General features: G+C 63.6%; 174 protein-coding genes and 1 riboswitch (2 of these 175 running past the window's edge). Of the genes, 91 read left to right on the forward strand and 83 right to left on the reverse strand.

The genetic code is table 11. The features are described 5' to 3' along the window. The 6 genes from H351_RS16980 to H351_RS17005 form a co-directional block, all read right to left on the reverse strand. A protein-coding gene (locus tag H351_RS16980; RefSeq protein ID WP_029255403.1) for a TIGR02680 family protein crosses the window boundary here: on the reverse strand, positions 1-3934 show its 5' portion. 242 nt of this gene lie to the left of the window's left edge; only the first 3934 of its 4176 coding nucleotides appear in the window; it begins with the start codon at positions 3932-3934; its stop codon lies beyond the left edge, outside the window. Then, positions 3931-5373: a TIGR02678 family protein gene (locus H351_RS16985; protein WP_029255402.1), complete on the reverse strand. Its 1443-nt coding sequence runs from the start codon at positions 5371-5373 to the stop codon at positions 3931-3933. The genes H351_RS16980 and H351_RS16985 overlap by 4 nt, the downstream gene beginning before the upstream one ends. Continuing rightward, entirely contained in the window at positions 5370-6875 is a 1506-nt protein-coding gene (locus tag H351_RS16990) for a TIGR02677 family protein (RefSeq protein WP_019748531.1), read from the reverse strand. Before H351_RS16990 ends, H351_RS16985 begins: the two co-directional genes overlap by 4 nt. A 33-nt stretch (positions 6876-6908) precedes the next feature. Beyond that, on the reverse strand, positions 6909-7994 hold the full coding sequence (locus tag H351_RS16995; RefSeq protein ID WP_029255401.1) for a helix-turn-helix domain-containing protein: 1086 nt from the start codon (positions 7992-7994) through the stop codon (positions 6909-6911). Positions 7995-8140: 146 nt separating this feature from the next. Further along, positions 8141-9301 carry an MFS transporter gene (locus tag H351_RS17000; protein WP_020969675.1) on the reverse strand — a complete coding sequence of 387 codons (1161 nt, stop codon included), beginning with the start codon at positions 9299-9301 and terminating at the stop codon, positions 8141-8143. Continuing rightward, a complete protein-coding gene (locus H351_RS17005; RefSeq protein WP_223257810.1) occupies positions 9298-10152 on the reverse strand; it encodes a PAC2 family protein in 855 nt (284 codons plus the stop codon). Before H351_RS17005 ends, H351_RS17000 begins: the two co-directional genes overlap by 4 nt. A gap of 168 nt (positions 10153-10320) precedes the next feature. Between H351_RS17005 and metH the strand changes: the two genes are divergently transcribed. From metH to hisG, 6 genes are all read left to right on the forward strand, one after another. Then, on the forward strand, positions 10321-13890 hold the full coding sequence (metH, locus tag H351_RS17010) for a methionine synthase (RefSeq protein ID WP_029255400.1): 3570 nt from the start codon (positions 10321-10323) through the stop codon (positions 13888-13890). Beyond that, the gene (locus H351_RS17015) at positions 13883-14581 is read left to right on the forward strand and encodes an HAD family hydrolase (RefSeq protein ID WP_020907815.1); all 699 of its coding nucleotides are present in this window, start codon (positions 13883-13885) and stop codon (positions 14579-14581) included. The genes metH and H351_RS17015 overlap by 8 nt, the downstream gene beginning before the upstream one ends. Before the next feature lie 12 nt (positions 14582-14593). Continuing rightward, positions 14594-15454: an oxygen-dependent tRNA uridine(34) hydroxylase TrhO gene (gene trhO, locus H351_RS17020; protein WP_003944828.1), complete on the forward strand. Its 861-nt coding sequence runs from the start codon at positions 14594-14596 to the stop codon at positions 15452-15454. A 3-nt stretch (positions 15455-15457) separates the two neighbouring features. Then, positions 15458-16372, forward strand: coding sequence for a pseudouridine synthase (locus tag H351_RS17025; protein WP_029255399.1), 915 nt, complete (start codon positions 15458-15460; stop codon positions 16370-16372). 59 nt (positions 16373-16431) lie between these two features. Then, positions 16432-16695, forward strand: a complete 264-nt coding sequence (locus tag H351_RS17030) for a phosphoribosyl-ATP diphosphatase (protein WP_003944933.1) — start codon at positions 16432-16434, stop codon at positions 16693-16695. A gap of 97 nt (positions 16696-16792) precedes the next feature. Continuing rightward, positions 16793-17644 carry an ATP phosphoribosyltransferase gene (gene hisG, locus H351_RS17035; RefSeq protein WP_003944905.1) on the forward strand — a complete coding sequence of 284 codons (852 nt, stop codon included), beginning with the start codon at positions 16793-16795 and terminating at the stop codon, positions 17642-17644. Positions 17645-17690: 46 nt separating this feature from the next. Here the strand turns inward: hisG and H351_RS17040 are convergent, their stop codons facing one another. Together H351_RS17040 and H351_RS17045 are read right to left on the reverse strand one after the other, a co-directional pair. Next, on the reverse strand, positions 17691-18500 hold the full coding sequence (locus H351_RS17040; RefSeq protein WP_019748522.1) for a thioesterase family protein: 810 nt from the start codon (positions 18498-18500) through the stop codon (positions 17691-17693). 1 nt (position 18501) lies between these two features. After that, entirely contained in the window at positions 18502-19392 is an 891-nt protein-coding gene (locus H351_RS17045) for a RecB family exonuclease (protein WP_370627683.1), read from the reverse strand. Between the two features lie 138 nt (positions 19393-19530). On the opposite strand from H351_RS17045, the gene H351_RS17050 reads away from it, so the two are divergent. Next, complete coding sequence (locus tag H351_RS17050; RefSeq protein WP_007729892.1) at positions 19531-20454, forward strand: tRNA (adenine-N1)-methyltransferase; 924 nt, start codon at positions 19531-19533, stop codon at positions 20452-20454. 64 nt (positions 20455-20518) lie between these two features. On the opposite strand, the gene H351_RS17055 is transcribed toward H351_RS17050, so the two are convergent. Beyond that, on the reverse strand, positions 20519-21043 hold the full coding sequence (locus H351_RS17055) for a WKL family lipoprotein (protein ID WP_020907811.1): 525 nt from the start codon (positions 21041-21043) through the stop codon (positions 20519-20521). Positions 21044-21238: 195 nt separating this feature from the next. Here H351_RS17055 and arc point away from each other — a divergent pair, with 195 nt between their 5' ends. Beyond that, positions 21239-23014: a proteasome ATPase gene (arc, locus tag H351_RS17060; RefSeq protein ID WP_003944870.1), complete on the forward strand. Its 1776-nt coding sequence runs from the start codon at positions 21239-21241 to the stop codon at positions 23012-23014. 118 nt (positions 23015-23132) lie between these two features. Next, positions 23133-23810, forward strand: a complete 678-nt coding sequence (locus H351_RS17065; protein WP_003944961.1) for a TIGR00266 family protein — start codon at positions 23133-23135, stop codon at positions 23808-23810. Positions 23811-23860: 50 nt separating this feature from the next. On the opposite strand, the gene H351_RS17070 is transcribed toward H351_RS17065, so the two are convergent. Beyond that, positions 23861-24418 (reverse strand): NUDIX hydrolase, encoded by a 558-nt coding sequence (locus H351_RS17070; protein WP_020969670.1) that lies wholly within the window; start codon positions 24416-24418, stop codon positions 23861-23863. A gap of 58 nt (positions 24419-24476) precedes the next feature. On the opposite strand from H351_RS17070, the gene dop reads away from it, so the two are divergent. The 4 genes from dop to prcA all read left to right on the forward strand — a co-directional run bounded on the left by dop (position 24477) and on the right by prcA (position 27957). Next, positions 24477-25976, forward strand: coding sequence for a depupylase/deamidase Dop (dop, locus tag H351_RS17075; RefSeq protein WP_029255397.1), 1500 nt, complete (start codon positions 24477-24479; stop codon positions 25974-25976). A gap of 147 nt (positions 25977-26123) precedes the next feature. After that, positions 26124-26318, forward strand: a complete 195-nt coding sequence (locus tag H351_RS17080) for a ubiquitin-like protein Pup (RefSeq protein WP_003944925.1) — start codon at positions 26124-26126, stop codon at positions 26316-26318. Then, entirely contained in the window at positions 26315-27193 is an 879-nt protein-coding gene (gene prcB, locus H351_RS17085) for a proteasome subunit beta (RefSeq protein WP_019748515.1), read from the forward strand. The genes H351_RS17080 and prcB overlap by 4 nt, the downstream gene beginning before the upstream one ends. Further along, a complete protein-coding gene (prcA, locus tag H351_RS17090; protein ID WP_019748514.1) occupies positions 27190-27957 on the forward strand; it encodes a proteasome subunit alpha in 768 nt (255 codons plus the stop codon). The genes prcB and prcA overlap by 4 nt, the downstream gene beginning before the upstream one ends. A 37-nt stretch (positions 27958-27994) precedes the next feature. On the opposite strand, the gene H351_RS17095 is transcribed toward prcA, so the two are convergent. After that, entirely contained in the window at positions 27995-29413 is a 1419-nt protein-coding gene (locus H351_RS17095; protein ID WP_201026948.1) for a phosphatase PAP2 family protein, read from the reverse strand. Positions 29414-29557: 144 nt separating this feature from the next. On the opposite strand from H351_RS17095, the gene pafA reads away from it, so the two are divergent. The 7 genes from pafA (at position 29558) to H351_RS31465 (ending at position 38175) form a co-directional block, all read left to right on the forward strand. Beyond that, a complete protein-coding gene (gene pafA / locus H351_RS17100; RefSeq protein WP_007729869.1) occupies positions 29558-30916 on the forward strand; it encodes a Pup--protein ligase in 1359 nt (452 codons plus the stop codon). 110 nt (positions 30917-31026) lie between these two features. Beyond that, on the forward strand, positions 31027-32040 hold the full coding sequence (locus H351_RS17105) for a helix-turn-helix transcriptional regulator (RefSeq protein ID WP_019748512.1): 1014 nt from the start codon (positions 31027-31029) through the stop codon (positions 32038-32040). After that, the gene (locus tag H351_RS17110) at positions 32040-33017 is read left to right on the forward strand and encodes a helix-turn-helix transcriptional regulator (protein ID WP_020907807.1); all 978 of its coding nucleotides are present in this window, start codon (positions 32040-32042) and stop codon (positions 33015-33017) included. Before H351_RS17105 ends, H351_RS17110 begins: the two co-directional genes overlap by 1 nt. Before the next feature lie 134 nt (positions 33018-33151). Further along, positions 33152-33427 carry a Sec-independent protein translocase subunit TatA gene (tatA, locus tag H351_RS17115; protein ID WP_003944836.1) on the forward strand — a complete coding sequence of 92 codons (276 nt, stop codon included), beginning with the start codon at positions 33152-33154 and terminating at the stop codon, positions 33425-33427. A 73-nt stretch (positions 33428-33500) separates the two neighbouring features. Next, the gene (tatC, locus tag H351_RS17120) at positions 33501-34529 is read left to right on the forward strand and encodes a twin-arginine translocase subunit TatC (RefSeq protein WP_019748510.1); all 1029 of its coding nucleotides are present in this window, start codon (positions 33501-33503) and stop codon (positions 34527-34529) included. 48 nt (positions 34530-34577) lie between these two features. After that, positions 34578-37289: a DEAD/DEAH box helicase gene (locus tag H351_RS17125; protein ID WP_021344319.1), complete on the forward strand. Its 2712-nt coding sequence runs from the start codon at positions 34578-34580 to the stop codon at positions 37287-37289. A 52-nt stretch (positions 37290-37341) separates the two neighbouring features. Further along, entirely contained in the window at positions 37342-38175 is an 834-nt protein-coding gene (locus H351_RS31465; RefSeq protein ID WP_080945669.1) for a DUF4333 domain-containing protein, read from the forward strand. Between the two features lie 4 nt (positions 38176-38179). Here the strand turns inward: H351_RS31465 and H351_RS17135 are convergent, their stop codons facing one another. Continuing rightward, positions 38180-39145, reverse strand: coding sequence for a 5'-3' exonuclease (locus H351_RS17135; protein WP_029255395.1), 966 nt, complete (start codon positions 39143-39145; stop codon positions 38180-38182). A gap of 37 nt (positions 39146-39182) precedes the next feature. Here H351_RS17135 and H351_RS17140 point away from each other — a divergent pair, with 37 nt between their 5' ends. Further along, positions 39183-40319 (forward strand): M24 family metallopeptidase, encoded by a 1137-nt coding sequence (locus tag H351_RS17140; protein ID WP_021344317.1) that lies wholly within the window; start codon positions 39183-39185, stop codon positions 40317-40319. Here the strand turns inward: H351_RS17140 and H351_RS17145 are convergent, their stop codons facing one another. Further along, a complete protein-coding gene (locus H351_RS17145) occupies positions 40320-40745 on the reverse strand; it encodes a PPOX class F420-dependent oxidoreductase (RefSeq protein ID WP_019748505.1) in 426 nt (141 codons plus the stop codon). It abuts the gene before it with no gap. A gap of 30 nt (positions 40746-40775) precedes the next feature. Between H351_RS17145 and H351_RS17150 the strand changes: the two genes are divergently transcribed. From H351_RS17150 to H351_RS17190, 9 genes are all read left to right on the forward strand, one after another. Then, complete coding sequence (locus tag H351_RS17150) at positions 40776-41537, forward strand: decaprenylphospho-beta-D-erythro-pentofuranosid-2-ulose 2-reductase (protein WP_051636475.1); 762 nt, start codon at positions 40776-40778, stop codon at positions 41535-41537. Beyond that, positions 41534-42817: a bifunctional cobalt-precorrin-7 (C(5))-methyltransferase/cobalt-precorrin-6B (C(15))-methyltransferase gene (locus H351_RS17155; RefSeq protein WP_029255393.1), complete on the forward strand. Its 1284-nt coding sequence runs from the start codon at positions 41534-41536 to the stop codon at positions 42815-42817. Before H351_RS17150 ends, H351_RS17155 begins: the two co-directional genes overlap by 4 nt. Continuing rightward, positions 42814-43563, forward strand: coding sequence for a precorrin-4 C(11)-methyltransferase (cobM, locus tag H351_RS17160; RefSeq protein ID WP_029255392.1), 750 nt, complete (start codon positions 42814-42816; stop codon positions 43561-43563). Before H351_RS17155 ends, cobM begins: the two co-directional genes overlap by 4 nt. 23 nt (positions 43564-43586) lie before the next feature. After that, positions 43587-44333: a cobalt-precorrin-6A reductase gene (locus tag H351_RS17165; protein WP_029255391.1), complete on the forward strand. Its 747-nt coding sequence runs from the start codon at positions 43587-43589 to the stop codon at positions 44331-44333. Positions 44334-44499: 166 nt separating this feature from the next. Then, positions 44500-45399, forward strand: coding sequence for a HAMP domain-containing protein (locus H351_RS17170; RefSeq protein WP_225320034.1), 900 nt, complete (start codon positions 44500-44502; stop codon positions 45397-45399). A gap of 159 nt (positions 45400-45558) precedes the next feature. Further along, positions 45559-46200 carry a ScbR family autoregulator-binding transcription factor gene (locus H351_RS17175; protein WP_019748499.1) on the forward strand — a complete coding sequence of 214 codons (642 nt, stop codon included), beginning with the start codon at positions 45559-45561 and terminating at the stop codon, positions 46198-46200. 10 nt (positions 46201-46210) lie between these two features. Further along, entirely contained in the window at positions 46211-46570 is a 360-nt protein-coding gene (locus tag H351_RS17180) for a VOC family protein (RefSeq protein WP_029255390.1), read from the forward strand. Then, entirely contained in the window at positions 46570-47085 is a 516-nt protein-coding gene (locus tag H351_RS17185) for a DUF1990 domain-containing protein (protein ID WP_029255389.1), read from the forward strand. Before H351_RS17180 ends, H351_RS17185 begins: the two co-directional genes overlap by 1 nt. Positions 47086-47286: 201 nt before the next feature. Beyond that, on the forward strand, positions 47287-48069 hold the full coding sequence (locus H351_RS17190; protein WP_037119485.1) for an alpha/beta hydrolase family protein: 783 nt from the start codon (positions 47287-47289) through the stop codon (positions 48067-48069). Between the two features lie 212 nt (positions 48070-48281). On the opposite strand, the gene H351_RS17195 is transcribed toward H351_RS17190, so the two are convergent. The 11 genes from H351_RS17195 to cobG form a co-directional block, all read right to left on the reverse strand. After that, a complete protein-coding gene (locus tag H351_RS17195; protein ID WP_020907795.1) occupies positions 48282-49004 on the reverse strand; it encodes a nucleotidyl transferase AbiEii/AbiGii toxin family protein in 723 nt (240 codons plus the stop codon). 25 nt (positions 49005-49029) lie between these two features. Continuing rightward, the gene (locus H351_RS17200; RefSeq protein ID WP_029255386.1) at positions 49030-50061 is read right to left on the reverse strand and encodes a helix-turn-helix domain-containing protein; all 1032 of its coding nucleotides are present in this window, start codon (positions 50059-50061) and stop codon (positions 49030-49032) included. A gap of 82 nt (positions 50062-50143) precedes the next feature. Then, positions 50144-50713: a dihydrofolate reductase family protein gene (locus H351_RS17205; RefSeq protein WP_021333484.1), complete on the reverse strand. Its 570-nt coding sequence runs from the start codon at positions 50711-50713 to the stop codon at positions 50144-50146. Between the two features lie 77 nt (positions 50714-50790). Beyond that, a complete protein-coding gene (locus tag H351_RS17210) occupies positions 50791-51030 on the reverse strand; it encodes a PLDc N-terminal domain-containing protein (RefSeq protein WP_029255385.1) in 240 nt (79 codons plus the stop codon). Positions 51031-51128: 98 nt separating this feature from the next. Next, a complete protein-coding gene (locus tag H351_RS17215) occupies positions 51129-51461 on the reverse strand; it encodes a type II toxin-antitoxin system HicB family antitoxin (RefSeq protein WP_037119480.1) in 333 nt (110 codons plus the stop codon). Beyond that, a complete protein-coding gene (locus tag H351_RS17220) occupies positions 51458-51709 on the reverse strand; it encodes a hypothetical protein (protein ID WP_051636474.1) in 252 nt (83 codons plus the stop codon). The genes H351_RS17215 and H351_RS17220 overlap by 4 nt, the downstream gene beginning before the upstream one ends. Positions 51710-51814: 105 nt before the next feature. Further along, positions 51815-52219, reverse strand: coding sequence for a nuclear transport factor 2 family protein (locus H351_RS17225; protein ID WP_029255382.1), 405 nt, complete (start codon positions 52217-52219; stop codon positions 51815-51817). Continuing rightward, the gene (locus tag H351_RS17230) at positions 52216-52575 is read right to left on the reverse strand and encodes an HNH endonuclease (RefSeq protein WP_078377497.1); all 360 of its coding nucleotides are present in this window, start codon (positions 52573-52575) and stop codon (positions 52216-52218) included. The genes H351_RS17225 and H351_RS17230 overlap by 4 nt, the downstream gene beginning before the upstream one ends. Positions 52576-52601: 26 nt before the next feature. Beyond that, positions 52602-54089, reverse strand: coding sequence for a precorrin-3B C(17)-methyltransferase (gene cobJ / locus H351_RS17235; protein WP_029255380.1), 1488 nt, complete (start codon positions 54087-54089; stop codon positions 52602-52604). Then, positions 54086-54712: a precorrin-8X methylmutase gene (locus tag H351_RS17240; protein ID WP_007729839.1), complete on the reverse strand. Its 627-nt coding sequence runs from the start codon at positions 54710-54712 to the stop codon at positions 54086-54088. Before H351_RS17240 ends, cobJ begins: the two co-directional genes overlap by 4 nt. Positions 54713-54731: 19 nt before the next feature. Continuing rightward, the gene (cobG, locus tag H351_RS17245; protein WP_029255379.1) at positions 54732-55874 is read right to left on the reverse strand and encodes a precorrin-3B synthase; all 1143 of its coding nucleotides are present in this window, start codon (positions 55872-55874) and stop codon (positions 54732-54734) included. 51 nt (positions 55875-55925) lie between these two features. Beyond that, a riboswitch (cobalamin riboswitch) is annotated at positions 55926-56058 on the forward strand. A gap of 39 nt (positions 56059-56097) precedes the next feature. Between cobG and cobN the strand changes: the two genes are divergently transcribed. Then, positions 56098-59718 (forward strand): cobaltochelatase subunit CobN, encoded by a 3621-nt coding sequence (gene cobN, locus H351_RS17250; protein WP_029255378.1) that lies wholly within the window; start codon positions 56098-56100, stop codon positions 59716-59718. A 39-nt stretch (positions 59719-59757) separates the two neighbouring features. Here cobN and H351_RS17255 read toward each other — a convergent pair whose 3' ends face one another. Further along, the gene (locus tag H351_RS17255) at positions 59758-61398 is read right to left on the reverse strand and encodes a GMC oxidoreductase (RefSeq protein WP_037120362.1); all 1641 of its coding nucleotides are present in this window, start codon (positions 61396-61398) and stop codon (positions 59758-59760) included. A 161-nt stretch (positions 61399-61559) separates the two neighbouring features. Here H351_RS17255 and H351_RS17260 point away from each other — a divergent pair, with 161 nt between their 5' ends. Next, the gene (locus H351_RS17260) at positions 61560-61997 is read left to right on the forward strand and encodes a PPOX class F420-dependent oxidoreductase (RefSeq protein WP_081051195.1); all 438 of its coding nucleotides are present in this window, start codon (positions 61560-61562) and stop codon (positions 61995-61997) included. Between the two features lie 7 nt (positions 61998-62004). Here H351_RS17260 and H351_RS17265 read toward each other — a convergent pair whose 3' ends face one another. The 4 genes from H351_RS17265 to H351_RS17280 are packed head-to-tail and all read right to left on the reverse strand — an operon-like array spanning position 62005 to position 66583. Further along, the gene (locus H351_RS17265; protein ID WP_020969646.1) at positions 62005-62910 is read right to left on the reverse strand and encodes a TIGR01777 family oxidoreductase; all 906 of its coding nucleotides are present in this window, start codon (positions 62908-62910) and stop codon (positions 62005-62007) included. Next, positions 62910-64268 carry a metallopeptidase TldD-related protein gene (locus H351_RS17270; protein ID WP_029255375.1) on the reverse strand — a complete coding sequence of 453 codons (1359 nt, stop codon included), beginning with the start codon at positions 64266-64268 and terminating at the stop codon, positions 62910-62912. The genes H351_RS17265 and H351_RS17270 overlap by 1 nt, the downstream gene beginning before the upstream one ends. Further along, positions 64265-65785 carry a TldD/PmbA family protein gene (locus H351_RS17275; RefSeq protein ID WP_029255374.1) on the reverse strand — a complete coding sequence of 507 codons (1521 nt, stop codon included), beginning with the start codon at positions 65783-65785 and terminating at the stop codon, positions 64265-64267. The genes H351_RS17270 and H351_RS17275 overlap by 4 nt, the downstream gene beginning before the upstream one ends. Before the next feature lie 30 nt (positions 65786-65815). Then, positions 65816-66583 carry a TSUP family transporter gene (locus H351_RS17280; protein ID WP_029255373.1) on the reverse strand — a complete coding sequence of 256 codons (768 nt, stop codon included), beginning with the start codon at positions 66581-66583 and terminating at the stop codon, positions 65816-65818. A gap of 38 nt (positions 66584-66621) precedes the next feature. Between H351_RS17280 and H351_RS17285 the strand changes: the two genes are divergently transcribed. Both H351_RS17285 and H351_RS17290 read left to right on the forward strand, forming a co-directional pair. Continuing rightward, positions 66622-67785, forward strand: a complete 1164-nt coding sequence (locus H351_RS17285) for a sensor histidine kinase (RefSeq protein ID WP_019748480.1) — start codon at positions 66622-66624, stop codon at positions 67783-67785. A 57-nt stretch (positions 67786-67842) separates the two neighbouring features. Further along, positions 67843-68502 carry a response regulator gene (locus H351_RS17290; protein ID WP_003945024.1) on the forward strand — a complete coding sequence of 220 codons (660 nt, stop codon included), beginning with the start codon at positions 67843-67845 and terminating at the stop codon, positions 68500-68502. Between the two features lie 37 nt (positions 68503-68539). Here H351_RS17290 and H351_RS17295 read toward each other — a convergent pair whose 3' ends face one another. Continuing rightward, positions 68540-69199, reverse strand: a complete 660-nt coding sequence (locus H351_RS17295) for a hypothetical protein (protein WP_037120359.1) — start codon at positions 69197-69199, stop codon at positions 68540-68542. 250 nt (positions 69200-69449) lie between these two features. Here H351_RS17295 and H351_RS17300 point away from each other — a divergent pair, with 250 nt between their 5' ends. The 6 genes from H351_RS17300 to H351_RS17325 all read left to right on the forward strand — a co-directional run bounded on the left by H351_RS17300 (position 69450) and on the right by H351_RS17325 (position 76181). Continuing rightward, positions 69450-70010: an FxsA family protein gene (locus H351_RS17300; protein ID WP_003944915.1), complete on the forward strand. Its 561-nt coding sequence runs from the start codon at positions 69450-69452 to the stop codon at positions 70008-70010. A gap of 12 nt (positions 70011-70022) precedes the next feature. Continuing rightward, positions 70023-71657: an amidohydrolase gene (locus H351_RS17305; RefSeq protein ID WP_029255371.1), complete on the forward strand. Its 1635-nt coding sequence runs from the start codon at positions 70023-70025 to the stop codon at positions 71655-71657. Between the two features lie 37 nt (positions 71658-71694). Further along, positions 71695-73263, forward strand: coding sequence for an apolipoprotein N-acyltransferase (lnt, locus tag H351_RS17310; RefSeq protein ID WP_029255370.1), 1569 nt, complete (start codon positions 71695-71697; stop codon positions 73261-73263). Positions 73264-73355: 92 nt separating this feature from the next. Next, on the forward strand, positions 73356-74216 hold the full coding sequence (locus H351_RS17315) for a DUF3159 domain-containing protein (protein WP_029255369.1): 861 nt from the start codon (positions 73356-73358) through the stop codon (positions 74214-74216). Between the two features lie 136 nt (positions 74217-74352). Next, positions 74353-75006, forward strand: coding sequence for a hypothetical protein (locus H351_RS17320; RefSeq protein WP_230091154.1), 654 nt, complete (start codon positions 74353-74355; stop codon positions 75004-75006). Next, entirely contained in the window at positions 75003-76181 is a 1179-nt protein-coding gene (locus H351_RS17325; protein ID WP_029255368.1) for a PrsW family intramembrane metalloprotease, read from the forward strand. Before H351_RS17320 ends, H351_RS17325 begins: the two co-directional genes overlap by 4 nt. A 358-nt stretch (positions 76182-76539) precedes the next feature. Here the strand turns inward: H351_RS17325 and H351_RS17330 are convergent, their stop codons facing one another. Further along, a complete protein-coding gene (locus H351_RS17330) occupies positions 76540-76878 on the reverse strand; it encodes an RNA polymerase-binding protein RbpA (RefSeq protein WP_019748472.1) in 339 nt (112 codons plus the stop codon). Between the two features lie 189 nt (positions 76879-77067). On the opposite strand from H351_RS17330, the gene H351_RS17335 reads away from it, so the two are divergent. The 4 genes from H351_RS17335 (at position 77068) to H351_RS17350 (ending at position 106113) form a co-directional block, all read left to right on the forward strand. Then, a complete protein-coding gene (locus tag H351_RS17335) occupies positions 77068-77424 on the forward strand; it encodes a hypothetical protein (protein WP_020907776.1) in 357 nt (118 codons plus the stop codon). Between the two features lie 279 nt (positions 77425-77703). Then, positions 77704-104280, forward strand: coding sequence for a non-ribosomal peptide synthase/polyketide synthase (locus H351_RS17340; RefSeq protein ID WP_029255366.1), 26577 nt, complete (start codon positions 77704-77706; stop codon positions 104278-104280). A gap of 110 nt (positions 104281-104390) precedes the next feature. Then, a complete protein-coding gene (locus tag H351_RS17345; RefSeq protein WP_021344275.1) occupies positions 104391-105566 on the forward strand; it encodes a lipase family protein in 1176 nt (391 codons plus the stop codon). A gap of 73 nt (positions 105567-105639) precedes the next feature. After that, positions 105640-106113 (forward strand): DUF5709 domain-containing protein, encoded by a 474-nt coding sequence (locus H351_RS17350; protein WP_019748468.1) that lies wholly within the window; start codon positions 105640-105642, stop codon positions 106111-106113. Here the strand turns inward: H351_RS17350 and H351_RS17355 are convergent. Continuing rightward, positions 106102-107235, reverse strand: coding sequence for a GGDEF domain-containing protein (locus H351_RS17355; protein ID WP_020969633.1), 1134 nt, complete (start codon positions 107233-107235; stop codon positions 106102-106104). The two genes, H351_RS17350 and H351_RS17355, sit on opposite strands and share 12 nt — an antisense overlap. 439 nt (positions 107236-107674) lie before the next feature. On the opposite strand from H351_RS17355, the gene H351_RS17360 reads away from it, so the two are divergent. After that, positions 107675-107965, forward strand: coding sequence for a hypothetical protein (locus H351_RS17360; protein WP_029255365.1), 291 nt, complete (start codon positions 107675-107677; stop codon positions 107963-107965). On the opposite strand, the gene galE is transcribed toward H351_RS17360, so the two are convergent. The 5 genes from galE to H351_RS17385 all read right to left on the reverse strand — a co-directional run bounded on the left by galE (position 107937) and on the right by H351_RS17385 (position 113384). Beyond that, positions 107937-108971: a UDP-glucose 4-epimerase GalE gene (gene galE, locus H351_RS17365; RefSeq protein WP_029255364.1), complete on the reverse strand. Its 1035-nt coding sequence runs from the start codon at positions 108969-108971 to the stop codon at positions 107937-107939. The genes H351_RS17360 and galE overlap by 29 nt on opposite strands. Continuing rightward, positions 108968-110098 carry a nucleotidyltransferase family protein gene (locus H351_RS17370; RefSeq protein WP_029255363.1) on the reverse strand — a complete coding sequence of 377 codons (1131 nt, stop codon included), beginning with the start codon at positions 110096-110098 and terminating at the stop codon, positions 108968-108970. Before H351_RS17370 ends, galE begins: the two co-directional genes overlap by 4 nt. Then, positions 110077-110898 (reverse strand): phosphoenolpyruvate carboxykinase (ATP), encoded by an 822-nt coding sequence (locus H351_RS17375; protein ID WP_029255362.1) that lies wholly within the window; start codon positions 110896-110898, stop codon positions 110077-110079. Before H351_RS17375 ends, H351_RS17370 begins: the two co-directional genes overlap by 22 nt. Before the next feature lie 64 nt (positions 110899-110962). Further along, complete coding sequence (locus tag H351_RS17380) at positions 110963-111235, reverse strand: PqqD family protein (protein ID WP_020969628.1); 273 nt, start codon at positions 111233-111235, stop codon at positions 110963-110965. Between the two features lie 61 nt (positions 111236-111296). Continuing rightward, a complete protein-coding gene (locus tag H351_RS17385) occupies positions 111297-113384 on the reverse strand; it encodes a glycosyltransferase (RefSeq protein WP_029255361.1) in 2088 nt (695 codons plus the stop codon). Positions 113385-113442: 58 nt separating this feature from the next. On the opposite strand from H351_RS17385, the gene H351_RS17390 reads away from it, so the two are divergent. After that, positions 113443-113745 (forward strand): hypothetical protein, encoded by a 303-nt coding sequence (locus tag H351_RS17390; protein WP_029255360.1) that lies wholly within the window; start codon positions 113443-113445, stop codon positions 113743-113745. A 421-nt stretch (positions 113746-114166) separates the two neighbouring features. Here the strand turns inward: H351_RS17390 and H351_RS17395 are convergent, their stop codons facing one another. Next, complete coding sequence (locus H351_RS17395) at positions 114167-114964, reverse strand: ArsR/SmtB family transcription factor (protein ID WP_081051165.1); 798 nt, start codon at positions 114962-114964, stop codon at positions 114167-114169. Positions 114965-115374: 410 nt separating this feature from the next. Here H351_RS17395 and H351_RS17400 point away from each other — a divergent pair, with 410 nt between their 5' ends. Further along, positions 115375-116790: an NAD(P)/FAD-dependent oxidoreductase gene (locus H351_RS17400; protein WP_019748456.1), complete on the forward strand. Its 1416-nt coding sequence runs from the start codon at positions 115375-115377 to the stop codon at positions 116788-116790. 87 nt (positions 116791-116877) lie between these two features. Here the strand turns inward: H351_RS17400 and H351_RS17405 are convergent, their stop codons facing one another. Both H351_RS17405 and H351_RS17410 read right to left on the reverse strand, forming a co-directional pair. Further along, positions 116878-117306 (reverse strand): PaaI family thioesterase, encoded by a 429-nt coding sequence (locus H351_RS17405; RefSeq protein ID WP_020969625.1) that lies wholly within the window; start codon positions 117304-117306, stop codon positions 116878-116880. Between the two features lie 236 nt (positions 117307-117542). Next, positions 117543-118325, reverse strand: coding sequence for a hypothetical protein (locus H351_RS17410; protein WP_020907762.1), 783 nt, complete (start codon positions 118323-118325; stop codon positions 117543-117545). A 202-nt stretch (positions 118326-118527) separates the two neighbouring features. Here H351_RS17410 and H351_RS17415 point away from each other — a divergent pair, with 202 nt between their 5' ends. The 3 genes from H351_RS17415 to H351_RS17425 are packed head-to-tail and all read left to right on the forward strand — an operon-like array spanning position 118528 to position 121924. Beyond that, positions 118528-119988 carry a FecCD family ABC transporter permease gene (locus H351_RS17415; protein ID WP_019748453.1) on the forward strand — a complete coding sequence of 487 codons (1461 nt, stop codon included), beginning with the start codon at positions 118528-118530 and terminating at the stop codon, positions 119986-119988. Continuing rightward, entirely contained in the window at positions 119985-121076 is a 1092-nt protein-coding gene (locus H351_RS17420) for a FecCD family ABC transporter permease (RefSeq protein WP_019748452.1), read from the forward strand. The genes H351_RS17415 and H351_RS17420 overlap by 4 nt, the downstream gene beginning before the upstream one ends. Next, positions 121073-121924 (forward strand): ABC transporter ATP-binding protein, encoded by an 852-nt coding sequence (locus H351_RS17425; protein ID WP_020907760.1) that lies wholly within the window; start codon positions 121073-121075, stop codon positions 121922-121924. The genes H351_RS17420 and H351_RS17425 overlap by 4 nt, the downstream gene beginning before the upstream one ends. 10 nt (positions 121925-121934) lie before the next feature. Here the strand turns inward: H351_RS17425 and H351_RS17430 are convergent, their stop codons facing one another. After that, positions 121935-124508 (reverse strand): bifunctional lysylphosphatidylglycerol flippase/synthetase MprF, encoded by a 2574-nt coding sequence (locus H351_RS17430; RefSeq protein WP_029255358.1) that lies wholly within the window; start codon positions 124506-124508, stop codon positions 121935-121937. Between the two features lie 191 nt (positions 124509-124699). Here H351_RS17430 and H351_RS17435 point away from each other — a divergent pair, with 191 nt between their 5' ends. The 14 genes from H351_RS17435 (at position 124700) to H351_RS17500 (ending at position 141589) form a co-directional block, all read left to right on the forward strand. Beyond that, entirely contained in the window at positions 124700-125113 is a 414-nt protein-coding gene (locus tag H351_RS17435) for a BlaI/MecI/CopY family transcriptional regulator (RefSeq protein WP_003944876.1), read from the forward strand. Positions 125114-125138: 25 nt separating this feature from the next. Next, positions 125139-126092, forward strand: coding sequence for a M56 family metallopeptidase (locus H351_RS17440; RefSeq protein WP_003944922.1), 954 nt, complete (start codon positions 125139-125141; stop codon positions 126090-126092). Between the two features lie 261 nt (positions 126093-126353). After that, entirely contained in the window at positions 126354-128321 is a 1968-nt protein-coding gene (locus H351_RS17445; protein ID WP_031333375.1) for a DEAD/DEAH box helicase, read from the forward strand. Positions 128322-128538: 217 nt separating this feature from the next. After that, complete coding sequence (gndA, locus tag H351_RS17450; protein WP_007730904.1) at positions 128539-129996, forward strand: NADP-dependent phosphogluconate dehydrogenase; 1458 nt, start codon at positions 128539-128541, stop codon at positions 129994-129996. Between the two features lie 62 nt (positions 129997-130058). Next, complete coding sequence (locus H351_RS17455; protein ID WP_020969621.1) at positions 130059-131561, forward strand: DEAD/DEAH box helicase; 1503 nt, start codon at positions 130059-130061, stop codon at positions 131559-131561. A 4-nt stretch (positions 131562-131565) separates the two neighbouring features. After that, entirely contained in the window at positions 131566-132447 is an 882-nt protein-coding gene (locus H351_RS17460; protein WP_020907757.1) for a DMT family transporter, read from the forward strand. A gap of 3 nt (positions 132448-132450) precedes the next feature. Then, positions 132451-133887 carry a GuaB1 family IMP dehydrogenase-related protein gene (locus tag H351_RS17465; RefSeq protein ID WP_029255357.1) on the forward strand — a complete coding sequence of 479 codons (1437 nt, stop codon included), beginning with the start codon at positions 132451-132453 and terminating at the stop codon, positions 133885-133887. A gap of 311 nt (positions 133888-134198) precedes the next feature. Then, a complete protein-coding gene (locus tag H351_RS17470) occupies positions 134199-135581 on the forward strand; it encodes a hemolysin family protein (RefSeq protein ID WP_019748444.1) in 1383 nt (460 codons plus the stop codon). Further along, the gene (locus H351_RS17475; RefSeq protein ID WP_003944826.1) at positions 135574-136662 is read left to right on the forward strand and encodes a hemolysin family protein; all 1089 of its coding nucleotides are present in this window, start codon (positions 135574-135576) and stop codon (positions 136660-136662) included. Before H351_RS17470 ends, H351_RS17475 begins: the two co-directional genes overlap by 8 nt. Before the next feature lie 3 nt (positions 136663-136665). Further along, complete coding sequence (locus H351_RS17480) at positions 136666-137544, forward strand: hypothetical protein (RefSeq protein ID WP_029255356.1); 879 nt, start codon at positions 136666-136668, stop codon at positions 137542-137544. Positions 137545-137562: 18 nt separating this feature from the next. Beyond that, the gene (locus H351_RS17485; protein ID WP_029255355.1) at positions 137563-138876 is read left to right on the forward strand and encodes a CoA transferase; all 1314 of its coding nucleotides are present in this window, start codon (positions 137563-137565) and stop codon (positions 138874-138876) included. A gap of 31 nt (positions 138877-138907) precedes the next feature. Continuing rightward, the gene (locus H351_RS17490; protein WP_019748441.1) at positions 138908-139384 is read left to right on the forward strand and encodes an OsmC family protein; all 477 of its coding nucleotides are present in this window, start codon (positions 138908-138910) and stop codon (positions 139382-139384) included. Next, positions 139377-140411, forward strand: coding sequence for a nucleoside hydrolase (locus H351_RS17495; RefSeq protein WP_029255354.1), 1035 nt, complete (start codon positions 139377-139379; stop codon positions 140409-140411). The genes H351_RS17490 and H351_RS17495 overlap by 8 nt, the downstream gene beginning before the upstream one ends. A 230-nt stretch (positions 140412-140641) precedes the next feature. Further along, positions 140642-141589, forward strand: coding sequence for a sulfite exporter TauE/SafE family protein (locus tag H351_RS17500; RefSeq protein WP_019748438.1), 948 nt, complete (start codon positions 140642-140644; stop codon positions 141587-141589). Positions 141590-141650: 61 nt separating this feature from the next. Here the strand turns inward: H351_RS17500 and meaB are convergent, their stop codons facing one another. From meaB to mutA, 3 genes are read right to left on the reverse strand one after another with little or no spacing between them, the layout of a single operon-like run. Further along, positions 141651-142643 (reverse strand): methylmalonyl Co-A mutase-associated GTPase MeaB, encoded by a 993-nt coding sequence (meaB, locus tag H351_RS17505; RefSeq protein ID WP_003945003.1) that lies wholly within the window; start codon positions 142641-142643, stop codon positions 141651-141653. A 17-nt stretch (positions 142644-142660) separates the two neighbouring features. Further along, the gene (gene scpA, locus H351_RS17510; protein WP_019748436.1) at positions 142661-144913 is read right to left on the reverse strand and encodes a methylmalonyl-CoA mutase; all 2253 of its coding nucleotides are present in this window, start codon (positions 144911-144913) and stop codon (positions 142661-142663) included. Continuing rightward, the gene (gene mutA, locus H351_RS17515) at positions 144910-146805 is read right to left on the reverse strand and encodes a methylmalonyl-CoA mutase small subunit (RefSeq protein WP_029255353.1); all 1896 of its coding nucleotides are present in this window, start codon (positions 146803-146805) and stop codon (positions 144910-144912) included. Before mutA ends, scpA begins: the two co-directional genes overlap by 4 nt. A gap of 423 nt (positions 146806-147228) precedes the next feature. Here mutA and H351_RS17520 point away from each other — a divergent pair, with 423 nt between their 5' ends. From H351_RS17520 to H351_RS17530, 3 genes are read left to right on the forward strand one after another with little or no spacing between them, the layout of a single operon-like run. Beyond that, the gene (locus H351_RS17520; RefSeq protein WP_007727829.1) at positions 147229-147936 is read left to right on the forward strand and encodes a TVP38/TMEM64 family protein; all 708 of its coding nucleotides are present in this window, start codon (positions 147229-147231) and stop codon (positions 147934-147936) included. 31 nt (positions 147937-147967) lie between these two features. Continuing rightward, entirely contained in the window at positions 147968-148564 is a 597-nt protein-coding gene (locus H351_RS17525) for a hypothetical protein (protein WP_003944858.1), read from the forward strand. A gap of 55 nt (positions 148565-148619) precedes the next feature. Continuing rightward, entirely contained in the window at positions 148620-149153 is a 534-nt protein-coding gene (locus H351_RS17530) for a hypothetical protein (RefSeq protein WP_003944797.1), read from the forward strand. Between the two features lie 36 nt (positions 149154-149189). Here H351_RS17530 and H351_RS17535 read toward each other — a convergent pair whose 3' ends face one another. Genes H351_RS17535 through H351_RS17545 form a run of 3 tightly spaced genes read right to left on the reverse strand, consistent with a single transcriptional unit; the run spans position 149190 to position 151774 of the window. After that, positions 149190-150473 (reverse strand): SPFH domain-containing protein, encoded by a 1284-nt coding sequence (locus H351_RS17535; RefSeq protein ID WP_003944935.1) that lies wholly within the window; start codon positions 150471-150473, stop codon positions 149190-149192. Further along, entirely contained in the window at positions 150473-150904 is a 432-nt protein-coding gene (locus tag H351_RS17540) for an NfeD family protein (protein WP_019748432.1), read from the reverse strand. The genes H351_RS17535 and H351_RS17540 overlap by 1 nt, the downstream gene beginning before the upstream one ends. Positions 150905-150946: 42 nt before the next feature. Next, positions 150947-151774, reverse strand: a complete 828-nt coding sequence (locus tag H351_RS17545) for a DUF3097 domain-containing protein (protein WP_003944813.1) — start codon at positions 151772-151774, stop codon at positions 150947-150949. 67 nt (positions 151775-151841) lie between these two features. Between H351_RS17545 and H351_RS17550 the strand changes: the two genes are divergently transcribed. Next, positions 151842-152633: a hypothetical protein gene (locus tag H351_RS17550; RefSeq protein WP_020969612.1), complete on the forward strand. Its 792-nt coding sequence runs from the start codon at positions 151842-151844 to the stop codon at positions 152631-152633. On the opposite strand, the gene H351_RS17555 is transcribed toward H351_RS17550, so the two are convergent. After that, positions 152623-154389 carry an enoyl-CoA hydratase-related protein gene (locus H351_RS17555; RefSeq protein ID WP_228118218.1) on the reverse strand — a complete coding sequence of 589 codons (1767 nt, stop codon included), beginning with the start codon at positions 154387-154389 and terminating at the stop codon, positions 152623-152625. The genes H351_RS17550 and H351_RS17555 overlap by 11 nt on opposite strands. Before the next feature lie 182 nt (positions 154390-154571). Next, positions 154572-155063 carry a hypothetical protein gene (locus tag H351_RS17560; RefSeq protein WP_021332996.1) on the reverse strand — a complete coding sequence of 164 codons (492 nt, stop codon included), beginning with the start codon at positions 155061-155063 and terminating at the stop codon, positions 154572-154574. Positions 155064-155140: 77 nt separating this feature from the next. On the opposite strand from H351_RS17560, the gene H351_RS17565 reads away from it, so the two are divergent. Both H351_RS17565 and H351_RS17570 read left to right on the forward strand, forming a co-directional pair. Next, complete coding sequence (locus H351_RS17565) at positions 155141-155482, forward strand: metallopeptidase family protein (RefSeq protein WP_003944783.1); 342 nt, start codon at positions 155141-155143, stop codon at positions 155480-155482. Positions 155483-155588: 106 nt separating this feature from the next. Continuing rightward, on the forward strand, positions 155589-156197 hold the full coding sequence (locus H351_RS17570) for a hypothetical protein (protein WP_020907744.1): 609 nt from the start codon (positions 155589-155591) through the stop codon (positions 156195-156197). A gap of 17 nt (positions 156198-156214) precedes the next feature. Here H351_RS17570 and H351_RS17575 read toward each other — a convergent pair whose 3' ends face one another. From H351_RS17575 to H351_RS17610, 8 genes are all read right to left on the reverse strand, one after another. Beyond that, positions 156215-157267 carry a ferrochelatase gene (locus H351_RS17575; protein WP_051636473.1) on the reverse strand — a complete coding sequence of 351 codons (1053 nt, stop codon included), beginning with the start codon at positions 157265-157267 and terminating at the stop codon, positions 156215-156217. A gap of 84 nt (positions 157268-157351) precedes the next feature. Further along, the gene (inhA, locus tag H351_RS17580) at positions 157352-158149 is read right to left on the reverse strand and encodes an NADH-dependent enoyl-ACP reductase InhA (RefSeq protein WP_003944803.1); all 798 of its coding nucleotides are present in this window, start codon (positions 158147-158149) and stop codon (positions 157352-157354) included. A gap of 54 nt (positions 158150-158203) precedes the next feature. Next, positions 158204-158953, reverse strand: coding sequence for a 3-oxoacyl-ACP reductase FabG1 (gene fabG1 / locus H351_RS17585; protein ID WP_007727875.1), 750 nt, complete (start codon positions 158951-158953; stop codon positions 158204-158206). A 70-nt stretch (positions 158954-159023) separates the two neighbouring features. After that, the gene (locus H351_RS17590; RefSeq protein ID WP_003944878.1) at positions 159024-160004 is read right to left on the reverse strand and encodes a VWA domain-containing protein; all 981 of its coding nucleotides are present in this window, start codon (positions 160002-160004) and stop codon (positions 159024-159026) included. Continuing rightward, the gene (locus H351_RS17595; protein WP_003944991.1) at positions 160001-160993 is read right to left on the reverse strand and encodes a DUF58 domain-containing protein; all 993 of its coding nucleotides are present in this window, start codon (positions 160991-160993) and stop codon (positions 160001-160003) included. Before H351_RS17595 ends, H351_RS17590 begins: the two co-directional genes overlap by 4 nt. Then, positions 160990-162186, reverse strand: coding sequence for an AAA family ATPase (locus tag H351_RS17600; protein ID WP_019748425.1), 1197 nt, complete (start codon positions 162184-162186; stop codon positions 160990-160992). The genes H351_RS17595 and H351_RS17600 overlap by 4 nt, the downstream gene beginning before the upstream one ends. Before the next feature lie 150 nt (positions 162187-162336). Next, entirely contained in the window at positions 162337-163884 is a 1548-nt protein-coding gene (locus tag H351_RS17605; RefSeq protein WP_029255350.1) for an NlpC/P60 family protein, read from the reverse strand. 451 nt (positions 163885-164335) lie between these two features. Continuing rightward, a complete protein-coding gene (locus H351_RS17610) occupies positions 164336-164926 on the reverse strand; it encodes an Rv1476 family membrane protein (RefSeq protein ID WP_029255349.1) in 591 nt (196 codons plus the stop codon). 456 nt (positions 164927-165382) lie between these two features. Between H351_RS17610 and acnA the strand changes: the two genes are divergently transcribed. Continuing rightward, complete coding sequence (gene acnA, locus H351_RS17615; protein WP_019748421.1) at positions 165383-168184, forward strand: aconitate hydratase AcnA; 2802 nt, start codon at positions 165383-165385, stop codon at positions 168182-168184. A 101-nt stretch (positions 168185-168285) separates the two neighbouring features. Next, positions 168286-168852, forward strand: coding sequence for a TetR/AcrR family transcriptional regulator (locus tag H351_RS17620; RefSeq protein ID WP_003944970.1), 567 nt, complete (start codon positions 168286-168288; stop codon positions 168850-168852). Positions 168853-168912: 60 nt separating this feature from the next. Here H351_RS17620 and H351_RS17625 read toward each other — a convergent pair whose 3' ends face one another. Then, a complete protein-coding gene (locus H351_RS17625; protein WP_020907739.1) occupies positions 168913-170544 on the reverse strand; it encodes an ABC-F family ATP-binding cassette domain-containing protein in 1632 nt (543 codons plus the stop codon). 129 nt (positions 170545-170673) lie between these two features. On the opposite strand from H351_RS17625, the gene H351_RS17630 reads away from it, so the two are divergent. Further along, entirely contained in the window at positions 170674-171459 is a 786-nt protein-coding gene (locus tag H351_RS17630) for an SDR family oxidoreductase (RefSeq protein WP_019748418.1), read from the forward strand. A gap of 10 nt (positions 171460-171469) precedes the next feature. Then, entirely contained in the window at positions 171470-172600 is a 1131-nt protein-coding gene (locus H351_RS17635) for a lycopene cyclase family protein (RefSeq protein WP_029255348.1), read from the forward strand. Positions 172601-172615: 15 nt separating this feature from the next. Here the strand turns inward: H351_RS17635 and H351_RS17640 are convergent, their stop codons facing one another. Next, positions 172616-173587 (reverse strand): alpha/beta hydrolase, encoded by a 972-nt coding sequence (locus H351_RS17640; RefSeq protein ID WP_029255347.1) that lies wholly within the window; start codon positions 173585-173587, stop codon positions 172616-172618. Between the two features lie 149 nt (positions 173588-173736). On the opposite strand from H351_RS17640, the gene ku reads away from it, so the two are divergent. Further along, a complete protein-coding gene (gene ku / locus H351_RS17645) occupies positions 173737-174576 on the forward strand; it encodes a non-homologous end joining protein Ku (protein ID WP_172932851.1) in 840 nt (279 codons plus the stop codon). A 2-nt stretch (positions 174577-174578) separates the two neighbouring features. Here the strand turns inward: ku and H351_RS17650 are convergent, their stop codons facing one another. The 8 genes from H351_RS17650 to H351_RS17685 form a co-directional block, all read right to left on the reverse strand. After that, positions 174579-188888: a non-ribosomal peptide synthetase gene (locus H351_RS17650; RefSeq protein ID WP_029255346.1), complete on the reverse strand. Its 14310-nt coding sequence runs from the start codon at positions 188886-188888 to the stop codon at positions 174579-174581. Between the two features lie 340 nt (positions 188889-189228). Further along, positions 189229-189651: a metal-sulfur cluster assembly factor gene (locus tag H351_RS17655; protein WP_003944963.1), complete on the reverse strand. Its 423-nt coding sequence runs from the start codon at positions 189649-189651 to the stop codon at positions 189229-189231. After that, positions 189648-190151, reverse strand: coding sequence for a Fe-S cluster assembly sulfur transfer protein SufU (gene sufU / locus H351_RS17660; protein ID WP_003944894.1), 504 nt, complete (start codon positions 190149-190151; stop codon positions 189648-189650). Before sufU ends, H351_RS17655 begins: the two co-directional genes overlap by 4 nt. A 3-nt stretch (positions 190152-190154) precedes the next feature. Next, entirely contained in the window at positions 190155-191420 is a 1266-nt protein-coding gene (locus H351_RS17665) for a cysteine desulfurase (RefSeq protein ID WP_003944865.1), read from the reverse strand. A gap of 5 nt (positions 191421-191425) precedes the next feature. Then, positions 191426-192232, reverse strand: a complete 807-nt coding sequence (sufC, locus tag H351_RS17670; protein ID WP_003944795.1) for a Fe-S cluster assembly ATPase SufC — start codon at positions 192230-192232, stop codon at positions 191426-191428. A gap of 61 nt (positions 192233-192293) precedes the next feature. Then, positions 192294-193514 carry a Fe-S cluster assembly protein SufD gene (sufD, locus tag H351_RS17675; RefSeq protein ID WP_020907733.1) on the reverse strand — a complete coding sequence of 407 codons (1221 nt, stop codon included), beginning with the start codon at positions 193512-193514 and terminating at the stop codon, positions 192294-192296. Next, complete coding sequence (gene sufB / locus H351_RS17680; RefSeq protein ID WP_003944799.1) at positions 193514-194974, reverse strand: Fe-S cluster assembly protein SufB; 1461 nt, start codon at positions 194972-194974, stop codon at positions 193514-193516. Before sufB ends, sufD begins: the two co-directional genes overlap by 1 nt. 155 nt (positions 194975-195129) lie before the next feature. Beyond that, positions 195130-195876, reverse strand: coding sequence for a helix-turn-helix transcriptional regulator (locus H351_RS17685; RefSeq protein WP_269455348.1), 747 nt, complete (start codon positions 195874-195876; stop codon positions 195130-195132). 130 nt (positions 195877-196006) lie between these two features. Here H351_RS17685 and mptB point away from each other — a divergent pair, with 130 nt between their 5' ends. The 5 genes from mptB to H351_RS17710 all read left to right on the forward strand — a co-directional run bounded on the left by mptB (position 196007) and on the right by H351_RS17710 (position 202066). Next, positions 196007-197761, forward strand: coding sequence for a polyprenol phosphomannose-dependent alpha 1,6 mannosyltransferase MptB (gene mptB, locus H351_RS17690; protein WP_003944776.1), 1755 nt, complete (start codon positions 196007-196009; stop codon positions 197759-197761). Next, positions 197758-198699: an ABC transporter ATP-binding protein gene (locus tag H351_RS17695; RefSeq protein WP_029255345.1), complete on the forward strand. Its 942-nt coding sequence runs from the start codon at positions 197758-197760 to the stop codon at positions 198697-198699. The genes mptB and H351_RS17695 overlap by 4 nt, the downstream gene beginning before the upstream one ends. A gap of 14 nt (positions 198700-198713) precedes the next feature. After that, a complete protein-coding gene (locus H351_RS17700) occupies positions 198714-199550 on the forward strand; it encodes an ABC transporter permease (protein WP_371747369.1) in 837 nt (278 codons plus the stop codon). 47 nt (positions 199551-199597) lie between these two features. Next, positions 199598-200992, forward strand: a complete 1395-nt coding sequence (locus H351_RS17705; protein WP_223257842.1) for a hypothetical protein — start codon at positions 199598-199600, stop codon at positions 200990-200992. A 99-nt stretch (positions 200993-201091) separates the two neighbouring features. Continuing rightward, positions 201092-202066 (forward strand): COX15/CtaA family protein, encoded by a 975-nt coding sequence (locus H351_RS17710; protein ID WP_019748407.1) that lies wholly within the window; start codon positions 201092-201094, stop codon positions 202064-202066. A 63-nt stretch (positions 202067-202129) separates the two neighbouring features. On the opposite strand, the gene H351_RS17715 is transcribed toward H351_RS17710, so the two are convergent. Then, a complete protein-coding gene (locus H351_RS17715) occupies positions 202130-202492 on the reverse strand; it encodes a hypothetical protein (protein ID WP_020969598.1) in 363 nt (120 codons plus the stop codon). Between the two features lie 83 nt (positions 202493-202575). Between H351_RS17715 and H351_RS17720 the strand changes: the two genes are divergently transcribed. Then, entirely contained in the window at positions 202576-203541 is a 966-nt protein-coding gene (locus tag H351_RS17720) for a quinone oxidoreductase family protein (RefSeq protein ID WP_029255342.1), read from the forward strand. Positions 203542-203597: 56 nt separating this feature from the next. On the opposite strand, the gene H351_RS17725 is transcribed toward H351_RS17720, so the two are convergent. Then, on the reverse strand, positions 203598-204581 hold the full coding sequence (locus H351_RS17725) for a heme o synthase (protein WP_003944994.1): 984 nt from the start codon (positions 204579-204581) through the stop codon (positions 203598-203600). Positions 204582-204782: 201 nt separating this feature from the next. On the opposite strand from H351_RS17725, the gene tkt reads away from it, so the two are divergent. The 9 genes from tkt to H351_RS17770 all read left to right on the forward strand — a co-directional run bounded on the left by tkt (position 204783) and on the right by H351_RS17770 (position 214391). Beyond that, positions 204783-206885 carry a transketolase gene (tkt, locus tag H351_RS17730; protein WP_019748403.1) on the forward strand — a complete coding sequence of 701 codons (2103 nt, stop codon included), beginning with the start codon at positions 204783-204785 and terminating at the stop codon, positions 206883-206885. Positions 206886-206890: 5 nt separating this feature from the next. Further along, positions 206891-208015, forward strand: coding sequence for a transaldolase (tal, locus tag H351_RS17735; protein WP_029255341.1), 1125 nt, complete (start codon positions 206891-206893; stop codon positions 208013-208015). 4 nt (positions 208016-208019) lie between these two features. Further along, positions 208020-209564 (forward strand): glucose-6-phosphate dehydrogenase, encoded by a 1545-nt coding sequence (gene zwf / locus H351_RS17740; RefSeq protein WP_020907722.1) that lies wholly within the window; start codon positions 208020-208022, stop codon positions 209562-209564. Continuing rightward, positions 209564-210472, forward strand: a complete 909-nt coding sequence (opcA, locus tag H351_RS17745; protein ID WP_019748400.1) for a glucose-6-phosphate dehydrogenase assembly protein OpcA — start codon at positions 209564-209566, stop codon at positions 210470-210472. Before zwf ends, opcA begins: the two co-directional genes overlap by 1 nt. Then, positions 210465-211202, forward strand: coding sequence for a 6-phosphogluconolactonase (pgl, locus tag H351_RS17750; protein ID WP_029255340.1), 738 nt, complete (start codon positions 210465-210467; stop codon positions 211200-211202). The genes opcA and pgl overlap by 8 nt, the downstream gene beginning before the upstream one ends. A gap of 326 nt (positions 211203-211528) precedes the next feature. Beyond that, the gene (locus H351_RS17755) at positions 211529-212449 is read left to right on the forward strand and encodes an SDR family oxidoreductase (protein ID WP_029255339.1); all 921 of its coding nucleotides are present in this window, start codon (positions 211529-211531) and stop codon (positions 212447-212449) included. A gap of 26 nt (positions 212450-212475) precedes the next feature. Beyond that, positions 212476-212820 (forward strand): iron chaperone, encoded by a 345-nt coding sequence (locus tag H351_RS17760; RefSeq protein WP_029255338.1) that lies wholly within the window; start codon positions 212476-212478, stop codon positions 212818-212820. 32 nt (positions 212821-212852) lie between these two features. Further along, positions 212853-213575 carry an AAA family ATPase gene (locus H351_RS17765; RefSeq protein WP_029255337.1) on the forward strand — a complete coding sequence of 241 codons (723 nt, stop codon included), beginning with the start codon at positions 212853-212855 and terminating at the stop codon, positions 213573-213575. A 303-nt stretch (positions 213576-213878) separates the two neighbouring features. After that, positions 213879-214391 (forward strand): hypothetical protein, encoded by a 513-nt coding sequence (locus H351_RS17770; protein ID WP_244891365.1) that lies wholly within the window; start codon positions 213879-213881, stop codon positions 214389-214391. On the opposite strand, the gene H351_RS17775 is transcribed toward H351_RS17770, so the two are convergent. The 3 genes from H351_RS17775 to secG all read right to left on the reverse strand — a co-directional run bounded on the left by H351_RS17775 (position 214378) and on the right by secG (position 218379). Continuing rightward, positions 214378-215163 carry an oxidoreductase gene (locus tag H351_RS17775; protein WP_029255335.1) on the reverse strand — a complete coding sequence of 262 codons (786 nt, stop codon included), beginning with the start codon at positions 215161-215163 and terminating at the stop codon, positions 214378-214380. The two genes, H351_RS17770 and H351_RS17775, sit on opposite strands and share 14 nt — an antisense overlap. A 104-nt stretch (positions 215164-215267) precedes the next feature. Continuing rightward, positions 215268-218042, reverse strand: a complete 2775-nt coding sequence (gene ppc, locus H351_RS17780; protein ID WP_029255334.1) for a phosphoenolpyruvate carboxylase — start codon at positions 218040-218042, stop codon at positions 215268-215270. A 103-nt stretch (positions 218043-218145) separates the two neighbouring features. Continuing rightward, a complete protein-coding gene (gene secG / locus H351_RS17785; RefSeq protein ID WP_003944946.1) occupies positions 218146-218379 on the reverse strand; it encodes a preprotein translocase subunit SecG in 234 nt (77 codons plus the stop codon). 209 nt (positions 218380-218588) lie between these two features. Here secG and H351_RS17790 point away from each other — a divergent pair, with 209 nt between their 5' ends. Beyond that, entirely contained in the window at positions 218589-219374 is a 786-nt protein-coding gene (locus H351_RS17790) for a tyrosine-protein phosphatase (RefSeq protein ID WP_029255333.1), read from the forward strand. A 110-nt stretch (positions 219375-219484) separates the two neighbouring features. Here the strand turns inward: H351_RS17790 and tpiA are convergent, their stop codons facing one another. From tpiA to H351_RS17845, 11 genes are all read right to left on the reverse strand, one after another. Further along, the gene (gene tpiA, locus H351_RS17795) at positions 219485-220270 is read right to left on the reverse strand and encodes a triose-phosphate isomerase (protein WP_019748390.1); all 786 of its coding nucleotides are present in this window, start codon (positions 220268-220270) and stop codon (positions 219485-219487) included. A gap of 6 nt (positions 220271-220276) precedes the next feature. Beyond that, positions 220277-221488 (reverse strand): phosphoglycerate kinase, encoded by a 1212-nt coding sequence (locus tag H351_RS17800; RefSeq protein ID WP_019748389.1) that lies wholly within the window; start codon positions 221486-221488, stop codon positions 220277-220279. 17 nt (positions 221489-221505) lie between these two features. Beyond that, positions 221506-222525, reverse strand: a complete 1020-nt coding sequence (gap, locus tag H351_RS17805; RefSeq protein ID WP_003944851.1) for a type I glyceraldehyde-3-phosphate dehydrogenase — start codon at positions 222523-222525, stop codon at positions 221506-221508. A gap of 158 nt (positions 222526-222683) precedes the next feature. After that, positions 222684-223661, reverse strand: a complete 978-nt coding sequence (gene whiA, locus H351_RS17810; RefSeq protein WP_021344225.1) for a DNA-binding protein WhiA — start codon at positions 223659-223661, stop codon at positions 222684-222686. After that, positions 223658-224722 (reverse strand): gluconeogenesis factor YvcK family protein, encoded by a 1065-nt coding sequence (locus H351_RS17815; protein ID WP_029255332.1) that lies wholly within the window; start codon positions 224720-224722, stop codon positions 223658-223660. The genes whiA and H351_RS17815 overlap by 4 nt, the downstream gene beginning before the upstream one ends. After that, a complete protein-coding gene (rapZ, locus tag H351_RS17820) occupies positions 224719-225618 on the reverse strand; it encodes an RNase adapter RapZ (protein ID WP_003944872.1) in 900 nt (299 codons plus the stop codon). Before rapZ ends, H351_RS17815 begins: the two co-directional genes overlap by 4 nt. Beyond that, on the reverse strand, positions 225615-227807 hold the full coding sequence (uvrC, locus tag H351_RS17825; RefSeq protein WP_019748387.1) for an excinuclease ABC subunit UvrC: 2193 nt from the start codon (positions 227805-227807) through the stop codon (positions 225615-225617). The genes rapZ and uvrC overlap by 4 nt, the downstream gene beginning before the upstream one ends. A 74-nt stretch (positions 227808-227881) precedes the next feature. Continuing rightward, a complete protein-coding gene (locus tag H351_RS17830) occupies positions 227882-228355 on the reverse strand; it encodes a PH domain-containing protein (RefSeq protein WP_007727982.1) in 474 nt (157 codons plus the stop codon). After that, positions 228352-228849: a 6,7-dimethyl-8-ribityllumazine synthase gene (gene ribH / locus H351_RS17835; RefSeq protein WP_020907710.1), complete on the reverse strand. Its 498-nt coding sequence runs from the start codon at positions 228847-228849 to the stop codon at positions 228352-228354. Before ribH ends, H351_RS17830 begins: the two co-directional genes overlap by 4 nt. Next, positions 228846-230120, reverse strand: a complete 1275-nt coding sequence (locus H351_RS17840) for a bifunctional 3,4-dihydroxy-2-butanone-4-phosphate synthase/GTP cyclohydrolase II (protein WP_003944833.1) — start codon at positions 230118-230120, stop codon at positions 228846-228848. Before H351_RS17840 ends, ribH begins: the two co-directional genes overlap by 4 nt. A gap of 110 nt (positions 230121-230230) precedes the next feature. Then, positions 230231-230686, reverse strand: partial view of a riboflavin synthase gene (locus tag H351_RS17845; protein WP_003944892.1) — the 3' portion only. It continues 153 nt past the right edge of the window; the window shows 456 of its 609 coding nt (coding positions 154-609); its start codon lies off the right edge, out of view; it ends in the stop codon at positions 230231-230233.

A 230686-nucleotide genomic window follows, 5' to 3' on the forward strand; every position in this document is an offset into this window, starting at 1 on the left:
ACTGAACGCTCAAGCCGAGCAGCTCGCTGCGTCCGTTGTCGTCGACACCGGCGAAGGCCTCGTCCAGTGCCAGCAGACGCGGGGCGTGCGGGTCGGCCGAGTCCAGCATGACGTGCGCCGCGGCGAACAAAGGAAGGTGCAGCGAAACCGACTGCTCGCCACCGGACAGCGCGCTGTGCCGCGCGACGGTAAGGCGGTCTTCCTTGCCCTCACCGCTGATGAGGGTGAACGAGAACACGCGCCACTGCCTGTAGTCGAGCGCCGAGGACAGGATTTCCGGGTACGAGCGTTCGGGGTGCGCCGCGCGGGCGGTACGGATCTGGGTCGCGAAATGAGCTCGCAGAGTAGCCAGTTCATCGACGCCGAGGGCCGACGCGTCTCGATCCAGCAGCTTGGAGATCGCCCGCGAGCTGTCGTCGAGGTTGTCGGCGAGCACCCAGTGAACGCCGATGGTGTTGCCCGAGGACATCCGACGCTCACGCATCTCCGTGCCCATCTGTGCGATCAACACGCGTGCGTCGACCGTGCGCTCGTGGATCTGCTGAGCCAATCCGGTCAGCAGGGCATCTTCGAGAATGCGACGCTCGGATTCGGTGAGCAACTGCTCCTGATCGCCACGAGCATCGTGGATCCGCGTTGCGAATTCACCGATCGACGAATAGCCCTGATCGTCCTGCACTCGTACGACGGTCAGTCCGTCCGGTGCATCCCACTGCAGGCGGTAGTCCTGTCCGGCCGCCGCGAGTTGGGCGTCGAAGTCCTGCAACGCCGAGGTCAGTGCCGTGCGGGTTGCCTTGCGGGCTCCGTCGGTGACGCGTACCGCCGAGGTCGCAGCCTCGAGCGCTCGGTACAACTTGTCGACGTCTTCGGGGAGGACGGGCGGGTGGGCCGCGTCCTCGCTGCGGTCTTCGTTCTGGATGCGGTAGACCAACTGATCGGGGCTCATCCACGCCGCTGAACTTGCCGGCCAGCTCAGATGTTCCTTGACGCCCAACAACTCGAGAAGGTCCGGGCGAGCATAGGGTGCGAGTCGCTCTGCATCACTGCGGGTTTCGGTCAGGGTGTGGCGCAACGTCTCGACGGCGGTGTTGTACGCACCCTCTGCCGTGCCGATCTGGAGTACCGCAGCGTCGTACGCCTTTCGCGCAGCACGCTGTTCGACCTTGCATTCTTCGATCTTCGCGCGGGCTTTTGCCAGGTCGAGGTCGATCTGCTCGGCGCTGGCCCCGAGGGTGTCGCGCAGTGTCTCGAGGCGCTGGACCTGCTGAAGCAGACTCTCCTCGGCGATGGCGGCTTCCTCGGCGAATTCCTCCGCATTGGCGCGTGATTCGTCGAGACGGTCGCGAGACTCGCGTTCGAGTTCGACTTCCTTGGCATGTTCGCGTCGGCAGCGCAGCGCCAGTTCGCCCTGCTTCTCGAAATGACGGATCGCCGCCGCGAGGGAGTCGAGTTCACGGCCGATATGCGGGGTCCGGTGCTGCGACGCCGTCGCCCGGAGTTGCTTTTCCTTCGCCGCCAGATCGGCGATCGCCGCATCGAGTTCGCGTTGCGCGGTTTCCGTGGCCTCCGAGCGAGTGCGGAGTGCACCGGCGGATTCGGTGACGGTTTTGAGTGCGCGGAGGATCGATCCTGTCTTCGGCAATTCCTTTGCCGCAGAGTTGATTCGGCTCAGCTGCTCGTTGGTCTGCGTCACCAGTGCCTTGGCTGCATCGACTGCCGCGGCAAGTTCTTCCAGAGCCGCGTCGATCTCGGTGATCCGAGCTTCGCGTCGACGCGCCCGCGCTGTCGTGCCGATGTACTCGGCGTCGGCCTTGACGTGCCGGCCCCGCGCGACGCCCTGCCAGAAGCGCCCGTCGACGCCGATCGCGACGCTGGCATCGGAGTCGCCCGGCGCCTCGACGAGACTGATCGACCCGAGAATGTCCTGTACCCGAGCGTCGGGAATGTCGGCATTGCCTTCGACCTCGAGGACGTCGGCCAGCGTTCGTCCCTTCGGGCGCTGCTTGACCGGCAGAGCGGTCAGGAACTGCTCACTGACGTGATCGGGAATCGTTTCGTCCGGGCAGACCCAGCCGTCCAGCAGATTTGCCGCCTGGAGTGCGGATTCGATTCCCGTGGCCACGTCTGGTTCGACGGAGTCGGCGAAGCGCACCAGCTGCCACAGCGGTGCCCCACCCAGATCGCTGCGGTTGTCGGTGCGTGCGTGGAAGGCCGGCGGAGCGTCGTCGTGTTCCGCCGAGACGGCCTTGCGCTCGGATTTCAGAGCTGCGATGGAGGCGTGTGATGCAGATATTTCAGCTTCGGCCTCACGACGTCGCTCGCGCAGCGTCTCGGTGCCTGCCTCGGTGTGCTCGGTGAGAACTGCGGACAGCGCCGGAGCGTCCTCGTCGCCGACTTCGGCGAGCGCCGCGTCGAGAGCCTCGAACAGCGAGGTGTCGGCGCCGACAGCCGAAAACAGGGAGGAGTGATCGGTCCACCACGCGCGCAGCCCACTGGCGCACTGACTGCGTGCGAGTTCCACGGCAGCTTCGCCTTCGAGCACAGCGGCCTTGGACGCTTCGAGCAGCTCTTGTCCACGGCGCGAGCTGTTTTCGGCCCGGGTTCGTTCGGTAGCGGCCTTCTCGACGGTCGCGAGCGCAGTGCGGACTACGCGTACGTCGCCGTCACGCTCCTCGGCATGGCCACGCACTGCTGTGGTGATCTGGTCGCTGCGTGAGCCGTCGGGCAGGGGAGTCCAGACGATGCCGGCGTCCTCGGCGGCTGCCTGCAGTTCGTCCTCGGCACGTGAGAGTGCCTCGGCTGCACGCTTGACCGACGATGCAGCCTTGTCGGCTTCGTCGCCGCGTTGCGCGAGTGCAGCCTGCGCCTTCCTCGACTTGTCTGCCTGTTGCTCGGTCGAGAGCTTGAGCGTCGAGACGGCCTGGGCGAGATCGTCGAGTTGCTGTTTGCCTTCGTAGGCGCTCGAGCGTTGCAACGCTTCGACATTGGCGCGCGCGTTCTCGAGTGCCTGCTCGGCCTGGTTGAAGCGCTCCTCGGCTGCTGCCCGGGCCTCACGGCTGCGGGTCTGGGCGAGCGACGACTCGTCCATGGCGGCAACGCCTCTGGTGACCGCTGCGAGGCGGGTGCTGACCTGTTCGATCTCTCCGCGAGACTGCTGACGCAGGTACTTGGTGTAGACGCTGATGAAACTCTGCGCTGCCTGATCGGCGGCTGCGAGCCCCTCGAGCGCGCGGCCGACCTCTTCCATATCGCTGAACGAACGCGCAGCTTCGAGGACGAGTTGGTCGTCGAGTGGACGGAGGCCGTCGGTGAGCGCTTGCGAAAGGCCCTTCGGATCTAGGTTCTTCGCGAGCTGGGGACGGCGAAGCGTGAGAATGAGATTGATCAGCTGGTCGTAGCGCTGCACTCCGAGACCGAACATTCGCGCGTCGATCGCGGTGCGGTAGTCGAGGGGACGGTCGGTGATGGAATCGCTGCCGAGTTGTTCGGCCAACTGCTTCTTGGTGAGAGGACGATCGTCGTTGCCGATCAGCGAGAAGTCGACTCCGACGCGGCCGTCGGCGACGAAGTACCAGCGGGTGACCTTGTCGTTGGTGCGGGTTGCCCGCATGCCGATTCCCACGGTCACCGACTCGGGATCTTCGAGGGAGCCGCGGCAGAACTCCATCCACACGTAGGAGTGCGCGCTGTCCTGGCCCCGGTAGAGCAGGTTGGACTTCATCGTGCGCTCTTCACCGGCGAAGGGGTTGAGGCGCCGCGGTTCGATGCGGCCGTCGAAAACGAACGGGAACAAGACCTCGAGGGCCTTGGTCTTGCCGGATCCGTTTGGCCCTCGTAGGACCAGTCGACCGTCGGCGAACGAGAACTCCTGGTCTCGGTAATCCCAGAGGTTGATGATTCCAGCCCGAGTAGGTCGGAAGCGGGCGTTGCTCATACGTTCTCTACCTCTGATAGTTCGCCGTTGGTGGAAGATTCGGGGCCGAATTCGTCGACCGGATCCGGTGCGGAATTGTCTACCGCGAAGTCGATCTGAGGATTGCGTTCGCGTACGGAGACCACGACGTCGCGGTACCGGGCCAGGACGGGCAACACCAGTACGCCGCCGTCGACCGCATGCGTCAGGCGCAGACGTTGCAGCAACCCGAGCGCCTGCTTGCGCAGCCCGTTGTGATCGGCCTGCCATTGCGCTGCAAACGTGCGTCCGAACTGGTCCACCAACTCGGTGACCTTGTCGGCGAGCCAGTCGTCGTCGATCATCGGGTACGTGACGGGTTCCGGGGGCTCGGCCGGTTCGCCGGCAGGCAGCACGAAATCGTCGTCCTCGTCGGCGAGGTCCTCGAAGATCCCGGCCTCGGGGATGGCGGCATCGAGTTGTTCGATCAGGTGATCGTCCGACACGTGCGGGATCGGAAGTTTCGGCAGCTCCGGAGCGTCGACGTCGAGCACGCGGTCGGCAATCTCGCCGGCGAGGAGTAGCGCTACCTGGGCGATCGTTCCGGTGCTCGGGAAGCGGACGTCGGAGAGGCGACCGGTGGGATCGATCATCGCGATTCCCTCGGCGCGACGCTCGGCCACCAACCCCGTCAGGAGTTCGACTTCCGACGCGGTCTTGGGCTGCGCCAACGCGATCAATTCGTGCTGATCGAGTTCACCCGCCAGTACGACCGGCCGCTCGACGAGAGCCCGACGCACTCGGCGTCCGATCTCTTTCGCGTCCACGGGAATTCCGTCGTCCTCGGCAGCGCTCGAGGTGTCGGCGGCCAGGAGTCCGCGGATGGAGTGGAGGTGCTGCAGGGCGCGCGGCGGACGGAACAGGGCCACGACGACGGAACGGTCGATGTCGTAGAGCGCTTCTCCCGCTTCGGGATTGGACGCCCAGCCGTTTGCGTCACCGTCGGCGAGGGCGATGGCGCCTCTGACGCCGAGCCAGCCCACTGCGTCGACGAAGGCGTCGCGGTCCGACGCACGATCGGTGGAGAGTTCGACGCCGTCGACTTGTGCAGCGTCGGCCGCGACGTGATCGGCCAACTCCGACAACGTGATCTGGTTCCCGGCGCGGCCCAACGCGGCCAGGCACAGTGCCAGGTAGGCGTAACGCGTGCGATCGAAGGTTCGCTCGGAGGCAGTTCGGGCCGGTGCCGACGGGTTGAGTCGATCCGACACCGTGAACAGGCGCGCGGTGGTCTCCGTCACCTCGAGGCGGTAGCCGAACAGTTCGAGTAGGTCGTCACGCAGCTCGGTGGCCCAACGGCGCAAGAGCGGCAACGCAATTCGATCCGGGTACGTCGAGGTGATCAGGTGGTTGGACAGGATCACTCGCGCCGCGCGTTGATACGAGTCGAGGGCAAGGGGCGTGATCTCGCGAGCTCTCATCGAACACTGACCTCGATGCCGTCGAGGTGCATACGCCCGCGGGCGGTCTTGATGGTGGTCGAACCGTCCGAGGGACTGAGCGTCAGCTTCACCCCGTTCTCACTACCGGTGGAACTCTTGACGCGTCCCACCACCGGAACACGCGCGGTCAGTGCTGCATTGAGCAGACTCAGCAAAACTTCGGTCTCCTGCTCGTTGAGTTCACGCTGATAGACGCCGTTCGACGCGAGTGATTGCGCCGCGGCGCTGCGCGTACGTTGCGCCGCCAATTGCTCTTCGCGCAGACGGCGGATGCTGCCGTCGTTGCGGGCGACCTTGCTCGGCAATCCGGGTGAGGGCGGGCGACCGGTTTCGGCGAGTGTTCGCGCGATCTCGACCGGCGGTGCCTCCCACCACGAACGTGAGTGAGAAATGATGTCGGCGTCCGGATGCACCATCGAGAGGTGGCGTGGACGGCCGAGGTCGAACACTGCCTGGAACAGAGCATGAGCTGCGTCTTCGGACGGCGTGGCGGCGAACCAGCCGGCGAGGTGCCGGAGCTGGCTCTCGCGGCTGACGCCGCCGCGACGGGTTTCCGTGACGCGGCGAAGGAGCGCCAGAACCGCGGCGATCGCGCTCATCGTGCCCTCACGTAGACGCTCGGACTCGCTGATCCCCGATTCCGCGGAGACGAACCAGGCGGTCAATCCTCGCCAACGCGCAGCCCAGTCGTCTTCGCGTTCGGTGATCGGGACGAACACCCGTTCGTCACTGGCGGCGGCGAGACGGATCATGCGATCGACCCCGGTGGATTCGACGTGCTCGATCGCTTCCTTGAGCTTGGGGGCGTAGCGCGCCAGATCGGAGCTGAACTCCCGCATGTGCGTGAGCAGAGCGTCCTTGTGCGTGAGGAAAGCCTGCGGAGTGATCTCCGTGGTCCGTACGAGGTCCCCGAGGGTCAGATAGAAGTGCGCGGCTCGATCGGCCATGTCGGAGAGTGTCGAGTCGAGGCGCTTGAGCTTGCGGAAGATCAGGTCGCCGTCGGAGCTTCGGTTGGCCTCGGCGAGTTCGGACATGTCTGCGAGCAGGTCCGGCAGAGCGAGGCGCGAGAGCGAGGCCGAGTCCAGGCGTGCGGCGAGTACGTCTTCGACTGATCGATAGACCTGGTATCCGGCCTGACCGAACTGGTAGACGAAGTGGCGATTGCGGTACTCGGCCAGCGTGGCCGCGCGGGTGCCGTCGTAGCTGCGCTCGAGGATCTCCCACACATGGAGCTGATCCAACAGGGGAGTGACCTCTGCTGCCGACAGATCGGCCGCCGGATCCGATCCACCGATCTTCTCGAGGATTTGCGCGACGGCTCCGGCATGCAGCAGGACGGTGTAGTTGGCGCGAGCATGGTCGAAGGCACGAAGTACCCAGAGGTACTCGGCCCGTTTTTCCGCGATCGTGAACGAAAACAGCTTCAGTCGATTGGTGTCGGCGTACGCGGCGTAATCGGGCGCACTCGTTTCTTCCACCATGACAGGGTAGGCGAGAGACGCCCCCTCTTTTTCCTACGGGCGATCCGTAGCAGGGGATGCGGCGCGTCGCCACTGCGATTCGTTCTCGATCATCCATGTGAGCAGGTGCTCGGCCGCCGCCTCGTCGGAGTCCGGGCCGACCAGCAGATCGGCGAACGCTTGGCTGGGGGCGACGATGCGGATGCCGTCGCGGGTGAGCAATCGGTCGAAGGCAGACGGTGAGAGGGGAGCGGTGATCCACACGTCACCGCCGGATTCCACCCGCCGTAGTCCGAGAGCGTCGGCGAACTGATCGACGTTGTCGGCATGGAAGTGGGCACGTCGAGTGGGCGCGTACCGAGCAAAGGGTGCCGCGGCCACCGAGGCGGTACCGGCGTAGATGTGACCGCTGAGCTGACGCAGTTGATCGAAGAGTGCTTCCAACCCGTCCGGCGCGTGAAAGCCGTGAGGCGTCGGCGCTTTGGCGCCGGCTTCAGCCGCCCATTCACGAAGCATCTTCGGCCAGCGGACGTCACCGATCCCACCGCGGGGGAGCCTGGTCACCAGTTCACGATCCGACAGTGTCTGAACCACCCGATAGGTTGCTCCCGTCGACGCACCGGCCAGGCGCACCAAGGCAGTGATCGCCAGTGGCGCCGCGAAATCGGCAAGCGCACGCACGACGCGAGCTGACGGATCGCCCGTCAGTTGTCCGGAAGGACGTCCGGGCCCCCGCCACGGATCGGCGTCGGCTCCGCGTCCACGCACCCAGACGGCGGGTCGATCAGCGGTCAACGACACATTGCCCGTGGCGTCTGCGTACGAGATCGCGTGGGAATCGAGCTGCCGGCGGACCGGCTCGGAGAGATATTTTGCGCACACGAAGCCGGGTTGACCGGTGGGGAAGCGATCGGCGATACCGGGAACGTCACTGCTCAGGACACCGTGAGCGGCGTAGACGCCGAATTTGGCCACCGAACCGTCAGGGGAGCGGAGGTCGAGTCGGAGTGGCGCCTCGGACAGGTCGAGGGAGCGCTGTGTCGACAAGGACCAGGTAGGAGGCAAATTTTCTTCGATGACGGCAACCGATCGCCGAAAAATGTCGATCGGCCGTTCCGGTTCCGACTCAGATTCGCTCATGTTCCAATGGTATCAATATCTGTCGACGACGGAAACACAAGATTTTCCGAACAATGTTCGCCCTGACAGCCTCGCGACAACGGTGGTCGCTTTCGCCGAGAAACTCACTACCTACACAACTTCAAATTCGAAACTGCCGAGACCGATCAGCGTTGCTTCGGCATGATCAGGGGAGCGACGACGGCGAGCAATAGTGCGGGGATCAGGAAGCTCGCGGCAGGCGAAGAGTCGTAAATCGGTGTCAGGGCCAGGGGAGCAAGAGCGGCGCCGCCGAAGCGCATCGCTTGGACGACCGAGACAGCGCCGCCACGGTTGGGCCCCGCGGATCCGAGCACCGCCGCGTTGACGCCGACAAGGACGAACTGGCTCGCGACACCTGCGACAAACCATGCGATCGCGATCACCGGCACCAAGCCGGCAAGGCCGACGACGGAGACCAGAACTGCTCCGCCCAGTGCACCGATCATCACGGAGGAGCGTGCGCCGATGCGATCGATGAGGATTCCGATGCGCCGGGCCGAGAGGATGCCGGCCACGCCGAAGACGGTGAGCAGTAGGCCGCGGACGGTGGGGGACAGCCCGAACTCGTCTTCGAAGCGGAAGGCGAGCAGGAAGCTCAGTCCACCGAGGGCGCCCCAGCCGAGCAATGCAGCGATACCGATGCGGAGCACTTCGGGGCGTAATGCATCGCGGAGACGGGCGGGAGTGGTCGCTGCCGGTGCTTCGGACTTCGGGAGCCCGACGGCTCCCAGGATGCCCGCGACCACTGCGATGACGAGAAAGGCCAGACGCCAGTCGAATTCGGCCGCCAGTCCGCCGATCAACGGAGCCGACGACTGCCCTGCAGCCTGGAATGCGCCGAAGGCACCGAGGGCTCGACCTAATCGAGCCTGCGGAGTTGCGGCCGCCAACGAAGCAAGCAACAGCGGCGTGGTGAATGCGTTCGCGGAGCCCTGCAGTACCCGGGCGGCCAGGAAGATCTCGAGTGTCGGGGCGAGAAAGCATGCCAACGACGCGAAGACGTAGACGCCGTATGCGATCCGCACCGTCCGGACCTTGCCCCACCGTGTCCCGAGCGTCCCCGACACCAACATCAGAGCGGCGAAGGGGAGCAGGTACGCGGTGAGGGAGGAGGCGGCCGCCGACGGTCCGACCCCTAGATCGTCACCGATCTCGGGGAGGATCGAAGCAACCACGCCGCCGCCGAACGGGCCGAGGAACCCGCCGGCGTACAGCGCGATCAGTTGAAGCCGGAGGCGCAGTGGGCGCTGTGTACTTCCACCTTCTTCTGGAGTGTTCTTGCTCACAGTCCGAAGCTGCCGGGTCCTCGCCGTCTGAGGTAGCGCTCGAATTCCGCGGCGATGGCGTCGCCGTCGATCTTGGAGATTGCTTCGCTGATGTCGGTTTCGGCGTCTCCCCGCTCTTCCAGGGTGCGCACGTATTCGCCGATTTCCTCGTCGTCCGCGGTCATTTCGTTGACCGCTTCCTCCCAATCCTCCGACTGAGCTGGGAGTTCACCGAGGGGGACCTCGATGTCGAGAACATCCTCGACTCGTTGAAGGAGGGCCACTGTGGCCTTCGGGTTGGGTGGCTGCGAGACGTAGTGCGGAACCGCTGCCCAGAACGAAATAGCGGGTACACCAGCACGAACGCACTCGTCCTGAAGAACTCCGGTGATGCCTGTCGGGCCTTCGTATCGGGTCTGTTCGAGGTTGAATCGTGCCGCGGATTCGCTGCTGTACGCCGTGCCCGTGACCGGCACCGGGCGGGTGTGCGGAGTATCGGCGAGCAGGGCTCCGAGGATGACCACGGTCTTGACGTTCAGTTGGTCGATCAACTCGAGCAGATCCTCGCAGAAACTGCGCCACCGCATGTTGGGTTCGATCCCGCGGAGAAGGACGATGTCGCTCTCACTGCCTGGAGGTGAACAGACCGACAAACGTGTTGCCGGCCAAACGATTTCGCGAGTGACACCGTCGACCTGACGGACCGTGGGACGGTTGACCTGGTAGTCGTAGTAGTCCTCGGAATCGAGTTCGGCGAGCGGCTGGGCATCCCAGATCAGCTCGAGATGTTCGACCGCACCGCTGGCTGCGTCACCGGCGTCGTTCCAGCCCTCGAAAGCTGCAACGAGGATGGGATCACGTAGGACAGGGATATCGCCCTCGAGGCGGTCGCTGCTGTCGACGGCAAAGCCGTCAGGGCTCTCGAAGGCCGCGGAATCGTCGAAATCGACCGGGCCGTCGGGAGTGACGGGGAACTCACTTGGACTCACCCACCCAGCCTACGGCCAGAGCTTGTCGGTGCGCCCACTACTCTGGACGGCATGTCTGCCCCATTTAACTCTGCCCTGCTTGATGCGCTGAAACAGCGCGTTGTCATCGGCGACGGAGCGATGGGCACCATGTTGCAGGCCGCGGACCTCACCCTGGACGACTTCCTCGGCCTCGAGGGGTGCAATGAGATCCTCAACGACACCCGTCCCGACGTGCTCAAAGACATCCACCGTGCGTACTTCGCCGCTGGTGCCGATGCCGTCGAGACCAACACCTTCGGTTGCAACCTGCCCAACCTCGCCGACTACGACATCTCTCACCGGATCCGCGAACTCGCGGAAAAAGGCACTGCTCTCGCCCGTGAAGTAGCGGACGAGATGGGACCAGGCCGCGACGGCATGGCCCGATTCGTACTCGGCTCGATGGGACCGGGAACCAAGCTCCCCAGCCTCGGACACGCACCGTACGCAGTCCTTCGTGACGCGTACACCGAAGCTGCGCTCGGCATGATCGACGGTGGCGCCGACGCCATCCTCGTCGAAACCTGCCAGGACCTGCTTCAGGTGAAGGCTGCCATTCTCGGCAGTCAGCGCGCGATGGAGCAACTCGGACTGCGGTTGCCGATCATCACGCACGTGACGGTAGAGACAACTGGAACGATGCTCCTGGGCAGTGAGATCGGTGCGGCGCTGACGGCACTCGAGCCACTCGGTATCGACATGATCGGCCTGAACTGTGCCACCGGGCCGGCCGAGATGAGCGAACATCTCCGACATCTCTCCAAGTACTCCACGCTGCCGGTGTCGGTCATGCCCAATGCCGGTCTGCCGCAGCTCGGCCCCAAGGGCGCCGAGTACCCGCTGACCGCCGACGAATTGGCCGAAGCCCTCAGTGGTTTCGTTTCCGAGTTCGGACTCGGCCTCGTAGGCGGCTGCTGCGGTACGACACCCGAGCACATCAGCGCGGTCGCCGACGCGGTCCGTCAGGTCGAGAAGGCCCAGCGCACCCCGATCCACGAGCCGAGTACCTCTTCGCTGTACTCGGCGGTGCCGTTCGAGCAGGACGCCAGCATCCTGATGATCGGTGAACGCACGAACTCCAACGGCTCCAAGGCTTTCCGTGAGGCAATGCTCTCCTCGGACTACCAGAAGTGCCTGGACATCGCCAAGGACCAGACCCGCGACGGCGCACACATGCTCGACCTCAACGTCGACTACGTGGGCCGCGACGGTGCCGCCGACATGTCGGAACTGGCCAGCCGTCTGGCGACGTCCTCGACGCTGCCGATCATGCTCGACTCCACCGAGCCTGCCGTGTTGCAGGCTGGTCTCGAACACCTCGGTGGCCGCTGCGCTGTCAACTCCGTCAACTACGAGGACGGCGCCGGCCCCGAATCGCGTTTTCACAAGATCATGACGTTGGTCAAGGAGCACGGCGCGGCGGTCGTCGCCCTGACCATCGACGAAGAGGGCCAGGCTCGCACCGCCGAGACCAAGGTCGCCATCGCCAAGCGTCTGATCGAGGACATCAAGGGAAACTGGGGACTCGCCGAGTCCGACATCATCGTCGACGCCTTGACCTTCCCCATCTCCACCGGTCAGGAAGAGGTGCGACGCGACGGCATCGAGACCATCGAAGCGATCCGTCAGCTCAAGGCTGCGTACCCGGAACTGCACTTCACCCTGGGTATCTCGAACATTTCGTTCGGTTTGAACCCGGCGGCACGGCAGGTCCTCAACTCGGTGTTCCTGCACGAGTGCACCGAGGCCGGTCTGGACACGGCGATCGTTCACGCGTCCAAGATTCTGCCGATGGCGCGAATTCCGGACGAGCAGCGTGAAACCGCACTCGACCTGGTCTACGACCGTCGTAGCGAGGGCTACGACCCGCTGCAGAAGCTGATGGCTCTGTTCGAGGGTGTCTCGGCTGCGTCGGCGCGCGAGTCCCGTGCGCAGGAACTCGCCGGACTTCCGTTGTTCGACCGGCTCGAGCGTCGCATCGTCGACGGCGAGCGCAACGGCCTCGACGACGATCTCACCGAAGCGATGACGGTCAAGTCCCCGATCGAAATCATCAACGAGACACTGCTTTCGGGCATGAAGACCGTCGGTGAACTGTTCGGTTCCGGACAGATGCAGTTGCCGTTCGTTCTGCAGTCCGCCGAGGTCATGAAGGCAGCAGTTGCGTTCCTCGAGCCGCACATGGAAGCGACGGACGACGACGGCAAGGGTCGCCTCGTCATTGCGACGGTCAAGGGCGACGTCCACGATATCGGCAAGAACCTTGTCGACATCATCTTGAGTAACAACGGTTACGACGTCGTGAACCTCGGCATCAAGCAGCCCATCGCGACCATTCTCGATGCTGCGATCGAGCACAAGGCCGATGTCATCGGCATGTCCGGACTGCTCGTGAAGTCGACAGTGGTCATGAAGGACAACCTCAAGGAACTGAACTCTCGCGGTGTCTCGGAACAGTTCCCGGTTTTGCTGGGTGGTGCCGCGCTGACGCGTTCGTACGTCGAGAACGATCTGCAGGAGGTGTACGAGGGCGACGTCAGCTATGCCCGCGACGCTTTCGAGGGTCTGAACTTGATGGACCAGATCATGACGACCAAGCGCGGCGGCGGCCCGGCGCCGGACAGCCCAGAGGCCATCGCTGCTCGCGAGAAGGCTGCCGAGCGTAAGGCTCGTCACGAGCGTTCCAAGCGCATCGCCGAAAAGCGTAAAGCTGCAGCGGTTCCCGTCGTCCTGCCGGAGCGTTCCGATGTCGCTACCGACATTGCGGTGCCGACACCGCCGTTCTGGGGCTCGCGCATCGTCAAGGGAATCTCTCTGTCCGAGTACTCGGGGCTGCTCGACGAGCGCGCTCTCTTCCTCGGCCAGTGGGGCCTTCGCGGTCAGCGCAAGGGCGACGGTCCGACGTACGAGGAACTGGTCGAGTCGGAAGGCCGTCCGCGGCTCCGGTACTGGCTCGATCGGCTGACGTCCGAGGGCATCCTCGCGCACGCCGCGGTTGTGTACGGCTACTTCCCGGCGATCTCGGAGGGCGACGACGTCATCGTGCTCACCGAACCGAAACCGGATGCACCTGAACGGTTCCGGTTCACCTACCCGCGTCAGCATCGCGACCGTTTCCTGTGCATCGCTGACTTCGTGCGCTCGCGTAAGGAAGCAGAAGCGACCGATCAGGTCGACGTTCTTCCGTTCCAGTTGGTGACGATGGGTCAGCCGATCGCGGACTTCGCCAACGAGTTGTTCGCGTCGAACTCGTACCGTGATTACCTCGAGGTTCACGGAATCGGCGTCCAACTCACGGAATCTCTGGCCGAGTACTGGCATCGACGCGTTCGTGAAGAGCTTGTGCTCCCCGAGGGGCAAACCGTCGCGGAGCAGGACCCGACCGAGGTTGCCGGCTACTTCGATCTCGAGTACCGCGGCGCTCGTTACTCGTTCGGATACGGCGCGTGCCCGGACCTCGAGGATCGTGCCAAGTTGGTGGCGTTGCTCGAACCCGAGCGAATCGGCGTCGAATTGTCCGAGGAACTGCAGCTGCATCCCGAGCAGTCCACGGACGCTTTTGTCCTGCACCACCCGGAAGCAAAGTATTTCAATGTCTGAGTTGTTGACCGAGGTATCCGAATCGACCCTCGGTGGTGTCCTGTGGGACATGGACGGCACCCTGCTCGATTCGGAGAAGCTGTGGGACATCGCGCTTCGTGAGTTGTCCCTACGCCTGGGCGGACCGATGACGGAAGCGACACGCATCGCCGTCATCGGTGCGTCGAGCCCCTTCGCTCTGGCGACGGTGTTCGACGCGCTCGGCCTGGAGAAGCATCCCGATGCCGTCGCCGAGGCGAAGGACTGGATGTACACCCGCGTCGGCGATCTGTTCGAGGACGGCGTGACCTGGCGGCCGGGTGCTCGCGATGCACTGGCGACCGTGCGTGACGGTGGTCTGCGTTCTGCACTGGTCACCAACACCGAGCGAGTACTGGTCGATCGGGCACTCGGCATGCTCGGCCGTGAATTCTTCGACCACTCGGTGTGCGGCGACGAGGTTCCCAACGGAAAACCGGCGGCGGATCCGTACCTGCGCGGAGCGCATCTACTCGGACTCGAGCCGGCGCAGTGCCTCGCCATCGAGGACTCGCCGACCGGTACTGCGTCGGCAAGCGCCGCGGGTTGCGCGGTGCTCGTCGTTCCGTGTGAGGTCGATGTCCCGGAGGGGCCTGGACGCGTGTTTCGAGAGTCTCTGGTGGACTTGTCCATTCACGATCTTCACGACGTTCACTCGAGCGCGGCACGTTAGGCGGGATTTGCTGTGGCTATTCCGAAAATTGTTCTGTTCTACCAGTTCACGCCGTTGGCGGACCCGGAAGCGATCAAGCTGTGGCAGCACAGCCTGGCCGAGTCCAACAACCTGACGGGCCGGATCATCGTCTCGCCTCACGGAATCAATGCGACGGTCGGCGGAGACATCGAGGATGTCAAGCGATACGTCCGCGGAACGCGTGGCTACGAGCCGTTCCGTACCGCTGACATCAAGTGGTCGGACGGACTCGGAAACGACTTCCCTCGCCTCAGCGTCAAGGCTCGCTCGGAGATCGTGACGTTCGGAGCCCCCGACGAGCTGAAAGTCGACGAGAACGGTGTTGTCGGTGGCGGAGTTCATCTGGCGCCCAAGGAACTACACGAACTCGTCGACAGTCGCGGTGACGACGTTGTGTTCTTCGACGGCCGCAATGCATTCGAAGCCGAGATCGGCCGCTTCCGGGATGCGGTAGTTCCGGACGTCGCCACCACCCGCGATTTCGTCGACGAACTCGACAGTGGAAAATACGACCATCTCAAGGGCAAAGCCGTAGTCACCTACTGCACTGGCGGAGTGCGCTGTGAGGTGTTGTCTTCGCTGATGCGCTCACGTGGCTTCGACGAGGTCTACCAGTTGGACGGCGGAATCGTCCGTTACGGCGAGACTTTCGGCGACCGCGGCCTCTGGGATGGTTCCCTGTACGTGTTCGACAAGCGGATGAACATCGAGTTCTCATCCGAAGCCAAGACACTCGGCGTGTGTGTCGATTGTGGTACTCCGACACCGCGGTACCGCAATCGGATCGACGGCGACGGCCGCACCCTCGAATTGCTCTGCGAGAGTTGTTCACCAGACCTCGAGCAGGACTGAGCAGTGCCCAAGGCACCGTTGCCGATCCGAAACGGTCTCGGACCCGACCGGCTGCGGATGCCGGCGGAGTCGTCGGCGCATACCGTCCTCGAGCATCTGATCGGCGAGCACCCGGGGGAGCGGGACCTGTGGGCGGACCTCGTGAATGCCGGAGACGTCGTCGACGAGCACGGGCGGAAGATCACGAGTCGAACGCCCTATCAGCCGACCCGCTTCGTGTACTTCTACCGCGAGCCGGCCCCCGAGATTCCGGTTCCGCACGAGATCAAGATCTTGTACCGCGACGACTCCATTCTCGTGATCGACAAACCGCACTTCCTGGCGACCATTCCGCGGGGAGCGCACATCGTCGAAAGCGCCGTCGTGCGACTGCGTCGTGATCTGGATCTTCCGGACCTTGCGCCCGTTCACCGCCTCGACCGAATGACGGCGGGTGTCATCGTGTTCACGGTGACACCGGACCTACGACGGCCGTACCAGGAACTTTTTGCCGAGCAGCGGATCGTCAAGGAATACGAGGCGATTGCAGGGTTCGATCCGGAACTGACTTTCCCTCGCACGGTGCGTAGCTGCATCAACAAAGTTCACGGCGAGATGACGGCTACCGAGATCGATGGCGAGCCGAACAGTGAGACTTCGATCGAACTGATCGAGACGATCACCGACTCGGCCGGCCGGACTCTCGGTCGATACAGGTTGCTCCCACGGACCGGCCGTACCCATCAGCTTCGGCTGCACCTCAACTCGCTGGGCGTCCCGATCGTCGGTGACAATTACTACCCCGAGTACCTTCCCGCGGTGCCCGGCGACTTCTCGACTCCGTTGCGATTGTTGGCGCGGGCGTTGGAATACCCGGATCCGATCACCGGGCAGACTCGCAGGTTCGTGAGTTCGCGCAGCCTCGACGCAGGCCTGTGAACACCGCTGTTCGTGGGCGTGTGCAAACCGCTTCCGTCCTCGTGAAAGAATGTGTACCCGTGAAGACCTTCGAATCCTTGTTCGCCGAATTGACCGAGCGTGCTGCTACTCGCCCCGAGGGGTCCGGCACTGTCGCCGCCCTCGACGCCGGTGTGCATGCTCAGGGCAAAAAGGTCATCGAGGAAGCCGGTGAAGTGTGGATCGCTGCGGAATACCAGAGCGATGAGCAGCTAGCCGAGGAAATTTCCCAGCTGCTGTACTGGACGCAGGTGTTGATGGTCGGTCGCGGACTGACCCTCGAGGACGTGTACCGACATCTGTGATCGGAGCTGACCAGCGAGATGTTCGCCATCTCGCTCGTCCAGGGCTTCCGATTCATGTCGTCTCACGTCACCCACACCTTCCGAAAGGACATCCACCATGCTGCGCGTAGCAGTTCCCAACAAAGGCTCACTGTCCGAGTCCGCCGCCGAAATTCTCAGCGAGGCCGGCTACCGTCGACGCACCGATTCCCGTGATCTGACGGTCCTCGATCCTGCCAACCAGGTCGAGTTCTTCTTCTTGCGTCCCAAGGACATTGCGATCTACGTCGGCTCCGGTGAGCTGGATCTCGGCATCACTGGTCGTGATCTCGCCGGCGACTCGGGCGCTCCCGTATCCGAGCGTCTGTCACTGGGCTTCGGCCGTTCGTCGTTCCGCTACGCAGCACCAGCAGGCAAGGACTGGGCCGTTGAGGATCTGTCCGGCCTGCGCATTGCGACGTCGTACCCGAACCTTGTCCGCAAGGACCTCACCGATCGCGGACTCGACGCAACCGTCATCCGTCTCGACGGAGCAGTGGAGATTTCGATTCAGCTCGGTGTCGCCGACGCGATCGCCGACGTGGTCGGGTCGGGTCGTACTCTCCGCCAACACAACCTCGTTGCTTTCGGTGAATCGCTCTGCGATTCCGAAGGTGTCCTGATCGAGCGCACCGGCGCTCCGCAGGACGATCCCGCACGCAATCAGCTCATCGAACGCGTACGCGGAATTGTCTTCGCGCAGCAGAATCTGATGATCGACTACGACTGCCCGCGCACCATCCTCGACGACGCGATCAAGATGACTCCGGGTATGGAGTCGCCGACCCTCTCGCCGTTGGCTGACCCCGACTGGGTCGCGGTTCGCGCGATGGTTCCGATCAAGGGACACAACCAGGTGATGGATGCCTTGGCGGAACTCGGCGCCAAGGCCATCCTCGCGTCGAACATCCGCTCGGTACGCGCTTTCTGATCACTGCCTGAATAGATTTACGCGCATTCGCGCCCGTTCCTGGAAATCAGGAACGGGCGCGAATCTGCAAAGTCTGGGCGATACGGCCGACGGCACCCTGCTCGTCGTAGAGCACTCCCGCACACATGCCGACGCCATCCGGACCGGTCGTGGTTTCGGCGGCGACACCGACCCACTCGCCCTCGGGCACACGGAAGATATGCACCGTGAGATCGGTGTTGAGGAACGTCCAGTGCTCAGGGTCGAGCTTGGCGCCGACGCCGTTGGAGATGTCGGCCACCGCGAACAAACGCTCGAGGGCAGACATCTTCTCGCCCTCGACCAGCTCGGGCTTGGGGCGCGCCCAGACCTTCCCGGTTCCCACGCACCCGATCGGAGCAATCCAGGACCAGTCGAGGGTCTTGAGGTAGCCGACGCTCCAGAGACCCTCGAGAACGCCCGGGGTGCCGCTGTCACGGGGTTCGAGCGGGGGATCGACTACGTGGACGACCTCGCCGGTATCGACGGTCTCCATCCGCCATGCCGTACCGCGCGCAACCGCGCGGGCAGATCCGTCGGCGGTGGTTGCCCACAGCTCGGCGACGATCAATTCGATTCGGCGACCGGGGCGTTCGATCCACGACCGGACTTCGAGGTCGGCAATCGGAATAGGCCCGAGAATCTCGACGACGACGCGCGTCAGACGGGTTTCGTCGCGCGCACCACACCGCTCGAGTGCTCGTACCAACAGCGCCGACGGGGGAGCGCCGTGCTGCAGTGTCGGGCCCCAGATGCTGACAGTCGCCTGCGTGCTCGCGAACCGCTCGTGCCCTTCCTCCGTGGTTCCGAGGTAGCGGTAGTACGAACTGTCCGTCATGTTATGAATTCTCCTTTGCAGCAACAGGTTCGGTGCTCAGCAGGTCCGGCCAACCTGGATACGGCGGTGGTGTTCCGCCGAACGAGGGGCACAGTGACTTGTGATCGCACCAGTCGCACAGTTTGCCAGGCTTGGGTCTGAAGTCTCCGGTCGCACCTGCCGCGAGGATCGCCTTCCAAATGGCGGAGAGGGTCCGCTCGAATCGAATGAGCTCGTCGTGATCCGGGGCGTACGTGAGAATCGAGCCGGAGGCCAGATAGATCAGGCGCAGTTGCGCGGGAACGATTCCGCGAGTGCGCAGTAGTACGAGCGCGTAGAACTTCATCTGGAAGAGCGCTTTGGACTCGGTGAACTCGCGGGGTGCCTTTCCGGTCTTGTAGTCGACCACCCGCACCTCACCGGTCGGTGCAACGTCTATCCGGTCGACGAAGCCGCGGAGTCGAACGCCGTTCTCCAACTCGGTCTCGACGTAGACCTCGCACGCCTCGGCATCGAATCGAGTGGGATCTTCGAGCGTGTAGTACGTCGCGACGAGCTTGCCGACTTCGCCGAGAAACGCGTCCAGCTCGTCTTCCGGAATCAGATCAGCTGCCTCGGGAGACTCGGCACTGACACGTTCCCACGCGGGACGGACGAGTTCGGCTGCGCGATCGGGAACCCGGTGACCGGTCGGGAGTGCAAACAGCGCTTCCAAGGCCGCGTGGACGACGGTGCCTCTGACCTGGGCTCTGGTAGGTGTTTCCGGAATTCTGTCGACCGCTCGGAACCGGTAGAGCAGGGGGCATTGCTTGTAGTCACCCGCACGCGACGGAGAGAGCGCCGGCCGACTACGCGGGCGCTCCTGTGATGTTGCACCCGTTGGAGTGGGGGTTGGCAATTCGACAGAGCTCACACCTGGCAGGCTATGCGGTTGGTCCGACAACTCCGTCGGAGCCGGTGGCGAGGACACCGGAAACAAGCGAACAGGGATCATCTGCGCATGGCGAACGAGCTGCAACCAGAAGAAGTCACGACCGAAGTGGATGAGGTTGTGCAGTCCGCTGTCGCCGAGATTCCCGAACAAGAGCTTCCAGAAGCTGATCTCACTGCGCCGGGCAAGCGGCCGTCGGGGCCGTTTCGCGTCGGCGACCGAGTCCAGCTGACCGACGGCAAGGGACGCCACTACACGATCGTTCTCGAGGCGAACCGCGAGTACCACACCCACAAGGGCGGAATCGTTCACAACGATTTGATCGGCGCCGACGAGGGCAGCGTCGTCAAGTCGGTCAACGGCACGCCCTACCTCGCCCTGCGCCCGCTACTGGTCGACTACGTGCTGTCCATGCCGCGCGGTGCACAGGTCATCTACCCGAAGGACGCAGCTCAGATCGTCCACGAAGGCGACGTGTTTCCAGGAGCACGCGTGCTCGAAGCCGGAGCCGGCTCCGGCGCACTGACGTGTTCACTACTGCGTGCCGTCGGACCCGAGGGCAAGGTCATCTCCTACGAGGTCCGCGACGATCATGCCGAACACGCGGTTCGCAACGTCGAGACCTTCTTCGGTGAACGTCCGCCGAACTGGGAACTGACCATCGCCGATCTGGCGGAGTTCGATCCGGAAGCACACGGCGGCAAGGTCGATCGCGTCGTACTCGACATGCTGGCTCCATGGGACGTCCTGCCCGCCGTCTCGAAGGCGCTCGTGCCAGGCGGCGTGTTGATCGTCTACGTCGCGACCGTTACTCAGCTCTCGAAAGTCGTCGAAGCGATGCGTGAGCAGGAATGCTGGACCGAGCCACGGTCGTGGGAATCGATCGTGCGCGGTTGGCACGTCGTCGGTTTGGCGGTGCGTCCCGAGCATCGGATGCAGGGCCACACCGCGTTCCTCGTGAGCGCTCGTCGTCTGGCCGAAGGAACGGTCACCCCGAAGCCGCAGCGGCGCGCGGGCAAGGGCTCGAACACGGCAGCCAAGTAGTCACACGAAAACAACAAGAGCGGCGATCCGGATTCCGGATCGCCGCTCTTGTCGTAGCTGGAAGTTATGCGGTGCAGGAAGCGCGGCCCATTTCCAGGAGCACGCATGCCGAGGTGTCGGACAGCTTCCAGGAGCCGTCTTCGAGCTCCCAGGTCCACGGGGTGGCGGGTGCGGCGCCGTGCGGGCTGACGACGGCGACGTCTGCGGTTGCGGTCTGACCGTCGACCTTGACGTTGTCCACGTTGAACGTGATCGCGTAGGCCGGGTTACCGCCCAGCGCAGCACTCATCGTCTCGATGTTGGCCTGACGCTTGGTTCCGTCGACCACCAGAGCGGTCTTCTCCTCGATCGGCTTGGCCGGATCGATCAGAGCGACGAGCGAAGCGTTGAGCTCCTCGGCCGTCGGAGCCGTTGCGGCAGCGGCAGCTGACGTCGTGGCGGAAGCCGAGGCCTTGGCCGTGGTGCTCGAGGCGGCGACCGAAGTCGAGCTTGCAGCCGTCGAATCCTTGTTGTCGTCCGAGCTGCATGCGCCCATGGTCAGGACGGCAGCGACGGCACAAGCGCTGATGAGAGTCTTGCGGATGATCACAGCGTTACCTTTCGTTGTAAAGAGAGACAGGCGCTGTCTCCATCTTGTAGGCAAGGCTAACATGACCAAAACCTGGCTCGAGACCAGTCGGCACGGTCCGTACTCACGTGTGAATTCGCACTCGCGCACCGTGTCTGGCGACACTTGGGGCCTTATGCCGGTAGCGTTGATGGATCGCACTGGGAGGAGACGCACATGAGCTCGACAGAGAACCCGGATTCGGTTGCGGCAGCAGAAGAACTCCACGCGCTACGAGTGGAAGCACAAGTACTGCGCCGACAACTTGCACAATCGCCGGAGCAGGTGCGTGAGCTGGAGTCGAAGGTGGACTCGCTGTCCATCCGAAACAGCAAGTTGATGGACACCCTCAAGGAGGCCCGTCAGCAGCTCATCGCACTTCGTGAAGAAGTCGACAGACTCGGTCAGCCGCCGAGCGGTTACGGAGTCCTTCTCTCGGTACACGAGGACAAGACCGTCGACGTGTTCACGTCGGGTCGCAAGATGCGATTGACGTGCTCACCGAACATCGACACGGACACCCTTGCCCTCGGACAGACGGTGCGCCTCAACGAGGCACTCACCATCGTCGAGGCCGGCACCTACGAGCAGGTCGGTGAGATCAGCACGCTCCGTGAGGTACTCGACGACGGCTTGCGCGCACTGGTGGTCGGTCATGCCGACGAAGAGCGCATCGTCTGGCTCGCAGCACCGTTGGCAGCCGTCTTCGCCGACCCCGAAGCCGACATCATCGCGTACGACGCCGATTCTCCGACCAGGAAACTGCGTCCGGGCGACTCGTTGCTCGTCGACACCAAGGCCGGGTACGCCTTCGAGCGCATCCCGAAGGCCGAGGTCGAAGATCTGGTTCTCGAGGAAGTTCCGGATGTTCACTACGACGACATCGGTGGTCTCGGGCGTCAGATCGAACAGATCCGTGATGCCGTCGAACTCCCGTTCCTCCACAAGGACCTGTTCCACGAATACTCGCTGAGGCCGCCGAAGGGTGTACTGCTCTACGGTCCGCCTGGTTGCGGTAAGACGCTCATCGCCAAGGCCGTCGCCAACTCGTTGGCCAAGAAGATCGCCGAAGCTCGCGGTCAGGACAGCAAGGACGCCAAGTCCTACTTCCTGAACATCAAGGGCCCGGAACTTCTGAACAAGTTCGTCGGCGAAACCGAGCGTCACATCCGGATGATCTTCCAGCGTGCTCGTGAGAAGGCGTCCGAGGGGACGCCGGTGATCGTCTTCTTCGACGAGATGGACTCGATCTTCCGTACCCGTGGTTCGGGAGTCTCTTCCGACGTGGAGACAACGGTCGTTCCGCAGCTGCTCAGCGAGATCGACGGCGTGGAAGGGCTCGAGAACGTCATCGTCATCGGCGCCTCCAACCGTGAGGACATGATCGACCCGGCCATCCTGCGTCCCGGCCGACTGGACGTGAAGATCAAGATCGAGCGCCCCGACGCGGAATCCGCTCAGGACATCTTCTCGAAGTACCTGGTGGACGGTCTGCCGATCAATGCGGACGACCTCGCCGAGTTCGGTGGCGATCGCACCGCATGCTTGAAGGCGATGATCGTTCGCGTCGTCGATCGCATGTACGCGGAGAGCGAAGAGAATCGTTTCCTCGAGGTCACCTACGCCAACGGCGACAAGGAAGTTCTGTTCTTCAAGGACTTCAACTCGGGTGCGATGATCCAGAACATCGTCGACCGCGCCAAGAAGTACGCGATCAAGTCGGTACTCGACACCGGTGCTCCTGGCTTGCGTGTGCAGCACCTCTTCGATTCCATCGTCGACGAGTTCGCCGAGAACGAGGATCTGCCCAACACCACCAATCCTGATGACTGGGCACGTATTTCGGGCAAGAAGGGTGAACGGATCGTCTACATCCGCACTCTCGTCACCGGTAAGAACGCCAGTGCCAGCCGCGCGATCGACACAGAGTCGAACACGGGCCAGTACCTGTAGCGAAACCAACACCGATCGGGCCGGCCACTCCTCGGGAGTCGTCGGCCCGATCTGTGCGTCGCTGCCGTTCCCTCCGTTGCGATTGGACCGGTCGGTCGTGCTGGTTTAGAGTCCCGCCGTGCAGATACATCTTCGACACAATCCGTCGTCCACTGTCGCTCGCTGCTACCTCGCGCCCGGCGAACCGCTGCGCGTGGAGAGCGGGGCAATGCTCGCGCATTCCGCCGGCGTAGTTCTCGAAGCGAAGGCGCAGGGCGGCGTCCTGCAGGGACTCAAGCGGTCGATGCTCAGTGGGGAGTCGTTTTTCGTCACGACGTATACCGCTCCGCCGCAAGGTGGTTGGGTCGACGTGACCGGCGTGCTTCCCGGCGATCTGATCCCACTGACCATCACGTCCGATCGCCCGTTCTTCCTCAACCGTGGAACCTGGTTGGCCAACTCCTACGGCGTGACCGTCGAGTCCAAATGGGGAGGCATGTCCAACCTCTTCGGCGGTGAGGGTGGATTCGGTCTGCGGGCAAGTGGCGACGGTGAAGTAGTGCTGGCCGTCTACGGCGCGATCGACGTCATCGACTTGCAGCCAGGCGAGACGGTCACGATCGATACCGGTCACGTGGTCGCCTACGACCTCGGGATGAACTTCAACATGCGGCGCGCCGTTCAGGGGCGCACCATTCAGTCGATGAAGTCCGGTGAAGGATTTGTCTTCGACTTCACCGGCCCAGGACGCGTTCTCGCGCAGACCCGCAACCCCAGCGCGTTTGCTGCTTGGCTCTCGGCCATCACCCCGGGCTGATCACGGTCGCGGCAGTGTTCAGTCGCAGCGGTGTTCAACTCCAGCGGTGTTCAGCTCCAGCAATAGTCGGCCAGCAGCGCGCGTGAGTCCGGAACGAACGGCCACGACGGGTCCTGCAGGTGGGCGCCGAGTTCTTTCGGCGTCCACCACCAACCTTCGGCGATCTCGCTGGGTTGATGTGCCATCGGCCCGTCGTATCTGAGTTCGAACGCAAACAGGTGACAGCGCAACGGAGAGTTGTTCCACTCGCCGTCCCAGGAGATTCGAGCGATCTCCGTCAGTTGGAGTGGCTGATCTGCTGTTCCGAAGATTCCGAGTTCTTCACCGACTTCACGGATCGCGGTTTCCTGCGGCGTCTCACCTGGATCAACGACACCTCCGGCAAGACAGTCGTGATAGCCCCCGAACACCGCTTTTGTATCGGTTCGGCGATGGACGTAGATGCGGGAGCCGTCCCCGGTGCGAACCAGGACGCCCGCACTCGCGTGCCAGAGCCCACCCGAGTAGACGACGGAACGTGGTGCTCGGCCGATCGGATTACCCGTCCGGTCGTACACGGCGACTACCTCGTCCGCGGGATTCAGGTCTGCGGTGAGAGGTTGGTGCATTCCTCCAACTGTGCCACGCCTGTGGGTGCCGCGCCGCAATCACATAGGCTCTTGTGTCATGCAGCGGATCATCGGTGTCGAGGTCGAATACGGAATATCTTCACCCAGTGAGCCGTCGGCGAATCCGATTCTCACTTCAACCCAGGCGGTGCTTGCCTACGCCGCCGCAGCGGGCGTGCCACGGGCCAAGCGCACACGCTGGGATTACGAGGTCGAATCTCCGCTGCGAGATGCCCGTGGCTTCGACCTGGGGCGAATGAGCGGGCCCGCACCGGTCATCGACGCGGACGAGATCGGCGCCGCGAACATGATTCTCACCAACGGGGCACGGTTGTACGTCGACCACGCCCATCCGGAGTATTCGGCCCCCGAGGTCGCCGACCCGCTCGATGCCGTGATCTGGGACAAGGCCGGCGAACGAGTGATGGAGGCAGCTGCGCGGCACGCCTCCAGCGTGCCGGGTGCCCCACGGTTGCAGTTGTACAAGAACAACGTCGACGGCAAGGGTGCGTCGTACGGCACGCACGAGAACTACCTCTGCTCGCGTGACACCCCGTTCGCCTCGATCGTGACCGGCTTGACGCCGTTCTTCGCGTCGCGGCAGGTGATCTGCGGTTCCGGTCGTGTGGGTCTCGGTCAGTCCGGCGACGAGGCCGGATTCCAGCTTTCGCAGCGATCCGACTACATCGAGGTCGAAGTAGGCCTCGAGACCACGCTCAAGCGCGGAATCATCAACACCCGCGACGAACCGCACGCGGATGCGGACAAGTATCGCCGGCTGCACGTCATCATCGGTGACGCGAACCTCGCGGAGATGTCGACCTACCTCAAGGTGGGAACAACCGCGCTGATACTCGACCTGATCGAGGCGGGCGTCGACCTCACCGATCTGCAACTGGCACGTCCGGTCACCGCCGTCCACCACATCAGCCACGACCCCACCCTTCGCAAGACCGTTGCGCTGGCCGACGGTCGCGAACTGACGGGGCTTGCGCTGCAACGTATTTACCTCGAACGTGTCTCGAAGTTCCTCGATCGCGAGGCGGATCGTGATCCGCGAGCGGACGATATCGTCGCCAAGTGGGCGATGGTTCTCGATCTCCTCGAGCGCGATCCCATGGAGTGCGCGAACATCCTCGACTGGCCGGCCAAACTGCGCCTGCTCGAAGGTTTCCGCAATCGTGAGGGACTCGCGTGGTCGGCTCCGCGATTGCATCTGGTGGATCTGCAGTACTCCGACGTGCGACTCGACAAGGGCCTCTACAACCGTCTGGTTGCTCGCGGCTCCATGGAGCGGCTTGTCACCGAACAGCAGGTTCTCGACGCGGTCACGAACCCTCCCACCGACACTCGCGCATACTTCCGTGGCGAGTGCTTACGCCGATTCGGTGCCGATATCGCGGCCGCGAGCTGGGATTCGGTCATCTTCGATCTCGGCGGCGAGTCGTTGATCCGCATCCCCACCCTCGAGCCGCTTCGAGGTACCAAAGCGCACGTCGGAGCGTTGCTCGACTCCGTTGACAGCGCCGCGGAACTGGTTGATCAGCTCACTCACTGAAACAGCCGATGCGGCTCGCCGTCGCGTCTCTCCACACCTGACGGTGCCGCTCGGTAGGGTGAAGGTCCGAGCGGGATCAGTTACCGACTCTGCTGGGCCGAACAGGATGCTCGCGAGAGCTCCCTTCACACAAGGAGGTCGACGGCGATGGCTCAAGAACAGACGCAGCGTGCCGGTGGCGGCGAAGACGACGAAACCACTGGTGGCGACGGCAGTGCCGGCCAGGAACGTCGTGAGAAGCTCGCTGCAGAAACCGACGACCTGCTCGACGAGATCGACGACGTGTTGGAAGAGAACGCCGAGGACTTCGTCCGTGCCTATGTCCAGAAGGGCGGCCAGTGACGGTGGATCGCGCGCCCCGGATCACCGACGGGGACACACGGTTGAGCTTCGGCTCGAATCTGTCGTCATTCTCGGAATACCTTCGGGTGCATGCACCGGAGCATCTTCCGCAGAACCGCTTCGCCGACACAGGAGGTGTTGTCATGGGCGGGGGAGACGTAGCTCCGCACGGCACCACCATCGTCGCGATCAGCTATGCGGGTGGAGTTCTGCTCGCGGGTGATCGCCGAGCGACGATGGGCAACCTCATCGCCAGCCGTGACGTGCAGAAGGTGTACGTCACGGACGACTACTCGGCTGCGGGTATCGCCGGTACGGCCGGGATCGCAATCGAACTGGTCCGGCTCTTCGCGGTCGAGCTCGAACATTACGAGAAGATCGAAGGCGTCCCACTCACGTTCGACGGCAAGGCTAATCGACTTTCGTCGATGGTTCGAGGAAATCTCGGAGCAGCGATGCAAGGTTTGGCGGTCGTGCCATTGCTCGTGGGTTACGACCTGGACGCGGTCGATCCGTCGAGGGCAGGTCGCATCGTCTCCTACGACGTCGTCGGTGGGCGATACGAGGAGCGCGCGGGCTATCACGCAGTCGGATCCGGTTCCCTGTTCGCGAAATCGGCGCTCAAGAAGCTGTATTCCCCGGGAATCGACGAGGACACCGCGCTTCGGTTCGCAGTCGAGGCGCTGTACGACGCGGCAGATGACGATTCGGCTACCGGTGGTCCTGATCTGACACGCGGGATCTATCCGACAGCGGTCACCATCACCTCGGCCGGTGCCGTGGAGTTGTCGACGGCCAAGGCTGCCGAGATCGCAAGGGAGATCGTCGCGGCTCGTACTGCGACAGCGAGTCCGGAAGGGGAGTCTGCGCTATGACGATGCCGTACTACGCATCAGCCGAACAGATCATGCGCGATCGTTCGGAATTGGCGCGCAAGGGAATTGCCCGCGGACGCAGCGTCGTCGTTCTCACCTACCGCGACGGAGTGCTCTTTGTCGCCGAGAACCCGTCGAGGGCGCTGCACAAGGTCAGTGAACTGTACGACCGTCTCGGATTTGCGGCAGTGGGCAAGTACAACGAGTTCGAGAATCTGCGCCGCGCGGGCATCGTCCACGCCGACATGCGTGGGTACTCGTACGACCGTCGGGACGTCACGGGGCGTTCCCTCGCCAATGCGTACGCACAGACCTTGGGAACGATCTTCACCGAGCAGCCCAAGCCGTACGAGGTCGAGATCTGCGTTGCCGAGATCGGCCGTTTCGGGAGTAGTACGCCGGCTCAGCTCTACCGGATCACGTACGACGGTTCCATCGCGGACGAGCAGGAATTCGTGGTCATGGGCGGTACAACCGAACCGATCGTGACGGCGATGCGCGAGTCCTACCAGCGAGACCTCGACCTCGAATCCGCGGTGCGGCTCGCGGTCGGGGCGCTTCAAAAGGGCGGTCCGGCGCCGGCCGGAACCACTGAGGCGGAACCGCGAACACTCGATGTGAGTGCACTCGAGGTTGCCGTTCTCGACAGCAACCGTCCACGCCGTGCGTTCAAAAGAATCGCTGGTTCGGCATTGGAAGAGATGCTTCCAACTCCGGCAGCAACTGAGGACGCGCCGCCGGCAAACGGCGACGCACCCTCGTAGTTGCTGCGTCGGTCTGGGAGTTACTGCAGGTCTGGAGTTACTGAGTGATTCTGTAGACGGCCACCGCGCCCGGTTCGGTGTCGAAATCGAACCGGCGCGCGTCTGCCACCACTTCACCGTCGGTGGCGATGGCGACCGGTGAATCGGCCACTCGAACCGACATCGAGGACACGAGTTCGCGAACGTAGACCCGCGAGCTGCCCAATGTTCCTGTGGCAGCAGCAAACAGCAGGCGTGAACGCGACAACTTCTTGTCCGCGCGCAAGTAGCGGACGTCCAGCAGTCCACGGTTCATCTCCGGACGCGACATCGGCACCTGATCAGCGGGGGAGTATCGCCCGTTTCCGACGAACAGCATCCAGATGGTGGTCCGCTTCCCGTCGATGGTGACAGTCATCGGCTCTGCCGCTGCGAGAACCCGGATCATTGCAGCACCAGCGGCCGGCCACTTACCGAAACGCGGTTCCCACTTTTCCCTCAGACGCACAGCGTCCGGGTATCCTCCGAGGCTGGCTGTGTTGAGAAACCGTGCAGTCACTCCGGAATCCGTGCGCACCACCGCGTGGTCGACAAATGCCGCCTGACCGGACTCGACTGCCTGTGCGGTCTCCTCGACATTCACCGCCCCGACGTCGCGGGCGAAATGGTTCAACGTTCCGCCGGGAAAGACGGCAAGTGGTAGCTCGTGCTTTGTCGCCGCGGTCGCGACCGTGACCACTGTTCCGTCGCCGCCGCATACTCCTAACGCTTTCGGCGAGAGTTCGGGGATCTTGGCATCGATCTGCATGTCGAAGTCGATGTCCGCGTCGAACTCGTAGACGATGGCCTCCGGCAGCAGTTCTCGAATCGATTCCACGATCCCGTCGTCCTCGGAGCCTGAACCAGGATTGGTGAAGACCAACAAGCCTTCTCCGCGCGCGAGCGCGGGAACCACACACTCGGGTCCGAGTTCGGCGGGTTCTTCGTCTCGCACCGCCCACCAACGACGTGTGCCGGCAGCGATTGCGCCGCCGACCGCGAGGCCTGCGAAGACGTCGGACGGCCAGTGCACTCCGTTGTGAACGCGTGAGTACGCCACTGCTGCGGCCAGTGGCGCGAGTGCGGCGCCCGCCGCCGGGGACTCCATGGCCACTGCCGCGGTGAATGCCGCGGCAGAAGACGAATGCCCGGAGGGGAACGAGGACGACGTCGGAATGTCGACGCCTCGCTTCGGGCTCAGCCAGACACGCGCCGGTGGGCGCCGGCGGGGGAAGAGGGGCTTGAGTATGCCGTTGGCCAGCGCGCTCGAACCTGCCAGCGCGAGCATCCCACGTGCCGCTGCCCTCCTGGGGCGGCCACCGATCATCGCGAGCAAGGCCGCGACAACCATCCACAAAACGCCGTGATCGGCAGCTCTGGAGAGAAACCGCATGGTCGGGTCGAGCACGGAAGGGCGCAGTGCTCCAGTGCTTTCCATGACTTTGACGTCGCTTCGGACAACTTTTCGGCGAATAAGGCTCACACCGTCACACTATGCCGCCGCCCGACGTTGTCGAGTCGTGACTTACGACGCGATCGAAGTACACGGGTGAACCTCGCATTCTGGTTGTAGTGTCGAAGTGTGCAGAGACGAATCATGGGTATCGAGACGGAATTCGGCGTTACCTGCACCTTTCACGGGCACAGGCGACTGAGCCCCGACGAGGTTGCTCGTTACCTCTTCCGTCGTGTCGTGTCGTGGGGTCGCAGCTCCAATGTCTTCCTCCGTAACGGAGCCCGCTTGTACCTGGATGTGGGTTCGCACCCGGAGTACGCGACCGCAGAGTGCGACAGCCTCATCCAGTTGGTCAATCACGACCGTGCCGGTGAGCGAGTGCTCGAAGAACTGCTGATCGACGCCGAGGCGAGACTCGCCGAGGAGGGGATCGGCGGCGACATCTACCTCTTCAAGAACAACACCGACTCGGCCGGAAACTCGTACGGATGCCACGAGAACTTTCTCGTCGCGCGCGCCGGTGAGTTCTCCCGCATTTCGGATGTCTTGTTGCCGTTCCTCGTCACGCGCCAGTTGATCTGCGGCGCCGGCAAGGTGCTGCAGACGCCGAAGGCCGCGACGTTCTGCCTCTCGCAGCGTGCGGAACACATCTGGGAAGGTGTCTCGTCGGCGACCACGCGCTCGCGTCCGATCATCAACACCCGCGACGAACCGCATGCCGACGCCGAGAAGTACCGCCGACTGCACGTGATCGTCGGCGATTCGAACATGGCCGAAACAACGACGATGCTCAAGGTCGGTTCTGCAGCACTCGTGCTCGAGATGATCGAAGCCGGGGTTTCGTTCCGCGATTTCGCTTTGGACAACCCGATTCGTGCCATCCGCGAGGTGAGTCACGACGTGACGGGTAAAAAGCCTGTCCGTCTAGCTGGTGGTCGTCAGGCCAGTGCCCTCGACATTCAACGCGAATACCACGCCAAGGCAGTCGAACACCTGCGTAACCGCGAACCGGACCCGCAGGTCGAGCAGGTAGTCGACCTGTGGGGTCGCACCCTCGATGCCGTCGAAGCTCAGGATTTCGCGAAGGTCGACACGGAAATCGACTGGGTCATCAAGCGCAAGCTGTTCCAGCGCTACCAGGACCGTCACGGTTTCGACCTGTCCGATCCCAAGATCGCGCAGCTCGACTTGGCGTACCACGACATCAAACGCGGCCGGGGTGTCTTCGACGTGCTGCAGCGAAAGGGCTTGGTCAAGCGGGTCACCGAGGACGAGACGATCGACGATGCCGTCGAGAATCCGCCGCAGACCACGCGCGCCAAATTGCGAGGCGACTTCATCACTGCCGCCCAGGCCGCAGGCAGGGACTTCACGGTCGACTGGGTTCACCTCAAGCTCAACGACCAGGCGCAGAGAACGGTGCTCTGCAAGGATCCGTTCCGTTCCGTCGACGAGCGTGTCGAGCGTTTGATCGCTTCGATGTAGGTCACCCACTTTCACGATTTACAACACGGCAGGTCTGTTTTGCGGCGACGCGCCGGGCACGAAAGTGTCCGGCGCGCGTTCGGTTATCGGATAGCCACTAGGATTTCGGCGTGGCGACATCAAAAATCGAGCGGTTGATGAACCTGGTGATCGCATTGCTGTCCACCAGACAGTTCCTCACGGCGGAGAAAATCCGCGACAGTGTGGCCGGGTACAACGATTCCGCGAACTACGAAGCGTTCAGTCGCATGTTCGAACGCGACAAGAACGAACTTCGTGACCTGGGTGTCCCGTTGGAAACCGGTCTGGCAGGACGGTTCTCGACGGTCGAGGGTTATCGGATCAATCGCAATGCCTATGAGCTTCCGGACGTTGACCTCACCAGCGAGGAATCTGCTGCGGTTGCCGTCGCCGTGCAGTTGTGGGAGTCGCCGGAACTGATTTCGGCAGCCCAGAGTGCACTACTCAAACTCCGAGCGGCCGGCGTCCAGGTCGACTCAGAAGTCAGTGCCGCGCCGGTCACGGCGATTCCCGCGCGCACCCGCGGTTCGGAGCCCGCGCTCGGCAAGCTGCTTGCAGCCGTCGACGCCGGACGAGCAGTTCATTTTCAGCACCGCGGCGCGTTGAACGAACCGTTCACCGAGCGCACCGTCGAGCCGTGGGGCGTAGTCACGCACAACGGCAAGTGGTATCTGGTCGGGCACGACGTCGACCGTGATGCGGTGAGGACCTTCCGGCTCTCCCGGATCGGTGACGATGTCAGGGAGTTCGGCCCGGCCGGTTCGGTTCACAAACCCGAAGGTGTTGATCTTCGCGAGGTCGTCGACCGCGTGACCGGATCGGGAGTCGTCACCGGAACCGCCACGGTCTGGGTCGCAGACGGCCGCGCACATGAGCTTCGGCGGCTTGCGACGTCGTCGTCCGATCGGCGGCTGACCGATCGTGATGGCAGCGTGCTGGCCATTCCCGTCCGATCCTGGGAATGGACCGCTCGGTTGATCGCCGGTCACGGTTTGGATGCACTGGTGTTGGATCCACCGGATTTGCGTGCTGAGGTCGTCGCGAAGCTTCGCGCCGCCGCGGCGAGCCCGGCCACCAGCAATGACGGACAGGGGGACAACTGATGAGCAATCGACTGTCATCGCGGTTGGCACGGCTGCTCAACCTCGTGCCGTACTTCATCGCGAATCCGGGCATCAGTCCCGCCGAGGCGGCCGAGGAACTCGGCGTCAGCACGACTCAACTGATGACCGATCTGAATCAGCTGTGGGTGTGCGGACTGCCCGGGTACGGTCCCGGCGATCTCATCGACCTGTCCTTCTCCGAGGAAAGTATCGAGGTCACGTTCTCGGCCGGGATCGATCGCCCGCTGCGCCTCACCTCTACCGAAGCGACGGCATTGCTGATCGCCCTTCGGTCGTTGGTGGAAATGCCGGGCATGGTCGATCCGTCGTCGGCCCAGCGCGCTATCGCGAAGATCGAGGACGCAGCAGGCTCGGCCGCGGCACGAGCTATCGGTCAGGACCGGGATACATCGCCGGCGCCGGACATCGCCGAAGACCCGATCGCCGCGACGGTCAGAGCCGCGCTCGCAGACAAGACCGCCCTGCGATTGACGTATTACTCGGCCTCGCGTGACGCGGTCTCCGAGCGCATCGTCGATCCCGTTCGTATCGTGTTGGTCGACAACTACAGCTACCTCCAGGCCTGGTGCCGTCAGGCCGAGGGTGTGCGGTTGTTCCGATTCGATCGGATCGATGCCGCCGTCCAACTCGACGAGCCGGCCGACCCGCCGCCGCAGGCCCTCGAGGAGGATTCGAATCTCGAGTTGTTCAGCGGCGACGGTTCCCTTCCGGAAGCACGGTTGTTCATCACCAAAGAGTGGGTGTGGATGCTCGACTACTACCCGATGGACGTCGAGCACGTGAACGGTGACGGGTCGGTCGAGGCGACGATGAGTTTCGGAACACTCGAATGGATGGCAAGGCTGGTGTTGGGATTCGGTGAGGGAGTTCGGGTCCTTCATCCGCCGGAACTGGTCTCTGAAGTCCATGATCGGGCCGTTGCGGCACTCGACGCCTACGACGTAATCGGTTCGTAAAAGTTGGGGAAACTGCGCGTTCAGTGGGTTCGCAGGAAACAAACAGGTAAAAGGTAGCTGAAGTAAGTGCTTTGACACCTCCGAGCGCCGGTTGTGTCCGGTAGCATCGAGGAATCTGATCATGGGAGGTCGTTATGGGTGCAATGCAGCCGATGCATTGGCTGATTGTCGCTGTTGTCGTCGTAATTCTGTTCGGGTCGAAGAAGCTTCCCGATGCAGCACGCGGTCTGGGTCGTTCACTCCGCATCTTCAAGAGCGAAGTCAAGGAAATGCAGAACGACGATGCGGCGCCCGCAAGCGCGCCGGTCGCACAGCCTGCTCCGGCACAGTTGCCGACGGCCAACACCGCGGTGGTCGCAAACGGTGCAGCAGCACCTGTTGCGCAGCCGACCGAAGTCAAGCCGCTCTAGTACACACTGCGTTCTAGCCGGGGTGAAATATTCGTTCACCCCGGTTGTCTGCTGACCAAGACCAGGATGCACAGTGCGTATTCCGTTAGATCCGCGTAACCGCAAGCGGAAGGTCAACCCAGACGGCACCATGTCGTTGGTCGACCACCTGTACGAATTGCGGACTCGTTTGTTGTTCGCATTCCTCGGCGTGATCATCACCACGGCGTTCGGCTTCTTCTGGTACTCACACTCGATACTCGGTCTCGAGAGTCTGGGCGATCTGCTTCGTGGACCGTACTGCGAGCTTCCGTCCGAGAGTCGCGCCAACCTCAGCACCGACGACGCGTGCCGATTGCTGGCGACCGGGCCGTTCGAGCAGTTCATGCTGCGATTCAAAGTGGCGCTCACCGCCGGCATCGTTCTTGCCTGCCCAGTGTGGCTTTACCAATTGTGGGCATTCATCACCCCGGGGCTCTACGCCAAAGAACGTCGATACGCGGTCGGATTCGTCACCGCCGGTGCCGCACTCTTCATTCTCGGCGCGATCCTGGCGTACCTCGTCGTGGCGAAGGCTTTGCACTTCCTCCTGACCATCGGTGACAACGTCCAGATCACCGCGCTCAGTGGTTCGGAGTACTTCGGCTTCATCATCAACCTGCTGCTCATCTTCGGTGTCAGCTTCGAAATTCCACTGCTCGTCGTCGTGCTGAACTTTGCCGGCATTCTGACGTACGAGCGTTTGAAGGCCTGGCGTCGAGGATTGATCTTCGGGCTTTTCGTATTTGCTGCAGTCGCCACGCCGGGTTCGGATCCGTTCTCGATGCTGGCGCTCGCGCTGGCCCTGACGCTTCTCTTCGAGGTCGCTGTTCAGATCGCTCGCCTCAACGACAAACGTAAGGCCAAGCGAGCCGGTGAAGACTGGGGCGCACTGTCCGACGAGGAAGCGTCCTCCATCTCGTCTCCGTCCGATCTGAACGAGGCTTTCGACAATCCGACCAAACCCAAGGCCGAATCGAGTGGTTTGTTCGGACGTAAGTCCAAGTCCAAGGCTCCGGTTGCGGAGAAATCCGACACCGGCGGCGACAACGCGCCCGGTCAGGATTTCACTGACACCCTCTGAGCGCCGTGCCACCACGTCGGCGGCGTGTGAAACCCTGACGAGGTGGTTATGAACAAGAGTGAACTGAGCACGTTTGCGTCCAGCCTGAAGTTCGAACTCGATCCATTCCAGGTGAAGGCATGCGTTGCGCTCGAAGCGGGCCACGGAGTCCTTGTCTGCGCGCCGACCGGCGCAGGCAAGACCGTGGTCGGCGAGTTCGCTGTCCACCTGGCTCTCGCGGCGGGCCGCAAGTGTTTCTACACGACGCCGATCAAGGCGTTGAGTAATCAGAAGTACGCAGAACTCGTCGAGCGGTACGGCCCGAGCGAGGTCGGCCTGCTGACGGGTGATTCGAGTATCAACTCCGACGCACCGGTGGTCGTCATGACCACTGAAGTCCTGCGGAACATGCTCTACGCAAATTCCGAGGCACTGCGCGGGCTTTCGCACGTAGTCATGGACGAAGTGCACTACCTGGCGGACCGGTTCCGTGGTGCGGTGTGGGAGGAAGTGATCCTGCACCTGTCCGAGGATGTTCGGCTGGTGAGTTTGTCGGCGACCGTGAGCAATGCCGAAGAATTCGGCTCCTGGATGGAAACCGTCCGCGGCGACACCACCGTGGTCGTCGACGAGACGCGGCCGATCCCGCTGTGGCAGCACATCATGGTCGGTCGACGGATCTTCGATCTCTTCGACAGCCGCAGTCATCCTGCCGCTGGGCCGAAGACCGTGCTCGTCGATCAGGATCTGGTTCGCCACGTCAAGCAGCGTCAGGCTCTCGAACGCGTCGAGAGCTGGCAGCCGCGTGGCCGCGGGCGTCGTGGCAGCTACCAGAGTTCCAACGATTTCCGACCCTTGCCACGACCTGACGTCATCGCGCAGCTGGACCAGTCCGGACTGCTCCCGGCGATCACCTTCATCTTCAGCCGCGCCGGTTGTGATGCGGCTCTTGCACAGTGCCTGCGGTCCCGACTGGATCTGACTTCGCCGGAGCAGGTTCGCGAGATCGACACCATCATCGAGAAACACACCGGGGAACTACCCGAGGAGGATCTCGAAGTTCTCGGATATCGGGACTGGTGCAAGGCACTGCGACGCGGACTGGCCTCTCACCATGCCGGCATGTTGCCGGCATTTCGCCAGACAGTCGAGGAACTGTTCGTCAAGGGTCTCGTGCGGGCGGTCTTCGCGACCGAGACGCTGGCCCTCGGCATCAACATGCCGGCACGCACGGTGGTCCTCGAACGTCTGGTCAAGTACAACGGTGAATCGCATGCCGAACTGACACCGGGGGAGTACACGCAGCTGACCGGTCGGGCAGGCCGACGCGGCATCGACGTCGAAGGGCACGCTGTGGTTCTGTGGCAGCCCGGGGTCGAGCCCACGGATGTCGCCGGCTTGGCGTCGACCCGGACGTTCCCGCTCCGCAGTTCGTTCCGCCCCTCGTACAACATGTCGATCAACCTCGTCGAACGCATGGGCGCGGCCGATTCACGGAAGCTGCTCGAGCGTTCCTTCGCACAATTCCAAGCGGATCGCTCGGTGGTCGGCCTGGTGCGTGGCATCGAGCGGAACGAAGAAGCGCTGAAGGGTTTGCAGGAGAAACTCGGCGGTGCGGACGGCGAATACTTCGAGTACGCGTCGTTGCGTGAGCGGCTCAGTGCGCGCGAGCGCGCGCTCGAACGTAAGGGCCGCGAAGACCGACGCGGAGATGCGGTGGAGTCCCTCCGTGCACTCGCCCGCGGTGACGTGATCGCAATTCCCATCGGTCGTCATTCCGGGGTGGCAGTGGTCCTCGTCCCGGACAACGATCCGAAGGACCCGCGTCCGCTGGTTTTGACTGCCGATCAGTGGGCCGGCCGACTCTCCTCGGGTGATTTCCCGGAAGCAGCCGACGTTCTGGGAAAGATGCGCCTGCCCAAGCATGTCGATCACCACACCGCAAGGATCCGGCGCGATCTGGCCTCGGCATTGCGTAGTACCGGGATCAGTGCCCCCCGGCGGAAGAAGCGCCACAAGGCGGGCGCGTCCGAAGACGCCGAGGTCGCTACTTTGCGACGCGCTATTCGCTCGCATCCGTGCCACAGCTGGCCCGATCGTGAACATCTGAGCCGGATCGGTGAGCGCTACAACCGACTGGCCCGGGAAACGCAGTCGATGAGGGAAAAGGCAGCGGCCACCACCAACTCGTTGGCGCGGACGTTCGACCGCATCATTGCGCTACTCAAAGAGCGTGAGTACATGACTGCCGAAGCAGCGCCCGAAGTCACCGAATCCGGACGACGACTCAGCCGCATCTACTCGGAAAGCGACCTTCTGGTCGCCGAGTGCCTGCGGACCGGGGCGTGGACAGGTCTCAGCCCGGCCGAGTTGGCGGCCGTCGTCTCCTCGGTGGTCTACGAATCACGTCGGGACGGCGACACCGTTGATCGGGTGCCGACAGCGGCGCTTCGTCACGCCCTCAACGACACTCAACGATTGTGGAGCGAACTGCGGTCGGACGAGATTCGTCACAAGCTGCCGCCGACGCGGGAACCGGATCTCGGATTCGTCACCGCCGTTTATCACTGGGCGAGTGAGAACTCGCTTGTCGACGCACTGATCGCGGCCGGAGTGCAGGGCCGTGCGTTGTCTGCGGGTGACTTTGTACGTTGGTGTCGTCAGGTGATCGATCTGCTCGATCAGGTCCGCCTGACATCGACGGATGCCGACGTCGCGAAGACTGCGGCGCGGGCGGTAGCTGCAATTCGTCGCGGGGTAGTTGCTGTCGACGCAGCATGACCGCAACTATGTGGTTTGATTCGCAGACTGGTATTTCGAGTGGGAGGCGAACATGAGCGGGCCTTACGGACCGAACGATCCGAATCGGCAATGGGGTCCTGGTGATCAGCAGCAGCCGAACGAGCAGCAGTGGGGGCAGAATCCTCAGCAGCCGGGCGGTCAGCAGCAGCCTGGTCAGCAGCCCGGCCAGCAGCAGCCGTGGGGTCAGTCTGGTCAAACACCGCAGCCCGGTCAACAACCCGGCCAGCAACAGCCGTGGGGACAACCTGCCTACGGCCAGCCCGGGCAGCCTGGTGGTCAGCCTGCGTACGGTCAGCCGCAGCAACCTGGACAAGGACAACCCGGCCAGCAACAGCCGTGGGGACAACCCCAGCAGCAGCCTCCCGCTCAGCCGTGGGGTCAGCCCGGGCAACAGCAGGCACCTGACGCAACCCAGGCCTGGGGTCAGCCGCCTGCTGCCGCACCTCAGCAGGCATGGGGCGCCGCCGCTCCCGGCCAAGCGCCGGGACAGCAGAATCAGTGGAACCAGGCTCAGCCGTTCCCGAGTCCCGGTGCGCCCGGAAACCAGTCGGGTAAGTCGAAGAAGCCTTTGATCTTCGGTGCGATCGGTGTTCTCGTCGTTCTTGCTGCTGTCGTGGTGGCCCTGGTGTTCGGTGTCTTCGGCAAGAACACACTCGATCAGAGCGCGGCTCAGGCCGGCGTCGAAAAGATCGTCACCGAGTCCTACGGGGCAAAGAACGTGAGCAACGTTCAGTGCCCCGCGGACCAGGAAGTCAAGTCAGGCAACAAGTTCACCTGCACGCTTTCGATCGCGGGTGTGAAGTCGAACGTGACTGTGACGTTTGTCGACGACAACGGCACGTACGAGGTCAGCCGCCCGAGCTGACGCTCTACTGGTCGGAACGGCCTGCCGCCGCAGCCGCGAGCGCGGCGGCAAGCCGTCCGGCCGAGCGCTCGATGTTCAGCGAGGCCGCCACTTCCTCGAAGCGTGCGGGATCGGCAGGGGTCGCCGGGAGTTGGTCGTCCTTCGAGAACTGAACGTCCGCGTCGCGAACCACTCGTACTACCGGCAACGCAGCATCAAGGTAAGCGATGGCCTCTGGTGAGGTGAGTTTTGCGCGAATTCCCTTGGCCATGTCGGATTCCGGATCAGCTGCGGCCGCGCGAAGTCCGGCCAACGAGCCGTAGCGCAGCATCAGCGTCGACGCAGTCTTCTCACCGACACCCTTGATGCCGGGTAGACCGTCGGAGGCGTCTCCGCGCAGTACCGCGAGTTCGGCGTATGCCTCGCCCGCACGATCACCGGGTACTCCGTACTTCTCGGCAACCTCGACCGGTCCGAAGAGTTCGGCCCTGGACAAGCCACGGCCCACATAGAGGACACGAACGGGCACGTACTCGTCGGTGACGACCTGCAGAAGGTCTCGGTCACCACTGACGACGACGGTGAGATCTTCGCGCTCGGTGGCGGCAAGCGTTCCCAGCACGTCGTCGGCTTCGAGTCCGACGGCACCCGCCGTCGCGATTCCTGCTGCTGCGAGCACGTCCATGATCATGTCGACCTGAGGCGTCAACGTGTCCGGAACTTCTTCGGACGAACCGTCAGAGCCTTCTTCGACGCGATGCGCTTTGTACGTCGGGACTGCATCGACGCGGAACTGCGGTCGCCAATCCAAGTCCAGGCACACCGCGAGACGACTCGGCTGGTGTTTGGTGATCAGGGAAGCCACCATGTCGGTGAAACCGCGCACGGCATTGACAGGTCTTCCGTCGGGGTCGACGAATGACTCGGGCAGCGCGTAGAACGCACGAAACCACAGGCTGGCACCGTCGAGGAGAAGCAATGGCCCACTCATGGTCACCATCCTGCCAGTCGGCACTAACCTGTAAGCCATGACGTCTCCAGCCGAACAGGATTCCCGATTCTCCAGCGCCGTGTACGGCGCACGTATCGCTCGCGCCGCGGAGTTGGCTCGATCAGCAGGGCTCGACGGTCTGGTGGTGACTCCAGGCCCGGATCTGCGGTACCTGACGGGTTCTCGGGCCGACTCCTTCGAGCGCTTGACCGCGTTGGTCATCGCTGCGGATACGGCGAAGGCGTCTGTCGTGCTTCCTCGCTTGGAGTTGGCGTCGTTGAAGGAATCGGCGGTGGGCGATCTCGGGCTGACCGTCCTCGACTGGGTCGACGGTGTCGACCCGTATGCGATTGTGGCGGCGCAACTCCCGACCGGCGCCAAGGTTGCGGTGACGGATGCGATGCCTGCATTGCACCTGATCCCGCTCGCAGACACCTTGGGCGCGTTGCCGATCCTCGCTACCGGCGTCTTGCGTGAATTGCGGATGGTCAAGGACGACGCCGAGATCGAGGCGTTGCGACGGGCCGGTGCGGCGATCGACCGTGTTCACGCCCGCATGGCCGAGTTCTTGATCGTCGGCCGTACGGAAGCCGAAGTGGGCGAGGCGATTTCGGAGGCGATTCTCGAAGAGGGGCACACCGAGGCCGCGTTTGTGATCGTCGGATCAGGCCCGCACGGCGCCGATCCGCACCACGAGGTTTCGGACCGGGTGATCGAGAGCGGCGATGTCGTCGTGATCGACATCGGCGGACCGGTCGAGCCCGGCTACAACTCGGATTCCACCCGCACGTACAGCATGGGACAGCCGTCCGCCGAGGTATCAGCGCAGTTCGCGGTACTCGAAGCGGCACAGCAGGCTGCCGTCGATTCGGTGCGGCCAGGAGTATCCGCAGAATCCGTCGACGTTGCCGCCCGCGAAGTGCTTGCCGCACAAGGTCTTGCGGAGGTCTTCGTTCACCGCACCGGTCACGGTATCGGGCTGTCCGTGCACGAGGAGCCGTACATCGTCGAGGGCAACACCATCGAACTCGTCGAAGGTATGGCCTTCAGCATCGAACCGGGAATCTACTTCCGCGGCAGTTGGGGTGCCCGTATCGAGGACATCGTCGTCGTGACCGCGGACGGTTGCGAGTCGTTCAACAACCGTCCGCACGGCCTGACTGTCCTCGGCTGATCAGCTTTCCTTGAACGCCGCGGACCCGAGGATGCGGGTGACGTCGATTTCGATGACCACGCGCGCTGGGTTGACCCGTGGCTGGCGGTACCGCTCGGCATAGCGCCGAACGGCGTCGGCCACGGAGTCCTCGTCGGCGAGCACGCGTGCCGGCCCTTCGAGCGTGAGCCAGCGACCACCGTCGACCGAACTGACTGCGGCGTATCCGCCACGCGCTGCGTTTATCGCCTTCTGTGAACCACCGCTGGTGATCACGCGCGCCTTTCCGGCTTCCTGGTCCCAGGTGAACCCGACGGCCACGACGTGTGGGGTGCCGTTCGGACGCAACGTCGTGAGTGTCGCGAGGTGGTATTCACCGACGAACTTCAGCCCGTCTTCGGTGAGAGTCTGCTGTGCCGATGGCGTGGTGGAGGGGGTGAGCGTCATGCCACGACGGTAATCCAGGACACTGGAGCGGTGACTGCGGGTGCGAACGTGAATGACATCGAGACGGTACTGCTCCTCGGCGGACGAAGTGAGATCGGCCTCGAGATCGCGGTCAGGCTCGCGCCGGGCCGCAACATCGTTCTGGCTGCCAGACGCAGCGGCGAGCTGTCGGAGCAGGAGCAGATGCTCAGGAACGCCGGAGCGGTCGGCGTCTCCACCGTCGAGTTCGACGCCGACGCCGTCGACACGCACGGAGACCTCCTGGACGCCGTAGTCGCCGAGCACGGTCGGATTTCGGTTGCAGTGCTGGCCTTCGGAATTCTCGGCGATCAGGCGCGTGCCGAAACCGACGCGGCGCATGCGGTCGCGGTGGTGCACACCGACTACGTGGCGCAGATCAGCATCCTCACGCACCTCGCGGAGATCATGCGCCGACAGGGAACCGGAAAGATCGTGGTGTTCTCGTCCGTCGCCGGCGTTCGGGTTCGCCGCGCCAACTACGTCTACGGGAGCGCAAAGGCCGGCTTGGAAGGTTTTGCCAGCGGTCTGGGCGACGCGCTGCACGGTTCGGGCGTGCAGTTGATGTTGGTACGGCCAGGGTTCGTCATCGGGAAGATGACCGAGGGAATGTCGCCTGCCCCGATGTCGAGCACTCCGTCGCAGGTCGCCGACGCCGTCGTACGGGGACTGAACTCCGGGGCGACTCGGGTGTGGGTTCCGCGAATTCTGCAGCCGGTGTTCTTCGTCATGCGGCTTCTGCCTCAGACGATCTGGCGCCGGATGCCGCGATGACCGCACACCCGGTGGTGATCGTCGGCATCGGCGCCGACGGCTGGGAAGGGCTGTCCGAGAGCGCGCAGGGTGCAATCCTCGGTGCGGAGGTCCTGATGGGGTCGCCGCGCCAGCTGGACTTGGTCCCGGCGGCACATCTCGGGGCACGGCGTGCGCCCACCCGGCTCACCTGGCCGTCTCCGATGATTCCGGCGTTGCCGTCGATGTTCGCAGAGAACGCGGACCGCAAAGTATGTGTGCTCGCCAGCGGTGACCCGATGTTCCACGGCCTCGGTGTCACGTTGGTCCGGCTGCTCGGCGCGGACAACGTGCGAGTGATCTCGCACCCGTCGTCGGTGGCGTTGGCGAGCGCGCGAATGGGATGGGCATCGGCCGAGGTCGACGTCGTGAGCCTGGTGAACCGAGACTCGGCGACCGTCTTGGCGGCAGTGGTCGATGGCGCACGCCTGTTGGTTCTGAGCAACGGGCGCTCGACACCGGGGGAGGTGGCTCGTCTGTTGTCCGCCGCGGGCTTCGGACGATCGACTCTGACTGTGCTGGCCCAGCTGGGCGGGGCCGAGGAATCGCGGACCGTCACGGTGGCAGACGAGTGGGACCACGCGGACGAGGACGTGGACGCGTTGAACGTTCTGGCCGTCGAGTGCATCTCGGTCGATCACCCGTTGCGGCTGACTCGAATCCCGGGTCTACCGGATGCTGCGTTTGTCGGCGACGGTCAGATGACCAAGCAGGAGATCCGCGCATTGACGTTGTGTGCACTCGCACCGGCGCCGGGAGAACACCTCTGGGACGTCGGCGGAGGGTCGGGAACCGTCGCCATCGAGTGGATGAGAACCCACCCGCGTTGCACTGCAACAGCATTCGAGAAGGTGGCGAGCCGGGTATCGCAGATCGGTGCCAATGCACTCAATCTCGGCGTGCCTGCGTTGGCAGTGAAAGGGACCGCGCCCGAGGCGTTTGCGGAAGAGGTTCGGCGTCCCGATGCGGTGTTCGTCGGCGGCGGCGTCACGCAACCGGGAATGCTCGAAGCGTGCTGGGAGCAGTTGAGCGTGGGCGGGCGTCTGGTTGCCAACGCCGTGACTGCCGAGTCCGAATCGTTGCTGCTCGGCTGGATGAGTCGCCATGGTGGGACGCTGCGACGCTTTCAGGTGCAGCGCGCCGAGCCTTTGGGCGCGTTCAACGTTTGGCGACCACAACTTCCGGTGGTCCAATGGTCCGTCACAAAAAGTCAGCCGTCTGCAGGCGCAGACACAGATACGCCGGAGGAATCCACACAATGACCGTTCATTTCATCGGTGCGGGTCCCGGTGCGGCAGATCTGATCACTGTCCGCGCGCAACGCATCATCGCTGCGAGCCCTGTGTGCTTGTACGCCGGCAGCCTTGTCCCGGCGGAGTTGCTCGAGTGGTGCCCGGTCGGAGCGCAGGTCGTGGACACCGCTCGCCTGAGCCTGGACGAGATCACTGCAATCCTTGTCGAAGCGGATTCCGCCGGGCTGGACGTCGCGCGTCTGCATTCCGGTGATCCGTCGATCTTCAGCGCGGTAGCCGAGCAGGCTCGTCGCCTGGACGCCGCGGGTGTCGATTTCGACATGATTCCCGGTGTTCCTGCATTTACCGCGGCCGCCGCCGCGCTGAGGCGTGAGTTGACCGTCCCAGGCGTCTCGCAGACCATTGTTCTCACCCGAGTCTCCACCTTGTCGACGGCAATGCCGGAGGGCGAGGATCTGCGGTCCCTGGGCCGCAGCGGCGCCACGATGGTGATTCACCTCGGCGCTCATCGCATCGAACAGATCGCATCCGAGTTGGCCGACAATTACGGCGAGGACTGCCCGGTGGCGGTCGTCGCCTTCGCCTCGCGGCCCGAGGAGATCGTTGTTCGAGGCACTTTGAAGACGATCGTCGAACTTGTTCATACAGCCGGCATCACGAAGACGGCCGTTGTGATCGTGGGCCGAGTGTTGACTGCTGAAGGATTCCCGGACAGCTATCTCTACTCGGCGGCGCGTGAGAGAAGCACACACTGACCCCGACGGGTACTCGTCGTCGCGTGCTCCTGCTCGGCGGCACGGGTGAAGGTCGAGTGATCGCTTCTCGGTTGGCCGGTTCAGCCGACCTCGAAGTTGTCACATCGCTGGCCGGCCGGGTTCGTGATCCTCGATGGCAGGAGGGGGAAGTGCGCATCGGTGGGTTCGGGGGAGCCGAAGGACTCTCGGAGTGGTTGTCGAACAACGATATTCGTGCAGTGCTGGACGCCACACATCCGTTTGCCGCTCGCATCACCAAAAATGCATTCGACGCGTGCCTCGCGAATTCCGTTCCGTACGCCATGTACCGACGCCCCCCGTGGCGCGAGCAACTCGGCGACACTTGGCTTCCCGTACGCAGTCTCGATCACGCCGCAGAATTGGTGCCGACGGTCGGCTCACGCGCTTTTCTGACGATCGGGAGGCAAGGAGTTTCGGCGTTCGACCGTGTGAAGGACGTCTCGTTTCTCGTGCGTTCCATCGATCCGCCTTCAGGGACATTGCCGCCTCACTCGCAATTGCTGCTCGCACGTGGCCCATTCGACGTCGAAGCGGAAGTCGATCTGATGAGAACTCACGGCATCGACGTCGTGATCACCAAGAACAGTGGCGGCGAGCAGACGTACGCAAAGATCGCCGCCGCCAGGCAATTGTCGATCCCGGTGATCGTCGTCGAACGACCACCGATCCCGGCGACCGCTCCGGCATTCGACACCGAAGCCGGGGCGGTGGACTGGCTCACGGCTTTCGGTAGTGGAACGGCGCTGTGAGGCCGACATCGCGTTCGCTTCAGGTTCGTCTAAGGTTCCGTGACCATACTGGAGGGATGTTGGGATCTTTCGACGCCGCACTGCGGGACCGCGCATGAGAGTGTCGGTTCCCGGAATGAGCCGTCGAAAACCATCGGGAATTCACGTGCGGACGCTCCATGCGCGCGTGAAATTGCTGACTGCAGGCCTGGTGGCGATCGCGGTGATCGTGTCGGCATCGGCGGTGTACATCGTGTTCAACGCGTATTTGCAAGGCAACGTCGATCGACAACTCGAGCGCACGAGTGACGCGATCACCGACACCGTCAATTTCGGCGGTGTCACACCGGTTCTGGGATTGACGGCCGGCGCGGATACAGCGGTCATCCAGGCGGTGGGGCTTCTCACTGCCGACGGCGCATTGGTGACGGCGACTCCCGGTCTGCCACCGTTCAGCACCAGCGCAGACGCCATCAGGTCGATCGCAGACGGCAATTCGTCGCAGACGATCGCAACCGTCGATGCGTATCGAATTCTTGTCGAGCCCTCGGTTGCGGGCCAAACTTTGGTTGTCGCGCAATCCTTGGGGCCGACACGTTCGGTCCTCAAGCGACTCGCAGTGGTGTTGGCGGCACTCGGGGCGGCCGGTATCGCACTCGCTTACGCGGCCGGAGATGCTGTGGCACGCACAGGATTACGGCCAATTGCGCGACTCACTGCGGCAACGCGGCGGGTTGCCGAAACGGATGATCTTGCGCCGATTCCGGTGACCGGCGACGACGAGTTGGCGTCGTTGACAGTCAGTTTCAATCGGATGCTCGGGACGTTGTCGGAATCGCGGGCGCGCCAGAGAAGTCTGATCACCGAAGCGGGCCAGGACCTTCTGGCTCCGTTGACTGCACTTCGCACCAATATCGAGTTGTTGATGTCTTTCGATACCAAGTCCGGCGCGATTTCCGAGGCAGATGCAACGCAGTTGCGTGAGGAAATCACGGACCAGATGATGGAGTTGACGCTCCTCGTCGGAGAGTTGGTGGACCGTGCGCGGGTTGACGAAAGCACGTTGGGGAGAGGAGATTCCCTCTAAATCGGACGTCTGACCAGCGCCTTTGTTGCATTCGTAATTGAAGCAATGGAAGGAGCGCTGGTAATGTGGGGCAATTGTGAAGTTTTTGGGTATAGCTGGAGTGTGGCGCGAACCGTGGGGTTTGCTGGGCGGGGGCCTTTGGAGGACGAGAGGGATTCAGTGGTCAAGCAAGCACGCGCCGAGCTGACTCGGCAGCAAATCGTTGCCGGCGCGGCCGCGCAGTTCGAGAAGACTGGTTACGGCAGCACCAGCATGGCCGACATAGTCTCGGGGGCCGGTACTACCAAGGGCGCGTTGTACTTCCATTTCGCGTCGAAGGACGAGCTCGCGCAATTCATCATTGCCGAACAGCATCGGCTCTCGATCGAATCGGTGCAGGCGATTTCCGCGACGGGCAAGGACCCGTTGGAACAGATGATCATGCTCACGCACGAAATGGCACGTCAGATTGTCGACGAGCCGATCGTTCGCGCGGGCATTCGCCTGACGCTGGAACTGAGCACGTACGAGGGGCCGGTGGAACCGTACGCCGAATGGATCTCGGCAATCACGGATCTCACCGCCAGAGCTCAGGCGGAAGGTGAAATCCGAAAATCGGTCAGCGCAGAATCGTTCGGCAGGTTCATGCCCTCGGCATTCACCGGGGTACAGCTGGTTTCGAATGTTCTCACCCGACGCTCGGACCTTCCGGATCGTGTCGACGAGATGTGGCAGATCCTGCTTCCGGGAATCGTCAGCGACGAACTTTCCGGTGACATCGAGCGCCTCGTCAAGTCGCGGTGGACTCCGGCGGCGGCGTAGCCTCCGGGACATGGCCGTCACGCGGATAGTTTCGGATCTGTCGAGTAGTTCGCTCGAGGCCGCGCAGCGCTTCTACACCGAAGTGCTGGGCCTCGAAGTTGTCATGGATCACGGGTGGATCGTGACGTTGGCTTCGCCGACGGATCCGTCCTTGCAGATCAGCATCATGACGCACGACGCTCATGCCCCCGTCGTGCCGGACGTCTCCGTCGAGGTGGACGATCTCGATGCGGCGTACGAGGCCGCAGTGCAACGCGGCGACACGATCGTCTATCCCGTCACCGAGGAGCCGTGGGGTGTGCGCAGGTTCTTCGCCACCGACCCCGACGGTCACGTGATCAACATCCTCAGCCACCGACGCGAGCAGTGATGGCGTCCGGCCCGAGCGGACTGACGTACCTCGAGGTGGGCGCGACGGCAGGCGTTCTCCCCGCTGGCTATCACCACGTTCACGAGATCGCGACGGTCGGATCCGGACGTGAAGATTTCGCGGTTGCAGCTCGTACCGTCCTGGAATGGGGAATGCACCGCGGAGCCGGTCTTACCGTCCGCTCGGCAGCCCCGACCGCGGTGGCAGGTCAGGATGCGACTTTCGGACTCGGTCCGGTGACTATTCCGGTTCGGATCGTCTATGTCGTCGACGACCCCAATCGCAAGGGCTTCGCGTACGGAACCCGCGCAGGCCACCCCGAATGCGGGGAGGAATTGTTCGCCGTCCAGTTCGACGAGACCAGCCAAGCGGTTCGTATCGAGATCGTCGCATTCTCCAAGCCTGGAACGTGGTGGGTGCGTCTCGGCGCTCCGATCGGACGTCGAGTTCAGGCGTTTGTGACGCGCCGCTACATCCGTGCCGTCCGCGAGAGCGTCGACCGATCGCGGGTATGACCGCGGTCGGGCGCGCTGGAAAAATGATTGGACGAGCTTCGGTTCGGATTGATAGCTTGTGCGAGACCGTGACAACACGCCAGGAGGTGAGACCCATGAACGCTGTAACCATGTGGGTGCTCCCACTCGTGTTCACGGATCGGCGATTGACGTAGGTGTCGCCGGGAGCGCCTCGAGTAGGCAATCCCGAAAGGTAACACCATGCAATCCAATTCTCAGACCATCGAATTCACTTCCGAGACGACGTTGAACGGGGTCGTCGAACGCCATTTCATTCTGGATGACATCACCGGTGTGCTCTGGTCACCCGCGTCCGGATCTGTCGAATCACCCCTTCTGCTGTCCGGGCACTCCGGCGGCATGCACAAGAAGGCACCCGGACTGATTGCCAGCGCACTCCACAGTGTGAGCTCCCACGGGTTCACAGTCGCCGCGATCGACGCGCCCGGACACGGCGACCGGCCGCGGAGCACACAGGACGAACAGTGGGGCGAGGCAATCCGCCAGGCTAGGGCGGCCCACGAGCCGATCGCCCCGATCGTCGTCGAGTACAACCGATCGTTGGCGGAGCGTGCAGTGCCGGAATGGCAGGCGACCATCGACGCTCTGCAAACGCTGCCCGACGTCAACGCCGACGCTCCGATCGGCTTCGGCGGCGTGTCGCTAGGGGTCGTGACCGGGCTCATGTTGGCCCCGGTCGAATCCAGGATCGCTGCCGTGAGCTTCGGGGGAGTTTTTGTGGACAGCTCCCTCCTCGAGGCAGCGCGAAAGCTCACGGTCCCGGTCGAGTACCGGATCCCTTGGGACGACAAGGATTACGACCGCACGTCAGGGGTGGCGTTGTTCGATGCCTTCGGCTCGAAGGAGAAGACGCTGCACGCCTACTCGGGCAGGCACTATCCGGTGCCCGACTACGAGCGCGACAGTTCGGCTCGGTTCTTCGCCCGCCACCTCGGCGGGAGCGTTGGCGTTTCCGCGAGCTGACGTGAACACGTATCGGCGTCCGGCGGTGTCGGACGCCGATACGAAGTCGAACAGTATGGCGTGACCGCCCGGACTCCGCGACGCGCTCAGAACGGGGAGGACACAGGCCCAGTCGGTGAGCAGATCGTCGAACACGTCGACACCGTACTTACGGGAGTTTTTCACTAATGTCACCCGGGCCGGTTCCCGCGTCCGACATAGCCCGTTTGTGGTCAGCGTTGATGATCTGTTGCGTCAGTTAGCAATTCGGCGACCAGATCGAAGTCGTCGGCGGCGATATCTCGGTCGCCCGCTGCTCGGATCCGCTGGAGAGATTGCTCTCGTCTCTCCTTGAACCACAGATTGACGTGAAGGGCGATGTCGCGGGCAACGGCAATATCGACGGAGCTGATTTGCGCCATCGCCGCGGGGCGGGTGGCTGCGTCGAGCGCGAGGTGCACGATGTCGAGAAGGTCAGTGCCTTGTTTGTCTCCGGAACGATTCATCACCGCCTGAAGTTTCATCGCGATAAGTGGGCCCGGCTCGGCAACTGGGGTGGTGACCTCGACAAGATTGCCGTGGGCCCGGATCACCGCGATGGTCATGTCGCTGGCGGTGTCGTTGGCCCACGCGTGCGCTGAAGCGTGGAGACGATCGCCAGGATCGTCGCTGGGGTGGTCGATCTCGATCTGACGGACTTCGAGCACGTCGACCTTCACTGATCCGTACGGCGTGGGCAGTAAGACGGCTGCCGGCTCGACAGGCTCAGCGCCGTTGGCAGAACGCAGGACTTCGAGTTGGGGGATATCGCCGAGAAGTCGATCCACAAGATCGAGGTCGACCGTGGCTCGGTGGGGATTCGACAACCGCGACAATACAGCGAGTCCGCCTACGATGACAGGCGGCCCCCCGAGCAGTGACCGGACCTCGATAATACCCTGAACTACGGCGGCCATCGCATCACCGGCAAAGGTAACTCGGCTACCAGACACGGGTCCACCGGACGTCGGGTGTCCATGCGTCCAAGATCTCCCGGCCGCGTCCGGCGTCTTGGGCGAGATCGAGTGCGACGAACAACGGATGTGTCAGTGGCCATTCGAGCGCATTGGAGTCGAAATTGACGCGGTGATTCACGGCTGCGGGTACAGGCGCGACCCGCAACGTGGCCTTCGCCTGCATCGCAGAGGCTGAAGTTCCCAGCAGGGTAGTAGCGCGCCGGAGGGTCGGAGGGTCGGGGACAAAGAAGTCGAGGGTTTGGTCTGAGCGGAATGCCAAGGGCGCACCGTACATAGCGGCCGCCGCAGAGTCGGTCAAAGCCCAACCCGGTTCCTTCTCGATTGTGTCGAGATTGAGCCGCAGTGGTCGCATCAAAGTTGCATCGTCCCGAGACGGGAGCGCAGCTAAGTGAACGCGGGGTTTCGGCCAGCGCTCGGCGACCTGCCAGAACAGGTCGGTGCTCGTCGGCATATTCCTCGCATCGACGAAACCGTCGCGGCGGAGGGCAGCCAGTATCTCCGAGACCGTGCTGGGGGAACGACCCAACTCCCGCGCGAGCTCACGCACCGCGAAAGTTCGCTCGGGATGCATGAGCACTGAAACTGCGACCTCGAGGCCGGCCTTGCCGCCGAGTGCTTCCGACCGTTCAAGGCGTTTCTGGAGCGTCTTTACTTCGGCGTCTATGACCATGCTGCCTGTACGTATGGCAAGTCGTCCGCGGAGATCGAGGTAGCCGCAGCGTCGCTGGACGAGGATCGCGCGCGCGGTTTCGGTGAGGCGGTCCGATACGACAAACAATGTCGTGTCCGTGGACTGGTTTTCGGTGAGTAGTCGTTCGGCAACCTGGTCGGTGACCAGAGAGCGGTACTTCATCTGGATTGGGACGGCAAGACCGTCTGGGTCCAGCACAAGGTCGATGCCGGTGCCGGGTTCGCGGATTGGTGGTTGGGCGTCGATGCCTAATTCTGCGAAGGCGTCGATCACGAAAGCCTCAACGGCGGAAGCCTGGTTGTTCACGCGTGTATCGTTTCAGCATGTTCGGTGTTCGGTCAATACCGAACACCGAACATGGTTGATTGCAGCTCTTCGCGCATTCACGTCATGTCGGTACTTGAGCGGGCCGATATCGCACGGCGACTGCACCCGACTGGAACTCGTGGCGGTCGACGAGCTCGAGTTGGATGCGCTCGCGCAGGCCCGCGAGCAACGTCGGTCCGTGTCCGGCGAGGACCGGTTGAACAAGGAACTCGTACTCGTCGATCAGTCCCAGGTCTGCCAATGCCAGGGGGAGTGTCACTCCGCCAACCCACAGGCCTTCGCCGGGCTGCTCCTTGAGTCGCTGAACTGCTGGCCCCAAGTCGCCCGGCACCAGCTCGGCATTCCAATCGACCCCGCTCAGCGTGCTCGACACGACGTACTTCTTCGCCTCGTCGATGGTCTCGGCGAACGGGATCTCCCACTCGTCCATCCAGTCAGGCCATGTGCCCGTTGCGGGCCGCCGCCACGCCGACTCCATCATCTCGTAGGTCGCCCGGCCGAATACAAGGGCGTCGGCTCGTTCCATCTGGGCGGTCCAGTAGCGCATCGACTCCTCGTCGGGTGGGAGCCCCGCCTCGTGATGGCAGCAGCCGTCGAGGGTGACGTTGATCGAGTATCGAAGTGGTCTCATCTCGTTGTTCTCCCCTGATATGCGCAGAGTGACAGCACCGGACCGTACTCAGACTACTGCCGGGCCGTCGGTGTAGATCAGGTTCGGGACCTGGAGTCACGCGGGGGTCGTCCGAACAGCAACCAGACGAGCGCACCGAGTACAGGCACCGCGATCACCAGTGCCGACCACCAGAATTTGCCGCCCGAGCGGTCGAAGTCGGTGCGCACGATCGCCACGAGCACGCTAATCGTGATGAAGATCCAGGCAAGAACGAAGACGGTGAAGGTGATGTCCGCCCAAAGCGGAATGGTGGGGTTGTGGATCGATTCGTTCACGCTTACAAATCCCTTTCAACCGCTGTGACTTGATTGGAACAACACGCTCCAGCGCTCGGGCTTACTGCGAGATCGACGTTCCCTCGGTGCCCCGTTGATTACGCGGACGCGAGACGTTCGGAGACCAACGCGTTGAGGGAAACCCCTTCCTCGGCGGCTGCTCGTGCCAGCTTGCGGTGCAAAGTCGGGGTGATCCGGACCTGGAACTTGCCCGAATATCCGCGCTCGCTCAGCGGTTCGGGGATCCGCTCACCTGTCTCTGCCATGTCCGCGAGCGTCTCGGCCACCGCTGTACGGATGCCGTCGAGGGCGGCTGCTTGAGTATCCGCGAGCCACGACAGGCCAGGGAACTCCGTGCAGGTTCCCAGGAACTCTCCGTCGGGTTCGTACCACTCGACTCGGTATGTGTAGTGCTCCACTGCGGGGATCACGGCGAGTCTCCTTCCATGCGTTCGATTGCTGCCAGAACTTGCCCTACCTGGTACTGCTTGGCCTTACCGCCCGAACCCTTTTGAATGTTGATGCGTGGTCCCGGCCACGGCGTCTGGAACTTGGCGTGAGACCCGGCGTTCTGCCTGGCCTGACCGAAGACATCGATGCAGAGTGCGAACAGTTCGTCGTAGGTGACGTTCTGCGGCGCGGTCCGCATTTGCGCGAGCAGCTTGTCTCTCTTCCCCATGCAATATTGATACTGCATCTAGTATCACCGTGGGTCAGCGGAGTGCGCAAGGTGTAAGTGCCCACACCGTGCAATTCTCTCTCCCGAGGCGGAGTCGGGAGCTGTTCACGCTTCCAGACCACTTTCTACGACTGTGCCTTGATGAAACAACACGCTCCATCGATTCTCGGCGAACCGCCAGATGGATGATCGCTCGGTGACACGATGCGCCTGCGCCAGCCGGTACGTCACCAGATACGTGTCAGGCGCGATCCTGCTCAGTGCTGGCCGGTCAACCCTCCACCCGAGTTCGGCGGCGTCGTTCACTTCGCCGCGGAGTCGCCGGCTCGCGACTACCGATTGCACGTAATCGCGGGTGTATCGAGCACCCGAGGCTCCGATCTCCCGGAACTCCGGGTCGACGATCGCATCGAACTCGGCTCGCGACATCGCTACTCGAGTTCGGTGAAACAGAGGTTCGAACTCCATCAACTCGTCGAGTATCGGGCGCAACTCGTGCGGGGTCGTCACGACTGCTCCGAGAACTGCGCCCTCATCTCGATACCTATCTCCGCGTGACGCAGGAGGAAGGCCTTCTCGTCATACCCCTTGCGCCGCAACCAGAGAGTGACCTCGCTGTTGCATTTGCTTGCATTGCACGAGCGGCACGCCGGTGCGATGTTGTCGAGCGTGTAGCGCCCACCGCGGGAGATCGCCAGCACACAGTCACGCTGCGGCGACTCGTCCGGCTCGCCGCAGTACGCGCAGCCACCCCAGGCCGCTTTGAGCGCGGACCACTGCTCCACGGACAAGTCGTGCTCCACCAGATCCATTCGGCGTTTGCGTTTGCGCGCGTATCTGGCTTTCCGGGTCCGGTTGACGGGCATGACGCCATGCTATCGCCGAGTGGTGGTTACTCCGGGTACCGCCGCGGGGTGAACACTTGACGGCCCGAACCGGTTTCGACGACCGTCGTCATCGACGAGCCGACGATCAGCAGCGTCCGCATGTCGATCTCGGAAGGCTCGAGCTCGCCGAGGGTTACGACGCGAACTGATTCCTCGGCGCCGGCAACATCGCGCCCGATGACAACAGGAGTCTCAGGGGAGCGGTGCTCGAGCACGAGGTCTTTCATGGCTTGGACCTGCCACGTCCGGGACTTCGACGCCGGGTTGTAGACCGCAAATGCCATGTCTGCGGCTGCAACTGCCGAGATACGGCGCGCGACGACATCCCACGGCTTGAGGCGATCAGACAACGAGAGCACCGCATAGTCGTGCCCGAGGGGAGCGCCGACGCGACTGGCGACAGCGTTTGCCGCCGTCATACCGGGAAGGATGCGGACCGGGACCCCGCGCCACTGGTCTTCGGCGGCAACTTCGAGAACTGCTGCAGCCATGGCGAATACGCCGGGATCTCCCGACGAGACGACAGCTACACGGGCGCCGTTCTTCGCCAGGTCCAACGCCATCGCGGCGCGTTCGGCTTCGACGCGGTTGTCGCTGGAATGGCGCCGCTGGCCCGGACGCGTCGGCACGCGATCGACGTAAGGGCCGTAGCCGACGAGGTCGGTGGCCAACGAAAGCTCATGCGCCACTTCGGGTGTGGTCCAGGCGGTGTCGCCCGGCCCGAGTCCGACCACGACCACCTCGCCGCGGGACTCGGTTGCGGGTCGAGGGTTGTTCGACGGGCTCGGAACGATGGCGATCGAGAAGTACGGAACTCCGTCCGGGTCGACCTCGGCAGCGGATTCGACGCGTTGACGTGTGGTGCTCGCGCGCTCGACGTAGTGCGCTTCATCCAAGCGGCCGGAATCCTCGAGCGATTGCAGGACAGGCGGGAACGTGCGTCCGAGCTTGAGGATGGCAGCGGCGTCGGTTTCCTTGAGCCGCCTGGTCAGCTCAGCCTGCGGCAATGTTCCGGGCAGGATCGTCAGGATTTCTTCACCCTCGACCAGCGGCTTTCCGAGTGCAGCAGATGCCGCGCTGACGGAGGTGACACCGGGAATCACCTCGGCGTCGAAGCGATCGGCCAGCCTCTTGTGCATGTGCATGTAGGAGCTGTAGAAGAGCGGATCGCCGGCGGCGAGCAACGCGACGGTTCGACCGGCCGCGAGGTGAACTGCCAACCGTTCGGCAGCCGCTTCGTAGAATTCGTCCATCGCGCCCTGGTATCCGCCGGGATGATCAACGGTCTCGGTGGTCACGGGGTAGACGAGGTGTTCTTCGATCTGTCCTTCGCGCATGTACGGCGCTGCAACTCCGCGGGAGATGCTCTTGCCGTGCCTCGCGGAGTGGAACGCAACCACATCGGCCTCGCCGATGACGCGAGCGGCTTTGACGGTCACCAATTCGGGATCGCCGGGGCCGATACCTACACCCCAGAGCTTGCCTGCACTCATTCGACCTCGCTCGCAATCGCATTGACGACGGCCGCGGTGATCGCGCTACCGCCGCGTCGGCCGCGGAGAACGAGATGATCGATCCCGCTGGCGTGTTCGATGAGGGCTTCCTTCGACTCGGCAGCGCCGATGAAGCCGACCGGACCTCCGACGATGGCGGCCGGACGGGGTGCGCCGGCTTCGATGAGGTTCAGGAGATGGAACAGTGCGGTGGGTGCGTTTCCGATCGCGACAACAGCGCCCTCGAGCTTGGCTCCCCACAGTTCGAGAGCAGCCGCCGAGCGAGTGTTGTCGATGGTCGACGCCAGCACGGGAACCCGCGGATCGCCGAGGGTGCAGATGACGTCGTTACCGGCGGGCAGACGCTTGCGCGTGATGCCGGCAGCCACCATCTGAGCGTCGCAGAAAATCGGCGCGCCGTCGCGCAGAGCTGCGCGCGCAGCCGAGACGACACCCGGTGTGAAGGCGACGTCGTCGACGAGATCGACCTGGCCACTTGCATGAATCATGCGCACTACAGCTTGCGAGACATCCGCCGGGAAACGGCTCAGGTCGGCTTCGGCCCGAATGGTGGCAAAGGACTGGCGATAGATTTCCGCGCCGTCACGGATGTACTCGATCATGTGCCACACGATAGAGGCATCACCGATCGGCCGGATTCACCCGGTAACCGTCACCCGTCGCAATCACATCCGCTACGTCCCCGCGGGGACGTCCGCAGCTGCGGTCGCACCCGGCCCAGTGCTGGCGCCCGACGACTGGCAGTTCTGCCTGCTCTACCGCGGTGATGGCGTCGGTGCGCACATCGGCGAGCGACTTCTCGCATCCCGGGCTTCCGGTGCAGGCGGTGACGTCGAGCCACGGTGAGTTCTCGTCGAAGATCAGCCCCATCGGCGCCAACACCCGGACTACCTGCTCGGCAGCCCATTCGTCGAGGTCGAAGATATGCACCGATCGCCACGGCGTCACGACGACGGGCTTGTCGACGGCGGCCAGGAACTCGGCCAGCCGAGCGTCGAGCAGCCCGAATCGCAAGCCTCCGCCCAGGGCTACGGTCCCGTCGCGCTGCTCGAGCCAGCCGATGGTGGGTCGTGCATCCGGCGTGAGGTCCGCCGCACCGGTGGACTCGGCGCTCAGACCCAGCTGCTCGAGGGTGCGTTCGATTCCGTCCGGAACCTCGGCCAGGCGCCAGTGCTTGTCGCGGACGTCGAGGAATGATCGAGCCGCCTCGAGGAGCAATTCGACGGCGTCGTCCGCCTGGACGCGGTGAGTGGTGTGGTGACCGGCGAGCACCAGTGAATGCTCGGTGGCGCTGCGCGCATGGAGCCCGAAATCGCCCCGTAGCCCGGTGATGTCTCCGCGCCCGTCGTCGAGGGTGAACAGGGTTCGCCCTGGCAGATCCGCCAATGCTTGATCCGCTTGGATCGCCGAATCGAGACGGTGGACCAGTTCACGAATGTCGGCTACGCCCCCGATACGGCCGGACAGTGGGGACGCGAGGATGTTGCGCACTCGCTCGTGCGTCGCGGACGGCAGCAGGCCGGCCGACGCGATTCGCGACGCGAAGGCTTCGGGATCCGAGACCGAGCGCAGTTGGACGTTGCCCCTCGAAGTGAGTTCCATCTGCCCGTTGCCGAGATCGCGCGCTGCGTCGGCGAGCGTCTGCAATTGGACCGGGGTGAGGAGTCCGCCGGGTAGGCGCACGCGTGCCAGTGCGCCGTCGGCGGCGTGGTGAACTTGCAGTGCACCCGGGCACGCGTCTGGCTGTGAACGGTCCGTGGGCATGGCTCCAGGGTACGACCTGTCATGAGTGCCTTCTGCGGACCGGTAGCATCACCACCACCAGTGACGGCAGTTGAGGAAACCGGTGAAAGTCCGGTGCGGTCGCGCCACTGTGAGTGTTGCTCGAGCGGGACGTGTTTCCGCTCGGAAACACGAGTCAGACCCTCAACCGCCGTCGATGACAGATCTGTGCCACGGGGCGCGAAACCCCAGGAAGGCTTCACCCGTGATTCTTCTGCTCTCCACGTCCGATACCGATCTGCTGAGCGCCCGCGCCAGCCAGGAAGCCGGCGACGGCGTCTCCTATCGCTGGGCCAACCCCTCACGCTTGCTGGTCTCGGAGGACTTGCCGCCCTTGCTCGACGGCGTCGACCTCGTGATCGTTCGTATCCTCGGCAGCCGTCGCAGCTGGGAAGACGGCCTGGACATGGTCCTCGCCTCCGGACTCCCCGTAGTCGTTCTCGGCGGCGAGCACGCGCCGGATGCCGACCTCATGGAGTGCTCGACGGTCTCCGCCGGTGTTGCTGCCGAGGCGCACAACTACCTGGCTGAGGGTGGCACACAGAATCTGGCACAGCTGCACCACTTCCTCTCCGACACCGTCCTGCTCACCGGCCACGGTTTCGAGCCGCCGGCTCACCTGCCTTCCTGGGGCATCGCTGATTTCGCGCCCGATCTCGACTCGGCGAGCGGTCCGGTCATCGCAGTTCTGTACTACCGCGCCCAGCATTTGGCCGGAAACACCCGGTATATCCAGGCGTTGTGCGACGCGGTCGCCGAGGCCGGTGGCACCGCGCTGCCGATCTACTGCGCATCTCTGCGAACCGCAGAAGCCGAACTTCTGAGCACGCTCCGCCGCGCCGACGCCATGGTCGTGACGGTTCTTGCTGCCGGCGGCACCAAGCCCGCCACCGCATCGGCGGGCGGCGACGACGAAGCGTGGGACGTGGCAGCACTCGCCGCTTTGGACGTTCCGATCTTGCAGGGACTGTGCCTGACCAGCAGCCGCGCCACCTGGGATGCCAACGACGACGGATTGTCGCCGCTCGACGTCGCGACGCAGGTTGCGGTCCCCGAATTCGACGGGCGCATCATCACGGTGCCGTTCTCGTTCAAGGAAATCGATTCCGACGGACTGTCCACGTACATGCCTGATCCGGAGCGCGCAGCCCGCGTGGCCGGCATCGCGGTGCGTCACGGCAAGTTGCGTCATATTCCGACGCCAGAGCGTCGTGTTGCGTTGATGCTGTCGGCGTACCCCACCAAGCACGCTCGCATCGGCAACGCCGTTGGCCTCGACACTCCGGCGAGCGCAATCGATCTGCTCACCGAAATGCGTTCTGCCGGTTACGACCTCGGTCCGGTCGACGGCCCTGACGCAGTTCCCGGCCTGGCGGCCAAGGACGGCGATGCGCTGATCCACGCCCTGATCGCGGCCGGCGGACAGGATCCCGACTGGCTCACTGCCGAGCAGCTCGAGGGCAATCCGATCCGCATCTCGGCAGCGAAGTACCGCGACTGGTTCGCCACCCTGCCCGAAGAGTTGCGCAGCGGAGTCGAGGAACACTGGGGCACAGCGCCCGGCGAGCTGTACGTCGATCGCTCGCAGGATCCGGACGGCGAAATCGTTATCGCGGCACTGCGATTCAACAACATCGTCCTCATGGTTCAGCCGCCGCGGGGATTCGGTGAAAAGCCTGTCGCGATCTACCACGACCCGGATCTGCCGCCGAGCCACCACTACCTCGCGGCCTACCGCTGGATCGCTGCCACCCCGGACAACGGCGGATTCGGCGCCGACGCCGTTGTGCACCTCGGCAAGCACGGCAACCTCGAATGGTTGCCGGGCAAGACGCTCGGCATGTCCAGCAACTGCGGCACCGACGCAGCGCTCGGCGACCTGCCGCTGATCTACCCGTTCCTGGTCAACGATCCGGGTGAGGGAACACAGGCCAAGCGTCGTGCTCACGCGACGCTCGTCGATCACCTGATCCCGCCGATGGCCCGTGCCGAAAGCTACGGCGACATCTCCCGCCTCGAGCAACTGCTCGACGAGCACTCCAACATTTCCGCACTCGATCCGTCCAAGCTCCCGGCTATTCGCCAGCAGATCTGGACACTGATGCGTGCCGCCAAGATGGACCACGACCTCGGCCTCGCCGAGCGGCCTGAAGAAGACGTGTTCGACGACATGCTCCTGCACGTCGACGGTTGGCTGTGCGAGATCAAGGACGTCCAGATCCGCGACGGTCTGCACATTCTCGGCCGTGCACCCCAGGGCGACGCCGAAATCGAACTGGTCCTCGCCATGCTGCGAGCCCGTCAGATGTGGGGCGGCGAACAGAGCGTCCCCGGTTTGCGTGAAGCACTCGGGCTCAGCGAAGACGGCGACGAGTCGCGCAGCCGTGTCGACGACGTCGAGGAAAAGGCGCACGCACTGGTTCGCGGCATGTACGACGCCGATTGGAACCCCGCTGCGGCAGAACAACTCAGCGACGACGAGACCGTCGTGAAGATCCTGCAGTTCGCGGCCACCGAAGTGGTTCCGCGTCTGCGGCAGACCGACAACGAGATCAAGCAGGTCCTGCACGCGCTCGACGGCGGATTCATCGCCGCGGGTCCGAGTGGGTCACCGCTCCGCGGCCTGATCAATGTTCTTCCCACTGGTCGTAACTTCTACTCCGTCGACCCCAAGGCAGTTCCTTCACGCCTGGCGTGGGAGACCGGTCAGGCGATGGCCGAGTCGCTCGCCGCTCGGTATCTCGCCGATCACGGCGAATACCCGCGCTCGGTGGGTCTGTCGGTGTGGGGAACCGCCGCCATGCGTACCTCCGGCGACGACATCGCCGAAGTGTTCGCGCTCCTCGGTGTTCGCCCCGTCTGGGACGAAGCAAGCCGACGCGTCGTCAACCTCGAAGTCATCGATCTCGAAGAACTCGGCCGCCCGCGCATCGACGTCACCGTCCGCATCTCCGGATTCTTCCGTGATGCGTTCCCGCACGTGCTCGCACTGCTCGACGACGCCGTTCAGCTGGTCGCGGCACTGGACGAGACGGACGAGCAGAACTACGTGCGCGCCCACTCACAGGCCGACCTTGCCGAGCACGGCGACGCCAGGCGTGCGACCACCCGTATCTTCGGTTCGAAGCCCGGAACCTACGGCGCCGGACTGCTGCAACTCATCGACTCCAAGACCTGGCGCGGTGACGACGACCTCGCCGAGGTGTACACCAACTGGGGCGGCTTCGCGTACGGCCGTGGGCTCGACGGAATCCCGGCAGCCGACGACATGCGCAGTGCTTACCGTCGAATCAACGTGGCGGCCAAGAACACCGACACACGTGAGCACGACATCGCCGATTCGGACGACTACTTCCAGTACCACGGCGGCATGGTTGCCACCGTGCGCGCGCTGACCGGAAAGTCGCCCGAGGCATATATCGGCGACAGCACTAGGCCGGAATCGGTTCGCACACGCACACTTTCGGAAGAGACCGCACGTGTCTTCCGGGCGCGCGTGGTCAATCCCCGCTGGCTCGACGCGATGCGCCGTCATGGGTACAAGGGTGCCTTCGAGATGGCGGCCACGGTCGACTACCTCTTCGGGTACGACGCCACCACCAACGTGGTCGCGGACTGGATGTACGAAAAGCTCGCCGAGACCTACGTTCTGGACGAGCAGAACCAGAAGTTCATGACGCAATCCAATCCGTGGGCACTACACGGAATCGCCGAGCGGCTCCTCGAAGCCGCTGAGCGCAACATGTGGGAGCACCCCGAGCAGAAGACACTCGACGGCTTGCGTCAGGTGTACCTCGAAACCGAAGGCGAACTCGAGGGGGAGTAAACCTCGAGAATCACCGGCAGGTCCGGGCGCCGAAGTGCTTCAGCGTCCGGACTTGATGATCTGAGCGATGTTCCGCTCCGCCAGAGCAGTGATGGTCAGTGATGGATTGACGGTGCCGGTGCTGCCCGGAATGGCAGCGCCGTCCATCACGTACAGGCCGTCGTAGCCCTTGACTCGCCCGTAGCCGTCGGTGGTCTTGCCCAGAACCGCACCGCCGAGGGGATGCGCGGTGAACGAGGAATTGACGTCCTTCGCGAACGGCAAGGCGGACGGCAGCGTGGTGCCGGCGAAGGCCATCTTGTTCTGGACGGCGCGCAGGGCCTCGACGGTGGCGTCGTTGCCGTTCTTCGGCCAGTTCAGCACCACCCGATCGGAGTCGCTGTCGTAGGCGAAGTCGGCGCGCTGCGAATCGAGGGTCATACCCAAGGTTCCGAGCATGCCGATGTTGACGGGTAGCCCGGGGACGTACCAGTTTTCCAGGGAGAGTGGCATTCCCGACTCGTCGACGATGCGTGATGCCGACGGTGCGGCTTGCGCAGTGCCGTCACTGAAGCCGAACGAGCGCACCATCCCGGCGTCGCCGTTCGTTCCCCAGCCCTTACCGACGTGTTCGTTGAGGTTCGGCAGCGCGCCCGTCGCCTGGGCGCGTACCAACAGTTCGGAGGTGCCGATCGAACCGGCGCCGAGGAACAGACGGTCACAGGTAAGAGTCTTCCGGGCCAGAACGCCACCCGTCGGATCCGTCGATTCGACGTCGACGACGTAGCGTCCATCACGTTCGCGACTGATCGCGAGCACCTGATGTCCGTAACAGACGGTGGCTCGTCCGGTGGCTTCGGCGGCAGGAATGTAGTTCTGCGTGAGGTCGAACTTCGCGCCGTTGGAGTTACCCATGTTGCTGTCACCGACAGTGGCCGAGGCTCGGGTTCGGCCGTCGAGTTCTGAGCGCACCACGTCCCAGTTCCAGATCCCGTCGATCCGCTGCGGATCGAATCCGGCACGACGAGCGTCCTGATCCCAACGACGCGAGTGGCCGAAATTCGGGGTTTGGTAAATGTCTTCGGGCAACGGGCTCAGACGCAGCATCTGGCGCACCTTGGGGTACCAGGTGGACGCCATCTCGTCGTAGTCGAGGGAGTTGCCGAAGACTGCGTCGAAGAATCGGCGCTCGGGCGCGATCATCACGCCGGTGAAGATGATGGAACCACCGCCGACTGCAGCGCCGCGCCAGACCGAGATGTGTTCGTAGTCGGTGGCATCGAGGACGCCGCTGAAGTAGTCGCACACCACCGGGAGTCCGGTGAGGTTGGTGAACGATGTGCGCCGGAAAACTCCGCGGCCGTCGGCCAGCATGTCGGAGGTGTGAATCTCCCGCTGCGGATCATGCGGCCATCGGAGTCCGCGTTCGAGGATGGTGACCTGGGTGCCGCTCTGCGCCAACCGGAGAGCGGTCGCGCTGGCGCCGAAACCTGACCCGATGACGATGGCTTCGGAATGTTCCGGGGGAGTGGGCGAGGGTACGAACAACTCGGGGACGAGTGCGCGGTAGTGATCGGCACCCATCGGTAGCGCACGCAGAGGCGCGGGGGCGGCGTGGCTGATCGAGGTCGACATGAGCGGTGTCGCGGCTGCAACTGCTGCCCCCACTCCGGCCGCTTTGAAAAAGTCACGACGCTGCATGTCACGACGCTGCATGTGTTTGTTCGACTCCCCAGTTCGACGATTTGCCTCAGAATAACTCGAGATGGAGTTTGGGGACGAAACGGCATGTTGAATGCGCACAGAAACCGGATAAAACGTGCATAAGTGGCATGCTTCAGCCGATTGCGGAAGGTCGCCGGATGGTCGCCGAGGCTCATCGGTGTCCAGTGAGCGGTTCCCGCCCCTATCCTCGAGGAGTGAACTCCGACTTCAAGCGCGTCTCCGAGGCCAAGTACGTCCTACTCACTACCTTCCGCAAGGACGGAACGCCGGTGGCGACGCCGCTCTGGGCCGCGCCGGACGGCGACAAGCTCCTGATGTGGACCGTCACCGATTCCTACAAGGTCAAGCGCATCAAGCGAAACCCCTCGGTCACAGTCGCCGCGTGTGACGCGCGGGGAAATCCGAAGGGTGAACCGGTTGCCGCCGTCGCCGAGATCCTCGACGCGCCGGGCACCGATCATGCTCGCGACGCGATCGCGCGTCGCTACGGAATCCTTGGCTGGATCACCATGAAAGGCAGTCTCCTGCGGCGTGGCAAGACCGGAACGATCGGACTTGCCATCACTGCAGCTTGACCGCGCGTCAGTTGCCGAGCAGATCGTCCAATGCTGAATCGAACCGCGGATAGGTGAAGGGGAAGCCGTTGTCCGTCAGCACTTTCGACACTGCATGACGACCCGTCAGGCCCAAGGCAGCGTCGCTGCGCAGCAGGAACGCGCCGAATCTGACCATGACAGCGGGCGTCGGCGGCGCAGGTGGCCGGTGAAGGTGCTTGCGCAGCCCGGCCATCAGTTCTGAATTGCGGACGGGATCCGGGGCAGTCGCGATGACCACCCCCGAGGCAGCCGAATCGGGTTCGAGGGCCCAACGAACGATCGACAGCCAGTCGTCGATGTGAATCCAACTTGTCCATTGTCGACCTGACGCAACGCGTCCGCCCAGACCGAGACGTACGAGCAACAGGAGTCGCTCGAGCGCCGGTGTGCCCTTCTCCAACACGACGCTGGTTCGCAGGATCACTACTCGTGACGTGTTTGCTCCCTCGACCGCTGCCTCCCAGTCCTTTGCGACGTCGGTCATCTGAGGTGGTCCGTCAGCGAGTGGGGAAGCCTCGTCGAGTCGGGTCTCTCCGGCGTCGCCGTAGATTGCGAGCGTGCTCGCCTGGATCCACACCGGAACAGGGTGCGCCAGTAGTTTCGACGCTTCGACCAGTGCGCGGGTCGGATCGACTCGGGAACTGGTGAGCAGTGCGATGTTTGCCGGGGTGGGTCGGCGATCGACCAACTCGCCGGCGAGGTTGATCACCGCGGCGCCGTCGAGTTCTCCTGCCCAGTCGCCTACCGTGACACCGTCCCACTGAACCTGCCTGTGCCTGCCGGGTTTCGGTGACCGAGTCAGGACCACGACGTCATACCCGCGGTCGGCGAGATCGTCGCTGATTCGGCGGCCGAGAGCGCCGGTACCGCCGGCGATCACGACCTTCGTCATCACTGCGCCTGGCTGACCGAGGACATGTGGAAGTCGGGAATCCGCATCGGCGGCATGGCCGTGCGGGTAAACCAGTCTTTCCACTCGCGGGGAAGCGTGATCTCGGTGCGTCCAGCCTCGGTGACCCGCCGCAGGAGATCGAGCGGACTCTCGTTGAAACGGAAGTTGTTGACGGCGCCGACGATCTCGCCGTCCTCGATCAAATACACCCCGTCACGGGTGAGTCCGGTCAACAGCAGCGTCGTCGGATCCACCTCACGGATGTACCAGAGGGTTGTGAGCAGTAGACCCTTCTCGGTACCTGCGATCATGTCCTCGATCGAGGTGGCGTCACCACCGGTCAGGATGAGATTGTCGCCGGGAACTGCGACAGGTCGACCGAACTCTCGTGCAGCGTGGCGCGGGTACGCCAGCGCATTGACGACGCCGTCTCGGACCCAGTCGACGGGTTCGATCTCCATACCGTTGTCGAACAGTGAGACGGATTCACTCGACGACGTCGTGATCACGAACGGCGCGGACTGCAAGCCCTCGGCGCCGGGGTCGGAGGTGAGTGTCAGTGGCAATCCGAGCTTCTCGCCGATCCGGGTACCACCGGTGGTGGAAAGTGCGGTGTGGCCCTCTTCGGCGCCGCGCCCCTCCATGGTCCACATCAGATAGATCATCAGGTCCGCGACAGCCGAAGGCGGAAGAATCGTCTCGTAGCGGCCGGCGGGCAGACTGACCGAATTTTCCGCCCAGTCGAGTCGAGTGGTCAACTGCGACAAAAGGTTCGGCACTGAAATGTCAGTGAAATCGACAGTTCCGGATCCGACCCAGGCGCTGGCGTCGCCGCGCTTGCCGTTGATCTCCACGGAGCCGGTGGCCTGAGCCGTTCTACGTCGCACGCCCGTCGAAGTTCCGAGCCAGGTGGTGTGCAACTGGTGGTGAGCGAAGCCGAACAACTGGTCGTCACTGTCGAAGGCCGTGGACAGGTCGGCAGCCAACTGCGCAAAGACACCGATGTCGGTCAGGGCGGCCGGCAGGTCCCAGTCGGTCTCTGCCGCCGACTGCGTGATCAGGTCGGACGCGTCGTCAGCCGGAGTGGCTGTGCGCGCAGCCTGTTCGCTTGCCTGTACGAGTGCGGAAATCTGCTCCGGATCGACACTGCTGGAACTGACAGTGCCCACCTTCGCGATGTCACCCTCGCGCACGATCGAGATCACCGTCCACGTCCGGGACAGCGAAACTCCGTTGGTGGTCATCGAATTGTTGGCCCACCGCAGCGACGCCTCACTCGCATCGGTCACGATCACCAACGATTCGTCTACCGTCCTCGCGGCCAATGCACGCTCGACGACCTGCTGCGGATCGATCACTGCTGAGCCTCCGAACGAGTATTGAGGATGTTGACTCCGCGGAACAGAGCGGACGGGCAGCCGTGGCTGACCGCCGCAACCTGACCGGGTTGCGCCTTGCCGCAGTTGAACGCGCCCTGCAGGCGCCAGGTCGACTCACCGCCAACGGCTTCCATCGAGCCCCAGAAATCCGTCGTCGTCGCCTGATACGCCACGTCACGTACCTGACCGTCGAGCTTTCCGTCACGGATCTTGAAGAACCGCTGACCGGTGAACTGGAAGTTGTAGCGCTGCATGTCGATCGACCAGGACTTGTCACCGACGACGTAGATGCCGTTCTCGACTCGCGAGATCAGGTCTGCGGTCGAGGTGTCCGTAGAAGGGTTGGGGGAGAGCGAGACGTTGGCCATTCGCTGGATGGGAACGTGATGTGCGGAGTCGGCGTACGAGCAACCGTTGGAACGCGTCAGCCCCAGCCTCGGCGCGAACACGCGGTCTAGTTGATACCCGACCAGTGTTCCCTCTGCCACCAGATCCCACCGTTGAGAGGCGACGCCGTCGTCGTCGAATCCGACGCTGGCCAGGCCGTGCTCTTCGTTACGATCGGCGGTCACGTGCATGAGTGGCGTTCCGTATTTCAGCGTTCCCAGCTTGTCCGGCGTCGCGAACGACGTACCGGCGTAGGCCGCTTCGTAGCCGATCGCCCGGTCGTATTCGGTGGCGTGTCCGATGGATTCGTGGATCGTGAGCCACAGATTGGTCGGATCGATCACGAGGTCGGTCGGACCTGCTTCGACAGTGGGCGCCTTGGTCTTCTCGGCCAGCCACTCCGGGATCTGCGCGAGCTCTTCACCCCAGTTCCATGTGCTCTCCGCCCCGAGGTACTCCCATCCGCGACCTACCGGCGGCGCCAAGGTGCGCATCGATTCGAAGCTGCCGGCCGATTTGTCGACGGCGGTAGCCTCGAATTCGGGGTGCAGACGCACCCGTTGCTGGGTGATCGACGAACCGGCCAGATCCGCGTAGAAAGTTTGCTCCTTGACCTGGAGGACACTCGCCGTGACGTGATCCACGCCGTCAGCGGCTTGAAGCCGTCCGGAGTAGTCGACCAGCAGCGCTACCTTGTCGGCCGTCGGTGTCGCGAAGGGATCTTCGAGGTACGGGGACACCCACGTCGCGTCGGCGTAGACGGGCTCGTCGGCGAGGGTGACCGGATCCCGATTGAGCGAGCGTAATGCCTTCGCAACCTCGACCGCTTGGCGTGCCAGCGCAGCCGCGACGTCAGGGGATACCTCGGCGTGCGAGGCGAATCCCCACGTGCCGTCGACGATCACACGGACGGCGACCCCGATCTCGTCTCCGTCGGACACCGCCTGAACTACGCCGTCGCGCAAGCGGATCGACTGTGTGAGCACGCGGTGGACACGAACATCGGCGTGCTGAGCGCCGGCTGTTCTCGCTGCCGACAGCGCCGCATCAGCGACAGCTCGCAGCGGGAGGGCGAGGAAATCTGCATCGACATCTCGGGTGACGGTCACGCACACGACGCTAGCCGACGACCGCCGATCTCAACCGAACTGCTGCCATCCGAGGCGAATCACCATGGCGATCACGACCACCAACAGCGTGATCCGGACGAATCCGGATCCCTTGCTCAGCGCCATCCGCGAACCGATGACCGCGCCGAGAACGTTGCACACCGCCATCGCCAAACCCAAACTCCACCAGACATGCCCGGTGACGGCGAAGTAGGCGAGCGCGCCGAAATTGGAACCGAGATTGATCACCTTCGCCATGGCCGCGCTCCGAACGAATTCGGTTCCGAGGAAGGTGGCGAAGCTGATGATGAGGAATGTGCCGGTGCCGGGTCCGAGCAGACCGTCGTAAAGCCCGATGAGTCCGGCGGAGAGCAGCAGGACGAGGACGGTCTTGCGCTGCGTCGGACGATGAGTGGCGATCGTGGTGCCCAGCGTCGGCCGCATTGTCACGAAGACGGCGACAGCGACGAGTACGACCATCACGATCGGAACGAAGTACTTCTTGTCGATCAGTGAAACGGCCGCCGCCCCGCACGCGGACGTCACCGCAGCCAAGGCGGCTGCCGGCGCCATCTGCCGCCATTCCATCGGGATTCGACGCGAGAACGTGTACACCGCAGCACTCGTCCCGGTGAATGCCGTCAGTTTGTTGGTGGCCAGTGCGGCCTGCGGGGTCAATTGCGGGGCGACCAGAAAGAGCGCGGGCAACAGAATCAATCCGCCGCCGCCGACGACGGCGTCCACCCAACCCGCCGCCGTTGCTGCCGTCATCAGCAGTCCCCAATCAGCAATATCCACGGCGGTGACTCTTTCACAGCTGTGACACTCTTGAGCACATGCGGAGGTTCAGCCTGTGGCTGCGAGGAAAGCCGATGATCGCGGACAGCGCGCTGGCGCTCGTGTTCTTCGCGCTCGAGGTAGTCACGTTCGTCAGTTCGCCGCGTGAGGAGCGGTGGCCTCAGCTCGTCGTCGGATTTCTGATCTGCCTTCCCGTCGTGTGGCGTCGCAAATATCCGCGTGTGTCCGCTGCATCCATATTGTCGATGTCGTACTTCGCGACCCTGATGATGTGGGCGACCGGGGATCCGGCTGCGGAACATCCAGGCCTGCTGGCGCTCGGAGTTTCGCTCTACACACTCGTTGCGTACGTCGATCGGCGTACCGGGGCGATATTCGCGTGCTTCCTTGCCCTGGACATGACTTTCTCGTTGCTCGTCATCCGCCAAGACGTGATCCTGACGATCATCATCGCGACGCTGCTCTATGCATTGGCCTGGATCACCGCCGAGTTCTTGAGCGCGCGACGTGCCTACGACGAGGAAGTGGCCGCCAGACTCGAAGTGGCCGAATACGAACGAGACCGCCGCGCCGAGGATGCGGTGGCGACGGAAAGAACCCGGATCGCCCGCGAACTCCACGACGTCGTCGCACACGCGGTCAGCGTGATGATCGTTCAGGCGGACGGCGCCTCGTACGCCGTCGATTCCAATCCGGCGTTGGCGAAGAAGGCGCTCGGCAACATCTCCAGCACCGGACGTGACGCGCTTGCCGAGCTTCGCCGGACCGTCTCGCTTCTGCGCACCGAGGTCAGTAGCGATTTGATGCCGCAACACGGAACGGCCGGCATCGCCAAGGTCGTCGAGATGATGCGTGCTGCCGGTCTCGGCGTGCGCCTCGAGCTGACCGGCGAGCTCGACGACGTCAGTCCATCGGTCAGCCTGGGCATTCATCGCCTCGTTCAGGAATCATTGACCAATGTCCTCCGCCACGCCGGCGCGAACCCGAAGGCCCGGGTCACCGTGCGCCGCACCGAGACCGCGGTACTGCTCGAGGTCGTCGACAACGGAACGTCGAGCTCGACCTTCGCTCACGGTTCGGGCAACGGATTGGTCGGCATGCGTGAGCGGGTGGCGGTACTGCACGGGACACTCGAGACGGGACGACGCCCCGACGGCAGTTGGCGTGTGTACGCAGAGTTGCCGCTCGAGATCCACGATTGATACCGGCTCGCCGCAATCGCATTGGCACCGACGTCTCAGGCCCGATAGGTTTACGCCGTGCCCATCACCGTGCTGCTAGTCGACGACCAGGAACTCATGCGGATGGGCCTGAACATGGTGCTCGAAGCACATGAGGACATCTCGGTCATCGGTGAGGCCGGTGACGGAGCCGCGGCGGTCGCAGCGGCGGTGGCACTGAAGCCTGACGTCGTGTTGATGGATGTGCGGATGCCGATTGTCGACGGTGTGAAAGCGACGGAGCAGATTCTTGCCTCCGGGATCGAATCCAGGGTCCTGGTCATGACGACGTTCGACCTGGACGAACACGCGCTCGGCGCCCTGCGTGCCGGAGCGAGTGGGTTTCTTCTCAAAGACACCCCGCCCGAGGACCTCGTGTCGGCTATCCGCAGCGTGGCGGCCGGTGATGCGGTTGTTTCCCCGAAGGTGACACGTCGTCTGCTGTCGAGGTTCATCGTGGACGGTCCGGCGCCGCGACGCGATCCGGTGGTTCTCGACGTCCTGACCGAACGCGAACGCGAAGTCCTCGGGCACGTGGCCACGGGACTGTCGAACATCGAGATCGCACAGCAGCTGTACCTGTCCGAATCGACGATCAAGTCGCACGTCGGACGCATTCTGACCAAACTCGATCTGCGTGATCGTGTGCAGGCGGTGGTGCTGGCCTACGAGACCGGACTGGTGACTCCGGGCGCGTAGGCCAGCCGCCTGTCAGGCAGCGAGCGTTTCGCTCTGCTCAGGCATCAAAAGCGCCCACTGTCGGCAGCACGATGCAGGTCTTCCCGTCTGCGTAATCGACATTGCCGAAGAGAGCGGCAAACACCTTGCCGTCGCCGGTGTCGACGACCTTCGAGAGCAACGGCGTATCGAGTACGGGCAACTTCTCGTCCAACGGGACGATGCCACCCTTGAAGGTGCCGACGTTGATCCAGGCAACACTCAACCCTGAGGTCTTTGGTATGCCGACGTAACCCGTGATTGCCTGGAACCGGAGATGGTCGGCCTCGACCCACGGCGGCAACGGGAAGTTCGGACCGGCCTGTGCGGAGCTGAGGGTGACGGTGACAGGTTCACCGGCCACGCCACACCCGACCGTCGGTGCGGGGTACATGAACGACTGCGGCTTGGTGACGCCGATGTCCGGGAGATCGAGGGCGGTCGTGATCTGATCAGCGCCCGCCGTGCCGATCAACTGCTGAACAGCAGCAGAGGCTTCGGGGGAGATGGCTGCGGCCTGTGCGATCAGCGCGGCAATTCCTTCGGGTACTACCGGTTCTGCGGCCGCGGTTCCCGCGCTGATCATCGCGCTGCCGGCCGTGAGTGCCACGACGGCGGCAGTGCCGGCGATGGCAGCGGGAATGCGTCGGGCGAGTGTCTTGCCGGGGAGTCGGCTCATGTCGGGCTCCTTCATTTCATGAGGCCGGGAAATGCGGCCCGAAGTGACTTGACCACGCGCATAGTCTCAACGTCAACTTGAGGTTTAGAATCGTTAGCGGAGCGTTAGTTAACGCCAGGCAAGTCGCACGTGCGCGAGAGAAAGCCCGTGTGACTCACGGCACTCGCCTGTTTTGCACCTCTGCGTCGTTGTCGGGAGAAAATCCGGCCCCTCGAGCGTTGAACGGATAGACCGTCTGAAAGGGGACGTCATGATCGCCGCCGTATTCCTCCTCTACGTGATCGTCGAGATCGCCGCATTGGTCATCGTGGGCAACGCCATCGGTGTCGCCTGGACAGTGCTGCTGTTTCTCGCCGGTTCGCTTGTCGGATTGATCCTCATGCGTTCGCAGTGGCGACGAGTCATGGACGGATTCCGCAAGGCAACGAGGGGTGAGGGATCGCCGTCACTGGCGGTCGCCGACGGCGCCTTGGTCGCGGCGGGCTCCGCGTTGATGTTCGTACCCGGACTCGTGACTTCCGTTCTGGGCCTTCTGCTTCTGATTCCGCCGACCCGGTGGGCGCTCCGCCCGCTTGCGGTGCTCCTGGCAGGCAAGCGCGCAGCAGCATTTGCCGCCGGTGGTGACGCCTTCGCCGGAACCGTCGGCTACGCGGCGCGCATGCGCGGAAACGGCGAGGTGATCGACGGCGAGATCATCGTCGAGACACCCGAAACCACCGAGTACGTAGCAAGCAACGGCAAGGAACTGGTCCTCGAGGGTGAGATTCTGGACACGGATACACCCACCCGTTCGCGGGGGCCGCAGTACTAACAGGCAGACTGGGTGCTCGTGACTACTCGTCTGCTGGTCAACGGCCGGATCTACAGTTCATTTGCACCTGACGCGACCTCGATCGCCATCACCGACGGCACCGTCGTCTGGGTCGGCGACGAGCGCGCCGGACGGGCGTTGCACCCCGCCGCGGAGATCGAAGACCTGGGCGGTGCGTTTCTCACTCCCGGGTTCGTCGACACCCACGTCCACATCACTGCATTGGGACTCAATCTCGTCGGTCTCGATCTCGTGGGCGCGACCTCACTGGACGAATGCCTCTCGCGAGTACGAACATTCGCAGCGGCAAACCCCGAAACTGCCCATCCCGACGCAGTCATCTGGGGACACGGTTGGGACGACACCGAGTGGGCAGATCAGACGCCGCCCTCAACCGCGGATCTCGACGCGGCTGCCCCTGGCCGCAAGGTGTATCTCTCGCGGATCGACGTTCACTCGGCCGCGTGCTCGAGCGCATTGCGCGACGGGATCTCCGGCCTCGCCGACACTGCCGGATACTCGGCCGACGGCCCGCTGACTTTCGACGCACACCACCTGGCGCGCAATGCGGCTCGGAACCTGCTGACCGAATCTCAGCGCGCGTCTGCGCGTACCGCGGCGCTCGATCTGTGCGCCTCCCGCGGGATCGTCGCAGTGCACGAGTGCGGGGGACCGGACATCTCGGGACTGACCGATTTCCAGGAACTACTGGCCCACGACCACGGAGTGGAGGTTCGGGGCTACTGGGGTGAGCGCGTCGACACCGAAGAGGATGCTCGTGCACTCCTCGACAAAACCGGAGCAGACGGACTCGGCGGGGATCTCTTCATCGACGGTTCGCTCGGTTCGCATACCGCGTGGCTGCTCGAACCCTATGCAGACCAACCTGATTCGACGGGCAACGCCTATCTCGACGTCGACGCGATCGCCGCACACATCCGGGCCTGCACCCTCGCGGGTGTCCAGGCTGGCTTCCATGCCATCGGTGACGGTGCCGTCTCGTCGGCAGCGGCCGCGTTCCGCAAGGTCGCCGACGAACTGGGTGGCCCCAAGGTCGCCGCGTTGGGTCACCGCCTCGAGCACGCGGAAATGATGTCGATGGCCGACGCGGAAACCTTCGCGGCCTTGGGCGTCATCGCGAGCGTCCAACCGGTGTTCGACGCACTGTGGGGCGGTACCGACGGTCTGTACGCCACGCGCCTGGGAGTCGACCGCGCAGCAGCGTTGAATCCGTTTGCACCTGCTGCTGGTAAGGGTGTCTCGCTCGCATTCAGCTCCGATGCCCCGGTCACCCCCATCGAGCCGTGGGCGATGCTGCGCGCCGCTGTCCAGCACCGCACCGACGGAAGTGGAATCTCACCGCGTGCGGCCTTCTCCGCCGCAACGCGCGGCGCCTGGCGCGCGGGCGGAGTGCGGGACGGCGCCGCGGGAACGCTCAATCCGGGTGCACCGGCCTCCTACGTGTTGTGGGAGGCAGGCGAACTCGAAGTCAGTGCACCGGCCGATTCGGTTCAGCGATGGTCTACCGATCCGCGCTCGCGAGTACCCGCTCTGCCCAGGCTGGCGGAAGATGCGCCGATTCCGGTCTGCATCAAGTCGGTGCATCGCGGACGCGTCGTCTACCAGCGCGGCTCGACGAGTGAGTGAGGCCGGCGCAGAGGCGCCCAGCAGCGATCGCTCCCGCGTGAGCGCTGTGCTCACCGGTTCGGCATGGCTACGTTCGCTGTACGCAGCCGCAGGCGGATTCTTGATCTTCGCCGGGTTCCCACCTCGTCCGCTGTGGTTTCTGGCGCCAGTCGGGATCGCTCTTCTGACGTGCGTGTTGACGAACTTCGGTCGAGGCGGATTGCGTCTTCGTGCCGGCTTCGGTTACGGGTACCTGGCCGGTCTCGGATTCCTGGTGCCGTTGCTTCCGTGGATCGGTGTGTTCGTGGGCGCGGTCCCGTGGATCGCGTTGGCCGCGGTGGAGTCGTTGTTCATCGGACTGTTCGGGTTGCTGGCGGTACTGGTGGCGAGGTTGCCTTGGGCACCTTTGTGGATTGCCGCGACCTGGACGCTTACCGAGTGGCTTCGTTCCAGCGTCCCTTTCGGCGGATTTCCTTGGGGCAGGCTCGCATTCGGTCAATCCGAAGGGTGGCTCCTCCCACTCGCGAGTATCGGCGGTGCGCCGCTGCTCAGCTTCGCGGTGGCCCTGACCGGTACCGGCTTGGCAGCAGGCGTCGTCGCTGTCGCGGCAAAACGATGGGACCGAGGATTCTTCGGAGCCGTTGCCGCCGCCATCGTGCCCGTGATCGTTGCTCTCGTGGTGTCGCCGTTTCTTGCCACCATGGATTCCGGCGACCGAACGATCACCGTCGCCGCGATCCAGGGCAGCGTTCCGCGGTTGGGCTTGGACTTCAACTCGCAACGCAAGCAGGTCCTCGACAACCACGTCACCGAAACCGTGAAACTGGCAGCCGAGGTGGACGCGGGCCGCGTCGATCAGCCTGACGTCGTGATCTGGCCGGAAAATGCCTCGGACATCGACCCACTGCGAAACGCAGATGCCGCGGCCGACATCACCCGAGCCTCCGAAGCGATCGGAGCCCCGATTCTTGTCGGCACCGTACTCGTGAATGCCGATCGTACGACCACCAATTCAGTGATCGTGTGGGACGGCGCCAATGGTCCTCAGGAACAGCACGACAAGAAGATCATCCAGCCGTTCGGTGAATACCTGCCATACCGAAGCTTCTTCCGGAACTTCTCCTCGTACGCCGATCGTGCGGGCAATTTCGTGCCCGGCGAGGGCAACGGCGTTGTCCACGCAGCGGGTGTACCGATCGGCGTCGCGACTTGTTACGAGGTTGCGTTCGACCGGGCGTTCCAGGAATCGGTGCGCAATGGTGCGCAGCTGCTGGCAGTACCGACCAACAACGCCACCTTCGGGGACACCGAGATGACGTATCAGCAGCTGGCAATGTCCCGTGTGCGGGCAGTCGAGCACGGCCGTGCCGTCGTTGTGGCCGCAACCAGTGGTGTCAGCGCCATCATCGCTCCCGACGGGGCAGTGACGTCGCAGACCGACCTGTTCGTGCCGGCGGCACTTGTGGCCAAGGTGCCGCTCTCGACCAGCTCCACCCTCGCTACCCGAGTAGGTCCGGCGCCGGAGATCGTGCTCAGCATCATCGCGGTCGGTGCGATTGCCATGGCGCTGGTAGCCCGGCGCCGAGATCGGGCCGAGCAATCACCTGAGGAGACTGCGGCAATCTGACCCGAGCAACGGATATCGGGCGGCCGATGTTCCGAGGGGCGCCTACGCGGGTACTCGCTGTGCCACCCGTTCCTGCGTAAAGGCGGCCTCCTGTGACCGAGCCAGACAAGACTGAGCCAGACAAGACTGAGCCAGACAAGGCCCAGCCTGAGAAGACCGAGCCCCAGACTGCAGTTCGCAAGACCAGTGTCGTCGACGCGGTGCTGCAGTCACCGCTCGCGGGGCTGTCACCGTGGATCCTGCTGTCCTTGCTCTCCGGGCCGGGAAGGTTCGAGGAATCCGCGGCCGCCGCGCTCGGGTTGTCGCTGCTGATCTTGGCGGCCAGTCACCGGCGCGGCGGCACGGTGAAGCTGTTGGAGGTCTTCGACGTCGTGTTCTTCGGCGTTCTGGCGGCCATCGGCCTCCTCGCGTCGGCGAACACGATTCGGTGGTTCGAACTCTGGGGAGGCGAACTGACCAACATCGCGCTGGTGGTCTTTGCCTTCGGATCGATCCTGCTCCGCAATCCTTTCACTTTGCAGTACGCGAAAGAGTCGACGCCTGAAGAGTATTGGACGACGCCACTGTTTCTGCGCATCAACTACGTCATCACCGCAGTGTGGGCGCTCGCCTTCACATGGTCGGCCGCAGTGGGCCTGTTCGGGGACGCACTGCTGCACGACGGAGACAACTTCTGGACCGGATGGATTCTGCAGTTGCTCGGAACCTTCTTCGCGATCTCCTTCACCGAGTGGTACCCCGAGTATGCGCCGAACAAGGCCGCTCAGGCTCAGGGCCTCGAAACCGAACCACCGCAGTCGATTTTCAGGCTGTTCGACTTTTTGCCGGTGTTCGTAGCCGTGACCGGCATCGCGGGGTTGGTGACCGACTCCGTATCCGTGACCGCAGGCGTCACGTTGATTCTGGTCGGCGTGTTCGGACATCTGGCGATGCGACGGTTCACCGTCGACTAGGAGCTCTCGGTGATCTCGCGCCGACGGGAACTTGGTGCACGATCGTCTCGATGACCGGCAGGTGCCGGCTGATGCACGGAATTTGTCCGTTTCTGCGATAGTCAGTGCACCTGCCGTGCAATGGAAACGAGGGAAATTGAGCGTTATTTCGAGTACTGCACACAAGCACGAGCCCATACACGGACGACGTCCACCAGCGGATCACCGCTTCCTCGGACTCGACACACGCGTCTTCCCACACGCCCTCGCGATCTTGGGGGTGTGGATGCTCTGGACCGTGATCGTGCCCGCCATCGATTCCGCTGTCTCCTCCGAAGATCCAACCGGCGCCGGAGACCGAATGGCCGTGACCGAAACGGTCTCCTTCGCCGCACCTGCGGGCTGGAATGTCGAGAGTGGTTTCCGAACCGACCAACATGGCGCGTCCGATTCGCTCCCACGTGTGACGTTGACCGGCGGCACCGTCACCGTGAGCGTCGACGCCGACACATTCAGTGGAACTGCCGACGAGCTCCTCTCCCAAACAGATGCCGTGAGTCTTGCGACGAACGGCAGTTCCGTGCTTGCGGTCTCCGGTACACGCCAGCCGATCAGCACCGACGGGGGTCTGAGCGGCGTCCAGGTCAGCTTTGACACTCCGCGGTCCGCCGGATCGGTGACCACATTCGTCACCGACGGCGAGGGAATTCGGGTACAGGTAGTCGGCCCACCCGATCAGATCGCCGCCCGCGGTCGAGAAATCACCGACATGATCGCCTCCATCGGCACACATGAGGGAGACACCAAGTGAGCAGCGATCTCCTCGAAACCCGCTCCCGCGCATTCGATACGACGGCCTGGGGCGAGAAATTTCACTTCTTCCAACCACGCAACGTCGTGTTCTGGATATACCTGTGGATGTGCGGATTCGGCCTCGTCAAAGGCTGGCAGATGTTCGCCCCCTTCGCCGGATACTTCGGGCGCGCACTCCTCGTTGCCGGCATCGTCGGCATCATCAGTGCCGCGGTCTGGACATGGTGGTTCCGGCACATCGACCGCTACGAACGCCAACCCGTAGGACTAGTGGTCACCGGCTTCATCTGGGGCGCCACCGCAGCAACGTTCACTATCGCAGTACCCGCGAACGGAGCAGTCGGCTCGCTCTACACTAAGATTTTCGGGCAGGTATGGGCTCAGGACTGGCATGCGGGCCTCTCTGCACCGTTCGTGGAGGAAACCGCCAAAGGCATCGGCATCGTCGTCCTCCTCGCGCTTGCACCGCGACTGGTGCGCACCGCAACCGACGGCCTGCTCCTCGGCGCTTTCATCGGCTTGGGATTTCAGACCAGCGAAGACTTTCTGTACTCGATTGCCGGCGCGACGCAGGGCTTCGGCGCCCACCAAACCGACGGCCTGATCGGTTCCATCGCCACCCGCACCTACTCCGACATCGTCTCTCATCCCCTCTTTACAGCCCTTTTCTGCGCCGGCGTGATCTATCTGATCGGCACCCCGGCCCAGCCCCGGCGGATCGGACGCGGATTGGCGTTGATCGTGGCACCCATCCTGATCCACGGCGTGTGGGATTCGATGCTCGCGATCGCCGGCGGCAGCAGTTCGCTCGTGTTCGTCATCATGATCGGCGACATCGTCTTCGCTTTCACTGCCTTGTGGATCGCGTTCGTCTGGGCGCACCCACGTGAGTCCCACTTCGTCCGTGACATTCTCGCCCCGGAAATCGAGTCCGGCGTCCTGACCGACGCCGAGGTGACAGCCGCCGGCGGATGGCGACAACAACGCACTTACGCGAAAGCCGCACCCACTCGCACCGAACGTCGCCAACGACGACATATCGTTCGTGCCGCGCTGGATCTGTGCAGCGACCTTGCTGTCAGCAAGGGCGACGACAGCTCCCAGGTCGTCGAATCACGCAACGAAATCACCCGCCTCCGCCAAGGAACCGCAGCACAGAATATCGCTCGGTGACCGCGAAGTAGCGGAAGTACCGTTCAGCACCGTAAGTCATTTACCCACACCCCAGTCGGCGTGAGCGGGGTACCGAAGTTTGGTGTGTCGCGGGGTGGGGGATACAGCTCACACTGGTGCACGAAGCAGTGCCGATGGTTCTTCAGCGCAAGTCCAGGATTTGCGCACTGTCGGCTCGCGAGTGCGCCTGGATGCTGAATGACGTTGTCCTGAAGTGCCTTTGAGGACCGCGAAGCATCCTGAAGTTGCCACGTCGAAGAAGGGCCGAAGTATGACGTCGACTTGTGAACGATCACTCCCCGTAGAACGAGAAAGACCGCCCGGTGTAGAACCGGACGGTCTTGATCGAAGTGCTAGTTCATGCGCCGCGACGCTTGGCCTTCAGCAAATCGAGACGCTCTTTGAGGAGCTCTTCGAGTTCCTCGACCGAGCGACGCTCGAGCAGCATGTCCCAGTGGGTGCGGGGAGGCTTGACCTTCTTGGCTTCGGGGGCAGTTCCCTCCATGAGGGCGCCTTCGAGGCCGTTGCGGCACAACCAGGTGCCGGGGATCTCGGCTTCGTCCGCGAACGGGATGTCGAAGATCTCGCCGTTCTCGCACTTGTACTTGGCCATACGACGGGGCGCGAGGTCATGGTCACGGTCGGTCTCGTAGCTCACAGCTCCGAGACGGCTACCTCGAAGTACGCGATCTGCCATGGTGGTGTCCTCTCTTCGTTCGTCACCGCTGGTGGGCGCCCTGACTTGGGGAGTAGACGCTCACACTCATCTACAACGCCACGAGCACCCGATTGGTTCCCGTGTGGCGAGAAGACGCAACCTCTCCATCTTACCGGGTACCGCGCGCGTTCATCGAAGGCGTCCGAATCTCGAGTACAGTGTCGACTCATGGCTGAGAGCACACGCGTCGGATCACCGCAGACTGCGCGTTCCGGAAACCCGTGTGTGTGGTGCGGCCGCGAGGTCGCGGTGACGGGAGTGGGTCGTCGTCGCCGGTACTGCAGCCAGTCTTGTCGCCAGCGCGCGTACGAGCAGCGCAATGCCGTCAAGGGCACGACGATCCCGGCTGACGCCGTCATCTTGACCGCCGTCGAGGCCGTCGAACTGGTGGATCGGATGTTCGAGGTTCGCTGCGCCGCCGAAGATGTGGCGACTGCTGTTGCCGAGGGAGCCGAAAGTTCGGAACTCGCACAGTTGTGTGAACGGTTGACCGAACTTGCCCGTGAAGCCGAACGTTTCCGGTGAAGCAGGTGTGGGCAACCGGTTTCTAGCCTTGCGTTGAGCACCGCAGCACTGCGGTGCGCCTGACGCCTGACGACGACAAATTCTGATCCTGAGTTCGGACCTTCGGGGAGGTTCGGACTTCGAAGCGACCCTTCGTCGAGGTCGATGACCTTCGGCTGCGCTCTCGCAGGATCGCCACATGGTTTCCACTCGATATCGAGGCGGTGCGATGTTTCTCTTCAATCCCCGAGCCACAGTTCCCGGCGCTGATCGTCACAACGCTGTGTGGGGGTGGTCGTGATGGATACCGACAAGAGGATCGATCCGCTGACCGGATCGCGAAGCCTGCCGGCAGGGGCGTTTCCCCTGTCAGCGGTGCAGCGCAGTATGTGGTTTGCGCAGCAACTTCACCCGACGGTGCCGTATTTCATTGCGCAGTACATCGAGTTCCACGGCGACCTGGACATGCAACTGCTCAGCCGCGCTGCAGTGGAGGCCGCCCACGAGTTCGAGTCGCCATTTCTGCGGTTGATGTACCCCGATGGTGAGCCGTGCCAGATCGTGGACTTCACGATCGATCCGGGTATCGACTACTTCGACTTCCGCGAGCGTGAGAACCCTCGGCAGGCTGCGTCGGAGTGGATGGACAACGATTACGCGACGACGCTCGACTTGACGCGTGATCGTCTCGTCGAGATGACAATTCTCCAAACTGGCGATCGAGACTACTTGTGGTACACCAGGATTCACCACGTTGCTCTCGACGGATACAGCGGAATGACGATAGTGAATCGAATTGCCGCGATCTACACCGCAGCAGTCGAGGGCCGGGAGCCTGCGGTAAACAAGGCGCTCGACGTCACGACGCTGTCCGAACTCGATCAGAAGTACCGCGAATCGAGTCGGTTCGAGGCCGACCGCGAATACTGGGCCCAGCGAGTGTCCGGCGTCGAGCACGGTTCTACGTTGGCGACGCGTGAGGGACCTCCGACTGCGCGTAGCGAACTCGTCAGTGCCGCGATGTCGGCGAACAGCCTTGCTGCCTTGGACGAGTGGAATTCGCGTTCCGGTGCCACTGCGGCGGCGGTGCTGATTTCGGCACTGGCGTGCTATTTGTCTCGCAACACCGGCTACGACGACGTTCTGATAAATCTGCCGGTCTCGGCGAGGACCACGGCACCGCTGCAACGCTCCGGCGGAATGCTGGTCAACGTCGCGCCCCTTCACATCCACGTCGACCCCGACGAAAGCGTGGACGATCTGGTCGGGCGGGTCCAACTCGAACTCCTCGGCGCGCTTCGTCATCAGCGATGCAGTCTCGAAGACATCAGGCGCGATGCGGGCTTGGCGGTCGGCGATGCACGACTGTCCGGTCCGATGATGAATGTGATGCTCTTCCGGCAGGAGATAACACTGGGATCACTGACCGGCGAGTTTCACATCGTCACGTCGGGGCCCGTCGAGGATCTCCTGGTCAACGTGTACCAGAGTGGCGACCCAGCTCAGACGTTGATCGACTTTCGTGGCAACCCCAATCGCTACGGTCACGACGAACTGGTTGAACACCACCGGGCGTTCACCGAGTTGGTCGCAGAACTGACAGCAGCACCGGCCGGTACGCCGATGAACCGGATTCATCCGGCAAGCGCCGAGGCCGGGGCACGCAGTGCGCAGCGGAGGGAAACCGAAAGGTTCTGGGCTGGATATCTGGGGGACTCCGACGAGGGTTCGGCGCTGGGGCTCGAGCGAATCGACGCAGAATCGGAGCCGACCACTACGAATCGGCTCAGCTTCCCGCTCGATCCCGCGGTCGCCGAACTTGCACGTACGGAAGATGTCTCACTCTTTGCCGTTGTCCACGCGGCATTTGCGGCATTGTTGTCGAGATCGACCGAGCGCCGTGACGTGTTGATCGGAACGAGGACCGAGTGGGGGACTTCGCCGCTGCGCTGCGAGGTCGATCCGGCGGCGCCGTTCGACGAGTTCGTGAGTTTTCTTGCTCGAGAACGCGACACGTTGTTGGTTCGATCGGCGGCAGGTATCCCCGAGCTGCCCGAGTTGCACGTCCATCTCAACGACGGCTCGCAGGAGACCACGATTGCCGGCCTCGATGTGGCGATCGACGTCCACGCGGATACCGGCGCCCTCGAGGTGGCGTACTCCACGCAGCACTACGCCGAATCCACGGTCCAAGCCTTCCTCTCGCGACTGGTGCGGATCCTTGCGGGCGCAGCGGCAGCCCCGCGAACGTCGGTCGGAGATCTCGATCTTCTCGACGAGTTCGAGCGTGAGTTCCTTATGCCGGCACGGGGAGCGACCGCGTCCGCGCCGTTGACCCTGCCCGATATCCTCCGCCGGGCCGCGGCTGTGAACCCCGATGCCCCGGCGCTCGTTTTCGGTGATCGTGAGGTGAGCTACCGGGAACTCGACGCCGAGTCGAACACACTCGCCCGCGAACTGATCAACAGGGGAGTCGGCCCAGGCACCTACGTCGCCCTTGCACTGTCGAGGTCGATCGAATCGGTGACCGCGACGTGGGCAGTGGCCAAGACCGGCGGCGCTTTCCTTCCGATCGATCCGCACTACCCCGAGGATCGTATTCGGCACATGCTCACCGATTCGGGAGCTGTTGTCGGAATCAGCGTGGGGGAGCACCATGCCGGGCTCGCCGATTCGGTGGACTGGCTGCTTCTGGACGAATTCAGCACCGACGAACCGAACGCGTACCGCTCGGACGCACCGCTCGACGATGGCGAACGTCGCTCACGCGTTCGCTACGACGACCCGGCTTACCTGATCTACACCTCGGGATCTACCGGCGTCCCCAAAGGCGTCGTGGTCAGTCACCGCGGGCTGAGCAGCTTCGCCGACGAAGAACGAATCAGGTTCGGAGTCGAACCAGGCGACCGCACCCTGCATTTCTCGTCGCCGAGCTTCGACGCTTCGGTACTCGAACTTCTCCTTGCCTTCGGCGGCGCGGCGACGATGGTGATAGCGCCGCCCACCGTGTACGGCGGCGACGAACTGGCCCAGGTGATGCGCGTCGGCCGGGTGACACACGCTTTCGTCACCCCGGCCGCGCTGGCAACTGTTGATCCCGCCGGCCTACCGGATCTACGAGTGGTCGTGACCGGCGGCGACGCCTGCTCGCCCGCGCTGGTAGATCAGTGGTCACACGGACGCTCGATGTTCAACGCGTACGGACCGACCGAAACCACCGTCGTCGCCACCCTGACCGGACCGCTGAGCAGCGATGTTCCCGTCACGATCGGAAAGCCGATGCGCGGCGCCGCGGCCGTCCTCCTGGATTCGCGGCTTCAACCGGTGCCGATCGGTGTCGCCGGCGAACTCTATGTGAGCGGTATCGGTTTGGCGCGTGGATACCACGCGCGAGCCACGATCACGGCCGAACGATTCGTCGCCGACCCCAACGGCGTTGCGGGAGAGCGCATGTACCGCACGGGTGACCTCGCGCGGTGGAACGGCGCGGGTGAGCTGGAGTACCTCGGACGGAGCGACTTCCAGATCAAGATCCGCGGTTTCCGCGTCGAACTCGGCGAGATCGACGACGTACTGCGCCGCCATCCGAGCGTCGCGCAGGCCGTCACCGCCGGAGTTTCGGGCCCGAGTGGGGAAACACTGTTGGCGGCGTACGTCACGGCGGCTGAGGGCACGCACATCGACAACTCCGAATTGATCGCCCACGCCGGATCCTCGTTGGCAGCGCACATGGTTCCGTCGCGGATCGTCGTACTCGATTCCATTCCACTGACTCCCGCCGGAAAGATCGACAGGAAAGCATTACCGGACATCGATTCGGCTGGCGGCACGGCCGAATACCGTGCCCCCGAGACCTCGACCGAGAAGCGAATTTCTGCGGTGTTCTGCGATCTGCTCGGCATCACCAGGGCGGGAGCAGACGACAGTTTCTTCGACCTCGGCGGTGACTCGCTGATCGCGACCCGAGTCGTGTCGAGGGTCAACGGAGCACTCGGGACGACGCTGAGCGTTCTCGACCTCTTCGAGGCGCCGACCGTCTCCGCTCTGGCTGCTCGCGCAGACCTCGCGGACTCGCGGAACACGCGCGCCCCAGCACTGACGCGTATCGATCGCCCTGACCGGATACCGGTATCTCTGGCTCAGCAACGTATGTGGCTGACCAATCAACTCGATCCGAGTTCGCCGGCGTACAACATTCCGATCGCGGTTTCGATGACCGGCGATCTCGACGTCGACGCACTGTTCACCGCACTGCGGGACGTGATCGTTCGGCACGAGGTCTTGCGGACCGTTTTCCCCGAGAGCGCCCGTGGTCCGGTCCAGCACGTTCTCGGTGTGGACGAGATGTTCGATCATCTCGAGGTGGAAACGGTGCCTGCCGCAGCGGCCGCAGCGCGGGCGAGCGAACTGGCACGAACGGGATTCGACGTCAGCGAATCGGTGCCGATCCGCGCCACTCTGCTCGAGGTGAACGAACGCGAGCACACCCTGGTCCTCGTCGTTCACCACATTGCAGCGGACGGCCTGTCGATGGCGCCGCTGGCTCGTGACGTGATGGTCGCTTACGCGTCGAGGGCGAGCGGGCGTGTACCGGCGTGGTTGCCGCTCGAAGTGCAGTACGGCGATTTCAGCGAATGGCAACGAGGAGCGCTCGGCGAAGCATCCGACCCGGATTCAATTCTCGCCGAGCAGTTGCGGTTCTGGTCGCACACGCTCGCCGAACGCGGTGAGCTCGCGGAACTGCCGATGGATCACCCGCGGCCTGCAGGTGTCTCGCTGCGCGGTGGAGATCTCGATTTCCGGATCGACTCCGCGACGTACCGCCGGGTCGGCGAGATCGCGGCGCGATGCGACGTCAGCGTGTTCATGGTGATCCACGCCGCGCTGGCCGTCCTGCTCAGTCGAGAATGTGGAGCGAACGACATCACGATCGGCACCCCGGTGGCCGGGCGTAGCGAGCGCGCCCTCGACGACGTCGTCGGAATGTTCGTCAACACGGTGGTGCTGAGGACGGTTCTCGACGGGGGACTCACCTTCGGTGAAGTTCTCACCCGCGTCCGGGACGTCGACGTGGCGGCCTTGCAGCACACCGAAGTGCCGTACGACGTACTCGTCGAATCCCTCGCAGAGCGCCAGGCACCGCTGTTCCAGGTCATGTTGGTGATGCAAGGCGCTGCTCCCGCCGAGGTCACCTTACCCGAGCTCGACGTCACTGTTGACGAACTGTCCACGGGTGCAGCGAAGTTCGATCTTCAGGTCATTCTCACCGACCGCGGCGACCATCTCGACGGCCAGTTGAACTATGCCAGCCAACTTTTCGACTCGGACACCATGTCGGGCCTCGCTGATCGCTTCACGATGCTCCTCGACGCGGTAGCGGCCGACCCCGAATCAATCGTCGGCGACGTCGATCTCACAGCTGTGGGCGAGGCGGAACTGGTCCTCGAGCGCTGGAATGCCACCGAACACGCCGTACCGATCACCACCCTCTCCGACCTGGTGGCGGAGCAGGCAGCCCGGACGCCCGAGGGGGCCGCGCTCATCTACGGCGAGCGGACACTGACGTATGCGGAGTTCGACGCGAGGGTCAGTGAACTTGCCAGAACCCTCATCGCCCACGGTGTCGGCCCGGACATGCGCGTCGCGGTGTCGATTCGCCGGTCACCCGAACTACTCGTCGCGGTCCACGCCGTGATCCGTGCCGGCGCGGCGTATGTCCCGGTGGACCCCGACCATCCGGCCGAACGTATCGCGTACGTCTTCGACATCGCCGCACCGATCTGTGTGCTGAGCCGGCCCCAGGACCACGGCGCACTTCCCGCGCGAGTCCCGATCGTCGACGTCGATCTCGATCGTCCCGTGTCCACGACGGTGCCGATCACCGACGCTGATCGGATCCGACCCCTCCTCCCGGACAATGCTGCATACGTGATCTTCACGTCCGGATCGACCGGTCGGCCGAAAGGCGTTGCAGTATCACACCGTTCGATCGTCAATCGCCTTCTGTGGATGCAAGACGCGTACCCACTTCACGCGTCGGACGTGGTGCTGCACAAGACTCCGGTGACCTTCGACGTCTCGGTGTGGGAACTGTTCTGGCCCCTGCAGACTGGTGCGCAGTTGGTGATCGCGGAACCGGAGGGGCACCGTGATCCCGGGTACCTGTCGGCGTTGATGGCCGAAAAAGGCGTCACGACGGCGCACTTCGTTCCGTCGATGCTCGCGGAATTCGTCGCGGTCGCGACTGCCGGGCAGTGCGCAAGCCTGCGTCAGGTGTTCTGCAGCGGTGAAGCTCTCGCTCCCACCACCGCGGAGGCGCTCACCCGTCTGAGTTCTGCAGGATTGTTCAACCTGTACGGACCCACCGAGGCCGCCGTCGACGTGAGCGCCGCCGAATTCACCCCAGACATGACCGTCACCGTTCCCATCGGTGCTCCTGTGTGGAACACCCAGCTCTATGTCCTCGACGGGCGGCTGCATCCCGTTCCGGTCGGCGTTCACGGCGAGCTGTACCTGGCGGGAGTGCAACTGGCGCGTGGATACCTCGGGCGCAGCGATCTCACCGCCGACAGATTCGTGGCCGATCCGTACGGCCCGGCTGGCACCCGGATGTACCGAACCGGTGATGTCGTCCGGTGGCGCGCCGACGGGCTGCTCGACTACGTCGGTCGACGCGATTTCCAGGTCAAGATCCGCGGCCAGCGCATCGAGCTCGCCGAGGTCGAAGCAGCGTTGCTCAGGCTGCCCGGTGTCACGCAAGCTGCTGCTCTCGTCCATCACGACGACGTGGTCGGTGACAGCTTGGTCGGCTACGTCATCGCCGAGACCGGCACCTCGATCGACACGGACGGCATGCGCGCCGAGTTGAGAGGTCTCCTTCCCGCCTACATGGTTCCCGCAGTGGTCATCGCCCTCGACGTGTTTCCGCTCGGCTCGACCGGCAAGCTCGATCGGAAAGCTCTGCCCGCTCCCAGCTTCGACAGCTCGCAGACGTATCTGGCGCCGCGAACACCGCTCGAAGCACAGTTGGCGGCGATCTTCGAGGAGCTGCTGGAATCCGGGGCCGTCGGTGTTCACGACAACTTCTTCGAGATCGGCGGAAACAGTCTCGTCGCTGCCCGCGCCGTGGCGCGCGTGAACGATTCACTGTCGTTGAACCTGTCGATCAGAGAGTTGTTCGACGCGCCGACCGTTGCGCAGTTGGCGGTCGAGTGCGCAACGGCGCGAGGGGGAGCAACCGTTCTTCCGCTCGAGGCGTTGCCGCGGCCGCAGTCGATTCCGCTGTCGCTGGCGCAGAAGCGCATGTGGTTCGTCAATCAATTCGACGTCACCTCCGCGGCGTACAACGTGGCCATAGCGATCAGGCTGAGAGGCCGGTTGGACGTTGCGGCCTTGGAAGGCGCGATCACCGATGTGCTCGATCGCCACGAATCGCTGCGCACGCTGTTTCCCATGATCGAGGGAGTGCCGGCGCAGGTGATCGTGGAACCCGGTGAAGCGTTGGGGTCGCTACCGATTGTCGGCGCGAGCACCGAAGCGGTACTCGGGGAGATCGAACGCGTCACCGCGAGGGGCTTCGACGTGACGCAGGCTCCACCGATCAGGGCGGAACTGATCGAGGTCGACGCAGAAGATCACGTCCTGGCTGTGGTCGTCCATCACATCTGCGCCGACGGATTCTCGATGGCACCGTTGGCGTTCGACGTGATGAGCGCGTACTCGGCACGGCATCGAGGTGAGGCACCCGACTGGTCTCCTCTCCCGGTCCAGTACGCGGACTTCGCGATCTGGCAGGAAAGGGCTCTCGGACGGATAGACGAAGCGGAGAGCACCCTCGCCGGCCAGCTCGAGTACTGGACACGTCAGCTGGCAAGTGTGCCCGAGCTTCTCGCGCTCCCCGCAGATCGCCCGCGGCCGCGTGTACAGGATCTCTCGGGCGGCGTCGTTCGATTCGACATCGATGCCGGCATTCATCGTCGTCTGAGCGAAACCGCGATCGAACACCGAAGCAGTATGTTCATGGCGATACACGCCGCGTACGCGGTGCTCGTGGCCAGATTGTCCGGCATGGAAGACATCACGATCGGCTCGCCGATCGCCGGACGCGGAAATGCCCTCCTGGATCCGATGGTCGGTATGTTCGTCGGAACGTTGGTGCTGCGCGCCGATGTCGACCCCGCAGCCTCGTTCACCGATCTGTTGGCCAGAGTTCGCAGCACCGACCTCGACGCCTTCGCTCACGCAGACGTCCCCTTCGAGCGCGTCGTCGATGCACTGGCTCCGGAGCGGTCGACTTCGCATTCACCGTTGTTCCAGGTGATGCTGGAGTTCAAGAACACCAGTCGACCAGCAGTTCGTCTGACGGACCTCGAGGTCGAGGTCCTCGAACTCGAATCCGCCGTTTCGAATTTCGATCTGCAACTCACGCTTGCCGAGACATTCGACGACGACGGCCGGCCGGCGGGAATCGAGGCGGGGTTCACCTACGCGAGCGCCCTGTTCGACGAGTCGACGGTCGAAGGCTTCGCTCGATATCTTGTTCGGATCCTCGGTGCGGTGACCGAATCACCGCACACGCCGGTCGGCGACATCGATCTCGTGGTCGACACCGACACGATGAGCGTCGTGTCTGCACCGGAACTTCCCGGCCAGGTTCACTTCTCGACGTTGCTCGAGCGGAAGTACGTCGACGAACCGCAGAGAACTGCACTGATTTTCGGCGACCGACATCTGACGTACTCCGATCTGGACCGCCGGGCCAATCGGCTTGCACGACTGTTGATCGGCCGCGGGGCAGGTCCGGAATCCGTTGTCGCCCTGGCATTGCCACGCTCACTGGAATCCGTGGTCGCGATCTGGGCGGTTGCCCGGACCGGCGCCGCATTCGTACCCGTCGACCCGGCGTACCCCGTCGACCGCGTACATCACATGATCAACGACTCGGGAGCGGGCGTCGTCCTCACCACCGCCGAGCATGTGGGTGTCGTCCCCGACGAGGCAGACGCAGTTCTGCTCGATCAGGCCGAGACACTGGCAACCCTCGAACAGTTCGGAGATCAGCGGCTGGAGGCCTCGGAACTGGCGGGGACGGTGTCTCTGGACAATCCCGCCTATGTCATCTACACCTCCGGTTCCACCGGCGTCCCCAAAGGTGTCATGGTCACTCACCGTGGGCTTTCGGCACTCGCCGAACAGGAACGTACTCGATTCGGGGTGGAATCGACTTCGCGCACGCTGCATTTCAGCTCACCGAGCTTCGACGCCTCGATTCTCGAACTCCTGATGGCCGTTGGTGCCGGGGCCACGATGGTCATCGCTCCACCGAGCATCATCGGCGGAACCGAACTGACGAGCCTGATCGCCGATCAGCACGTCACGCACGCCTTCATCACCCCGGCCGCTCTGGCCACGGTCGATCCGAGCGAACTGAACGAGCTGGTTTGCATCGGAACCGGTGGCGACGTCTGCCCGCCCGATCTCGTCGCCGCCTGGGTCAGTGATCACCGGATCATGATCAATGCCTACGGACCGACCGAATCGACGGTCGTCGCCAGCATCACCGAGCCGATGTCCCCGGCCGATCGAGTGACGATCGGTCGCCCGTCGACAGGCATCGCTGCGTGGGTCCTCGACAATCGCCTGCACCGCGTCCCGGTCGGAGTGACGGGGGAGCTGTACGTCAGTGGCGACGGACTCGCCCGCGGTTACCGCAACCGCGCCGGCACCACCGCCGAACGTTTCGTGCCCAATCCCGCGGGCAGTGCGGGCACACGGATGTACCGCACCGGCGACCTCGCCAGGTGGAACAAGAACGGCGAACTCGAGTACCAGGGCCGAGGTGATTTCCAGGTCAAGATTCGTGGGTTCCGCATCGAACTCGGCGAGATCGAAGCAGTTCTGGCTCGTTACCCCGGGGTCGCGCATTCCGTGGTGACCACGCTCGAACGTGACGGAGGCGCCGCGCGAATCGTCGGATACGTCGTGCCCGCCAACGATGCTCAGACTGTGGATCCCGAGGCCGTCATCGCGTTCGCGGGCTCGGCTCTGGCCCCGTACATGGTTCCTGCGGCGGTGGTCGTTCTCGACGAACTGCCGATGACTGCCAACGGAAAGCTCGACCGCCGAGCCCTGCCGGTTCCCGACCTGCGAGCAACCCAAGCGCGCTCGCGGGCTGCCGAATCCGATACCGAGCGCACGCTGGCCGCCTTGTTCGTCGATGTCCTCGGTGTCGAATCGGTGGGCGTCGACGACTCGTTCTTCTCGATGGGCGGCGATTCGATCATGTCGATTCAGCTCGTCGCCCGTGCCCGCGACGCCGGGCTCGTGTTCACCCCGCGTGACGTCTTCGAGGTGAAATCGGTCGCCGGTCTTGCGGTTTTGCTGGCATCGACCAAGGACGACGAACCCGAGGTGCTCGAGGAACTTCCCGGAGGCGGCGTCGGCCACGTGCCGTTGTTGCCGGTGGCACAGTGGTGGCTCGACCGGCTCGGCTCCGATCTGCAGGGGCTCGATTCGTTCTCCCAAGCGACCCTTCTCAATGCGCCGCACGGGCTTCGCAGTGTGGAGCAGTTGACCGCAGCGCTTCAAGTTGTTCTCGATCGTCATGACATCCTTCGCGCGCGTCTCGAACTCGACGGCGAGCGCGGGCTCGTTGTCGACGATCCGGGATCTGTTGCAGCCGAGGACATCTGCCGGGTAGTCGAGGTCGAGGCCGAGCCGGGCTCCGCAGTGTTCGACGCGGCGATCGTCGCCGCCCTGGGTGATGCACGTCGAGAACTCGACCCCGTCCGGGGCGAGATGGTGCGGGTCGTCTGGTTGTCCGGCGTACGCAACACCGGCCGGTTGCTCCTGGTGATCCACCACCTCGCGGTGGACGGTGTGTCCTGGCGCGTGCTCGTACCGGAACTTGCGTCCGCTTTCCACCGGATCGACGCCGGCGAGGAGCCGGAGCCGTCGTATTCGGGCACGTCGGTTCGTCGTTGGTCGCATGCGCTCCGTGACATCGCGCCCGATCGAAGAGTCGAATTGCCGCGGTGGCGTTCGATCCTCGAAGGTGACGACCCCCTGATCGGAACCCGGCCGCTGGACCCGCGGCTCGACACGTTCGATTCGGTCGGCCGAGTTGTCGCCGACGTGCCCGTCGAACTGTCCGACACAGTCCTGACCACGCTTCCCGCGCTCTTCGGTGGATCCGTCAACGACGGTCTCGTTGCTGCTCTCGCGCTGGCACTGACGCAGTGGAGGCAGGCACAGGGCATACGAACCGACAACGTGCTCGTCTCGATGGAAGGTCACGGACGCGAGGCTCACGTGGTGCCCGGTGCGGACGTCCTGCACACCGTCGGCTGGTTCACCAGTGTCTTCCCGATGCGAATCGACCTCGCCGACATCGACATCGCGAACGTGATGAGCAGCGGCCCCGAGGCAGCGGTGGTTCTCAAGCGGGTCAAGGAAGAACTGTTGGGAGTTCCGGACAGTGGCATCGGGTACGGAGTTCTGCGTTATCTCGACGAGGTGGGCCGAGCGGAACTGGAAGATCTCCGTCAACCGCAGATCTCGTTCAACTATCTCGGTCGTTTTTCCGGCACCGAGGCAGGAGAGTCGCTGGGGGACTGGGCGCTGGCCCGCGACGTCGATCTGGAAGCGGCAGCTCGGTCCGAGATGCCCGTGGGTTCGGTCCTGGACGTCAATGTCGTCACCACCGAAATCTCGGGTGCACCGCACATCGGTGCCACTATCGCCTATCCCACCGGCGTGCTGGCGGAGCGCGATGCTCGCGCCATCGCCGAACTCTGGGTGCAGTCGTTGCGCGCTCTGGCCACCTACGCCGAACACAGCGAACGCGGGGGACTCACACCGTCGGACATCGACCTGATCGAACTGGACCAGGAGTCCATCGACCACCTCGAGCGCGAGTTCCCGACACTGACCGACGTCTGGTCCCTTTCACCGCTGCAATCCGGACTGCTCTTCCACGCCCGCTACGCCGAACACACAGTCGACGCGTACACCGTCCAACTCGCACTCGAACTCGACGGCGTCGACGCGTCCAGGTTGCACCGCGCCGCACAGGCGTTGCTCGACCGTCATGAGAACCTGCGAGCTGCGTTCACGACCGACACCGGTGGGCGATCGGTGCAGGTGATCAGCGCCGACGTGGACGTGCCGTGGACCGAGATCGACATCTCTCCGTTGGCCCCCACCGAACAGGCAACCGAGATACGCGAGCTCCTCCATGCGGATCGGGTGCGAGGCTTCGACATGGCCACGCCGCCCCTGCTGCGGTTCCTGCTTCTGCGAACCGGAGACGACGCGTATCGGTTGATCCTGACCAACCACCACATCCTCCTCGACGGATGGTCGATGCCGCTGCTGGTCCGTGACCTACTGACGCTCTACGCCACCGACAGTGATCACAGTGCCATCCCACGCGTGCACCCCTACCGGGACTATCTGAGCTGGATTAGCACTCGCGACGACAGCGTGTCGATCGAAGCCTGGGGCGAAGCACTCCGCGGACTCGGCGACCCGACGCTGCTCACCGGAACTCACGCCGTCGACGAGGACGGCGCCACCTCACGCTCGACCACCACAGCCCTCGGAGAACGTGAGACGGAACTTCTGCGTGGATTCGTCCGCTCCCGTGGCCTGACGACAGCCTCCTTGATCCAGGTGGCCTGGGGAATCGTGCTAGCCGAACTCCTCGGCCGCGACGACGTCGTCTTCGGTGGAACCGTCTCCGGCCGACCACCCCAGGTGTCCGGCGTCGAGTCGATGGTGGGTTTGTTCATCAACACTGTCCCCGTCCGAGTTCGCCTCGACCCGCGAGAGTCACTGGCAGCGCTGTGCGTTCGTGTCCAAGCGGAACAGGCGCGGTTGTCCGATCACCATCATGTGGGGCTTTCGCACATCACTTCGGCAGTGGGGGCCGCTGCATCGTTCGACACGCTGACTGTGTTCGAGTCGTATCCCGTTGACCGCGGTGGACTCTCCTCGGGCACCGACATCGCCGGAATGCACGTTCTCGACGTCCACGACGCCGAGGATGCCGCGCACTATCCACTCGCGATCGTTGCCTCTGCGGCAGACGGGCGACTGCGGCTCAAATTCGAGTATTTCCCGGGAGTCCTGGGCGATCACGACATCGACGCGATCGCGGACCGGCTGCTCCGCACCCTCGAACTGATCACCGCACAACCGGATCTTCCGCTGGCGAAACTGCGTTTGATGCCGGATTCGCAAGTGCAGCAATTGGTTCCCGCGCGCGGCCGGCAAGGCCGCTCGGTACGGACACTCGATCGCATCTTTTCGGACACCGCGAGCAGATTCCCCGAACGGGTCGCACTGTCCTGTGGTGACAGAAAGATGACCTATCGAGAGCTGGACGAGGCGTCGAATCAGTGGGCGCGCGTGCTCATCTCGGAAGGCGCGGGCCCGGACTCACGGGTGGCGATCTGTGTGGAACGGTCCTTCGAATCCGTCGCAGCGGTCTGGGCGATCACCAAGACCGGCGCCGCCTTCGTGCCGATCGATCCTCGCTACCCGAGTGACCGGATCTCGTTCATGCTCGAGGACTCGGCATCATCGCTCGGAATGACCACGGCTGCACACGCACCGGCCGGCGGTGGCGCAACGAAGTGGCTCGAACTCGACGACCCGGAGAACGCCACTCGGCTCTCCGGAGTGTCCACGTCACCGCTACGCGAAGACGAGCGCCGGGGAACCCCGCGGCTGGAGAACACTGCCTACCTCATCTACACCTCGGGCTCGACCGGCCGGCCCAAGGGTGTCGTCGTCACGCACACCGGTCTCGAGAACTTCGCCGACGAACAGCGTCATCGCTACGGTCTCACGGAGAATTCACGCGCACTGCATTTCGCCTCGCCGAGTTTCGACGCCTCCGTTCTCGAGTATCTGCTCGCCTTCGCCGTCGGCGGCGAACTGGTCGTAGCTCCCACCACCGTCTACGGAGGGGCCGAACTGGCCGACGTTCTCCGAGAGGGACATGTCACGCACGCGTTCATCACGCCCGCAGCGCTGACGTCGGTGGATCCCGAGGGACTCGACGAACTGACCACCATCACGGTCGGTGGCGAGGCGCCCTCGGCGGACCTGGTGCGCACCTGGGCGCCGGGAAGATCGTTCGTCAACGTCTACGGACCCACCGAAACCACCATCTCCTGCAACCTCAGTGACCCCATCCCAGCCGGTGAGAAGGTCTATCTCGGGCCGCCGAACCGCGGCTTCAGCGAGGTCGTCCTCGATCGCAGACTTCAACCGGTGTCCGTCGGAGTTCCCGGCGAACTGTATGTCGCCGGAGTTGGACTCGCGCGCGGCTATCACGGGCGTTCATCGCTGACGAGCGAACGATTTGTCGCCAACCCGTACGGCGAGCCGGGGGAGCGGATGTACCGCACCGGAGACGTGGTGCGCTGGCGCAGTGACCGCACCATCGAGTACCTCGGACGCAGCGACTTCCAGGTCAAGATCCGCGGGTTCCGTATCGAACTAGGCGAGGTCGACACGGCGTTGGGTCAGCTGCCCGGTGTGGAGTACGCGGTCACATTGGCGGTGCGCGGACCCTCCGACGAGCAGGCCTTGGCGGCATATGTCGTCTGCGACGACGAACGCCCGGTGAGCGCCGAGGACATCCGGGCGGCGGCACGGGAGCTACTGCCGGCACACATGGTGCCCGCGAGCGTCGTCGTGCTCGACGAGCTACCACTGACCGGCGTCGGCAAGGTCGATCGAGCTGCTCTTCCTGCGCCTCGCTTCGACACCGATCCCGAAACACTCGCTGCACCGGCGACCGAGCTCGAACGGCTGGTGGTGGGCGTTTTCGAGGACGTGCTCGGAGTGTCCCCGATCGGTGTCGACACTCACTTCTTCGATATCGGCGGAAACTCACTGACCGCGACCCGCGTCATCGCCCGCGTCAACGCACTTCTCGGCACCGACATCGGCGTTCGAGGATTGTTCGAGTCTCCGACAGTTCGGCAGCTGTCTCGTCTGGCGGAGAGTGTCGGCCGCGGCGAGAACCCCCGACCACCGTTGACTCGGCGATCTCGCCCGGATCCACTGCCCGTGTCATTGGCACAGAAGCGGATGTGGTTCCTCAACCAGTTCGACGTGACCTCGCCGGCCTACAACGTTCCCCTGGCAGTGCGCCTCGACGGCGATCTGGACTTCGCCGCATTGCAGGCCGCGGTAGCGGACGTATTGGGTCGCCACGAGAGCTTGCGGACGAAGTTCCCCTCGATCGACGGACAGCCTGTGCAGCAGGTGATGTCCAGCGACGAGGTCATGCCGATCCTGGAGCCGGAAATCGTCACTGCTGCCAGAGTGTCCGATCGAATCCTCGAGCTGGCCTCGGCAGGCTTCGACGCCTCGGCCGAAGTTCCGATCCGCTGCGCGGTCCTGCGCGTCGACGGGGACGAGCGCAGGCACGTACTCGTGATCGTCGTCCACCACATCGTCGCCGACGGGTTCTCGATGAACCCCCTGGCAGCGGACGTGGCAGCGGCATATGCGGCCCGCAGCGCCGGCAGTGCGCCGAGCTGGTCGGAACTGGCCGTGCAGTACGGCGACTTCGCTGTGTGGCAGCACGAAGTGCTCGGCTCCGAGGAAGATCCGGACTCGGCTCTGACCCGTCAGCTCGATTATTGGAAGGACCGACTCGCGGGACTGGGCGAGCCGATCGCCCTGCCGACGTCGTTCCCACGTCCGGCAAAGCCGTCCATGGTCGGCTCTGTTCACCGGTTCGCGGTATCGCCGCAGACCCATCGGGCGCTGACCGATCTGGCCCGCGAGCACGGCAGCACCATGTTCATGGTCGTGCACGCAGCACTGGCGGTACTTGCGGCACGCCTGGCCGGTACCGAGGACATCGCCATCGGTACACCTGTCGCCGGGCGCGGCGAGGCCGAACTCGATCACCTGGTCGGAATGTTCGTCAACACTCTTGTGCTGCGGACACAGATCACGCCCGACGCGTCGTTCGAGGACGTACTCGCCCAGGTTCGCGAAGGCGACCTCGGCGCGTTCCAACACACCGACTTGCCCTTCGAAAGGTTGGTCGACGCACTCGCCCCGGAACGCTCGACGTCGCACACTCCGTTGTTCCAGATCCTCATCGAGTTCCGTAACAACGCGCTACCGCAACTCGAACTGCCAGGTCTGTCGGTCTCGGGAGTCGAGTTCGACCTACCCGTCGCCAAGTTCGATCTGCAACTCTCGGTCACCGAGCGTTACGACGCGGATGGCGGAACGGATGGAATCGACGCCGAATTCATCTACGCCACAGACCTGTTCGACGATGGATTGATCGAGTCGTTCTCGCGCAGACTGCTCACCCTCCTCGAGGCGGTCTCCCGAGACCCGTCGACTCCTACCGGTGACATCGACGTCGTGGGCGCCGGCGAGCGTCGACAGATGCTGACCGAGTGGAACACTCACGCCGAACCGGCTCCGGCCGACAACATCGCGGACCGATTCTTCGAAGCTGTTGCAGCACATCCGTCGTCGACCGCGGTCAACGACAGCGACGGCGCCATGACGTACGCCGAACTGGACGGGCGCGCGAACCGCCTGGCGCGGCTCCTGATCGGCCGCGGTATCGGTCCGGAATCCGTGGTTGCCATTGCGATGCCCAGAACCACCGATCTCGTGCTCGCCCTCGTCGCCGTCATCAAAACCGGGGCGGCATACCTGCCGGTCGACATCACCTACCCGGCCGAGCGCATGCGATTCCTCTTCGACGACGCGCGGCCGGTATGCCTGGTCACGACCGGAGACTTCCGAAGCGACCTACCTTCGGAGATCATCGAATCCGGCATCGACATCGTCGAACTCGGATCGCCGGAGATCGCGGTACGCCTCGATCACTCCGCGCCACATCGCATCACCGACGCGGACCGGACGACACCACTTCTGCCCGACGCGATCGCGTACATCATCTACACCTCCGGATCCACAGGGCGCCCCAAAGGTGTCCAGGTCAGCCACCGAAACGTTCTGACTCTGATGGACAACACCTCCCCGACATTCGGGTTCGACAACACGGACGTGTGGACGATGTTCCACTCGTACGCATTCGACTTCTCCGTCTGGGAGCTGTGGGGGCCGTTGCTGCACGGTGGCCGGCTGGTCGTCGTCGACTACTACACGACCAGATCGCCGGACATGTTCCACGAACTGCTCCGCCGTGAGCGAGTGACGGTGCTGAACCAAACACCCACCGCCTTCTACCAACTCGCCGAAGCCGACCGTGCGTACTCACCGAACGGCACGGACCCCGACCTTGCACTGCGTTACGTCGTCTTCGGTGGAGAAGCGCTCGATCTCGGGCAATTGCGCAAGTGGTACGACCGTCGTGCGGACACGGCGCCGACGCTGGTCAACATGTACGGGATCACCGAGACGACAGTGCACGTCAGTCGAATCGCACTCGACCGCAACGACAGCGAGCACGCGTCGGCGAGCATCATCGGGCGAGCAGTACCAGGATTGTCCGTCTACGTACTCGATCGGCGACTGAACCTGGTGCCACCAGGTGTTGTCGGCGAAATGTACGTCGCCGGTGACCAGGTGACTCGGGGATACCTCGGGAAACCCGCATTGACTTCGGTGCGGTTCCTTCCCGATCCATTCGGTAGTTCGGGGGATCGAATGTATCGGAGCGGGGACCTGGCGAGGTGGAACGACGCGGGGCAGTTGGAGTACGTGGGCCGCAGTGATTTCCAGGTGAAGGTGCGTGGTTTCCGCATCGAACTCGGAGAGATCGAAGCCGCAATGCTCCGCTGCCCCGGCGTCGCTGCCTCGGTAGCACTTGTTCGCACAGAGGGAGCGTCACCGCGGATCGTCGGGTACGTGGTCGCCGAAACAGGCAGTACCGTCGATTCAGCGACGGTGACCGACTTCGTCGCCGCCGAACTCGCGGAGTACATGGTGCCCACCGCGATCGTCGTCCTCGAATCGCTTCCACTGACGGTCAACGGAAAGCTCGACCGACGCAGCCTCCCGGCTCCGGACTTCACCGTGACGGGAACAACCGAGGCGACGCGGGCACCAGCCACCGCCACCGAAGCGGTCCTCGCGGACCTCTTCGGAGAGGTTCTGGGGCGGGGCGGTATCGGAGTGGACGATTCCTTCTTCGGCCTCGGCGGCGATTCGATCATGTCGATCCAACTCGTCTCACGGGCGAAGTCCGCAGGCCTCATCTTCACTCCGCGGGACGTCTTCGAAGCGAAAACCGTGGCCGGCCTCACCAAGGTCCTCCTCATCGAATCATCGGAAACGGCACCGGTTCTCACCGAGCTACCCGGCGGGGGAGCCGGCCCGCTACCGCTCACACCGATCATGGAGTGGCTCGTCGAACGCAGTCGCGGTGACCTGAGCACGATCCGCAGTTACAGCCAGAGCGCGCTGATCGCACTGCCCGCGGATGTGTCCGGCCCCGCGCTGGAACGCGCACTACAAACGATCCTCGACCGCCACGACGTACTGCGGGCACGTCTGGAGGCCGTGACTCACCAACTCGAGATCAGCGAACCCGGCACCGTCGCAGCCTCCGACATCTTGCACCGAACCCCCATCGTGTCCACCGGCGGCGAAGAATTCCTGCGCGCGGCAGAAGCCGCGATGCAGGACGCATCCAGCCGACTCGATCCCGAGCACGGCAAGATGATCAGCGCAGTCTGGTTGGATCCGGTCAGCGCGAACGGCAACCGGCCTGAGGCGGGACGGTTGCTCCTGGTACTTCATCACCTCGCGGTCGACGGTGTGTCCTGGCGAATGCTGGTCCCCGGCCTGGTCACGGCATATGCGTCGGCGTTCGACGGAGAAACACCGATTCTTCCGCCCGGCGGAACGTCGATACGTCGCTGGGCGACAGCGCTCGCCGAGACCGCCGCAGATCGACGCGACGAGATCGACCTGTGGTCGAGGATGCGGACCGACGAACCAATGCTCGGAACGCGCGGGCTGGACCCCGCGGTCGACGTCGGAGCCACCGTCGACCGCGTCAGCGTCGACGTACCGACCTCGGTGACCGAGAACATCATCTCGGCGGTGCCACGACATTTCGGAGGCTCGGTGAACGACGGGCTGCTTGCTGCTCTCGCGATCGCCGTCACCGCCTGGCGTCGATCGCGCGGACAGCGAAGCGGGGAAGTGCTCGTCAATCTCGAGGGACACGGGCGCGAGGAGAACGCAGCGCCTGGCGCAGACCTCTCGCGCACAGTCGGTTGGTTCACCACCTTGTTCCCCGTCCGGATCGATCTCACCGGACTCAATGTCGTCGATGCACTGTCCGGGGGATCAACCGCGGCCTCCGCTGTGAAAGTCGTCAAGGAAACGCTGCTCGGTCTGCCGGACAACGGCATCGGGTTCGGGATGCTCAAGTACCTCGACCGGAACGAAGAACTACAGGAGTTGCCCACACCTGAGATCTCGTTCAACTACCTCGGACGTTTTGCCGGCTCGGATCCCGAGCACGGCGAGGTGCCGTGGCTGCCGATCTCGGAAGTGACGCTCGACGAAGCGCACAGCGGAGATCTTGCCGCCGCGTCGGTGCTCGACATCAATGCCGTCACCACCGACACCGCGCACGGTCCGATTCTGCGCGCAACGTGGTCCTTCCCCCGCGGCATCCTCAGCGAAGCCGAAGTCACGGAACTGGCGGAACTCTGGTCCCGAGCACTCGGATCGTTGAGTGAATACGTGGACGAACACTCCGAACGCGAGCTCACGCCCACCGATCTCGATCTCGTCACCGCGGATCAGCAGAGCATCGAACAGCTCGAGCGTAGGTTCCCCGACCTGACCGATATCTGGTCACTGTCACCGCTGCAGTCGGGCATGCTCTTCCACGCCCAGTTCGACGAAACGGAAATCGATCCGTACATGGTGCAACTGACCCTCGAGCTCGGGGGTCGGGTGGAGGCGCCGCGCCTGCGTCGCGCCGCGCAGGCCTTGGTTGATCGTCATCCGAGCTTGCGCGCGGGATTTGTCTCCGCGCCGGGAGGGCGGGCGCTGCAGGTAATCCGTTCCGGTGTCGAGATCGGCTGGGCCGAGATCGACCTGTCCGGGACCGAGGACAGTGAAGTCGCGTTCGCTCAGCTGCTCGAGCGTGATCGCGCTCAGCGTTTCGACATGGAAACAGCACCCCTGATCCGGTTCATGCTCGTACGATTCGGACCGGACACAGCACGCTTCGTCGTGACGAACCACCACATCCTGCTCGACGGCTGGTCAACCCCTCTGTTACTTCGAGACCTGCTCACTCTCTACGCAACCGACGGCGACCCCGAGATTCTGCCCAGAGTTCAGTCGTATCGCGACTACCTCACCTGGATCTCGAAGCAGCACCCCGACTCTTCTCTGCGAGCCTGGCAGGAAGCGCTACGAGGAGTGGACTCATCCACCCAACTCTCGCAAGCGAGCACCGCCGCCGAAACCGTTGCCAGTGACGTTCACTCGTACTCGCTGCCGACCGAACGAGCCGAGACCCTTCGGGCGTTCGCGCGAAGCCGCGGATTGACCATGGCGACCCTGGTCCAAGTGGCCTGGGGAATCGTGCTCGCCGAACTCCTCGGCCGCGACGACGTCGTATTCGGTGGAACCGTTTCCGGACGCCCACCACAGGTGTCCGGTGTGGAATCGATTGTCGGCCTGTTCATCAACACAGTGCCCGTCCGAATCCGCCTCGACGCCCGAGAAACCCTCGCGGAACTGGCCATTCGCGTCCAATCCGAGCAAGCGTCACTACTCGACCACCACCACATCGGACTGTCGGACATCGCGGGAGCAGTGGGCGCCGCCGGTTCATTCGACACCCTGACGGTATTCGAGTCGTATCCCGTCGACGAGGCAGCCCTGACCGCCGAAACCGACATCGCGGGAATGCACGTCCTCGGCATCGACGGACGCGACTCGGCGCACTATCCGATTGCCGTTGTCGCGTCGGAAAGTGACACGCTGAACCTGAAGATGGAGTACTTGCCGACGCACTTCTCCGCCCGCGAAGTCGCGAAGATCACCGAGCGCGTGGGCATCGTCCTCGAGCAGCTGGCGTCGGCACCGGATCAGCCGCTGGCCCGCCTGCAGGTTCTCACGGAGTTCGAGAGCCGTGATCTTGCGCCGGTCTTCGGATCCCCGGGTCGCTCCGCTCGTACGCTCCCGGAAATACTCGCCGACGTCTCCGCCACATATCCCGACCGCATCGCGCTCTCGGCCGGCAGCCGTTCCATGACCTACATCGAACTGGACCGACGCTCGAACCAGTTGGCCAGAGCCATGATCCGCCGCGGCGCCGGGCCCGAGACATCGGTCGCCATCGGCATCGAAAGGTCCGTCGAATCAGTACTCGCGGTGTGGGCAGTGGCCAAGACCGGCGCAGCTTTCGTCCCCGTCGACCCCACCTATCCGGCCGACCGAATCGAACACATGCTCAGCGACTCCGAGGTGTTGTTCGGGTTGACCGTCGTCGACGCCATCGACACATTGCCACCCATCGTGTCCTGGTTGGTGCTCGGAGAGGAAGCATTCGACGACGACGTCGCCACAAGCTGCACGCTGCCGATCGCCCAGGACGAACGGCTTGCACCGGTGGTCATGGACAACGCCGCCTACGTCGTCTACACCTCGGGATCCACCGGCCGACCCAAGGGAGTTGTCGTCACCCACACCGGACTCGACAGCTTCGCGCTCGATCAGCAACGTCGATTCCACGCCGATCACCACTCTCGGACCCTGCACTTCGCCACCCCCAGCTTCGACGGAGCCATCTTCGAGTACCTGCAGGCATTCGGTGTCGGAGCAACCATGGTGATCGTCCCGACCGACATCTACGGCGGCGCCGAACTGGCAAGTCTGATCCGCCGCGAACACGTCACTCACGCGTTCGTCACCACGGCGGCACTCGCCACCGTCGATCCGGCCGGCCTGGACGAATTCCGGCACGTCGTCGTCGGGGGAGAGGCTCTGCCACCGCACCTCGTCGGTCTGTGGGCACCCGGGCGGGAATTCGTCAACGCCTACGGCCCCACCGAGACAACCGTCATGGCAGACATCAGCGAACCCATGACAGTGGGTGCACCCATCACGATCGGTGGCCCGATCCGCGGTGTGCACGAGATGATCCTCGATTCGCGCCTGCAACCGGTGCCCGTCGGAGCTCCCGGCGAGCTGTACATCGCCGGCATCGGACTGGCTCGCGGATACCACCGGCGTCCCGGCCTGACCAGCGAGCGATTTGTCGCCGACCCCTTCGGCAAGCCAGGCGACCGGATGTACCGCACCGGTGACATCGCCTCCTGGCGAAGCGATCACACCATCGAGTACGTCGGGCGCAGCGACTTCCAGGTCAAGATTCGCGGATTCCGTATCGAACTCGGTGAGGTGGACGCCCAGATCACTGCAATGGCAAGTGTCACGAACTGCGTGACACTCGGCGTCGACGGACCGGCCGGCGCAACCGTTCTCGCGTCTTACCTCACCGTCGAGGAAGGGTCGACGCTGACCGGCGCAGAGATCACCGCGCACCTCGCCGGACGTGTTCCCTCGCACATGGTTCCGGCCAGCATCATGATCGTCGACGAGCTACCGCGCACCGCGGTCGGCAAGCTCGATCGAAAAGCGTTGCCGACCCCGGAGTTCACCGGAACCGGCGTGGAATTCCGGGCTCCCGGCACAAGCCTCGAGCGTCGGATCGCCGACGCCTTCATCGATGTACTCGGCGTCGAGCAGGTAGGCGTCGACGACAACTTCTTCGAACTCGGCGGCAACTCGCTGATCGCCACTCGCGTGGTCTCGCGGCTCAACTCCGCACTGAACATCGACGTCGGGGTGCGCGTGCTCTTCGAGGCACCGACGACAGCTCAGCTCGCCGAACGGCTTTCCGACGCTGTCACTGCCGTCGGCACTGTGCCGCTCACTCCCATGGAGCGCGACGGTAACGTCCCGCTCTCGTTGGCGCAGAAGCGCATGTGGTTCCTGAACCAGTTCGACACACGCTCAGCCGCGTACAACATCCCACTAGCTGTTCGCCTCACCGGTGACCTCGACGTCACCGCCATGCAACAGGCGATCGCCGACGTCGTCGAGCGGCACGAAACCCTGCGGACGGTATTCCCCGCCGTCGGCGGCGATCCGATTCAGAAAGTGCTCACCGCCGACGAGGCCGTACCGCCGGTCCGTGAAATGACGTTGGGAGAGCACGAACTCGCAGAGCGCATGCAACGACTCGCCACGACCGGCTTCGACGTGTCGGTGGACCTGCCGCTGCGCGTCGCGCTCTTCCGGCTCGACACCGATGAACCCGTTCACATTCTGTTTGTCGTGGTCCATCACATCTGCGCCGACGGTTCGTCGATGGCGCCGCTCGCACGCGACGTGATGACGGCCTACCTGGCGCGCACGGCAGGAACCGAACCCACTTGGGCGCCACTCGAAGTGCAGTACGCGGACTTCACGTTGTGGCAGCACCGCGTCCTCGGATCGGAAGACGATCCGGAATCCGTCATCAGTCGCCAATTGCGCTACTGGAGTGAGCAACTCGCCGGCCTCGACGACGTCATCGCACTGCCCACCGACCACCCGCGGCCCGTACAACAGACCTTCCACGGTGACCGATTCACCTTCGACATCGACGCCAACACCCACCGCGCCCTCGCGGACCTCACCAGGGCAAACGGTGTCACGATGTTCATGGCTCTGCACGGCGCACTGGCCGTGCTGATGTCGAAACTGTCCGGCGCCGAAGAGGTCACCATCGGCACACCGATCGCCGGCCGCGGTCAGGCAGCGCTCGACCATCTCGTCGGAATGTTCGTCAACACGCTGGTCCTGCGCACAGGCGTCGACCCCGACATCACGTTTGCCGAACTGGTGGAACACATCCGGGAAATCGATCTGGCCGCATTCCAGAACTCGGATCTGCCATTCGAACGGCTCGTCGACGTCATCAATCCGACCAGATCCACGTCGTACTCACCGTTGTTCCAGGTCGCCCTCGAACTTCAGAACAACGAACCAGCGCATTTCCACTTGCCCGGCCTCGATATCGAAGGCCTCACCGTGGAAACCGAATACGCGAAGGAAGATCTCGAACTGATCGTCGACGAGAAGTTCGACGAGTCCGGCGCCCCGGCCGGGATGTCCGCTGCCTTCGACTTCGCAACCGATCTCTTCGAACCCGCCACCATTCGGCGCTTTGCCGACCGCCTGCGTCTGATCCTCGACACTGTCGGACGCGAACCCGCAACACGTATCGCCGACATCGGCATCCTCGCCGCCGACGAAACAGCAGCCCTGGTGCCGGCATCCGGTGCAGCAGCGACTCGCGTGCAGGTGTGGCCGGAGATCCTCGCCGAGGCAGTCGCCTCGAACCCGGATGCTCCAGCTCTCTCGAGTCGCGAGGGGTCGATGACCTACCGCGAGCTCGACGAGGAATCGACGAAGCTGGCTCGAGCGTTGTGCCGGCGCGGTGTCGGACCCGAAGATTTTGTGGCGCTGGGGCTGCCGCGGTCCACGGCGGAGATCGTCGCCATCTGGGCGGTTACGAAAACCGGAGCAGCATTCTTGCCGGTCGACCCGAACTATCCAGACGATCGCATCAACCACATGCTCGACGATTCGCGGGCCGTACTCGGCATCACCGACGACGCTCACCGCAGTCAACTTCCCGACACGGTCGAGTGGATGGTCCTCGATGAAGGCGAGACCGTCGACGAGATCGACGGCCAGAGCGCCGCCGCGATCACCGACCTCGACCGCACGATCCCCTTGCATCACGGGCATCCCGCTTACCTGATCTACACCTCGGGTTCAACCGGGAAGCCGAAGGGCGTCATCGTCACCCACCTCGGTTTGTCCAACCTCAACGCCGAGGAACATCAGAGATTCAACGTCCAGCCCTATTCGCGTATCTCTCACTTGGCATCACCGAGCTTCGACGCCTCGGTCTTCGAACTCATGATGGCGTTCGGCAGCGGAGCCTGCCTGGTCGTCATCCCACCCACGGTCTTCGGCGGATCCGAGTTGGCCGAAATCTTTGCCGACGAACACGTCTCACACGCGTTCATCACGCCGACCGCGCTCAGCTCCATCGAAAGCTCCGCGCTGCCAGAACTCCGCGTGCTCGCAGTCGGTGGCGAAGCCTGCCCACCCGAACTCGTGGACATCTGGGGCCGAGACCGCCGCATGTTCAACGGATACGGACCTACCGAATCCACCATCCAGGCCAGCGTCAGTGAACCCATGCGGCCGGGCAAGGACATCAACATCGGCCGACCGGCCATCGGCTTTGCCGGCCTGGTCCTCGACGGGCACCTCAAGCCCGTGCCAGTGGGAGTCATCGGGGAGCTGTACGTGACCGGCCCCGGACTCGCCCGCGGGTACCACAATCGTCCCGACCTCACCGCCGACCGATTTGTCGCCGATCCGTTCGGCGAACCAGGCCAGCGGATGTACCGCACAGGCGACCTGGTGCGCTGGCGCTCCGACAGCACACTCGAATACCTCGGCCGCAGCGACTTCCAGATCAAGGTCCGCGGATTCCGCATCGAGCTGGGCGAAATCGACTCAGTCCTGATGGCACACCCATCCGTCTACTTCGCCGCAACACTTGGGCACGAAGCACCGTCGGGGGAGACGATGATCGCCTCCTACATCCAGCCTGTGGAAGGACAGACCGTCGACGACTGGGAGCTTCGCCGCCACCTGTCTTCTCGCCTGCCTGCGCACATGGTTCCCGGCGCGATTGTCGTCGTCGACCGAATTCCGGTGACACCGGTCGGCAAGCTGGACCGTAAAGCACTGCCGACGCCGAGCTTCGAGCGTCGTACAGTCCCGTACGCGCCGCCGACCAATGACACCGAACGAACGGTCGTCGACATCTTCGAGGCAGTGCTCGGTCACGAGCACATCGGTGTCGACGACGACTTCTTCGAACTGGGAGGAACGTCGATCGTCGCCACTCGAATAACCATCGAACTCGAGAAGCGCCTCGGGATGCGAGTGCCGTTGCAGTCGCTTTTCCTGGATCCGACACCGGCCGGTGTCGCCCGTGCGGCCGACGGAATGGACGCACACTCGCCGGACGATTCTTCGGATCTGCTCGCCCCGATGATCACGCTGCGCGCCGGATCCGATCGAGCACCACTGTTCTTCGTCCATCCGGGTATCGGATTGTCCTGGGGTTATGCAGAATTCGTCAAGCACCTCGAGCTGGATCAACCCGTATACGGTCTTCAGCTACCGTCCCTGAGCGGAGGACCCAGCTTCGACTCGCTGACCGAACTCGCCGACGACTACGCGAATCGCATTGCAGCCGTGGCATCGACCGGCCCGATCCATCTGGCCGGCTGGTCGCTCGGCGGCGTCATCGCACACGCCGTGGCGCACAGTCTCACTCGGAGCGGACGTGACGTGACTTTGTCGATCCTCGACAGCTATCCGTCGTCGGATTCCGATCAGCCCGCGGAACTCTCGGTCTCCGAACTACTGGCCGGGCTCGCGATGCCGGCGGGATCCGAGACCGTCGAAACCTTCGAAGAAGCGGCGGAATTGCTGGAGCAGACCCTGGGCGCCGGAATCGGAATCGAAGCGGAGCATCTAGCGCGGATCAGTCGCGGTTACTCCCACTCCGTCGAATTGACGAATCGGCACCAACCGCCTGTCCATCTTGGGGCCATCGAGTTCTTCGTAGCCGGAAGATCTACGGAGAACGGACACGACGTGGCCGAATGGCGAAGGTTTGTACAAGGCGACATCCGAGTCACCGAAGTCGACTGTGAACACAACCAGATGATCGAACCGGGTCCGGCGGCAACCATAGCTGTACGATTGCGGGAAGTTATCGCTCAGTGGGGTGTCTGAACCAGGTTCGACATGGGTATGAGTGAAACACACAGGGCGATGGACCCCGGGTGGGTCCGGACGAGGGGAAAACGTTGAAACTGCGAACCAGACGCGTGTTTACCGGATCGATGCTGACTGCTGCTGCACTGACTGCCGCACTTCTCTCCGGGTGGACTGCACAAGCAGATCCCGCATATCCGGCGCCTGACCCGGACCCGTTCTATTCGCAAGCAGCGGCCGAGGGGACCGCCGGCACGCCGATCTCTGTGCGCCGGGCCCCTGACCTGATGACCTTTCCCGGCGTCGCGATCTGGCAGGTCAGTTACAGGTCCACGAACTCCGAGAACAAGCCGATCGCCGCGGTCAGCACGATCCTGGTCCCGCCGAATCAAGCGCAAGACGGCCCGTTGCTCTCCTATCAGCACATCGTCAACGCACTCGGAACGGGATGTGCGCCATCTCGCGCGCTTTACGCATCGGATCCCAACATCGTCATCCGTGAAGCGCCCATCCTCAACGTCGCGCTTCAACGTGGATGGACCATTGCCCTTCCTGACCATCTCGGACCCAACAGCGCCTACGGCGCCGCGCGCCTGGGCGGACAGATCACGCTCGACGGTATCCGCGCCGTTCAGAAAATCCCCGAATTGCGTAGTGGCGCCAGCCCAGTCGGTATTGCCGGTTACTCCGGCGGCGGCATGGCCACCGCGTGGGCGGCCGCACTGGCCCCGAGCTACGCACCCGAGGTCAACCTCGTCGGTGTAGCCGAGGGTGGCGTTCCGATGAATCTGTCCAAGATGGCCAACGGCCTCGGACAGGATCCGCACCCGGCATTCGGCCTCGCCTTCGCCGCAGCAATGGGCCTCGAACGCGAGTACCCCGACCTCCTTCCGCTGAGCAACCAACTCAATGACCTCGGTCGGTCGATGCGGACCGAACTCACCAACGCGTGCACCAACGACATCCTGAGAGTTGGCGCAGGACGCAGCGCTTCCCAGGTGTCGACGTCGACTTCTCTGTTGTCCAGCCCCGAAGTGCGAAAGGTTATGGACGACAACAGCGTCGAGCTCTATCCGGGTGTGCCGACTGCCCCGGTATTCGAATGGCACACGCCCGACGACGTCCTTATCCCCATCGATTCGGTGGTCAACACGATTTCTCGGTACTGCGCCGCCGGAGCCACGGTTCAATCTCAGCTGTTCCCCAGCCCGGACCACCTCACCACTGCGGTCCTCGGTCTGCCCACCGCGTTCGAGTACCTGCAGGACCGGTTCGACGGAGTGCCGGCCCCGCGTTCGTGCTGAATGTCTCCGGAGTGATGTATCGAGCAGGCGCGGCACATGGCCAACTCGGTGTGCCCGTGGCATCGTTGATCGTATGAGCGACACGGATGACACCGGCGCGGCCGGCAATGGCGATTACAGTCTCGATCCCGACGACCAGCTTCAACCCGAAGACACCCTGATCGATCGAGGCGTGGACGACATTCTCGACGAGGGAATCTCACCACCGGAACGCCCATTGGGCCTGGACGCCCACGGGTTGACCGGCAGTGAAGAATCGGCGGGGGAGACCCTCGACGAGCGCCTGGCCGAGGAAGAACCGGATCCGTACGCGTCACTGGGAGATCCCCTGAAGGATCCGGCAGATGCCGACGAATTCGAACGGGAAGAAGAATTCCCGAACGGTGACGAAGTCGGAAATCGCCGCGTCGGGCGTCTCGTTGCCGAAGACGAGGGTCGATACGAGGACGAGGAAAGCGAACTCATTGCCGGAGACGTCGGAATCGACGGCGGCGCAGCGTCGGCGGAGGAAGCCGCGATGCATCTGATCGAAGAATCAGACGACTGACCGACCGCCTGACTGTTGTGGCTGTTGATCGGTGAGAACGATGGAGTGGACGTGATTTCCACCCATCCTCTTGCTTTCGTACATCGCCGAATCGGCTAGGCGATGTAGATCGTGAACGCCGCTTTCTGCTGCTTGCACGTCTGGCCAGCCGCCGTTGTGTATGGCTATGCCGATGCTTGTCGTCGAGAGTGGTTCGCCCGTAGGGGAGTTCATGATGGGGGCGATCCGTGCGAGCAAGTCGCCGACGTACGGCAACGGCATGATCTGAACGACGACGAACTCGTCACCTCCGATACGAGCGATCGCTGCGTCCGATCTGGCCCAGTCGTGGAGTCGATACGCCGTGCGCAGGATGACGCGGTCGCCGACGTCGTGACCATAGGTGTCGTTGAAGTGTTTGAAATTGTCGATGTCGATCACCACCACCAGCAAGGACTGGTCGAGGCTGGATTTCGCTTGCAGGAGTTCGGAAGTCCGCCGTGAGAGTCCGCGCCGATTCAGCAGGTCCGTCAACGGATCGAGTTCGGAGCTTTGAGCGTCGTTGCTCAGGAGCGCCAGAGCAATCTGCGTGACGACCGGTATGACGGTGATGACAGGGATGGCAAAGGCAATGCGTCCCAGGACGTCTGAGAGGCCGGAAGGTACATCGGTGAACACGCCAATGCTGGCGATAACGATGACCGCCCCGGAAAACAGCAGGTGCCACAGCTGCGCTCGAAGATTGTGAAAGAACGCTATGTACGAGCCGACGAGTCCGAAGACGAGGCACCCCAGCAGCCTTTGATCCGGATTGGCCTCCGCCAGCACGATCACCGCGACAGCGAGGTCGCCCGCGATGACAAAAAGGTACGACCGTTCCCGGGTCGTCGCGGTGAACGGCAGCGCTGTTCCGCCGATCATCACGAGCACTGCGATGACGACGTCCAACGGAAATCCGATGGTCTGTACCGAATGGGTGCCCAGTCGCTTCAGCAGAATCGTGACTCCCAGGAGGAAAACCAATATGCCGATGCCTATCCGAGTCGGCATCAGAATTCCGTTGTCGCGCAAGAATCGCGTGAATCGGTCGAACTGGTCTGGCACTGCAAGCCAGCGGTGCACGGCCTTGGGTGTGTCACTCATCGCGGCCACTGATCATTCGAAGCGACCGGTCGAAATAAAACACATGCGGCGATAGTAGTCCGTGGCGATGACAATGGAACTGCACCCGCTCGCAGCCTGTCGTCCCCAATACGTCACAGTGACGAATTGGGGACGGGTGGCTGGGAGTGGGCGAGACTCATCCATCAACATCAACCCGCGTCAGGCGGCCTGCCGCGCGGCCTGAACACCTGAGCGGCAGGGTTGCTCGGTGGCCGGCCGGGGTCGGACGGCGATCGACGATTGATTGTCCGACGACGGGCACGCCAAGATGATCAGCTGACGCAATGCGTCCAGCGGTTCAGGGCGGAAGCACGCGAATGGTCGACAGATACATCTACGGATCAACGACGCAGGAAACGGATCATGAGCCGATATCGCCAGGTCGACAATTTGCCGATAATCTACATTATGTCAAGTAATGGATATTCGAACGTCCCCCGTCAGCTTGTCCGCTCTACGCGCTTCACGTCGCTCCGTTTGGTACGACACGACCGGTGAATACCGTGACTGGTTCATTCCGGACTGGGTTTCGGTCGCCGCAGATTACGACGCCATCCACTTGACCTTGATGGCCTATCTGACCACGCCAGGCATCGCGATCCCGTTGTCGGCCAACTCGGGGGCCACCGTGCTCGCCGGGTGGGATCCGGACGCTACATTCTGGCTACGAAGCAACAACATCACCGTCGAGGGCGAGCCACCAAGCTGACGCTCAGCGGCGCAGAATTCAGCAGGTGCGCCCGTACGGTCAGCCACCGTGCAGTGTCCTCGATCCCCTGTTCCAAGGTGAACGTCGGAACCCACCCGAGTAGTCGTAACGCACGATCGTTCGACGCATAGGCGCCGGCAGTGTCACCGGTGCGTCGGTCGGCAGCGACCACGTCGACGTCTTCGCCGAGCACGTTCTCGAATGTGTGTACCAATTCCCACACCGTCGTCCCCCGCCCGCTGCCCAAGTTGACCACAGTCATGCGTGATGAATCAGCGGTGACCCGGTCGAACCTTTCGAGTGCTCGAACATGAGCGTCTGCAAGGTCCCAGACGTGAACGTAGTCACGCACTCCCGATCCGTCGCGCGTCGGCCAATCCGTCCCCGTAACCCTGAAAGGCGTTCCTGTCGAATATGATTCGAACAGCTTTCCGAGTGCGTGGGTCGGGCGCGCCGACGCTGGTCCGCTTCGCAGCTCCGGGTCTGCCCCGACAGGGTTGAAGTAGCGTAGAGATATTGCCGATAATCCTGTGGCCGCCACGATGTCGTCAAGCATCGTTTCGAACTGAGCCTTGCTGTGCGCGTAGGGACTCTGCGGTGCGATCCGCCAATGTTCGTCGACACACCCACCGTCGCTCGGCGCGTACACCGCAGCAGAGGAACTGAACAAGAAGCGCTCACAGCCGTTCCGAAGGACACTCGATACCAGTGTCAGTGACTTGGATACGTTGTTCTCGTAGTACCGCGCCGGGCTACTCACGGAATCTCCGACCACGATCAAGGCCGCACAGTGAACTGTGGCAACGATATCGGGATGATCTGCGAATATCCTGTCGAGCAGTTTCTCGTCCGCGATGTCGCCGCAGTAGAACGGGAATCTGTGCGCAAATTCGGCACGGCCGGTCAGCAGGTTGTCGAGAATCACGACATCGATCCCGGCGTCGACGCACTTCGACGCCACGGTGCTTCCGATGAATCCCGCTCCGCCGGTGATCAGTACTTTCACGCTGCTCCCCCGGCATCTTCGACGGCAGCCCTCGCACGACGGACGAAGTGGGATACGCGTGAGCGTGCCAAGTCCCATCCACGTAGGTCGCGCCCGTCCCGGATGGAAAGCCGATCACGGTCGAGAAAGAGCGGCACCATGACCAGATCGCGGTAGAGCGAGTGCAGACGTGGGCGATCGGCCAACCACAGCGTGCATTGCCACCACCAACGCGCCGACGTATTCGTCACCCCGGTATTCACTCCGAAGATCGATTCCACCGCAGCCCAGTGGACGTTCACCGCGCGACGGACATCGCGCGGCAATCGGCGTCGCGCGAGCATCGCCGGGAGTGACGGCTCGGAGTCGAACAGGTACCCCACGTCGAAGACGCTGTTCAACGCCAGATCAGCGCGAATCAAGGCGCGATCGGCAAGCCGCGCGTGAGCGATGACATGAAGCGTGACATCGGCAAGGGCAAGTCTGGATCCTTCGGTCTCCGCGCTGAGTCCTCGGACCGCGGACTCGCGGGTCAACGCGTGACGGGCGAACCGCGGAAGCAAGTGTGAATGGATTTCGACGGAGCCGTGACGGTCGTCGCGAAGGAGCGCTGGTTCCTGATGATCGTCGTGATCGATGGAATCCCCTGCCACCTCGTCCGGGCGAACCATTCGATAGCCGAAGTCGATGATCGCGTCGTTGGCTGGAACGGCGTGTGCGGGATCTACGACCAAGAGGTCGATGTCCGTCATCCGTCGTGCCGCCGGGTTCGGCCAGATTCTTCGCTCGAGAAGAGCAGCACCTTTCAGCGCGACAGTCGGAAATCCGCTGCTGTGTAACAACTCTTGCAGTTCTACGCGCTGCGCATCGAGGTCCGCGATACGAAGCGCGTTTCGGTGATGGACAAGGCTCAGCGTCAATTCCGGACTCGACGCGCTAGCTGCGGATTCCGACAGCATTTCGGCGAAACTCGCCGGCAGGACCGATGCGAAGCCGGCATCGACTGCGCGGGCGGCCAGCAGCGGCAGCACCTTGTGCCTGGCAGCGGCGTCGATGACTCGGGGCCAATCTTGCTGCGAACACGAACGGATGACGTCGGCCCCGCGCTCGGGTTCCAACATGGAAATCAGGTACCGGGTGTCACGCATGACGCCACCAGTTCCTCCACGGTGTCGGCGCCGGTGTCGCCGTGGTGCCGGATCATTCTGTAGCACGGGGCATTCGAGAGCAGGGCAGCGATGTTTCTCAGGGTCAGTCCGTGATTGTCGGACCACAGAGCGGATTGCTCGGCCAGCGACTGTATCGCCTGGGGTGCGGGCATCGGCGCGACACGAGTAGGACCCCCGTCCCATTTATCGAGAATCAGCACCAGATCGATTCCGCGAACCGCCGAATCGACGTTGGGAGTAGCGGGCAATGTCGACGGGTCCAGTGCCCACACCGAAGGGGTATACGGGAGATACAGCGAATCGTGCGCCTTGATGTCCGGGAGAACGTCGAACGTACCGGCTTTCAGGTGGACCCGGCGCGGCAAGCCCACCGCTTCGGTACCGCGAATGAAGACCCCTTCGTCAGCTCGCAGTTGTGCACCCCGTAAGGCAAGGGCAAGCGCCAAGGTGGTTTTACCCGCCCCGGAGTGCCCGGCGATCGCCACCCTCACACCGTTGCAGTCGACCAGAGCGGCATGCAGGCGTGTCCACAGTTCGGTATCTGCGGCCGTCATGACATCCCGGTGCACAGTGCGGTAAACGTTCTCCGCGAGGTGGAGTCCGTCGAGACCGATCAGCGGTTCCTTTCTGCCTCCGATGGTCGAGTCGATGGTGGCGTCCCAGCGACCGAACGTCGATCGATTCCGCTGAATCCGAACTTCGATGTTGTGGTCCGCAGGCCAGGGGCTGGCAATTCGATGCTCGATGACACCGAGTTCGGGTATGGCAGGGCCGCGCACGATCGCATCAACCCATAGGTAGTGCGTTCGGAATTGTGGTACGTGGCTGCCTGTCACGGGATTCTCACACCAGCAGACGCGAGGCGCTCAGCTGTCCATAGGTCTCGCTGACCACCGACTCCGCGTCATGGTCAGGGATCTCGAGTACCTCCGACACCGCCTGGACGATGTCACTGACGGTCCGGCCGTCACACAGTTCCCACACCAAAGTCGCGACGGGGTTGAGGTGATGGGCAACCTCGCTGGAACTGTCGTACAGCACGACACCGTCGGTGAGATCATTGCTCTCCACCGTCTGTGAGCGCTGAGGCCTCGCGTCTTCGAGTAGTTCCGTCAAGATATCTCCTTGTTCCAACCAGTCCGATATTCGTGTTGAGCTATTTGCGTTTGGGGTGGTGTCAGAGCGAGAAGCGTCGTGAGTATTCGGATTCGATTGCGCCCGAACGAATCAGGCTGCGTGTGGAGGCGATGCCGGGTGCGAGCGTCAGACACGTGAGCGCTCCCCCGGCGTTCGCATCCACCAGGTAGTTGCCCAAAGTTTGGTAGTGGCCCGCCCATTTTTCGAATGCTTCGGGGTCTACCTCCGGATCCGCAATCGCGTCCAGAATTCGTTCGAAGGCGCGCGAATGAACGAGGACGGCGTGAACTCCACGGTTCTCCGGACTGGTGCGCAAGAGCACCGAACCGTCGATCAGCGCTCCGTCGGCCGATTTCGCGTCGTGTCCGAGTTGGACGACATCCCAATCGCGGTGATCGAGATCTTCACGTGCGTGGTCCAGGATCGACGCAGCCGCATCCAGCAAACTCACGTCGTCAGCTGCAATGAGGACCGAATCCCAGCTCTTCTCGGTCGCCCGAGAAACCGCGCGACGCCACGAGACGGCAAAGGCCGCTTCCTGATTCATCACGTCCTCGAAAGCTGATTCTCTCTCCACCGCTGTTACGCGCGGTAAGCGAATGAATCGATGCCAGGACGCCTTCCATCTGTCGATATCGAGGTCAAGATTCACGACGACAACACCGAGGTCCGACTTCGAACCCTCGACAGCCGGGGTGGGTTCTCCCCCTACTCGGGCAGGCGACAGTGGGCGATCGAGCACAACGTCGACTGCGCCCCGCTCGAGCAGATAGGTCGCCAGTGAAAAGTCGGACCGCACGGGTCCGTCCATGCTCCGAGAGAGTTCGTCTCGCAAGGTTCGGTATGCCGCGGCGCGAACAATCAGTGCAGCCCCGACCAGGTCTTCGCCGTGTGCGTGGATGACGGCCGCATCGGCTTCGGCGGGGAGGTCGTCTGTTATGTTCCGCAGCTTGTACATAACCGCGGGTTCGATCACGCGAGCCTCGTCCAGGAAGACCACCGACTTCCAGCCCAGCAGAATCGCCTTGTCGAGTCCGGCGACGAACGCTGAGGCCGTCCTCCACCCATCCGGACCGTCGTCCTCCGCCGGAATGGCACGGTGAATGGTCAGTTCGATCGACTCGGCCTCCGCCAGGCATGAACGCCACGGTGCTACTCGGCCGTCGTCGCTGAGAACGATCACCCCGCCGAAGACCAACTCGGGTCGCTGGACGCTCAGTTCGGCACGGCGACGAATCTCGGGATACGAATCACCGAGGTACCTGGAGAACTGACGATGGAGTGAGTCGAGATCCCATCCGACCTCACTCCAACCGAGCAGGTAATTGTGAACGCGATCTTCCCAATTTATTCGATACGGGACACCCGCCGGGCGCTCGAATCGATGGTGCCAACCAAATGTCGGAAGGCAGACGACCTTTCCGCCGTTGATCCGGAACTTCTCGTGGATGTATCCCTCCTCACCGCCGAATCCGGTGAAGTGCGAGTTCAATCCCGGCCACGCCTCACGCCTGCAGGCAAATGAGCCGAGGCCCTGCATGATGATCTCGAAAGGCACGTCAGGGTGTTGCTTCGCTCGCGGATCAACTCCCCAGGAGCCGAACATTCCGTTGCGCCACTTGGGGTCCATGTGGGTGGCCGCGATGTGCGAGGAATCCTGGGAGAGCATCGGTCCCTGGATCAGATCGTCAGTTTCCGGATTTGCATCGAAATACGCCAGCAACGCCGACAACGATCCCGGTGCCAGGATCACGTGGGAGTCGAGGACCAGGACATACTTTCCGGTGGCCTTGCGGAACAGGACGTCCCGCACCGCAGTCGATCGAACGTCGGTGAACGGGATGTAGCGGAACCGATCGATGTAACCGGCAAACGATTCGAGCATCGGCGCCGGCAACCCCTCGGGGTTGTTGTCCAACAAGACGAATTCGACTCTGTCCAGAATCTCGCGATGATGGACCAGGATCGAGTGGATCGTGAAGTATGCGCCGTCGAAATCGTCGTAGGTCGCGATTGCAATGGTGAGGTCGGCAGATTCTCCGTGCGGCGGAGTTTCTTTCACCTGTACTGGCACCGCGCTCTGAAGCTTCTTCAGAGCGCGGTGCAGGGCTTCGTCGAACTCGGGCATCGGTGTGCTCCCTGGGAACCCGTGGCGTTGTATCGATTACGTCGGTTACGCAGGTTCCGTGGGATCTGTCGGCTTGGTCGGGCTGGTTGGGAACGTCGGCTCGGTGCGAGTGGTCGGCACAGTTGGGACAGTTGGGACGGTCGGCTCTGTCGGCTCCGTCGGCCCGGTGGGCTTGGCGGTCGTCGTTCCACCCGAGCCTGACGAGCTACCGGTTGATCCGGAACCTGTGGAACTTCCAGACGATCCCGAACTCCCGGAACTACCCGAACTTCCCGACGATCCCGAACTTCCCGACGATCCGGGGTTGCCCGGCTCGTTTCCGCCCGGCTGGTTCCCTCCCGGAGTATTACCACCGGGCTGATTCCCGCCTGGTTGCTCGCCGCCTGGTTGATTCGGATTCTGCTGGCCTCGAGTAGGAGCTCCGGAGAGGTTCGGCGTGTCACCGGCTGCGAAGGCCGGTGCCGCACCACCGAGGCTGATCGACGTCACGACCGGAACAGTTACCGCCGAGGCCGCCAGAACTGTCTTGACGAACTTGCGTCGATCAACCGGAACATTCTGAAAAGCGTCGCCGCCCATAGCGTTTCTCCCATGCGTCCGAGACGAGGTCGTCCTCACTCGATGTCGGGCAAAACGCTAGCATCCTTCCGGCAACTTTACAGACTGAACGCGCCGATATTTGACGGGTATGCGAATTCGAGTCCGGACTGCGCCGACTGTTCGGACAGAAGTACGGCGATCCCCTCCTGTTCAGGGGACTCGTTTGTCCCGGTCGACAACCGTCAACCGACCGGCATCTCCCACGGCGCCACCGGAAGAGTATTTCCGGTCTCGAGGTAGGACTTCAGATTCGACAGCACCGCCGACCATCCGCCCGCTACCTCCATGCGAGCCGATTCGTCTGCCAAATCGATGTGCTTGACGGTCAATCGCACGATCGCGCCGAAGGCTTCGATGTCGAAACTCACCCGCGAGATATCGACGCCCGGTTCGCCGTTCGGATCAGCCCAGGTGGTGACCAACCTGGACGGTGCGCTGCTTTCGACTACGGTGCCGACTACATCCGCGATGTTCGAACCGTCGATCCGGCGGTGCTCCCACGTCGATCCCGGCTGCCAGTCGGAGACGTTGCTGTGTCCCCAATACTCTGCAGTGGCCCCCGCGTCCGTGAGTGCTTTCCAGACGTTCTCGGCCGTACTGGCGATGTAGGTGACATATACAAAACTGGGCTTGTCGGTCATGGCTTCCTCCGCGAGTTTTTTGACGGCACTGAGCGCATGCAGGCGCGGTACCTCGAACTTGTTGATCCATCGCTCTCGAATCTCCTCGAGCGCAACGGGATTGAGATAGTGAAGTTTCGTTCTCCCCTGCCGCACCGTGCTGATCAGATTTGCATCCTCGAGCGCCGTGAGGTGTTGCGTGACAGCTTGGCGACTTATCTCGAGGCTCTCGCACAGCTCACCGAGCGACTGCCCGTTGGCTACGAACAGGCGGTCCAGCAGAAGTCTTCGCGTGGGATCGGCAAGTGCTTTGAAGGCTGCATTCATCCGGTCGTTCACAACTTCACGATATGCAAGCATTTGCTTGCATGTCAATGGTTGGGCGTGCCGGGTTTCGGAAGTAGGGATAAATAGGGTGTGATGTCTTCAGGCAGATGTGATCTGAATCCCGGATCACACCGCAAGAGAGGTTGAGCACATGGACTGGGCAGCAATTGGAGTGGGTGTCGGGTATGCCTCGGTGGCTCTGTCGATCCTGGTTTTCGTCGGCGGGTGCATCGCACTGTTCATTTTGTCGGTCCGCCAGTAGCTGACACCTCGACAAAGTGGTGAACACCCCCGGCGCGAGGATGACACGCGTCTCGGGGTGATCGCCGCCGGAGGCTGCTTGATCGATTCGGACACACCGGCGCGCGTCGGACTGCTCGCAGAGAAGCTCGGCCGCGGTGGGACTACCGTAGGACTGTCGCCTAGAACTCGAGGAGTACGGAATGAGCATCCAGTCGGTTGAACCGCACCGCCACCGCGTAGTGGTGATCGGTTCCGGCTTCGGAGGATTGTTCGGCACTCAGGCTCTCAAAAAAGCCGATGCCGACATCACGATGATCGCGCGTACAACCCACCATCTGTTTCAGCCGCTCCTCTATCAGGTTGCGACCGGCATCCTCTCGGTCGGTGACATCGCTCCCGCCACGAGACTGGTGCTGCGCAAGCAGAAGAACGCCCAGGTGCTGCTCGGTGAGGTCGAGACCATTGATCTCGAGAATCAGACCGTGACCTCGCGTCTGCTCGAACGCGTCACGGTTACGCCGTTCGACAGTCTGATCGTGGCGGCAGGTGCCGGTCAGTCGTACTTCGGCAACGATCAGTTCGCGGAGTTCGCCCCCGGAATGAAAACGATCGACGACGCCCTCGAACTGCGCGGACGAATCCTCGGGGCCTTCGAACAGGCCGAACTGTCGGACGATCCCGCCGAGCGCGCGCGCTTGCTCACCTTCGTCGTGGTCGGCGCCGGCCCCACCGGGGTGGAGTTGGCCGGGCAGATCGCCGAGCTTTCCCGTCGAACGCTGGACGGCGCCTTCCGCAAGATCGATCCTCGTGAAGCGCGCGTCGTGCTCCTCGACGGCGCCCCTGCCGTGTTGCCCGTGTATGGCGGGAAGCTCAGCCGCAAGGCTGCCGAGACGCTCGAGAAGCTCGGCGTCGAGATCCAGCTCGACGCAATGGTCACCGACGTCGACAACGACGGTCTGATCATCAAGGAAAAGGACGGCACGCTTCGCCGCATCGAGTCGCAGTGCAAGGTCTGGTCCGCCGGCGTGCAGGCCAGCCCCCTCGGCAAGCAGCTTGCAGAGCAAAGCGGCGGAGAAACCGACCGCGCCGGCCGAGTGATGGTCAATCCTGACCTGTCGCTTCCCGGACACCCCAACGTCTTTGTCATCGGCGACATGATGTCGCTCGACAAGCTTCCAGGACTGGCTCAGGTCGCCATGCAGGGCGGCAAGTATGCGGCCAAGCAGATCAAAGCGTCACTGGATGGAAAGTCCCCGTCGGAACGAGTTCCGTTCAAGTACTTCGACAAGGGCAGTATGGCGACGATCTCGCGCTTCAGCGCGGTAGCCAAGGTGGGCAAGCTCGAGATCAGCGGCTTCATCGGGTGGGTTGCCTGGTTGGCAATTCACCTCCTGTACCTCGTCGGATTCCGTTCACGCGCCTCGACGCTCTTGTCGTGGGCAGTGACGTTCTTCGGGCGTGGCCGTGCTCAGATGGCGTCCACCGAGCAGCAGGTCTTCGCGCGAAACGCGATGGGCGAGTTGGAGAAGAAGAACAAGGAAGCGACGGAGTCCGGCAGCACGTCGAATGGCGAAGCCAAGAAGGCTGCCGGCAAGCAGCAGAAGGCCGCCGGCTGATCGATCAGCGCCTGGGCGAATGACGAAGGGCGGCTGTGGAGTTCAACTCCACAGCCGCCCTTCGTCATTTGATCGACTGCCGCGTGGTCAGTTTCCGATCTTCGCCACCTCGGTGATGTTCGCGAGGCGAACCTGTCCCTTGGAAACGAGTCGGCCGTTCTCGTCGGTGATGCGAACTTCCCAGAGTTGCTGGGTGCGTCCGCGATGAATCGGGGTGGCTTCGGCGGTGAGAGTGCCCTCCCGCGTTGCGCGCAGGAAGTCGGTGTTGTTGTTGACTCCGACTACGTGTCCTCGCTCGCCCAGCCACACGGTGCCGCCGACGCTGGCGAGAGACTCCACCACCGAGCAGTACACACCCCCGTGTTGTATCCCGGCGGGCTGGTGCAGCGTGGGCTTGACCGTCCATTGCGCCCTCACACGGTCTGGGCTCAGTTCGGTGTATTCCAGGCCGATGGTGGCGTCGAAGCCCGTCCCGAGCCGTTTCATCATCTCTGCGGTCTCAGCAGTGTCGACCATGCCATCTCCATCTGTGATTCTCTGGCGCCGGTGTGGCTGCCACTCCCTACCTGATTACACGAGAGGTAACTCGAGCTTGGAATCAGGTCTGGAAAAAGAACCGGCGGGTTTCCCATCATTCGATGGGAAACCCGCCGTGGGAAGGACCGGGAGTCTCTGCAGCCCTCAGGACTCCGGCGCGGTCCGGCAGTTTCGTCACTCTCGCGTCGTGTAGCTCTCTGCGAGGTCTTCCACAATCATAGGCAAGGCTGACCTAATTTAGCAAGCCCTTCGTCGAACTGGTTCCAACGAGGGCGTAGCGAGACCTTGCGGCGCGCACGAACCGGCAGCCCGGCGGCGACAAAGGCGTCCAGCAGTCCCTGCCCTCGACGCTGAGCGGCCGATTCGCCCTCACCGGCCAAGATGGGGACGTAGGCCGCTGCACCCAGGATCGACTCCCCTACCAGGCCCCAGAATCTGAACTGGTCGACGGGCGCACACCTGGCGACGGCGTCATAAATCGCTCGGAGTGAAGTCAGGCAACGGTGCGCGGTCCAGACAAGGAGCGCTTCTTCACACGGCATGTCGACGACGCCGTCACTGCCGGACTCCCGTCCGTTGGGCGCAACGCGCAGCGTTTCGTCGACCACGCCGGCCCAGTCGATCCCGCCGTCGCTGTCCATGTGGATGAACAGGTTCTCGAGCCCCGGGTCCCATGCGGACCCCTCGGAGACGATCGACGCGGCCACCCTGCCGACCACGGCATGAATAAGTGACGTGGCAACCTGGATCGCCGCAGCTTCGGCGCTGTCGAGATCTTGAAGTGAACGGGCGAACATCTGATGCACCCGATCCCCGCACAGGCCCTCGCTCAGTTGCCACCAACGCCGTTTACCTTCGCCCGCCATGGCGGCAACCGCGTAGACGCGCGGATAGTCAGGGTTGAGTGCTCGTAGGCGAACGCTGGTGCGGCTCAATGCGTTCGACCGGAGTTCGAATTCACGAACATCCGCATGCTGGGTGGTCAAGGTGATGGTCACCGTGCACTCCAATCGGCCGAAGTTGTCTTGTGGTTCTTAATGTAGGTTAGCCTCACCATAATTCAAGAGTAAAGAACTGTGACGCTGGGCACCGCATATTCACAGGAACGTCCCCCGCAGGAAGCGCACCCGCATAGGGTTCCGTAACCTAAGATGCGAATTCCCTGCGCACCAAGACCAGGAGCTCGAACCGCCAGTGACGATGATCAAATCTCTCGGGAACGGACATCCCCGAGGACCCAGCGAGACGTACGGACGGCGCATCGTGCCGCGCGGCCCCGCTCCTGTCCGAATGCGTGTCCTGGCTGGACTTTTCGACGCGGCGGTGTTCCTACTTCCGTTGATCGTCGGCTGGTACATCGTCCAGTCGCTCCGTGACGACAACGGTGGCGGCGAGGCCGATCGAGCAGTCTTCGGCGGGACAGCAATAGCCATCGCCGTCGGTCTCCTTGTGTGGAACCTCGGATTCCGTGAGGGGGCAACCGGTCGGACCTCGGGGAAGGGATGGGTTGGCCTGGTCACGCGTGACGCGACCACCAAACAGCCCATCGGTGTCCGCCGGGCTCTGCGCAGACCGTTCGACCGAAGCGGCATCGAGGTGGTCCGAGAAAGCACGGCCCGAGACGAGGGCTTCGAAGAACTCGCACGCGACAACAGCGTCGGTGCAACTCGCCGGCGCCGCCTGATCGGACTCGCGGTCCTCACCGTGCTGCTCGCGCTTGTGATGCTCGCGAGTATCGCAGTGGGTGCTCGTCCACTGACGTTCGCCGAGATCTTCCACGCGCTCTTCAATTCGGACGGAACTCAAACGGACATCATCGTGCGGACGTTGCGCGCCCCACGAACGATTTTGGGTCTTGTTGTCGGAATTGCACTCGGTATCGCCGGTGCCTTGATTCAGGGACACACGCGCAACCCGTTGGCGGATGCCGGTCTACTCGGCCTCAACGCAGGCGCGGCGTTCTTCGTGGTCATGGCGATCTACCTCTTCGGCTTTACGGCACCGAGTCAATACCTCTGGTTCGCGTTCGCAGGATCCTTCGTCGCCAGCATCGTCGTTTTCGGCTTGTCTTCCATCGGAAACGGCGGCGCAAGTCCTCTGAGTCTGGCTCTGGCGGGCGCGGCCGTCGCATTCTTCCTGCAAGCCATGACCAACGCCGTGATAATCCTCGACCAGACGAGCCTGGACGCCTACCGTTTCTGGGTTGTCGGGTCGGTGTCCGGTCGCGGGTTCGACGTTCTCTGGCAGGTCCTGCCGTTCCTGATACTCGGATTGGTCATCGCCTTGGCAAGTACGCCGGGGCTCAACGTCCTCAGCCTGGGTGAAGACGTCGCAAAAGCACTGGGAACTAACATCGCGTTCAGTCGCACACTCGGCATCGTCGCGATCACCCTGCTGACCGGCGCCGCCACCGCGGCATGTGGTCCGATCGCGTTCATCGGTTTGGTGGTCCCTCACGTGGCCCGGGCCATCACCGGACCCGACTACCGCTGGCTGGTCCCGTACGCGGGCTTACTCGGCGCGGTCATGTTGATCACCGCGGACATCATCGGCCGCGTGGTCGTGCGCCCTGGTGAGTTGCAGGTCGGCATCATCTTGGCCCTGTTCGGCGCTCCGTTCTTCATCGCTCTCGTACGCCGCAGGAAGTTGGCAAGTCTGTGACGCTCAAGCAGGAACTCCGGGTACTCCCCCGGACCGTCCCCTCACGTAAGTCGATCCGCCTCGGTGGATTCTCGCTCGTCTACCGCCCACTCGCGGTGTCGGTGAGCATTGCCCTCGCAGTTGCGCTGTTCCTTCTGCTTTGCATCAACATCGGGCGAGGCGACTATCCGATCTCGATCCCCGATGTCATTTCGGTCCTGCTCGGCAATGGCAGCAAGACACAGAACCTGATCGTCTTCGACCTTCGACTTCCTCGGTCGCTCACCGCGCTCTTCATCGGTATGGCACTCGGCATTGCCGGTGCGGTCACCCAGACGATTGCGCGCAATGCCCTCGCCAGCCCCGACATCCTCGGAATCACGGCTGGATCGAGTGCCGCCGCAGTGGCACTCATCGTACTCGGCGGGGGTGGCTCGTTCGTGGGACTGCTTGCCACACTGGGGATTCCGTTGGCTGCGCTCTGCGGCGGCCTACTGACAGCAGTGGTGATCTACGCCTTGGCGTGGCGCAAGGGCGTCGAGGGGTTCCGCCTCATCCTGATCGGTATCGGCATCAACGCCATGCTGGTGGCAGCGACGGGATGGCTCCTCATCTCGGCGGACATCAACGACGCTTCTCGCGCACAGGTGTGGCTCAACGGTTCACTCAACGGTGCCACCTGGAATCAGATGTGGCCGGTCGCAATCGCCGTCGCAGTAGTCGGCGGCTACGCGGTGATCGCATCGTTCACCATGGGAGCGCTGCGGTTGGGCGACGACAACGCAACCTCACTCGGTGTTCGCTTGCAATCATCACAGGCCAAGTTGTTGCTTTCCGCCGTGGCACTGGCCGCCATCGCGACCGCAGCAGCAGGTCCGGTCGGCTTTGTCGCCCTGGCTGCGCCACAGGTCGCCATGCGTCTGGTGCGCTCCGCCGGCCCGCCCATCGTGGCTTCCGCGCTGACCGGTGCTGTACTGGTGGTAGGCAGCGACGTCATCGCTCGAACAATTCTGCCTGTGGAACTCCCCGTCGGAATCGTGACTTCCGCACTGGGCGGCCCGTTCCTGCTCTACCTGTTGGTTCGTAACAATCGGAAGGTCACAGCATGACCACCATCGCCCAGTCCACCGATGCTCCTTCGCGTCTCGTCGCGCAGAATCTGACGCTCGGGTACGGGGATCGCATCATCGTCGACGGACTCGATCTCGAGATCCCCACCGGCGTGATCACGACGGTCATCGGACCCAACGGTTGCGGCAAGTCGACGCTCTTGCGCGCGCTCGGTCGTCTGCTCAAGCCAAAGGGTGGATCGGTCATCCTCGACGGCAAGGCGATCAGTTCGATGAAGACCAAGGAAGTCGCGCGGGTGCTCGGAATGCTCCCCCAGACTCCTGTTGCGCCGGAAGGGCTCACCGTCGCCGATTTGGTCTCACGTGGGCGCCACCCGCACCAGTCGTGGATCAGGCAGTGGTCCGCGGACGACGAGGGCGAGGTCGCCGAAGCGCTCGAGCTGACCGGTGTCTCGGATCTCGCCGATCGGCCCGTCGATCAATTGTCCGGCGGTCAGCGTCAGCGAGCCTGGATCTCGATGGCTCTCGCCCAGGGAACCGACATCCTGCTTCTCGACGAACCGACTACCTATCTGGACCTCGCGCACTCGATGGAAGTCCTCGACCTGGTGGATCAACTCCACGAGGAAATGGGGCGCACCGTGGTGATGGTTCTGCACGACCTCAATCTCGCGGTCAGATACAGCGATCATCTGATCGTGATGCGCGACGGCGCCGTCGTCGCTTCTGGTGTCCCCAAGGACATCATTTCCGCGGAACTTCTGCTCGAGGTGTTCGGTCTCGAAGCTGCGGTCATCGACGATCCCGTCTCGGATCGGCCGCTGATCGTTCCGATCGGAACCCGGCACGTGTTCGGTGCCGTCGGCGGGCCGGCAAAGCCTGCGTGACGATCGCGAATCAGCGACCCAGAATCGTCCGAACGAGTTTGAATCCCTGACCGATCGTCACGGTCGGCAGGTATGCCCGTCCGACCGCGTTGCCGATGCTCGGCAACGCGGCTGGATCGGCGAATGTCATGTGCATCGGCACGTACCGCGGCTGGAACTTCGATTTGAAGGCCAGCAGCGATCGAAATCCGTACACCGGTTCAAGGGTGCGACCGAGTAGGTCGAGCACGCTGTCCATCATCGCCGAGAAAGTCGTGGCCTCCGGTTCGTTCGCATTCCTCTCGGAGTCACCGGCGATTGTTGCCAGCGGTGCACCGGACAGACTGAGGAACTCGACGCCCTCCTCCTCCAATTTCAGTGCAGCGGAAGCGATGAGGAACTCCATCGCGGGACGGAACCCTTCGGAGCGTCGCCTCATGAAGTCGAGTGTCCACCCGACGACTTTGCCGTCGCGGTACACCGGTAGCCACGACGTGACACCGTGCACGGTGCGATCCTCGTCGACCGCGATCAGGCATCGCACTTGTTCGTCGTCGACCTCGTCGAGTCCGCCGAGGGTGAATCCCATCTCGGGCATCCCCTTGTCCGCTACCCACTCCTCCGAGATCGCGACCATCTGATCCTTGATCGCGAGAGGTGCATGAGGGAAGGAAATCCACTCGGCGGTGATACCGGACTTCTTCGCCCGGTTCAGTGCTGTGCGCACGTCCTGGAACCGCTTTCCTGTGAACGCGACTTGTCCCAGGTCGAGCACGGTTTCCTCGGCGACCTGTAGACCGCTCCAGCCCATCGAATCGGTGATGGTTCGGGCGTCGTCGGTCACGGAATAGAAGCAGGGAATCCAACCGTTCGACGACGCGAACTCGGCGAACCCCTCGATCGCCGCGCGCATGCGATCTGGAGGACCGACCGGATCACCTGTGGTGAGAGCAACGCCGGCGATGACGCGATACGCGACGTAACTCGAACCGTCCGCGCTGAACCAGTAAGTGTTCCCCTTCCACGTCGTCATCCACGACAACGGGCTGCCGGTACCGGCGATCAACATGGATCGCGCTCGTTCGGCGGCTTTGGGATCGGCGGTCTTGACCGGCTTGAGGAAACTCACGAATACCAACACGGCGGCAACGCCCCAGAACACGACGCCGGTCCACTCGAAGAGCAACGTCGACTCGATGTCCACGGGAAGCAGGCGCGGGTCGATCAACTGCAGGTACACCGGCGGTACAAGGCGCTGTGGGAAGTCCGCGAGCAGCATCGTGACCGTGGGCTCGCGGTCGAACCCGTGCCTGGCGAGCATTCCGCCGCCGACGTAGATCACGGCGAGGACCGCGAGCAAGGTCACGATCGCAGCACCGAGACGTCGATACGTCTTGGCCGGGGCCGCGACGTCGAAGTATCGACGTGTGGCGATCAGCAGGATCAGCACGAAGAGCGGTGTCAGGAACGGCACCAGAGTTCGATACACGTTCGGATCGCTGATTCCGTAGAACAAGCTGTCACTGTCGACTGCGTCGACGAACCTGATGACGAAGTTCCCGATCGAGAGGACGAGTAAGACGACCTGAGCACAGACAGTCGCAATCCAGGCGAATCTGCGGCCACGACGGAGCCCATCGCTCAACACCAGCACAAAAATCGACGGCATCAACGAGAGCAGAGTCGGCCCGATCCCCGAGAGTCTCAGCTCGAGGAGGCCGCGTCGGCAGTCCGGATCCGACGCGGATTCGGCGCACAGCTCACGTACTTCTGCGACAGTCCAGGGAACACCACGGAAGAGATCGCGGAGTACGGCGAGTGGGCCAACCGCCTGTGGGGACAGCGCGGCGATCATCGGGCCGATCGCACTTGCCGCGACGACGATGGCGACCAGGACGCGGCCCTCTCGCTGTGTCCCGGCGATGCGTTCACCGCGAGCCGATCGTCCGACGATCCACTGTCCGATGACCAAACCCACCACAGCGGCAAAGAATCGGATGACATCTTGCAGCTGACCACTGAACAGGGCCAAGGTGATGGTCAAAGCCAGGGTTCCGACGCGGATGCGGCGACGCCACAATGTCCCCATGTTCGAGCTGGCGGCCATCGCGGCGCCGACGATCCACGCGCTCGCGCCGACAGCGGAGCCGACATGGAGGCGGAACCCCCAATTGGCGTCGAACACTTTCACGAAGGATGCCCAGCCGAGCCCGAGCAGAACTCCCAAGATTTGAGTGCTTGCGCCGGCGATCGCCAGCTTGATCGTTCCCATCCGCCGTTCGAGGGGTGCAGCGACCGCAATCAGGAGCACGCTCGCGCCGATGTACCCGAGCAGGTTTCCTGCCCACAGCGCGGAGCTCAGTGGAATCCAGACATGTCCGTGCTGGATCGAGCCCATTCCCGCACCGATCGTGTGCTCGAGATCGCGGGACGGTCCGTGAACGATGCTGCCGGTTACGGCGCCCAGTATCCACATGGTGAGAAGTAGGACGACCGTCAAGGGTGCGTCGCGAATGCCGAAACGGATGATGCCGGCAGCTTTCTGCGTGACTACCCGCGCCCGTGATGTCGATTCTTCGGTGCCCGGCGAACTGTCGATCGTCATCTACGTGCGGCTACTTTCTGCGGATCGACTGTTGGCTTGCAATTATCGGGCATCGTCATTGTCGGGACTTTGGTCGTCTCACACCACCGTAACCGTCACGCAGATCACTATGGCCAATACCACACCCCCACCGAGGCGGTTACTACTACCAGTAGTACGTATTTCGTCGTGGAAGTCCGTAGAATCGAAGAATGGCAGGTCTAGGTGAACTCGAACGCGCGGTGATGGATCATTTGTGGTCCACATCGGAACCGCAAACTGTGCGACAGGTGCATGAAGCACTCGCGACACATCGCGAATTGGCGTACACGACGGTAATGACCGTTCTGCAGCGCCTGGCGAAGAAGCATCTGGTGATTCAGCAGCGTGACGATCGCGCCCATCGCTATCTTCCCGTCAACAAGCGCGAAGAACTGGTCGCGAGCCTGATGGTCGACGCTCTGGCCCAGGCTCCGGAGTCCGGCGGTCGCGCTGCGGCACTCGTCCACTTCGTGGGACAGGTCAATGCTGACGAAGCCGATGCTCTCCGCGAAGCGCTCGCTGCCCTCGAGGTGCGCGAGTCCGCGAAAAAGGCTGCGCAGCCCGGAATTTCTAGGCCGAACTGATTTCGTCGTGCATGATGTGTAGGACATGAACGCCACTACTGCACTGGTTTTCGGACTGCTTGCCTTGTTGCTGGCCGGTCCGGTTCCCGCACTCCTGAGCCGCTCCACGTGGCCTTACCGCGCTCCACGCGCGGCGTTGGTTCTGTGGCAAGCCGTCGCAATTGCTGCGGTGCTGTCGGCATTCAGCTCGGGCCTGGCCATTGCCAGCCAGCTGCTCGTTCCCGGCGCTGACGGTAGGCCGACGACGGCCCCGACCGCCGAAATCGATGCACTCGGGCTCCCGCTGTGGATTCTGTACGTGGTTGTTTTTGCCCTGACGCTTCTGATCGGCGCGAAGCTGATCTTCTCGATAATCCAGGTCGCTGTGAGAACCCGACGTCGCCGTGCACGTCACCGCGTGTTGGTGGACCTTCTCGACGACTGCGCCATGCCCGCGTCGGTGGAACGCACACCCGATCTGCGGGTGCTGGACGTGGACGAACCGATCGCATACTGCCTGCCAGGTCTGCGCCAACGCGTGGTACTCAGTCAAGGCACTCTGCAGAACCTCGATCATGCCGAGGTCAAAGCAATCCTGACGCACGAGCGTTCGCACCTGCGAGCTCGTCACGATCTGGTCCTCGAGGCTTTCACGGCCGTCAACCACGCGTTCCCCCGTTTCGTCCGTAGTAAGTCGGCTCTGGGATCGGTACAACTCCTGGTGGAGTTGCTCGCCGACGATTCAGCTGTGCGGGCTACCGGTCCCACCCCTCTCGCGCGGGCACTTGTCGCGTGTGCCGGATCGACGGCACCCCGCGGAGCGATGGCAGCGGGCGGCCCGTCGACGCTCATCCGAGTGCAGCGCCTCTCGGCCGACGATGCAGATCCCCGCATCGCAGTTTTTGCGTATCTAGGGGCGGTCGCGATTCTCGTTGTTCCCACGGTTGCGGTGGCTGTGCCCTGGCTCACCGAACTTCGACTGCTTTTCAACGCATACTGAGTCTTGACCTGCGCAACCCCGTGTAGTAGTGCAGGTCACAGGCGGGGCTACCTGACTTCGGTGTCCCCGGTGGCGTAGAGTGGACCACGGCCACCATCGTGGTCCGTCAACATATAACGGCACACAGCCCAATTCCCCGCAGTATGCGTTCGGATTGCCAGGTGACATGTGCCCTGGCTCGTCCCTTTGCGAACTGTGTCGTGTATTTCAGCATGGCTTCTTCCGCTCCGCGACGTGCCCGTAGTCCGGAGAGGTTTCCGCGTGACCAACGCTGTCCAAATGTCGTCTTCCGAGAACATCGAAGACCCCACCGTCAACACCCCCGCTGCCGAAGAAGCAGTCGCCACCGAGCCGGGTATCACCTTCGCCGAGATCGGCCTGCCCGAGCAGCTTGTTGCCGCATTGGCGCGCAACTCCATCACCGTCCCGTCCCCCATCCAGGCGCAGTCCATCCCGGACGCGCTCGCCGGAACCAACGTTCTCGGCCGCGCACAGACCGGATCGGGTAAGACCCTCGCCTTCGGCCTGCCGATGCTGACCCGCCTCTCACGCCACGAAGATCGCCCGGCCGCAAAGCGTCCCCGCGCACTCGTGCTCGTCCCCACCCGTGAGCTTGCTTTCCAGGTGGTCGACTCCCTCAACTCCTACGCCGGCGCACTCGGACTCACGGTTCGTCCCGCTGTCGGTGGAACGCCGTTCGCCAAGCAGGTCGATCAGCTTCGCCGCGGCGTAGACGTCCTCGTCGCAACGCCGGGTCGTCTCGGCGACCACCTGCGTCAGGGCACCTGCATCCTCGACTCGGTGGAAATCACCGCACTCGACGAAGCCGATCAGATGGCGGACATGGGCTTCCTGCCCGAGGTTCGCTCGATCCTCGGCGAGACCCCCGCAGACGGACAGCGTCTGCTGTTCTCGGCAACCCTCGACCGTGAGGTCCAGTCGCTGGTTCGTCAGTTCCTGGCCAACCACGTCACACACTCCACCGAAGACGGCCGCGCAAGCGTCGACACGATGGAGCACTACGTCCTCCTCGTCGATCGTGGGCAGAAGGATTCCGTCCTCGCCGAGATCGGTGCCCGTGACGGACGCACCATCATGTTCGCCCGCACCAAGCTCGGTTGCGAGGGAATCACCGATCGCCTCCGCGCAGTCGGCATCGCTGCCGAGTCGCTTCACGGCGGCAAGGCACAGAACCAGCGCACCCGCGTCCTCGAGCGTTTCAAGAACGGCCGCACCCCGGTCCTCGTCGCAACGGACGTTGCAGCGCGCGGTATCCACGTCGACGGCATCGACCTCGTCGTTCACGTCGATCCCCCGGCCGACCACAAGGACTACCTGCACCGCGCTGGTCGTACCGCTCGCGCCGGCGAGAAGGGCACCGTTGTCGCCATCGTGCTGCCCAACCAGAAGCGTCAGTTCAAGCGTCTGACCGGAATGGCCGGCGTCAATGCCGCAGCCGTTGCCGTCACCCCGGGTTCTGCTGAACTTGCTCGCATCACCGGCGCCAAGAAGCCGACCGGAGAACCCTTGCGCGAGAGCTCTTCTCGTGGCGAGCGTTCCTTCGGTGATCGTGGCGGAAGCCGTGGCGGCTACCAGGGCAACCGCTCTTCCGGCGGCTACCAGGGCAACCGCTCTTCGGGTGGATACCAGGGCAACCGTGACGGTGAGAGCCGCGGCGGATACCAGGGTGATCGCTCCAGCGGTGGTTACCAGGGCAACCGCGACAGCCGCCCCTCGACCGGCTACCAGGGCAACCGCTCTTCCGGTGGATACCAGGGAAGCCGCGACGGCGAGAGCCGCGGCGGTTACCAGGGCAACCGCTCTTCCGGTGGATACCAGGGTGATCGCTCCAGCGGTGGTTACCAGGGCAACCGTGACAGCCGTCCGTCCTACGGAGACCGCGACAGCCGCCCGTCGACGGGTTACCAGGGCAACCGCTCGTCGGGCGGATACCAGGGAAGCCGTGACGGCGAGAGCCGCGGCGGATACCAGGGCAACCGTTCGTCCGGTGGTGGATACCAGGGCAGCCGCGACAACAACCGCTCGTACGGCGATCGCGACAGCCGCCCCTCGACCGGCTACCAGGGCAACCGCTCTTCCGGTGGATACCAGGGCAACCGCGACGGCGGCGACAACCGTGCAGCCTCGACCAGCGGTGGCGGCTTCCGCAGCCGCACCGACCGTCGTAGCTATGACGGATTCGACGGCCCGAAGCGCGATCAGCGGTAATACCTGCGCTGAGCTGCGGCTCGACAACTGAACACTGAGAACCTTCCGGCTGTGCCGGAAGCTGTATCGAGACGGATGCAGGTCACTGCAATTAAAGTGATCTGCATCCGTGTTTTGTATGCACGGTCTGATGTTCACGCGCGTCGCGGCCGCACCGTTTTCGGCTGCGCACAGCGCAGGATTTCACAGCCGCGGACCGAGAGGGAAAGCTGTAAGTATGTCAACCACTAGCACCGAATCACCCCGAGCTCAGATCGGCGTCACCGGCCTGGCCGTCATGGGTTCGAATATTGCCCGCAATTTCGCCCGCCACGGTCACACCGTTGCCCTGCACAACCGCAGCATCGCGAAGACCGATGCCCTGATCGCCGAGCATGGTTCCGAGGGCGATTTCGTGCGCACCGAGACCGTCGAGGAGTTTGTTGCCGCACTGCAGAAGCCGCGACGCGTCCTGATCATGGTCAAGGCCGGTGCCCCGACCGACGCCGTGATCGAAGAGCTCGCGAACGCCATGGAGCCCGGCGACATCATCATCGACGGTGGCAACTCGCTCTACACCGACACGATCCGTCGTGAAGCAGCGATCCGCGCCCGCGGTCTGCACTTCGTCGGCGCTGGTATCTCCGGTGGCGAAGAAGGCGCACTCAACGGTCCGTCGATCATGCCCGGCGGCCCGAAGGAGTCCTACGAGGCTCTCGGCCCGCTTCTCGAGTCCATCTCCGCTCACGTCGACGGCACCCCGTGCTGCACGCACATCGGCCCCGACGGCAGCGGTCACTTCGTCAAGATGGTGCACAACGGCATCGAGTACGCCGACATGCAGCTCATCGGCGAGGCGTACAACCTCTTCCGCGACGCACTCGGTTACGACGCCGGTCAGGTCGCAGACGTCTTCACCGAGTGGAACAAGGGCACGCTCGAGTCCTACTTGATCGAGATCACCGCCGAGGTGCTCCGCCAGGTCGACGCCGAGACGGGCAAGCCGTTGGTCGACGTCATCGTCGACGCTGCCGAGCAGAAGGGCACGGGCCGCTGGACGGTCAAGTCCGCTCTGGATCTGGGCGTGCCGGTCACCGGTATCGCCGAGGCCGTTTTCGCTCGCGCACTGTCCGGTAGCCGCAATCAGCGCGCCGCAGCTCAGGCGCAGGGTCTGGCCGCCGGCTCTCTCGGCGACAAGCCTGCTGACGCCGAGCAGTTCGCCGCCGACATCCAGGCCGCGCTGTACGCGTCGAAGATCGTGGCGTACGCGCAGGGCTTCGATCAGATCGCTGCCGGCAGCGCCGAGTACGACTGGAACCTCAAGCCTGCCGACCTGGCGACGATCTGGCGCGGTGGCTGCATCATCCGTGCGCAGTTCCTCAACCGCATCAAGGACGCGTTCGACGCGGATCCGAGCCTGCCGAGCTTGATTCTGGCGCCGTACTTCCGTGAGGCCATCGAGGCAGGCATCGACAGCTGGCGCCGTGTGGTCGCCACCGCGACGATGCTCGGCATTCCGGTACCGGCGTTCGCGTCTTCGCTCTCGTACTACGACGGTCTCCGCGCGGAGCGTCTGCCGGCCGCCCTGACTCAGGGGCAGCGCGACTTCTTCGGCGCGCACACCTACGAGCGCATCGACAAGCCGGGCAAGTTCCACACACTGTGGAGCGGTGACCGCAGCGAAATCGAGGCCTGATTCACAGCGGGTATCGGTAGATGCGGTCATCTGCGTCTACCGATACCCGGTAGCCTGGACAAATGCAGGAATCGACGATCGACTCGCCCACCTCGACCGAAGGGCGTTCGTTCGTCGACCTCGGAATCCCCGCCGTGATGGTGCACGCGTTGCGCCGAAGCGGCATCGATGCCCCCTTCCCCATTCAGTCGGCAACCATCCCCGATGTCCTTGCCGGCCGCGATGTCCTCGGGCGCGGCGCGACGGGTTCCGGAAAGACTCTGGCCTTCGGGCTTCCGATGCTGGTGCGCCTCAAGGGCGGGGCGAGCAAGCGGAATCGTCCGCGCGGTTTGGTGCTCGCTCCCACCCGTGAGCTGGCGATCCAGATCCACAAGGCACTCGACGACGCTGCTACCGAGATCGGTTTGCGTGTGGCAAATGCGGTCGGTGGCGTTCCGATCAAGCGTCAGGCCGACATCCTTGCACGCGGCGTCGATCTGCTGATCGCGACCCCAGGGCGCCTACTCGACCTACTCGAGCAGAAGTCGGTGATTCTCGACGACGTCGTGATCACGACCATCGACGAAGCCGACCACATGGCAGACATGGGTTTCATCGACGAGGTTGCGAAGATTCTCGACACGACACCGAAAGACGGTCAGCGCCTTCTCTTCTCGGCAACACTCGACGGCAAGGTCGACGATCTGGTCGCGGGTTACCTGCGCAATCCGGCGTCGCACTCGACTGCTCCCCCGGTTGCCACCGTCTCGACCATGGAGCATCACCTGCTCTTCGTCGACCGCGACGACAAGAGATCCGTTGTCGCACATATCGGTTCACGGGCGGGGCGGACCATCATGTTCGTCAAGACCAAGCACGGTGTGGATCGTCTTGCGCAGCAACTACATTTGATCGGTGTCTCGGCCGGCGCCCTGCACGGCGGCAAGACGCAGAACAACCGGACCAAGACCCTCGCGTCGTTCTCCGACGGGACGACACCGGTCCTGGTCGCCACCGATGTCGCCGCGCGCGGAATCCATGTCGACGACGTGACGCTCGTCGTTCACGTCGATCCCCCGGCGGAGGCGAAGGACTACCTGCACCGGGCCGGCCGGACGGCACGCGCCGGGGAATCGGGCGTCGTCGTCACCATCGTCACCGACGAAGAACGTGATTCGGTCGAGAAGTTGACCAAGCAGGCAGGTATCAAGGTTCACGGCGTGCGGGTTCGTCCTGACGATCTGGAGCTCACGCGCATCACCGGCGCGATGGAGCCGACGGGAATACCGGTCGAAGCTCCCGATACGACGGTCGCCGTCAAGCACACCGCCAAGCGTGGCCGTCAGGAACACGACACTGCAGGCCGGACCGCTGCCGGAGGCCGGATGAAGAAGGACGGAGACAAGCGCGCGGCTTCCTCGCGGCGCGTCACCGATCCGAAGAGTGTGAAGAAGATCCGTGCGGACGGCACTCCGGTCCCGACCCGTTCGGAGCGTCTGGCGTCCAAGGGCTTGACCCCGCGTCGCGGCGCACCCGGCGCAGGAAAGCCGTCTGCCGGAAATCGGGCGGGCAAGCGCGCACACTGAGGGAATGGGTGATCTTCCACTGATCTCTGTTCTCTGCGCACTCGTCGCCGCGCTTCTCTTCGCGTGTGCCTCCGTCGCTCAGCAGCGCGCCGCGTCTGCGGTTCCGGAGGGCGAGGCGTTGGTGGCGTCGTTGATTCGCAGTCCTCGGTGGTGGGCCGGGCTGATCGGTGACGGCGGCGGTTACGTCATGCAGGCCGTTGCACTGTCGTTGGGTTCGGTGTTGGTGGTGCAGCCGCTGATCGTGACCTCGCTGCTGTTCGCGCTGCCACTTTCGGCCAGGTTCTCTGGAATTCGCATCACCCGTTCTGCGTGGTCGTTGGCGATCATGCTCGCGATTTCCTTGGCGATCTTCCTCGTAGTCGGCGATCCCACCGAGGGAGACAGCAACGCTCCGTGGTCGGATTGGGCTGTGCCCCTGACGATCACGGTCGCAGTGGCCGTGGTCGCAACTATCGGCGGCTTGTCCAAACTCGACGGTGGCTGGCGCGCTCTGCTTCTCGGCTCCGCGGCCGGAATCTTCTACGGCGTGGCCGTCGCATTCACCAAGTACGTCACCGACCTACTCGGACACGGCGTCGTCGGGGTGATTTCGGCATGGCAGACGTGGGCGCTGATCGCCTCGGGCGCAATCGGGGTCTACCTCCAACAGCGTGCTTTCCAGGTCGGGCCCCTGTCGGCGTCACTACCCGCCCTGACGATCGGCGAGCCGATCGCGGCCATCTTCCTGGGGATGACGGTTCTCGACGAACGCCTCCGCGTCGACGGTCCCGGAATTGCTCTCATCGGGTGCGCCGTCGCCGTCATGATCATGACCACGATCGCCCTCTCCCGCTCACAAGCGCGCGATACCGAGGGCGCTACGGCGGAATCGACGGTAGGCTCGTGAAACGTGCAGTTCCTCGAAGGGCAACGCCCCCCATACGACCTGACCTACGACGACGTCTTCCTCGTCCCTAACCGGACCGAGGTCACCTCTCGGTTCGACGTCGATCTCAATTCTTCCGACGGATCCGGAACGACCATTCCCGTCGTCGTCGCCAATATGACCGCAGTCGCCGGCCGCCGCATGGCCGAGACTGTCGCCCGCCGCGGCGGACTGGTCATCATTCCGCAGGACGTCCCCACTGACGCTGTCGCCGAGACCGTGGCGTTCGTCAAGAGCCGCCACCTCGTCGCTGATACGCCGGTCACGCTGAGTCCGGACGACGCCGTCTCCGATGCGCTGGCGCTGCTACCCAAGCGTGCACACGGCGCAGTCGTAGTGGTCGAGGACGGCAAGCCTCTCGGTGTCGTCACCGAGGCTGCCTGCGCGGATGTCGATCGGTTCACTCGCCTACGTACCGTCGCGATCACCGACTTCGTCACCGCCCCGGTCACCGCCACACCGCGTGAGGTCTTCGAACTGCTCGAAACCAAGCACGATCCGTTGGCCGTCATCGTCAACGAGGACGGAACCCTCGCCGGCGTCCTCACTCGCACCGGCGCGATTCGTGCCGGCATCTACGACCCCGCAGTCGACGATCGCGGCGCACTCCGAGTCGCTGCGGCGGTCGGTGTGAACGGTGACGTGGGCGCCAAGGCCAAGGCACTCGTCGACGCCGGTGCCGACGTGATCGTCGTGGACACGGCTCACGGTCACCAGCAGAGAATGATCGATGCGCTCACCACCCTCAAGGCGCTCGACCTCGGCGTCCCGTTGGTTGCAGGCAACGTGGTGTCCGCACAGGGAACCCGTGATCTGATCGCCGCAGGCGCGGACATCGTCAAGGTCGGCGTCGGGCCCGGAGCCATGTGCACGACTCGCATGATGACCGGCGTCGGACGCCCACAGTTCTCGGCCGTCGCGGAATGTGCTGCAGCAGCACGTGAGCTCGGCAAGCACGTCTGGGCCGACGGCGGCGTTCGCCACCCTCGCGACGTTGCACTCGCCCTCGCGGCGGGCGCGTCGAACGTCATGATCGGCTCGTGGTTCGCCGGCACGTACGAGTCCCCCGGCGATCTCAAAGTCGATCAGGCGGGCAACGCGTACAAGGAGAGCTTCGGTATGGCCTCCAAGCGCGCTGTTGCCGCTCGCACCGCCACCGAAACGGCTTTCGATCGCGCCCGTAAGGGATTGTTCGAGGAAGGCATCTCCAGTTCGCGGATGCGTCTCGATCCCGAGCGCTCCGGAGTCGAGGACCTGATCGATCAGATCTGTTCCGGCGTGCGCAGTACCTGCACGTACGCGGGTGCGCGCTCACTCGAGGAGCTGCACGAGAAGGCAGTTCTGGGAGTGCAGTCCGCCGCCGGATTCGCCGAAGGACGGCCGCTTCCGTCTGGTTGGTGAACCACGTTTTATGACAGTCGGCGGGTGCTCGGGTCCCTACTCCCGGGCACCCGCCGGTATCATTGGATCCGTAAACAGGAAACAAAACTCGGTCGGGTGCCCATCGGCGACCCGACCGAGCCCACTACAGCCGAGAAATACTCGGCTTCGACGAGAGGAACACGGTGCCCGAGGCACCCACACACTTACCCGGCGCTACACCCGTCGTTTTATCCGAGGAATCGTCTGATTCCGCTGGTTCGGAGGGCTCCTCTAGCGAGCCGGGAGACAAACCCGGCGGCCCCCGTGCACACCTCAGGTGGCGATGACACATGGACATCGTTTTCACCATTCTCAGCCTGGTCGGCTTCATTGCGCTGACTGCAGGCACCGCCCTCTTCGTGGCGGCCGAATTCTCACTGACCGCGCTCGAACGCAGCACCGTCGACGAAGCTGCTCGTGGCGGCGACCGACGCTCGCGGCAGGTTCAACACGCGCACAAGACTCTCTCGTTCCAGCTCTCCGGCGCTCAGCTGGGCATCACGATCACAACCCTGATCACCGGTTACCTGGCCGAGCCCGTTCTGGCACGGTTCATCACACCGGTCACGAAGGCCGTCGGGCTCAGCGAATCCGCTGCCTCGACAACGTCTTTGATCCTGGCGCTCGTGATTGCGACCTCGTTCTCCATGATCTTCGGTGAGCTCGTACCGAAGAACCTCGCAATCTCCAAGCCGATGCCCACCGCCCGCGCGACTGCGGGCCTGCAAGCGGGCTTCTCGCTGATCTTCCGGTGGGCCATCAACGGCCTCAACGGAACCGCCAACTGGATCGTGCGACGCCTGGGCATCGAACCCGCGGAAGAATTGCGCTCGGCGCGATCACCGCAGGAACTCGGGTCCCTCGTGCGGACGTCCGCGCAGCGCGGGTCCATCGACAAGGGCACGGCGATGCTCGTCGACCGTTCGCTGCAGTTCGGTGACCGCACCGCAGAAGAGCTGATGACTCCGCGAGTGAAGATCGAATCGCTGGAACTCTCGGACACCGTCGCAGACCTGATCGTGACGGCGTCGCGAACTGGCTACTCGCGCTTCCCCGTCGTTCGCGGCGATCTCGACGACACGGTCGGCGTCGTACACATCAAGCACGCGTTCACCGTTCCGGCCGAGCGCAGGCGCACGACGCGCGTCGACAGTCTGGCTCAACGTGTTCCCGTCGTGCCGTCGAGCCTGGACGGAGACACCGTCATGGAGCGGATCCGCTCCGACGGCATGCAGGTCGCTCTTGTCGTCGACGAATACGGCGGAACAGCCGGCATCGTCACGATGGAAGACCTCATCGAGGAAATCGTCGGTGATGTGCGCGACGAACACGACGAACCCGAACTCGACGTACAGCGCGTCGGCGACGGATGGTCGTGCTCCGGCCTGTTGCGCATCGACGAGGTCACGTCGGCAACCGGATACACCGCGCCCGAAGGCGACTACGACACGCTCGGCGGTCTGGTGCTCACCGAACTGGGCCGAATCCCCGACGAGGGTGACGAAGTGGAATTGCCCGACGTCGACTCGTCCGGTGATTCCCGCGGAAAGTGGATCGCCCGAGTGACCAGTATGGACGGCCGTCGTATCGACCGAGTGACCATCACGCCGGTCCCGGCACATGTCGAACCCGAATCCGCAGACGACGACACGAAGGAGTCCGACGATGAATAACCTCTTCGGTGTACTCCTCACCGTCGTGCTGCTCGCCGGTAACGCATTCTTCGTCGGTGCGGAGTTCGCGCTGATCTCCGCACGACGCGACCGCCTCGAGGCACTTGTCGCGCAGGGTAAGAAGCGGGCACTCACGGTCATCAAGGCCGGTGAGAACCTCTCGCTGATGCTTGCGGCAGCTCAGCTGGGCATCACGATCTGCTCGATCCTCCTCGGTAAGGTCGCCGAACCTGCCATCGCGCATCTCCTCGAGGTGCCGATGGAAGCCGTCGGCCTTCCCGACGGATTGCTGCACCCGATTTCGTTTGCGATCGCGCTCTCGCTGGTCGTCGTGCTGCATATCCTCCTCGGCGAAATGGTGCCCAAGAACATCGCGTTGGCGGGCCCCGAGAAGACGGCCATGCTGCTCGTTCCCGTGCATCTGGCGTTCATCAAGATCGCTCGGCCGATCATCGCGTTCTACAACTTGTGCGCCAACGGAGTGCTCAAGCTCCTGCGCGTCGAGCCCAAGGACGAACTCGACGTCACTGTCTCGGCGGTGGAGTTGTCCGCGATGATCGGTGAATCGCGGTCCGAGGGTCTGATCGACGCCGAAGAACACCGGCGCTTGAAGCAGGCACTCGAATCGACAGATCGCACCGTCTCCGAAGTCCTGATCACTCTCGACAAGGTGCGGACCATTCCCCTCACGCCGTCGGGAACAACACTGGGTGAGATCGAGCGTGCGGTCATCGAGACCGGATACTCGCGTTACCCGGTCCGAGCGAGCGATGGATCGCTGGCCGGGTACGTGCACCTCAAGGATGTGCTCGACGAGGTGCTCGACGAAGCTGCCGGGCCGGACACCGTCGTTCCGACGTCGGATATCCGCCCGTTGCCCATCGTTCCGCTCAGCACGCCGCTGGCCGAAGCGTTGGCCGGCCTTCGTCGGGCCAGCTCGCACCTCGGCGCAGTCACGGACGCCGACGGAGTCGTGATCGGTATCGTCGCGCTCGAGGATCTGCTCGAGGAGTACGTCGGAACGGTTCGCGACGGCACGCACCGCGGCACAGATGCTGTTCCCGGACAAAGAAACAGCTGATCGATGACACGTTCGGTGCATTCACTCGCACTCGCGCAGAGCGAGTGGACGGTTCGGCGGGCACTTCACCTCGAGGAGGTGGAAAAGCTCGTCGAGCCGCACCGAGCGCGTCGTAGCGCCGGTATCTCTCACCCGGTGCACGACTTCCTCTTCACGTACTACAACTTCAAGCCCGCGCAACTGCGCCGCTGGCACCCCGGGTACGGAGTCGCACTCGAGAACGCCGGCGAATACGCAGCCTTCTCCGGCTACCGCGTCGACGATTCGGGTACCGCGACGGTCGAGGCCGCCGTGCTGGAGCGTCGGCGTCACACAGTCGAATTCGTGTGGAATCTGTTGAATCAGACGTCTGCGCGGCCCGCTGTGCTGGGCTGTTTCGGCCTCCACGAATGGGCGATGGTCTATCGCGGCGGCGAGGACGCGATCCGTCACCAGTCAGTGCCGCTGCGGCTCGGGTTCGCCGGTACCGACGCGGTCGTCGAATCCCTGCCACTCAAATGCACGCACTACGACGCGTTCCGGTTCTTCACACCGGACGCGGCCCCCAAGAACTCGCTCCCGCTTGCACGCGAAACTCAGATCGATCACGAACAGCCGGGCTGCCTGCACGCCGGTATGGATCTGTACAAGTGGAGCTTCAAGTTGTTGCCACTCGTGGATTCCGATCTGGTGATGCGGTGCTTCGAACACGCGCTCCTGGCCCGTGAACTCGACATGCGCGCGAGCCCATACGACCTCGCCGAGTACGGGTACTCCCCCATTCGTATCGAAACTCCCGCGGGCCGCGCCGAATACGTGCGTCAGCAACAACAGTTGGCGGATCGTGCTGCGCCGCTCCGCGATACGCTGGCAGAGAAGTGCCGGGAGCTTCTCGGCCACTGAACTGCCGAAAGGCGCCACATGGATCACGGGTACGGGTTCTATCTCGACGAATACCAACGTGACGTCGGGGTGCACACCGACGACCGACGCGGCCACATCGAATGCCCGGACTCGGCGGGCTTCCTTGCGGCGCACTTGCCGGTGTTCGACCTCGCTGCAGGCTCAGTCGCGGCCTTCGCCTCGGCAATTCATCGGTCAACCGGCCCGGGCGACGGACACTGGACCCTCGATCCCGAGCGCATCGCCGCGTCCTTCTCGAGCGATCGACTGTTCCGGATCGGCGGCGAACCGATCAACGGATTCTCCGAATACTCGGGGTTCTTTGCCGCCCGCGACGGTTGGGTCCGCACGCACGGCAACTATCCACACCATCGCGACCGCCTGCTCGCCATCCTCGAACTCGACCATGAATCATCTAAAGATGCAGTGGCGCAACGGATATCCGAACTCAGCGCCATCGAGATCGAGCAGCAGGCCGCCGAGATCGGCGCCATCGCGGTCCGTGTTCGTACCGAGACCGAGTGGCGCCTGAGTGAGCAGTGCGCAGCTGCGAGGTCTGAGCCTCTGGTATCCATCCGAGTACGCGACGAGGGAAAACCCCGCACGCATCCGACGCGCCCACGTGTTCTCGACCTGACCCGCGTCATCGCCGGCCCGGTCGCGACCCGTGCCCTCGCGCTGGTCGGCGCTGACGTTCTGCGGATCGACCCTCCGGCGATCCCCGAGATCGGATGGCAGCACCTCGACAGTGGCCAGGGCAAGCGGTCGGCGCTTCTCGACCTGAAGTCCTCGGCGGAAGCGGCGGCATTCCGCGAACTCCTCGACACCGCAGACGTACTGGTCACCGGCTACCGTCCGGGCGCACTCGAAGCACTCATCGGGCAGGATCTTCCCGCCCACCTGATTCACGGGCGCGTCAGCGCATGGGGATGGGAAGGTCCGTGGGCGAATCGCCGCGGCTTCGACAGCATCGTGCAGGCCGCATCCGGTATCTCGTTCCTCGAGGGCGGCGAGAAACCGGGCGCACTTCCAGCGCAGGCCCTCGACCACTCGACCGGATACTTCTTGGCAGCTGGGATCCTCGACGCGTTGATGCTGCGCTCGCAGGACGGCCGTGGCCGCGATGTCGACGTGTCATTGGCCAGCACCGGCGCCCGTCTTCTCGACGCACCCGGCCGAACCGTCCATCCCGGTCTACCGACCGGTCCCGGCCTGAATGTTGTTGTCAACCATGCCGACGTGACCACCGCACGACCCGCGCTGGCAGAGTTCGAGGACTACCCCGAACCAGCCCATCCGTGGGGATCGGATCGCGCGGAGTGGGCACACTGAGGGACCGGCACATTCAGGGCAAGATGGACCTGTGAAGTCACATACCTACACACTCGACCTTCAGTGGACGGGCGATCTGGGAACCGGAACGTCCAGCACGCAGGGATATTCGCGCAATCATGCAATATCCGCGGTCGGAAAGCCGGAACTTCTCGGCAGCTCCGATCCCTCGTTCCGCGGTGACGCGCAGCGATGGAACCCCGAGGAACTGCTCGTTGCCTCCCTCGCCCAATGCCACATGCTCTGGTACCTCGGTCTGGCAGCTGCCGCTGGGGTCGTCGTTCTCGACTACAGCGATCAGCCGGTCGGCAGCATGATCGAGGAATCCGATGGCGGCGGCCAGTTCATCGAAGTGACGTTGAATCCGACGGTATTGGTCGCGGAGGCGTCGATGGTCGAGAAGGCCGAGGAGCTTCACGGCCCCGCACACACGAAGTGCTTCATCGCTCGGTCGGTCAACTTCCCTGTCCTGCATTCACCGACGATCCTGGTGGCCACCGATGAGTGATACGCACAAGCTCATCGTCGACGTCGACACCGGCATCGACGACTCGTTGGCGCTTCTCTATCTCCTTGCCAGCCCCGAAGCCGAGATTCTGGGGATAGCGAGCACCGCCGGCAACGTTCCGGTGGAACAGGTCGCGGCCAACAACTTGAACTGGCTTGCGCTCTGCGGCGCCCCGCACATCGAGGTTGCACTCGGCGCCCGCGAGCCACTGGTCATCCCGTTGCGCACCACCGAGGAGACTCACGGTCCGCAAGGGATCGGGCATGCCGTCCTCCCCGATTCGGGTCGCAAGCGCTCGGTCCGAACCGCCACCGACCTCTGGGTGGATCTCGTCCGTGAGTACCCCGGACAACTCACCGGATTGGTGACGGGGCCGCTCACCAACCTTGCGCTGGCGATCAGACGTGAACCCGATCTGCCGTCTCTGCTGAAGCGACTGGTCGTGATGGGTGGGTCGTTCAACTATCCGGGCAACACGACGCCGACCGCGGAGTGGAACGTCTCGGTGGACCCGCACGCCGCCAAGGAGGTGTTCGACGCGTTCTCCGTCGTACCCGCGCACCGGCGCCCGATCATCTGCGGCCTCAACGTCACCGAATCCATCGAGATGTTCCCCGAACATGTGCGTCGGCTCGCCGACGCTGCCGGGAGCACTCCGGAAGAGATCATCTCGCCTGACGACGGCCCCGACGTCCGCAGTTCCGCGTCCAACAGCGTGATCAGGCATATGTCCGACGCGATCCGGTTCTACATGGAATTCCATCGTGAATACGACCAGGGCTTTCTTGCTCACATGCATGATCCCTTTGCTGCTGCCGTCGCGCTCGATCCGAGCTTGGCGACGCTGAAGCCGGCAACGGTAGATGTCGAAACCGAGAGTCCACTGCTGATCGGAACGACGGTCGCGGACTGGGTCGGGCACTGGAAGCGTGAGCCCAACGCGGATATCGCGATCAGCACCGATCCGGCGGAATTCTTTGATCGACTTGTCCACCGAGTGGGAAATTACGCCCGCGTCGTGGGTTGACCGAGCCGGGCACCGGCTATGCTCGCATGGACAGAACACCAACGAACGAGAACAAAGGACCTGACGTGCAGATTTCCAGCCACGATGCCTCCCCGGCATTTGCGCTCGGATTGATGGCGTTCTGGCCCACTCGTCGTAGCGCATGCTTCGATCAGGCGTGTTGCTGAGCGGCGATTCTCGCTGCCTGCACCCCTGACTTTGTCGCTTCTTCGCTCGGAGTCTGTCTTCTCATGTTCAACCTTCTTTTGTTCACCCTTGTCGGCGTCGGCGCCCAGCTCGTCGACGGCGCCCTCGGTATGGCCTTCGGCGTCACCGCAACCACTCTGTTGATGATCGGTGGCCTCGGTCCGGCTCAGGCCAGCGCCGCTGTTCACCTGGCCGAGGTCGGCACCACCCTCGCTTCGGGTGTGTCGCATTGGAAGTTCAAGAACATCGACTGGAAGCTCGTCGCCAAGCTCGGTGTGCCCGGCGCAGTCGGTGCATTCATCGGCGCAACCGTGCTCTCGGGTCTGTCCACCGAAGCGGCAGTCCCCATCACGGCGACGATCCTGCTGGCAATCGGTATCTATGTGGCACTTCGCTTTTCGGTCCGCCCACCGGCCGTCGCGGATGCTCGCACCACTCCGCACACTGCACGTTTCCTGTCCCCACTCGGCCTGTTCGGTGGTTTCATCGATGCATCCGGCGGTGGTGGTTGGGGTCCGATCACCACCAGCACGCTGCTCTCGCGGGGCAAGACCGCGCCGCGCACCGTGATCGGCTCGGTCAGCGCCTCGGAGTTTCTGGTCGCGTCAGCCGCGTCGCTGGGATTTCTTGTCGGATTGGGTCGTGAGTCAGCTGGAAACCTCCTCGTTGTCGCCGGTCTTGCGCTCGGCGGTGTCATCGCTGCCCCGTTCGCGGCGTGGCTGGTCAGCCGCGTACCTGCCACCTTGCTCGGAACGGCGGTGGGCGGCGTCATCGTGTTGACCAACGCACAGAAGCTGTTCAAATCCTTCGACATCACCGGGGCGGTCACAGTGGCCGGCTACCTGGCCATTCTCGGCGCGTGGGCAGCGTTGCTGTTCTACGCGTGGAAGCGGTCCACGCTCACCCCAGCCGAGGCAGAAGGCGATTTCACGGGAGTCGAACTCGCTGTCGAGAACGAACTCACCGAGCCTGCGGTCAAACGCGAACGATAACTCGTCACAGAAGAAATCCCGGGTATCCGCGCTCGGATACCCGGGATTTTGTTTTTTCGCCCTAGTTGCTTCCGTCGAACGCGTCGAGAATTCGCCCCGCCGCCAACGCTGCCGTCAGCGAACCGTCACGCACGCTTTGCTCGACGTCGGCCCGGATCGCGCGCACCCGATCGTTGCTCGAGAGCCTGCGTAATAGCTGATCGTTGACCATCGTCCAGGTCCAATCGACCTGTTGCTTGCGACGCTTCTCCTCGAACTGTCCTGCTTCGGTGAGCACCTCACGGTGTTTGGTGACAGTTCCCCAGAACTCGTCCAGCCCGACACCTTCGAGACCGCTCATCGTGATGACGGGCGGCTTCCAGATGGCGTCGTGCGGGTAGATCAGGCGAAGCGCTCCCGCAAGTTCGCGGGCAGCACCCTTTGCCTCGCGCTCATGCTTGCCATCGGCCTTGTTGACCGCCACCAGATCTGCGAGCTCGAGGACACCCTTCTTGATGCCCTGGAGCTGATCACCGGTACGAGCGAGGGTCAGGAACGTAAAGCAGTCCACCATGTTGGCAACAGTGACTTCGGACTGGCCGACACCCACTGTCTCCACCAGGATGACGTCGAAACCGGCAGCTTCGAGAAGCACGATGGTCTCGCGGGTTGCCTTGGCAACGCCACCGAGCGTGCCGGACGTCGGTGACGGCCGGATGTACGCATTCGGTTCGACGGTGAGCCGAGCCATGCGTGTCTTGTCGCCGAGAATCGAGCCGCCGGTGCGGGTGGACGACGGATCGACCGCCAACACCGCAACCCGATGTCCCTTGCCCAGCAAGTACATTCCGAGCGCGTCGATGAAGGTCGACTTGCCGACGCCGGGAACGCCGGTGATGCCGATCCGGTGCGCTCCCCCGGCCTCGGGCAGCAACTTCAGCAGAAGCTGCTGCGCAAGTGCCCGGTGGTCGTCGCGAGTGGACTCGACGAGGGTGATCGCCCGAGCGAGGCCGGCACGCTGATTTCCGCGCACCGCCTCGGCGAGGGAATCAATGTCGATGGGCTGACGTGCCATCTTCAGTGACCCCCTTCTCAGCTGTGGTCGTGACCCAGTTGGGCGGAGAGCTTCTCCAACAATCCGCTGGCAGCGTCGGCGATGACGGTGCCGGGCGGGAAGATGGCAGCAGCGCCGGCCTCGTAGAGTTCGTCGAAGTCACCGGGCGGAATGACGCCGCCGACGACGATCATGATGTCGGGTCGACCGGCCGCAGCCAGAGCCTCCCGCAGCGCCGGCACCAAGGTGAGGTGACCGGCTGCCAACGACGACACACCGACTACGTGGACGTCGTTGTCGGCCGCCTGATTGGCGACCTCTTCGGGGGTCTGGAACAGCGGTCCGACGTCGACGTCGAATCCGATGTCCGCGAAGGCCGTGGAGATGACCTTCTGGCCACGGTCGTGACCGTCCTGGCCCATCTTCGCGACGAGAATACGGGGACGACGTCCCTCGTCCTCGGCGAACTTCTCGACCAGTTCCATCGCCTTGCTGATGTTGCTCACCGTTCCTGCCTCGTCGCGGTACACACCACTGATGGTGCGGATCTCGGCCTGGTGGCGTCCGTACACCTTTTCGAGGGCGTCGGAAATCTCGCCGACGGTAGCCATCGCGCGGGCGGCGACAACAGCGAGGGCGAGGAGGTTGTTCTCCATGCCGCCTTCGGTGGATGCGGCAGCGCGGGTGAGGTTCGCGAGTGCGGCCTCGACGGCTTCCGGATCACGTTCTGCGCGAAGGCGAACCAGCTTCTCGAGCTGTTCCTTGCGGACCTTGGAGTTCTCGACCTTGAGAACTTCGATGGTGTCGACCTCGTCGGGAACGTACTTGTTGACGCCGACGAGCGGCTGCCGACCGGAGTCGATGCGTGCCTGGGTGCGGGCGGCAGCTTCCTCGATGCGCAGCTTCGGGATGCCTTCGTTGATGGCCTGAGCCATTCCGCCGGCTTCCTCGACCTCTTCGATGTGCTTCCGAGCCCGGTTGGCGAGTTCGTTGGTGAGCCACTCGACGTAGTACGAGCCGCCCCACGGGTCGATGGGACGCACGGTGCCGGATTCCTGCTGCAGCAGCAACTGGGTGTTACGGGCGATGCGGGCGGAGAAGTCCGTCGGCAGTGCGATGGCCTCGTCGAGTGCGTTGGTGTGCAGCGACTGAGTGTGGCCCTGGGTGGCAGCCATGGCTTCGACGCAGGTACGCGGAACGTTGTTGAAGACGTCCTGCGCGGTCAGAGACCAGCCCGAGGTCTGCGAGTGGGTACGCAGCGAGAGCGACTTCGCGCTCTTGGGATCGAACTTGGCAACAAGCTCGGCCCACAGGAGGCGTCCGGCGCGGAGCTTGGCGACCTCCATGAAGAAGTTCATGCCGATGGCCCAGAAGAAGGACAGGCGCGGTGCGAACTTGTCGATGTCCATACCGGCGTCGAGGCCGGCGCGGATGTACTCGACGCCGTCCGCAAGGGTGTACGCCAGTTCCAGATCGGCCGTCGCTCCGGCTTCCTGGATGTGGTAGCCCGAGATGGAGATGGAGTTGTACTTCGGCATTTCCGCGCTGGAGTACGCGAAGATGTCCGAGATGATCCGCATCGAGGGCTTGGGCGGATAGATGTAGGTGTTACGAACCATGAACTCTTTGAGGATGTCGTTCTGGATCGTTCCGGCCAGCTTGTCCGGGGTGACGCCTTGCTCGCCTGCCGCGGCGACGTACAGCGCGAGAATCGGGAGCACAGCGCCGTTCATCGTCATCGAGACCGACACCTGCGAGAGGTCGATTCCGTCGAAGAGCTGACGCATGTCGAGGATGGAATCGATTGCGACACCGGCCATTCCGACGTCACCCGCAACGCGAGGATGATCGGAGTCGTAGCCGCGGTGTGTGGCGAGGTCGAAGGCAACCGAGAGGCCCTTCTGACCGGCCGCGAGGTTACGACGGTAGAACGCATTCGACTCCGCGGCAGTGGAGAATCCGGCGTACTGGCGAATGGTCCACGGCTGGTTCACGTACATGGTCGGGTACGGACCACGCAGGAACGGCGCTGCGCCCGGGAAGCTGTCGAGCGGGTAACCGGACTCGGCGGCGGCCGTGCGGTCCGCACCGGTGTACACCGGCTTGACGTCGATGCCTTCCGGGGTGGACCAGACAACCTGCTCGGCGGCGTAGTTGTTGGCGTTTGCGCCCTCTTCGATGAGCGCCTGTGCCTGCTCGACCGACGGCGGTGTGGGTGCCGGAGACTGCGGGTCCTCGAGTGGGACCTCGGCGAAACTGCCGATCACGTGCTTGACCTCTCGTGTCGTCACTTGGAGCTTCCCGTCTCGATGAAGTCGAGCAGTTCGGTCAGAGCCGACACTGCGTCGATGCGGGCTGTTAGGAATCCGTCCGGGCGAGAATCGCCGGTCGCGTCGGCGACTGCCTTTTCCGGTCCTGCGAGCAGCACCTTGGTGATGCCTGCAGCGCGAAGTTCGGCGACGGCCGCTGCGGCGCTCTCGCCGTAGCGCTTGTCCGTGCCGCACAGCACCGCGACGGTGGCACCGGAAGCCTTGACGGCTGCGGAGATGGCTTCTGCGCCTACCTCGAGGGGGCCGGGGTTGACTGCGTCGATACCACCCGAAGCGAGCAGGTTGGACGCAAACGTGGTGCGCACGTTGTGTTCTGCAACCGAGCCCAGCGGCGCGAGAAGCGCAGTGGGACGGGCGCCGCCGGCGGCGAGGAACGCGTCCGAACGGTCACGAAGCGCTTCGAATGCAGCTGCGTAGCGGGCGACGGACTGGCCGGGCTCGACGGCTTCGGCGGACAGCGGCGTTTCGCCGAGGTTCGGGAACTCGTTGACACCGGTGACCGTGGTCTTACGGTGTGCGATGTCGGAGTCGCGCTTGGCCTTCGTGGCAGCGATACGACCGGAGACGATTCCCGCTTCGAGTGCCGCCAGATATCCGCCGGCTGCTTCGATTTCCTGGAAGAACTCCCACGCGGTGGCGGCGATCTGCTGCGTCAGGTCCTCGACGTACCAGGAGCCCGCCGACGGATCGAGCACGCGGCCCAGGTGCGACTCCTCGAGGAGAAGCAACTGCGTGTTGCGCGCGATGCGCGAGGAGAAGGACTTGCTGACACCGAGGGTGCCGTCGGCCAGGGCGACGTCGAACGGAAGAACAGTCACTGCATCTGCTCCGCCGACGCCGGCGCCGAATGCGGCGAGGGTCGTGCGCAGCATGTTCACCCAGGGATCACGCTGAGCCATCATCGCGGCGGAGGTGACTGCGTGCTGCGGCGCTCCACCGAAGTCGGAAGCTCCACAGACCTGAGCGATGCGGGCCCACACGAGACGTGCGGCGCGGAACTTCGCGATGGTCTGGAACTGATCGTCGGTTGCCGAGTAGCGGAAAGCCAACTGCGACAACGCAGCACCGATGGTCAGACCGCTCTCTGCGGTGAGTGCGCGGAGGTATTCGAGTCCGGCGGCAATCGCGGCTCCGAGTTCCTCGGCGTCGCCGGCACCCGCGTTGTGGAAGGCCGTGCCGTCGACGGTGATCGCGTGCACGGTTTCCGCGCGAGCTGCAGCGAGGGCGGCCAACTCGACGGCGCCTGCAAATTCGACGTCGGCTGCGCCGGAGAACGAACTGGTCAGCGGCGCTGCACCGAGGTGAACTCGGATACTGCTGCGATCACTGACGCCGTCGCCGGCTTCGTCGCGAGCATCGAGGAGAGAGAAGAGTGCGCGGGCTGCATCGTTCACCTCGGCGCCTGCGTCGAGCGTGAGCGGTGCGAGGTCGAGAAGAACGCCCTCGAGCGCAGCGGCGAGGTCGGTGACCGGAACGCCGTCGGCGCCCACCTTCAACCAGAGTGCGCTGACTCCGTTTTCGAGGGCGTCCAGGATGGCGCGATTAGTCTCGGCCGCCGAAGCGGTTCCGAATGCAGCGGAAACCAACCAACCGGCATTGACATCACGGTGAGCGTCGACGCCACGCACGTACGGAAACGTGCCCGGCAAGCTCTGCTCGGGACGCTCGTCGCGTGGGCTGTAGAGCGGTGCGACAGTGACACCGTCGTAGGTGACGGTTTCGAGCAGTTTCTGTGGCTCGGGGCCCAGTTCTGCCGCATCGACTCTGCGGGACTTGGCGAGCACACCGGCTACGGAGCGCTGCCACTCCGCGTACGCCTGCTCGACAGCCTCGGCTTCTGAAGCTAATGACACTGTGTCCGCTCCCTCTCATTTTTTGCGTGAGCGCTTTACCGATAATCGGATTTGTTCGTTAGTTCTGTGATGCTAACCCGCGGTTGAGCCCAGATATCGTGAGGATCACGTCATGTTCTTCACAGGGCTGTTCGCGGCCACTTTCCGACCGGTCAGACGACGTGCAGATTCGGTCGTTCGTGCACGTGTGACCGGCCCTTACCTAGCGATTGTTCAGCATGTTTACGGGTTACCCGCGAGTTCGTTTCACTGGCCGGGACTACAGGTGAAGGCCACTCCGAAAGCCTAGTGGTTTTCGTCACAGCGCCGTTTCATTGTCGCCTGGAGCACGTCGCTTTCCCGCCCCCGTGGCGATGTTCGACTCACGATTGCGGGTCGGCAGTCGGCCCGGTTCACCGTTCGCAGGTAGCCTTGTGACCTGTGATGGGACGCCTGCTGGACCGAAGATTGATCGCAATAGTCCTGGTAGTGCTCGCTTTGTTCCTCGCAGCCCTCCTCGCCCCACATCCCACGGTGTCCCAGGTGCGAGAGTGGGCGGACTCGGTTGGCCCGGCGTTTCCCCTCGTGTTCTTCCTGGTTCATTCGATAGTCACCGTCGCGCCGTTCCCGCGCACCGTCTTCACCCTCAGTGCGGGGGTTCTTTTCGGCTCGGTGACCGGCATCGCTCTTACCGTGGCAGCAACGACTGTGAGCGCCGTTCTGGCCCTCTACCTGGTCCGCGCCATCGGCCGTGACGTCGTGTGGCAACGGATTTCGAGTCCGACGATCCGGCGGGTGGACGAGCGGATCGAAAAGCGGGGGTGGCTGGCCGTCGGCTCTCTGCGTTTGATCGCGTTTGTCCCCTTCTCGGTGGTGAACTACTGCTGCGGCATTTCGTCGATCCGGATCGTGCCCTACATCCTTGCCACCGTCGTCGGCATCTTGCCCGGCACTGTTGGGATTGTCGTTCTGGGCGATGCGCTCTCCGGCGAAGCCGATCCTCGTCTCCTGATTCTGTCCGGGATCTGCATTGCGATCGGCATCGCCGGTCTGGTGTTCGACGCTCGCCGTCAGCCTTCACCGGGCGAAACCATCGTTGACAATGGTCAACCTCAAGAGGTTGATTTGATTGAGTCAACCCAAAACGATTGACTATTGAAAGTCAACTATCTAGCATTGACTGATGTTCGTACTGACAGTGGATCAGCGAGGTAGCCGACGCGATGTCGACCGCGTCGGGGACATCATCGACGACATGGCCGATCGCAGGCTCCTGCGGCCGTTCGAGCGCACTGCGGGCGACGAGATTCAAGCGGTGACCGACGATCCGGCGCTACTCGTCCTCGTCGCACTCGAGCTGATTCGGCGCGAGCACTGGAGTGTCGGGATCGGGATCGGTCCCGTCGAGCAGCCTCTCCCACGGCAGACCCGGGCCGGACGAGGACCGGCATTCGAAGCTGCTCGGATCGCCGTCGAGCGAGCCAAGCGAGCTCCGGCCAGAATTGCTGTCGAACAGGCGCCGGCCGATAGCTCACGCGACGAACTCGCCGCCGATGTCGATGCCGCGTTCACCTTGCTCGGAACGATTGTCACGAGACAGACGAAGGACGGACGCGAAGCCATCGCTCTGATGGACAGCGGACTCACTCAGGTCAGCGCGGCAGCCCACCTCGGAATCACCAAGCAAGCCATGTCCAAGCGACTCCTGACAGCCGGGTGGCACGCAGAACTCGCCGGGCGCAGACTCGCAGAACGACTTTTGGTCAGACTCCAGCCCTAGACTGCTCACGCTCGCACCGGTACAAACTCGTCGACACAGCAGGGGGCTCGAATACATGGTCGTTCTGGCGTTGATCGCGCTCGCCGTCGCCGCCGCGGCACCAGCAGTTGCGGCGGCACTGGGACCGCTCAGTCGTGGTCGACTGGAAGTCCCCGAATGGGCGTCGTCCGTGGTGGCTCTTCCGGCGCTGGGTGTTGCCGCACTGGCATCGACCCGAACGACCCCGGTCACCGGTTTCGCTCTCGGGGCGACGCTTGTCCTGTGCGTACTTGCCGCCGCCACGGCCGGTGCACCGTTGGTACTTGCCACCTTCAAGATCGCTCGTCGCCAACCGGACGGGAGCCCGGCACCGGACGCCGGACCTCTTCGCGGCGGACGTGTGATCGGCATCCTCGAACGGCTCGCGGTGGCGGCGTCGATTCTCGCAACCTGGCCGGAGGGGATCGCGATCGTCTTGGCAGTCAAGGGGCTCGCACGGTACCCGGAACTTCGCGAACCTCACGCGTCCGAGCAGTTCATCATGGGAACCTTCGTCAGTGTCCTCTGGGCGATCGCTGTATGCGGAACGGGACGGGCACTCATCACGTAGGTGACGAGTGCCCGTCCCGATTACTACGAGAGGAGCCTACCGGCGCTGGCCGCCCTCCGGCGGCTGATCCTGGTAGGGGTACTTCTGCTGGAACTCTTCGCGTTCGGACGGCAGCGGTAGCTGACCGGGCCAAGGATTTTCACTCTGCTGCGGCAGCGCGGGATCTACGAATCCGGGCTGCTCGGGCGCACTTTCACGGAGGTGCCTGACCGCAGCCGCCGGATCTTCGACGGGAGTACGTGCAGCAACTTCAGCAGCACGGACTGCTTCTGCGATAGCCGGATCGGATTTCGTTTCGAACCACTCCGCCACCTCAGCTGAATCGTCCTCAGGGTTGGGAAGATTCTCTTCGGCGGCCGGCGGCTCGTAACGGAAGACACCGTCCTGCCCCTGCGCGCCAAGCGTTTTCGCAAATCCCTTCAGTGCGTCACCGAAGTCGCTGGGCACGAGCCACACCTTGTTCGCATCGCCTTGCGCCATCTGCGGCAACGTCTGAAGATACTGGTATGCAAGCAATTCCGGAGTCGGCTTACCGGACTTGATAGCAGCAAAAACCTTCTCGATGGCCTTGGCCTCGCCTTGGGCCTGCAAGTACTTGGCCGCGCGGTCACCTTGAGCCCGAAGAATCTGGGACTGACGCTCACCCTCGGCGTTGAGGATCGAGGCCTGCTTGTTGCCCTCGGCGGAAAGAATCTGGCTCTGCTTGGCACCCTCGGCTGTCTTGATAGCGGATTCGCGGTGGCCTTCAGCCGTCAGAATCATCGCGCGCTTCTCGCGGTCCGCCTTCATCTGCTTTTCCATCGACTCCTGGATGGAGGGCGGAGGATCGATGCTCTTGAGTTCGACGCGGGCCACTCGCAGGCCCCAGCGGCCGGTCGCCTCGTCGAGGACACCACGAAGCTGACCGTTGATGGAATCACGCGAGGTCAGCGTCTCTTCGAGGGTCATTCCGCCGACGACGTTTCGCAGCGTCGTGGTTGTCAACTGCTCGACGGCAGCGATGTAATTGCTGATCTCGTACACCGCAGCTTGCGGATTGGTGACCTGGAAGTACACCACCGTGTCGATGGACAGTGTCAGGTTGTCCTGGGTGATCACCGGTTGCGGTGGGAAGGAGACCACCCGCTCACGAAGATCCACCTTGGCGCGCACACGATCGGCGAACGGGATCAAGAATGTGAGCTGGCCGGACACCGTCTTCGAATACCTACCGAGCCGCTCGATCACCGCGGCTTCTGCCTGCGGTACCAGTGCTACCGACTTCGCGACCACCAAGATCACGAATAGCACCAACACACCGAGCACTATGAGTGCTGCCATTAAGGTCCCCTCCAGACGACTGCTGTTGCGCCGTTGATTTCCATCACCGTCACCTTGGTGCCCGGCGGGTACACCTCGGTGGTGTCGTACGGCCTGGCAGTCCACACCTCGCCGTTCAACTTGACCTGCCCGGAATGCTCGCCCACTTCTTCCAGAACCAGAGCGTGCTTACCTTCGAGTGCCTGAATTCCGGTCGGGGTCGGTGGCGGACTACCGAAGCGACGCAACATGATCGGTCGCACACCCAGGACGAGGGCGGCGGAGAACACTCCGAACATGACGGCGTCGACCCACACCGGGAAGTCGGTGACAGCACTGACACCGGCAGTAGCGAGCGCCCCACCGGCGAGCATCAGCAGGAAGAAATCCCCCACCAGCGCTTCGGCCCCGGCGAGCACCAGTGCTCCGATCAGCCAAATAAGTGCAGCCACAACACCATCTAACCAGAATGTGTGACCCAGGCCGCCGCTACGTCAGTTCGGCTCGGTAACGAAATCGACAAGTTGTTCGACGGCACCGATCAAGGGAGCTTCCAGATCGCGGAAGCTCTCGACCGAGTTGTAGACCCGCCGCCAGCCCTCCTGAGGTGTCCCCCAGCCCAGTTCGCGGCAGATTCCCGTCTTCCAATCCTCGCCGCGTGGAATCTTCGGCCAGGAGGCGATTCCGACAGATTTGGGACGAACGGCCTCCCACACGTCGATGTACGGATGTCCGGTCACCAACACGTTCGGGCCGAGGCCCTGAGTCAGTTGGGTTTCCTTGGAACCGGTGACCAGGTGGTCGACGAGGACACCGACACGGCGGCCGGGGCCCGGCCCGAATTCGGCAAGCCGCTCCCCCAGATTGTCGAGCCCTTCGAGATGTTCGACGACAACACCTTCGACGCGAAGGTCATGGCCCCACACCCGCTCGACGAGGGCAGCATCGTGTACTCCCTCCACCCAGATCCGGCTGGGCAGTGCCGTGCGTGCACGTAAGCCTTCGACTCGGGTCGAACCCGAAGCCGATCGTGCGGGTTTGGTGGACGCGGGCTTGGGGGCCGGGCGAACGAGGGTGACCGGTGAGCCGTCGATGAGGAAGGCCGCCTCGCGCATCGCGAACAACCGCGTCCGGGAACGCCCGTCCTCGAGTCGCACGAAATCGCCGTCGTACGTGCGCTCGAAACCGACTACCGCACCGCAGAATCCTGTCGCCGCATCCTCGACGACAAGATCACGTTCGGCCGCCACTTCAGGCGTCACGCGCTTCTGTTTGCGGGTATGACCCGCAAAAATGTCACCGTATCCGTTGCCACCGCTCACGCCGGATCACGCTAGGTCACAACGCCGGGGCCGCGCATGTCGCCACGCCGAACTAAACTTCACGGTCATGAGTTCTCCCAGCGCAACCCTCACCGTGTGGGCAGCGTCATGGCTCGCGGGCGACGCTGCGCCGGACGACGTCATCGACGCCCTTGCCGCGTGGGCGCCGATGCACCTGATCGGCGCCGCCGATGCGGAAACCGCGGTCCGCCACGATCTCGAGTGGCCGGGAGTCACGGCTTCGGGTGTGTCCACCCTGTTGAGAATCGCCCGCTCGGAGGCTGCTGAAGTCCGCCTGGTCCTTCCTACGGCCGGCGATGTACGTGGCCTGCCCACTGGCACCGAGTTCGCACGCGCTGCGATCGCAACGGGTGAGGGGATACAGATCGGCGCCGTCGGCAAGCCGGGAGTCGGCCTCGTGCCGTCGCAGGAAGGTCCGGACGTCTTGCGGTGGACGGTTTTCTCCATTCCCGCTGTGGCGGGCAGCGCCGAATCGATCGGACTCCGTGAAGCCGAATACGAACTGCGCCAGGCTGTTCGGGACGCAGCGGAGGTGCTCGGCGGGCTTCCGGCCGTAGCCACCGGAATGCCTGGGGGCGACGCTCGTACGCTGGTCGCCGAAGCGCTGCAGGCCCAGGCCGGGTACCGCTGGCCGTCGACACTGTCACCTCGGCATCTACAGGTGATCGACACCGCCGACAACGTGGCAGCCATTCTTACCGTCGCTGCGTCGGTCTCGACCAATCAGGCCCCGAGCGTGTCCACTGCGCAGAGGCGTGACGACCTGCTGCGACGACTGTGGGACGTCGTTCGCACTGCCCGTGTCGCGTCGGCGAACAGCGTGTCGATCAGAGCTTGAGCACGAAGTTCCGGCGTTTCTCGGCAAACCCGTTGCGGTCACCGAACATGTCGATCTTCATCTCTTCGAGCTCACGCTCCTCGTAGGGCTCCACCGGATCACGTTCCAGTCGAAGACGTTTGCGCTCCAGCATCGATTCCATCCGATCTCCTTCGAGCAAGTCGGTGGCGACCTCGAGCAACCACGCCTCGAACAGATCCGGCCGTCTGGGGCCGATCGCGTCGACAAGTCCGATGTCCAAGGCTCGACGGATACCGATCGCACTGCACTCGGCCAGCAGGCTGCGGGCCTGCTCCTCGCCGACCCGAGCCGGAAATGTGTACGTGTGCAGTTCCGAGCCGAACAGGCCCATCGTGGCGTAATGAGGATTGAGAACCACACCGTCCCTGGCCACGACTACGTCGGCTCCAAGCGGGAGCATGACCCCGCCGGCACCGGCGTTGCCTGTGAATGCCGCCACCACAACCTGTTCCGTACAGGTGACGATCGCTTTCGCGATCTCGTTGATGGCTTTGATATTGGCCCACGCTTCTCCGGCTTGATCCGACGCTGCCTCGATGACGTTGAGGTGGATACCGTTGCTGAATCTGTCGTAGTCACCCGTCAGGACAAGGATCTTGGTGTCCTGCGCGATCGCCCAGCGGAGCCTGGCGGCCAGTCGGGCGCATTGCTTCGTACTCATAGCACCGTTGTAGAAGCGGAACGAGAGATATCCGATTTCGCCGTCGCGGTGATAGTCGGTCTCGGGGTAACGACTCTCCCAGACCTGTGGAACGAACACGTCCGGACGTACGACCGCGGTCGACGGAAGTTTGACATTGCCGGCGCCGACGAGCCGCGCATGTCCGATCCATACGGAGCCCGCACCGGTGGCGACACGTATCGCCTGGTGGAAGTACTCGACAATTGTGCCGGGCGCTGCATCGACGTGGGTATCGGGGTGAGCGTCGTAGACGTAGACCCGGTCGAGCCCCAACTGAACGGCGACGCCGGGAAACCCGTCGGCGGCGTTGACGGCGCGGACGATGCTCGACGCGTCTTCCTCCCAGCTGAAAACGCGATCGGCCTGTTTCATGCTGGGCCTCGATCGGGCCGATGCCACGGGCCGCGCAACTCGGTCCGATGGGATCGCCTTGAAGTCAGGAGTACGGAAATGTTCGACGACCTCCGTAATGCACTCCATCGCCGCGTCGGTGACTGCCTCGTTGTATACCGAAGATTTGGTTACACCGCTCTGGAGTTCGAATGTCCGCCACGCCCACACCGCTCCGGCATCGAGTTCCTCGGCGGCCTGCAACGCGGTCACTCCCCAGATCGGTTCGCCATCCGTTATCGCCCAGTCCAGCGACGACGGTCCGCGATCACCGGGCGGGCCGGGATGGATGATGATCGTTGTCCACCGCTGCCAAATAGATTCCGGTACATAGGCTTTCAGAAACGGGCAGATGATGAGATCAAAATCTCCCGCAGACGTCGCGGCCAGCACTGCGTCCGCGTCGGCGACGACGGCGGTGCGGACTTGGTGCCCCGCCTCGCGAAGAACAAGACCAGCCCGCTGCGAGAGACCATTGTCGGAGGTGACGAGAAGAAGCACGCTCAACGGTGGCGCGGAAGCCGCGCGTGGGCGTGAGCGCCGGAACAGCGCCGCCGTCGCCGCTCGCAGACGACCCCTGCCCGTTGCATCTTCGCGTAGCTTCGTCGTTGCTCCAGCGCTGGAAATAGCCACAGAAGTCGTGAGTGCGGCCGATTTGGGCATCGGTCTAACTTCGGGGGTCGAAACCATGGATTCCTGCTCGCATGCTCGGGTATCTGCAGCGCAGACCGAACTCCCCCCCAGAGCAGGACCGACGCACCGATAGATTGATTGAGGTATTTAGGGACTTTATACCTACCGTCGGTTTGTTTCAATAGCTATTTTCAGGCAAACCGATTGATCGGTCAACCCGCAGTCTTGTGATTGATCGCGATATGGCGGTCGATGCGAATATGTTCGTCCAGCGTCGGGTAGCGCAAACCGGTGTCCTGGCCGTACCCCTGACGGCGCAACCAATCCAGGACATCGCCCCAGAACCAGATCCCCCCGGCGACCGAGTTGTACGGAATCGGAAAGGGAGTGGCCGCCTGCCGGACCCCTCGCACCCATTGTCCGACAGCCTGCCTCGTCACTCCCGCACGGTCGGCAATGTCCTGACGTGACACCAAATCGGGATGCGTCCGCTGGGGACGCACGCCTGCAGCCACCAACTGGTCGACCACGGTGATAGCCGTCGTCGCCGCTCGCATACCTTCCGAGGTGAGCGTCAGCAACTGCAGTCCACGCCGGTCCTCGACCTTTCCGCCCAAGCTCTCTTCGATCGCCTGCTCTTGCGAGACTGTCAGCATCTGAACGATGAATGTGAATTCGTAACGGTGATAGAGGTCTTCGGCCACGCAATGAACATAGCCGTAAGCTGCACTGTTTCCACATGGACACACCCGGATCCCGCCCTCGCACGCACAATGGGCAGATGATCGACGTGGACGACAGTCAGTTCGAGGACATGGTCAAGCGGGCGCTCGACAGTCTGCCCCCGAAGTTGGGTGCGGAGATGGCCAACGTCGCGGTGACCGTTCAACTCGAAGGGGGACGACCGGGGTTGCTCGGGTTGTATCAGGGCATCCCACTGACCAAGAGAACCACCACGTACGCCGGCGTCCTCCCCGACCGCATCACGATCTACCGCAGGGCCATCTGTGCGATCTGCAGCACCGAAGACGAGGTGATCGAGCAAGTTCGCCGAACCGTGATCCACGAAATCGGCCACCACTTCGGGATCGGAGATCCCCGGTTGCGTGAACTCGGATGGTGACAACCGACTCATCTACAAGTCGGAAATCAGCTAGAGGTTGATAATCGGCGAATTGTCATGTCAGCTGTACCAAACCCGCAACAATTGAACACTTACAGGAGTTCGCATGGTCAATTTGATCCAGATCGCCCCGAAGAATGCCCCGACGTTTGCGATGAGCCGACAGAAGGCCGCCGAACTGCTGGGCATCTCGGTCGACAGCGTTGCGTTTCTCCTCAAGTCTCGCTATCTCCCGGATCTGGACGCCGGCCGGTTGATCTCGATGGCCAACCAACCCTGGTTGTACTCGGACGGCGACTTTCCCGTGCTGCAGCAAGGTGCATCCGAACTAGCACCGAAGAAGATGCTCCCCGCCCGTAAGTACATCGGCGAGAGCGCAATTCACTCCGACGCCGAATGCGTGGAAGCCAACCAGGGGCAGTGGGCGGGATTCAACGTCGACCATGTGCTCGGCGCCCGCTTCCTGCCTGTGACGCTGCGCAAGTTTCCGGTGTCGGTGCTGCAGATCCACGACGTCAACGACGATGACGAAGAACGAGTGTCATTTGTAGCGACCCTCGCCGGGCGAGTCCGCGAACTGGGGGCGCCCAAGCTCAACTACATCGACCCGTCACTGAGCCCCGAGGATCGACAGATCGTCGAGACGCTCCTCACCTCACGCAGCACGTCCACCGTTCCGGGACCCTGCGGAAAGCTGAAGCAGCCGAACTCCTGAGCGTCGGAAAGCTTTCGTCAGCGGGGGCGCTGAACGGCCGCGCAGCAGTTCACCGCACACGAGAGACCGTTGGTGGTCGAGCCGAGCAGCGGCTCGACCCCCAATCGCAGTGGCTGCTCGGCGTCGGCCAGCTCCCGAACGAGCGTGGGCACCAGCTGCGCAAAACGCTGATCGCGGCCGGGTGTCGCTGCGCGCACGAAATCCATACCGAGCTCGGCCGCCTTGTCCTTGGCCTCGGTGTCCAGGTCCCACACCACTTCGAGGTGATCGGAGACGAAACCGACAGGACACACGATCACGGCGCGAACGTCCTTGGCGGACAGCGCATCCAGGTGATCACAGATGTCGGGGTCGAGCCACGGAACCTGCGGCGGGCCTGATCGCGACTGCCACACCAGATCAAAATCTTCGACGCCGACGGCCTCGGCAACCAACTTCGCAGCCTCGGCAACCTGTCGGCTGTAGAGGTTTCCGCCCTCTGCCGGCGGCCCTGCATTGCGGTCTGCGGCACTCGGGACCGAATGCGCCGTGAACACCAGGCGCGCGGTATCGCGAGTCGCTTCGGGCAACTCTGCGCGGGCCGCGCGCACACCGTCGGCGAACGCGCCGACGACGAGCGGATGGTCGTAGTACTGGCGAAGTTTTGTCAGCGTCGGTGCGCCGTCACCGACGGCTTCACGGGCACGGACGATGTCCTCGTGGTACTGCCGACACCCCGAGTAACCGCCCCACGCCGACGTGGCGAACACGGCGGCATTGCGGACACCGTCCTCGCGCATCTTGGCGACGGTGTCTTCGACCATCGGGTGCCAGTTGCGGTTGCCGAAGTACACGGGCAGGTCCACGCCGGCTGCTGCCAACTCACCTTCGACCCGTTCGATCAGGTCTCGGTTGAGCGCGTTGATGGGCGAAACTCCACCGAAATGCATGTAGTGCTCGACAACGGCGTCGAGCCGCTCCGGTGGCACTCCCCTACCGCGCGTGACGTTTTCGAGGAACGGTCGTACGTCTTCGGGTTTTTCGGGACCGCCGAACGACAAAACGAGAAGAGCATCGAACTGCATGTCCATACTTGCGGTCATGAGTTCAATCTTGCGTGATGCCGTTCGGCGGGGGTCACCCGGGTACTCACCTGTGTAGTAGAAGGGGTGCTACTAGCCGACCATCGCGTGGAAGCCGCCGTCGACGTAGATGATCGACGCGGTCGTGCCGGGCAACCAATCCGAGAGAACGGTGCAGACCGTTTTGGCGACCGGCTCGCGATCGTCGACGTCCCAGCCGATGGGCGCAGCACCGTCCCATGCCGTGTTCAGCTTGTCCAACTCCGCGCCCGGACCGGTGCTGTCGCCGGCAATGGCCTTGGCGGCCAGGGTCTTGATCGGGCCGGAGGACACCAGGTTCGAGCGGATGCCGCGGACGCCCACCTCTTTGGCCACGTAACGGTTGACGGCCTCGAGGGTTGCCTTGGAGACACCCATCCAGTTGTAGAAGGGCATTGCGCGTGCCGGATCGAAGTCCATTCCGACGATGGACGCGTTGTCGTTGAGCACCGGCAGCAAGGCCTTGGCCAGTGCGCTGTACGAGTATGCGGACACCTCGAGTGCGACCGCCACGTCTTCCCACGGCGCGTCCATGAACGGGCTTCCCAGGCAGGAGCGGGGAGCGAAGCCGATCGAGTGGACCACGCCGTCGATACCCTCGGGAGCCAGCTCGCGCACACGCTCGGCGAGAGATGCGAGATCCTCCGAGCTCTGGACGTTGAGCGAGATTGCCGGCGGCACGGGCTGCGGCAGTCGCTGGGCGATGCGATCGATGAGGCGCAGACGATCGAATCCGGTGATCAGCACCTTCGCACCCTGCTCCTGCGCGACCTTGGCCACGTGGAACGCGATCGACGAATCGGTGATGATGCCGGTGACAAGAATGGTCTTACCCTCGAGCAAACCGCCCATGAGATGTCCTCCTGATTTCAGACGTACGAGAAAGGTGTGTGTGCGAAAAGCGGGTCAGTGCCCCATGCCGAGTCCGCCGTCGACGGGGATGACTGCACCCGAGACGTATGCCGAATCGTCGGAGGCGAGGAAACTGACAACTGCTGCAACATCTTCCGGCTTTCCGGTCCGCTGCAACGGGATGAACTCGGTGGCCTTGTCCTTCACGTCGTCGCCCAGTGCTGCCGTCATGTCGGTCTCGATGAAACCCGGTGCGACGACGTTGGCGGTGATCGAACGCGAGCCGAGTTCCCTTGTCAGGGAACGAGCGATACCGACGATGCCTGCCTTGGACGCGGCGTAGTTGACCTGGCCGGCTTGTCCCGCCAGACCCACCACCGAACCGAGGAAGATGAAGCGTCCGAAACGCGCGCGCAGCATCGACCGGGTCGCACGCTTCGAGAGGCGGAACGTACCGGTGAGGTTCGCGTCGACGACGCTCGTGAACTGCTCTTCGCTCATTCGCATGATCAGTGTGTCGTCGGTGACGCCGGCATTGGCGACGATGACCTCGACCGGCCCCTGGTGCGCTTCGACCTCTTTGAATGCACGGTCGATCGACTCGGTGTCGGTGACGTCGCAAACGACGCCGAACAACCCTTCGGGGACACCGGAACCGCGGTGCGTGACGGCTACCTTGTGGCCGTCTGCGGCGAGCCGCTGAGCGACGGCCAAGCCGATTCCGCGGTTACCGCCGGTGACGAGCACCGAGCGCGGTGTGGTGACGGTCCGTTCGGAAACCACTGTCGTGGGAGGGGTAGACATGGCGATCAACCTATCAATTCTCTGCGGGCCGCGTACCAGCGGTATTTGGACAATTCGGAACTGCTCTCGATCAGGGCAGACGCTGCCTGCGTACCAGGGCAATCGTCAGACCAGCGGTCGCGAACACGACGCCGAGGACCAACCACGGTCGACTCGCATCGCCTCGTGTCGTCTCGAAACCGATCTGCTCTTCGAGCGTGTCGTACACCTGGCGCAGTTCTTCGAGGCTCGATGCCGTGAAGAAACTTCCGCCGGACAGGTTGGCGATCTCCTTCAGTGACGCATCGTCGACCGGGACGGGGATTCGGTCTCCTTCGATCTCGACTCGCCCGTATGTCGTTCCGAAGGAAATGGTCGAGATCGGAACGCCCTTGTCCTTGGCCTGACGGGCAGCGGTGAATCCGCCCCGCGGATCGTCCGAGTTCTCGGGAACGGTCTGCTTACCGTCTGACAGCAACACGATGCGCGCCGGTGGCGCCTGATCGCTGCCGCCGAGAACAGCCGACAGCGTGTCGATCGACTGCAATGAGGTGAAGATCGCTTCGCCCGTCGCCGTCCGCTCACTGAGCTTGAGGTTGTCGATGGCGACCTTCGTCGCGTCACGATTCGTGGTGGGCGACACCAGAACCGAAGCCGTTCCGGCAAATGCGACCAACCCGAGGTTGATGCCGGGAGTCAGACCGTCGGCGAACGACTTCGCAGCTTCCTGCGCTGCTGCCAATCGCGTCGGCTCGACGTCGGTGGCCTGCATCGACAGCGACACGTCGATCACGAGGATCACCGTGGCACGGTTTCGCGGGACCTTCTTGTCTGCCGTCGGACCGGCAAGGGCGACGGTGAAGAACACCAATGCGATGACCATCAGAATCGCCGGAATATGACGCCACCGCCCGGGCCGCGAAGGCGCGACCTTCTCCAGTAGCGCGAAGTTCGTGAACCGAAGTGTGTGCTTGGCCCGCTGCTTCTGCACGAGTACGTAACCGACCACCAACGCGGCGATGACAGCGAGGAACAGCAGCCACCACGGTGCGGTGAATTGAGAAAGACTCACGAACGAACGCCCCCAGTTCCGGCGCCGGCACCATAACTGTGTCGGCGTGCCGAGATGAATCTCACGACGTCGGCGATCCAGTCCCGATCGGTGTGCAGGGACATGAGCGGTGCGCCGCAACGACGTAGAGCTTGCCTGACCTCGACGCGGTGCTCGGCGGCGACTCTGGCGAAGTCGGCGCGCAGTTGCGGCGTCGTGGTGAATTCTCTGGTCCGGCCGGACTCGGGATCGTGGAGCACCACGTCGCCGACGTCCGGAAGTTCGAGGTCGCGCGGATCTACCACCTCGACGCCGAGCACGTCGTGACGTCCCGAAATGGCGCGCAGCGAGCGTTCCCAGTCGATCGGCCCGAGGAAGTCGCTGATGACGACCGCGAGTCCGCGCCGACGCTGTGGGCGTCTGAGCGCTTCGATCGCGCCGACCAGATCACCGCGTACCCCGTCCGGAGCGTGCGGAGTCGTCGCGATCTTGCGGAGCATCGCCTGTGCGTGAATGCGCCCACCGCGGGCCGGAATTCGAGTTGTCTGGGCGCCCGTCGAGATGATGGCGCCGACGCGGTTACCGCCCGAACTGGTCAGGTGAGTGATCGCCGCGGCTGCGGCGACAACCAGGTCGCGCTTCTCGCATCCGGCGGTCCCGAAGTCGAGACTTGCAGACAGGTCGATGACAAGCCACGTCTCGAGCTCACGATCCGCGACCGACTGGCGCACGTGTGGGTGCGTCGTCCGCGCGGTCACGGACCAATCCATCTGCCGCACGTCGTCGCCCGGCTGATACTCGCGGGCGTCACCCGGTTCCGAACCCGGGCCGGGAATCAGGCCGAGGTGATCGCCGTGCAGCACACCGTCGAGGCGACGACGAACCGTCAGCTCGAGGGTGCGCAGCGCAGCGGTGAGTTTGGGATCGCTGAGCTCGCCGGATCGGAACGACGGCGGAGAACCGGTGGATCCGGCGGGTGTCGCCTGGCCACCGTCGCGGCCTTCGGTCACTGCGGGCGACTCATCGTCTCAGCGGTCGCGATCGGCGCGCCGTTTCCCTGTGGATTGACTGTGCCCTGTGGATTCGCGGTGCCCTGTGCGTTGAACTGAGGTGCCTGCGGTGCGCCCTGCTGAGGCGGACCGGGAACGGTAGGAACAGGCCGCGCGGCGATCTGCGGCAGTCCGACGGTCTGCAGCACCCGGGCGATGACCGCGTCGGGAGTCACCTCGTCGGCCATGGCGTCGTAGGAGAGAACGAGGCGGTGGCGCAACACGTCCGGGATCACCTCGATGACGTCTTGCGGCACGACGTAGTCGCGGCCGCGGACGAGAGCGAGAGCCCGCGACGCGGCGATGATGCCGAGCGTCGCGCGGGGTGAGGCGCCGTACGCGATCCAGCCCGCGACGTCCTCGAGTCCGACCTCACGCGGCGTACGCGTAGCGGCGATGACCCGGACAACGTAGTCGACGAGCGCGTGGTGGACGAAGACGTTGCTGGCGACGCGTTGGAGCCTGACCAACTCCTCCGGACCGAGGATCTGGTGCGGCTCCGGGGCTGCCACGCCCATCCGGTAGACGATTTCGCGCTCTTCCTCCACTGTCGGGTAGTCGACGAGGATCTTGAACAGGAAGCGGTCGCGCTGCGCCTCGGGGAGCGGATAGACACCCTCGTTCTCGATGGGGTTCTGTGTCGCCATCACCAGGAACGGGTCGGGCATGTGGTAGCGCTTGCCGCCGATCGAGACGTGGCGTTCTGCCATCACCTCGAGGAGCGCGGACTGCACCTTGGCCGGGGCACGGTTGATCTCGTCGGCCAACACGAAGTTGGCGACGACGGGTCCGAGTTCGGTGTCGAACTCCTCGCGGCCCTGACGGTAGATGCGCGTGCCGATGAGGTCGGTTGGCACCAGGTCGGGGGTGAACTGGACGCGGGAGAACGAACCGCCGACGACCTTCGCGAAAGTCTCGACGGCCAGCGTCTTGGCGACACCGGGTACGCCTTCGAGGAGGACGTGACCCTTGGCGAGAAGTCCGACGAGAATGCGCTCGACAAGCCGGTCCTGCCCGACGATGACTCGCTTGACCTCGTAGATCGCTCGTTCCAAGGTCTGAACGTCGGCTGCTAGGGAAGGTGCTGCTCCGTCCGCACTTCCGCTCGCCTTGCTTACGTCGACCGTTCCGACCGAATCTTCACGTGAGGTCACCAAGAATCCATCGCTTTCACCTAGAAAAGTACCGACAGTAACGTGTTCCCCGTCAACTATTCCAGGTAGTTGCGCTCGATGCCGTAACACCACGTCGGGAACTTGATAGTTCCCTGACAATGCGGGTGTCAGCGGCATTTCCTCTGACGGTCAGGACACCAGTCGGACGGCGTACGGCGTCATTCCGCCCCAGCGAACCGGGGAGACCATGACACTCGAACCGGATTGTGGTGCCTCGAGCATCTGCCCGTTACCGAGGTAGAGCGCCACGTGCTGGCTGGCGTTGGGGCCGTAGAAGATCATGTCGCCGCGTTTCATCTCCGAAGACGGAACCTGCGTGCCCGCGGTGTACTGATAGCCGGTGTAGTGCGGCAGCGAGATTCCGATGCCGGCGAAGGCGTAGATCATCAAGCCCGAGCAGTCGAACCCGACTTTGTTGAAGTCGCCGTAACTGTCGGCGACGCCGCCGTCACGGATGCCTCGCGTCGGACCGTTTTCGTCGCCTCCGCCCCAGGCGTACTGCACGCCAAGCTGAGACATTCCGCGGTCGATGACGGATTCGATTGCAGCGCTTCCGGTAACGGAAGGCTTCGGCGTGCTGGGCTTCGGCGTCGTCGGCTTGGGGGTGGTGGGCTTGGGCGTCGTGACCGTTTCCTCTTCGGTACCGGTCTCTTCGTCCGTGCCTGTTTCCTCGTCGGTCCCGGTTTCCTCGTCAGTCCAGGTGTCGTCGTCGTCCGGGATGACGGTCGGAGTCGGGTCTTCCACAGCGGTGTGCGGACGCTGAGCCGCTGCCAGTGCTGCAGCTCGATCCTTGGCGGCCTGGTCGGCAGCTGCGCGGGCAGCAGCCTGTGCGGCAGCTTCCTTGGCGGCAGCTTCGAGAGCCTTCTGATGAGCTTCCTCGGCGCGACGCTGCTCGTCCCACGTCGCATACGCCTGGCGTTGGCCCTGCAAACCTGCGACTGCATTGCGGGCGGCGTCGAGCTGAGCCTGAGCGGAGTTCCGCTCGGCTTCGATCGCGGCCTTCTTGGCAACCTGCTGATCGAGAGCGTTGCGCGCGATCTGAATCGCCTGCTCGGCCAGATCCTTCAGTTGTGCCGCGACCTCGGCGGCGGCGTCGGCCTGCTGCTTTGCCTGGCGGGTCGCGGAGTCCTTGTTCGCCTGCTCGGTACGTGCTCGTTGGAGACCGTCAAGCACTGCGCTCTGCGTATTGGCGAGCAGTTTGAGGACCTGCGCGCGGTCGAGGACATCGCCCGGGCCCTTGGCGTCGAGGAACGACGAGATGGACGCGGTGTTGGTGCCCTTGACGTAGCTCGAGCGTGCGTACTTGTCGAAGTCCGTCTGAGCGACCTCGATCTGCGCCGACGCGTCCTTAAGAGCTTGTTTGGTGACGCCGACGGCCTGCGCTGCGGTGTCTGCGGCGCCGCGAGCGTTCTGCAGATCCACGAGCGTCTTGTTGACGTCTTCACGCTTGATCGCAACTTCGTTGTCGAGTGCCGACAACTGTTCGTTGGCCGATGCGACTTGATTGATGAGCGCGCTGACGGTGCCGACGCTCGACGAGACCTGCGAATCGGCCGCAGCGATGTCCGAGTCACTCGGATTCGGCGGCGGCGGTGGTACGGCCGAGGACATGGCGGGCGTACCGACGATCAGGGACCCGACAACGCCGAATCCGATGACCAGTTGCGCCAGGCGCATCGACTTACGGGAAGGACCACGACGGGACTCGCCGCCACGTGTTACTTGCCTCACAAATAACTCTCCCTCGCGTGTAACGCCACGGCCCGCTGGGTCGCCGATCCGTGCGGGGAGGGAATGCGCAGACCAAGCACCGGTCGCCCACAGCCCGAGAGCTGCTCGTCGACCTGGACGTGCCGTACGAACGCCACCGTCGACACCTCGAGAACAAGGCAACCGACAAGTACGCGTCGAACAACATCAGCCTGTCTGCGACACTTCTTCCCCAAAAAGTGCCAGTTGTACCGTACGACACTCAAGCGTTCTTTGGAAACTTTAGCCACAAATAACACAAACGGTATTTGAGCTGGTCTAATGGCATGCAGGTACCAAAAAGGGCAGGTACTCACCGCAAACAGCGGTGAGTACCTGTTTTCGACGAGTTACTGAAAATCTCGCAAAAGGACCAAGGTCAGACGGAATCGGCCCGGTGGTCGGAAGATGTCGCCGTTTCTGAAGTCGAAGCGATATGTCCGGTTTGCGCGTTTTCCGGCTCTCGCCGCCACTTGACGGCAAAGGTAATTCCGGCAATAACCGCAACCAGTGCGATGACAAGGCCCGTGTAAAGCGTCCACGGCGGACCCGGCGCCACGATCTCGTGCGAGAAGCGGTCCGCGGTCACGCTCGCGCTTTCTCCGAAAGATCGGTCCTGCGCGGTTTCGAGCTGCACGCGACTGATCGAGTCGCTGTAGCTACCCATCCAGTCTGGGCTCAGAACGAGAACCGTGCCGCCTTCGGTTTTGCCGACCGTCGTGGCCAGGTCGCGAAGATCGGACGGCCGGCCCGGATTTGCGTCGACCACTACGACGCTCAAGTCGACACCACGTTCACGGGCGTCGGTCACCACCGCAGTCAGCCCCACAACATCGGACTCCGGGGCGGAGACGCCGTCCGTCGAAAGGTCCGCGAGCACGTCGTCGAGATCGACATCCGACGGAACAGCGACGTGCAACGGGGACTTCACGTGCACAGGCGCAAAAGCGTGATTGGTAGGAGCAGACATCTCTCATCCGGGTGCTGTTCGGATTCCGTCCACCGCTGAGATGCGGGGAGTTCTTCCGAGGTCGTTTTTCGGCGGCCGACCCGCGACGGGCCTGCATGCAGCCTACTTCAGGTCGACTGCCACCAGGCGTCACACGCAACCGCCGCGCGTGCCGCCCGAGCGGTAACTGTGGGTGTGGTCACCCAGCCAAGCCTGCGTTGCGCAGGCCCGCAGTCTGCATGAAGATTGTTTCGGTCAACTTGCCCTGAATTCTCACAGGACAAGCGTACTGTTAGACTTGGACCAAGAGGTACCACCGGTCAGGACAGGTTCTACTGCAGCTCCGATGTTCGGACAGTTCTCACGCGAACTGTGCGATTGGCGTGAGCTACGGAGGATCTTCCCGGCCGAAGTACCTCGCTTCAGCTGCCGACACAGCCCCGTCGGTAGCGACCCTCATAGACGAGTGGAGCAGACGTGAGCACCAGTATCGATTCATTCGGAGCCAAGGGAACCCTCGAGGTCGGTGAGAACTCTTACGAGATCTTCCGCCTCTCGGCCGTCCCCGGCACCGAGAAATTGCCCTATTCCTTGAAGGTTCTCGCCGAGAACCTTCTCCGCACCGAAGACGGTGCCAACATCACCGCGGATCACATCCGCGCAATCGCGAGCTGGGATCCCTCAGCCGAGCCGAGCATCGAAATCCAGTTCACGCCTGCCCGCGTGATCATGCAGGACTTCACCGGCGTTCCTTGCATCGTCGACCTCGCCACCATGCGTGAGGCCGTCACCACCCTCGGCGGCGACCCGAACAAGGTCAACCCGCTCTCCCCCGCCGACATGGTCATCGACCACTCGGTCATCCTCGACGTCTTCGGCCAGGCCGACGCACTCGAGCGCAACGTCGACCTCGAATACGAGCGCAACGGCGAGCGTTACCAGTTCCTCCGTTGGGGCCAGGGCGCATTCGACGACTTCAAGGTCGTCCCCCCGGGAATGGGCATCGTTCACCAGGTCAACATCGAATACCTGGCGCCCACCGTCATGTCCCGTAACGGACAGGCATACCCCGACACCTGTGTCGGCACCGACTCGCACACCACGATGGTCAACGGCCTCGGCGTGCTCGGCTGGGGCGTCGGCGGCATCGAGGCCGAGGCAGCAATGCTCGGCCAGCCCGTCTCCATGCTGATCCCCCGCGTTGTCGGCTTCAAGCTCTCCGGTGAGATCAAGCCCGGCGTCACCGCAACCGACGTCGTGCTCACCGCCACCGAGATGCTCCGTAAGCACGGCGTCGTCGGCAAGTTCGTCGAGTTCTACGGCAACGGTGTTGCCGAGGTTCCGCTCGCGAACCGCGCAACGCTGGGCAACATGAGCCCCGAATTCGGTTCCACCGCAGCAATCTTCCCGATCGACGCCGAGACCATCGAGTACCTGCGCCTCACCGGCCGCAGCGACGAGCAGCTCGCTCTCGTCGAGGCGTACGCCAAGGAACAGGGCCTGTGGCACAACCCTGACAAGGAACCCGTCTTCTCGGAGTACATCGAGCTGGATCTGGGAACCGTTGTTCCCTCGATCGCCGGCCCGAAGCGCCCGCAGGACCGAATCCTGTTGTCGGAGTCCAAGACTGCGTTCCGCAAGGACATCCACAACTACGTGGAAGAGAACTACCCGACCGAGCACACCCAGCTCGACGAGGCCGTCGAAGAGTCCTTCCCGGCTTCCGATCCCGCGGTTCTGTCGTTTGCCGACGACGGAGCGGTCGACGTTCTCTCTGCTGCCAACGGTGCAGAAGGCCGTCCGAGCAAGCCGGTCGTCGTCAAGTCCGACGCCGGTGAGTTCGTTCTCGACCACGGCGCCGTCGTTGTTGCAGGTATCACCTCCTGCACCAACACGTCCAACCCGTCGGTCATGCTCGGTGCTGCACTGCTCGCACGCAACGCCGTCGAAAAGGGCCTCGCCACCAAGCCGTGGGTCAAGACCAACATGGCTCCCGGTTCGCAGGTCGTCACCGATTACTACGAGAAGGCCGGCCTGTGGCCGTACCTCGAGAAGCTCGGTTACTACCTCGGCGGTTACGGCTGCACCACGTGCATCGGTAACACCGGACCCCTGCCCGAGGCAGTCTCGAAGGCCATCAACGACAACGACCTCTCGGTCACCGCGGTGCTCTCGGGTAACCGTAACTTCGAGGGACGTATCTCCCCCGACGTCAAGATGAACTACCTGGCTTCCCCGCCGCTCGTGATTGCATACGGCCTCGCCGGAACCATGGACTTCGACTTCGAGACCGATTCGCTCGGTAACGACACCGACGGAAACCCCGTCTACCTCAAGGACATCTGGCCGTCCACGCAGGAAATCGAAGAGACGATCAAGTCCTCGATCGACCAGGACATGTTCCGCAAGTCGTACGCAACCATCTTTGCGGGCGACAGCCGCTGGCAGAACCTCGAAACCCCGAAGGGTGACACCTTCGAGTGGGACGTGAACTCCACCTACGTGCGGAAGCCACCTTACTTCGACGGCATGACGATGGATCCGGCTCCGGTCAAGGACATCAAGGGCGCTCGCGTCCTCGCACTGCTCGGCGACTCGGTCACCACCGACCACATCAGCCCGGCAGGTCCGATCAAGGTCGGTACCCCCGCTGCGCAGTACCTCGACTCCCACGGCGTTGAGCGTGCGGATTACAACTCGCTCGGCTCGCGTCGCGGTAACCACGAGGTCATGATTCGCGGAACGTTCGCGAACATCCGTCTGCGTAACCAGCTCCTCGACGACGTCTCCGGTGGTTACACCCGCGACTTCACGCAGGAAGGCGCACCGCAGGCATTCATCTACGACGCGTCGCAGAACTACCAGGCAGCCGGCATCCCGCTGGTCGTCCTGGGCGGCAAGGAGTACGGCTCCGGATCCTCGCGTGACTGGGCAGCCAAGGGCACCAGCCTGCTCGGCGTCAAGGCCGTCATCACCGAGTCGTTCGAGCGCATCCACCGCTCCAACCTCATCGGCATGGGCGTTGTCCCGCTGCAGTTCCCGGTCGGCGAGTCCGCAGGTTCGCTCAAGCTCGACGGCACCGAGACCTTCGACATCGAAGGCGTCGAGAAGCTCAACGAGGGCGTCACCCCGAAGACCATGAAGGTCACGGCGACGCGCGAGAACGGCGAGAAGGTCGTGTTCGACGCAGTCGTACGCATCGATACCCCCGGCGAAGCGGATTACTACCGCAACGGTGGCATCCTGCAGTACGTGCTTCGCAACATGATCCGGGGCTAGTCAACCGAGCCCTGCTCTAACCCACGTGGCGGACTCAGCGAGGTGCTGAGTCCGCCACGTGCGTTCAGAGCACAAAGAAAGCGCGAGACGAGGACAACAACGTGCCCAAGGTCAGTGAAGACCATCTCGCGGCACGGCGCAGTCAGATCCTTGACGGCGCCCGCCGCTGCTTTGCGGAATACGGCTACGACGGCGCCACAGTTCGCCGTCTCGAAGAAGTCACCGGTTTGTCCCGAGGAGCGATCTTTCATCACTTCAAGGACAAGGACGGCCTGTTCCTCGCTCTCGCAAGCGAGGATGCGAGCCGGATGGCAGATGTCGTCGCCGAAGAGGGACTCGTCCAGGTCATGCGGGACATGCTCGCGCAGCCCGATCAATTCGATTGGCTGGGAACGCGACTGGAGATAGCGCGTCGACTGCGCAATGACGCCGACTTCCGCGAGAAGTGGTCACAGCGCTCCGTAGAACTGACGGAAGCGACCAGTGCGCGCCTCGCCAGACAGAAATCGGCCGGGCGGCTCCGTGACGACGTTCCCACCGAGATTCTGATCGGGTATCTGGATCTGGTGATGGACGGCCTGGTCGCGAGAATCGCCTCCGGCCACGGCGTCGACAACCTGTCAGCTGTTCTCGATCTGGTCGAGGAATCGGTGCGGCGGCGAGATTGAGGGGCTTCGCCCCTGTGAGTGGTTGAGGAGTGCGGGGACTCCCTAACCACTCACAGGGGGTTAGGCGAGCTGGATCAGCTCGAGGTATTCCTGCGACCAGTGGTCCTCGTTGCCGTCGGGCAGGAGGATGACCCGCTCGGGGTTGAGTGCCTCGGCAGCGCCCGGATCGTGGGTGACCAGGACGACGGCACCGGTGTAGCTGCGGAGCGCGTCGAGCACCTGCTCGCGTGAGATCGGGTCCAGGTTGTTGGTGGGCTCGTCGAGAAGCAGAACGTTGGCAGCGGACGACACCAGACCGGCCAGAGCCAGACGCGTCTTTTCACCACCCGAGAGCGTTCCGGCCGGCTGTTCGAGCTGTGGGCCGGTGAACATGAAGGCACCGAGCAGAGAACGCAGTTCCTGCTCCCCCGTATCCGGCGCAGCGTGGCGGATGTTCTCCCACACGGACGCGTCGTCGTCGAGGGTGTCGTGCTCCTGAGCGAAGTAGCCGACCTTGAGTCCGTGGCCGGCGATCAGCTCACCCGCGTCCGCCTTCTCCGCGCCCGCGAGGATGCGGAGCAGTGTGGTCTTACCTGCACCGTTGAGTCCGAGGATAACCACACGAGACCCACGATCGATCGCGAGATCGACACCGGTGAAGATCTCGAGCGAGCCGTACACCTTGGTGAGGTTCTTGCCCATCAGCGGAGTCTTGCCACAAGCGGCGGGCTCGGGGAAACGAATCCGCGCAACCTTGTCCGAGACACGTTCGGCATCGAGGTTCGCCATCAACTTGTCGGCTCGCTTGGCCATGTTCTGAGCCGCGACGGCCTTGGTTGCCTTTGCACCCATCTTCGCAGCCTGAATCCGCAGCGCACCGGCCTTCTTCTCGGCGTTCGCGCGCTCGCGGCGACGACGCTGCTCGTCCGTGGCACGAGCGTCGAGGTACTTCTTCCAGTTCATGTTGTAGACGTCGGCCTCACCGCGGACGGCATCGAGGAACCACACACGGTTGACGACGTCGTTGAGCAGGTCGACGTCGTGACTGATGACCACCAGTCCGCCCTCGTGGTTCTGGAGGAATCCACGCAGCCAGGTGATGGAGTCGGCGTCGAGGTGGTTGGTGGGCTCGTCGAGCAGCAGAGTCGTGTCCGAGCGGGCGCCGCTGCCGTCGGAGGCGGCAAAGAGGATTCGCGCCAATTCGACACGACGACGCTGACCGCCGGACAGCGTGCTGAGCGGCTGCCCGAGAATACGGTCCTCGAGGCCGAGGCTGCTGGTGATACGGGCGGCTTCGCTCTCGGCTTCGTAGCCGCCGAGGGCCGAGAATCGATCCTCGAGCTGGCCGTACTTCTTGACCGCGCGGTCCTGAGATTCCTGATCGAGCACCTCGCCCATCAGGATCTGCTGCTTCTCCATCTCGCGGAGCATCGTGTCGAGGCCGCGGGCAGAGAGAACCCGGTCCTTGGCGAGGATGCTCAGGTCGCCCTCTTTGGGGTCCTGCGGGAGGTATCCGAGTTCACCGGTGCGTACGACGCTTCCCGCATATGCCTCACCTTCACCGGCGAGGATGCGCAGAGTGGTCGTCTTTCCGGCACCGTTACGTCCGACGAGTCCGATCCGGTCGCCCGGCTGGATGCGCAGCGAAGGCCCGGGAGCTGTGAGAAGGGTGCGGACACCGGCACGAACTTCGAGGTCAGTGGCGGTAATCAAGCAAACTCCTCAGGAAAAACGACGAATACGGGTAAACAATGCCTGACTACAGACACAAGAACTATCGATTTTACCGTGACCTGACGGTCGTTCCGACCAGGAGCGTGTGAGTCCGCTAACGTTCGGGACATGACTAGCGAAAACAGCACTCGTCCTCGCGACCTCGAAGGCCGCGCCGCCATCGTCACCGGCGCAAGTCGCGGAATCGGCAAAGCTGTCGCCGCCGAACTCCTCGCTCGCGGCGCCGACGTCTTGATCACAGCCCGCAAGCCGGAGCCCCTCGAGGCTGCTGCATCCGAACTGTCCGATCTGGGGCACGGCGGCAAGGTCGTCGCATTCGCGGGCAACGCAGCCGATGCCGAGGCCCGATCCGGTGCCGTCGACCGCGCCGTCGCCGAGTTCGGTTCGCTCGACATTCTGGTCAACAACACCGGAATCAATCCCGTCTTCGGTTCGCTCATGGAGGCGGACCTCGACGCCGTGCGCAAGATCTTCGACGTGAACGTGGTTGCCGCCCTCGGTTACGTCCAACAAGCACATCGGGCGTGGATGGGCGAACACGGTGGAGCCGTCGTCAACCTGGCAAGTGTGGCCGGGATCCGGTCGACGGGCGTCATCGCGGCGTACGGCGCGTCGAAGGCTGCGCTCATCCGGTTGACGGAAGAACTGGCCTGGCAACTGGGACCGAAGATTCGTGTGAATGCCGTAGCACCCGGGATCGTCAAGACGCAGTTCGCGGCAGCCCTGGTCGCTGCCGGCGAGGACAAGGCGTCGGCGGGCTACCCGATGAAGCGGCTCGGCACCCCCGAGGACGTTGCCGGCTTGGTCGGCTTCCTCGTCTCCGACGCGGCGGCATGGATCACCGGCGAAACGGTCCGGGTCGACGGCGGTCTGCTCGCAACGGGATCGATGTAGTGCGCCGATCATGAGCACACTCGACTCCTCCGCCGACGTGGTGATCGTGGGCGGAGGGCCGGCGGGGCGGGCACTCGCGACGCGCTGTATCGCCCGGCAACTCACCGTTGTCGTTGTCGATCCGCATCCTCATCGGGTGTGGACGCCGACGTACTCGGCGTGGGCAGACGAGCTGCCGTCGTGGCTGCCGGACGAGGTGATCGCGAGCCGAATCGAACGCCCGAGCGTGTGGACCAGCGGGCAGAAAACGCTTGATCGCATCTATTGCGTATTGAATACACCTTTACTGCAATCATTTCTCTCCGACACATCCACAAAGGTCAGAGGCTTACGCGCTCAAACACTGTCCACCACCACCGTCGTGTGCGTGGACGGATCGCAGCTGACGGGATCCGTCGTCGTCGACGCCCGAGGCACCGATCTGGCAGTGACAACCGCGCAGCAGACGGCCTTCGGAATGATCGTGGACCGAGCTCTGGCCGATCCGATTCTGGGCGGCAGCGAGGCCTGGTTCATGGACTGGCGAACAGACAACGGCACCTCCGACGCCGACACTCCGTCGTTTCTCTACGCGGTCCCGCTCGACGACGAGCGAGTCCTCCTCGAGGAGACCTGCCTCGTCGGCCGGCCGGCGTTGGGGTTGCGCGAACTCGAAACACGTCTGCGCACCCGACTTCACAATCGGGGCTGCGAAGTCCCCGACGACGCGCCGATCGAGCGAGTCCGTTTTGCAGTCGAAGGCCCGAAGGACTCGTCCCCGGACGCTGTCCTCCGGTTCGGCGGGCGAGGCGGTCTGATGCATCCGGGAACCGGATACAGCGTTGCCTCCTCACTCGCCGAGGCCGACACTGTCGCGAAAGCAATCGCCGACGGTGAGGATCCGAACGCGGCACTCTGGCCTCGCTCGGCCAAGGCGGTATCCGCTCTCCGCCGCGTTGGTCTGAACGCACTTCTCACCCTCGACTCGGGCGAAGTCACCACATTCTTCGACAAGTTCTTCGATCTACCGGTCGAGGCTCAGCGGTCATACCTTTCCGATCGGCGGGACGCGGCCGCGACGGCGAAGGTGATGGCAACACTGTTCCGATCGTCACCGTGGCACGTGAGAAAGACGTTGATGCGCGCGCCGTTTTTCCGGTGACTAGATCCGCACCGACTACTGCGCTGCCATCGAGCCGGCGATCATCGGCCAGGAGTTGTGGAGGTCGTCCTGCCAGTAACCCCACGAGTGGGTTCCGCTCGGCTTGAAGTCGAAGGTCGCGGGGATGCCCAGTGCGTTCAGTCGGTCCGCCAATCCGTGTGTGCACCCGTTGACCGCGGATTCGATGATGCCGCCGACGATGATCTGATTCAGGAGTGCTCCGGGGTTTCCGTTCACATCGGGCGCCTGAAGGTTGTCGTGCGGACCTGGCAGCCCGGATCCGGTGGAGACGTACAGTTCGGTCCCCCGCAACTTCTCCGCGTTCACGACGGGATCGTTCTCGCGCCATCCCGGACCGTCGAACGGTCCCCACATGTTTGTCGGATCAGCGCCACCCCGCGCACCGACCACCAGTCGCACGTAGTCCTGACCCGGCTGGGTGGAAGTCTCCGCGCACCCGCTGTAGGCCCCGACACTCCGATACAGCCCTGGGGCTGAGATCGCGAGATTGAGTACCGAGGTCGCGGTCATCGAGATCGCCGCGATGGAGTTGACCCCGTTGGTACCGAACTGCGCATCGATGACTGGCGGCAGTTCACGCGTGAGGAACGTCTGCCACTTGTTGCGTCCGAGTACGGGATCGTCCTTCTGCCAGTCGGTGTAGTAGCTGAACGCTCCTTCCAGCGGCGTCACGACGTTGACGTTCTTGTCGGCAAAGAAGTCCAGGACATCGGTCCGTCCTTCCCACGTTGCACTGTCCTCGCCACCACCGGCGCCGTTGAGCAGATACAACGTGGGCCGTGGGGCGCTCGTGTCGGCGGGGAGGATCACCTCGAGTGGAATGTCGCGGCCCATCGCATCGGAGTGGACGCTGATGGTTACGGTGCGTGCCGGATCTGCGTTCGCGGGCCAAGGCGCAAACAGCAGTGGAACCAGTGAAATTGCCAGCGCTGCTGCTACGCGTCGACGGTAGGTTCGGATACTCATCGGAGTATGCCCCCAGGTGTGCGAGTCGGATTCTCGGAGCGGATACCCGCTCGCCGCGCCTCGAACCGGCCCACCCGGACGCAACGGTTCGGGATCAACCGTGAGCGTTTGCCTCGCGCAATCGGCTGGGGGCGACCATCATGGGAGGCATGCGCTCGATTTGGAAAGGCTCGATAGCCTTCGGTCTGGTCAACGTTCCGGTCAAGGTGTACTCGGCGACCGAGGACCACGACATCCGATTTCACCAGGTCCATGCAAAAGACGGTGGCCGCATCAAGTACAACCGTGTGTGTTCCGAGTGCGGAAACACGGTTCAGTTCGCGGACATCGACAAGGCGTACGACTCGGAAGACGGATCGCGCGTCATCTTGAGCGACGAGGACTTCAACAAACTCCCGGCCGCGGAGAAGCACGAGATTCCGGTGCTGGAATTCGTGCCGAACGATCAGATCGATCCGATCTTGTTCGAGAAGAGTTACTTCCTCGAACCCGATTCGGCGTCGCCGAAGGCGTACGTCCTGCTTTCGACTGTGCTCACCGAGAGTGATCGAACGGCACTGGTGCATTTCACTCTGCGACAGAAGACGCGCCTGGCCGCGATGCGCGCTCGCGACGGCGTCCTCGTGATCCAGACGTTGCTGTGGCCCGACGAAGTTCGCGCAGCAGAGTTCCCTTCACTCGACGACGTGGAGAAGCCGAAGGCCAAGGAACTGAAGATGGCGCAGACGCTCGTCGAGAGCATGGCGGGCGATTTCGATCCGACCGAGTTCACCGACGACTACCAGCTCCAACTGCGGCAGTTGCTCGACGAGATGATCGAGAACGGCGGCAAGAAGGTCATCCCCGCCGCCGAGGTCGACCAGGAGGGCACCGATGCAGAGGTGGTCGACCTCGTTGCCGCACTGCAGCGCAGTGTGGACGAAGCGAAGTCGAACGCCTCCAAGGCCGGCTCGTCGAAGTCGACGACGCCGAGGAAGAAACGAGCCTGAGGTCAGCCGCGCACGTCTTGGATCTCGATCAGAGCGTCCAACTCGGCGTCGACGTCCGGGGCCGCGTGACGACCCGTTCCTACCGCCAGGTTGATCACGGGCCCGATCGCCTCCAGACCTGCCTCGGCGAACATTTCGGCGTGTGACGTGGGCACCGGACGGTCGATGATCACCCCGGACACGAACGGTCGCCACGCCGACGCCGTGCGCAGCGGGTCGAAGGTGTCGGTCTGTGCCGAGAAGAACAGCAGATCGCCCACGAACTTGCCCGGGCGGTACCGGTGGGCAAGCTCCGCGCCTGCGGAGTATTCCTCGAACAGTCGCTCGATCCGATCGCTCGAGACCAAAGGGTGATCGCCGATGGACTCATGCAAGAGCGCTTCGGCGTCCTCCGGTGTCAGATCACGCTCGTCGGCGTCCGGGACCGAGATCCCCAACCCGCCGATCAGTTCGGCGAGAGAAGGCTGCGCGCCCGCCATCGTCGGGTCTTCGAGAACGAAGCTGTCGAGCAGAATCAGGTCGGCGACGCTCTCACCCGCTGCTTGCAACTGCACCGCCGCCGCGTGAGCGATCAATCCCCCGATCGACCACCCCAGCAGGTGATACGGACCGTGCGGCTGAACTCCGCGAATTTCCTCGACGTACCGCGCCGCGAAATCCTCGATCAGCTCCGCCCGGAATTCGGGGTCCGTCAGAATCGGCGACTGCAGGCCGTAGAGCGGCCGGCTGGAATCGACGTACCGATCGAGTGCCCCGTAGCACCAGGCCAATCCGATGGCCGGATGGATGCAGAACAGTGGCTCGGCGCGGCCTTCCGGGCGTAGTGGCAGGACTACTGCAAGTGCGGAGGTATCCGCGTCACTTGTCACAACTGTTGCCTCGAGTTCGAAGAGTCTGCGCGCCAATGCCTCCGGCGTCGGGTCGGAGAATATCCACGCGACGGGGACGGTCATGCTGGTGCGTTCCTTGATGGCAGCGACCAAACGCGTTGCCATGAGCGAGTTTCCGCCGAGTTCGAAGAAGCTCGAATCGGCGTACGTGTCTGCGTCGGCGAGATCGAGTACCTCCGCGAAAGCAGCGCAGATCGCAATCTCGTCGCTGCCTTCCGGACTGCGTCCACTCGGCGACTCCCAGAGGGGCGCAGGCAGAGCTGCGCGATCCAGCTTGCCCGCCGGTGTGGTCGGGACTGCACCGATCGTGACAAAAGCGGACGGGATCATGTGCGCAGGCAGGGATGTGCCTGCGTGGCGTCGTAGTGCGGTGACGTCGACGTCCCCGTGTGCCGGGACGACGTACGCGACGATCCGAGCGTCGACGCCGTCGCCGACGACCACGCTCACAGCCGAATGCACGGACGCCTCCGACGCCAGCACCGCGTCGATTTCACCGAGTTCGATCCGGAACCCTCGGACCTTGACCTGGTGGTCCGCGCGTCCGAGATAGACAAGCGACCGTGCGCGATCTTCACGCACAAGATCTCCGGTGCGGTACATCCGAGAGCCTTCGGGTCCGTGCGGGTCGGCGACGAACCGCGCTGCCGTGAGCGCGGGGTTGCCGAGGTACCCGCGGGCGAGACCGTCGCCGCTGACGTAGAGCTCACCGACGACCTGTCCGGGGACCGAGTGCAGTCGGGAATCGAGAACCATCGCATCCACACCGCGGATCGGACCGCCGATCGTCACAGACTCCCCCGCGACGAGTGAATCGCTGATGGTGACTGCGACGGTGGCCTCGGTCGGGCCGTACGCGTTGAACATTCGGCGCCTCGGCGCCCACCGAGATACGAGGTCGGCGGTGCAGGCGTCGCCACCGACAACGACGGCCTCGAGATGGTCGAGACCGGCGGGATCGACAGTCGCCAGGGCGGCCGGAGTCACGAATGCATGGGTGATCGTCTGCTCGTCGAGCAGTTCGTGCAATTCGACACCGCCGAGAACCGTCGGAGGCGCAATCACCATCGTTGCGCCGGCGCCGAATGCCAGAAGGAGCTCGAGAACCGACGCGTCGAAGCTCGTCGAGGCGAAGCTCAGAGCGCGAGAGTGCGCGGTGACGCCGAAACGTTCCCGCTGTTCGTCGGCAAACGCGGCCAATCCCGCGTGAGTGACCAATACGCCCTTGGGTTTTCCGGACGAGCCCGAGGTGTAGATCAGGTAGGCCGGGTTGTCGAACTCGAGTGGCGCGTCCGGCAGTGTCTCGGAATGGGCTGCCTCGATTTCGGTGGTGAATTCGACCGCGTCGAGCTCGATCCACGACGTGGCGCCCGGAAGGCCGGCCACATACTCACCCCTGGTGATACCGAGTACCGCCCCACTGTCGGTGAGCATGTGCTCGATCCGCTCGGCGGGGTACGCCGGGTCCACGGGAAGAAACACTCCGCCGGCTTTCGCTACGGCCCAGAGCGCGATCACATAGTCGGCCGACCTCGGAAGCGCGAGTGCCACAATCATTTCCGGCGCAATCCCGCGAGCGATCAACGCAAACGCCATTGCGTCGGAGCGTCGGTCGAGTTCGCCGTACGTGAGCGTGGCGGAAGCCGCGACGTCGACGATTGCCGGAGCATGCGGATCGGCCGCGCCGCGAAGCAGCAACTCCGGCAAGGTCAAGGCATCGCCGGCCGGACGTCCGGGCAACGCACGCAGGCCACGTCCCGCAAGATCCACGTCACCGACGACGGCGGAGGGCTGGGCAGTCAGTGTCTCGATGACCGTTTCCAGCATCACCGCAAACGACTCCGCCGTATCGGTGTCGAAGAGGTCCTTCGCGTAGGTGAGGGAGGCCTCGTAGCCGCCGCCTTCCTCCACGGTCTGTTCGACAACGGTGAACTGCAGGTCGTACTTGGCGATGTCCGGTGTGATCTCGTGGGCACGAACGGCAAGTCCAGGCAGGTCCCACGTCGTCGGGTGGGCGCCGTGGAACGAGATCATCGTCTGGAACACCGGATGACGGTCGGTGGTCCGGGTCGGCGCCACCACGTCCACGACCTGCTCGAACGGAATGTCCGCGTGGGCGAAGGCGTCGAGATCGACGGAGCGGACAGTACGCAGAACGTCGACGAACGTCGACCCGGGATCGACCGTCGTGCGCAGTCCGACCGTGCCCACGAACATTCCCACGAGGTCGTCGAGAACTCGGTGTCCTCGCCCGGCGACCGGAGATCCGATCACGATGTCCGTGCTTCGACTCAGCCTGGACAGCAGCACGGCATAGGCAGCGTGCAACACCATGAACGGCGTCGCCGCATTCGAGCCGGCGACCGCCTCGACCGCGATCCGGGTGTGCGCCGGAAGCGAGACCGCGGTGTGGCCGCCGCTCAACGACTGGGTGAGCGGGCGCGCTCGATCGCTCGGAAGGTCGATCAGCTCAGGTGCTCCCCGCAACGTCTCCCGCCAGTACGACGCCTGTGCCCCGAGCACGCTCTCGGATTCGTTCACAGAGCCCAGCGCTTCCCGCTGCCAGATGGCGAAGTCCGCGTAGTGCACCTCGAGCGGGGTGAACTCGGGAGCGCGTCCCGAACTTCTCGCGACGTAGGCGGTGAGCACGTCCTTCATCAACGGCGCGATCGACCATCCGTCCGCCGCGATGTGGTGGATCACGATGACAAGTGTGTGGTGCTGCGGCGTCGACTCGAGCAGGAGCGCGCGAACGGGAGCTTGGGTCGTGATGTCGAATCCACGCGACGCGAATTCTCTGGCGAGCTCTGCCGGTTCACGGGTGTCCGCATTTGCGTACTCCAGCGAGGTGAATGCATCCTGGATCACCTGGTGTGGGCCGGTGTCGGAGTCGGGGAACACCGTGCGCAGGATTTCGTGCCTTTCGATCACGTCGAGGACCGCAGCTTCGAGGGCTGGGACGTCGAGTGCACCGTCGAGGGAGATCGCGGCAGGGACGTTGTACGCGGGTGAGCCGGGATCCATCTGGTTGAGGAACCAGATGCGGGCCTGCGCGTAGGACAGCGGAACTTGCTCGGGGCGGTCGACGGCGGTGATCGGTGGTAGCGCCTTCGCCCCGGCGGATGTGTCGAGCACGGCGGCAAGTTCCCGAATTTCGGGGTGCTCGAACAGCATTCGGACAGGTACCTGCCTGCCCAACGATTCGCCCAGTCGCTGGGCAAGTCTGGTGGCGAGCAGTGAGTTGCCGCCGAGTTCGAAGAAACTGTCCGACGCACTGATCTGTTCGATACCCAGCAGTTCCGCCACGACGCCGGCAACCTGGAGTTCGGTCGCGGTGGTCAGCGGCTCGACACTCCGCTCGGACGAACGCAGTGTCGGCGCCGGCAGCGCCGATCGGTCGAGTTTCCCGACGGGGGTCAGCGGAACGTGCTCGATCGGGGTGATCGCCGACGGCACCATGAAGGCGGGCAGTGAGCGGCGCGCATGGTTCAGCAGTTCGTCCATCTCGACCGCATCGGCGCCGAGTACTACGTACGACGCCAACATCGTCTCACCGGAAGCTGCGTCGATGCCCACGGTGACCGCGAACTCGACGCCGGGGTAATCGCTGAGGACGGAGTCGATCTCGCCCAGTTCGATGCGGAATCCGCGTACTTTCACCTGGTGATCAGAGCGTCCGACGTATTCGATCGTCTCGAGCGGCGTCCACCGAACCAGGTCACCGGTCCGGTACATGCGGGCGCCGGCCGGGCCGAACGGCGCTGCCACGAATCGCGTCGCCGTCAACGCGGGTTGGTCGAGGTAGCCGCGGGCAAGTCCGAGGCCGGCGATGTAGAGCTCACCGGTGACCCCGACGGGTACCGGCTGAGCCGAGCCGTCGAGAATTACCGCGGACACGCCCCGGACGGGTCCACCGATGGTCACGGTCTCCCCCACCGTCAGGGCATCGCTGATGCACACCATGACCGTGGTTTCCGTCGGCCCGTAACCGTTGAACAACCGGCGACCCGGTGCCCACTTGCGGACCAGTTCGGGTGAACAGGCCTCGCCGCCGACAACGATCGACTGCAAGACGTCCAGCCCGGTGGGATCGACCGAGGCCAGCGCTGCCGGCGTGATGAACGCGTGGCTCACCTGGTGATCGGTGATCAGTTTTGCGAGGTCCTCGCCGCCGTACACATCGGGAGATGCGATCACCATCGTCGCGCCCTCACCGACGGCGAGCAGCAGTTCGAGGATGGATGCGTCGAAGCTCGGTGAGGAGAAGTGCAGCGTCCTCGACTGCGCCGCGATGCCGTAGCGCGCCGTCTGCTCGGCGGCCAATGCGCTCAGGCCACGGTGAGTGACGCTGACACCCTTGGGCTTTCCCGTCGATCCGGAGGTGTAGATGATGTAGGCGAGGTTGTCGATTCGGATCGGCGCGGCAGGAACCGGCTGCCAGACACCGTCGCCGTGGATGTCGTCCATCGTCATCCACGGAACCGGACGGGGCAGTGATTCGATCACCGCTTCCGTTGTCACTCCGCGAGTGGCTCCGGAGTCGGTGAGCATGTGCAAAATGCGATCGGCTGGGTATCGCGGATCGACCGGAACGAACGCGGCGCCGGTCAAGGAAACGCCCCACAACGCGACGATCGAGTCGATCGAACGCGGAATCGCTATCGCCACAATGTCTTCGGCGCCGATACCTTCCATGGTCAAACGGCGGGCAAGCGCCGATGCACGGGAGAAGAGATCTCGGTAGAGCACGGTGGTGTCACCAGATCGAAGGGCCACCGAATCGCCTGAACGGGTGGCGGTCCGCGTCAATATTTCGGCCAAGGTGCGCGAACTGGTCCACGCCGGACCTCGTACCGGCATCAGCGACGCACGCTCGAGGGTGCTGAGGAATTCCATGTCGTCGATCGCGGTGTCCGGGTCTGCGGCAACGGCGCGGGCCACCGACTGCACACGTGCGGCGATCGTTTCCGCGGTGGAAATGTCGAAGAGCGCCTCGGCAAACCTGAGCGACCCGGTGATCTCCGCGTTCTCGGAATCGCCTGCCAGCAGGGTGAACTCGAGGTCGAACTTAGCGACGGACGGTTCGAGCGCTTGCGCCTCGAGATGGGCGTCGTGGACGGTTACCTGCGGCGAGACCACATTCTGGTGGTACGACAGCATGACCTGAAACAGCGGGTGTCGCGTAGTTGACCGGTCGAGATCGAGGGCGTCGACCAGCACCTCGAATGGCAACTCGGGGTGCGCGAAGGCGGCAAGGTCGCGTTCACGGACGACCTCGAGCAGGGAGGTGAACGACGCTCGGTGATCGACCGGTGTGCGAAGCGGTAGCGAATTGACGAACATCCCGATCAGGGAATCCAGTTCGGGTCGGCCGCGGCCTGCCACCGGAGTACCGACCACCACGTCGTCGGTAGCACCGAGACGCGCCAAAACAACCGTCAAGATCGCGTGTACGACCATGAATTGCGTCGTGCCACTGCGCCTTGCCAAGGCGGCGAGCCGCTCCCCGGTCGCCGCGTCGATGACGATCGGCACCGATCCGACGGCGGTCGTGGTGACAGATCCGCGTGGGCGATCCACCGGTAGCAGTACCTCGTCCGGGGCACCAGCCATGGCAGCGGTCCAGAAGGTCAGCTCGCGGGCAACCAGAGACTCCTGGTCGTCGATCTGCCCGAGCGAGTCTTGCTGCCACACCGCGTAGTCGGCGTACTGCACGTCGAGCGGTGTGAAAACCGGGGCGTCTCCGACGACGCGTGCGGAGTACGCCGCGACGAAATCTGTCGCGAAGGGAGTCAGGGACCAGCCGTCGAAGGCGATGTGATGGATGACGACGACCAGTACGTGAGCGAAAGTGTCCTCGCGCACCAGCATGGCCCGAATCGGCAGATCCGAACCGAGATCGAACCCACGCGCCGCGAACTCCGTCGTCGCGGATTCGATACCTTCGGATCCGCAATAGCGCTCGACGGAGAACTGCACGTCGGAAATTGCTCGGATGACCTGGCTCGGGCCGTCTGCGCTGTCGACGTAGATCGTTCGAAGCACCTCATGGCGTGCAATGACGTCCGCAAGCGCCTCCTCGAGTGCATCGCCGTGGATGTCTCCGGTGATCCGGATCGCGAACGGAATGTTGTAGACCGCGGACTGCGGGTCGAAGCGATTGACGAACCACAGCCGCTGTTGCGCAGCGGAGAGCGGTAGTCGGTCCGGGCGAGCACCGGCGCTCAGGGCAGGTCGATCGTCTGATTCTTCGGCGCTCGCCGCCAGACGTGCAGCGAGCGCTTCGACGGTCGGTGCTTCGAAGATCGAGCGCACGTCCACAGCGAGTCCCGTCGCTGCGCTCAACCGCGCGGACACCTGCGTCGCGACGAGTGAGTTGCCACCGAGATCGAAGAAGCTGTCTCCGGCCCGGACCTCGGGTACGTCGAGCAGTGAAGCGAACACGTCGGCGACGGTGCGTTCGAGCCCGGCCTCGGGTTCACGACCCGTACCGAGGACTTCGCGCGGTATCGGCGTCGGCAATGCTCTCCGATCGAGTTTGCCGACCGGAGTCAACGGAATCGCGTCGATCGGGGTGATCGATGACGGAATCATGTACCGCGGCAGCGTGTCGGCGAGTGCCGCAAAGAGCGACTCGATATCAGCGTCGCCGCTGAGCAACACGTACGACGCCAGAGTGGTGCCTGCGGCGGATTCGACGGGAATCGTCGTGGCGAAGTGAACGAGAGGGGAATCCATCAGAGCAGCGTCGATCTCGCCGAGTTCGATGCGGAACCCGCGGATCTTGAGCTGATGATCGCTGCGGCCCACGTAGCGGAGGGTCAGGTCCTTGGTCCAACGGACCAGGTCACCGGTTCGGTACATCCGCGCACCGGACGTCGAGTACGGATGCGCGACAAAACGATCCGACGTCAGCGCGGGACGAAGGTGGTAACCACGTGCAAGCCCCGGCCCACCGATGTACAGCTCGCCGACGCCGCCGATCGGGACCGGTTGCAGCCGAGCGTCAAGCACCACGGCGTCGATTCCGCGGATGGGACCGCCGATGGTGATCGGATCGCCCGGTGAGAGTGGGTCACTGATGGCAACCATGACAGTGGTTTCGGTCGGACCGTATCCGTTGTGCAGTCTGCGCCCGTTGCCCCAGCTCGAGACCAATTCCGGGGTGCACACGTCGCCGCCGACGACTACGCATTCCAGTGCCGTCACGCCCGCCGGATCGACGGTCGCCAGAGCAGCCGGAGTGATGAAGGCATGAGTGACCTCGCGGCTTCGGAGGAACTCGCTCAACGCCTCCCCTCCGTAGATGTCGGGAGGGGCGATCACCATCGTCGCGCCGGTCGAACCGGCGAGCAGTAGCTCGAGTACGGCGCCGTCAAAGCTCGGTGACGCAAAATGCAGAGTTCGCGACCCGGCGGTGATCCGGTACCGATCCTGTTGTTCGCGAGCGAGATTGGCCAAACCTGCGTGAGTGACGACGGTGCCCTTCGGCACTCCGGTCGAGCCGGAGGTGTAGATGACGTACGCAGCCGACGCCGCGGTGATCGACGCTGTTCTGTCAGCGTCGATCACCGCGGCGTCGGAGTAGGCGGCATATTCTGCAACCGTGTCCGCGTCGCCGAGGTCGATCCAGACTGAGACGTTCCCGCCGGTTGCCGGACCGGCCGCAACCTCGGCGGACCGAATTCCGATCCGCACACCCGAATCCTCGAGCATGTGCGCAACTCGATCTGCGGGATAACGGGGATCGACCGGGACGAAAACGCCGCCGGCTTTTGTGACCGACCAGACTGCGAGCACGGAGTCGACCGATCGGGCGACGGCCAGTGCGACCGGTGTCTCGGGGCCGACGCCCAGGTCCATGAGGTATCGAGCGATCCGATTCGATCGACGCTCCAGCTCCCCGTACGAGAGTGAGCGCTCGGAGTCTTCGAGGGCGATCGCGTCGGGATACGTCCTCGCGGTAGCCCCGAGGATCTGCGCCAGCGTCGATTCGCCCACCGAAGCCACGCCGCGCCGCGGCAATATCGCGGCACTCTCCCGGGATCCGAGTACACGAAGGTCACCAACCGGTGCAGTCGGTTCCGACACTGCCGATTCCACGAGGGTCACGAAGTTTCGCGCCAAGGCTTCGACGGTCGCGTTGTCGAACAGGTCGGTGGAATAGGTGAACGTGGCATCGATTCCAGCTGCGGTCCCGGACTCGTGACGTTCGGTGACGGTGAGCTCGAGGTCGAACTTGGTCAGCCCCGTCTCGACTGCCCGCGCCGTCATCGACACCCCGGCCAGTTCGGCTGTGTGAGCGGTGGTTATCCGAGAGGTGATGGCAGCTTGAAAGACCGGATGGTGCGCAGGCGAGCGGTCGAGTTCGAGCGCGTCCACGACGACGTCGAAAGGCACGTCCGCATTGTCGAAGGCATCCACGTCGACGGCCCTGACCTGCGACAGGTGTGCGGCGAACGTCGCGTCCCGATCGACGACGGTCCGCAAGGCCAGAGTGTTGACGAACATGCCGACGAGCAGATCGAGAGATCTGTCCCCTCGTCCTGCCACCGGTGTTCCGATGACGATGTCGTCCGTGCCGCTGTACCTGGCCAGAAGCAGGGCGAAGCACGCGTGCAGGGCGATGAACGGCGTGGCGTCGTGATCGCCGGCAAGTACAACGAGCTTCTGATGAGTGGAAGCGCCAATTCTGATGTCGACTCCGGCCCCGCGCATGGTCGGGTCGAGTGGGCGCGGACGGTCCGTCGGCAGGTGGAGTTGCTCGGGCGCTCCCGCCAGCTGCTGCTTCCAGAACGCGATCTGTGAGTGGGCAAGCGAATCGGTGGATGCCACGTCGCCTAGGTGTTCTCGGTGCCAGAGCGTGTAGTCGGCGTACTGCACCGGAAGGGGTGCCCACTGCGGGCTGTTGCCGCCGACGCGGGCGGCGTAAGCGCCGGTGAGATCAGCAGCCAACGGCGCGAGCGACCAGCCGTCGGCCACCATGTGGTGCAGAACTACGACGAGAACTGCTTGCTCGTCATCGCCGTCCTTGTCATCGCCTTCCTCATCGTCGGCGACAGTGATCAGCAGGTATCGGACCGGGCGTTCGCGGACCAGATCGAAACCCGCCGAGGAGAATTCGAAGATCACTCTTTCGAGATTCTCGCGTTCCACTTCGATCGACTCGAGCCCCGCGATACCCTCGCCCAGGCCCAGAACCTTCTGCGTTGCGTTGTCCCCGATTTGAGGAAACACGGTGCGTAGTGATTCGTGACGTGTCACGACGTCCACGATCGCGGCGCTCAGTGCGTCGGGATCGACGTCGCCGCGCAACGACACCGCCAACGGAATGTTGTATGCACCTGATTCCGGTGCGACGCGGTTCAGGAACCACAGTCGCTGCTGCGCGGGAGCAAGAGGCAGTACCGCCGGCCGGGCCACGACCTGGATACCGTCGGCGTCCGGGGTCTGGGCGGCACGCTCGATCGTCGCCGCGATCCCGGACACCGTGGGATGGTCGAAGAGCGCACGCAGCGGCATACGAACTCCGGTGGCTTCGGTCAAGCGCGCCACAGCCGTCGTCGCTACCAGCGAGTTTCCGCCCAAATGAAAGAAATTATCGTCGAGCCCGAGCGGTCCACTACCCAGGATGTCAGCCAGAACCGCGGCTACCTTGCCCTCGGTCGTGGTCGTCGGGGGCCGGAAGACCTTGGTGGAGGCGAGGATCGGCGACGGCAGCGCACGCCGGTCGAGTTTTCCGTTGGTGGTCAACGGAATCGAATCGATGACCATGAAGGCATCGGGAACCATGTAGGTCGGGAGGGCTTCGGCGGCGTGCGCGCGAAGGGCTTCGGCGTCCACGGCGTCCGAAGCGGTCACATAGGTCACGAGAGCGCCGCCGGCCGGCGTCGGAGCCACGACGGTCACGGCGTCGTCGATTCCCGGCGCGCCGAGGATGACGGAGTCGATTTCGCCGAGTTCGATCCGGAATCCGCGGATCTTGACCTGCGCGTCGCCGCGTCCGAGGTACTCGAGTTGTCCAGGCGCAATCCATCGTGCGCGGTCACCGGACCGGTACAACCGTCGTCCGCCGGCATTGAACGGATCGGCAACGAACCGGCCCGCGGTGAGGTCTGGTCGGCCCAGATAGCCACGGGCGAGTTGACCGCCGGCGACATAGATCTCCCCCGCAATCCCCACCGGGACCGGGGAGAGATGCTCGTCGAGCAGGTACACACGAAGTCCGTCGATCGCGTCACCGATCCGGCTGCCGGTAACCGCACTCGCGCTCGCCCGGTCGATTTCGAGATGGGTGACATGCACCGTCGTCTCGGTGATGCCGTACATGTTGACGAGTGCGGGCCCGGATTCCGTGTGATTGTCGTGATTGTCGTAGCCCGCGTGATTGTCATACCAGCGCCCGAGGCGACGAAGATCCAAGGCTTCGCCACCGAAGATCACGTACCGGAGCCGGGTCGCCGAATCGGCCCGAAGGTCGGCTTCGATGTACTGGTAGAAGGCCGAGGGCGTCTGATTGAGCACGGTGACGCCTTCTGCGGCGACGAGCGCGCGGAAGGCATCGGGGTCGCGTGAGACTTCGTGATCGACCAGAACCAGCGTTCCACCGTGGAGCAGCGCGCCCCACATTTCCCACACCGAGAAGTCGAAGGCGAACGAGTGGAACATCGTCCACACGTCGTTGCCGTCGAATCCGAATTCGACCTGCGTGTTCTCGAACAATCGCACCACGGTGGCGTGAGTAACCGAGACGCCCTTGGGTCGGCCCGTCGACCCCGAGGTGTAGATCACGTATGCCAGATTGTCGACTCCGTGCCCGCGCGGGCACTCATCGGTTTCCAGACCCTCACCGGAGTACTCGTCGGAGTCGACCCCGACGACCACCACGTCAGAATTCGGGAAGGCGGAGTTCGGGAAAGTGGAATCGGAGATGACGCACACCGGTTGCGCATCCTCGACCACGTATGCCAAACGCTCGGCGGGGTGCGCACGATCGAGTGGGAGGTATCCGCCGCCGGCCTTCACTACCGCGACAGCGGCAACGATCATGTCCACGGATTTCGGCAGCATGATTCCGACCAACGACTCGGATTGCACGCCATGCTCGACGAGCTTGCGCGCCAACTGATTCGATCGTCGATCGAGTTCGCGGTACGACACGCGCTCGCTACCTGCGACAACGGCGATCGCTTCCGGGGTCGCCCGAATGCGATCGGAAAGGATGTCGGAGAGCGTTCGGACCGGGGTAATCGGGAGAACGGGCGGCACCAGCGCCTGGCGCGCGTCCGGGCGGAGCAGATCCACTGAGCCGAGCGCCGAGTGCGGAGCACCGACCATCGCGGTCAAGATTCGTAGATAACGGTCGGCGAGGTCCTCGGCTTGCTCCTTCGTGCCGAGCCAATCCAGAACACCGGAGATCGGCTGATCGAAATCGGCATGCTCACCAGTCGGAATCGCCAGGGAGACAAACAGTTCCGGCACGGTGGCCAGATCCGATCCGATAGGCGCACCGACCATGAGCCCCGGAAATCTCGGGTGAGCATCCAGCGGCTCCTCGAAGCAGACCATCGCCCGGAACAACGGGCCCGTCTCCACCCAGCGGCCGTCACCGAGTGCGGCGGTTACCGAAGACAGAAGAATGTCTGCGTGTTCGAAAGCTTCGATTGCGACGGTGTCCACCGCACCGACCAGGTCGTTGAGCGTCATGGTGTTCGACACCGTCGAGCGAAGCACCAACTGGTTGGCGAACATCGAGACGAAATCGTCCGGGTTCGAGGCGCCGTACCCGCGGACCGAGACGCCGATCGACACCTCGTCAGCCGAACCGACGCGGCGCAGCAGTCCGGCCATCGCAGACTGGAACAGCACGAACAGACTCGTGTTCATCGTCGTCGCCATCGTCTCGAGGCGGCGGCAGAGGTCTGCCTCGATCTCGAGGGGCGTGGACGTCCGACCGGATCCGGCGACGACCGGCAAACCCAGATCCTCGGCGGGGTTCGACAATGTCGAAGACCAGTACTCGACGTTGCGGGCGTGTTGAACTTCGGCGATCCACTTCCCCGCGGCGTCCGGGTCGATGTCCATCAATCGAGTTCCCGATTCCGCAGCGCAGAACAATTCGAGGAATTCGAGGAAACGTCGGTGGTGACGCGTGATGTCCTCGTTGGTGTAGAGGTCTGGGTTCGCGGCGAAGTCGATCTGGATCTCTTCGGCTGCGGAAGTCTGATAGACGTTGACCGAGAGGTCTTCGATCGGCCCGGTCGAGATCACGTTCAGTTCGCCGTGCGCGTCCCCGAGAGTGATTCCCGAGTGGAACAGCATGAGGTTGATCAACGGCCCGTGGAAGCCGCGTCCGTCGGCGATGCTGTGATCACCGGCGTTGAGGTCGCGTCGTAGGTCCTCGTGGCGGTACTTCTGATGACGCAGTGCGCCGGTGAGTTCGATCTTCACCTCGTGCAGCAAGTCTCCCACCGCGAAGTGCGGATCGACACTCGCACGTATCGGGACGACGTTCGACATCATTCCGCCGGACCTGCGAGCAGCTTTTGTCGTCCGCCCCGAGACCGGCAGGCTGAGGACCACGTCGCGGGTCCCGGTGGCCCGGGCGAGGTAAGCCGCCAGTGCACCGATCACCACTGACGACGTAGTCACGTCGTGAGCGACGGCAAGCCGTTCGAGGGAGCTTCGCAGTTCCGTAGGTACCGTCGCCGACCGTAGGCGTGACCACGCCTGCGACGGAGCAGTCGAGGACGCGAGCGAGGTTCCGCCCGGCTTGTCGGCCATCTTGGTGTTCCAGTAGTCGCGATCGCGTTCCCACCGGGAAGAGCCCAGATAGTCGGCCTCTGCCTTCACCAACGATTGGAGGGGGGCAGTTACCGCTGGGGGAACTGGCAGATCCCGCACCGCGGCGGTGTAGATCTCGGCTGTGCGGTTCATCATCGACATCGCGCCGAAACCGTCGAGCGCCACATGATGAATACGGCTGTACCAGTAGTAATGGTCGTCGCGAAGCACCAGGACTGCCAGCCTGACCAGGCGATCGGTGAACGGATCGATGGCAGCAGTGTGCTCTTTGCGCATCCATTCTCGCGCCGCCGATTCCGGATCGGATTCGGCGCGCAGGTCGACCACGTCGAGGGAGTCGTCCATGTCGAGATCGAGCCACTGACGCGCAACCCCGTCCACCTCGACCAGGCGCAGGTATCCGGAGCCGATCTCACGGCCGGTCTGTTTACTGGCAGCGGTCAGCAGCTCGATGTCGAGCGGGCCGTCCACGTCGACGTACTGAGCGATGCTGACGGGAATCTCGGGTCGAAGCTGTTGTGCGACAAGCAGGGAAAGTTGCGCGGCAGAAAGAGGGAAGGTGAGTTCGTCGTCCGGACGAGCTGCGGAAACGATTCCTCGGTCGGGACTGCCATCCACACGAATCTCCCTCTTACAACTTGATCATGATGCAAACAGGTATATGCGTCCGCTGGACGCTTCGAACTGATCGGGGCACTTCGAAATGAGACGAATACATTGGAAAGCTCGGGTGGAAACTGGCAAATCGCCCGCCGGAGATCACATCGTGACAATCAGCTGCGATGTTACCGATCAGTCAGCTTCCAGCAAATATTCATCAAACAACCATTTGGGACTATTGTCCTGAATATCATGGCTAAAACGGCCCTATATAACAAACCGAAGCGCCGGTACCCGACGAACGGGCACCGACGCTCCGGTGAAATGTATTCAGTTGATCGTGCAGCGAGGCTGCTTGTCAGACCGTGAAGCCGAGTGCGCGCAGTTGCTCGCGTCCGTCTTCGGTGATCTTGTCCGGTCCCCACGGCGGCAACCACACCCAGTTGATCTTCATGTCGGTACACAGATCGCTACGCACAAGTGCGCCGCGCGCCTGGTCCTCGATCACGTCGGTCAACGGGCACGCCGCCGACGTCAAAGTCATGTCGATCGTGACGACACCGTCGTCTTCGAAGAGTCCGTAGACCAAGCCGAGATCGACGACGTTGATTCCCAGTTCGGGGTCGACGACGTCGCGCATCGCTTCTTCGAGTTCGTCGAGTCGCTCAGGCGACGGGACAGTGCCACTGCCCTGTGCGCCACCGAATTCCGCAGTGGAATCGGGATTCGGATTCACCGGAGCGCCGACCTCGGCGTCCTGCACTGGTTGTGTCTCGGTCATGATCCCTGTCCTTCAGTCGTGTCGACCAATTCACTGCTGCTGTCCGCCGTCGTCACAGCACTGCCGTCGACAATCTGGACTACAGCATCCTTGAATGCCATCCATCCGAGCAAGGCGCACTTCACGCGTGCCGGATACTTCGAGACACCGACGAACGCGATGCCGTCGCCGAGAACGTCCTCGTCCCCTTCGACGGTGCCCCGACTGCTCACCATCTCGTTGAACGCCGTCACCGTCTTCAGTGCGTCGGTGACCTGCATCCCGATGACGAGGTCGTTCAGCACCGACGTCGACGCCTGGCTGATCGAACAACCCTGCCCGTCGTACGAGACGTCGGAGACCGTTCCGTCCTCGGATATCTGGACGCGCAACGTCACCTCGTCGCCACACGTCGGGTTGACGTGGTGCACCTCGGCGCCGAACGGCTCACGGAGTCCGCGGCCGTGCGGATGTTTGTAGTGATCGAGGATCACTTCCTGATACATCTGCTCCATGCGCATGATTCAGTTCAACTCCCCTGCGACACCGAAAAATTCCTGCGCACGCTTGATCGCTGCAACCAGAACATCGATTTCCGCGGTGGTGTTGTAGAGCGCAAACGACGCACGGGCCGTCGCAGCGACACCGAACTTACGATGCAGCGGCCACGCGCAATGGTGTCCGACGCGGATCGCGACGCCCTCGTCGTCGAGGATCTGTCCGAGGTCGTGGGCGTGAATACCGTCCACGACAAAGGAAATCGCTCCGCCGCGGTTCTCGGACGTCTGCGGTCCGATGATGCGCAGACCTTCGATCGCCGACAACTTTTCGAGAGCAGCCTCCACCAACACGTGCTCGTGCGCGGCGACGGCGTCCATCCCGAAGGTGTTCAGGTAATCCACGGCAGCGCCCAGTCCGACCACCTGTGAGGTCATCGGTACGCCGGCTTCGAAACGCTGAGGCGGCGGCGCGTAGGTGCTGACCTCCATGGTGACCGTCTCGATCATCGATCCGCCGGTGATGAACGGAGGCATCGCTGCCAGCAGTTCACGACGGCCGTAGAGAACTCCGACCCCCGAAGGGCCGAGCATCTTGTGACCCGAGAACGCCGCGTAGTCCACTCCCAGTTCGTGGAAGTCGACGGCCATGTGAGGCACCGACTGGCACGCGTCGAGCACGACGAGTGCACCGACGGCGCGTGCTCGTCGCACCAATTCCTCGACGGGCGCGATCGCGCCGGTCACGTTGGACTGGTGGGTGAACGAAACGACCTTCACCGCGTCTGTCAGCTCCAGCGAATCGAGATCGATCCGGCCGTCGTCGGTGACGCCGTACCACTTGAGCGTCGCACCGGTTCGGCGCGCAAGTTCCTGCCAGGGAACGAGGTTGGCGTGGTGTTCGAGTTCGGTGATGACGATTTCGTCGCCAGGACCGACATGGCGGTCGAAGCGATCGTCACCGAGAACGTAGGTCACCAGATTGAGAGCCTCGGTGGCGTTCTTGGTGAACACCAACTCGTCCGAATCCGCGCCCACGAAAGAAGCGATGGTGGCGCGAGCATTCTCGTACGCGTCCGTCGCCTCTTCTGCGAGCTGATGAGCACCCCGGTGTACTGCCGCGTTACAGGTGGTCAGGAAGTCCCGTTCGGCATCGAGAACCTGGACCGGACGCTGCGAGGTAGCGCCGGAATCCAAGTACACCAAAGGTTTTCCGTCGCGCACGGTTCGCGCCAGGATCGGGAAGTCGGCCCGAACCGCTGTGACGTCGAGCTCGCGCACCGAGGTGGTCATCGTGATTACGCTCCCTGGGTAGCTGCGGTGTCCGCGGTGAAACGAACGTAGCCGTTGGTCTCGAGCTCGTCGGCCAACTCCGGTCCACCGGACTCGACGATGCGGCCACCGACGAACACGTGAACGAAGTCGGGGTTGATGTAGCGCAGAATGCGCGTGTAGTGCGTGATCAGCAGAACGCCGCCGTTCTCGCGCTCCTTGTAGCGGTTGACGCCTTCGGAGACGGTGCGCAGAGCGTCGACGTCGAGGCCGGAGTCGGTCTCGTCGAGGATCGCGATCTTCGGCTTGAGCATGCCCAACTGCAGGATCTCGTGGCGCTTCTTCTCGCCACCGGAGAAGCCTTCGTTGACCGAGCGCTCGATGAACGAGGGATCGATCTCGAGCTCGCTGAGGGCTTCCTTGACTTCCTTGACCCAGTGGCGAAGCTTGGGAGCCTCGCCTCGCACGGCCGTGGCGGCGGTGCGCAGGAAGTTGGACATGGAAACGCCGGGAACCTCGACGGGGTACTGCATTGCCAGGAAGAGCCCGGCACGTGCACGCTCGTCGACGCTCATTGCGAGGACGTCTTCACCGTTGAGGGTGATGGAGCCGGACGTGACCTGGTACTTGGGGTGACCGGCGATGGCGTACGACAGAGTCGACTTGCCGGAGCCGTTGGGGCCCATGATCGCGTGGGTCTCGCCGGAGCGGACCGTCAGGTCGACGCCCTTGAGGATCTGGATGGGCTCGGCGTTGGCATCGGAGTTGGCGACCTCGACGTGCAGGTCACGAACCTCGAGGACCGAGGTGGTGGTGTTGTCACTGGTAGACATGAAATTCCTTCAAGATGAGGCGGGCGAGCGTAGCGACGGGGTGGTGTCGCAGGCGGGGCGGTCAGGAGCCGACGGCTGCGAGTTCGGCTTCGACTGCGGCTTCGAGGCGATCGCGCACCTCGGGAACAGCGATCTTGTTGATGATTTCGTGGAAGAACCCACGTACGACCAGACGACGAGCCTGATCCTCCGGGATACCACGAGCACGCAGGTAGAACAGCTGCTCGTCGTCGAAACGTCCCGTTGCACTTGCGTGGCCGGCTCCGACGATCTCACCGGTCTCGATTTCGAGGTTCGGAACCGAGTCGGCGCGGGCGCCGTCGGTCAGCACCAGGTTGCGGTTGAGCTCGAACGTGTCGGTGCCCTCCGCTGCGGCGCGGATGAGAACGTCGCCGATCCACACGGTGTGCGCGTCGGGCTTGCCGGATCCGGGATCGCCCTGAAGCGCACCCTTGTAGACCACGTTGGACTTGCAGTTGGGCTGCGAATGATCGACCAGCAGACGCTGTTCCAGATGCTGGCCGGCGTCGGCGAAGTACAGGCCGAGCAGTTCGGCGTCGCCGCCCGGTCCGTCGTACTTGACGGTGGCGGACAGGCGAACCAGGTCGCCGCCCAGGCTGATCGAGGTGTATCGAAGCACTGCGTCGCGGTTCAGGCGAGCGTGGTGTGACGTCACGTGAACTGCGTCGTCCGCCCAGTCCTGGATGGCCACCACGGTCAGCTGCGAACTGTCACCGAGAACGAATTCGATGTTCTCCGCGAAGGTTCCGCTGCCGCGCTGGTCGATCACGAACGTCGCCTTGGCGAACTGTGCCAGGTGAATCTGGGTGTGTCCGTAGGCGACGTTGTCGACTCCGGGGCCGGTCATGGTGACCACGACTGGCTTCTCGACCTCGACCTCGGCGCCCACCGAGATGACCGTTGCAGTCTCGAAGCTCGAATACGCCTGCGCTGCAATGCGATCAGCGGGAACGCCGGCTTTGCCCAGACGCGCGTCGTCACGGCCGACGGTCTCGACGGTGATGTCGCTTCCCCCGTCGACCTCGACGGTGACCTGTCCGTTGGCGACGGCGCTGCCGTCATGCAGTCCCCGGAGACGACGCAGCGGGGTGAACCGCCAGATCTCGTCACGTCCGCCGGGAACCTCGAATGCATTGACGTCGAACGAGGAGAACTGCTCGCCCTTGTTCGTGATAGGTGAGCCTGTGGCTGCACCCTTTACAGGAGCGGTCGGGTTCTCCCCGGCAACAGCTCCGATGACTCCGGTCTCTGGCGTGGTCACTAACCCACAGCCCCTTCCATCTGAAGTTCGATAAGGCGGTTGAGCTCGAGCGCGTACTCCATCGGGAGTTCCTTCGCGATGGGCTCGACGAATCCACGCACGATGGTGGCCATCGCCTCGTCCTCGGTCAGTCCGCGGCTCATCAGGTAGAAGAGCTGATCGTCACTGACCTTGGAGACGGTGGCCTCGTGACCCATGGTGACGTCGTCCTCGCGGATGTCGACGTACGGGTAGGTGTCGCTTCGGCTGATCTGGTCGACCAGCAGAGCGTCACACTTGACGGTCGACTTGGAGCCGTGGGCACCCTTGTTGACCTGCACCAGACCGCGGTACGACGCACGTCCGCCACCACGGGCGACAGACTTGCTGATGATGGTCGAGGACGTGTGCGGCGCGAGGTGGAGCATCTTGGCGCCGGTGTCCTGGTGCTGGCCCTCGCCGGAGAACGCAACGGAGAGAACCTCACCGCGGGCGTACTCGCCCATCAGCCACACGGCCGGGTACTTCATGGTGACCTTGGAGCCGATGTTGCCGTCGACCCACTCCATGGATCCGCCTGCCTCGACCTTGGTGCGCTTGGTCACCAGGTTGTAGACGTTGTTGGACCAGTTCTGGATGGTCGTGTAGCGGCAGTGGCCGCCCTTCTTCACGATGATCTCGACGACGGCCGAGTGCAGTGAATCGGACTTGTAGATCGGCGCGGTGCAACCCTCGACGTAGTGCACGGAGGCATCTTCGTCGACGATGATCAGGGTGCGCTCGAACTGACCCATGTTCTCGGTGTTGATGCGGAAGTACGCCTGCAACGGGATGTCCACGTGGACTCCCGGCGGAACGTAGATGAACGAGCCACCGGACCACACGGCGGTGTTCAGCGCGGAGAACTTGTTGTCGCCGGCCGGGATGACCGATCCGAAGTACTCCTTGAACAGCTCCGGGTGCTGCTTGAGACCGGTGTCCGTGTCGAGGAAGATGACGCCCTGCTCCTCGAGGTCCTCACGGATCGAGTGGTAGACGACCTCGGACTCGTACTGAGCTGCGACGCCGGCAACGAGGCGCTGCTTCTCCGCCTCGGGGATGCCGAGCTTGTCGTACGTGTTCTTGATGTCCTCGGGCAGGTCTTCCCACGACTCGGCCTGCTTCTCGCTGGACCGGACGAAGTACTTGATGTTGTCGAAGTGAATACCTTCGAGGTCGCTGCCCCAGTTCGGCATCGGCTTCTTGTCGAAGGTGCGCAGCGCCTTGAGGCGGATGTCGAGCATCCACTCGGGCTCGCTCTTCTTGGCGGAGATGTCCCGCACGACAGCCTCGGACAACCCGCGCTGCGCGCTGGCTCCGGCTTCGTCGGAATCGGACCAGCCGTAGCCGTAATGACCGAGGGACGCGATGGTCTCTTCCTGCGTGAGCGGCTCGGTGCCTGCTGCCGCAGTGGTAGTCGCCTGGTCTGATGTGACGGTCATGCGAGCTCCTTCCGGAGTCTTGTTTCTTGACGGCTGCTCGGGTTCAGCGAGGGCTGGTCGCTGTGGTCGAGCAGTTCTGACTTTGAAGAACTAGCTGAAAAATCTCTATTCGAACGCTGCACGGTGGCAACGCTCGGTAGAACACTGTGGTCCGGTCATCTACTCCCGGTGGACACGAGGGGCACGTGCGTCGTGCAGGCGCAGTCACCGTTGGCGATGGTCGCCAGACGCTGGACATGAGTCCCGAGCAATTGCCGGAATGCTTGCTGCTCTGCCTCGCACAGTTCCGGAAACTCTTCTGCCACATGGGAAACCGGGCAATGGTGTTGGCAGATCTGCACGCCGTTGCCGACCGGCCGGGTCGACGCTGCGAACCCCACCGCGTTGAAGGCTTCGGCGATTGCGTCCGCTGTCGCCTCGACGTTGTCGACATCTGTCGGATCAGCCGGTTCGACGTCTCCGACGATCGCCTGGACCCGACGCTTGGCGAACTCCTCGATTGCCGCGTCTCCGCCGATTTCACGGAGTTGCCGCATCGCGGCTCCCGCCAGATCGTCGTAGGTGTGGCCGAGGCGGCCGCGACCGGTCGCGGTGATCTGGAACTGCTTGGCGGGACGACCTCGTCCGCGCTGACGCAGCGACGACGCCGAAGCGGTACGGGCTTCGCCCGACTCGATCAACGCATCCAAGTGACGTCGGACACCTGCGGCACTCAAACCGAGGCGTGTGCCGATTTCGGAGGCGGTAATGGGGCCTTCTTCGAGTAGCAGCTTGACCACTGCCGCCCGCGTCTGACCTTCGACGCTCACCGTAACCGGATTTGCGGCAGCACTCGGCGAGGCCGCTACAGTGGGCTGACCTGCAACTTCCTTGCTTCGTGGGTCTGACGCATTTCTTTTCACAACACAAGTGTGACGGAATTCTTTTCGCAGGTCTACTAAGGGCAACCTGCATTACATTCGGGAATATCCGGACAACGTACGTTGTTTGTGCTTGTCTGTCCGGCTGGATGGAGCCGCTACGCTGCCTGGTGTGCCGCAGACCCCCGAGAAGACGACGACCGCGCGATCGGCGCGCGCGATCCTGCTGGAAAAACCCAAGGCACTCGCGCTTTCCACAATCGGCGTTCGACCTTTCGGATCCGCTCCCCGGCAGAGTATGGCCGCGGTGCTGCACGGCGACGAGGACGAGCGCCCGGGCCTGAACGCGAAGGAAACCGCACAACTGCGAGGGATCCGCCGATTCGGCGCGACCGGCGCGGTCTTGATGGCAGTCGGAGCGCTCGGCGCCGGCGCACAACCCGTCCTGCAGAATCCGACCGCAGGACTTCGAGTCCTCAGCCTCCCCGGACGTATGCCGACGGTCTCACTCACCATGACGATGACCGGAACCGTGCTCGTCGTTCTCGCCTGGCTGATGATGGGCCGATTTGCAGTCGGGGACATACGCAGCCGTTCCGGCGCACCGCGGCGCATGACCCGTTCCCAGTTGGACCGCACACTCCTGCTGTGGATCCTGCCGCTCTCGGTCGCACCGCCGATGTTCAGCCGCGACGTCTACTCGTATCTGGCTCAAAGCGAAATCGCGGCCCGTGGACTCGATCCGTACGCCATCGGTCCCAAGGCGGCACTGGGTGTCGACCACGTTCTCACCCGCACGGTTCCGACGATCTGGCGCGACACCCCAGCTCCGTACGGACCGTTCTTCCTGTGGCTGGGACGCGGGATCAGCTCACTGACCGGCGACAACATCGTGGCCGGAATCTTCTTGCACCGCTTGCTCGCATTGGCCGGCGTCGCGCTCATCGTGTGGGCGATACCTCGACTGGCCAAGCGATGCGGTGTCTCTGCCGTCAGTTCGCTCTGGCTCGGTGCCGCGAACCCGCTGTTGCTCTTCCACTTGGTGGCCGGCATCCACAATGAAGCGCTCATGCTCGGGTTGATGCTCGCCGGAATCGAGATCGCCCTCCGCGCAGTCGAAGGGTCCGGGCCCATCCGTGGGCGAGCGCTGTTCTATCTCGTTGCGGGATCAGGTTTGATCGCGTTGTCGTCGACCGTCAAGATTCCGTCCTTGCTTGCACTGGGATTCGTCGGCATGGCCTTGGCTCGGCGTTGGGGTGGAACCTGGAAAGCCCTGGCGGGAGCCGCGATTCTCCTGGGCATCGTTGCCGCTGTCGTCACGTTTGTCATCAGCGTGGCCAGTGGGCTCGGTATGGGTTGGATCAACACCCTCGACACCGCCACCGCAGTCCGGAGTTGGATGTCCATCCCGACGCTCCTGGGCGTCGGCACGGGATTGGCCGGTGTACTGCTCGGACTCGGCGATCACACGACGGCGATCCTCACGATCACGCGGCCCATCGCGACTCTCGTCGCCATGCTCGTCACCGCACGGATGATGATCTCGGTGTACATGGGCCGCATACACCCGGTCGGTGGACTCGGCATCGCACTCGGAGCGATCGTTCTCCTGTTCCCCGTCGTTCAGCCGTGGTACCTGCTGTGGGCGATCCTTCCGTTGGCCGCGTGGGCCACCGCACCGATTTTCCGCATCCCTGCCGTCGTCTTCACCTCGATCGTCAGCGTCATGTTGATGTCCAACGGCGCCGAATACCTTCCGTTCATGATCGTGCAGGCCGTCATCGCGACCATCCTCACCGCCGGAACGCTCATCGTCTTCACCCGCAATTCACTCCCCTGGCGTAGCGACAAGCCAGTAGCGGAGATCACGAAAGGCGGACCGGTAGACGAAGACAACTCGGCGGGGGCTTACGCTGATTCCCCGTGACCTCGAGAGCCTCCAGATCGTCGACGCCGGCGGTACAGATCCAGGGTGTCGTCAAGTCCTTCGACGGTGTTCGAGCCGTCGACGGTATCGATCTCACTGTCGAGACGGCCCAGGTCGTTGCCCTGCTCGGCCCCAACGGAGCCGGTAAGACAACCACCGTCGAGATGTGCGAAGGGTTTGTCACCCCCGATGCCGGCACGGTTCGAGTGCTCGGTCTCGATCCCATCGCCGACTCCGGTGAAGTCCGCTCGCGAATCGGTGTCATGCTGCAGGGCGGCGGCGCGTACCCCGGGTCCAAGGCCGGAGAAATGCTCGACCTCGTGGCCGCATACTCGGCCGACCCGCTCGATCCCGCCTGGCTCCTTTCCAAACTGGGCCTCACCGATGCGCGCAAGACCCCGTACCGCCGTCTCTCCGGAGGCCAGCAGCAACGACTGTCCCTGGCGTGCGCGCTGGTCGGCCGCCCCGAATTGGTATTTCTGGACGAACCCACCGCTGGGCTCGACGCTCAGGCGCGCCTGCTGGTGTGGGAACTCATCGACGCTCTGCGACGCGACGGCGTGAGCGTCCTGCTCACCACACACCTCATGGACGAGGCCGAAGCACTCGCCGACGAACTGGTCATCATCGACCACGGCAAGATGGTCGCGTCGGGAACGCCGGCCGAGGTCACCAGCAAGGGCGCCGAAGGACAACTCCGTCTGACGACGGTTCCCGGTTTGAGCCTCGATTCGCTGGCCGGTTCACTCGCCGGGTTCCGCATCGAGGAATCCAACCCAGGCACCTACGTCGTCGAAGGTGCAATCGATCCGGCAACCGTGGCAACAGTTGCGACGTGGTGTGCCGATCAGGACGTGCTGATCAACGACATTCGCGTCGATCAACGGAGTCTGGAAGACGTCTTCCTCGAATTGACGGGCCGGGAACTGAGGGGATGACGGAGATCAAGGTCATGAACGAAACAGCGTCGAACGGCCAGAGCAGTCCCATCAGCGTTGCCAGAGACCGACGGCTCGCCGAGAACCGCTTCGAGCCAGGCACCTTCTCGCCGGATCCCCGCCCCAATTCGGCGGCCAAGATGCTGGCGGCGCAGACCAAACTGGAGCTAACACTTCTGCTCCGCAACGGTGAGCAATTGCTGCTCACCATGTTCATCCCGATCACCCTGCTCATCGGACTGTGTCTGCTTCCGATCGGCGATTTGGGCGATTCTCGGGTGGATACCGTGCTCCCTGGTGTCATGATGGTTGCCGTGATGTCGACGGCGTTCACCGGACAGGCCATCGCCGTCGGATTCGATCGCCGATACGGCGCGCTCAAACGACTCGGTGCAACGCCTCTACCGCGGTGGGGAATCATCGCAGGCAAGAGCGCTGCCGTCATCATCGTCGTGGCGCTGCAGTCGCTGTTGCTCGGCGCTATCGGTTTGGCGTTGGGGTGGCGTCCGTCGTTCGTCGAACTTGTACTCGGCGCAGTGGTCATTGCCATCGGTACTGTCACATTTGCCGCGCTTGGCCTCCTGCTCGGCGGTACTTTGCGAGCAGAAATCGTTCTCGCGCTCGCCAACATCCTGTGGTTCATCATGGTGGGCATCGGCAGTGTGGTCTTCGCCAGCGGTGAACTCCCGACCGCTGTTCACACGCTGGTGCGCATTGTTCCGTCCGGCGCACTGGCACACGCACTCGAAGCGGCCCTCGACACCTCGATGGACTGGTTCTCGATTCTCGTACTTCTCGTCTGGGCCGCAGTGGCCGGAGTCTGCGCAGCAAGGTGGTTCAAGTTCACGTGAGTACACGACGGACAGCTCAGATCGTCGGCTGTGTGGCCGCAACAGTGATGTTGTGTGCCGGACCCGCAACGGCGACCCCTTCGGTGTCCGGTCCACTCGCACCTGCAAATCCGCACCTCGGTCCCGTCGGTACTTCCACCATGCACGGTGACGCGGGCTCGTCCGACGTCACGCCGCTGCCTGGTCCAGGAACCGGCCCACACGAGGTGACAGCTTTCCCGATGATGGCCGCCTGCCCGACGGTCCTCCAGGGTTCCGACGGCATGATCGTCTCGCTCTGCACGACGATGATCGGCCAGATCCCGACCATCCATTTGATCGATCCGAAGGCCGACGCCACACCCTTGGGACGGTCGGTCGCGCAACTGCCGCTCGCGAAGGGCAGCCTGCTCGGCGGCGTCTACGCCTACCTCGACAACGAGAACCGTCTCGTAGCCGTCGACGGAAACCGTCAACTGGTCCGCATTTCCCATGCGCAGAATCCAGACGGCAGTTGGCGGCTGGAACTCGCGGATGTCATCGATCTCAGTGGTGCGGTTGCCGCCGACGACAACGTCACCGGCCTCGCCCCGGATTGGGACGGCAATGTCTGGTTCGCCACCGGGCACGGCACCGTCGGGTATGTCGGCACGGATCGAATCGCGCACAGCATTGCGCTCCCTGAGGGTGAACAGGTGCAGAACAGCATCTCCACCTCCCCGACTGGCACTGCCGTCGCAACGACCCACGCGCTTTACCAACTGAAGCGAAGTGGCGACGAAGTCGTCATCGACTGGCGTCAGCCGTACGACCGCGGGCCGGCCCGCAATCCGGGTCAGCTCAGCTGGGGAACCGGATCGACTCCGACATACTTCGGCCCGTCGACGGGCAGCGATTTCTTGACCATCGTCGACAACGCCCACCCGACGGTGAGCTTGCATGTCTATCGCGCTGACACGGGCGCCGAGGTGTGCACGCAGCCGGTGTTGTCCGCGGCCAGCAAGGACGGCTCACCGAGTGGCAGCGAGAACTCCCCCGTCGGCATCGGTCATTCGGTCTACGTGGCCGGCACTTACGGATACCCGTACCCCACGACTCCTGAAGGTGCCGGTCCAGCGGTCCCCGCCACGGCACCCTTCAACGGCGGAATGACCCGGGTCGACATCGATCCGGTCGGCTGCCATGTCGTGTGGGACAACACGATTCGCAGCTCCGCGGTACCGCACCTCTCGACGGCGGACGGCTCGATCTACACCGTCACGCGGGACGGTAATCCGAGCACCTCTCCGCTCGACGGGTACTCGTTCGCGGTGATCGACTCGAAGGACGGGTCACAGATCGGTTCGACTCCGCTGCCGTCGACGATCCTCAACGACACCCTGCAGATGTCGGCACTCATCACCGAGTCGGGCGAGTACTTCCAGGGAACGATCTCGGGAATCGTGCGCGTTCGCGCGAACTGACGCGAGCTGGCCCCCACGGCTGCGCAGTTCGCTTCGCGCCTGCTTCAACGCCTGCCCCCAACGACACTGTGTAGTTGATGGGGAACTACGATCGTTGGCGTGGTGAATCGTGTGTATGCCGGATTTTTACGCTTGGTGGATCGACTACCTCTCCCCTCGCTGAAAACGCAGAAAATCATCGCGTTCATCGTGATCCTGACGCAGGGCGGCATCGCTGTCACCGGCGCGGTGGTGCGCGTGACGGACTCGGGACTCGGTTGCCCGACGTGGCCGCAGTGCTTCCCCGGTAGCTTCGTCCCGGTCGGCCACGGACAGGTCGCGGTGATTCACCAAGCCGTCGAGTTCGGCAACCGCCTACTCACGTTCCTGGTCGTCATCGTCGCTGCCGCAATCGTGCTCGCGGTGACTCGCGCTCGCCGCCGCAAAGAGGTGCTTGTCTACGCCTGGATGATGCCGCTCGGCACTGTCGTTCAGGCAGTGATCGGCGGTATCACCGTCCTCACAGGTCTCCTGTGGTGGACGGTCGCCATTCACTTGGTTGCGTCGATGCTGATGGTCTGGGTTGCCACGGTGATGTACGCGAAGATCGCGGAACCCGACGAGGCAACAACTCTGGTCGTGATGCCGAAGCCGCTGCGCTGGCTTACCGCGCTGTCAGGTGTCGCGCTCGCCGGCGTATTGGTCGCCGGAACTCTCGTGACGGGTGCGGGTCCCCACGCGGGCGACAAGGGCCTGGACCGCACGGTTCCGCGCCTGGAGGTCGAGATCGTGACGCTTGTTCATCTGCACTCACAGCTGCTGGTCGGATATCTCGCGCTGGTCGTGGGTCTGACATTCGGTCTATATGCGGTCGGGACATCTGCGGCCGTGAAGATCCGTCTGAAAGTCCTGCTCGGACTGATCCTCGCCCAAGCGCTCATCGGGGTCGTGCAGTACTTCACCGATGTGCCGGAAGTTCTGGTGATCATGCACGTCGCCGGTGCGGGACTGTGCACGGCTGCGACCGCAGCAGTTTGGGCTGCGGGTAAGACCCGCCAGTACACGCCGACCGATTCGCCGATACCGGCCCTCTGACGCTTCAAGACACGTGTGGGGCGTAGGAACACCAAGAAGTGTTCCTACGCCCCACACGTCATTTCAGGCTTCGTTGCGTGCTTTCGGGAACCGAGTCTGGTTGGCGACCCAACCGGCCATCTTCTTGAAGTGGCCTTCCTGGGGGGTGACGATGCTCGTCAGCTCACGCTCCCACTCGGCAACGGTGACGGTGTCGAAGGACGCAACGACGGCATTGGCCGTGGCGAGGTCCTCGACGACCTGATCACCGAGGATGCCGTCGGCACCCACGAGAGTGATGCGAACGCCGGCCAGGCCGACCGGCTGAATGACGGCGCTGGCGGTGCCGCCGTGCTCGGCGACGAACTTGGTGATGGCGTTCACCGTGGACTTCGGCAGTTCCGGCGCGGACGGGGTGGCGTCCGACTTCTCGGTATCGGTGCTCATGACTCGACAATACTGGTCGGTAGCCCGGAAGCGACACCAGGCATGGACTGAGCGTCGGCCGTCCCGGGTGTAGAACAGAAACCATGCGAGCCATCTACGTGACCGAGACCGGCGGACCAGAGGTTCTGACTCTGACCGAACAACCCGAAGCGACACCCGGCCCAGGCGATCTACTCGTCAGAACCGAAGCGATCGGCATCAATTTCATCGACACGTATTTCCGAATGGGCCAGTACAAGCGCCTGCTCCCCTATATTCCCGGCGACGAAGGCAGCGGCGTCGTCGAAGCTGTCGGTTCCGACGTCACCGAATTCGCCGTTGGTGACCGTGTCGCGTGGGCGGCCGCCACGGGCAGCTACGCCGAGAAGGTGGCTGTTCCCGCCGCAGTCGCGGTGAAGGTGCCCGATGGTGTCCCGGCATCGGCCGCAGCGTCGGCGCTCCTGCAGGGGATGACGGCGCACTACCTCGCGAAGTCGACGTATCCGATCCAGAGCGGCGACACCGTGCTCGTGCACGCAGGCGCGGGCGGCGTCGGGTTGATCCTGACGCAGATGGCCGTCAGCCTCGGGGCGAAGGTCATCACGACTGTGTCGTCGGATGCGAAGGAAGAACTCTCGCGCGGCGCCGGTGCCTCGGAGGTCCTGCGGTACGACGAGGACATAGCAGCGCGAGTCCGGGAGTTGACCGGCGGCGAAGGAGTAGCGGCGGCATACGACGGCGTCGGCGCGACAACTTTTGATTCGAGCCTGGCTTCCGTCCGTATTCGCGGCACTGTCGCATTGTTCGGTGCGGCCAGTGGCCCGGTTCCGCCCGTCGATCCGCAGCGGCTCAATTCATCGGGTTCGCTGTTCCTGACGCGTCCGACGCTCGCGCATCACATTCGCACTCGTGAGGAACTGACCTGGCGGGCGGGCGATGTCTTCGACGCCATTGCGGCCGGGAAGCTCGATATTCGCGTCGGCGCCGAGTATCCCCTCGCCGATGCGGCAACAGCCCATCGGGATCTGGAAGGTAGAGCAACGACCGGGTCGATCGTTCTGATCCCCTAGCAAAGTGCTGTGCGCCTTTATTAACCGCCCGCGGTTAATAAAGGCGCACAGCAGAATCAGCTGAGCATGTCGCTGATCGTCTGGAGTCCGAGAACCGAGTCGACAGCGAGGCCGACGAAAACGATCGCAAGATAGTTGTTCGACTGCAGGAACAGGCGCAGCGGCTTGACCTGAGCACCGCCGCGAACGCTGCGGTACAGCTGATGAGCCATGAGCAGGAACCACGCACCGGCGACGATGGTGATTGCGGCGTAGATGACGCCCGACGCAGGGACGAGGACAAGCGTCGTGACGACCATCGCCCAGCTGTAGAACAGGATCTGCTTGGTGACGTGCTCCTCGGTGGCGATCACCGGAAGCATGGGAACACCTGCCGCCTTGTAGTCCTCTTTGTATCGCATCGCGAGCGCCCAGGTGTGCGGCGGCGTCCAGAAGAAGATGATCAGGAACAGCACGACGGGCTGCCAGCTCAGCGACCCGGTGACAGCGGCCCAGCCTACGAGGACGGGCATACATCCGGCTGCGCCACCCCAGATCACGTTCTGCCAGGTACGACGCTTGAGAACCATCGTGTAGATGAGGACGTAGAACGCGATCGTGATCACGACGAGGATGCCGGCCAGGAGGTTGGCTCGCCACCACAGCCACAGGAACGACGCGAGTCCGAGAAGAAGTCCGAAGACGAGTGCGTTACGGGTCGGCACCGCCTCGCGGGCCAACGGACGCTTCGCGGTGCGCTTCATGACCTTGTCGATGTCGGCGTCGACGACGCAGTTGAGCGAGTTCGCACTCGCTGCGCCCATCCAGCCACCGAAGAGGGTGCTGAGGATCAGAACGATGTCGACCGTTCCGCGATCGGCCAGCAGCATTGCCGGAATGGTTGCCACCAACAGCAATTCGATAACTCGCGGCTTCGTGAGCGCGATATAAGCCAGAACCTTGCCCGTTGCGCGACCCCACACCGTATCGGTATTGGTCGCCCGCGGGGCGGCACCTGGGCTGCCGAAGCCATGTCCGCTCGGCTGTTGCCCTGTCCGCACGTTCTCTCCTTGCACCACGCGTTACCGCACTAACTGTTCACGACACACTGCTGACACTGTCCTCTACTACGAACGATGGTAGACCGCAGCCATTGAGGAACCGAATCGACCCGGACAGCCAGGACCATTAGGCTGGGTTACGCAGTGGAGGGACACCCCACCCTCGCAATCCACGTACACCATGTCAGGAGACATCTGCCAGTGTCGATCACAGACGAGATCCACGTCCTCACGCAACCCGTCCACCCCTCGGACTGGACCGACCTGGACACCAAGGCTGTCGATACCGCCCGCGTGCTCGCCGCCGACGCGGTTCAGAAGGTCGGCAACGGCCATCCCGGAACTGCAATGAGCTTGGCGCCGTTGGCATACACCCTCTTTCAGCGCATCATGCGCCACGATCCTTCGGATGCAGAATGGGTCGGCCGTGACCGCTTCGTTCTTTCCTGTGGCCATTCGTCCTTGACGCTGTACACCCAGCTCTACCTCTCGGGGTACGGTCTCGAGCTTGCTGACCTCGAAGCTCTCCGCACGTGGGGCGCACTGACCCCCGGTCACCCCGAGGTAGGCCACACCGTCGGCGTCGAGATGACCACCGGTCCGCTCGGCCAGGGCCTTGCGTCCGCAGTCGGCATGGCCATGGCGGCGCGTCGTGAGCGCGGGCTGTTCGATCCGGAGACCCCGGTCGGCTCCTCCCCCTTCGACCATCACATCTACGTGATCGCGTCCGACGGTGACATCGAGGAAGGCGTTACCTCCGAGGCGTCGTCACTCGCCGGTGTCCAGGAACTGGGCAACCTGATCGTCTTCTACGACGACAACAAGATCTCCATCGAGCACGACACCGCCATCGCTCTCGGCGAAGATGTCGGAAAGCGCTACGAGGCATACGGCTGGCACGTTCAGCACGTCGATGGCGGCGAGAACGTCTCCGGCATCCTCGACGCGGTTGCCGCAGCCAAGGCCGTCGTCGATCGTCCGTCCATCATCTTGCTCCGCACCATCATCGGTTTCCCGGCGCCGAAGAAGATGAACACCGGCGACGTTCACGGCTCTGCACTCGGTGCCGACGAGGTCGCCGCGGTCAAGGAAGCCCTCGGCTTCGATCCGAGCAAGTCCTTCGACGTCGACGCCGACGCTCTGGCTCACGCCCGTGAGGTCGTCTCGCGCGGAGCCGACGCACACAAGGCATGGCAGGTCGAGTTCGACGCGTGGGCCGCACGTGAGTCCGAGCGCAAGGAACTCTTCGACCGCCTGTTCGCCGGTGAGTTCCCTGCCGGCTGGGCCGACGCTCTCCCGACCTACGAGGCCGACGCCAAGGGCGTTGCGACTCGCAAGGCCTCCGGTTCGGCACTCAACGCGCTCGGACCGATCCTGCCCGAACTGTGGGGCGGTTCCGCCGACCTCGCCGGCAGCAACAACACCACCATCAAGGGCGCAGATTCGTTCGGCCCCTTCTCCATCTCCACGAGCGACTGGACTGCGCAGCCTTACGGCCGCACGCTTCACTTCGGTATCCGTGAGCACGCGATGGGCTCGATCCTCAACGGCATCGCGCTGCACGGGCCCACCCGTCCGTACGGCGGAACCTTCATGGTCTTCTCCGACTACATGCGTCCGGCGGTTCGCCTGGCTGCACTGATGAAGACTGCCGTCACCTACGTCTGGACCCACGACTCGATCGGTCTCGGCGAAGACGGCCCGACTCACCAGCCGGTCGAGCACCTCGCTGCTCTTCGTGCGATCCCGAACCTCGCCGTCGTCCGCCCGGGTGACGCCAACGAGACCTCGTTCGCATGGCAGGCAGCACTCGAGAACAAGACGGGCCCGACGGCTCTGGCGCTCACCCGCCAGGACATCCCGGTTCTCGAAGGCACCAAGGAGAAGGCTGCCGAAGGCGTCAAGCGCGGCGCTTACGTCCTCGTCGACGCTGCCAACGGTTCGCCCGAGGTCATCTTGCTTGCGACCGGTTCCGAACTGCATCTGGCCACCGAGGCTCGCGAGACCCTCGAAGCTCAGGGCGTCGCAACCCGCGTCGTTTCCGTGCCGTGCCTCGACTGGTTCCTCGAGCAGGATCAGGCGTACCGCGACGAGGTCATTCCGCCCGCCGTCCGCGCACGCGTGTCCGTCGAAGCCGGTATCGCAATGCCGTGGTGGCGCATCCTCGGCGACGCCGGCCAGGCCGTCTCGCTCGAGCATTACGGCGCTTCCGCCGATTACAAGACCTTGTACCGGGAGTTCGGCATCACCGCCGACGCGACTGTCGAAGCCGCGCAGCGCTCCCTCGCATCTGTGAAGGGATGATCTCGATGACACAGAACGTGAATACCGAAAAGCTCTCCGCTGCAGGCGTTTCCATCTGGCTTGACGACCTCTCGCGAGATCGCATCCAGTCCGGCAACCTGCAGAACCTGATCGACACGAAGTCGATCGTGGGTGTCACGACCAACCCGTCGATCTTCCAGGCGGCACTGTCCAAGGGCTCGGCCTACGACGCTCAGGTTCGCGAGTTGGCCGAGCGCGGCGCCGATGTCGACGCCACCATCACGGCCGTCACCACCGACGACGTGCGCGCTGCGTGCGACATCCTGGCCCCGCAGTTCGAGGCCTCGAACGGCGTCGACGGCCGCGTGTCCATCGAGGTCGATCCTCGTCTGGCGCACGACACCGACGCGACTGTCGCGCAGGCGATCGAGCTGCACAAGATCGTCGACCGCCCGAACGTCCTCATCAAGATCCCCGCGACGCTGGCCGGTATCCCCGCCATCGCCAAGGTGATCGGTGAAGGCATCAGCGTCAACGTCACTTTGATCTTCTCGGTCGAGCGCTACGAAGCTGTCATGGGCGCGTACCTCGACGGTCTGGACACCGCCAAGGCTGCCGGCCGCGACATCTCGTCCATCGAGTCGGTCGCCTCATTCTTCGTCTCCCGTGTGGATTCCGAGATCGACAACCGCCTCACGGCGATCGGCACGCCGGAAGCTCTCGAGCTTCGTGGCAAGGCTGCACTCGCAAACGCTCGTCTGGCGTACAACGCGTACCAGCAGATCTTCGAGGTGCAGCCGCGCTTCCAGGCTCTCCTGGCCGATGGCGCCAAGGCTCAGCGCCCGCTGTGGGCGTCGACCGGCGTGAAGAACCCGGATTACCCGGACACGCTCTACGTCACCGAGCTGGTTGCGCCCAACACGGTCAACACCATGCCGGAGAAGACGCTCGACGCTCTCGCCGACCATGGTGAGATCACGGGCGACACGATTTCGGGCACCGCTCAGGACTCGCAGGTCGTCTTCGATCAGCTCGCAGCTGTCGGCATCGATCTTGCGGACGTGTTCAAGGTCCTCGAGACCGAGGGCGTCGACAAGTTCGAGGTGTCCTGGAACGAGTTGCTCGACGCAACTGCCGAGCAGCTTCGCGCAGCAACCCAGAAGAGCTGAGCCTGTGAGCGATTCCGCGGCGGCATCAGATTGGGTGAATCCCCTTCGGGACAGCACCGACAAACGGCTTCCGCACATTGCGGGGCCCTGTGCCCTGGTGATCTTCGGCGTTACCGGCGACCTCGCCAGGCGCAAGCTCATGCCAGCCATCTACGACCTCGCCAACCGTGGACTGTTGCCGCCCGGATTCGCTCTGGTCGGGTTCGCCCGGCGTGAATGGACGGACGAGGACTTCGCGAACGTCGTCCTCGAAGCAGTCAAGGACGGTGCTCGCACCAAGTTCCGTCAGGACGTCTGGGAGAGGCTCGCCGAAGGTATCCGGTTCGTGGAGGGCAGTTTCGACGAGGCCGAGGCCTTCCAGAACCTGTCCGAGACGTTGGCCACGCTCGACAACGAACGTGGTATCGGCGGCAATCACGGGTTCTACCTTGCGATTCCGCCCAACGCGTTTCCTCAGGTGCTCGAGCAACTGTCGGCGTCGGGCCTCGCGCAGGCCGAGGACGGTCAGTGGCGACGAGTTGTCATCGAGAAGCCGTTCGGTCACGACCTCGAGAGCGCTCGCGAACTGAACGCCGTCGTCAACAAGGTGTTCCCCGAGGACACGGTCTTCCGTATCGACCACTACCTCGGCAAGGAAACGGTCCAGAACATCCTGGCTCTGCGCTTCGCGAACCAGTTGTTCGATCCGATCTGGAACGCGCACTACGTCGACCACGTCCAGATCACGATGGCCGAGGACATCGGCCTCGGCGGCCGTGCCGGGTACTACGACGGCATCGGCGCGGCCCGTGACGTGATCCAGAACCACCTGCTCCAATTGCTCGCGTTCACGGCGATGGAAGAACCCATCAGCTTCGAACCGCTCAATCTGCAGGCGGAGAAGATCAAGGTTCTTTCGGCAACGCGTCTGGCCGAACCACTCGACGAGACCACTGCCCGCGGACAATACGAAGGTGGTTGGCAGGGCGGGTTGCCGGTAGTCGGACTCCTCGAAGAAGAGGGCTTCGCAGCGGACTCCACAACGGAGACCTTTGCCGCCATCACCCTCGAGGTCGACACCCGTCGCTGGGCGGGCGTGCCGTTCTACCTGCGCACGGGCAAGCGTCTCGGCCGCCGCGTCACCGAGATCGCGGTGGTCTTCAAGCGCGCACCACACCTGCCGTTCGACAAGACCATGACCGAAGATCTCGGCCAGAACGCACTCGTGATCCGCGTGCAGCCTGACGAGGGCGTCACTATGCGGTTCGGCTCGAAGGTTCCCGGATCGAGCATGGAAGTCCGTGACGTCAACATGGACTTCTCGTACGGTCAGGCTTTCACCGAGTCGTCACCGGAGGCGTACGAGCGACTCATCCTCGACGTGTTGCTCGGCGAGCCGTCTCTCTTCCCCGTCAATGCCGAAGTCGAATTGTCTTGGGAAATCCTCGATCCCGTCCTCGAACACTGGGCAGCCGGCGGCAAGCCGGAACCCTACGAGGCTGGAACGTGGGGACCACCGTCTGCGGACGAAATGATGCAACGCACCGGACGCGAATGGAGGCGACCCTAGTGATTCTCGATTTGCCCTCCACCACCACGGTCCAGGTCAGCAAGAAACTGGTCGAGGTACGTAAGACCGGCGGCGCTGTCACCCTGGGACGTGTGCTCACGCTTGTCGTCTGCACCAGGGACACCGGGAACGCCGAGGCCGCAATCGAGGCCGCCAACGAAGCAAGCCGCGAGCACCCCTGCCGCGTCATCGTGCTTCTGCGTGGCGACGAGCAGAGCGAGCCTCGGCTCGATGCTCAGATCCGCGTCGGTGGGGATGCCGGCGCCTCTGAGGTCGTGGTGCTGCGCCTCTACGGTCCCCTGGCGGACCACGAGAGCAGCGTCGTCATCCCGTTCCTGCTCCCCGACACACCGGTAGTCGCGTGGTGGCCCCTCGAGGCACCCGAGATTCCGGCGAAGGACCCCGTCGGAAAGCTTGCGATCCGTCGTATCACCGACGCCACCGGTGCCCCGGATCCGACTGCCACCATCAAGGGACGACTCGCGTCGTACACCGCCGGTGACACCGATCTCGCCTGGAGTCGCGTCACCTACTGGCGCGCACTGCTCGCGTCGGCTCTCGATCAGCCGCCGCACGAGAAGATCACCTCAGCGGTGGTCTCCGGTCTCAAAACCGAACCGGCACTGGATATTCTCGCCGGTTGGTTGGCAGCCAAGATCGACGGTCCGGTCATCCGACGTACGGGTGAGCTCACCGTCGAGCTGAAGCTGGAGACTCGCAGCATCTCCATCAGCCGCCCACAGGAGGGTACGACCGCAACCCTGATCCGCACCGGTCAGCCCGACTCGCTGGTCTCGCTCGGTCGTCGAGAGACGCGCGATTGCCTCGCCGAGGAATTGCGTCGGCTCGATCCGGACGAGATCTACGAAGAAGCGCTGGCTGGTTTGGAGAAGGTGACCTATGAGTGATGTTGTCGTAGAGAAGTTTTCCGACGCCGGCCAACTGGTCGATGCCGCTGCCGCACGCCTGGTCACGACAATCGTTGACGCCCAGAAGGCTCGCGGGTTCGCATCCATCGTGCTGACGGGTGGCGGAACCGGGATCGCACTTCTCGAGAAGTTGCGTGACGCTCCCGGCGACATCGACTGGTCGCAGATCGATCTGTACTGGGGCGACGAACGGTTCCTGCCGTCCGGCGATCCCGAGCGGAACGAAGTCCAGGCTCGTGAGGCGCTTCTCGATCACGTGCCGGTCGATCCCGACAGGGTGCATGCGATGGCCGCATCCGACGGTATCTACGACGGTGATCCGCACGGGGCGGCGACGGCGTACGAACAACTGCTGGGCGCTCAGGCACACGGCAATCAGGTTCCGACGTTCGACGTGCACCTGCTCGGTATGGGTGGAGAAGGACACGTCAACTCGTTGTTCCCGCATACCGACGCCGTTCGCGAGGAAGCTCGTTTCGTTGTCGCGGTGACGGACTCCCCCAAGCCGCCACCGGTACGGATCACCCTGACGCTGCCTGCTGTTCGGCGTGCCAAAGAGGTCTGGCTGCTCGTCTCGGGTGCTGCAAAGGCCGAGGCCGTTGCCAAAGCTGTCGGAGGTGCTTCGTCCGAGGACTGGCCGTCCGCCGGCGCCACCGGTTTGGTGGCGACGCGTTGGTTCCTCGATACGGACGCTGCCTCGCAGCTCTGATCTGATTTCACGGATCTGATTTCACACCGGGCCGGGAATCGTCTTCAGGCGATTCCCGGCCCGGTGGTACATCGAGGACATTTTCACAGTGGCGAGTCATGACTACCCGCTGAGTCCGGATCCGATGCGAATTTCCTTTTGACGGAACGGAACTCAATCCCGAGATCCCTTGTCTCCAACGGGCACTCTGCCCTGCACAATGATTCATCTCTCCCCCTGTCTCGTTCTTTCGAGCGATTACTACCTTGGACGCCGCGAAGTAGGGTTCGGTTCCGCAGATCGCTTTCACTCTTGAACGAAGCAATCCAGGCGAGAACAATCGAACAATGTCGTGGACACCGAATCCGGATGCATTTCGCGGGCGAGTGGCTGTTGTTGCCGGGGCGACGAGGGGCGCCGGACGCGGAATCGCCGCAGCCCTGGGTGAGGCCGGTGCAACCGTCATCTGCACTGGCCGGAGCACATCTGCCGGAATACTTCAGTCGGACTATCCGCGCGGCGAAACCATCGAGGAGACGGCAGAGCTTGTCACCGAACTGGGCGGCGTCGGCGTGCCGATTGCCGTCGATCATCTCAAGAGCAAACAAGTGGCTGATCTCGCCGAACGCTTGCGCGCCGACTATCAACATATCGACATCTTGGTCAATGACATCTGGGGCGCGGAACTACTCAAGGGTGGGCCGGCGGAGTGGAACACGCCAGTATGGGAACACGATCTGGACAAGGGCTTTCACATTCTGCGCCTGGCGATCGACACCCACATCACCACGTCGCACCACCTCCTGCCGCTGATGATCGATCGGCCAGGCGGACTGGTCGCCGAAATAACCGACGGCACTACCGAATACAACGCATCGAACTATCGCATCTCGGTGTTCTACGACCTGGCGAAGGTGTCCGTGAACAGGCTTGCATTTTCGCAAGGCCACGAACTTGCCCCGTTCGGCTGTACTGCCGTCGCCATCACTCCGGGGTTCCTGCGATCGGAGATGATGCTCGACAATTTTGGTGTCGGCGAATCGAATTGGCGTGACGCTTTGTCGCCGGAGCGGGATGGTCCGACTGCACCTCCGGATTTTGCCCGCTCCGAGTCACCAAGATTCACAGGACGTGCGATCGCCGCCCTCGCCGCCGATTCGAATCGGAAGCGATGGAATCAGCGATCGGTCAGTTCAGGTGAACTCGGAACGGAATACGGGTTCACCGACACCGACGGCAGCCGCCCCGATTTTTGGCGAGCCAACTGAATCCGACAGTGATTAAGATCCGTTTCATGGCCGAATTCGCGACGATCGACGAATACATCGCGTCGTTTCCCACCGACGTGCAGCGAGCCCTCGGGAGCATCCGCGAGACGATCCACAGCACTGTTCCCGGCCTCGATGAAACCATCAGCTATCAGATGCCGACCATGACGGTGAATGGGAAGAACCTGGTTCACTTCGCAGGCTGGAAACACCACATCTCGATGTACCCACTCCCGGCAGGTGACGCAGAGTTCGAGAAGTCCGTCGACCCGTACCGGGCTGCGAAATCAACCGTGAAGTTCCCGTTGAACAAACCGATCCCCCTCGATCTCGTGGCTCGAATCGTCGAATTGCTCGCGCAGCGCCACTAACCTCAGTTCCCGTCGGAGCCTTGTGAGAGCGTATGGCCGTGCAGAGACAACCCATCCGACGCATCAAGGCCGGGACATCGTCGGGCGCTGACGTAGGCAGCTGGCCGATGACGGTGCCCGCGGTTGCGCAGATCGTTCGGGACGGTCTTGAACTTCCACCGGGTGTCACCATTCTGGTCGGCGAAAACGGAGCGGGGAAGTCGACCGTCATCGAAATTCTTGCCGCCGTTCTCGGTCTCAATGCCGAAGGCGGGTCTACCAATACGCGACATCAGACCAGATCGAGTGAACCGAGCGGCCTCGACCTTGTGGTCGAGCGGAGCCCCGGCGCGTCGAAGTGGGCGTACTACCTCCGAGACGAAACCTTGCACGGGTTGTACACGTATTTGGAGGACAACCCCAATCCCAGGCGACCTGAACCGCTTTACCATCACCTTTCACACGGTGAGGCGCTGCTCGAGATCTTGTCGTCGAGGACCTCCGACGGCGGCTTCTATCTCATCGACGAACCCGATGCCGCACTCTCATTCCAAGGGACCTTGACGCTGGTCGCACTGCTCGGTGAGCTGGTGGCATCCGGCGCGCAGGCGGTGATCGCGACGCACTCGCCGATCATCGCGGCACTGCCGAACGCCAATCTGCTCGAGATCGGCGAATGGGGAATCCGAGCCGCGAGCTGGGAGGACCTCGATCTGGTCTCGAACTGGCAGCGGTTCCTTCACGACCCGCAGACGTACCTGCGCCACCTGATCTAACCTGGAACTCCACCCCAGGAGGCCTCCATGGCATACGACAAGGCGCTGGCTGAGCGTATCCGTGGCCCGAGATGCGGGGTAAGCCGATGAGCAAGGGATGGATCGTCGTCGACCGAACCGGGACGAGTTCGAACGTCGAGTTCAATGCGTGGATCAAGGAAGCTCTGGACTTCGTGCACTGACTGGTACTGCCGGTTCGATCAATTTCGCTCGATTCGGCAAAAAGTGAAGTGGGCGGCCCTAGACTCCGAAAAGGCATTGGATTGGGCGCCACGACGGCGCGGAGGAAAGGTGGTCCGTCGCGTGACGTTCACACCCAATCAGCCGGATCACCAACGCGCCTTCGGGTTTCAGCCGCCGTCGACCCGCACGATTCCCTCCCTCATGCCCGACCGTTTCGGACCTAGCCTCATCGGATCGCTGTGGGCGTGCGCCGGGATCGTCGCCGGAAGCCTCGGCCCGTGGACGTCATCCTCCGCCCTCGACCACAGTGGTACCGACGAATGCGGAGTGATCACACTCGTCCTCGCTCTGGGCGCGGTAACCGCGCTGATCACCCTCATGGTTCGGGACGTCACGCCCGAGATGAAGAATCACTGCACGGGACCGCTGGTGGGAATCGCCGTCTTGATCGTTGCCGTCGGAAACGCCGCGTCCATTGTGCGACGTAGTACCGAGGTCGCAGGGCACACCGCCGGACCGTCCATCGGGTGGGGACTGTGGGTGGTCATCGCGTCCGCAGTGATCCTGTGCATCACGTCGTCGACCGTCGCGCACATGATCAGGTTTCAGGCAGCAATGATCACAAGGTCTTGATCAGACCGCCGTCGATCACGAAATCCGCGCCCGTCACGTTCCCCGCGCAATCGCTGGCGAGGAACAACACCAGGTCCGCTACCTCTTCGGGAAAGGTGAAGCGGCCCGTCTCGGCGCCGGCGGCCGCACTTTCGACGATATCGTCGGCGGCTGAACCATTCGCCTTCGCCAGCGTCGAGGCCACTCCGTGCTTGCCGAGCCACAACTCCGTCTGCACCGGACCAGGGCTGACGGTATTGACGCGGATCCCCTTCCCTCCCAGTTCTTTCGACAACGACTTCGAGAAGTTGGTCAACGCCGCTTTGGCGGCGCTGTAGTCGATCACCGTCGGGTCAGGCAAGAATGCGTTGACCGAACTGATCGTCACGATGCTTCCGCCACCTCTGCGGATCAACTCCGGCAGCGCAGCGCGAACAGTGCGTACAGCCGACAAGAACGTCAGATTGAACGACGACGCCCACTCTTCGTCCGTGATAGCCGCGAAGCCGCTCGTTCGCGGGGTGACGGCGCCGACGTTGTTGACCAAGATGTCGACGCCGCCCCTCGCTGCTGCAACCTCGAGCAGTCGGGTAGATCCTTCGACACTCGCGAGGTCGACGCCGACAAAGGTGACGGCGCCGCCGGCCTGCAGCGATTCGAGTTCCGGCGAGAGCGTCCGCGAGCCCGCGACGACGTGGACTCCCTCGGCCGCCAAGGCCCGAGTGATCGCCAACCCGATACCTTTTCCCGCGCCGGTAACCACGGCAGTTCGTCCGTCCAATTGCAGATCCACTGCGGTCCCCGTTCGGTCCGGTGCGCAGCGTTGGGTGTGCGTGCGACAGCTCTAGAGTCGCCGCACGCACACCCTGGTAAACCTGCAGAACCAGCCGCTGTTACCTAGCCACTGTTACGAAGCGCAGTGGCAAGGCCGTTCATCGTCAGCTGGATACCCCGACGCACCTGATCGCTCTCGTCGCCGGAACGGTACCGACGGATCAGCTCGACCTGTAGATGGTTGAGTGGTTCGAGGTACGGGAACCGGTTGTGAACCGAACGCTCGAGGCCCGAGTTGTCGGCAAAGAGGTTCTCGTTGCCTGTGATTGCCTTGTACATGCGAATTGTGCGTTCGTGCTCGTCGGTGATCATTCCGAAGACTCGATCGCGCAGTTCGGCGTCGGGCACGAGGTCCGCGTAGCGGGCCGCCAAACCGAGATCAGACTTCGACATCACCATGGCCATGTTCGAGAGCACGGTTCGGAAGAACGGCCACTTCTCGTACAGGGCCGTCAACGTGGCAAGCCGAGTGTCGTCTCCGTCTATCCATCTTTCGAACGCGGCGCCGGTTCCGTACCAACCCGGAAGCATTACGCGAGACTGACTCCACGAGAGCACCCAGGGAATGGCACGCAGATCGGAAATCGCCTTGGTCTGCTTGCGAGAGGCCGGACGAGAGCCGATATTGAGTGCTCCGATCTCGGCGACCGGTGTCGACGCTTCGAAGTACTGCACGAATCCTGGTGTGTCGTGCACCAATTCGCTGTACGCGGTACGGGCGAGTGCCGCCAACTCGTCCAACACCGCGTAGGCCGCATCTGCGTCGCTGCCAAGACCTTCGACGTCGAGCAACGTCGACTCGATAGTCGCGGCGATGAGTGTTTCGAGGTTGCGATGCGCCAGACGCGGTTCGGCGTACTTGGCCGCAATCACCTCACCCTGCTCGGTGATTCGCAGAGAACCAGCGACTGCGCCGGGGGGCTGCGCGAGAATCGCTTCGTAGCTCGGTCCGCCGCCACGTCCGACGGTTCCGCCGCGGCCGTGGAAGAGCCTCAACCTGATTCCGCTCTTACGCGCGGCATCGACGAGGTCGAGTTCGGCACGGTACAGCGCCCAGTTGGCGGCCAAGTACCCGCCGTCCTTGTTCGAGTCGGAGTACCCGAGCATCACTTCCTGACTGTCACCGCGCGAACGGACGATCGCACGATAGATCGGGATGTCGAGCGTCGCCAGCAATGTGTCGGCGCCGCCCTGCAGATCCTCGATCGTCTCGAACAACGGGACGATTCCGATCGGGCAGGAGGGCTCGTTACCGACGCCCGGATCGAGCACCCCAACCTCTTTGAGCAGCACCGCAGCTTCGAGCATGTCGCTGACCGAGGTACACATGCTGATGATGTAGTTGGGTACCGCGCCCGCTCCGAGAACCCGCACCGCCTTGGCGCCGGCCGCCATGATGGCCAGTTCCTTGGTGGTCAATTCGCTGAACTCGGCGTCCGGCGAAGTCAGCGGTCGCCGCGTCGTCAACTCGGCCGACAGCAATTCGACTCGATCGGCTTCCGGCAAGGACGTGTAGTCCGAGTGAACTCCGGCCCACGCCAGAAGTTCTGCGACGACGCTTTCGTGTACCTCGGAGTTCTGCCGCATGTCCAGACCGGACAGGTGAAAGCCGAACACCTCCACCGCTTCTCGGAGCCGATCGAGTCGATCGTCGGCGATGGTCTCGTCGCCGAAACGACGCAACGAGGTGTCGATGATTCCGAGATCCCTCTGCAGTTGTGCCGGGTCGGTGTACGCCTCGAGTCCGTCGTCGGAGCCGTGGGCGGGCAACTCCCCCAGCACCGTCAGTGCGGTTGCGCTCAATCGCCCGCGGATGCCGCGAATCGCGCGACGGTACGGCTCGTCGGCCCGGAATGCAGAATCGTCGCCGGAGGTAGACGCCAGCAGATCGAGTTCGGGCGTGACGGACACCAGCCGCGCCGACATCGACAGTTCACGCTCGAGATGTTCGAGTTCCTCGAGATGATGCTCGAGAGCAGTCGCCGCAGCGCGCGACGTGGCGCGCTGGACGATTTCGCCGGTCACGTACGGATTGCCGTCCCGGTCACCGCCAATCCACGAACCCGGCCTCAGGATCGGTTCCGGCAGGAGCCCGGCGTCCGGCCAACGCGTTCGTAGAGCTTTGCGGACCTCGGCATTGATCTTCGGAATCACCTCGAACAACGCCGCGTCGTAGTAGCGCAGGCCTACCTCGATTTCATCCTGGATACGGAGGCGGCTGAGCCGGATCAGAGCCGTCTGCCACAGGGTCAGGATCTGACGGCGCAATTGCAGATCGACATCAGCGGTTTCTGCGACGCTCAGCGCCGTGCGCTCGCGGTATCGCATCAACTCGGTGATCCGACTCTGCGTCTCGAACACCGTGCGGCGTCGAGTCTCCGTCGGGTGAGCGGTGATGACGGGTGAGACCAGGGCGCCCCGCAGCGCTTCTTCGACGGTAGCCGAATCGATATCGGCTGCATCGAGTTTGGTGTACGTGGCGGCGAGAGTGCTGTCGCGGGGCGGTTCACCCGCGTTGACGTGGATGGCCCGTCGACGCTCGCGGTGGATGTCCTCGGCCAGGTTGGCGAGCAGCGCGAAGTGACTGAACGCACGAATGACGGGAATGGCGTCGTCCGTACTGATTTCGGCGAACAGCGACACCAGTTCGGCGCGGTCGATCTCCGACCGACGGACTCGGAACGACTCGACACGGGCTCGCTCGACCAGATCGAAAACATTGTCGCCGGCTTGCTCTCGCACTATTTGTCCGAGTATTCCGCCGAGAAGCCGGATGTCTTCGCGCAGCGGCTCGGTGGCCTCTCGCGGTGTTTCTCGATGCGACGCGGTTTCAGTCATCACTCAATTATCGACCGAAACAAAGAACCCCGCTCGATAGGCGGGGTTCCGTGTCTGAAATTCGTGTGTGAAAAACTACCGGCTGCAAGTCATGAGCCGAGAATCAGGCGAACTTGATCTCCAGGCCGATGCCGACGATCGAAATGAGCCAGATCAACGCGGTGAAGACCGTCAACCGGTCGAGGTTCTTCTCGACAACAGTCGATCCGGACAGGCTGGACTGGACACCGCCACCGAACAGACTCGACAAACCGCCGCCCTTACCGCGGTGCAGGAGCACCAAGGCGATGAGGAGCAAGCTGGTGATGACCAGCAGGATATCCAGGAACAGTTTCATGTCTGTCTACGTCCACCAATCCAATAGGGACAACTACAACCGATAACACCATACAGGCGCGCACAGATAGCCTGACCACATACCCGCCTCGCACATGACTTTGCACCCGGCCAGGCACGACTCTTGGTCAGTGGCATCGATCACACTGTCGAGATACCGATTCAGTAGTTTTTCAGTTGACGCGACTCTACCTCCGAAAGGCCGGCTCCATGCTTTCCGACACTGCCCTGCCCGACATACCCTTGCCTGACACACCACGTCTGGCTTCGATTCACAACTTCCGCGACGTGGCCGGCCCCGGGTACGTCACGACCAGCGGACAGGCGATGAGCCGCGGAGTTTTCTACCGCGCAAACGTGCTGACGCCCTCGCCTGAGGATCTTGCGATCGTGGAATCGCTGGGGCTGACCGCCGTCTACGACGTGCGCTCCGAAACCGAAGCGAACGAAACTCCCGACACCGTGCCTGCGCCGGCGATGTACGCCCACATTCCCATCCTGTCCGGCAACATCCACGCCGAAGCGATGGCTCTCCGAACAGCGGACGCTGCAACAGCTTTCATGCAGAACATCAATCGCAGCTTTGTCGCAGACCCCGTCACTCGCAGCGGATTCTCGCAGTTGTTCGCCGCCCTGGCCACTACCGCCGGGCCGCAACTCTTCCACTGCACGGCAGGCAAGGACCGAACAGGCTGGGCAGCAGCACTACTGCAGACACTCGCCGGTGTACCGCGCGAAACGATCATGGCGGACTACCTGCTCACGAATACGTACTCGGCCGAGTACATCGATGCGACGGTCGCAACGATCGCCGCCGCCACAGATGCAGACAAGGGCGAGGTGATCCGGTTGCTGCTGTCCGTCGACGCAAGTTACCTGGGCGCTGCCTTCGAGCAGGTGGAGCACCACTACGGGACCGTCGAGAACTATCTGACCACCGGGTTGGACCTTGCTCCCGAACTCGTCGGCGCTTTGGAAACCAAACTCGTGAGCTGAATCCGGCGAATCAAAAAACTGCGGGCGTGTGACCTACTCGGTCACACGCCCGCAGTTCAGTGTCATGCAGTGACAGTGTCCTGCAGTTTCCAGCTCACTACCCGATCACATCACGGGAGTGGACCGCCTGCAGCGATCGCAGACAGTGTCGCGAACTCGTCAGCCTTGAGCGACGCGCCGCCGACCAGAGCGCCGTCGACGTCAGTCTGGCCGACGATCTCTCCGACGTTCTTGGAGCTGACGCTGCCGCCGTACAGAACGCGAACGCCGGCTGCGACCTCGGCGTCGGCAAGTTCGGCAACTGTTGCTCGTACCGCAGCGCACACTTCCTGTGCATCAGCGGCAGAAGCGACACGGCCGGTACCGATAGCCCAAACAGGTTCGTACGCGATGACGATCTTGGAGATCTCCTCCGCGCTCAGGCCCGCCAACGAACCCTTGAGCTGGTCGACGTTGTAGGCAACGTGATCGCCCGCTTCGCGGATCTCGAGGCCTTCACCGATGCACACGATCGGCGTGAGGCCGTTCTTGAGAGCGGCTTTGGTCTTGGCGAGGACGGTCTCGTTGGTCTCACCGTGAAGGGTGCGACGCTCCGAGTGGCCGACCACGACGAAGGTGCATCCGAGCTTGGCCAGCATGGAGCCGCTGATCTCACCCGTGAACGCACCCGAGTCCTGAGCCGAGACATCCTGCGCGCCGTACGTGAGGAGGAGCTTGTCGCCCTCGATCAGCGTCTGGACGCTACGGATGTCGGTGAACGGCGGGATGACCGTGACGTCCACTTTGTCGAAGTACTTCGCAGGCAAGGAGAAAGCGATCTTCTGCACCAGGGCGATAGCCTCGAGGTGGTTCAGATTCATCTTCCAGTTGCCGGCGATCAACGGCTTACGTGCCATGTCGGATCAGCCTTCCAGTACTGCGATGCCAGGCAGCTCTTTGCCCTCGAGGTACTCGAGGGAAGCGCCACCACCGGTGGAAATGTGCGAGAAGCCCTCGTCCGGGATACCGAGCTGACGAACGGCCGCTGCGGAGTCGCCGCCACCGACGACGCTGAAGGCGCCCTTCTCGGTTGCCTCCACGATTGCCTCGGCGACACCGCGGGTGCCTGCCTCGAACTTCGGGAACTCGAACACGCCCATCGGGCCGTTCCAGAACACCGTCTTGGCGCCGGTCAGGATCGCGGCAAAGCGCTTGACCGACTCCGGTCCGATGTCCAGCCCCATCCAACCGTCGGGAATCTTGTCGAACGGAACGATCTTCGACTCGGCATCGGCCGAGAAGGAGTCCGCGACGACAACATCCTGAGGGATGTGGATGACGTCGGCGTACCGGTCGAGGAGACCCTTGCAGGTCTCGATCATGGACTCTTCGCACAGCGAATTGCCCACGGAGACACCCTGAGCCGCGAGGAACGTGTAGAACATTCCGCCGCCGATCACCAGAGTGTCGACCTTCGGTGCCAGTGCCTCGATGACGGCCAGCTTGTCCGAGACCTTGGAGCCACCGAGCACCACCGCGTACGGACGCGCAGCGTCCTGCGTGAGCTTGGCGAGCACCTCGACCTCGGCGCCGACCAGGTAACCGGCGTAATGCGGGAGCAGCTTCGCGACGTCGAAGACCGACGCCTGCTTACGGTGAACAACACCGAATCCGTCGGAGACGAATGCGCCGTCGTCACCGACCAGCTCGACGAGAGCCTTGGCGAGCTTGACCCGCTCGGCTTCGTCCTTGCTGGTCTCGCGAGGGTCGAAACGGATGTTCTCGAGCATCAGGACGTCACCATCGGTGAGTCCTTCGGAACGAGCCAGCGCGTCCTGTCCCACGACGTCACCGGCGAGTTGCACGTTGCGACCGAGGATTTCGGCCAACTTCGCAGCAACCGGTGCGAGGGAGAACTTGGGATCGGGCTGACCGTCGGGGCGCCCGAGGTGCGCGGTCACGATGACCTTCGCTCCACCCTCGGCAAGTGCCCGCAGGGTGGGAGCGGACGCGACGATGCGGCCCGGGTCCGTGATTTCTCCGCCATCCAACGGGACGTTGAGGTCGGAACGCACCAGTACGGTGCGCCCCTCGACCCCAGCGTCCAGCAGATCCTTCAGCGTCTGAACTGCCACTGTTATCGAAACTCCGCTCAGAGAGACTTGGCGACGAGGCCGATGAGGTCGGCGAGGCGGTTGGAGTAGCCCCACTCGTTGTCGTACCAGGAAACGATCTTGACCTGGTCGTCGATGACCTTCGTCAGACCCGAGTCGAAGATCGACGAGTGCGGGTCGGTGACGATGTCCGAGGAGACGATCGGTGCGTCGGTGTACTTCAGGATGCCCTTGAGGGGTCCTTCGGCAGCAGCCTTCATCGCGGCGTTGATCTCGTCGGCGGTGGCCGACTTCTTCAGGTTCGCGGTGAGGTCGGTGACCGAGCCCGTGGGGATCGGCACGCGCAGCGCGTAGCCGTCGAGCTTGCCGAGCAGCTGCGGGAGAACCAGGCCGATTGCCTTGGCTGCACCGGTGCCGGTGGGAACGATGTTGAGGGCAGCTGCGCGGGCGCGACGGAGGTCTGCGTGCGGAGCGTCCTGCAGGTTCTGATCCTGGGTGTACGCGTGGATCGTGGTCATCAGACCCTTGACGATGCCGAACTCGTCGTCGAGAACCTTGGCGATGGGGCCGAGGCAGTTGGTGGTGCACGACGCGTTGGAGATGATGTTCTGGCTGCCGTCGTACTTGTCGTCGTTGACGCCCATCACGATGGTGATGTCTTCACCCTTGGCCGGAGCCGAGATGATGACCTTCTTGGCGCCGGCTTCGAGGTGTCCCTTGGCCTTTGCGGCGTCGGTGAAGATGCCGGTGGACTCGACGACGACGTCGACGCCCAGCTCGCCCCAGGGAAGCTCGTTCAACGGGCCGCGGTGTGCGAGGGCCTTGATGCGCTGATCGCCGACGACGATCGTGTCGTCACCGTCGAGCGACACGTCGTACGGCAAACGGCCGAGGATGGAGTCGTACTTCAGCAGGTGAGCGAGCGTCGCGTTGTCAGTCAGGTCGTTGACTGCCACGATCTCGATATCGGTGGTTCCGAGCGCCTTCTGCGCATCCACCGCCCTGAAGAAGTTACGTCCGATACGGCCGAAACCGTTTACGCCAACCCGGACAGTCACAATTCGCTCCTTTGACCATGATTCTGGTGTGCAACTTGACCCACGCATACTCCGAATCCGTGTGTGCACGACGCGGACGTGGGGTTCATCGGTCGATGTGACTCATACCCTAATGCGCGTGGCCCGAACGTGCGCAGCCCACCCTGACGGAGGGCAGGTCACCCCTCTTCGAGTAGCTCCACATTCACTGCGGATTCGGTGTCGGGTATGCCCGTTTCCTTCGCCTTGCGATCAGCCATGGACAGCAGGCGACGGATACGTCCGGCAACGGCGTCCTTGGTCATCGGCGGGTCGGCCAACTGGCCGAGTTCTTCGAGGGACGCCTGCCGATGCTCGACGCGCAGTGCGCCCGCCGCCGCGAGGTGATCGGGCACGTCCTCGCCGAGGATCTCCAACGCACGCTCGACGCGCGCAGCAGCCGCAACGGCAGCGCGAGCAGAGCGTCGCAGGTTTGCGTCGTCGAAATTGGCGAGACGATTGGCGGTGGCGCGGACCTCGCGTCGCATCCGTCGCTCCTCCCACACCAGGCGTGTGTCCTGGGCTCCCATTCGGGTCAGGAGATCGCCGATGGCCTCACCGTCGCGGATCACCACACGATCCGTTCCGCGAACCTCACGTGCCTTCGCCGAGATCCCCAGACGCCGCGCAGCTCCGACCAGAGCAAGTGCAGCTTCCGGGCCGGGGCAGCTCACTTCGAGCGCCGACGAACGGCCGGGTTCGGTCAGGGAACCGTGCGCGAGGAACGCACCGCGCCAAGCTGCTTCGGCGTCGCCGACACTTCCGCCGACGACCTGCGCAGGCAAGCCGCGAACCGGGCGCCCGCGAAGATCGAGCAGTCCCGTCTGGCGCGCGAGGGCCTCACCCTCCTTCGCCACACGCACGATGTAGCGAGCGGATTTTCGAAGCCCGCCCGCACTGAGTACGTGCACATCGGCACTGTAGGTGAACAGGTCGAAAATCTCCCGGCGCAGACGTCGCGCCGTGGAGCCCAGATCCACCTCTGCTTCGACGACCACCCGGCCGCCGACGATGTGGAGCCCACCGGCAAAGCGCAGCAACGCGGAGACCTCTGCCTTGCGGCAGCTGACCTGAGTCACCACTAACCGGCTCAGTTCGTCCTTGACCTCCGCTGTCATTGCCACGAAGTGTTCTCCCTCTGTTCTTCGGATTGCTGTTCTTGCAGGGAAGACTGTGTCGAATCCCCTACTGCCGCACTGCTCGACAGTTCAGCCAGTACATCGGCCAGTTTTGCCGGATCGTGTACATGCGCTGCGCCCGGTGAGGTGTCCGCGACATCCGCGTACCTGACTTCGGCTGAAAATTGATCCGCCGCACGCTGCAGATGTTCACGTTCACGCCCGGCCGGTACCGACGCCGAGTCGACCACCACGTAGTCGACCCGAAAATCGGGCACGTGTTGGGAGAGTACGTGCAGGTGACGCTCTGCGGAGAATCCGGCGGTCTCCCCCGGCTCGGGTGCGAGATTGAGCACCAGCACCTTTCGAGCATTCGTCGACGACAGTGATTCGACAAGTTCGGGTACCAGTACGTGCGGGATCACGCTCGAGAACCACGATCCCGGGCCGAGAACCACGAGATCGGCACGATCGATCGCAGTCACAGCCTCGGGACACGCGGGCGGATTGGACGGGAGCAGTCTCACACGCCGAACCTTGCCCGGCGTGGTCGCGACGGCGACCTGTCCACGAATGCAGCGGCTGACGCGTGGGTCCTCTTCGAGTCCTTGAACGTCGGCTTCGATCTCGAGCGCGATCGGCGACATCGGCAGCACGCGGCCACGGATTCGCAGCAGTCGCGCCATCTCGTCGAGCGCGACGACCGGATCGCCGAGCACCTCGGTGAGTCCGGCCAGGATGAGATTGCCCACCGAGTGCCCGGCAAGTGCGCCGACACCGCCGAAGCGATGCTGAATGGTCCGAGTCCAGTCGACTATCTCGGGTTCGTCCGACGCGAGAGCCGCGAGCGCCATCCGGAGGTCGCCGGGCGGGATGACGCCGAGTTCGGCGCGCAGCCGGCCCGACGAACCACCGTCGTCGGCGACCGTGACCACTGCGGTGACGTCGACCGTCAGGCGTCTGACGGCCTGGAGCGTGGCGAACAATCCGTGCCCGCCGCCGAGCGCGACGATGGCCGGCCCATCTGGCTTCTCCCGCGAGCTATGTGTCGGTTCACTCATTCGCGCCCCAGATCCCGGTGCACGATGCTGACCGAGATGTCGTCCTCGGAACCCAAACGCCTCGCGAGAGCTTCGGACATGGCCACGCTTCGGTGCTTACCGCCGGTGCACCCGACCGCAATTGTCATGTAGCGCTTTCCTTCTCGCCGATATCCGGCGATCGTCAAATCCACCAGATGTCGGTAGGTGTCTAGGTAGTCTTCCGCACCCTCGCGGGACAACACGTAGTCGCGGACGTCGGCATCCTGACCGGTGTGCGGGCGAAGTTCAGGGATCCAGTGGGGATTGGGCAGGAATCGAACGTCACAGACGAGATCGGCGTCCATCGGCAGGCCGTACTTGAATCCGAACGACTGGACCGTCACCTTCATCGTGCGGTTGGCATCGTTCCCGAACGCCGTTTCGATCTTCTGACGCAACTGATGTGCCTTCAGCGCCGACGTGTCGATGACCAGATCGGCGGCCGCCTTCACCACGGCCAACTGCCGACGCTCGGCTGCGATCCCTTCGGACAACGTGCCGTCGATGCCGTCGTTCTGCAACGGATGACTGCGGCGCACCTGTTCGAACCGTCGGATCAACACGTCGTCGGATGCTTCGAGGTACAGCACCCGAGTGTGGATCGGCTCCGCCTCGAGTTCGGTGAGCACCCACCCGAGATCGCCGGTGAAGAGTCGACTCCGCACGTCGATCACGACGGCGAGACGATCGACCGGCGGATCGGAGGTCAAGCTCAGACCGACCATCCGGGAAATGAGCTCAGGTGGCAAATTGTCCGCGACATACCAGCCGAGGTCTTCGAGCACCTTGGCAGCGGTACTCAAACCAGCTCCGGACAATCCCGTCACCAGCAGGAAATCCATCGTTCGACTGTCTTTGGCGCTGTCGGTAGTCACTGTGCACTCGGCCCCGTCGTCGGCATGGACAATTCTCGCGACTCGGAGCCCTCGTCACCGCTACCGGATTCGGCGCTTGGCGCGTCAGCAGAGGTAACAGACGATTCGGATTCCTTGTCCAGCTCATCATCCCCTACCGCGGCTGGCAGCGCTCGAGCTTCAGCACCCGCATCGGCTGCAGCCGAATCCGTGCCGAGTGCGGCCAGAACTGCTGTGGCTGTGGTCTCACCGATACCGGGGACCTGCATGATCTCCTCGACCGTTGCCGTTTTCAGCTTCGCCACGGAACCGAAGTGAGCCACCAGAGCAGTACGGCGAGTTTCACCGAGCCCCTTGACCGAGTCCAGAGCCGAAGCCGTCATCCGCCTCGAGCGCTTGCTGCGATGGAACGTGATCGCGAAGCGGTGGGCTTCGTCTCGGATGCGTTGCAGGAGGTACAACGACTCGCTCGTTCGGGGAAGGATGACCGGATCTTCTTCTCCCGGTACCCATACCTCTTCGAGTCGCTTGGCCAAGCCGACTACCGCAACGTCGGTGACCCCCAGCTCGTCGAGGACCGCCGCTGCGGCCGTGACCTGGGGGGCGCCGCCGTCCACGACGAACAGATTGGGTGGATAGGCGAACCGCCGAGGCCGGCCCGTCGCCGGGTCGATCGCCGCTTCGGGAGCCAGATCCCCACCGTCCGCGTCCATGGTCGACGCCGAAGCAGCGAGAATGCCCAGGTCGCGGTTGTGTCGGAGGAACCGCCTGCGAGTGATCTCTGCGATACTCGCCACGTCGTCGGAATGACCGTCGCCGGCAGCTTCCTTGATCGCGTAATGGCGGTAGTCCGACTTACGCGGGAGCCCGTCTTCGAACACGACCAGTGACGCCACGACGTCGGTTCCCTGGACGTGACTGATGTCGATGCATTCGATTCGTAGCGGAGCCGAGTCCAGGTCCAGTGCTTCCTGGATGCCCTGAAGCGCCGCAGAACGCGAGGTGAAATCGCCGGCGCGCTTGAGCTTGTGCTGCGCCAGAGCCTCTTTCGCGTTTCGCTGGACCGTTTCGGCGAGGTCCTTCTTGTCGCCGCGTTGCGGAACCCGCAGTTGCACTTGCGATCCCCGAAGCTTGCTCAGCCACGCCTGGATCTCGGTCGCGTTGGCAGGCAGTACCGGCACGAGAACTTCCTTGGGAACGGCGCTGATCCCGGCCTCGGAGCCCGCTCCCGGGTCGAGTGCCGCCTGCTCACCGTAGAACTGGGTGAGGAACTGTTCGACCAGGATCGGCAGGTCGGACTCGGCGTCGAGTGCGGCCCAGTCGATGGCATCGCCTGCCTTCTCCACGACCCATCCACGCTGACCCCGCACGCGTCCGCCGCGCACGTGGAACACCTGAACGGCGGCTTCGAGATCATCGGTTGCAAAGGCGACGAGATCGGCGTCGGTGCCGTCACCGAGTACGACGGCCTGCTTCTCGAGCGCCTTGCGCAAAGCGCCGATATCGTCACGCAGACGGGCCGCGGTCTCGAAGTCGAGGTCCTCTGAAGCCTGCTGCATGCGCTTTTCGAGATCTTTGACCAGCTTGTCCGTGCGGCCGGCGAGGAAGTCGCAGAAATCTTCGACGATCTGACGATGCTCCTCGGCGCTGACTCGCCCGACGCAGGGCGCCGAGCACTTGTCGATGTAGCCGAGCAGACACGGCCGGCCGATCTGGTTGTGTCGTTTGAAGACTCCGGACGAGCACGTTCGTGCGGGAAACACTCGCAGCAGCAGATCGAGTGTTTCGCGGATGGCCCAGGCATGGGAGTAGGGACCGAAGTAGCGGACGCCCTTGCGCCGCGGACCGCGGTAGACAAACAGCCGCGGGAACTCTTCGTTGAGCGTCACGGCGAGAACCGGATACGTCTTGTCGTCGCGGTACCGCACGTTGAACCGCGGATCGAATTCCTTGATCCAGTTGTACTCGAGCTGAAGCGCTTCGACTTCGGTACTGACGACGGTCCACTCGACGCTGCCGGCGGTGGTCACCATCTGCCGAGTACGGGGATGAAGTGTCGTGACGTCCGCGAAGTACGAGTTCAAACGTGAACGGAGGCTTTTCGCCTTTCCGACGTAAATGACCCGACCATGCGGATCGCGAAATTTGTAGACGCCCGGCGCAGCCGGAATGGTTCCGGTAGCGGGGCGGTAAGTCGAGGGATCCGGCACGGTTTCAGGTTAGTCGCCGCCACCGACCGACTCGGAAACGCGCAGGATGCGGGCACCGAACCGGTCGGAAGACGTCAGTTGCTCTTGTGCGCGACCGGTGCGTAGCGGTCGGCCAGTTCGCGGAACTTGCCGACCGTGTCGACGGCGTACTCGCGGTCGTTGGACTGGATCGCCATCACTGCCATGTACTCGTCGTCGGGCAATTCGATGCGTGCCCAGGCGGCGCCGTCGGGGAACGAGAGTCCCTCGAACAGATCCCAGTCGACGATCTTCTCGCCCAAGATGTTTCGTACGGCGATTCCCTGCTTGCCCACCTTGACCCGGGGCCGCGTCAACATCAGTACACCGAGAGCCAGAATGGTGCCGATGCCTGCCATCGCAAGTTGGTCCGCGGCGCGGAAGTACACGCCGGTGGACCCCTGGCGGAGCAGGAGTGCAAGTGTGACGTGAACGATCACCAGGAGGACAGCAACTCCGATCGCGTATCGCGTCGACTTACGCGGTGACGCAATCAGTTCCCAGTTCTCGTTGTCGCCGGGTGTACTCATCGAAACGAATCCTCGGTCCATGGTGCTCGGAGATGGCGCAGGGTCACTGCGGTGTCCAGTGCGGCGGCGCAGGCCTGTGCGCCCTTGTCCTCGACGCTACCCGGCAGCCCCGAACGGTCAAGAGCCTGCTGCTCGGTGTCGGTGGTCAGGACACCGTTCCCCACGGGAGTGCTTTCGTCGAGTGAGACGCGTGTAAGGCCCGCGGTGACCGCGTCGCACACGTACTCGAAGTGCGGCGTGCCGCCGCGGATGACAACACCGAGAGCGACGACGGCGTCGTGCGTGCGAGCCAATGCCTGCGCAACGACCGGCAGTTCGATCGCACCGGCGACACGGACCAGTGTCACGTCCTTGATCTGTGCCTCCTGCGCGACGCGCTGCGCGCCGGCGATCAGAGCCTCGGAGATCGTCGCGTGCCACTGCCCGGCAACGATCGCCAGCTTCAGGTCCTTGGCCTCGGCGATCGCGAGCTTCGGCTGACCTTCGCCGCTCACAGTGCGGTTCCCGGCTGTGCGGTGTTCTGGTTCGCCTCGTACTCGTCCAGTCCGATCAGATCGTGACCCATCCGATCGCGCTTGGTGCGCAGGTAGGTGAGGTTCTCCGCATTCGCGCGCAGCGGCATCGGAACGCGATCGGTGATCTGCAGGCCGTAGCCGTCCAGACCCACACGCTTGGCCGGGTTGTTGGTCAGCAGACGCATCGACGAGATCCCCAGATCGACGAGGATCTGCGCACCGATGCCGTAGTCGCGGGCGTCCGCCGGTAGCCCGAGTTCGAGATTGGCGTCGACTGTGTCGGAACCGGCGTCCTGGAGCTGGTAGGCCTGCAGCTTGTGCATGAGGCCGATGCCACGACCCTCGTGTCCGCGCATGTACAGGACAACGCCGCGGCCTTCCTGGGCGACCATGTCCAGTGCGGCGTCGAGCTGCGGGCCGCAATCGCACCGCAGCGAACCGAAGACGTCGCCGGTGAGGCACTCGGAGTGAACGCGGACGAGTACGTCGCTACCGTCTCCGTCGGGGCCTGCGATGTCGCCGCGCACCAGCGCAACGTGCTCGACCTCGTCGTAGATGCTGGTGTAGCCGACAGCGGTGAACTCACCGTGGCGGGTGGGGATGCGCGCCTCGGCGATGCGCAGTACGTGCTTCTCGTGCTTGCGACGCCACGCGATGAGGTCCGCGATCGAGATCAGAGCAAGGTTGTGTTCGTCGGCGAAGACTCGCAACTCGTCGGTCTGAGCCATCGCGCCTTCGTCCTTCTGGCTGACGATTTCGCAGATGACGCCGGCGGGACGCAGGTCCGCCATGCGGGCGAGGTCGACTGCAGCTTCCGTGTGGCCCGGACGACGCAGCACTCCGCCTTCCTTCGCGCGGAGCGGAACGACGTGGCCGGGACGAGTGAAATCGTTGGCACCGGATTCGGGGTTGGCGAGCAGACGCATCGTCGCAGCGCGGTCCGACGCCGAGATGCCGGTACCGATTCCCTCACGGGCGTCGACGGTCACGGTGTAGGCGGTGCCGTGCTTGTCCTGGTTGGTGGCGTACATCGGGGGCAGGCCCAGCCGATCGCAATCGTCACCGTCGAGCGGCACGCACAGGTAGCCGGAGGTGTACCTGACCATGAACGCCACCAGTTCCGGGGTGGCTTTCTCGGCGGCGAAGATGAGGTCGCCCTCGTTCTCGCGATCCTCGTCGTCCACGACGACAACAGCTTTACCTGCAGCGATATCTGCTACTGCGCGCTCGATACTGTCGAACCTGGTCACGTGCTCGCACTCCAAAGTCTTGACTTTTAACATCATCGAATACAACAAGTGCATCCGACGGATGCACTGACAACCCTACGACCAATCGGACGGGTCCGATCAGCCTGGTCCTACCGACCGGCAGAGTGAAGCCGCTCGACGTACTTGGCGATCACGTCCACCTCGAGGTTGACCGGCGTACCGACCACAGCGGTTCCGAGCGTCGTCAACTCGAGCGTTGTCGGGATCAGCGAGATCTCGAAGTACTCGAACCCGCGGTCGCCACCCAGCGCGGAGACCGTCAGCGAGACTCCGTCGACAGTGATCGAACCCTTCTCCACCACGTATCGGGAAATGGAGTCCGGCAGTGCGATCCGCACTACCTCCCAGTTCTCGGAAGGCGAGCGGGAAATGACGTGGCCAGTTCCGTCGACGTGCCCTTGAACCAAGTGGCCGCCGAGTCGACTGTTCAGCGCCGCGGCGCGCTCGAGGTTGACGCGAGAGCCGACATCCAACTTCGCCAGGCTCGAGCGGTTCAGCGTTTCCTGCATGACGTCTGCGGTGAACGAACCGTCGGCAAGCACATC

Origin of the sequence: Rhodococcus erythropolis R138 (genome assembly GCF_000696675.2) — a bacterium.
Classification (GTDB): domain Bacteria; phylum Actinomycetota; class Actinomycetes; order Mycobacteriales; family Mycobacteriaceae; genus Rhodococcus_F; species Rhodococcus_F erythropolis.

What these genes read in the sequence shown, in the direction of transcription:
- H351_RS17240 (WP_007729839.1), bottom strand. Translation starts at nt 54,712, where the DNA reads ATGATCGAGTACATCCGTGACGGCGCGGAAATCTATCGCCAGTCCTTT.
- H351_RS17040 (WP_019748522.1), bottom strand. Translation starts at nt 18,500, where the DNA reads ATGACGGACAGTTCGTACTACCGCTACCTCGGAACCACGGAGGAAGGG.
- H351_RS17355 (WP_020969633.1), bottom strand. Translation starts at nt 107,235, where the DNA reads ATGAGTGACACACCCAAGGCCGTGCACCGCTGGCTTGCAGTGCCAGAC.
- H351_RS17300 (WP_003944915.1), top strand. Translation starts at nt 69,450, where the DNA reads ATGATCGCCGCCGTATTCCTCCTCTACGTGATCGTCGAGATCGCCGCA.
- H351_RS17145 (WP_019748505.1), bottom strand. Translation starts at nt 40,745, where the DNA reads ATGACGCTCACCCCCTCCACCACGCCATCGGCACAGCAGACTCTCACC.
- H351_RS31465 (WP_080945669.1), top strand. Translation starts at nt 37,342, where the DNA reads ATGAGCGGGCCTTACGGACCGAACGATCCGAATCGGCAATGGGGTCCT.
- H351_RS17765 (WP_029255337.1), top strand. Translation starts at nt 212,853, where the DNA reads ATGGCCGTGCAGAGACAACCCATCCGACGCATCAAGGCCGGGACATCG.
- meaB (WP_003945003.1), bottom strand. Translation starts at nt 142,643, where the DNA reads ATGGCACGTCAGCCCATCGACATTGATTCCCTCGCCGAGGCGGTGCGC.
- H351_RS17370 (WP_029255363.1), bottom strand. Translation starts at nt 110,098, where the DNA reads ATGCGTGACACCCGGTACCTGATTTCCATGTTGGAACCCGAGCGCGGG.
- H351_RS17435 (WP_003944876.1), top strand. Translation starts at nt 124,700, where the DNA reads ATGGCAGGTCTAGGTGAACTCGAACGCGCGGTGATGGATCATTTGTGG.
- prcA (WP_019748514.1), top strand. Translation starts at nt 27,190, where the DNA reads ATGACGATGCCGTACTACGCATCAGCCGAACAGATCATGCGCGATCGT.
- H351_RS16995 (WP_029255401.1), bottom strand. Translation starts at nt 7,994, where the DNA reads ATGAGCGAATCTGAGTCGGAACCGGAACGGCCGATCGACATTTTTCGG.
- H351_RS16990 (WP_019748531.1), bottom strand. Translation starts at nt 6,875, where the DNA reads ATGGTGGAAGAAACGAGTGCGCCCGATTACGCCGCGTACGCCGACACC.
- H351_RS17400 (WP_019748456.1), top strand. Translation starts at nt 115,375, where the DNA reads ATGAGCATCCAGTCGGTTGAACCGCACCGCCACCGCGTAGTGGTGATC.
- sufC (WP_003944795.1), bottom strand. Translation starts at nt 192,232, where the DNA reads ATGTCTACCAGTGACAACACCACCACCTCGGTCCTCGAGGTTCGTGAC.
- H351_RS17350 (WP_019748468.1), top strand. Translation starts at nt 105,640, where the DNA reads ATGAGCGACACGGATGACACCGGCGCGGCCGGCAATGGCGATTACAGT.
- arc (WP_003944870.1), top strand. Translation starts at nt 21,239, where the DNA reads ATGAGCTCGACAGAGAACCCGGATTCGGTTGCGGCAGCAGAAGAACTC.
- H351_RS17155 (WP_029255393.1), top strand. Translation starts at nt 41,534, where the DNA reads ATGACCGCACACCCGGTGGTGATCGTCGGCATCGGCGCCGACGGCTGG.
- secG (WP_003944946.1), bottom strand. Translation starts at nt 218,379, where the DNA reads ATGAAACTGTTCCTGGATATCCTGCTGGTCATCACCAGCTTGCTCCTC.
- H351_RS17480 (WP_029255356.1), top strand. Translation starts at nt 136,666, where the DNA reads ATGACACGTTCGGTGCATTCACTCGCACTCGCGCAGAGCGAGTGGACG.
- metH (WP_029255400.1), top strand. Translation starts at nt 10,321, where the DNA reads ATGTCTGCCCCATTTAACTCTGCCCTGCTTGATGCGCTGAAACAGCGC.
- ku (WP_172932851.1), top strand. Translation starts at nt 173,737, where the DNA reads ATGCGCTCGATTTGGAAAGGCTCGATAGCCTTCGGTCTGGTCAACGTT.
- H351_RS17340 (WP_029255366.1), top strand. Translation starts at nt 77,704, where the DNA reads ATGGATACCGACAAGAGGATCGATCCGCTGACCGGATCGCGAAGCCTG.
- pgl (WP_029255340.1), top strand. Translation starts at nt 210,465, where the DNA reads ATGAGTGATGTTGTCGTAGAGAAGTTTTCCGACGCCGGCCAACTGGTC.
- H351_RS17295 (WP_037120359.1), bottom strand. Translation starts at nt 69,199, where the DNA reads ATGAGCCGACTCCCCGGCAAGACACTCGCCCGACGCATTCCCGCTGCC.
- H351_RS17455 (WP_020969621.1), top strand. Translation starts at nt 130,059, where the DNA reads ATGCAGGAATCGACGATCGACTCGCCCACCTCGACCGAAGGGCGTTCG.
- H351_RS17285 (WP_019748480.1), top strand. Translation starts at nt 66,622, where the DNA reads ATGCGGAGGTTCAGCCTGTGGCTGCGAGGAAAGCCGATGATCGCGGAC.
- H351_RS17190 (WP_037119485.1), top strand. Translation starts at nt 47,287, where the DNA reads ATGCAATCCAATTCTCAGACCATCGAATTCACTTCCGAGACGACGTTG.
- cobG (WP_029255379.1), bottom strand. Translation starts at nt 55,874, where the DNA reads ATGCCCACGGACCGTTCACAGCCAGACGCGTGCCCGGGTGCACTGCAA.
- H351_RS17185 (WP_029255389.1), top strand. Translation starts at nt 46,570, where the DNA reads ATGGCGTCCGGCCCGAGCGGACTGACGTACCTCGAGGTGGGCGCGACG.
- H351_RS17760 (WP_029255338.1), top strand. Translation starts at nt 212,476, where the DNA reads ATGGCCGAATTCGCGACGATCGACGAATACATCGCGTCGTTTCCCACC.
- H351_RS17475 (WP_003944826.1), top strand. Translation starts at nt 135,574, where the DNA reads ATGAATAACCTCTTCGGTGTACTCCTCACCGTCGTGCTGCTCGCCGGT.
- H351_RS17430 (WP_029255358.1), bottom strand. Translation starts at nt 124,508, where the DNA reads ATGACGATCGACAGTTCGCCGGGCACCGAAGAATCGACATCACGGGCG.
- H351_RS17575 (WP_051636473.1), bottom strand. Translation starts at nt 157,267, where the DNA reads ATGGACATGCAGTTCGATGCTCTTCTCGTTTTGTCGTTCGGCGGTCCC.
- H351_RS17360 (WP_029255365.1), top strand. Translation starts at nt 107,675, where the DNA reads ATGGATATTCGAACGTCCCCCGTCAGCTTGTCCGCTCTACGCGCTTCA.
- H351_RS17570 (WP_020907744.1), top strand. Translation starts at nt 155,589, where the DNA reads ATGGTCAATTTGATCCAGATCGCCCCGAAGAATGCCCCGACGTTTGCG.
- H351_RS16985 (WP_029255402.1), bottom strand. Translation starts at nt 5,373, where the DNA reads ATGAGAGCTCGCGAGATCACGCCCCTTGCCCTCGACTCGTATCAACGC.
- H351_RS17335 (WP_020907776.1), top strand. Translation starts at nt 77,068, where the DNA reads ATGGCTGAGAGCACACGCGTCGGATCACCGCAGACTGCGCGTTCCGGA.
- H351_RS17640 (WP_029255347.1), bottom strand. Translation starts at nt 173,587, where the DNA reads ATGAGTATCCGAACCTACCGTCGACGCGTAGCAGCAGCGCTGGCAATT.
- H351_RS17330 (WP_019748472.1), bottom strand. Translation starts at nt 76,878, where the DNA reads ATGGCAGATCGCGTACTTCGAGGTAGCCGTCTCGGAGCTGTGAGCTAC.
- H351_RS17135 (WP_029255395.1), bottom strand. Translation starts at nt 39,145, where the DNA reads ATGAGTGGGCCATTGCTTCTCCTCGACGGTGCCAGCCTGTGGTTTCGT.
- dop (WP_029255397.1), top strand. Translation starts at nt 24,477, where the DNA reads ATGCAGCGGATCATCGGTGTCGAGGTCGAATACGGAATATCTTCACCC.
- H351_RS17255 (WP_037120362.1), bottom strand. Translation starts at nt 61,398, where the DNA reads ATGCAGCGTCGTGACTTTTTCAAAGCGGCCGGAGTGGGGGCAGCAGTT.
- H351_RS17345 (WP_021344275.1), top strand. Translation starts at nt 104,391, where the DNA reads ATGCTGACTGCTGCTGCACTGACTGCCGCACTTCTCTCCGGGTGGACT.
- H351_RS17630 (WP_019748418.1), top strand. Translation starts at nt 170,674, where the DNA reads ATGACTAGCGAAAACAGCACTCGTCCTCGCGACCTCGAAGGCCGCGCC.
- H351_RS17425 (WP_020907760.1), top strand. Translation starts at nt 121,073, where the DNA reads ATGACCACCATCGCCCAGTCCACCGATGCTCCTTCGCGTCTCGTCGCG.
- H351_RS17395 (WP_081051165.1), bottom strand. Translation starts at nt 114,964, where the DNA reads ATGCTTGCATATCGTGAAGTTGTGAACGACCGGATGAATGCAGCCTTC.
- H351_RS17495 (WP_029255354.1), top strand. Translation starts at nt 139,377, where the DNA reads ATGAGTGATACGCACAAGCTCATCGTCGACGTCGACACCGGCATCGAC.
- ppc (WP_029255334.1), bottom strand. Translation starts at nt 218,042, where the DNA reads ATGACTGAAACCGCGTCGCATCGAGAAACACCGCGAGAGGCCACCGAG.
- cobJ (WP_029255380.1), bottom strand. Translation starts at nt 54,089, where the DNA reads ATGAGTGCAGGCAAGCTCTGGGGTGTAGGTATCGGCCCCGGCGATCCC.
- H351_RS17635 (WP_029255348.1), top strand. Translation starts at nt 171,470, where the DNA reads ATGAGCACACTCGACTCCTCCGCCGACGTGGTGATCGTGGGCGGAGGG.
- inhA (WP_003944803.1), bottom strand. Translation starts at nt 158,149, where the DNA reads ATGGGCGGTTTGCTCGAGGGTAAGACCATTCTTGTCACCGGCATCATC.
- H351_RS17405 (WP_020969625.1), bottom strand. Translation starts at nt 117,306, where the DNA reads ATGGTCGACACTGCTGAGACCGCAGAGATGATGAAACGGCTCGGGACG.
- H351_RS17440 (WP_003944922.1), top strand. Translation starts at nt 125,139, where the DNA reads ATGAACGCCACTACTGCACTGGTTTTCGGACTGCTTGCCTTGTTGCTG.
- H351_RS17830 (WP_007727982.1), bottom strand. Translation starts at nt 228,355, where the DNA reads ATGAGTACACCCGGCGACAACGAGAACTGGGAACTGATTGCGTCACCG.
- H351_RS17520 (WP_007727829.1), top strand. Translation starts at nt 147,229, where the DNA reads ATGGGACGCCTGCTGGACCGAAGATTGATCGCAATAGTCCTGGTAGTG.
- H351_RS17700 (WP_371747369.1), top strand. Translation starts at nt 198,714, where the DNA reads ATGAACGAAACAGCGTCGAACGGCCAGAGCAGTCCCATCAGCGTTGCC.
- H351_RS17070 (WP_020969670.1), bottom strand. Translation starts at nt 24,418, where the DNA reads ATGCACCAACCTCTCACCGCAGACCTGAATCCCGCGGACGAGGTAGTC.
- H351_RS17535 (WP_003944935.1), bottom strand. Translation starts at nt 150,473, where the DNA reads ATGGCAGCACTCATAGTGCTCGGTGTGTTGGTGCTATTCGTGATCTTG.
- whiA (WP_021344225.1), bottom strand. Translation starts at nt 223,661, where the DNA reads ATGACAGCGGAGGTCAAGGACGAACTGAGCCGGTTAGTGGTGACTCAG.
- H351_RS17125 (WP_021344319.1), top strand. Translation starts at nt 34,578, where the DNA reads ATGAACAAGAGTGAACTGAGCACGTTTGCGTCCAGCCTGAAGTTCGAA.
- H351_RS17525 (WP_003944858.1), top strand. Translation starts at nt 147,968, where the DNA reads ATGTTCGTACTGACAGTGGATCAGCGAGGTAGCCGACGCGATGTCGAC.
- sufU (WP_003944894.1), bottom strand. Translation starts at nt 190,151, where the DNA reads ATGCGCATGGAGCAGATGTATCAGGAAGTGATCCTCGATCACTACAAA.
- sufB (WP_003944799.1), bottom strand. Translation starts at nt 194,974, where the DNA reads ATGACCGTCACATCAGACCAGGCGACTACCACTGCGGCAGCAGGCACC.
- cobM (WP_029255392.1), top strand. Translation starts at nt 42,814, where the DNA reads ATGACCGTTCATTTCATCGGTGCGGGTCCCGGTGCGGCAGATCTGATC.
- H351_RS17720 (WP_029255342.1), top strand. Translation starts at nt 202,576, where the DNA reads ATGCGAGCCATCTACGTGACCGAGACCGGCGGACCAGAGGTTCTGACT.
- H351_RS17550 (WP_020969612.1), top strand. Translation starts at nt 151,842, where the DNA reads ATGAGTTCTCCCAGCGCAACCCTCACCGTGTGGGCAGCGTCATGGCTC.
- H351_RS17470 (WP_019748444.1), top strand. Translation starts at nt 134,199, where the DNA reads ATGGACATCGTTTTCACCATTCTCAGCCTGGTCGGCTTCATTGCGCTG.
- tpiA (WP_019748390.1), bottom strand. Translation starts at nt 220,270, where the DNA reads ATGGCACGTAAGCCGTTGATCGCCGGCAACTGGAAGATGAATCTGAAC.
- H351_RS17195 (WP_020907795.1), bottom strand. Translation starts at nt 49,004, where the DNA reads ATGGCCGCCGTAGTTCAGGGTATTATCGAGGTCCGGTCACTGCTCGGG.
- H351_RS17460 (WP_020907757.1), top strand. Translation starts at nt 131,566, where the DNA reads ATGGGTGATCTTCCACTGATCTCTGTTCTCTGCGCACTCGTCGCCGCG.
- H351_RS17555 (WP_228118218.1), bottom strand. Translation starts at nt 154,389, where the DNA reads ATGCCCAAATCGGCCGCACTCACGACTTCTGTGGCTATTTCCAGCGCT.
- H351_RS17705 (WP_223257842.1), top strand. Translation starts at nt 199,598, where the DNA reads ATGTTGTGTGCCGGACCCGCAACGGCGACCCCTTCGGTGTCCGGTCCA.
- H351_RS17230 (WP_078377497.1), bottom strand. Translation starts at nt 52,575, where the DNA reads ATGCCCGTCAACCGGACCCGGAAAGCCAGATACGCGCGCAAACGCAAA.
- H351_RS17110 (WP_020907807.1), top strand. Translation starts at nt 32,040, where the DNA reads ATGAGCAATCGACTGTCATCGCGGTTGGCACGGCTGCTCAACCTCGTG.
- H351_RS17500 (WP_019748438.1), top strand. Translation starts at nt 140,642, where the DNA reads ATGTTCAACCTTCTTTTGTTCACCCTTGTCGGCGTCGGCGCCCAGCTC.
- H351_RS17015 (WP_020907815.1), top strand. Translation starts at nt 13,883, where the DNA reads ATGTCTGAGTTGTTGACCGAGGTATCCGAATCGACCCTCGGTGGTGTC.
- H351_RS17220 (WP_051636474.1), bottom strand. Translation starts at nt 51,709, where the DNA reads ATGGGGAAGAGAGACAAGCTGCTCGCGCAAATGCGGACCGCGCCGCAG.
- gndA (WP_007730904.1), top strand. Translation starts at nt 128,539, where the DNA reads ATGTCAACCACTAGCACCGAATCACCCCGAGCTCAGATCGGCGTCACC.
- H351_RS17385 (WP_029255361.1), bottom strand. Translation starts at nt 113,384, where the DNA reads ATGCCCGAGTTCGACGAAGCCCTGCACCGCGCTCTGAAGAAGCTTCAG.
- H351_RS17095 (WP_201026948.1), bottom strand. Translation starts at nt 29,413, where the DNA reads ATGGAAAGCACTGGAGCACTGCGCCCTTCCGTGCTCGACCCGACCATG.
- H351_RS17565 (WP_003944783.1), top strand. Translation starts at nt 155,141, where the DNA reads ATGATCGACGTGGACGACAGTCAGTTCGAGGACATGGTCAAGCGGGCG.
- H351_RS17790 (WP_029255333.1), top strand. Translation starts at nt 218,589, where the DNA reads ATGCTTTCCGACACTGCCCTGCCCGACATACCCTTGCCTGACACACCA.
- tal (WP_029255341.1), top strand. Translation starts at nt 206,891, where the DNA reads ATGACACAGAACGTGAATACCGAAAAGCTCTCCGCTGCAGGCGTTTCC.
- fabG1 (WP_007727875.1), bottom strand. Translation starts at nt 158,953, where the DNA reads ATGTCTACCCCTCCCACGACAGTGGTTTCCGAACGGACCGTCACCACA.
- H351_RS17080 (WP_003944925.1), top strand. Translation starts at nt 26,124, where the DNA reads ATGGCTCAAGAACAGACGCAGCGTGCCGGTGGCGGCGAAGACGACGAA.
- H351_RS17665 (WP_003944865.1), bottom strand. Translation starts at nt 191,420, where the DNA reads ATGACCACCTCGGTGCGCGAGCTCGACGTCACAGCGGTTCGGGCCGAC.
- H351_RS17755 (WP_029255339.1), top strand. Translation starts at nt 211,529, where the DNA reads ATGTCGTGGACACCGAATCCGGATGCATTTCGCGGGCGAGTGGCTGTT.
- H351_RS17180 (WP_029255390.1), top strand. Translation starts at nt 46,211, where the DNA reads ATGGCCGTCACGCGGATAGTTTCGGATCTGTCGAGTAGTTCGCTCGAG.
- H351_RS17605 (WP_029255350.1), bottom strand. Translation starts at nt 163,884, where the DNA reads ATGCGCCTGGCGCAACTGGTCATCGGATTCGGCGTTGTCGGGTCCCTG.
- tatA (WP_003944836.1), top strand. Translation starts at nt 33,152, where the DNA reads ATGGGTGCAATGCAGCCGATGCATTGGCTGATTGTCGCTGTTGTCGTC.
- H351_RS17815 (WP_029255332.1), bottom strand. Translation starts at nt 224,722, where the DNA reads ATGAGTGAACCGACACATAGCTCGCGGGAGAAGCCAGATGGGCCGGCC.
- H351_RS17140 (WP_021344317.1), top strand. Translation starts at nt 39,183, where the DNA reads ATGACGTCTCCAGCCGAACAGGATTCCCGATTCTCCAGCGCCGTGTAC.
- H351_RS17530 (WP_003944797.1), top strand. Translation starts at nt 148,620, where the DNA reads ATGGTCGTTCTGGCGTTGATCGCGCTCGCCGTCGCCGCCGCGGCACCA.
- H351_RS17715 (WP_020969598.1), bottom strand. Translation starts at nt 202,492, where the DNA reads ATGAGCACCGATACCGAGAAGTCGGACGCCACCCCGTCCGCGCCGGAA.
- H351_RS17265 (WP_020969646.1), bottom strand. Translation starts at nt 62,910, where the DNA reads ATGACGAAGGTCGTGATCGCCGGCGGTACCGGCGCTCTCGGCCGCCGA.
- H351_RS17205 (WP_021333484.1), bottom strand. Translation starts at nt 50,713, where the DNA reads ATGAGACCACTTCGATACTCGATCAACGTCACCCTCGACGGCTGCTGC.
- H351_RS17415 (WP_019748453.1), top strand. Translation starts at nt 118,528, where the DNA reads ATGATCAAATCTCTCGGGAACGGACATCCCCGAGGACCCAGCGAGACG.
- H351_RS17485 (WP_029255355.1), top strand. Translation starts at nt 137,563, where the DNA reads ATGGATCACGGGTACGGGTTCTATCTCGACGAATACCAACGTGACGTC.
- H351_RS17260 (WP_081051195.1), top strand. Translation starts at nt 61,560, where the DNA reads ATGGTCGCCGAGGCTCATCGGTGTCCAGTGAGCGGTTCCCGCCCCTAT.
- H351_RS17610 (WP_029255349.1), bottom strand. Translation starts at nt 164,926, where the DNA reads ATGTCTGCTCCTACCAATCACGCTTTTGCGCCTGTGCACGTGAAGTCC.
- hisG (WP_003944905.1), top strand. Translation starts at nt 16,793, where the DNA reads ATGCTGCGCGTAGCAGTTCCCAACAAAGGCTCACTGTCCGAGTCCGCC.
- H351_RS17655 (WP_003944963.1), bottom strand. Translation starts at nt 189,651, where the DNA reads ATGACCGAGACACAACCAGTGCAGGACGCCGAGGTCGGCGCTCCGGTG.